General features: G+C 70.2%; 144 protein-coding genes, 2 tRNA genes, 1 other RNA gene, 2 pseudogenes and 2 riboswitches. Of the genes and pseudogenes, 101 read left to right on the top strand and 48 right to left on the bottom strand.

Annotation, left to right across the window (positions count from 1 at the left end):
• Positions 1-164: 164 nt before the first annotated feature.
• The 5 genes from M1203_RS32425 to M1203_RS32405 all read right to left on the bottom strand — a co-directional run bounded on the left by M1203_RS32425 (position 165) and on the right by M1203_RS32405 (position 5,604).
• Positions 165-1,475 (bottom strand): DUF58 domain-containing protein, encoded by a 1,311-nt coding sequence (locus tag M1203_RS32425; RefSeq protein ID WP_249953401.1) that lies wholly within the window; start codon positions 1,473-1,475, stop codon positions 165-167.
• Positions 1,476-1,486: 11 nt separating this feature from the next.
• A complete protein-coding gene (locus M1203_RS32420; protein WP_249953400.1) occupies positions 1,487-2,497 on the bottom strand; it encodes a MoxR family ATPase in 1,011 nt (336 codons plus the stop codon).
• On the bottom strand, positions 2,494-3,684 hold the full coding sequence (locus M1203_RS32415; RefSeq protein ID WP_249953399.1) for a DUF4350 domain-containing protein: 1,191 nt from the start codon (positions 3,682-3,684) through the stop codon (positions 2,494-2,496). Before M1203_RS32415 ends, M1203_RS32420 begins: the two co-directional genes overlap by 4 nt.
• The gene (locus M1203_RS32410; protein ID WP_249953414.1) at positions 3,681-4,313 is read right to left on the bottom strand and encodes a DUF4129 domain-containing protein; all 633 of its coding nucleotides are present in this window, start codon (positions 4,311-4,313) and stop codon (positions 3,681-3,683) included. The genes M1203_RS32415 and M1203_RS32410 overlap by 4 nt, the downstream gene beginning before the upstream one ends.
• 61 nt (positions 4,314-4,374) lie before the next feature.
• A complete protein-coding gene (locus tag M1203_RS32405; RefSeq protein WP_249953398.1) occupies positions 4,375-5,604 on the bottom strand; it encodes a glycerophosphoryl diester phosphodiesterase membrane domain-containing protein in 1,230 nt (409 codons plus the stop codon).
• Positions 5,605-5,798: 194 nt separating this feature from the next.
• Here M1203_RS32405 and mtnA point away from each other — a divergent pair, with 194 nt between their 5' ends.
• The 7 genes from mtnA (at position 5,799) to M1203_RS32370 (ending at position 14,423) form a co-directional block, all read left to right on the top strand.
• Positions 5,799-6,956, top strand: coding sequence for an S-methyl-5-thioribose-1-phosphate isomerase (gene mtnA / locus M1203_RS32400; RefSeq protein ID WP_249953397.1), 1,158 nt, complete (start codon positions 5,799-5,801; stop codon positions 6,954-6,956).
• Positions 6,957-6,963: 7 nt separating this feature from the next.
• Positions 6,964-7,641 (top strand): two-component system response regulator MtrA, encoded by a 678-nt coding sequence (mtrA, locus tag M1203_RS32395; RefSeq protein ID WP_003968748.1) that lies wholly within the window; start codon positions 6,964-6,966, stop codon positions 7,639-7,641.
• Between the two features lies 1 nt (position 7,642).
• Positions 7,643-9,697 (top strand): MtrAB system histidine kinase MtrB, encoded by a 2,055-nt coding sequence (gene mtrB, locus M1203_RS32390; protein WP_249953396.1) that lies wholly within the window; start codon positions 7,643-7,645, stop codon positions 9,695-9,697.
• A complete protein-coding gene (locus tag M1203_RS32385) occupies positions 9,687-11,546 on the top strand; it encodes an LpqB family beta-propeller domain-containing protein (protein ID WP_374404525.1) in 1,860 nt (619 codons plus the stop codon). Before mtrB ends, M1203_RS32385 begins: the two co-directional genes overlap by 11 nt.
• A gap of 140 nt (positions 11,547-11,686) precedes the next feature.
• On the top strand, positions 11,687-12,409 hold the full coding sequence (locus tag M1203_RS32380) for a ComF family protein (RefSeq protein ID WP_249953394.1): 723 nt from the start codon (positions 11,687-11,689) through the stop codon (positions 12,407-12,409).
• A gap of 313 nt (positions 12,410-12,722) precedes the next feature.
• A complete protein-coding gene (gene hpf / locus M1203_RS32375) occupies positions 12,723-13,412 on the top strand; it encodes a ribosome hibernation-promoting factor, HPF/YfiA family (RefSeq protein WP_249953393.1) in 690 nt (229 codons plus the stop codon).
• A gap of 249 nt (positions 13,413-13,661) precedes the next feature.
• A complete protein-coding gene (locus M1203_RS32370; protein WP_249953392.1) occupies positions 13,662-14,423 on the top strand; it encodes a response regulator transcription factor in 762 nt (253 codons plus the stop codon).
• A gap of 91 nt (positions 14,424-14,514) precedes the next feature.
• On the opposite strand, the gene M1203_RS32365 is transcribed toward M1203_RS32370, so the two are convergent.
• Together M1203_RS32365 and M1203_RS32360 are read right to left on the bottom strand one after the other, a co-directional pair.
• A complete protein-coding gene (locus M1203_RS32365) occupies positions 14,515-15,714 on the bottom strand; it encodes a winged helix-turn-helix domain-containing protein (RefSeq protein WP_249953391.1) in 1,200 nt (399 codons plus the stop codon).
• 134 nt (positions 15,715-15,848) lie between these two features.
• On the bottom strand, positions 15,849-16,439 hold the full coding sequence (locus M1203_RS32360; protein WP_249953390.1) for a GNAT family N-acetyltransferase: 591 nt from the start codon (positions 16,437-16,439) through the stop codon (positions 15,849-15,851).
• A 241-nt stretch (positions 16,440-16,680) separates the two neighbouring features.
• On the opposite strand from M1203_RS32360, the gene secA reads away from it, so the two are divergent.
• Complete coding sequence (gene secA, locus M1203_RS32355; protein WP_249953389.1) at positions 16,681-19,515, top strand: preprotein translocase subunit SecA; 2,835 nt, start codon at positions 16,681-16,683, stop codon at positions 19,513-19,515.
• 65 nt (positions 19,516-19,580) lie between these two features.
• Here secA and M1203_RS32350 read toward each other — a convergent pair whose 3' ends face one another.
• A complete protein-coding gene (locus tag M1203_RS32350; protein WP_249953388.1) occupies positions 19,581-20,030 on the bottom strand; it encodes an Rv3235 family protein in 450 nt (149 codons plus the stop codon).
• A gap of 280 nt (positions 20,031-20,310) precedes the next feature.
• On the opposite strand from M1203_RS32350, the gene M1203_RS32345 reads away from it, so the two are divergent.
• Both M1203_RS32345 and M1203_RS32340 read left to right on the top strand, forming a co-directional pair.
• Positions 20,311-20,817 carry a hypothetical protein gene (locus M1203_RS32345; RefSeq protein WP_249953387.1) on the top strand — a complete coding sequence of 169 codons (507 nt, stop codon included), beginning with the start codon at positions 20,311-20,313 and terminating at the stop codon, positions 20,815-20,817.
• A 92-nt stretch (positions 20,818-20,909) separates the two neighbouring features.
• Entirely contained in the window at positions 20,910-21,581 is a 672-nt protein-coding gene (locus M1203_RS32340) for an HAD family hydrolase (protein ID WP_249953386.1), read from the top strand.
• A gap of 195 nt (positions 21,582-21,776) precedes the next feature.
• On the opposite strand, the gene M1203_RS32335 is transcribed toward M1203_RS32340, so the two are convergent.
• Positions 21,777-22,343, bottom strand: a complete 567-nt coding sequence (locus M1203_RS32335; protein ID WP_249953385.1) for a DJ-1/PfpI family protein — start codon at positions 22,341-22,343, stop codon at positions 21,777-21,779.
• 493 nt (positions 22,344-22,836) lie between these two features.
• Between M1203_RS32335 and M1203_RS32330 the strand changes: the two genes are divergently transcribed.
• Complete coding sequence (locus tag M1203_RS32330) at positions 22,837-27,876, top strand: NAD-glutamate dehydrogenase (RefSeq protein WP_249953384.1); 5,040 nt, start codon at positions 22,837-22,839, stop codon at positions 27,874-27,876.
• A gap of 140 nt (positions 27,877-28,016) precedes the next feature.
• Here M1203_RS32330 and M1203_RS32325 read toward each other — a convergent pair whose 3' ends face one another.
• Together M1203_RS32325 and M1203_RS32320 are read right to left on the bottom strand one after the other, a co-directional pair.
• A complete protein-coding gene (locus M1203_RS32325) occupies positions 28,017-28,832 on the bottom strand; it encodes an ABC transporter ATP-binding protein (protein WP_249953383.1) in 816 nt (271 codons plus the stop codon).
• Entirely contained in the window at positions 28,825-29,808 is a 984-nt protein-coding gene (locus M1203_RS32320) for an ABC transporter permease (protein ID WP_249953382.1), read from the bottom strand. The genes M1203_RS32325 and M1203_RS32320 overlap by 8 nt, the downstream gene beginning before the upstream one ends.
• A gap of 141 nt (positions 29,809-29,949) precedes the next feature.
• On the opposite strand from M1203_RS32320, the gene M1203_RS32315 reads away from it, so the two are divergent.
• Positions 29,950-30,591: a TetR/AcrR family transcriptional regulator gene (locus M1203_RS32315; protein WP_249953381.1), complete on the top strand. Its 642-nt coding sequence runs from the start codon at positions 29,950-29,952 to the stop codon at positions 30,589-30,591.
• Here M1203_RS32315 and M1203_RS32310 read toward each other — a convergent pair.
• From M1203_RS32310 to M1203_RS32290, 5 genes are all read right to left on the bottom strand, one after another.
• Positions 30,537-32,861: a bifunctional glycosyltransferase family 2 protein/CDP-glycerol:glycerophosphate glycerophosphotransferase gene (locus tag M1203_RS32310; RefSeq protein ID WP_249953380.1), complete on the bottom strand. Its 2,325-nt coding sequence runs from the start codon at positions 32,859-32,861 to the stop codon at positions 30,537-30,539. The genes M1203_RS32315 and M1203_RS32310 overlap by 55 nt on opposite strands.
• Positions 32,862-33,009: 148 nt before the next feature.
• Complete coding sequence (locus M1203_RS32305; RefSeq protein ID WP_249953379.1) at positions 33,010-33,897, bottom strand: carbohydrate ABC transporter permease; 888 nt, start codon at positions 33,895-33,897, stop codon at positions 33,010-33,012.
• Positions 33,894-35,240 (bottom strand): carbohydrate ABC transporter permease, encoded by a 1,347-nt coding sequence (locus M1203_RS32300; RefSeq protein WP_249953378.1) that lies wholly within the window; start codon positions 35,238-35,240, stop codon positions 33,894-33,896. The genes M1203_RS32305 and M1203_RS32300 overlap by 4 nt, the downstream gene beginning before the upstream one ends.
• 4 nt (positions 35,241-35,244) lie before the next feature.
• Entirely contained in the window at positions 35,245-36,642 is a 1,398-nt protein-coding gene (locus M1203_RS32295) for an ABC transporter substrate-binding protein (protein ID WP_249953377.1), read from the bottom strand.
• 207 nt (positions 36,643-36,849) lie between these two features.
• Positions 36,850-40,455: an FHA domain-containing protein gene (locus M1203_RS32290; protein ID WP_249953376.1), complete on the bottom strand. Its 3,606-nt coding sequence runs from the start codon at positions 40,453-40,455 to the stop codon at positions 36,850-36,852.
• A gap of 513 nt (positions 40,456-40,968) precedes the next feature.
• Here M1203_RS32290 and M1203_RS32285 point away from each other — a divergent pair.
• The 5 genes and pseudogenes from M1203_RS32285 (at position 40,969) to M1203_RS32265 (ending at position 46,866) form a co-directional block, all read left to right on the top strand.
• A complete protein-coding gene (locus M1203_RS32285; RefSeq protein ID WP_249953375.1) occupies positions 40,969-42,558 on the top strand; it encodes a serine/threonine-protein kinase in 1,590 nt (529 codons plus the stop codon).
• 237 nt (positions 42,559-42,795) lie between these two features.
• Complete coding sequence (locus tag M1203_RS32280; protein ID WP_249953374.1) at positions 42,796-44,046, top strand: protein kinase; 1,251 nt, start codon at positions 42,796-42,798, stop codon at positions 44,044-44,046.
• 453 nt (positions 44,047-44,499) lie between these two features.
• Positions 44,500-45,606 (top strand): peptide chain release factor 2, encoded by a 1,107-nt coding sequence (prfB, locus tag M1203_RS32275; protein ID WP_249953373.1) that lies wholly within the window; start codon positions 44,500-44,502, stop codon positions 45,604-45,606.
• 269 nt (positions 45,607-45,875) lie between these two features.
• A pseudogene (locus tag M1203_RS32270) lies at positions 45,876-46,685 on the top strand (hypothetical protein); the annotation flags it as partial.
• Positions 46,686-46,743: 58 nt separating this feature from the next.
• The gene (locus M1203_RS32265; RefSeq protein ID WP_374404535.1) at positions 46,744-46,866 is read left to right on the top strand and encodes a hypothetical protein; all 123 of its coding nucleotides are present in this window, start codon (positions 46,744-46,746) and stop codon (positions 46,864-46,866) included.
• 84 nt (positions 46,867-46,950) lie between these two features.
• Here the strand turns inward: M1203_RS32265 and M1203_RS32260 are convergent, their stop codons facing one another.
• A complete protein-coding gene (locus tag M1203_RS32260) occupies positions 46,951-47,145 on the bottom strand; it encodes a hypothetical protein (protein ID WP_249953372.1) in 195 nt (64 codons plus the stop codon).
• Positions 47,146-47,428: 283 nt separating this feature from the next.
• Between M1203_RS32260 and ftsE the strand changes: the two genes are divergently transcribed.
• The 5 genes from ftsE (at position 47,429) to ssrA (ending at position 51,400) form a co-directional block, all read left to right on the top strand.
• Positions 47,429-48,118, top strand: coding sequence for a cell division ATP-binding protein FtsE (gene ftsE, locus M1203_RS32255; protein WP_030355142.1), 690 nt, complete (start codon positions 47,429-47,431; stop codon positions 48,116-48,118).
• Positions 48,119-48,162: 44 nt separating this feature from the next.
• Positions 48,163-49,080: a permease-like cell division protein FtsX gene (ftsX, locus tag M1203_RS32250; RefSeq protein ID WP_249953371.1), complete on the top strand. Its 918-nt coding sequence runs from the start codon at positions 48,163-48,165 to the stop codon at positions 49,078-49,080.
• Between the two features lie 67 nt (positions 49,081-49,147).
• Positions 49,148-50,335 (top strand): S41 family peptidase, encoded by a 1,188-nt coding sequence (locus tag M1203_RS32245; protein ID WP_249953370.1) that lies wholly within the window; start codon positions 49,148-49,150, stop codon positions 50,333-50,335.
• A gap of 34 nt (positions 50,336-50,369) precedes the next feature.
• A complete protein-coding gene (gene smpB, locus M1203_RS32240; protein ID WP_129769107.1) occupies positions 50,370-50,849 on the top strand; it encodes an SsrA-binding protein SmpB in 480 nt (159 codons plus the stop codon).
• 164 nt (positions 50,850-51,013) lie between these two features.
• Positions 51,014-51,400: a transfer-messenger RNA gene (gene ssrA, locus M1203_RS32235) on the top strand.
• A gap of 62 nt (positions 51,401-51,462) precedes the next feature.
• On the opposite strand, the gene M1203_RS32230 is transcribed toward ssrA, so the two are convergent.
• Positions 51,463-52,839, bottom strand: a complete 1,377-nt coding sequence (locus M1203_RS32230) for an MFS transporter (RefSeq protein ID WP_249953369.1) — start codon at positions 52,837-52,839, stop codon at positions 51,463-51,465.
• Between the two features lie 82 nt (positions 52,840-52,921).
• Here M1203_RS32230 and M1203_RS32225 point away from each other — a divergent pair, with 82 nt between their 5' ends.
• Positions 52,922-53,878, top strand: a complete 957-nt coding sequence (locus M1203_RS32225) for a LysR family transcriptional regulator (RefSeq protein ID WP_249953368.1) — start codon at positions 52,922-52,924, stop codon at positions 53,876-53,878.
• A gap of 82 nt (positions 53,879-53,960) precedes the next feature.
• Here the strand turns inward: M1203_RS32225 and M1203_RS32220 are convergent, their stop codons facing one another.
• Positions 53,961-54,653 (bottom strand): RraA family protein, encoded by a 693-nt coding sequence (locus tag M1203_RS32220; protein WP_249953367.1) that lies wholly within the window; start codon positions 54,651-54,653, stop codon positions 53,961-53,963.
• 104 nt (positions 54,654-54,757) lie between these two features.
• Positions 54,758-55,813, bottom strand: a complete 1,056-nt coding sequence (locus M1203_RS32215) for a LacI family DNA-binding transcriptional regulator (protein ID WP_249953366.1) — start codon at positions 55,811-55,813, stop codon at positions 54,758-54,760.
• 292 nt (positions 55,814-56,105) lie between these two features.
• On the opposite strand from M1203_RS32215, the gene M1203_RS32210 reads away from it, so the two are divergent.
• The 9 genes from M1203_RS32210 to M1203_RS32170 all read left to right on the top strand — a co-directional run bounded on the left by M1203_RS32210 (position 56,106) and on the right by M1203_RS32170 (position 67,026).
• Positions 56,106-57,482, top strand: a complete 1,377-nt coding sequence (locus M1203_RS32210; RefSeq protein WP_249953365.1) for a NarK/NasA family nitrate transporter — start codon at positions 56,106-56,108, stop codon at positions 57,480-57,482.
• Positions 57,483-57,678: 196 nt separating this feature from the next.
• Complete coding sequence (locus M1203_RS32205) at positions 57,679-58,833, top strand: uroporphyrinogen-III synthase (RefSeq protein WP_249953364.1); 1,155 nt, start codon at positions 57,679-57,681, stop codon at positions 58,831-58,833.
• A 149-nt stretch (positions 58,834-58,982) separates the two neighbouring features.
• Positions 58,983-59,513, top strand: a complete 531-nt coding sequence (locus tag M1203_RS32200) for a GNAT family N-acetyltransferase (protein ID WP_249953413.1) — start codon at positions 58,983-58,985, stop codon at positions 59,511-59,513.
• Positions 59,514-59,629: 116 nt separating this feature from the next.
• Positions 59,630-60,235 (top strand): ABATE domain-containing protein, encoded by a 606-nt coding sequence (locus M1203_RS32195; RefSeq protein ID WP_249953363.1) that lies wholly within the window; start codon positions 59,630-59,632, stop codon positions 60,233-60,235.
• A gap of 276 nt (positions 60,236-60,511) precedes the next feature.
• On the top strand, positions 60,512-61,099 hold the full coding sequence (locus M1203_RS32190; protein WP_249953362.1) for a sigma-70 family RNA polymerase sigma factor: 588 nt from the start codon (positions 60,512-60,514) through the stop codon (positions 61,097-61,099).
• Positions 61,096-61,914 (top strand): zf-HC2 domain-containing protein, encoded by an 819-nt coding sequence (locus tag M1203_RS32185; protein ID WP_249953361.1) that lies wholly within the window; start codon positions 61,096-61,098, stop codon positions 61,912-61,914. The genes M1203_RS32190 and M1203_RS32185 overlap by 4 nt, the downstream gene beginning before the upstream one ends.
• A gap of 62 nt (positions 61,915-61,976) precedes the next feature.
• The gene (locus M1203_RS32180) at positions 61,977-64,412 is read left to right on the top strand and encodes a UvrD-helicase domain-containing protein (RefSeq protein WP_249953360.1); all 2,436 of its coding nucleotides are present in this window, start codon (positions 61,977-61,979) and stop codon (positions 64,410-64,412) included.
• A gap of 414 nt (positions 64,413-64,826) precedes the next feature.
• The gene (locus M1203_RS32175; protein ID WP_249953359.1) at positions 64,827-66,263 is read left to right on the top strand and encodes an NAD-dependent malic enzyme; all 1,437 of its coding nucleotides are present in this window, start codon (positions 64,827-64,829) and stop codon (positions 66,261-66,263) included.
• A 481-nt stretch (positions 66,264-66,744) separates the two neighbouring features.
• Positions 66,745-67,026, top strand: coding sequence for an HU family DNA-binding protein (locus M1203_RS32170; RefSeq protein ID WP_004571953.1), 282 nt, complete (start codon positions 66,745-66,747; stop codon positions 67,024-67,026).
• A 172-nt stretch (positions 67,027-67,198) separates the two neighbouring features.
• Here M1203_RS32170 and murA read toward each other — a convergent pair whose 3' ends face one another.
• Positions 67,199-68,539, bottom strand: coding sequence for a UDP-N-acetylglucosamine 1-carboxyvinyltransferase (gene murA / locus M1203_RS32165; RefSeq protein WP_249953358.1), 1,341 nt, complete (start codon positions 68,537-68,539; stop codon positions 67,199-67,201).
• Between the two features lie 274 nt (positions 68,540-68,813).
• Between murA and M1203_RS32160 the strand changes: the two genes are divergently transcribed.
• From M1203_RS32160 to M1203_RS32120, 9 genes are all read left to right on the top strand, one after another.
• Positions 68,814-69,374, top strand: coding sequence for a YqgE/AlgH family protein (locus tag M1203_RS32160; RefSeq protein WP_249953357.1), 561 nt, complete (start codon positions 68,814-68,816; stop codon positions 69,372-69,374).
• Between the two features lie 203 nt (positions 69,375-69,577).
• Positions 69,578-69,880: a DUF3039 domain-containing protein gene (locus M1203_RS32155; RefSeq protein ID WP_249953356.1), complete on the top strand. Its 303-nt coding sequence runs from the start codon at positions 69,578-69,580 to the stop codon at positions 69,878-69,880.
• Positions 69,881-70,174: 294 nt separating this feature from the next.
• Complete coding sequence (locus tag M1203_RS32150; RefSeq protein ID WP_249953355.1) at positions 70,175-71,479, top strand: extracellular solute-binding protein; 1,305 nt, start codon at positions 70,175-70,177, stop codon at positions 71,477-71,479.
• Positions 71,480-71,484: 5 nt separating this feature from the next.
• Positions 71,485-72,474, top strand: a complete 990-nt coding sequence (locus tag M1203_RS32145) for a carbohydrate ABC transporter permease (protein ID WP_374404507.1) — start codon at positions 71,485-71,487, stop codon at positions 72,472-72,474.
• Positions 72,475-72,476: 2 nt separating this feature from the next.
• Positions 72,477-73,310: a carbohydrate ABC transporter permease gene (locus M1203_RS32140; protein WP_206300598.1), complete on the top strand. Its 834-nt coding sequence runs from the start codon at positions 72,477-72,479 to the stop codon at positions 73,308-73,310.
• An 11-nt stretch (positions 73,311-73,321) separates the two neighbouring features.
• A complete protein-coding gene (locus M1203_RS32135; RefSeq protein ID WP_249953354.1) occupies positions 73,322-74,965 on the top strand; it encodes a beta-N-acetylhexosaminidase in 1,644 nt (547 codons plus the stop codon).
• A 294-nt stretch (positions 74,966-75,259) separates the two neighbouring features.
• Positions 75,260-76,156 carry a xanthine dehydrogenase family protein subunit M gene (locus tag M1203_RS32130; RefSeq protein WP_249953353.1) on the top strand — a complete coding sequence of 299 codons (897 nt, stop codon included), beginning with the start codon at positions 75,260-75,262 and terminating at the stop codon, positions 76,154-76,156.
• A complete protein-coding gene (locus tag M1203_RS32125; protein ID WP_249953352.1) occupies positions 76,153-77,841 on the top strand; it encodes a (2Fe-2S)-binding protein in 1,689 nt (562 codons plus the stop codon). The genes M1203_RS32130 and M1203_RS32125 overlap by 4 nt, the downstream gene beginning before the upstream one ends.
• On the top strand, positions 77,838-80,153 hold the full coding sequence (locus tag M1203_RS32120; protein WP_249953351.1) for a molybdopterin cofactor-binding domain-containing protein: 2,316 nt from the start codon (positions 77,838-77,840) through the stop codon (positions 80,151-80,153). Before M1203_RS32125 ends, M1203_RS32120 begins: the two co-directional genes overlap by 4 nt.
• Positions 80,154-80,792: 639 nt before the next feature.
• On the opposite strand, the gene M1203_RS32115 is transcribed toward M1203_RS32120, so the two are convergent.
• The 4 genes from M1203_RS32115 to M1203_RS32100 all read right to left on the bottom strand — a co-directional run bounded on the left by M1203_RS32115 (position 80,793) and on the right by M1203_RS32100 (position 82,670).
• Positions 80,793-81,626 carry a helix-turn-helix transcriptional regulator gene (locus M1203_RS32115; RefSeq protein WP_249953350.1) on the bottom strand — a complete coding sequence of 278 codons (834 nt, stop codon included), beginning with the start codon at positions 81,624-81,626 and terminating at the stop codon, positions 80,793-80,795.
• Positions 81,616-82,137 (bottom strand): DUF6879 family protein, encoded by a 522-nt coding sequence (locus M1203_RS32110; protein ID WP_249953349.1) that lies wholly within the window; start codon positions 82,135-82,137, stop codon positions 81,616-81,618. Before M1203_RS32110 ends, M1203_RS32115 begins: the two co-directional genes overlap by 11 nt.
• Positions 82,121-82,327, bottom strand: a complete 207-nt coding sequence (locus tag M1203_RS32105; protein ID WP_249953348.1) for a hypothetical protein — start codon at positions 82,325-82,327, stop codon at positions 82,121-82,123. The genes M1203_RS32110 and M1203_RS32105 overlap by 17 nt, the downstream gene beginning before the upstream one ends.
• A gap of 268 nt (positions 82,328-82,595) precedes the next feature.
• A tRNA-Cys gene (locus M1203_RS32100) sits at positions 82,596-82,670 on the bottom strand.
• 208 nt (positions 82,671-82,878) lie between these two features.
• Here M1203_RS32100 and M1203_RS32095 point away from each other — a divergent pair.
• The 5 genes from M1203_RS32095 (at position 82,879) to M1203_RS32075 (ending at position 89,217) form a co-directional block, all read left to right on the top strand.
• Positions 82,879-84,378, top strand: a complete 1,500-nt coding sequence (locus M1203_RS32095) for an MFS transporter (RefSeq protein WP_249953347.1) — start codon at positions 82,879-82,881, stop codon at positions 84,376-84,378.
• Positions 84,379-84,509: 131 nt separating this feature from the next.
• On the top strand, positions 84,510-85,367 hold the full coding sequence (locus tag M1203_RS32090) for an aldo/keto reductase (protein WP_249953346.1): 858 nt from the start codon (positions 84,510-84,512) through the stop codon (positions 85,365-85,367).
• A gap of 170 nt (positions 85,368-85,537) precedes the next feature.
• Positions 85,538-87,325 (top strand): DEAD/DEAH box helicase, encoded by a 1,788-nt coding sequence (locus M1203_RS32085; RefSeq protein ID WP_249953345.1) that lies wholly within the window; start codon positions 85,538-85,540, stop codon positions 87,323-87,325.
• A 340-nt stretch (positions 87,326-87,665) separates the two neighbouring features.
• Positions 87,666-88,307, top strand: coding sequence for an IclR family transcriptional regulator (locus M1203_RS32080; RefSeq protein ID WP_030355108.1), 642 nt, complete (start codon positions 87,666-87,668; stop codon positions 88,305-88,307).
• Positions 88,308-88,428: 121 nt separating this feature from the next.
• On the top strand, positions 88,429-89,217 hold the full coding sequence (locus tag M1203_RS32075; protein ID WP_249953344.1) for a S16 family serine protease: 789 nt from the start codon (positions 88,429-88,431) through the stop codon (positions 89,215-89,217).
• Positions 89,218-89,259: 42 nt separating this feature from the next.
• On the opposite strand, the gene M1203_RS32070 is transcribed toward M1203_RS32075, so the two are convergent.
• Positions 89,260-90,237, bottom strand: a complete 978-nt coding sequence (locus tag M1203_RS32070; RefSeq protein WP_283959256.1) for an NAD(P)-dependent oxidoreductase — start codon at positions 90,235-90,237, stop codon at positions 89,260-89,262.
• A 141-nt stretch (positions 90,238-90,378) separates the two neighbouring features.
• Here M1203_RS32070 and M1203_RS32065 point away from each other — a divergent pair, with 141 nt between their 5' ends.
• Complete coding sequence (locus M1203_RS32065; protein WP_249953342.1) at positions 90,379-90,741, top strand: helix-turn-helix domain-containing protein; 363 nt, start codon at positions 90,379-90,381, stop codon at positions 90,739-90,741.
• On the opposite strand, the gene M1203_RS32060 is transcribed toward M1203_RS32065, so the two are convergent.
• Positions 90,728-91,225 (bottom strand): Lrp/AsnC family transcriptional regulator, encoded by a 498-nt coding sequence (locus M1203_RS32060; RefSeq protein ID WP_249953341.1) that lies wholly within the window; start codon positions 91,223-91,225, stop codon positions 90,728-90,730. The two genes, M1203_RS32065 and M1203_RS32060, sit on opposite strands and share 14 nt — an antisense overlap.
• A gap of 156 nt (positions 91,226-91,381) precedes the next feature.
• Between M1203_RS32060 and hppD the strand changes: the two genes are divergently transcribed.
• A complete protein-coding gene (gene hppD / locus M1203_RS32055; protein ID WP_249953411.1) occupies positions 91,382-92,521 on the top strand; it encodes a 4-hydroxyphenylpyruvate dioxygenase in 1,140 nt (379 codons plus the stop codon).
• Positions 92,522-92,660: 139 nt separating this feature from the next.
• On the opposite strand, the gene M1203_RS32050 is transcribed toward hppD, so the two are convergent.
• Entirely contained in the window at positions 92,661-94,193 is a 1,533-nt protein-coding gene (locus M1203_RS32050) for a hypothetical protein (protein WP_374404499.1), read from the bottom strand.
• 98 nt (positions 94,194-94,291) lie between these two features.
• Between M1203_RS32050 and M1203_RS32045 the strand changes: the two genes are divergently transcribed.
• Positions 94,292-95,659, top strand: a complete 1,368-nt coding sequence (locus M1203_RS32045) for an FAD-binding oxidoreductase (protein WP_249953340.1) — start codon at positions 94,292-94,294, stop codon at positions 95,657-95,659.
• A gap of 79 nt (positions 95,660-95,738) precedes the next feature.
• Here the strand turns inward: M1203_RS32045 and M1203_RS32040 are convergent, their stop codons facing one another.
• Positions 95,739-96,215, bottom strand: coding sequence for an SsgA family sporulation/cell division regulator (locus M1203_RS32040; RefSeq protein WP_249953339.1), 477 nt, complete (start codon positions 96,213-96,215; stop codon positions 95,739-95,741).
• Positions 96,216-96,529: 314 nt separating this feature from the next.
• Here M1203_RS32040 and M1203_RS32035 point away from each other — a divergent pair, with 314 nt between their 5' ends.
• Together M1203_RS32035 and M1203_RS32030 are read left to right on the top strand one after the other, a co-directional pair.
• The gene (locus tag M1203_RS32035) at positions 96,530-98,098 is read left to right on the top strand and encodes an RDD family protein (protein ID WP_249953338.1); all 1,569 of its coding nucleotides are present in this window, start codon (positions 96,530-96,532) and stop codon (positions 98,096-98,098) included.
• Positions 98,099-98,202: 104 nt separating this feature from the next.
• A complete protein-coding gene (locus M1203_RS32030; protein ID WP_249953337.1) occupies positions 98,203-98,928 on the top strand; it encodes an RDD family protein in 726 nt (241 codons plus the stop codon).
• Here the strand turns inward: M1203_RS32030 and M1203_RS32025 are convergent.
• Entirely contained in the window at positions 98,914-99,213 is a 300-nt protein-coding gene (locus M1203_RS32025; protein WP_249953336.1) for a hypothetical protein, read from the bottom strand. The two genes, M1203_RS32030 and M1203_RS32025, sit on opposite strands and share 15 nt — an antisense overlap.
• A gap of 434 nt (positions 99,214-99,647) precedes the next feature.
• Between M1203_RS32025 and M1203_RS32020 the strand changes: the two genes are divergently transcribed.
• Entirely contained in the window at positions 99,648-102,062 is a 2,415-nt protein-coding gene (locus M1203_RS32020) for an immune inhibitor A domain-containing protein (RefSeq protein ID WP_249953335.1), read from the top strand.
• A 124-nt stretch (positions 102,063-102,186) separates the two neighbouring features.
• Positions 102,187-102,507, top strand: a complete 321-nt coding sequence (locus tag M1203_RS32015; protein WP_249953334.1) for a hypothetical protein — start codon at positions 102,187-102,189, stop codon at positions 102,505-102,507.
• Between the two features lie 102 nt (positions 102,508-102,609).
• Here M1203_RS32015 and M1203_RS32010 read toward each other — a convergent pair whose 3' ends face one another.
• On the bottom strand, positions 102,610-103,212 hold the full coding sequence (locus M1203_RS32010) for an isochorismatase family protein (RefSeq protein WP_249953333.1): 603 nt from the start codon (positions 103,210-103,212) through the stop codon (positions 102,610-102,612).
• A gap of 195 nt (positions 103,213-103,407) precedes the next feature.
• A complete protein-coding gene (locus tag M1203_RS32005) occupies positions 103,408-104,736 on the bottom strand; it encodes a nicotinate phosphoribosyltransferase (protein ID WP_249953332.1) in 1,329 nt (442 codons plus the stop codon).
• A 140-nt stretch (positions 104,737-104,876) separates the two neighbouring features.
• Between M1203_RS32005 and clpS the strand changes: the two genes are divergently transcribed.
• The 11 genes from clpS to M1203_RS31950 all read left to right on the top strand — a co-directional run bounded on the left by clpS (position 104,877) and on the right by M1203_RS31950 (position 113,961).
• A complete protein-coding gene (clpS, locus tag M1203_RS32000; protein WP_030355090.1) occupies positions 104,877-105,182 on the top strand; it encodes an ATP-dependent Clp protease adapter ClpS in 306 nt (101 codons plus the stop codon).
• A complete protein-coding gene (locus tag M1203_RS31995) occupies positions 105,182-105,760 on the top strand; it encodes a DUF2017 domain-containing protein (protein ID WP_249953331.1) in 579 nt (192 codons plus the stop codon). Before clpS ends, M1203_RS31995 begins: the two co-directional genes overlap by 1 nt.
• Positions 105,761-106,094: 334 nt before the next feature.
• Positions 106,095-107,561, top strand: a complete 1,467-nt coding sequence (locus M1203_RS31990) for an amino acid permease (RefSeq protein WP_249953330.1) — start codon at positions 106,095-106,097, stop codon at positions 107,559-107,561.
• Between the two features lie 83 nt (positions 107,562-107,644).
• Positions 107,645-108,058: a Mov34/MPN/PAD-1 family protein gene (locus M1203_RS31985; protein ID WP_249953329.1), complete on the top strand. Its 414-nt coding sequence runs from the start codon at positions 107,645-107,647 to the stop codon at positions 108,056-108,058.
• A gap of 19 nt (positions 108,059-108,077) precedes the next feature.
• Positions 108,078-108,210, top strand: a riboswitch (cobalamin riboswitch).
• A gap of 48 nt (positions 108,211-108,258) precedes the next feature.
• Complete coding sequence (locus M1203_RS31980; RefSeq protein WP_249953409.1) at positions 108,259-109,257, top strand: ABC transporter substrate-binding protein; 999 nt, start codon at positions 108,259-108,261, stop codon at positions 109,255-109,257.
• Positions 109,258-109,267: 10 nt separating this feature from the next.
• Complete coding sequence (locus M1203_RS31975; RefSeq protein ID WP_249953328.1) at positions 109,268-110,308, top strand: iron ABC transporter permease; 1,041 nt, start codon at positions 109,268-109,270, stop codon at positions 110,306-110,308.
• Positions 110,305-111,081: an ABC transporter ATP-binding protein gene (locus tag M1203_RS31970; RefSeq protein ID WP_249953327.1), complete on the top strand. Its 777-nt coding sequence runs from the start codon at positions 110,305-110,307 to the stop codon at positions 111,079-111,081. The genes M1203_RS31975 and M1203_RS31970 overlap by 4 nt, the downstream gene beginning before the upstream one ends.
• Before the next feature lie 69 nt (positions 111,082-111,150).
• Positions 111,151-111,264, top strand: a complete 114-nt coding sequence (locus M1203_RS39335; protein WP_326612102.1) for a putative leader peptide — start codon at positions 111,151-111,153, stop codon at positions 111,262-111,264.
• Positions 111,265-111,362: 98 nt separating this feature from the next.
• The gene (locus M1203_RS31960) at positions 111,363-111,665 is read left to right on the top strand and encodes a MoaD/ThiS family protein (RefSeq protein WP_249953326.1); all 303 of its coding nucleotides are present in this window, start codon (positions 111,363-111,365) and stop codon (positions 111,663-111,665) included.
• Entirely contained in the window at positions 111,665-112,615 is a 951-nt protein-coding gene (locus tag M1203_RS31955) for a PLP-dependent cysteine synthase family protein (protein ID WP_249953325.1), read from the top strand. The genes M1203_RS31960 and M1203_RS31955 overlap by 1 nt, the downstream gene beginning before the upstream one ends.
• A gap of 593 nt (positions 112,616-113,208) precedes the next feature.
• Positions 113,209-113,961, top strand: a complete 753-nt coding sequence (locus tag M1203_RS31950) for an MBL fold metallo-hydrolase (protein WP_249953324.1) — start codon at positions 113,209-113,211, stop codon at positions 113,959-113,961.
• Between the two features lie 76 nt (positions 113,962-114,037).
• Here M1203_RS31950 and M1203_RS31945 read toward each other — a convergent pair whose 3' ends face one another.
• Entirely contained in the window at positions 114,038-115,321 is a 1,284-nt protein-coding gene (locus M1203_RS31945) for a PTS transporter subunit EIIC (RefSeq protein ID WP_249953323.1), read from the bottom strand.
• Positions 115,322-115,464: 143 nt separating this feature from the next.
• Positions 115,465-116,748 (bottom strand): PTS transporter subunit EIIC, encoded by a 1,284-nt coding sequence (locus tag M1203_RS31940; protein WP_249953322.1) that lies wholly within the window; start codon positions 116,746-116,748, stop codon positions 115,465-115,467.
• 192 nt (positions 116,749-116,940) lie between these two features.
• Between M1203_RS31940 and M1203_RS31935 the strand changes: the two are divergent.
• From M1203_RS31935 to rdgB, 4 genes and pseudogenes are all read left to right on the top strand, one after another.
• Positions 116,941-117,183 (top strand): annotated as a pseudogene (locus M1203_RS31935) (glucose PTS transporter subunit EIIB); the annotation flags it as partial.
• A gap of 88 nt (positions 117,184-117,271) precedes the next feature.
• On the top strand, positions 117,272-118,003 hold the full coding sequence (rph, locus tag M1203_RS31930) for a ribonuclease PH (protein WP_249953320.1): 732 nt from the start codon (positions 117,272-117,274) through the stop codon (positions 118,001-118,003).
• 178 nt (positions 118,004-118,181) lie between these two features.
• Complete coding sequence (locus M1203_RS31925) at positions 118,182-118,580, top strand: hypothetical protein (protein WP_249953319.1); 399 nt, start codon at positions 118,182-118,184, stop codon at positions 118,578-118,580.
• A 34-nt stretch (positions 118,581-118,614) separates the two neighbouring features.
• Positions 118,615-119,217 carry an RdgB/HAM1 family non-canonical purine NTP pyrophosphatase gene (gene rdgB / locus M1203_RS31920; protein WP_249953318.1) on the top strand — a complete coding sequence of 201 codons (603 nt, stop codon included), beginning with the start codon at positions 118,615-118,617 and terminating at the stop codon, positions 119,215-119,217.
• Positions 119,218-119,275: 58 nt separating this feature from the next.
• On the opposite strand, the gene M1203_RS31915 is transcribed toward rdgB, so the two are convergent.
• The 3 genes from M1203_RS31915 to bcp all read right to left on the bottom strand — a co-directional run bounded on the left by M1203_RS31915 (position 119,276) and on the right by bcp (position 121,419).
• Positions 119,276-119,359, bottom strand: a tRNA-Leu gene (locus tag M1203_RS31915).
• A gap of 41 nt (positions 119,360-119,400) precedes the next feature.
• Positions 119,401-120,843 (bottom strand): glycine betaine/L-proline transporter ProP, encoded by a 1,443-nt coding sequence (gene proP / locus M1203_RS31910; RefSeq protein ID WP_249953317.1) that lies wholly within the window; start codon positions 120,841-120,843, stop codon positions 119,401-119,403.
• Positions 120,844-120,951: 108 nt separating this feature from the next.
• A complete protein-coding gene (gene bcp, locus M1203_RS31905) occupies positions 120,952-121,419 on the bottom strand; it encodes a thioredoxin-dependent thiol peroxidase (RefSeq protein ID WP_249953316.1) in 468 nt (155 codons plus the stop codon).
• Positions 121,420-121,556: 137 nt separating this feature from the next.
• Between bcp and M1203_RS31900 the strand changes: the two genes are divergently transcribed.
• The 3 genes from M1203_RS31900 (at position 121,557) to M1203_RS31890 (ending at position 122,753) form a co-directional block, all read left to right on the top strand.
• The gene (locus M1203_RS31900; RefSeq protein WP_249953315.1) at positions 121,557-121,877 is read left to right on the top strand and encodes a DUF3618 domain-containing protein; all 321 of its coding nucleotides are present in this window, start codon (positions 121,557-121,559) and stop codon (positions 121,875-121,877) included.
• Positions 121,878-121,980: 103 nt separating this feature from the next.
• Positions 121,981-122,283 (top strand): co-chaperone GroES, encoded by a 303-nt coding sequence (locus tag M1203_RS31895; protein WP_051746386.1) that lies wholly within the window; start codon positions 121,981-121,983, stop codon positions 122,281-122,283.
• A 50-nt stretch (positions 122,284-122,333) separates the two neighbouring features.
• A riboswitch (guanidine-III (ykkC-III) riboswitch) is annotated at positions 122,334-122,398 on the top strand.
• Positions 122,399-122,432: 34 nt separating this feature from the next.
• Positions 122,433-122,753, top strand: a complete 321-nt coding sequence (locus tag M1203_RS31890) for a multidrug efflux SMR transporter (RefSeq protein WP_030355070.1) — start codon at positions 122,433-122,435, stop codon at positions 122,751-122,753.
• A gap of 30 nt (positions 122,754-122,783) precedes the next feature.
• Here the strand turns inward: M1203_RS31890 and M1203_RS31885 are convergent, their stop codons facing one another.
• Complete coding sequence (locus tag M1203_RS31885) at positions 122,784-125,228, bottom strand: transglycosylase domain-containing protein (RefSeq protein WP_249953314.1); 2,445 nt, start codon at positions 125,226-125,228, stop codon at positions 122,784-122,786.
• Positions 125,229-125,479: 251 nt separating this feature from the next.
• On the opposite strand from M1203_RS31885, the gene M1203_RS31880 reads away from it, so the two are divergent.
• The 4 genes from M1203_RS31880 (at position 125,480) to M1203_RS31865 (ending at position 129,106) form a co-directional block, all read left to right on the top strand.
• Positions 125,480-126,280: an ABC-2 family transporter protein gene (locus M1203_RS31880; RefSeq protein WP_249953313.1), complete on the top strand. Its 801-nt coding sequence runs from the start codon at positions 125,480-125,482 to the stop codon at positions 126,278-126,280.
• Between the two features lie 4 nt (positions 126,281-126,284).
• Positions 126,285-127,211, top strand: coding sequence for an ABC transporter permease (locus M1203_RS31875; RefSeq protein ID WP_249953407.1), 927 nt, complete (start codon positions 126,285-126,287; stop codon positions 127,209-127,211).
• A 106-nt stretch (positions 127,212-127,317) separates the two neighbouring features.
• Positions 127,318-128,328 (top strand): ATP-binding cassette domain-containing protein, encoded by a 1,011-nt coding sequence (locus M1203_RS31870; protein ID WP_249953312.1) that lies wholly within the window; start codon positions 127,318-127,320, stop codon positions 128,326-128,328.
• A gap of 31 nt (positions 128,329-128,359) precedes the next feature.
• Positions 128,360-129,106 carry a DUF1707 domain-containing protein gene (locus M1203_RS31865; RefSeq protein ID WP_249953311.1) on the top strand — a complete coding sequence of 249 codons (747 nt, stop codon included), beginning with the start codon at positions 128,360-128,362 and terminating at the stop codon, positions 129,104-129,106.
• 64 nt (positions 129,107-129,170) lie between these two features.
• Here the strand turns inward: M1203_RS31865 and M1203_RS31860 are convergent, their stop codons facing one another.
• Positions 129,171-130,502 carry an SGNH/GDSL hydrolase family protein gene (locus M1203_RS31860; protein WP_249953310.1) on the bottom strand — a complete coding sequence of 444 codons (1,332 nt, stop codon included), beginning with the start codon at positions 130,500-130,502 and terminating at the stop codon, positions 129,171-129,173.
• 271 nt (positions 130,503-130,773) lie between these two features.
• Between M1203_RS31860 and M1203_RS31855 the strand changes: the two genes are divergently transcribed.
• The 3 genes from M1203_RS31855 (at position 130,774) to M1203_RS31845 (ending at position 134,427) form a co-directional block, all read left to right on the top strand.
• The gene (locus tag M1203_RS31855; RefSeq protein WP_249953309.1) at positions 130,774-132,351 is read left to right on the top strand and encodes a DUF445 domain-containing protein; all 1,578 of its coding nucleotides are present in this window, start codon (positions 130,774-130,776) and stop codon (positions 132,349-132,351) included.
• A gap of 146 nt (positions 132,352-132,497) precedes the next feature.
• Positions 132,498-133,364, top strand: coding sequence for an alpha/beta fold hydrolase (locus M1203_RS31850; RefSeq protein WP_374404486.1), 867 nt, complete (start codon positions 132,498-132,500; stop codon positions 133,362-133,364).
• Between the two features lie 79 nt (positions 133,365-133,443).
• The gene (locus M1203_RS31845) at positions 133,444-134,427 is read left to right on the top strand and encodes a hypothetical protein (RefSeq protein WP_249953308.1); all 984 of its coding nucleotides are present in this window, start codon (positions 133,444-133,446) and stop codon (positions 134,425-134,427) included.
• Between the two features lie 33 nt (positions 134,428-134,460).
• Here M1203_RS31845 and M1203_RS31840 read toward each other — a convergent pair whose 3' ends face one another.
• Positions 134,461-135,222, bottom strand: a complete 762-nt coding sequence (locus M1203_RS31840; protein ID WP_249953307.1) for a hypothetical protein — start codon at positions 135,220-135,222, stop codon at positions 134,461-134,463.
• A 325-nt stretch (positions 135,223-135,547) separates the two neighbouring features.
• Between M1203_RS31840 and M1203_RS31835 the strand changes: the two genes are divergently transcribed.
• The 4 genes from M1203_RS31835 to M1203_RS31820 all read left to right on the top strand — a co-directional run bounded on the left by M1203_RS31835 (position 135,548) and on the right by M1203_RS31820 (position 141,219).
• The gene (locus M1203_RS31835; RefSeq protein ID WP_249953405.1) at positions 135,548-136,231 is read left to right on the top strand and encodes a hypothetical protein; all 684 of its coding nucleotides are present in this window, start codon (positions 135,548-135,550) and stop codon (positions 136,229-136,231) included.
• Positions 136,232-136,320: 89 nt separating this feature from the next.
• Positions 136,321-137,736, top strand: coding sequence for a transcriptional regulator (locus M1203_RS31830; protein WP_249953306.1), 1,416 nt, complete (start codon positions 136,321-136,323; stop codon positions 137,734-137,736).
• A complete protein-coding gene (locus M1203_RS31825; protein ID WP_249953305.1) occupies positions 137,733-139,565 on the top strand; it encodes a DEAD/DEAH box helicase in 1,833 nt (610 codons plus the stop codon). Before M1203_RS31830 ends, M1203_RS31825 begins: the two co-directional genes overlap by 4 nt.
• Before the next feature lie 352 nt (positions 139,566-139,917).
• Complete coding sequence (locus M1203_RS31820; protein WP_249953304.1) at positions 139,918-141,219, top strand: DNA cytosine methyltransferase; 1,302 nt, start codon at positions 139,918-139,920, stop codon at positions 141,217-141,219.
• Here the strand turns inward: M1203_RS31820 and M1203_RS31815 are convergent.
• The 5 genes from M1203_RS31815 to M1203_RS31795 all read right to left on the bottom strand — a co-directional run bounded on the left by M1203_RS31815 (position 141,154) and on the right by M1203_RS31795 (position 148,162).
• Positions 141,154-141,612 carry a very short patch repair endonuclease gene (locus tag M1203_RS31815; RefSeq protein ID WP_374404481.1) on the bottom strand — a complete coding sequence of 153 codons (459 nt, stop codon included), beginning with the start codon at positions 141,610-141,612 and terminating at the stop codon, positions 141,154-141,156. The two genes, M1203_RS31820 and M1203_RS31815, sit on opposite strands and share 66 nt — an antisense overlap.
• Complete coding sequence (locus M1203_RS31810) at positions 141,605-142,507, bottom strand: NaeI family type II restriction endonuclease (protein ID WP_249953303.1); 903 nt, start codon at positions 142,505-142,507, stop codon at positions 141,605-141,607. Before M1203_RS31810 ends, M1203_RS31815 begins: the two co-directional genes overlap by 8 nt.
• Before the next feature lie 45 nt (positions 142,508-142,552).
• On the bottom strand, positions 142,553-145,471 hold the full coding sequence (locus M1203_RS31805; protein ID WP_249953302.1) for a Z1 domain-containing protein: 2,919 nt from the start codon (positions 145,469-145,471) through the stop codon (positions 142,553-142,555).
• Positions 145,472-145,486: 15 nt separating this feature from the next.
• Positions 145,487-147,016: an ATP-binding protein gene (locus M1203_RS31800; RefSeq protein WP_249953301.1), complete on the bottom strand. Its 1,530-nt coding sequence runs from the start codon at positions 147,014-147,016 to the stop codon at positions 145,487-145,489.
• A gap of 147 nt (positions 147,017-147,163) precedes the next feature.
• The gene (locus M1203_RS31795) at positions 147,164-148,162 is read right to left on the bottom strand and encodes an SEC-C domain-containing protein (RefSeq protein WP_249953300.1); all 999 of its coding nucleotides are present in this window, start codon (positions 148,160-148,162) and stop codon (positions 147,164-147,166) included.
• Between the two features lie 73 nt (positions 148,163-148,235).
• Here M1203_RS31795 and M1203_RS31790 point away from each other — a divergent pair, with 73 nt between their 5' ends.
• Both M1203_RS31790 and M1203_RS31785 read left to right on the top strand, forming a co-directional pair.
• Positions 148,236-148,448, top strand: a complete 213-nt coding sequence (locus tag M1203_RS31790) for a DUF3311 domain-containing protein (RefSeq protein ID WP_240627720.1) — start codon at positions 148,236-148,238, stop codon at positions 148,446-148,448.
• Complete coding sequence (locus tag M1203_RS31785) at positions 148,445-150,055, top strand: sodium:solute symporter family protein (protein WP_249953299.1); 1,611 nt, start codon at positions 148,445-148,447, stop codon at positions 150,053-150,055. Before M1203_RS31790 ends, M1203_RS31785 begins: the two co-directional genes overlap by 4 nt.
• On the opposite strand, the gene M1203_RS31780 is transcribed toward M1203_RS31785, so the two are convergent.
• Positions 149,997-151,472: an MFS transporter gene (locus M1203_RS31780; protein WP_249953298.1), complete on the bottom strand. Its 1,476-nt coding sequence runs from the start codon at positions 151,470-151,472 to the stop codon at positions 149,997-149,999. The two genes, M1203_RS31785 and M1203_RS31780, sit on opposite strands and share 59 nt — an antisense overlap.
• Positions 151,473-151,599: 127 nt before the next feature.
• On the opposite strand from M1203_RS31780, the gene M1203_RS31775 reads away from it, so the two are divergent.
• The 4 genes from M1203_RS31775 to M1203_RS31760 all read left to right on the top strand — a co-directional run bounded on the left by M1203_RS31775 (position 151,600) and on the right by M1203_RS31760 (position 154,496).
• Positions 151,600-152,151: a helix-turn-helix domain-containing protein gene (locus tag M1203_RS31775; RefSeq protein ID WP_249953297.1), complete on the top strand. Its 552-nt coding sequence runs from the start codon at positions 151,600-151,602 to the stop codon at positions 152,149-152,151.
• 80 nt (positions 152,152-152,231) lie between these two features.
• Positions 152,232-152,549, top strand: a complete 318-nt coding sequence (locus M1203_RS31770) for a DUF6412 domain-containing protein (protein WP_249953296.1) — start codon at positions 152,232-152,234, stop codon at positions 152,547-152,549.
• A 165-nt stretch (positions 152,550-152,714) separates the two neighbouring features.
• Complete coding sequence (locus M1203_RS31765; protein ID WP_249953295.1) at positions 152,715-153,473, top strand: YidC/Oxa1 family membrane protein insertase; 759 nt, start codon at positions 152,715-152,717, stop codon at positions 153,471-153,473.
• A 162-nt stretch (positions 153,474-153,635) separates the two neighbouring features.
• Positions 153,636-154,496, top strand: coding sequence for a fumarylacetoacetate hydrolase family protein (locus M1203_RS31760; protein ID WP_249953294.1), 861 nt, complete (start codon positions 153,636-153,638; stop codon positions 154,494-154,496).
• 101 nt (positions 154,497-154,597) lie between these two features.
• Here M1203_RS31760 and M1203_RS31755 read toward each other — a convergent pair whose 3' ends face one another.
• The gene (locus M1203_RS31755; RefSeq protein ID WP_374404476.1) at positions 154,598-155,044 is read right to left on the bottom strand and encodes a heme-degrading domain-containing protein; all 447 of its coding nucleotides are present in this window, start codon (positions 155,042-155,044) and stop codon (positions 154,598-154,600) included.
• A gap of 131 nt (positions 155,045-155,175) precedes the next feature.
• A complete protein-coding gene (locus M1203_RS31750; protein ID WP_249953292.1) occupies positions 155,176-156,267 on the bottom strand; it encodes a Gfo/Idh/MocA family oxidoreductase in 1,092 nt (363 codons plus the stop codon).
• 47 nt (positions 156,268-156,314) lie between these two features.
• On the opposite strand from M1203_RS31750, the gene M1203_RS31745 reads away from it, so the two are divergent.
• The 13 genes from M1203_RS31745 (at position 156,315) to M1203_RS31685 (ending at position 169,206) form a co-directional block, all read left to right on the top strand.
• On the top strand, positions 156,315-157,574 hold the full coding sequence (locus M1203_RS31745; RefSeq protein ID WP_249953291.1) for an ROK family transcriptional regulator: 1,260 nt from the start codon (positions 156,315-156,317) through the stop codon (positions 157,572-157,574).
• 260 nt (positions 157,575-157,834) lie between these two features.
• The gene (locus M1203_RS31740; protein WP_249953290.1) at positions 157,835-158,770 is read left to right on the top strand and encodes a hypothetical protein; all 936 of its coding nucleotides are present in this window, start codon (positions 157,835-157,837) and stop codon (positions 158,768-158,770) included.
• A 37-nt stretch (positions 158,771-158,807) separates the two neighbouring features.
• The gene (locus M1203_RS31735; protein WP_249953289.1) at positions 158,808-159,575 is read left to right on the top strand and encodes a GntR family transcriptional regulator; all 768 of its coding nucleotides are present in this window, start codon (positions 158,808-158,810) and stop codon (positions 159,573-159,575) included.
• 164 nt (positions 159,576-159,739) lie between these two features.
• On the top strand, positions 159,740-160,861 hold the full coding sequence (locus M1203_RS31730) for a TIGR03364 family FAD-dependent oxidoreductase (RefSeq protein ID WP_249953288.1): 1,122 nt from the start codon (positions 159,740-159,742) through the stop codon (positions 160,859-160,861).
• 59 nt (positions 160,862-160,920) lie between these two features.
• Positions 160,921-161,649 (top strand): phosphonatase-like hydrolase, encoded by a 729-nt coding sequence (locus M1203_RS31725; protein ID WP_374404530.1) that lies wholly within the window; start codon positions 160,921-160,923, stop codon positions 161,647-161,649.
• Positions 161,649-162,779: an ABC transporter ATP-binding protein gene (locus M1203_RS31720; protein ID WP_249953287.1), complete on the top strand. Its 1,131-nt coding sequence runs from the start codon at positions 161,649-161,651 to the stop codon at positions 162,777-162,779. Before M1203_RS31725 ends, M1203_RS31720 begins: the two co-directional genes overlap by 1 nt.
• Positions 162,772-163,731, top strand: a complete 960-nt coding sequence (locus M1203_RS31715; protein ID WP_249953286.1) for a 2-aminoethylphosphonate ABC transporter permease subunit — start codon at positions 162,772-162,774, stop codon at positions 163,729-163,731. The genes M1203_RS31720 and M1203_RS31715 overlap by 8 nt, the downstream gene beginning before the upstream one ends.
• On the top strand, positions 163,718-164,515 hold the full coding sequence (locus M1203_RS31710) for an ABC transporter permease subunit (protein ID WP_249953285.1): 798 nt from the start codon (positions 163,718-163,720) through the stop codon (positions 164,513-164,515). Before M1203_RS31715 ends, M1203_RS31710 begins: the two co-directional genes overlap by 14 nt.
• A 14-nt stretch (positions 164,516-164,529) precedes the next feature.
• Positions 164,530-165,660, top strand: a complete 1,131-nt coding sequence (locus M1203_RS31705; protein ID WP_374404472.1) for a 2-aminoethylphosphonate ABC transporter substrate-binding protein — start codon at positions 164,530-164,532, stop codon at positions 165,658-165,660.
• A gap of 147 nt (positions 165,661-165,807) precedes the next feature.
• Complete coding sequence (locus tag M1203_RS31700; protein WP_249953284.1) at positions 165,808-166,587, top strand: HAD-IIA family hydrolase; 780 nt, start codon at positions 165,808-165,810, stop codon at positions 166,585-166,587.
• 93 nt (positions 166,588-166,680) lie between these two features.
• Positions 166,681-167,337 carry a hypothetical protein gene (locus tag M1203_RS31695; RefSeq protein WP_249953283.1) on the top strand — a complete coding sequence of 219 codons (657 nt, stop codon included), beginning with the start codon at positions 166,681-166,683 and terminating at the stop codon, positions 167,335-167,337.
• Between the two features lies 1 nt (position 167,338).
• Positions 167,339-168,016, top strand: coding sequence for a class F sortase (locus M1203_RS31690; RefSeq protein WP_249953282.1), 678 nt, complete (start codon positions 167,339-167,341; stop codon positions 168,014-168,016).
• A 140-nt stretch (positions 168,017-168,156) separates the two neighbouring features.
• Positions 168,157-169,206 carry a glycoside hydrolase family 6 protein gene (locus M1203_RS31685; protein WP_249953281.1) on the top strand — a complete coding sequence of 350 codons (1,050 nt, stop codon included), beginning with the start codon at positions 168,157-168,159 and terminating at the stop codon, positions 169,204-169,206.
• The last annotated feature ends 173 nt before the right edge of the window (positions 169,207-169,379 follow it).

Genomic DNA, 169,379 nt, shown 5'->3' with positions numbered 1-169,379 from the left:
GCAGGGGGGACCCTGTGGGAGAGTAGGACGCCGCCGAACAATTATTGTGGGAATGCCCCGTACCTTTTGGTGCGGGGCATTCCTGCGTTCAGGACCCATTTCTCGACGTAGTCGGTACTGGGGAGCCGACGAAAGCCGTCGGCTCCCCATCTTCGCTCTCGTTCTCAGAGGCGTCCCGCAGCCTTCAATGCCAGATAAGCGTCCGCGAGGGCCGGAGCCAGGTTCTCTGGGGTGGCATCCACGACAGTGACTCCGTGGCGCTGCAATTGTTCCGCTGTACGACGTCGCTGTGCTTGTGCCTGTGTGCCGGCGGCGGCTTCGTAGACCGAGTCCACCGAGCCCCGCTCCCGGCTCATCTTCTCGACATGGGGATCCGCGACGGACGCCACCAGGACCGTATGGCGTCGGGTCAATTGAGGCAGGACCGGGAGGAGGCCCTCCTCGATGGGAGCTGCGTCGAGCGTGGTGAGCAGCACGACGAGTGAGCGACGCGGGGCGTTTTTGAGTGTTGCCGCGGCGAGGCCGCGTGCGTCGGTCTCCACGAGCTCCGGTTCGAGCGGAGCCAGCGCGTTCACCAGTGCGGGCAGGACATCGCCCGCCGCTCGGCCCCGGACCTGGGCGCGGGTGCGACGGTCGTAGGCGAGGAGGTCCAGTTGATCGCCTGCTCGTGAGGCGAGCGCGGCGAGCAGCAGTGTGGCGTCCATGGCCGCGTCGAGGCGAGGCACGTCGCCGACGCGGCCGGCCGACGTGCGGCCGGTGTCGAGGACGACGAGGATGTGCCGGTCGCGTTCGGGGCGCCAGGTCCGTACGGCGACGGCCGACTGGCGCGCGGTGGCCCGCCAGTCGATGGACCGGGTGTCGTCCCCCGGTACGTATGTGCGAAGGCTGTCGAACTCGGTGCCCTCGCCGCGGGTCAACAGGCTCGTACGGCCGTCGAGTTCCCGAAGGCGGGCCAGCCGGGAGGGCAGGTGCTTGCGGCTGTGGAAGGGGGGCAGTACGCGTACGGTCCAGGGGACCGTGTGATGACCCTGGCGGGCCGCCAGACCCATGGGGCCGAACGAGCGCACTGTGATCCGTTCCGCTTGGCGGTCGCCGCGGCGGGTGGGGCGGAGCAGCGTGGTCAGCCGACGGCGCTCGCCTGCCGGCACGGTGAACTTGTGCCGTGACGCCGCCTGCTCGGTGCCGGGGAGCCAGCTGCTCGGCGGCCAGGCGTCGCGGAGATGAGCGCGCAGGCGCCGGCCCGAGGGGTTGGTGACGGTGAGATGGACCTCGGCGCTGTCACCAAGTCGAACTGATGTATCACCACTTCGGGTGAATCGGAGCGTTCGCACTGGTGCGGCGAGGGCGTAGTCGCACAGAATTGCCAGTGAGAGCGGGGCGTTGACGGCAAGGATGCCCGCCCAGCTGGGGGCGAAGAGGCCGACGGGGAGTGAGCCGAGGGCCGCGAGCAGCGCGGTTCGTCCGGTGAGGGCCATAGGTCACCGGCTCATCGGGGGACGGGGACGTGGGCGAGTATCGCGGTGATGACGGAGTCGGCCGTGACGCCCTCCATTTCGGCCTCGGGCCGGAGTTGGACGCGATGGCGGAGTGTGGGGAGGGCCAGGGCCTTCACATCGTCGGGGGTGACGTAGTCCCGGCCGGTGAGCCAGGCCCAGGCGCGAGCGGTGGAGAGCAGGGCAGTGGCGCCTCGTGGGGAGACGCCCAGTGCGAGTGAGGGGGATTCACGAGTGGCACGGCAGATATCGACGACATAGCCCGCGATCTCGGGTGTGACGGTTGTGCCTTCGACGGCGGCGCGTGCCGCTTCCAGGTCGGCGGGCCCGGCGACGGGCCGTACCCCTGCGGCTTGGAGGTCACGCGGATTGAAGCCTTGCGCATGACGGGTCAGGACATCGACCTCGTCGTCGCGGGACGGCAGCGGGACGGTCAGTTTGAGGAGGAACCGGTCGAGCTGGGCCTCGGGGAGGGGGTATGTGCCTTCGTACTCGACCGGGTTCTGGGTGGCGGCCACCAGGAACGGGTCGGGCAGCGACCGGGGCGTGCCGTCGACCGTGACCTGGCGCTCCTCCATCGCCTCAAGCAGCGCCGACTGGGTCTTGGGCGGCGTCCGATTGATCTCGTCGGCAAGCAGCAGATGTGTGAAGACGGGACCCGGCTGGAAGGAGAACTCCGCGGTCCTCGCGTCGTAGACGAGGGAGCCGGTGATGTCGCTCGGCATCAGATCCGGGGTGAACTGGACGCGCTTGGTGTCGAGTTCGAGGGACGCGGCGAGTGCCCGTACGAGGAGGGTCTTCGCGACGCCGGGGACTCCTTCGAGGAGCACATGCCCTCGGCAGAGAAGGGCGACCACAAGTCCGGTGACGGCGGGGTCCTGGCCGACCACCGCCTTCGCGATCTCCGTGCGCAGGGCCTCCAGGGAAGCGCGGGCGCTGTCCGTGTTCCCGGCGTCGCCGGTATTCGTGGTGTTCGCGGCGTTCTGTGCGGTCGGGGCACTCATGAGGTGCGTACCTCTCTTTCGAGGGCGTCGAGTTGGTCCGCGAGGCGGACGAGAGCGGCATCGTCGGTCGGCGCCGGACCGAAGAGCAGGGTGCGCGGATCTCGGGTGGTGTCCGGGAGCCGGGCAGAGACGGCGGGGATCAGGACGTCGGGGGAGTGGGCAGCGGATGGCGGTACGCCGAGGAGGGGTGCGAGACGGTCGCGGGCGGCCGAGCGCAGGGCCGAGGCGGCGTGGTCCCTGGCGTCCGCCTTGCGGTAGAGGCGGGCGCGGCCCTCGGTGGACTCCGAGGCCCGGATGGCGACGGGGAGTCGTTCGGCCACGAGCGGGCCCAGCCTGCGGGCACGCCAGACGGCGGCGAGCACTGCGGCGAGGAAGAGCTGGAAGGAGCCCCAGAGCCAGCCGGAGGGGATGAGGCCGAGGAAGTCACTGTCGCCGCCGCTTTCGGCGGCGGATCCATCACTGAGCGAGGGGAGGTACCAGACGAGATGAGGCCGGGAACCGAGCAGTTGAAGGGCGAGCGACGCGTTGCCGCGTTGGTCGAGGCGGTCGTTGTACAGGATGTCGGGAGAGCCGAGAAGGACGGTGTCACCGGCTTCCGCGCCGGTCTCCGTGATCCTGAGCAGGGTCGGCACGCCGTCGCTCATGTAGCAGGCGTCCGCGTCGGTGACGTCGCTGACGTATCGCTCGCCGCCGATGTCGACGGTGCCCGCGCGGTCGGCGGCGGGCAGCGGGCATCGCGGGGCGCGGGGCGAGACAGGTGCGGGGGTGTTCGTACGGACACCGGGCGCCAGGGTGCTGACGGAAGGCGGACCGGCACCGAGCAGGACGGTGCGGCCTCCCGAGGACGCCGTCGCGGTGCGCAGGGAGCGCTGCTGCTGTTCTGTCAGCAGATCGGGGTTGGTGACGAGGAGCGTGGTGTCGGGGCCGGCCGCGGCGGTGGCGTCGTCCAGGGTGGTGACAGGTTCGACGGAGACTCCCCGGTCCTTGAGGAGCTCGGCGACGGCGCGGCTGCCGAACTGGTCGGCGGAGCGCGGGTCGAGGCGGCCGTGCTGGTCACCGGAGTTGAGGGCGGCCATGGCGATCCCGGCCGCGAGCAGAATGACGAGCGCGAGGAGCAGTCCGCGGCTGCGGGTCCAGACCTGTCGGGTGGTGGGGGAGAGCGAGGTGGAGTTGATCGTGGAGGTCACTCGGCCGTTCCTCCGGAGACGGTGCTCAGCTGCGGTTTCGCTCTTTCCAGATCGAGATCGAGTGTGCTCAGCCGCCGGTATGTCTCCTCGTCGGCGGTGCGGCCGCCGTATGTGATGTCGTCGAATTCCCTGGCGGCCGTGCGGAGCCGGGCCGCGTGGTCGGGGAGATGGCGGCCGGCTTCGGAGGCGGCCTCGTCGGCGGTGCGGCCGGGGCGCGGGTCGAGCAGGGCCCGTTCCTCCAGGGAGCGGACGATGGCGCGCATGCGTTCCTGGGCGGCCGGGTTCCAGCGGGCGGCGGCGGCATGCGTCTCCGCGGTGGCGCGGTGTTCGGCCGCGCTGCGGGGGCCCTCGTCGAAGAGTGTGCGCGCCGTCCCGGGTATGCGGCGCGGGGTGCCCAGTCGCCACCAGAGGGCGGCGAAGAGCGCGACCACGATCAGCGCGATGACGGTGAGACCGAGCGGGCCACCAGGGGCCGCGCCGGAGGCGGAGGCGAAGAGGTCACCGACCCACTCCCAGAAGCGGTTGAGGGCGCGCTGGAGGAGGTTCGGGTCGTTCTCGTGGTACATCGGCCTGGACAGCTCCCGCTCCGCCGCTTCACGGGCGGGATCGCGAGGAGTGTCCACCGGCATGCCGTCGTCCGCGCGGATCAGCTGCCGCGCGCGTGCCGTTGCCCCCGTGATGGACACCGGTTCAGTTCCCCGGGGAGCCGCTGCCCGGCGGCTGAGTGCCGTAGCCCGCCACGCCCGCGGCCCGCGCCAGTTCGAGGTCGAGGGCCTCGCGCCGGATGCGCTGGTCGACGTAGAGGAGCACGGTCACGCCGGCGGAGATCGGATAGGTGATCGTGGAGGCGATCACCGAGCCGATGCCGGTGACGATCAGGTAGGGCCAGCCGAACTCCGGGCCTTCGCCGGAGTACAGGCCGGCGAGACCCCCGCTGTCCACCGCGGAGGCGATGAACACGAACGGGATGGCGATGATCATCGAGATCAGGAAGGTGATCAGCAGCGTAAGAAGCAGCACACCGAAGGTGCGCCACCAGGCGCCCGTGACGAGCTTGGTGGAGCGGCGCATGGCCGACAGGACGCTCTGGCGTTCCAGCATGAGCGCGGGGGACGCGAGGCTGAAGCGGACCATCAGCCATGCGATGACGACGAGGGCGGCCATACCGCCGAGCGCGGTGAGCGCGGCTCCTCCGGCGGAGCCGATCAGCAGGCCCGGGAGGACCCCGACGGACATGATGGCGGCGCTCATCAGCGGCAGCAGCAGGGTCAGGCCCAGCAGTTGCGGGAGCCGGGGACGGGCCTCGTTCCAGGCTTCCGAGAGCGTGACGGGGCGCCCCAGCACGGAGCGGCTGATCACGACGGTGAGCACGGCTGTGGTGAACAGGGTGCCGATCACCAGGATGACGAGCGACGGGATCTCGGCCACCAGAGTGGACGAGAGCGAGTCGGCGGCCTGACTCAGGACTTCCGACGGGCTCGCGTTCGGGTCGAGTTCGACCGGCTCGGGGAGCAGGTAGCGGCGGAAGAGGATGTCGCTGAGCTGCGAGATCACGGCGACAGCGAGGGTCACGCTGAGCACCACCCGCCAGTGGGTGCGCATCGTGGAGACGGCGCCGTCGAGAATCTCGCCCACACCGAGAGGCCGGAGGGGGATGACACCCGGCTTGGCGGCGGGTGGCGGGCCCCAGCCGGGACCGCCGCCCTGGGAGGGCCCGCCCCAGCCCTGTGTGGGCCGGGGAATGGCGGGGCCTGTGCCGGGGGCGCTCGGCGGGGACCACTGTCCGGCCGGCGGCTGCGCCGCGGACCACTTCGAGGGGGAGCCGGTGTCATCGGCGGGCGCGGCGGGCCTGGGCACACCGGCGTCCTGGCCGTCGGACGGGGCGGATCCGGGCGAGGCCCAGCCCGGAGTGTCGTTCACGGTCGTCCACCTCGTGGATTGGTTGCGGGGCCGGCTCGGCGAGCCGGCGCTTCAACGGCGCCTGTCCGCGGAGCGGGGCGGCGGGCTGGCAGCCATCGTGCCACGCGCCGCGCCCCGGCGGACCGGGGGCCGTATCTCCTTCTCTGCTCCGTCCTCGCCTTCATTGTCCGTGCCGCAGCGGGCAGACTGAGCGAATGGCTGATCAGTACGCACGATCCCCGGCCGGCGCCGGGCCGTCCATGCTTCCGTCGATCCGCTGGGACGAGCCGCCGGAAGGGCCCGTACTGGTACTTCTCGACCAGACCAGGCTTCCGGCCGAGGAGACCGAGCTGGTCTGTACCGACGTACCCGCTCTGGTGCGTGCCATCAGGGCACTGGCGGTGCGTGGGGCGCCGCTCCTGGGTATCGCGGGCGCCTACGGGGTGGCGCTGGCCGCGGTACGGGGCTTCGACGTGGAGGACGCGGCGGAGCGGCTGGCCGGGGCGCGGCCCACCGCGGTGAACCTCGGGTACGGGGTACGGCGGGCGCTTGACGCGTACCGGACGGCGGTCGACAAGGGCGCCGATCCGGAGCAGGCGGGGGCCGCGGCGCTCGCCGAGGCCAGGCGGCTGCACCGTGAAGATGCCGAGGCCAGCGCGCAGATGGCGGCGTTTGGGCTTACGCTCCTCGATGAACTGCTGCCGGGTGGCGGCCACCGGATCCTGACCCATTGCAATACCGGGGCGCTCGTCTCGGGCGGGGAGGGCACCGCGTTCGCCGTGGCGTTGTCGGCCCACCGGGCCGGCCGGCTGCGGCGCCTGTGGGTGGACGAGACCCGTCCGCTCCTCCAGGGCGCCCGGCTGACGGCGTACGAGGCGGCTCGCAACGGGATGGCGTACACATTGCTCACGGACAACGCGGCGGGTTCGCTCTTCGCGGCGGGGGAAGTGGACGCCGTCCTGATCGGGGCGGACCGGATCGCGGCCGATGGGTCGGTGGCGAACAAGGTGGGGAGTTATCCGCTCGCCGTGCTGGCCAGGTATCACCATGTGCCGTTCGTCGTGGTCGCCCCGACCACGACGATCGACCTCGATACCCCGGACGGGGCGTCGATCGAAGTGGAGCAACGACCGGGGCAGGAAGTGACGGAGCTCACGGCACCGCGCACAGCGGTGGCGGGAGTGGAGGCGGGAGGTGGGATGCCGGTGGCGCCGCTGGGAACGCAGGCGTTCAACCCGGCCTTCGATGTCACCCCTCCGGAACTGGTGACGGCGATCGTCACCGAATACGGCGCGCTGTCCCCGGTGACCGGGGGCGGAATCGCGGAGCTGTGTGCCAGGTCACGCCAAGGTAACGATGAGCTAATGGGATGATGTCGATATGAAGGGACGTGTCCTTGTCGTCGATGACGACACCGCACTGGCCGAGATGCTCGGCATTGTGCTGCGTGGTGAAGGTTTCGAGCCGTCGTTCGTAGCGGACGGTGACAAGGCACTCGCCGCCTTCCGTGAGGCCAAGCCGGATCTGGTGCTGTTGGATCTGATGCTGCCCGGCCGGGACGGGATCGAGGTGTGCCGGCTGATCAGGGCAGAGTCAGGGGTGCCCATCGTCATGCTCACGGCCAAGAGCGACACGGTCGATGTGGTGGTCGGGCTGGAGTCCGGGGCCGATGACTACATCGTCAAGCCGTTCAAGCCGAAGGAGCTGGTGGCGCGTATCAGGGCGCGGCTGCGCAGGTCCGAGGAGCCGGCGCCGGAGCAGTTGACCATCGGTGATCTGGTCATCGATGTGGCGGGTCACTCGGTGAAGCGGGAGGGGCAGTCGATCGCCCTCACGCCGCTGGAGTTCGATCTGCTGGTCGCGCTCGCGCGCAAGCCGTGGCAGGTGTTCACCCGTGAGGTGCTGCTGGAGCAGGTGTGGGGCTACCGGCACGCCGCGGACACCCGGCTGGTCAATGTGCATGTGCAGCGACTGCGTTCCAAGGTCGAGAAGGACCCCGAGCGGCCCGAGATCGTGGTGACCGTCCGCGGGGTCGGTTACAAGGCGGGACCGAGCTGACATGACCGGCGGCAGCGCTGCTCCGAAGCCCGGTGAGCCGGGAGTCCGTGCGGGGCGGGCTGCCGGGCCGGGGCATGCGCTGGCGCGGTTCGTCCGGCTGTTCCAGAGCGGCAGGCTGCTCCAGGACGGCTCACCCGGCGGACCGGTGCTGCGGCTCCTGGTGCGCTGGGTGCGGCGTCCGCTGCTGCCCGCCGTACGGCTGTGGCGCCGCAACATCCAGCTGAGGGTCGTCGCGGCGACGCTGCTGATGTCGCTCGGTGTGGTGCTGCTGCTCGGGTTCGTGGTCATCGGCCAGGTCCGCAACGGACTGCTGGAGGCCAAGGAGAAGGCCGCGCAGAGCCAGGCGGCCGGCGGGTTCACCGTGGCGAAGGAGAAGGCCGACGCCCCGGCGGCGCCCGGGGCCCGCGAGGGCGACGGGACGAACGGCAGATCGGGGAGGAACTCCGTCAACTGGCGGTCCGACCTCGTCGAACAGCTCGCCAGTGGCGGCCCCGGCGCGTTCAATGTGGTGGCGCTGAGCCCCGACGCGGCGGACGCCGTGTCCATCAGCAGGGCGCCCCGTGTGTCGGGCGGGGTGGACTTCGCCAGTGTTCCCGCGGATCTGCGGACGGCGGTCGCGCAGGGGACCGGTCCGTTCCAGGCGTACGCCCAGATCAAGTACACCGGGGCCACCGAGGCCAGGGAGCCGGAGCCGGGGCTGATCATCGGCAAGCGGCTGAACGACGTCGACCGTAACGCGTACGAGCTCTACTACATATTTCCGCTGACGCAGGAGCAGCAGTCGCTCAACCTGGTCAAGGTCACGCTCGCCACGGCCGGGCTCTTCGTGGTGGTGCTGATCGGGGCGATCGCCTGGCTGGTGGTGCGGCAGGTCGTCACGCCCGTACGGATGGCCGCGGGGATCGCCGAGCGGCTTTCCACCGGCCGTCTCCAGGAGCGGATGAAGGTCACCGGCGAGGACGACATCGCCCGCCTCGGTGAGGCCTTCAACAAGATGGCGCAGAACCTCCAGCTCAAGATCCAGCAGCTGGAGGAGCTTTCCAGGATGCAGCGGCGCTTCGTCTCCGACGTCTCGCACGAACTGCGTACGCCTCTTACGACCGTGCGGATGGCCGCCGACGTCATCCATGAGGCACGCAGTGACTTCGATCCGGTGACGGCGCGCTCGGCGGAACTGCTCGGTGACCAGCTGGACCGCTTCGAGTCGCTGCTGTCGGATCTGCTGGAGATCAGCCGGTTCGACGCGGGCGCGGCGGCGCTGGAGGCCGAGCCGATAGATCTGCGCGAAGTGGTGCGCCGGGTGATCGGCGGCGCCGAGCCGCTGGCGGAGCGCAAGGGCAGCCGGATCCGGGTTCTCGGGGACGAGCAGCCCGTCGTCGCGGAGGCCGACGCGCGCCGCGTCGAGCGGGTGCTGCGCAATCTCGTCGTCAACGCCGTCGAGCACGGCGAGGGCCGGGATGTCGTCGTACGGCTGGGCGCGGCGGGCGGGGCGGTCGCGATCGCCGTACGCGACTACGGCGTGGGGCTCAAGCCCGGCGAGGCGACACGGGTGTTCAACCGTTTCTGGCGGGCCGATCCGGCCCGTGCCCGGACGACCGGAGGGACCGGTCTCGGGCTGTCGATCGCCGTCGAGGACGCCCGGCTGCACGGCGGCTGGCTCCAGGCGTGGGGCGAGCCGGGCGGCGGTTCCCAGTTCCGGCTGACGCTGCCGCGTACGGCGGACGAGGCCCTGCGCGGCTCGCCCATACCGCTGGAGCCCGAGGATTCCCGGCGCCACCGCGAGCGCGAGGGCGCCCAGGATCTCAAGGAGACCGCGCAGCGGCTGGCCAGTGTGCCGCTCCAGCCGGGCGCGGACCGCTCCGCGCAGGCCGGAGCCCCCGGTGTGCCCGCCCCGCCCCGTACGACGGCGACGGTGGACCCGGCCGCGCTGCCCGGCAGCGGCGCGCGGGTGGTCGCGCGTCCCGCCGGGGAGCGGCCGTCCGGGAGCGAACCCGATCGCTCCGATCACTCTGCAGGCCGGACTCCGGAGCGGGAGGACACAATTCGTGGGCGTTGACCGCCGTCGTCATGGACCGGGTCGTCATGGGCCGGTGAGAGCGGTCCGGACGCCGACGCTGCTGGCGGCTGCCGCCGCGCTGCTGGCCGGGTGCGCCTCGATCCCCGACAGTGGCGATGTCGAGCCGGTCAAGGCGTCGCCGCCCGGTGAGTCGCAGGTGCGGGTGTATGCCGTGCCGCCCCGGGAGAAGGCGGAGCCGGACGAGATCGTCAACGGCTTCCTTGAGGCCATGACCAGTGATGATCCCGACTTCGCGATGGCCAGGAAGTATCTGACGAAGAAGGCGTCCGAGTACTGGCGGCCGGGTGCCGGTACGACGGTGCTGCGCGCCGCGCCCGACCCGGCGGGCCCGAAGGAGCTGTCCGGCACCGACAGTTCCGCTCTCACTTATCCGCTGTACGGCGACCGGATCGCGGACGTGGACTCCGTACATGCCTATCAGCCGACCGAGCCGAGCGAGTACGCCGGAGAGATCCGGCTGGTCAGGCAGGACGTCGGAGGCGCCAAGGAGTGGCGCATCGACAGCCTGCCGCAGGGGCTGGTGCTCGGTGAGTCGGACTTCCAGCGCAACTACCGGTCGGTCAACAAGTATTACTTCGCGTCGGGGGAGAACTGGCTGGTCGCCGACCCCGTCTACATCCGTCAGCGAATAGACCCGACAACCCGGATGGATCCGGTGACCCAGGCGGTCAAGGTGCTGCTCGACGGGCCGACGAACTGGCTGAAGCCGGTGGTCGACTCGCCCTTCCCCGCCGGTACGGCGCTCCAGAAGGGCACCAAGTCGCTGGAGTTCGACGACCGTAACGCCCTCAAGGTGCCGCTGAACGACAAGGCGTCCAAGGCGGGCCGTACGCAGTGCCGGAAGATGGCGGCGCAGCTGCTCTTCACCCTGCGGGATCTCACCTCCACACCGGTCGGGCAGGTCGAGCTGCTGGCCGACGGGTCCTCGCTCTGTGTGCTCAGCGGCGACCAGGCCGAGGAGTTCGCGCCCGACCGCACCACCGGCCGGTCCGACAATCCGTATTTCGTCGACGACCACGGGCGGCTGTCGCTACTGCAGGCGAGCGCCGACGAGAGTGTCGACCAGTCGCACGTCATCGGACCGTTCGGCACCGGCGGCGTGAAGCTCGGCTCGGTCGCGGTGGCGCGCGACGAGAAGCGCGCGGCGGGTGTCACGGACGATGCCAAGTCGCTCTATGTGTCTTCCATACTGTCGGACGGCGAGCTGGCTCCCGCTCTGGTGTCCAGCGACGGTCCGGCGCGCAGCCGGCTGTCCCCGCCGAGCTGGGACGGGCACGGCGATCTCTGGATCGCGGACCGCGACCCCGGCAAGCCGCGGCTGCTGCGGTTCGCGGAGGGCACCGGTACGCCGATCCCGGTCACGGTCCAGGGGCTCGGCGACGGGCGTATCCAGGGGCTGCGCGTGTCGGCGGACGGGGTACGCATCGCGCTGCTGGTGTCCGAGGGCGGCCGGACCACGCTCCAGATCGGACGGGTGGAGCGGAGCGGCTCCACGGCCGATCCGACGGTATCCGTGGCACAACTCCAGTCGGTGGCCCCGCAGATGGAGACCGTGACCGCGGTGTCCTGGGCCGGACCGAGCCGGCTGGTGGTGGTCGGCAAGGAGTCCGGCGGTGTGCAGCAGGTGCGCTATATCCAGACCGATGGCTCGACCTCGGCGGCGAGTGTGCTGCCCGGTCTGAACCAGGTGACCGCGATCGCGGCGGCGAACGATGACGGGCAGCCGCTGGTGGCCGACTCCGACGACGCCGGGATCGTCCGGCTGCCCTCCGGGGGGAACTGGCAGACGATGGTCGAGGTGGGCTCGTCGCCCGTCTACCCCGGTTGACACGCACGGGCCGGTCGGGGCCCCGGGAGTGTCCGGGAACGGGCGCTCGGCCGGGGTGTGCCGAAGCGAACCGGATCTTTGCCTGAACGAGTTGTCCACAGGGGTGGCCGGGCGCCTCCGTCATTGGCACAGTGGTTTCCATGCGGGCGTGGTGGCGGGAGATCACCGGCCTGGTGCTGCCGGTCGCCTGTGGCGGCTGCGGCAGCCCCAGGACACCTCTGTGCGAGGACTGCGGGCGGGCGCTGTACGGCACCTGGCCGTGCCGGGTACGGCCCGCGCCGGAGCCCGCGGGGCTGCCGGCCGTCCACGCCGCGGCGCCGTACGAGCACGCCGTACGGGCCGTGCTCCTGGCGCACAAGGAGCGCGGCGCGCTCGGGATGGCCGCGCCGCTGGGGCGGGCCCTGGCCGGGGCCGTACGGGCCGCCGCGCCGTCGGGCACGGGTGTCGGTCCGCTGCTGCTGGTGCCGGTGCCCTCCACGCGCCGCGCGGTCGGGGCGCGTGGACACGACGCGGCCCGCAGGATCGCGCTGGCCGCCGCCGGGGAGCTGCGGCGTGCCGACCGGCCGTGCCGGGTCCTTCCGGTGCTGCGGCAGCGGCGCGCGGTGGCCGACCAGGCGGGCCTCGGCGCCCGTCAGCGGCAGGCGAACCTGTCGGGGGCGCTGGAGGTCGCCGTCGGGGGCGCGAGGCTCCTGGAGGGCGGCAGAGTGGTGCTGGTGGACGATCTCATGACGACGGGCGCCTCGCTCGTCGAGGCGGCGAGGGCACTGCGTGCCGCGACCGGCTCCGGCAATCCGGGATTCGGCCAGGTGAGCGCGGCAGTTGTCGCCGCGCCGCCGCTCTCCTTCGAAATAAATCGGAACTGACCGGAAGCACGCATCGTTGCAGGTAAAGAGGGCAGGAGAACACCTGAACAGAGGTACGTGCCGGTAGCGGGTGCCGACACCCGTCCGAGAGGGCTATGTTCGGAGATGAGGAGTGGAGCGAGTCATGACTCGCCGAATACCCCGTGTTGCGTCGGCTTTTTCAGAACCTTGGAATTTCGGGGGATGGGGATCATGCCGATGGGGGAGGAGGAGGTGAAAGTCGCCAAGTCCGAGGCTCCGGTGGTTACCGGGGTCTGGTGCAACAGGGAGTAACTCCGCAACGAGGCGGAGTGATCCGGGAACGGAGTTCTGCGTGGACATCGTCGTCAAGGGCCGCAAGACAGAGGTGCCCGAGCGGTTCCGCAAGCACGTGGCCGAGAAGCTGAAGCTGGAGAAGATCCAGAAGCTCGACGGCAAGGTGATCAGCCTCGACGTCGAGGTGTCCAAGGAGCACAACCCGCGGCAGGCCGACCGGTGCGATCGGGTGGAGATCACGCTCCACTCCCGCGGCCCCGTGATCCGTGCGGAGGCGGCGGCGGCCGATCCGTACGCGGCGCTCGATCTGGCCACCGGCAAGCTGGAGGCACGGCTGCGCAAGCAGCACGAGAAGCGCCACAACCGCCGGGGGAACGGCCGGTTGTCGGCGGCCGAGGTCGTCGATGTCGTTCCTGGGGTGGCCCAGTTGAACGCGAATGGCGAGACCGCGGCGCAGGAAGCGGCACAGACCGTTCCCACCACGATGGTCTGCTCTCTCGAGGTGCAGGGCGAAGGGCCGCTCGTGGTACGGGAGAAGACCCATGTCGCCGCCCCGATGACGCTCGATCAGGCGCTCTACGAAATGGAGCTGGTCGGGCACGACTTCTATCTGTTCGTCGATTCCGACACCAAGGAACCCAGCGTCGTCTATCGGCGCCATGCCTACGACTACGGCGTCATTCACCTCAGGACGGATCCGCTCGCCGGCTCGGAAGCGGGCGGCGCGGGCGGCGCCCTCGGCGGCTGACGCACCGGCCGGGACCACCGGAATCCGGCCGGATCACGTCAGGAATCCGGCCGGATCGAGTCCGGAATCCATGCCCCGCGGTGCCCTTGAGCGCCCTTCGTGGCCTCAGGGGCACCGTTGTGCGCCCCCAAGGACCATCGCTTCGGCGCCTGGGCATGAAATCATGGTGTCGCGGCCAACAAGTGGTCCGCGAACTGCGGTTGGCCGGCCCCCGGGAAATTCGGGCCATGGCCTTCAGGGGAGGGAACGATGGCGGACAGCTTCGGTCCGGTGCATCACGCGAGCGATGCCGACGACACGATCGGCGGCGCCCGGTCCGATGCCGCCGCGGAACGGGGCGACTCCCGCAGGGAGCCGATCCGGGTCCTCGTCGTGGACGACCACGCACTCTTCCGCCGCGGGCTGGAGATCGTCCTCGCCCAGGAGGAGGACATCCAGGTCGTCGGAGAGGCCGGCGACGGCGCGGAGGCCGTCGACAAGGCCGCCGATCTGCTGCCGGACATCGTGCTGATGGATGTCCGGATGCCCAGGCGCGGCGGGATCGAGGCCTGTACCTCCATCAAGGAGGTGGCCCCCAGTGCCAAGATCATCATGCTGACGATCAGCGACGAGGAGGCCGACCTCTACGACGCGATCAAGGCGGGCGCCACCGGCTATCTCCTCAAGGAGATCTCCACCGATGAGGTGGCCACCGCGATTCGCGCCGTGGCCGACGGCCAGTCGCAGATCAGCCCGTCGATGGCGTCCAAACTGCTGACCGAGTTCAAATCGATGATTCAGCGCACCGACGAACGCAGACTCGTTCCGGCGCCGCGCCTCACCGACCGCGAACTGGAAGTCCTCAAGCTGGTCGCCACGGGAATGAACAACCGTGATATCGCCAAGGAGTTGTTCATCTCCGAGAACACCGTGAAGAACCATGTCCGCAACATCCTGGAGAAGCTGCAACTGCACTCCCGGATGGAAGCCGTGGTCTACGCGATGCGGGAGAAGATCCTCGAAATCCGCTGATGTTATGCAGAGCTGACCGTTATACGCAGCTGACCGTTATGCGGAGCCGACCGTCGGACCCTATTCGGTGATGGAGACCCGATGAAGGGCCTCAGAGGGCGGTGAGCGCGTCCGCCAGCGGGCCGCGCAGCGCGGGCGCGTCGACCCGCTCCACCCGTACGTCCGAGCAGCCGACCCACTCCGCCGCCTCCCGCAGCGCCTGGGCCATCGGCAGCACGGCCCTGGGGGTTTCCAGGGACACCTGCTTCGCCACCAGCGTCTTCCCCTCCCGTGCCGGGTCGACACGGCCCAGCAGCTTTCCCCCGGACAGCAGCGGCATCGCGAAATAGCCGTACACCCGCTTGGGCTTGGGCACATACGCCTCCAGCCGGTGGGTGAAGCCGAAGATCCGCTCCGTACGGGCCCGCTCCCAGATGAGGGAGTCGAACGGCGACAGCAGTGTCGTGCGGTGCCGCCCCCTCGGAGCGGTCGCCAGCGCCGCCGGATCGGCCCAGGCAGGCTTCCCCCAGCCCTCGACGCTCACCGGCACCAGCCCCGAGTCCGCGATCACGGCGTCGACCTGCTCGCCCTTGAGGCGGTGGTAATCGGCGATATCGGCGCGCGTACCGATACCGAGCGACTGGCCCGCGAGCCGTACGAGCCGGCGCAGACACTCCGCGTCCTCCAGATCGTCATGGAGGAACTCATCGGGCACGGCACGCTCCGCGAGGTCGTAGACCCGCTTCCAGCCGCGCCGCTCCGTGCACACGACCTCGCCGTACATGAGCGCGCGCTCGACGGCGACCTTCGCCTCGGACCAGTCCCACCACGGCCCGCCGTTCTTGGCGCCGCCCAGCTCCGTGGCGGTCAGCGGGCCCTCGGACTCCAGCTGCTTGATCACCGTCTCGTACGCGCCGTCCGCCAGCTCGTGGTACCAGTGCGGGCGGGCGCGGTAGGCGCGCCGGCGGAAGGCGAAGTGCGGCCACTCCTCGATCGGCAGGATGCACGCCGCGTGCGACCAGTACTCGAAGGCGTGCGGCCGCGCCGGTGACGTACCTGCCGGGGTCGGGGTCCAGTACGCGTCCTCGACCGTCCTGCGGCCGATGGCGCCCAGGCGCGCGTACGGAATCAGTTCGTGCGACCGCGCCAGCACCGAGATCGTGTCCAACTGGACGGCGCCGAGATGGCGCAGCACCCCCCGCGTCCCGCCGCGCCGGTCGGGGGCACCGAGGAAACCCTGGGCGCGCAGCGCTATCCGCCGGGCCTCGTCGGCGGACAGCTCGGTGGTGGCGGGCGGCACAGCAGTCGTCATGAACCGCACGATAGACGGCGGCACTGACAGCCTGACCCGCGCGGGCAGGCTCAAGCCCCTCACCTGCACACACAGGTCCCACGGGCACACAGGCCCCACGGGCACACAGGTCCCACGGGCACACGCCGGCGCGCTCAGGCACCCGCCGGCACATTCCCCTCCCGGGAGGGGAGGTACGGGAGGGCTCCCGAAAGCCCCAGATCGGAGGGGAGCAGCGCGCCTATCCATATGTCCCGCAGCGTGTCCCTGTGGAGCAGCGCGGCGCGCAGCACCCCTTCCATCACGAAACCGGCCTTCTCCGCGACGGCCCGCGAGCCCGCGTTGCCGACCTCGGCGCGCCACTCCAGGCGCTGCGCGCCCAGCGCGGTGAAGGCCCAGTGGGCCACCGCCCGCACGGCTTCGGTCGTATAGCCCCGGCCGCGGTGCTCCCGCGCCGTCCAGTAGCCGATCTCCCAGGTGCCCGACTGGCAGTGCGCGTTGACCGCGCCCAGCACCGGGCCCCCTCCCCGGGGCACCACACCGAAGGTGCAGATGGTCGCCGTACGCCAGCCGTCCGGGACCATCCGTTCGATGAAGTGCGCCGCGTGCTGCCGCTCGTACGGCGCGGGAATCGGGATCCACCGCTGGATCTCCGGGTCCTGGCAGACCGCGAGGACATCGTCGATGTCGTCCGGCGTGAGGGGGCGCAGCAGCAGGCGCTCGGTGCTGAGAGTGACGGGTTCCATACCCGGATTCTGCTGAGCGGGTGTCCCCCGGCACGAGTGCTTTTCCCGTCTCACCGGCACCTTCCACGGGTTCCGCGCGTTCTCCATGCGGGTACCGGCGGGCCCGCGTGACCTCGGCCCTCCCTGTGCGGGCGGGTCCTCGCTTACGATGGCCGTTGCGGTGGGGCCCGCCTGCCGTGCCCGCGCCCGTGTCCGTATCCGACCCACGTGCCAGGCCCGACCGGCAAGGAGACCAACCTCAGTGTCCGTCTTCAACAAGCTCATGCGTGCAGGCGAAGGCAAGATCCTGCGCAAACTGCACCGCATCGCGGACCAGGTCAACTCCATCGAAGAGGATTTCGTAACCCTCTCCGACGCCGAGTTGAGGGCGCTCACCGCCGAGTACAAAGAGCGGTACGCCGACGGTGAGAGCCTTGACGACCTGCTCCCCGAGGCCTTCGCGACCGTCCGCGAGGCGGCCAAGCGCGTCCTCGGCCAGCGTCACTACGATGTGCAGCTGATGGGCGGCGCCGCCCTGCACCTCGGCTATGTCGCCGAGATGAAGACCGGTGAGGGCAAGACCCTCGTCGGCACGCTGCCCGCGTATCTCAACGCGCTGTCCGGCAAGGGCGTCCACCTGATCACGGTGAACGACTACCTGGCCGAGCGCGACTCCGAGATGATGGGCCGCGTCCACAAGTTCCTCGACCTCAAGGTCGGCTGCATCCTGGCGAACATGTCGCCCGCGCAGCGCCGTGAGCAGTACGCCTGCGACATCACGTACGGCACGAATAACGAGTTCGGGTTCGACTACCTGCGCGACAACATGGCGTGGTCCCAGGAGGAGCTGGTCCAGCGCGGCCACAACTACGCCATCGTCGACGAGGTCGACTCGATCCTCGTGGACGAGGCCCGTACGCCGCTGATCATCTCCGGCCCCGCCGACCAGGCCACCAAGTGGTACGGCGACTTCGCCAAGCTGGTCACCCGGCTGACCAGGGGCGAGGCGGGCAACCCGCTCAAGGGCATCGAGGAGACCGGCGACTACGAGGTCGACGAGAAGAAGCGCACCGTGGCCATTCATGAGCCCGGTGTGTCCAAGGTCGAGGACTGGCTGGGCATCGACAACCTGTACGAGTCGGTGAACACCCCGCTCGTCGGTTATCTGAACAACGCCATCAAGGCCAAGGAACTGTTCAAGAACGACAAGGACTATGTCGTCATCGACGGCGAAGTCATGATCGTCGACGAGCACACCGGCCGTATCCTCGCCGGCCGCCGCTACAACGAGGGCATGCACCAGGCGATCGAGGCGAAGGAAGGGGTGGACATCAAGGACGAGAACCAGACCCTCGCCACGATCACCCTGCAGAACTTCTTCCGCCTCTACGGCAAGCTCTCCGGCATGACCGGTACGGCCATGACCGAGGCCGCCGAGTTCCACCAGATCTACAAGCTGGGCGTCGTGCCGATCCCGACGAACCGGCCGATGGTCCGCATGGACCAGTCCGACCTGATCTACCGCACAGAGGTCGCCAAGTTCGCGGCCGTCGTGGACGACATCGCGGAGAAGCACGAAAAGGGGCAGCCGATCCTGGTCGGCACCACCTCGGTCGAGAAGTCCGAGTACCTCTCGCAGCAGCTCAACAAGCGCGGTGTCCAGCACGAGGTGCTCAACGCCAAGCAGCACGACCGGGAGGCGACGATCGTCGCCCAGGCCGGCCGCAAGGGCGCTGTCACCGTCGCCACGAACATGGCGGGACGCGGTACGGACATCAAGCTCGGCGGCAACCCCGACGATCTCGCGGAGGCGGAGCTGCGCCAGCGCGGGCTGGACCCCGTCGAGCATGTCGAGGAGTGGGCCGCCGCACTGCCGGCCGCGCTGGAGAAGGCCGAGCAGGCCGTGAAGGCGGAGTTCGAGGAGGTCAAGGACCTCGGCGGGCTCTACGTCCTGGGCACCGAGCGGCACGAGTCGCGCCGTATCGACAACCAGCTGCGCGGTCGTTCCGGACGTCAGGGCGACCCCGGTGAGTCCCGCTTCTATCTCTCCCTCGGCGACGACCTGATGCGGCTGTTCAAGGCGCAGATGGTCGAGCGCGTGATGGCCATGGCCAATGTGCCGGACGACGTCCCGATCGAGAACAAGATGGTGACGCGCGCCATCGCCTCCGCCCAGTCCCAGGTCGAGCAGCAGAACTTCGAGACGCGTAAGAACGTCCTGAAGTACGACGAGGTGCTCAACCGGCAGCGTGAGGTCATCTACGGCGAGCGCCGCCGCGTCCTGGAGGGCGAGGACCTCCAGGAGCAGGTGCGCCACTTCATGGACGACACGATCGACGCGTACATCCAGGCGGAGACCGTCGAGGGCTTCGCCGAGGAGTGGGACCTCGACCGGCTCTGGGGAGCCTTCAAGCAGCTCTACCCGGCGAAGGTCACGGTGGAGGAGCTGGAGGACGCGACGGGCGACCGCGCCGGGATCACCGCCGAGTTCATCGCGGAGTCCGTCAAGGACGACATCTACGCCCAGTACGAGGCGCGCGAGAACCAGCTCGGCTCGGACATCATGCGTGAGCTGGAGCGGCGCGTGGTGCTGTCCGTCCTGGACCGCAAGTGGCGCGAGCACCTCTACGAGATGGACTACCTCCAGGAGGGCATCGGCCTGCGTGCCATGGCGCAGAAGGACCCGCTGGTCGAGTACCAGCGCGAGGGCTTCGACATGTTCAACGCCATGATGGACGGCATCAAGGAGGAGTCCGTCGGCTATCTGTTCAACCTGGAGGTCCAGGTCGAGCAGCAGGTCGAGGAGGTCCCGGTGCAGGACGCGGGCGAGCGTCCCTCGCTCGCCAAGAAGGACGACGCGGTGCCCGCGGGCGCCCCCCGTCCGGAGATCCGCGCGAAGGGTCTCGAAGCCCCGCAGCGGCCCGACAGGCTGCACTTCTCCGCTCCCACCGTGGACGGCGAGGGCGGCATCGTCGAGGGCGACTTCCAGAGCGAGAGCGCCGAGGGGCCGACGCGCTCGACGTCGGACGGGATGACGCGCGCGGAGCGCCGTAAGGCCCAGAAGGGCACGAGCGGCGGGCGTCGCCGCAAGAAGTAGGCGTGAGTGAGGGCGGGCCGGGGCGCACGGTGAGTGCGCGCCCCGGCCCGCCCTCATGTGCGCTGTCAGCTCCGCTCTCCGCCCAGCTCGACCGCCGCGCAGCGCCAGCGCAGGTCGGCGCCCTGTTCCAGCCGGAAGGCCATGGCGCGGACCTGATCGCCCGCGGAGATGCTGGCGGCGGCCTCGACCGCTCCCGGGCGCGGCTGGAAGGCGCGGCAGGTACGGATGACGGGGCGGGCGCCCCGTGCCCTGAGCGGGGTGCCGGGCGCGAGCCGTACGAGCTGTTCGTACGCCTCGCCGATGGTCTGGCCGAGCATCCAGTGCACGGGTCGCCGGCCGCTGAGGACGGCGAGCAGGCGCTCCGCGAAGAGTTCGTGCGGCGGTGGGAGGTGCGGGCGCCGCCGCGGGCCCCCGGCACCGGGCCCGCGCTGGTCCCGCCGGCCGGGCGGCCGTGCGGTGGCGGTGCTCCGGGTCCTCGCCGTGCCGGTCGGATGGGTGGTACCGGTCCTGTTCACGCAGATCGCCCCCGTTCTGCCCGGCCGGTTCGGATACCGGCCGGTAACTTCTGTTGGGGGATCTTTTACGGGCCCTTGGGGGACCGCCGCAAGACCGGTGCGGAGATGGAGCGCTCGGCGCCGAAGTCACCTATTTGGGTGATGGGCGGACGGCACCTGGCCCGGTGGAGAGGTGGCGCGCCGCTCTCGGTGGACGCCCGGGGCCACCATGAGCGTCACCCCGAAGAGGGACTGCCGCACGTATCCTTAGGTGCTCTCCCGACTACGAAAGCGGCCAGCCATGCGCGTCTACGTCCCCCTGACCCTTCCCGGTCTCGCAGAGGCGCACAAGACGGGTGAGCTGGGACCGGGACCACTGACCGCGTACGCCGTGACCCCGGGGCTGCGCGAGTGGTACGTCTCCGACGACATCGAGGAGCTGGAGTACGCGGCCCTCAACCGCGCCGCGGCAGCCTCGCTCCGGCTGCTCGCCGCCGATCCGGTGGCCGGGCGTCGCAGGGTGGTCGTGGCGGCCGATGTACCGGACAGGGAAGCCGTGTCGGATCCCGACCGCGGACTGGACGACGCGGGCCTCGGTGAGGTGCGCATCGCCGACCCGATCGCGCTGTCCAAGGCGGCGGCGGTGCATGTCGACTCCGACGAGGCGGAGGCCGATGTGTCGGCCGCGGCGGCGGCGCTGGGCGCGGCGGACCACGGGGACGACGACGCGCAGTTCACGGTGGACGGCGCGGAGGACCACGAACTGCTCTGGTACGGCGTCCAGGAGATCCCGAACCTGGTCGGCTGAGCGGCCCGCGGCGGCCCGACCGGCCCCGCTGCCGACGGCCCGCGGGGGCTCCGCCAAGGCCGTTGTCAGACCCGGCCGGTACCTTTTTCGGCATGGGGAAGCAGAACACGCATCTGGTCTGGGACTGGAACGGCACGATCCTCGACGACATCGAGGCGGTCATCGGGGCGACCAACGCGGCCTTCGCGGAGATAGGGCTGGAGTCCATCACGCTGGACACCTACCGCGAGCTGTACTGCGTCCCGGTCCCGAAGTTCTACGAGCGGCTGATGGGCCGCCTGCCGAGCGACGCCGAGTGGGTCGTCATGGACGAGACCTTCCACCGCCACTACACGGAGCGGCGGGCCGCCTGCGGGCTCACCAAGGGCGTCGAGGAGCTGCTGTCGCAGTGGCGGCTGGCCGGGGACAGCCAGTCGCTGCTGAGCATGTACGGGCACGAGCAGCTGGTTCCGGTGGTGCGGGGGTACGGGATCGAGGGCCATTTCCTCCGCGTCGACGGCCGCACGGGCCCGTCCGGCGGCAGCAAGGCGGTCCACATGGAGCGCCATCTGACCGCGCTGGCGTCGGACGGCGCGATATCCGCCGAGCGGACGGTGGTGATCGGCGACGCGGTGGACGACGCGCTGGCGGCGGCGCATGTGGGCGCGCGTGCCGTGCTGTACACGGGGGGCTCGAACAGCCGGGCCAGCCTGGAGGCGGTGGGCGTACCGGTGGTGGACACGCTCGCGGAGGCGGTCGACACGGCGCGGCGTCTGACGTCCTGACGCCGGTGCGACCGGCACGGCGGCGGGCCGGCCGTGGGACTGCCGGGAGCCCGGGAGCGCCGGGTGCGCCGGGAGTTCCGGTTCCGGCGGTGGACCCGGGAGTTCCGGTGCCGGCGGTGCACCGGGGAGTTCCGGTGCCGGGAGTGCACCCGGGAGCTCCGGGCACACCCCCGGTTCTCCGGGGCTTCGCCGGGGTCAGGTCACCGGGGCCTTCGTGCGCAGCACGGTGAGGAATTCACGCATCCAGGCCGGATGGTCGGGCCAGGCACGGGAGGAGACGAGCGTGCCGTCCACCACCGCCTCCGTGTCCTGGAAGGTGGCCCCGGCCGCCTGCATGTCCAGCTCCAGGGCCGGATAGGAGGTGACCCGGCGACCGGCCAGCTCTCCGATCGCGGCCGTCAGCAGCGGTCCGTGACAGATCTGGGCGACGGGCTTGTCGGCGTCGAAGAAGGACTTGAGGATCTTGCGCAGCTCCGGGTCGCCCCGCAGATACTCGGGGGCGCGCCCGCCCGGGATCACCAGAGCGGCGTACTGCCCCGCGTCGACCTCGGCGAAGGCCAGATCGGCGGGCCAGGTGTAGCCGGGCTTCTCGGTGTAGGTGTCGAAACCGGGCTCGAAGTCATGGACCACGAACTGGAGCTTCTTACGGGTCGGAGCGGCGATATGGACCTCGTACCCCTCCTCGCGCAGACGCTGGTACGGGTAGAGCACTTCGAGCGACTCGGCGGCGTCGCCGGTGACGATGAGAACCTTGGCTGCCATGACTGCTCCCGGAGAGAGTGTGTCGGTCTGTCCACCTGTCGACCAGTGTCGTCCTGTGGACCAGTGTCGTCCCGGTCGGCGCGCGTGGGCGAGGGTTCCGTGCCGCGTGCGGCCGTGAGCGGCGGACAGACGTCCGTGTCGCTGTCCAGAGTGTCAAAGTTGTTACCCCGTATTTGTACACATGCGGCTCATGACGGCGCCCGGGTCAAGGGCGATAGCCTGGTGCCCGTGATCAGCGCGATATGCCGTGGGGGCAGCGAAGCCCCCCGCCTGCGCCCGGGCCGCTACCGCGTCCGGGCGATCGCTGGTCCCCCAGGACCGGTCCCCTCGGGACAGGGCCTTGATCCGGGCCGACAGCCAAAATTGCCAAATAACGCTCCGGACATCTCTCATCGCGGCATAACGTCGACTCAGACCGGAAACCCCGCGTCGTGGCGTTGTGTCGCTTCCTTCACCTACGTCACGCAACGGCGCGCGACAGGAGCCAGAGGACATGCAGACCAAGCTGGACGAAGCCAAGGCCGAGCTGCTCGAACAGGCGGCTCGGGCCGCTGAGAACAGCCCGGTGGGGGGAACCGGGGGGCTGGGGGCCGGTCCCCAGGAGGACGAGGCTTCGGCCGGATCCCGCGGCGCGGGACAGGGGGACGGTCCCGACCGGGACGGCCTTCTCGCGTACCTCCAGCGCTACTACCTGCACACCGCTCCCGAGGACCTGGCCGACCGTGACCCGGTCGACATCGTCGGCGCGGCGCTCTCGCACTACCGGCTGGCCGGCAATCGGCCCCAGGGCACGGCGAACGTACGCGTGCACACCCCGACCGTCGAGGAGAACGGCTGGACGTGCCGCCACTCCGTGGTCGAGGTCGTCACCGACGACATGCCGTTCCTGGTCGACTCCGTCACCAATGAGCTCTCGCGTCAGGGCCGCGGCATCCACGCCGTGATCCATCCGCAGATCGCCGTACGGCGCGATGTCACCGGCAAGCTGATCGAGGTGCTGCCCGAGGAGGCGGTCACCGCCGCGGAGCCCCGGCACGATGTGTTCATCGAGTCCTGGATCCATGTCGAGATCGACCGCGAGACCGACCAGGCCGATCTCCAGCAGATGACCTCCGACCTGCTGCGGGTCCTCTCCGATGTCCGAGAGACCGTCGAGGACTGGGAGAAGATGCGGGACGCCGCGCTGCGCATCGCCGAGGAGCTGCCCAGCGAGCCGACCGCCGACGATCTGCGTGAGCAGGAGGTCGAGGAGGCCCGGGAGCTGCTGCGCTGGCTCGCCGCCGACCACTTCACCTTCCTCGGCTACCGCGAATACCAGCTGACGGACAGCGACGCCCTCTCGGCCGTGCCCGGCACCGGACTCGGCGTGCTGCGCTCCGACCCGGCGCACACCGGCGACGAGGACCATCCGGTCAGCCCGTCCTTCAGCCGGCTGCCCGCCGACGCCCGTGCCAAGGCCCGTGAGCACAAGCTGCTCGTCCTCACCAAGGCCAACAGCCGCGCCACGGTCCACCGCTCCGGCTATCTCGACTACGTCGGCGTCAAGAAGTTCGACGCCAAGGGCAATGTCGTCGGTGAGCGGCGCTTCCTCGGACTCTTCTCCTCGGCCGCGTACACCGAGTCCGTGCGCCGGGTCCCGGTGATCCGCCGCAAGGTCGCCGAGGTCCTGGAGAGCGCGGGCCTCTCGCCCAACAGCCACGACGGCCGCGATCTGCTCCAGATCCTGGAGACCTACCCGCGCGACGAGCTCTTCCAGACGCCCGTCGACGAACTCCGCTCCATCGTCACCAGCGTGCTGTATCTCCAGGAGCGCAGGCGGCTGCGGCTCTATCTCCGCCAGGACGAGTACGGGCGCTACTACTCCGCCCTCGTCTATCTGCCGCGCGACCGCTACACCACGGGCGTCCGGCTCCGGCTGGTCGAGATCCTCAAGGAGGAACTGGGCGGGACCAGCGTCGACTTCACCGCGTGGAACACGGAATCGATTCTGTCGCGGCTGCACTTCGTCGTCCGCGTCCCCCGGGGCACCCAGCTGGCCAAGCTCACCGACGCCGACACCGAGCGGATCGAGGCCCGGCTCGTCGAGGCCGCCCGCTCCTGGGCCGACGCCTTCGGCGAGGCGCTGACCGCCGAGTGCGGTGAGGAGCGCGCCGCCGAACTGCTGCGCAGGTACGGCTCCGCCTTCCCCGAGGGCTACAAGGCCGACCACTCCCCGCGCGCCGCCGTCGCCGACCTGGCCCATCTGGAGGCGGTCACCAGGGCCGAGGCGGGGTCGGACTTCGCGCTCTCGCTGTACGAGCCGGTCGGCGCGGGCCCCGGCGAGCGCCGCTTCAAGATCTACCGTTCGGGCGAGCAGGTCTCCCTCTCCGCCGTCCTGCCGGTGCTCCAGCGGCTCGGTGTCGAGGTCGTGGACGAGCGCCCCTACGAGCTGCGCTGCTCGGACCGTACCCACGCCTGGATCTACGACTTCGGCCTGCGGCTGCCCCAGGGCGGCGGGGGCGACTATCTCACCGAGGACGACCGCCAGCGCTTCCAGGACGCCTTCGCCGCCGTCTGGACCGGGGCCGCGGAGAACGACGGCTTCAACTCCCTCGTCCTGCGGGCAGGTCTGGACTGGCGGCAGGCGATGGTGCTGCGCGCCTACGCCAAGTACCTGCGCCAGTCCGGCTCGACCTTCAGCCAGGACTACATGGAGGACACCCTCCGCAGCAATGTCCACACCACCCGGCTGCTGGTCTCCCTCTTCGAGGCCAGGATGTCACCGGGCCGCCAGCGCGCCGGCACGGAGCTGACGGAGGCGATGCTGGAGGAGCTGGACGGCGCCCTGGATCAGGTCGCGAGCCTGGACGAGGACCGCATCCTCAGGTCCTTCCTCACCCTCATCAAGGCCACGCTGCGGACCAACTTCTTCCAGCGCGCCGGCGGGGGCGACGGCGAGAGCGGCCGGCCGAGCCGGGGGACCACCACGGGCGAGCACCACAGCTATGTGTCGATGAAGTTCGACCCGCAGGCCATCCCGGATCTGCCCGCGCCCCGCCCGGCGTACGAGATCTGGGTGTACTCCCCGCGCGTCGAGGGCGTCCATCTGCGCTTCGGCAAGGTCGCCCGCGGCGGGCTGCGCTGGTCCGACCGCCGCGAGGACTTCCGTACGGAGATCCTCGGCCTGGTCAAGGCGCAGATGGTCAAGAACACCGTGATCGTGCCGGTCGGCGCCAAGGGCGGCTTCGTCGCCAAGCAGCTGCCCGACCCGGCCGCGGACCGGGACGCCTGGCTCGCCGAGGGCATCGCCTCGTACAAGATCTTCATCTCGGCGCTGCTCGACATCACGGACAACATGGTGGCGGGCGAGGTCGTGCCGCCGGCCGATGTCGTCAGGCACGACGAGGACGACACCTATCTGGTCGTCGCCGCCGACAAGGGCACCGCGAGCTTCTCCGACATCGCCAATGACGTCGCGGTCTCCTACCACTTCTGGCTCGGGGACGCCTTCGCCTCCGGCGGCAGCGCGGGCTACGACCACAAGGGCATGGGCATCACGGCGCGCGGCGCCTGGGAGTCCGTCAAGCGGCACTTCCGCGAGCTCGGCCATGACACCCAGACCGAGGACTTCACGGTCGTCGGCGTCGGTGACATGTCCGGTGACGTGTTCGGCAACGGCATGCTGCTCTCCGAGCACATCCGGCTGGTCGCGGCCTTCGACCACCGGCACATCTTCCTCGACCCGCACCCGGACGCGGCCATCTCGTACGCCGAGCGCCGCCGGCTCTTCGAGCTGCCGCGCTCGTCGTGGGCCGACTACGACAAGGGGCTGCTGTCGCAGGGCGGCGGCATCCACCCCCGCAGCGCCAAGTCGATCGCCATCAACGCGCATGTGCGGGAAGCGCTCGGCATCGAGCCCGGGGTCGCCAAGCTGACGCCCGCCGAGCTGATGAAGGCGATCCTCCAGGCCCCGGTGGACCTGCTGTGGAACGGCGGCATCGGTACGTATGTGAAGGCGTCCACCGAGACGGACGCCGACGTCGGCGACAAGGCCAACGACGCGATCCGCGTCAACGGCGAGGACCTGCGGGTCCAGGTCGTCGGCGAGGGCGGCAACCTGGGGCTGACCCAGCTCGGCCGGATCGAGTTCGCCCGGCGCGGCGCGGGTGGCGAGGGCGGCAAGGTCAACACCGACGCCATCGACAACAGCGCGGGCGTCGACACCTCCGACCACGAGGTGAATATCAAGATCCTGCTCAACAGCCTGGTCACGGACGGCGACATGACCGTCAAGCAGCGCAACACCCTGCTCGCCGCGATGACCGACGAGGTCGGCGCGCTGGTGCTGCGCAACAACTACGCGCAGAACACCGCGCTCGCCAACGCCGTGGCCCAGGCCCCGTCCCTGCTCCACGCCCACCAGCGCTTCATGCGCCGACTGGCGCGCGACGGACATCTCGACAGGGCGCTGGAGTTCCTGCCCAGCGACCGGCAGATCCGCGACCTCCTCAACGCGGGCCGGGGCCTGTCCCAGCCCGAACTGGCCGTGCTGCTCGCCTACACCAAGATCACGGTGGCGGAGGAGCTGATCCACACGGAGCTGCCGGACGACCCGTTCCTGCGCAAGCTGCTGCACGCCTACTTCCCGCAGGCGCTGCGGGAGAAGTTCGCCGAGCAGATCGACACGCACGCGCTGCGCCGCGAGATCGTGACGACGGTGCTGGTCAACGACACCGTCAACACCGGTGGTTCGACCTTCCTGCACCGGCTGCGGGAGGAGACCGGGGCCTCGACCGAGGAGATCGTACGGGCCCAGGCCGCGGCCCGGGAGATCTTCGGGCTCAACGCGGTGTGGGACGCCGTCGAGGCGCTGGACAACGTGGTGGCGGCCGATGTCCAGACCCGGATCAGGCTGCACTCGCGCCGGCTGGTCGAGCGCGGTACGCGCTGGCTGCTCGGCAACCGGCCGCAGCCGCTGGAGATCGCCGGGACCATCGAGTTCTTCGCCGCGAGGGTCGAGCGGGTCTGGGCGCAGCTGCCCCCGATGCTGCGCGGCGCGGAGCTGGAGTGGTACCAGCGGATCCTGGCGGAGCTGACCGAGGCGGGGGTCCCGGAGGAGCTGGCCTTGCGCGTGGCGAGCTTCTCGTCCGCCTTCCCGACGCTCGACATCGTGGCGATCGCGGACCGTACGGACCAGGACCCGCTCTCCGTCGCCGAGGTGTACTACGACCTCGGTGACCGGCTGCGGATCAGCCGGCTGATGGACCGGATCGTGGAGCTGCCGCGGGCCGACCGCTGGCAGTCCATGGCCCGCGCCTCCATCCGTGAGGACCTGTACGCGGCGCACGCCGCGCTGACGGCGGACGTACTGGCCGTGGGCGACGGCGACTCGACGCCCGAGGAGCGCTTCACGGCGTGGGAGCGGAAGAACGCCGCGATCATCGGCCGTTCGCGCGCCACGCTGGAGGAGATCCAGGGGTCGGACGCGTTCGATCTGGCGAATCTGTCGGTCGCGATGCGGACGATGCGCACGCTGCTGCGTACGCACGGCTGAGTGGCGTAGAAGCGGGAGAAGGCGGCGGGAAGGGGCGCCCGGCTCATCGTGAGCCGGGCGCCCCTTCCCCTTCCCGCCCCTTCCCGCCCTTTTCCGCCCCTTCCCGTGCCGGTCCCGCGAGGGCTGCTTCTTCGGGAGGGCTACTTCTTCCTGCCGGTGAACTCCTCGTACGCCGCGACGACCTCCCGCGCCGGGCCGTCCATCCGCAGCGTCCCCGACTCCAGCCACAGCGCCCGGTCACAGGTGTCGAGGATGGTCTTGTTGCTGTGGCTGACCAGGAAGACGGTGCCGGCCTCCGCGCGCAGTTCGGTGATGCGCTCCTGGCTGCGGCGCTGGAACCTGGCGTCGCCGGTGGACAGCGCCTCGTCGATCAGCAGGACGTCATGGCTCTTGGCCGCGGCGATCGAGAAGCGCAGCCGGGCGCCCATGCCCGAGGAGTACGTCCGCATCGGCAGCGAGATGAAATCGCCTTTCTCGTTGATCCCGGAGAACTCCACGATGTCGTCGTAGCGGCTACGGACCTGCTCCCGCGTCATCCCCATCGCGAGCCCGCCGAGGATGACGTTCCGCTCGCCGGTCAGATCGCTCATCAGCGCCGCGTTGACGCCGAGGAGCGAGGGCTGACCCCGGGTGAAGACCTTGCCCTCCGACGGCGGCAGCAGCCCCGCGATCGCCTTCAGCAGGGTCGACTTGCCGGATCCGTTGGAGCCGATCAGACCGATGGCCTCGCCCTTGTACGCGGCGAAGCCGACGCCCTTGACGGCGTGCACCTCGCGCGCGCCGGGCGCCGACCGGCGCGAGACGATCCGGCTCAGCGCCGAGGTGGCGCTGCCCCGGCCGCCCCGGGTGCCGTGCACCGTATAGGTGATGTGGACGCCGTCGACGACGATGGTGGGGACGCGTTCCGGCGGCGCGGGCCGCTCGGCGGTCTGCGTACCCTTCCTCTTCTCAGCCACGTCCGTACTCCTCCTCGGCCTTCCAGAAGAACAGGAATCCACCGATGCCCGCGAGCAGGGCCCAGCCGAGGGCGAGGGCCCAGCTGTGCGGGGGCAGTTGACCGGCGGTATAGCTGTCGATGAGCGCGAAGCGCATCAGATCGATATAGACGGCGGCCGGGTTGCACTCCAGGATCACCGTCACCGCGTGCGGCAGCTCGCCGCCGCTCGTGACCTTGTCGACGCTCCACATCACGCCCGACACATACATCCAGGTGCGCAGCAGGAACGGCATCAGCTGCGAGATGTCCGGTGTTCTCGCCGCGAGCCGGGCCACGGCCATCGAGACCCCGGTGTTGAAGAGCGACTGGAGCAGCAGCGCCGGTATCGCGAGCAGCCAGCCGACCGAGGGGTACTGGCCGAAGCAGGCCAGGATCACCACCAGCGCGCCCATGGAGAACAGCAGTTGCTGGAGCTGCTGGAGCGCGAGCCCGATCGGCAGGGCCGCGCGCGGGAAGTGCAGGGCCCGTACGAGGCCGAGGTTGCCGGAGATCGCGCGGGTGCCCGCCATGATCGAGTTCGAGGTGAAGGTCCAGATGAAGACGCCCGTGACCAGGAACGGGACGAAGTCCGGCACGCCGTGCTTGGTGTTGAGCAGCACACCGAAGATGAAGTAGTAGACCGTCGCGTTCAGCAGCGGGGTCATGATCTGCCAGATCTGGCCCAGCTTCGCCTGGCTGTACTGGGCGGTCAGCCGCGCGGTGGCGAAGGCGCCGATGAAATGGCGGCGCGACCACAGGGCGCGGACATAGTCGGGCAGGGCGGGGCGGGCGCCGCTCACGGTCAGGCCGTGGCGGCGGGCGAGGGCGCTGAGATCGGTCCCTGTATCGGTGCCGGTGCCGGTGCCGGTGCTGGTGCTGGTCCCGGACCTGCTCCCGGGCTCTGGGGCCGGTGGGACTGATGAGGCCGGTGGGGCCGATGTGATCGTCTGGCTCACGGGAGGTCGCTTTCGACGGTGTTCTGAGGGCGGTCCCAACGACGGAACGGGCACGTATCGTCGTAACGCCAAAGGTAGGACGGAGTACGTCGCAACGCAACCGTGTCGTCGTCACGTCGACCGGCGCTATGCTCGTACGCGATGACTACCGACCCCCGTGCCACGGACCCCCGGACCAGCGCCCCGCGCACCGCACGCCGCGTCCCGGCGGGAGCCGCCGTGCTCCGGGAGGATGTGACCGACGCCATCCGCGCCGCCGTCTTCGAGGAACTGGCCGCCGTCGGCTTCGCCCGGATGTCCATCGAGGGCATCGCGCGCCGGGCCGGGGTCGGCAAGACCGCCGTCTACCGCCGCTGGAAGTCCAAGCTGGAGCTCGTCCTCGATCTGGTCTCCGCCTTCGCGGCGCAGGGGCTGCCCGCACCCGGGACCGGCTCGCTCCACGGCGATGTGCGCGCCCTGCTCGAAGTGGCCTCCCACGCCCTGCGCCACCCGGTGGCCTCGCAGGTCATCCCGGATCTCCTGGTGGAGGCCGCCCGCCACCCCGAGATCTCCGACGCCATCAAGGCCGCGCTGCTCGACGGGCAGCGGGGCATCGCGGCGGTGATCGTCCGCGAGGCGGTCGAACGCGGTGAGCTTCCCGAGGGCGCGGACGCCGACCGGGCGCTCGATCTGATCGTCGGACCGCTCTACTGGCGGCTCGTGGTGGTCAGGAGCGAACTGCCCCCGGGCTATCTGGACGATCTGGCGGCCTCGGCGGTCGCGGCGCTCGGCCACCGCGGCTGACCGGCGTCCGCCTCCCGCGCGGGCGGAACGCGCCCCGGCGGATCCGCCGGCTCGCGATTCGCCGTTTCGCGATCCGCCGTCTCGCCGAGGAAGACATGACGGACGACCCGCTCCGCCGCCCGCCCGTCGTCGTACGGACAGAAGCGCGCGCGGAACGCCGTACGCAGCTGACTGGAGCGTGAGCCGCGCCAGTGGCCCGTGGTGAAGATGTCGATCAGCTCGTCCTCGGTGCCCGCGACCACGCCGGGCGGGAACCCCCGGAGATCGAAGTACGTACCCCTGGCCGCCTCGTACGCCTCGCGGTCCGCGTCGTGGATGACGATCGGCCGGTCGAGAGGGGCGTAGTCGAACATCAGCGACGAGTAGTCCGTGAGGAGCGCGTCGGAGGCGAGACAGAGCCGCTCGACCGAGGGATGTCCTGAGACGTCGAGGATCCGCGGGTGCGGCGTGTACGGGAGCGGCGCGCCGTACGCGGGGTGCGCGCGGGCCAGCAGCACGAAGCGCGGGCCGAGCGACCGGGCCACCCGTTCCAGATCGAGCAGTTCGCACGGGCCCCGGCGGTAGTCGCGGTAGGTCGGCGCGTACAGGACGGCGGTGGCGTCCGCCGGGATGCCCAGCGATGCGCGCAGCCTGCCGATATCGGCGGCCGTGGCGCGCCGGAAGACGTCGGTGCGCGGATGGCCGTACTCCAGCGTCGTACCGGACGGGAGGAAGGCCCGCTCCCTGACGAGCGTGGAGTGGCGGTTGGCCGAGAGGGAGTAGTCCCAGCGGCCCGCGTCGGCCAGCTGCCGGGTGAGATCTCCGGCGCGCGCGGCGGCCGGGCGGTCCAGCAGGTCGAGGCCCATCGCCTTGAGCGGTGTCCCGCTGTGCGTCTGGAGCAGGATCTGCCCCCGCCGCTTCACCAGCCGGTGGTCGAAGACCGTGTCGCTGACGAGATACGCGCAGCGGGCGAGCGCGGTCCAGTACGCGAAGGTCCCGGGGCGCACCTTGCGGGTGCCGGTCGGGACGGTGTGCTGGTACGCGGCCTCGCTGACCCAGAACGTGCGCAGGTGCGGGGCGAGTTCGCGCGCCTTCTCCTCGATGGCGGCCGGATCGCCGCGATATCCGCCGTGGCCGTAGGTCATGAAGACCGCGCGGCCGGCGCGGAGCGGCAGCCGCCGCTGGACGGCGTAGTGGAGGCGCAGCGCGCCCGCTCGTACGGTACGCAGCAGCGCGGTGGCGACACGGCCGAGACGTTTCCGCAGGTGTCGCGCGGCCCGCAGCGCGCGGTGCGTACGGTGCGCGCCGAGCCGCAGCAGCGCGTGCCGGGGGCGCCCGCCGCGCCCCGTGCCGGGGGCGCGATAGCGGCGGTGGTGGGCGCGGGCGCGGTGGAAGAACTCGGCGCGCGCCCGGCGCGGCAGCATGCCGTCGGTGGCGGCGAGCGCCGCGAGATGGTCGAGCATGCGCCGGTGGAGCACCGGGCGCCAGCGGTCCGCGTCGGGCGCCGCCGCCGAGCCGTCGGGCGCCGCCGCCGAGCCGTCGGGCGCCGCCGCCGAGCCGGGCGCCTCTGCCGCCCCGCCGGGTGCCGCTGCCGCGTCGGGCCGCTCGTCCAGGAACGCGAAGACCCGGTCGTACGCGTCGAAGACCTCATCGGCGTTCACGAATCCGGCGGGCCCGTCCTCGCCGCCGCGTCCGGGGCGGCCCCGGTGCCGCCGCTCGTCGCGCACGCACACGCGGTCCAGCGTGGTGACCGACTCGGCCGCGATCAGGACCGGACAGATCCAGGCGGTGTCGGCGTGATCCCCGGTCAGGAAGGCGAAGCCCTCCCGGACAAGGAACTCCCGGCGGTACGCGTTCCCCGAGGCCGCCGCCGGATAGCCGAGCAGATCGGGCCGGTCGGCCGGTGCGAAGGACCCCCGGTCGTCCTCGGGGTGGCCGGGGACCAGGACATCGGGATCGCCCGTCTCCTTGAGCCGGTCCGCGATCGCCCGGAGCGCGCCTGGCACGAGCGTGGCGCCGCCGTCGAGGAAGATCGCGTAGTCGCCGGTGGCGCGGGCGAGACCGGCGTCGCGTGCCGGGCCCGCGCCGCCGTGCGCGGGCAGCCGGAGCGCGGTGATCCGGCGGTCGCGGGCGGCGAACTCGTCGATGAGCGCGCCGCAGGCGTCCGGCGAACCGTCGTCCACCGCGATCAGTTCGAGATCCTCGAAGGTCTGGTTCAGTACCGACTCCAGGCAGCCGGTGAGATATGCCTGGACCTGATACGCGGGGACGATGACGCTGAACCGGGTCATGGCCCGGGAACGGCCGGCGGGGCGAACTGGTTACGCCGCGGCCGGCCCACGGGGGACGCGCGGAACAGGTGTCCGGCCGGACAGCGCGACAGGGGAGGCGGGCCGTCCCGTGGCCCGTCCTCCCCCGCCAACACCATTGGCCACGACGTTACTTGACGGCTCCCGCCATCACGCCCGTCACGAACTGCCGCTGGAACGCGAAGAACACGACCAGCGGAATGATCATCGACACGAAGGCGCCGGGCGCCAGCACGTCGATGTTGTTGCCGAACTGCCGTACCTGCTGCTGGAGCGCGACGGTGATCGGCGGGTTCTTCGAGTCCGCGAAGATCAGCGCGACCAGCATGTCGTTCCAGACCCAGAGGAACTGGAAGATACCGAGCGAGGCGATCGCGGGACCGCCCAGCGGCATCACCACCCGTACGAACAGCCGTATCTCGCCCGCCCCGTCGAGTCGCGCGGCCTCCAGCAGCTCCCTCGGGATCTCCGCGAAGAAGTTCCGCAGCAGGAAGATCGCGAACGGCAGACCGAAGGCGACATGGAAGAGCACCACGCCGAACGTCGTCTCGAAGATGCCGACCGCGCCGAACAGCTTCGACACCGGCACCAGCGCGACCTGCACCGGGACCACCAGCAGCCCGACGACCACCAGGAACCACCAGTCGCGGCCCGGGAAGTCCATCCACGCGAAGGCGTATCCGGCGAGCGAGCCGATCACCACGACCAGGACCGTCGCCGGGACGGTGATCAGGATCGTGGAGAGCAGCGAGTTGGTGATCACGTCGTTGTCGAAGAGCCGAGAGTAGTTCTCGGTGGTGAGCTGCGCGGGCGCGGTGAAGACCTGCCACCAGCCGCTCGCGCTGATGTCCGTGGCGCCACGCAGCGAGGAGATCAGCAGACCGATCGTGGGCATCAGCCAGAACAGGCCCACCAGGACCAGGAAGACCCGCATCGCCCCGCCGCCCGCGCGGGCCGCGATCCTGCTCGCGAGGGGCTGCTTCGCCTTGACCTTGATCGCACCGTCGTTCGTGGTCATCGGCGAGTCTCCCTTCGCATGCGTCGTATGTTGAACAGCATCACCGGGATCACCAGCAGGAGCAGCAGCACGGCGATGGCGCTGCCCACGCCGAGATCCGCGTCCGTACCGAACGACGAGCGGTACAGCTGGAGCGCCAGTACGTTCGCGTCGTCCTGGGACGAGCCCGGCGCGATGATGAAGACCAGGTCGAAGATCTTCAGTACGTTGATCATCAGCGTGACCAGGACGACCGCGAGCACCGGCGCCAGCAGCGGCACCGTGATCCGGCGGAAGACCTGCCACTCGGTGGCACCGTCCACCCGCGCGGCCTCCATGAGTTCACGGGGCACGCTCGCGAGCCCGGCCGCGATCAGCACCATCGCGAACCCGGCCCACATCCAGATGTAGCTGCCGATGATGGCGGGCGTGACCAGGGAGGGCCCGAGCCAGTCCACGCCGTTGTACGGCTCCCTGAAGTTCGTCGCGGGCAGTCTGAGCTCCGCGCCGTCGGCCGCTTCCGGCAGGCTGAACGTACCGTCGGCGCCGGCGGTCGTGGAGGCGACGACCTTGCCGTCCTTGACCGCCTCCACCTTGATGCCCTTGAGGCCCAGTTCCTCGGCGTCGATGACATTGGGCTTGCCGCCGCCGCCCTTGGTGAAGTCCAGCCAGGCGGTGCCGGTGACCCGGCCGTCCTCCGGCCGCGCGGCCTTGGCCGGCGCCGCGTCGGAGGGCATCTTCGCGGGCGCGACCCCGACCAGCGGGAGCAGGACCTCGGTCCCGGCGCTCGCCGGCTCCTTGGTGACGAACGCGCCGCCGCCCGCGGGTTTCAGCGGATGCACCGGCAGCGGACGCGCTCGGGGGAAGCCCGCCGACTCATTGAATGTGTCGTGCACCCCCACCGCGACCGCGTTGGCGATGCCGCGCTCCGGGTCCTGCTCGTACACGAGCCGGAAGATGATGCCCGAGGCGAGCATCGAGATCGCCATCGGCATGAAGATGACGAGCTTGAACGCCGTGCTCCAGCGCACTCGTTCGGTGAGTACGGCGAAGATCAGCCCGAGCGCGGTGGCGATGGTGGGCGCCACCACCACCCAGATCGCGTTGTTCTTGACCGCGGTCAGGATGGTGTCGTCGGTGAAGAGCTCGATGTAATTGTCGAGCCCGGCGAAGCTGTCACCGGATTTGTCGAAGAACGACCGGTAGACCGAGAACCCGATGGGGTAGACCACGAGCGCGCCGAGCAGCACCAGCGCGGGCAGCAGGAATCCCGCCGCGACCAATTTACGTGTGCCTGTCACGCTCTTGCGTTTGCCCTTGACGGGGGGCGCCGTCGCGGCGCCCCCCGTGACCGCTGACTTCACCGCGTCAGCTCGTGTACGCCTTGGCCGCGGCCGTCTCCAGCTGCTGCTGGATCGCCGCGACGTCCTTCGGGTTCTTCAGGAAGTCCTGGAGCGCCTTCCACTCGCCCGCGCCCGGGGTACCGCCGAACGACTGCGGCATCTGGTCCGACATGTCGAAGCGGAAGCTGTCGCCCGCGGCGATCAGCGCCTTGGCGATGTCGCGCTGGACGTCGTTCGGGTACGCGGCGGGGTCCAGGGACTTGTTCGGCGAGACGAAACCGCCCGCCTCCGCCCAGATCTTCGCGGCGTCCGTGGACGCCAGGAAGGTCAGCAGCGCCTGCGCGCCCTTGGTGTCCTTGAGCGCCACGGCCGCGTCACCGCCGGTCACCACCGGGGCGTCGGGGCCCACCGCCGGGAACGGGAAGACCTTCGCGTCCGTACCGATCTTCGCCTCGGTCTGGCCGATGTTGACGCCGACGAAGTCACCTTCGAAGACCATCGCGCCCTTGGGCTGGTCGCCCCCGGTGAAGGTCTGGGTGACGGACGCGGGGAACTCCGTCTGGAGCGCGCCGTCCGTACCGCCCGCGATCAGGTTCGGCTTGCCGAAGAGCTGACCGAGCGTGGTGAGCGCGTCCTTCACGGAGCCGTCGGTCCACTTGATCTCGTGCTTGGCGAGCTGGTCGTACTTCTCCGGGCCCGCCTGGGAGAGATAGATGTTCTCGAACCAGTCGGTGAGCGTCCAGCCGTCCGCGCCCGCGACCGAGACCGGGGTGACACCCGAGGCCGAGATCGTCTCGGCCGTCTTCAGCAGATCCTGCCAGGTCTTGGGGGCCACGGCGCCCGCGTTCTCGAACGCGGCGTTGTTGTACCAGACCAGCGACTTGTTGGCGGCCTTGAAGTACACGCCGTACTGCGTGCCGTCCACCGCGCCGAGGTCCTGCCAGCCCTTGCCGTAGTTCTTCGCGAGCTGGGCCTTGGCCTCCGCGCCCGCGGGCTTGGCCCACTTCTTCTCCACGGCCTGCTGGATGGCGCCGACCTGCGGCAGCATCGCGACATCCGGCGGGCTGCCACCGGCTATCTTCGTCCCGAGGAAGTTGACGATCGGGTCCTGCGCGGGGACGAAGGTGACCGTCGCGCCCGTGCGCTTCTCGAACTCGCTGAGGACCTTGGTGAAGTTCTCCTGCTCGGGGCCGGTCCACACGGCCGCGACCTGGATCTTCTCGCCGTCCAGCTTGGGCAGTTGGACCGTGGCCGCGGGTGCCTTGCTCGCGCTGTCGCCCGACTCCTTGTCGTCGCTCGAATCGCCGCTGCAGCCGGTGAGGGCCACGGCGCCGGCGGCGACGATCGCCACGGCCGCCCGGCGCGTGCCGAGCCCGTTCCTACCGCTCCCAAGAGCCTTAAGTGCTCTACGAGTTGTGCGCATCACTGCCCCGTCTCTTCTCCCGTGTGCGTACGGATCTACGCATGCGGGACCGGCGACGCGGCCGTGACGTGGCAACGCTGCACTCGTCCCGTGCGGACAGTCCTACGCCGCGTGACCGGACGCCGCAATAGCGATCCTGGTGTAGGGCGGGGGATCGTGATGGGCTCGTGACGTGCCACGACGGACGTATGCCCTGTCCGGGGATCTTCAGGGGTGAGCCGGGGTCAGTGGTGCGACAGGTACGGCATTGACCGATCGGGCGGCCCGTTCGAGAGCGCTCGCGAGCAGCGCCAGATCCGTCGGGCCGTTGCCCAGCTCCCGGACCGGCCGGCGGGCCGGCGGATCGCCCATCCGCTCCCACTCCAGGGGCACGACCGTGGGCCGTAGCGTCGCCGTACGCGGGATACGGCCGGTGACCCGGCCGCCCTGGAACGGTGTGACCCGGCCGTCCGGATGCCCGAGCCGGCCACGGCCGGGTGCGGGATCGTCCGGGGAGGGCGCGACGGGCGGCGCGTCCAGCACGACCCGCAGCCGCGCGCCCTGGGCCAGCTCCGTGTCGACCGTACGGTCGGGGCGGGCCGAGGTGGCCACCAGATGGACGCCGAGCCGCTCGCCCTCCCTGGCCACGGCCTCCAGGGCCCGTACGACCGAACCGGCCGCGGGCCGTCCGGGGCTGCCGAGCGCCGGCGCGACCAGGGCGTCGAAGTCGTCGACCAGCACGACGAGTCGGGGGAGGGGCGCGGGGTCCTGGGGCCGCTGCCGTGTCTGCGGCTGTTCCGTACGGGCCGAGGTGGTCCTGAGCCGGAGCGTGCCGCTCGCGTGCGGGTCGGTCCGGTACGGGTCGGGGCGGTGCGGGTCCGTACCGTGCTGTTCACCCGCGCGCGGATCGGCTGAGCGCGGATCACTTCCGCGCGGGTCGGTGCCGCGTGGGTCCGTGCCACGCGGATCGGTGCCGCGTGGGTCGCTTCCGCGCGGGTCGGGGCGGGACTCGCCGCGCCTGCCCGCCCGTTGCTCGGCGGCGCTCGGCGAGCGCTGGCCGACTATCCGCTCCGCCACTTCGTGCCGGCTGTGCCACTCCGTGAAGTCCAGCCGCCCCAGCAACTCGGCCCGCCGCTTCAGCTCGGCCCCCAGAGCCTGGGCGAACTGCCGCATCCTGACCGGGTCGGAGGCGATCAAATGCTCGGTCACATGCGGCAGTTCCGTACAGACGGACAGCCCCTCGCCGCGCTCGCCCCCGGCGCCGTCGACCAACAGCAGGCCCAGCCGGTCGGGTCGGCCGGCGGCGGCCAGCGAGGCGGCGACGGAGCGCAGCAGCTCCGTACGGCCGCTCCCGGCCGGCCCCTCGATCAGCAGATGCGGGCCCTCTTCGGTCAGATCGACGCTCACCGGGCCGCGCGGCCCGGCGCCGAGGACCGCCGCGCAGTCGCCGGTGCGGTCGGCGGCGGACGCCCAACGGGCCATCAGGGACGCCGGGGTGGCCCGCGCCAGCCCCAGCTCGTCGAGCAGTCTGGCGGAGCGCGGGAGCGCCGCCGCGGGCCGTCCTCGGCTGCTCCCCGCCGACGCGCGCAGCGGCGCGAGCGCCCGTCCGAAACGATCCGCCCAGGCGGCGGAGACCGCGTCCACGACGGCGACCGTGCCATGCCCGGCGGGCTGCCCCACCGCCGTACGCAGCAGCCGCAGCGCGGTCGCCACATCACCGGTCAGCAGGGCGACGGCCCCGCACTCGCGGAAGGGGAGCGAGGCCGCGCACGCCATCTCGTAGGTCGCGGCGACCGGGGAGAGGGGCGAGGCGGCGTCCGTCTCGGCGAGACAGATGACATGGACACCCGCGGCGGCGCCCGCGCCGGCCAGCTGCGCCGTCGATTCGCGCAGCGCGGCGGTCCCGGGATCGCCGTCCACGATCACGACCGTGTACGGGCCGTCGTGGCGGGCGGCGGCCTCCGTGATGGTCCATGGGTCGGCCGAGGCCCAGCCGGGCCCCATGGGGCCGTCGTCGAGCCGCCGGGTCAGCTCGGCGGTCCTTGCCGTCGCCTGCTCGCGGTCGTAGGCGAGCAGCAGCCGGCAGTCCTGGCCATGGGCGGGCCGTACATGCGGCAGCCAGCCGAGCCAGCCCCAGTCCCGCCGGCGCTCCTCCAGGCTTCTCGTACGGTCCGTGCTGATCAGCACGATCTCCAGATCGGCGGGTGAGTGCAGCGCGGCGAGCTGGGCGACGACGGCCCTGCCCAGCCCCGCCAGCCGCTCCCTGGGGCCCGCCAGCCCCAGCGAACCGGCCTCACGCAGGCCGACGGTGACCGGCACGGAGGGCAGCGGTCCGCCGCCGTCCGAGGGGGCCCGGTCGGCCGTGCCGAGCCGGACCGCGAGCGCCTCGGGATGGCGGCTGTCGCGCTCCCACAGCCGGGGGCCGGGACCGAGCGCCGTCAGCAGCACCGCGGCCGGATCGGGCCAGGTCTCCGCGCGCGGGGCGCGCGCCTTCGTCCCCGAGGCGGACCGAGGGCCGGGGCCGGACTCCGGCAGCTCCTCGCCCCGGCCTCCGGTGAGCCGCCGGGCCCAGGCGCCTATGCCGCCGCGCCGCGAACCGGAGGTCCTGCTGTGCGACTGCGGGCCGTCGTCGGCCCCGCGCGCGTCCGGGCCCGCGACCGCGCCTGTCCCGTACGCCGGGTCCGGCGCCGCCGCCCTGCTGTGCGTCCCGTCGGGAAAGGCCCCTGTCGGGCGGTTGCCGTAGTGCGTATCGGCGCTGCGCGCGTCCGGCATGCTCGGGGCGCCGGGTGGATTGCCGTACTGCGGCCCCAGGACCCGGCTCGACGCGCCGGAGGGGACGGAGCCGCCGTACGCGCGGGGGGTGAAACCCTCGCCATGGCTACGGGTCTCCTCGCCCGGTCCGTCCCCAGGGGTACGGGCTCCCGGCACGGCCGGGCCGTGGGCCGGGGCCGGTTCGCGCCGCGCGCCGCCGTACTGCGGCCCCGGCGAGGCGCCCGAGGGGCCGTACGCGGAACCGTCCGTGGCGTAACCGCCGGTGCCGTACGCGCCCGTCTCCGGACCGTGGCCGGTGGCCGCTTCCGCCGCGGGGCTCCCGCCGCCGCGAACCGGGGCGGGGTGGTCTCCCGAGGAGCCGTACGGGGCGCCCCCCGGGCCGCTCTCCCCGCCGTACGGGAGCGGGTCCTGACCGTCCGGGCCCGGCCTGACGATCCGCAGATGGCCCTCGCCGTCCGGCGCCGTCGGCAACGCGGGCGCCCGGTCTCCGACCGTGAGCCGGAGCGCCGACTCACCGAGCCGCAGCAGGGCGCCGGGCGGCAGCGGGACCGGCCGGTTGCCCACCGCGACGCCCTCCAGCGTCGTCCCGTTCGTGGAACAGAGGTCCGCGACCGAGATCCGGCCGTCCTCGCCGACCGTCACCGCGCAGTGCAGCCGGGAGACGTCCGGGTCGTCCAGCGGCACATCGGCCTCGACGGACCGGCCGATCCTGATCTGTCCGCCGTGCAGCAGATGCACCCCGCCCGCGTCGGGGCCCGCGACCACATGGAGCTGGGCCGGGACGTCGTCGGCGGGCGCGTCGTCCTCGCCGGGGACCTGGAGGGAGAGCACCGCGCCGTCGATCAGCGGTGGCTCGCCGAGGGTGCGGCGCTGGGCGTCGAGCCGCTCGCGGCCCGCGTACAGGACGACGGAGCCGGAGGCGTCGGGGCCCGAGACGGCCGTGGCGAGCGCGGAGGCCACGGCGGCCAGCGCCGTCCCCGCGGGGGCGGTGACGAGCACGTCGCACGCGCGCCCGGCGGCATGGCCGCTGCGCGGCGCGAGGACGGTCAGCCGGATCTGCATCGCCGTCAGCGGTCCCTTCTGCGCGGGGTGCCCGACAGGGGAACAACCGCTGATCTCCCCCCACCGCGCACGGACGCGTCGTCCGGTACAGGTCGGCACGGGGCGGTGTGAATCCCCACTCCACACGTCACGTGCTGGGGGCATCCTCGCACCTGCCACTGACAACACGCCCGGGGACCGGCGACAAGTGATCTTGAATAGTCGGCTGTTGGCGCAAAAGTGCCTGCTTGCGAACGGCTTCGAGACGGCTTGGGACCGGGTGTGACGTCGTCCGTCCCGCTCTCCGGCAACCATCCGTACGATGCGAGCGTCTTTCTTTCGAACCCGACCGGACGAGGGCCGGGTCCGGGCCTGGTCCGGTCGGGTTCGAAGCCGTATCCGACCGGGATCGGACGGGGCCGGAGCGGGATCGGAAGCGGACGGGAGGGTGACTTGCCCGGCCCGTCTAGAGTGGGTCGGAGACCCGGCGGGGGCCGGGCGTGAGATGACCACGACCAGCAGGGAGCGCATGACGTGCGGCCGGTAGGCAGCAAGTACCTGCTTGAGGAGCCGCTGGGACGCGGCGCCACGGGCACCGTCTGGCGAGCCCGTCAGCGAGAGACCGCGGGCGCCGAGGCGGCCGTGGCCGGCCAGCCCGGCGAGACCGTCGCGATCAAGGTCCTCAAGGAGGAGCTGGCGAACGACGCGGACATCGTGATGCGCTTCCTGCGCGAGCGCTCCGTACTGCTCCGCCTCACCCACCCCAATATCGTGCGCACCCGCGACCTGGTGGTCGAGGGCGATCTCCTGGCGCTCGTCATGGATCTGGTCGAAGGTCCCGACCTGCACCGCTATCTGCGCGACAACGGGCCGTTCAGTCCCGTCGCGGCGGCCCTGCTGACCGCCCAGATCGCGGACGCGCTCGCCGCCAGCCACGCCGACGGCGTCGTGCACCGCGACCTCAAGCCCGCCAACGTGCTGCTCAAGAACGACGGCGAGCGGCTGCACCCGATGCTCACCGACTTCGGTATCGCGCGCCTCGCGGACTCCCCGGGACTGACCCGCACGCACGAGTTCGTCGGCACCCCCGCCTATGTCGCGCCGGAGTCCGCCGAGGGCCGTCCGCAGACCTCCGCCGTCGACATCTACGGCGCGGGCATCCTGCTGTACGAGCTGGTCACGGGGCGCCCGCCGTTCGCCGGCGCGACCGCGCTCGAAGTGCTCCACCGCCATCTCAGCGAGGAGCCACGCCGGCCCACCACCGTGCCCGAGCCGCTGTGGACGGTCATAGAGCGCTGCCTGCGCAAGGACCCGGACCAGCGGCCGAGCGCCGAGAACCTGGCCCGGGGACTGCGGACCGTCGCCGCCGGTGTCGGCGTGCACTCCACGCCCGCCCAGGTCGACGCCGCGCTGGGCGTCGGCGCGCTCCTCGCGCCGGACCCGGCTCCCGCGCCGGTGCCCGAGCTGCCGGGCGCGGCCGACCCGACGCAGGTCCTGCCGAGCAACGCGGGCTCGTACGACCCGGGCGCGGCCACCAGCGTCCTGCCCTCGACCGGCCCCGGCGCCGCGGACCCGACCTCGGTCATGCCGCCCGTACCGGCGGACCCCGAGGGCCCGCACCCCTGGCAGGGCCAGATGCGGGCCGCCCGCGACCGCAACGAGCAGACGCAGGTCCAGTACCTCGACCCGAGCCAGGACCCGCTCCGCCGCCGCCCGCAGCGGCAGCCCCAGCAGCCGCCCGCGCACCAGCGGCCCCCGGGTCCCCAGCACCAGCCACCGCCGCAGCGGTACGCGCCGCCCCCGCAGCAGCAGCCGTACGCACCGGCCCCGCAGCAGCGGTACGCGCCTCCGCAGCCGCCGCCTCCGCAGGCGCCGGCCCCCCGCCAGCAGCGCGAGCCGCGCCGGCGCGGCGCCAATCCGATGCGGATCCCGGGCCTGGGCTGCCTCAAGGGCTGTCTGTTCACGCTGGTCCTGCTCTTCGTCGCGGGCTGGCTCATCTGGGAGCTGACACCGCTTCAGGACTGGGTGGCCCAGGGCAAGGGCTACTGGACCGCGATCGGTGACGCGATCTCGACGGTGACGGACTGGATCTCGCAGCTGGGCGGCACGACCTCGGGACAGTGACACGGTTCCGGGACGGGTGACATGGGGTCCGGGACGGGTGACGCGGCGCCGGGACGCCGACCGGTCCCGGCGCGGCGGGGCCGCTCTCGTGCGGCGCGGACGACCTTTGTGCGGGGATGAGTCTCCCGGATCGTGCCATTTCCCCCCGCCGAAGTGGGTGACGGTCCCGACCAGGGCACGGAGCACCCCGATACCCGCGTACTTTGAGGGGCAACGCCAGCCGCTGAGGGAGCAGTCTTGGCACGGAATATCGGCAGCCGGTACACCGCCCACCAGATCCTGGGACGGGGCAGTGCCGGCACGGTGTGGCTCGGGGAAGGGCCCGAGGGCCCCGTCGCCATCAAGCTGTTGCGCGAGGACCTCGCGTCCGACCAGGAGCTGGTCGGACGCTTCGTCCAGGAGCGCACCGCCCTGCTCGGGCTCGATCACCCCCGGGTGGTCGCCGTCCGTGATCTGGTCGTGGACGGCAACGACCTCGCGCTCGTCATGGAGCTGGTCCGCGGTACGGATCTCCGTACCCGCCTCGACCGCGAGCGCCGGCTCGCCCCCGAGGCCGCGGTCGCGATCATCGCGGATGTCGCCGACGGGCTCGCCGCCGCGCACGCCGCCGGGGTCGTCCACCGCGACGTCAAGCCCGAGAACATCCTGCTCGACATGGAGGGCCCGCTCGGTCCCGGCGGCGCGCACCCCGCGTTGCTCACCGACTTCGGTGTGGCGAAACTCATCGACACCCCGCGGCGCACCAAGGCGTCCAAGATCATCGGCACCCCCGACTATCTCGCCCCCGAGATCGTGGAGGGCCTGCCGCCGCGTGCGGCCGTCGACATCTACGCGCTGGCCACCGTCCTGTACGAGCTGCTGGCCGGCTTCACCCCGTTCGGCGGTGGCCACCCCGGGGCGGTGCTGCGCCGGCATGTCACCGAGACCGTCGTACCGCTGCCCGGTATCCCCGAGGAACTGTGGCAGCTGCTCGTCCAGTGCCTGGCGAAGGCCCCGGCCTCCCGGCTGCGCGCCTCGGAGCTGGCGGCGCGGCTGCGGGAGCAGCTGCCGACGCTCGCGGGCATTCCGCCGCTGGACGTGGACGAGCCGGAGACGGAGCCCACCGAGCGGCCCTACGAGGAGCCGGGATCGTCGGCGGCGTCCGGGCACTCGGCGGCGGAGGAGCCGCGGCGGAGGGGGGCGGTTCCGCTTGTCCCCGGCGCGGTGCCCGACTCCAACCGGGACACGCATACGAGCATGCGGGTGCCGGGGCCGGACGAGCTGGCGGGCGGGGCGCGGGGTACGGCGCGGGCGCCGCGGTCCCCGGGGCAGCGGCGGCCGGGATCGGCGCGGCACAAGGCGGAGGCGGTACGGAAGCGCCGGATCAGGCTGGGGGCGGTGGGGGTGCTGCTGGCGGCCGCGGTGGGGGTGGGGGGCTGGCTCGCGATGAGCGAGGACGATGCGTCGGCGCCGGGGGAGTCCGGGCAGACGACGTCGCCGTCGCCGTAGCGGGTCCGCCGTCCGGCGGGGGGTGCGGTGCGCCTCCGGCGGGGGTGCGGGTGCGGGTGCGGGTGCGTGCGTTGTGGTGCCGGGGGCCGGGGTCTCCGGAGGTACATGTCCGGACGGCACGATTTACGGCGCGCAGCTGGCCTGTCGTTGGTTCGGGCGTCCGCGCGCCACAAATCACGCTTTAGTGTCCGGACACGCACCTCCTCCGACCCCGACCCCCTCCCGTCGGTGGTCGGCCCCACTCGGGGTGCCGGCTGGGGTTGGGGTGCCCTCTCGTTCCGGCTGTCGTCTTTCCGGTGGCGAGTGAGCCGAAGGGGCGCGGCGACGTCGAAAGGGAGAGCGCGCGGAGGTTCGTGAGGAACGAGCGAATCGAGCACGGTCGACCGTCGACGTCGGCATAAGGCGCCCCGGAGGCGAACCGAGCCCCCAAAAGTTAGGGGTTAGGCTGGTGCCGTGGCAGTCGTCGATGTATCCGAAGAGCTGAAGTCCCTCTCCTCGACCATGGGGTCGATCGAGGCCGTCCTGGACCTCGACAAACTGAGGGCAGACATCGCCGTGCTTGAGGAGCAGGCCGCGGCCCCGTCCCTCTGGGACGATCCCGAGGCGGCGCAGAAGATCACCAGCAAGCTTTCGCACTTGCAGGCCGAGGTCCGCAAGACCGAGGCGCTGCGCGGGCGCATCGACGACCTGGAAGTGCTCTTCGAGCTGGCCGAGGCCGAGGATGACGCGGACACCCGCGCCGAGGCCGAGTCCGAGCTGATGTCGGTCAGGAAGGCGCTGGACGAGATGGAGGTCCGTACCCTCCTCTCCGGCGAGTACGACGAGCGCGAGGCACTGGTCAATATCCGTGCCGAGGCCGGTGGCGTGGACGCCGCCGACTTCGCCGAGCAGCTTCAGCGGATGTATCTGCGCTGGGCCGAGCGGCACGGCTATCCGACCGAGGTCTACGAGACGTCGTACGCGGAGGAGGCCGGCATCAAGTCGACCATCTTCGTCGTCAAGGCGCCCTACGCGTACGGCACGCTCTCGGTGGAGCAGGGCACGCACCGCCTTGTCCGGATCTCGCCGTTCGACAACCAGGGCCGTCGGCAGACCTCGTTCGCGGGCGTCGAGGTGCTCCCGGTCGTCGAGTCCAGCGACCATGTGGAGATCGACGAGTCCGAGCTGCGCGTGGATGTCTACCGTGCCTCCGGCCCCGGCGGACAGGGCGTCAACACCACCGACTCCGCGGTCCGTATCACGCATATCCCGACCGGCATCGTGGTCTCCTGCCAGAACGAGCGCTCCCAGATCCAGAACAAGGCGAGCGCCATGAACGTCCTCCAGGCGAAGCTGCTCGAACGCCGCCGTCAGGAGGAGCAGGCCAGGATGGACGCGCTCAAGGGCGATGGCGGCAACTCCTGGGGCAATCAGATGCGTTCCTACGTTCTGCACCCCTACCAGATGGTCAAGGACCTGCGGACGGAGTTCGAGGTCGGCAATCCGCAGGGTGTGCTCGACGGTGAGATCGACGGATTCCTGGAAGCCGGAATTCGCTGGCGCAAGCAGCAGGACAAGTAAATTCGCGCTTTGTCGACAAGGGAACTGCCGTTCGTGGGGCGGCAGTTCCCTTTTACGTCACAGTTGCATCCCCGCACGCCGGACAACTGACGCGATATCGGTCATCGCACGCGCAACGACCTTGACGCGTATATGAAAACCGGCGACGCTGGCGCGTGGCATGCGTAATTCTGGGGCGCGTGAGACCGGGGGCGGAGTACGTGAACCCCCCGCGGCCGCTGCCCCGGACGCTGCACCATGACGAATGAGCTACTGGGGGTAGCAGGCAGATGACCAAGAAGACGCGGATCCGCGTGGCACGTGTGGCGGCCGGCGCGGTGATCGCCGCCGGTGCCTCACTGACCATCGCGGGCGCCGCTCAGGCCGTCGGTATTGGCGTGTCCACTCCGGTCGCCGATGTCGGTCTGGGTATCGGCAACGACGACACCACGGGTGGCAGCACGGACGGTGGCACCACCGACGGCGGCGCGACGGTCGGCACGACCGTGGGCGGTACGACCGACGGCGGCACCACCGATGGTGGGACGACGGACGGTGGCACCACTGACGGTGGTACGACCGACGGCGGCACCACGGACGGCGGGACCACCGATGGTGGGACGACGGACGGTGGCACCACTGACGGTGGTACGACCGACGGCGGCACCACGGATGGTGGGACCACCGATGGTGGGACCACGGACGGTGGCACGACCGACGGCGGCACCACCGATGGTGGGACGACGGACGGTGGCACCACTGACGGTGGCACGACCGACGGCGGCACCACGGACGGTGGCACGACCGATGGTGGCACCACTGACGGTGGTACGACCGACGGCGGCACCACGGACGGCGGGACCACCGACGGTGGCGCCACGGACGGTGGCTCCACCACCGGCGGCGGTACGGACGGCGGCTCCACCGGTGGCGCGACCACGGGTGGCGACAACACCGACACCGACAGTGTCGGCTCGCAGCCGGTCCAGCAGGGTGCGCCCAAGGAGGAGCTGGCGGAGACCGGCGCCGCCGAGACCACGTTCCTGCTGATCGGCGCCGCGACGATGATCGCCGGCGGTATCGGCTTCCGGATGCTGCCGCGNCGACACCGACAGTGTCGGCTCGCAGCCGGTCCAGCAGGGTGCGCCCAAGGAGGAGCTGGCGGAGACCGGCGCCGCCGAGACCACGTTCCTGCTGATCGGCGCCGCGACGATGATCGCCGGCGGTATCGGCTTCCGGATGCTGCCGCGTCTGGTCGGCGGTGGCCGTACGGCCGTCTGAACGCTGTAGTACGTAAACGCGAGGGGCTCGGACGCCGGTCAGGCGTCCGAGCCCCTCATGTTGATCCCGCGGGTGTCCTGGGTGTCAGGCGGGCTGATACGCGGCCATCAGCGCCACCGCGGCCACGAGCACCACCAGCAGTGTGAGCAGCGCCACCGGGCTGAGACCGCCCAGGGGGCCCCGCTGCTGGAGCCGCTCCCTGTTGGCGCGGCACACGCGGCAGCGGCCCTCGGTGACGGGTCCCGCGCAGTTGGCGCACACCAGTCTGTCGTAGGTCATGCGCATTCCTCCTCACCGCGCGGCGGAGCCGCAGCCAGTGTCTCTCCGCCCAACGCTTCGGGAAACACGACCGTTCCCCCCTCCACTCTGCCAGTTCTCGGCCGTTTCGGCGCGGTCGGCCGGATTCCTGGTGGACCTCACCGCTGGCGGTCCGGCGCCATCCGTGATAAATCGGCCCAAGCCCGCCCTCGGGCAGGGTTTCAACAATGGACGCGGACTGCGCGCGGCGGCGCGGGTCGCGTAAGGTCTCGCTCACCTACTCCCGGCCGACCGTGGTGCACCCGTGATCCGATTCGACAACGTCTCCAAGACCTACCCGAAACAGAACAGCCCCGCTCTGCGCGATGTCTCCCTTGAGATCGAGAAGGGGGAGTTCGTCTTCCTCGTCGGCTCGTCCGGTTCCGGAAAGTCGACCTTCCTGAGGCTGCTCCTGCGTGAGGAGCGCGCCAGCCATGGCATGGTGCACGTCCTCGGCAAGGACCTCGCGCGCCTGTCCAACTGGAAGGTGCCGCAGATGCGCCGCCAGCTGGGCACCGTCTTCCAGGACTTCCGGCTGCTGCCGAACAAGACCGTGGCACAGAATGTCGCGTTCGCGCAGGAGGTCATCGGCAAGTCCCGCGGCGAGACCCGCAAGTCCGTACCGCAGGTCCTCGATCTCGTCGGCCTCGGCGGCAAGGAGGACCGGATGCCCGGTGAGCTCTCCGGTGGTGAGCAGCAGCGCGTCGCGATCGCGCGGGCCTTCGTCAACCGTCCCATGCTGCTCATCGCGGACGAACCGACCGGCAACCTCGACCCGCAGACCTCCGTCGGCATCATGAAGCTGCTGGACCGCATCAACCGCACCGGTACCACCGTCGTGATGGCGACCCACGACCAGAACATCGTCGACCAGATGCGCAAGCGTGTGATCGAGCTGGAGAAGGGCCGTCTCGTGCGTGACCAGGCACGCGGCGTCTACGGCTACCAGCACTGAGCACCGAGCACCGAGCATTGAGCACCGAAAGCTGAAAGGACGCCATGCGCGCCCAGTTCGTCCTGTCGGAGATCGGCGTCGGTCTTCGCCGAAATCTCACGATGACCTTCGCGGTCATCGTCTCCGTAGCCCTCTCGCTCGCCCTGTTCGGCGGCGCGCTGCTCATGCGCGAGCAGGTCAGCGTGATGAAGGACTACTGGTACGACAAGGTCAATGTCTCCATCTTCCTCTGCAACAAGAACGACGCGGCGACCGCGCCCCAGTGCGCCAAGGGCTCGGTCACCAGCCAGCAGAGGCAGCAGATCGAGGCCGATCTGAAGAAGATGGACCTCGTCGAGACGGTCCACCACGAGACGGCCGACGAGGCGTACAAGCACTACAAGGAGCGGTACGGCGACACCCCGCTCGCCGCGACGATCACTCCGGACCAGATGCCGGAGTCCTTCCGCGTGAAGCTGGAGGACCCCGAGAAGTACAAGGTGGTGGCGACGGCCTTCGCGGGCCGGGACGGAGTCGAGTCCGTCCAGGACCAGCGGAATATCCTGCAGAACCTCTTCGACCTGATGAACGGCATGAATATCGCGGCGCTCTGTGTGATGGCGCTGATGCTGATCATCGCGTTGATGCTGATCGTGAACACCGTTCGCGTATCGGCGTTCAGCCGGCGCCGGGAGACCGGGATCATGAGGCTGGTCGGCGCCTCCAGCTTCTATATCCAGATGCCGTTCATCATGGAGGCCGCGTTCGCCGGACTGATCGGCGGTGTGGTCGCCTGCGCCATGCTTCTGGCGGGCCGCTACTTCCTGATCGACAACGGTCTCGCGCTCGCCGACAAGATGGAACTCGTCAACTTCATCGGCTGGGACGCGGTGCTCGCCAAGCTTCCGCTGGTGCTCGCGATCGGTCTGCTGATGCCCGCCGTGGCGGCCTTCGTCGCCCTGCGCAAGTACCTCCGGGTGTGACAAGCGCCCCTGACGCGGAGGCGACAAGCACCGTTCTGCCGTTCGGTGTTGTCCTAGACTCAACCTCATGTCGGGTTCCGAGTTGCACCAGTTGCACCGAACGTCCCGCGGTGTCCGCCGCGGGGCGGCCCTGACATTGCTCTTTGTGAGCGTGCTCGCCACGGGCGCGGCGACGGGCGCCCTGCCGTACGGCGAGGAGGACCCGCCCCGCGTGCACACCCGGCCCGTGGCGTCGACGGCCGACCGCGACGAGGTCGCCAGGGCCGTCGCGGAGGCCATGGCCAACGGGAAGTCCGGCACGGAAGCGGCCGAGGAGGTCGTCAGCCGCAGTGGCGACCGCTGGGGCTCGGTCTACGACAAGAGTGAGTACGAGGAGTTCCAGCGGGCCCTGGACGGCTCGTACACCGGCGTCGGACTCTGGGCGAGACGTACCGTCGGCGGTCTGGTCGAGGTCACCCGGGTCCACCCCGGCGGCCCGGCGCAGAAGGCCGGTATCGGGCCCGGCGACATCATCAGGGACATCGACGGCCGCGGTATCGGACAGCGGCCCGTCACGGACGTCATGGCGCTGCTGCGCGGCGAGAGGAAGAGCGACGGCGCGTCCGTCGTCGGTTCCACGGTCGTGCTCGGTCTGGAGCGGGACGGCCACCGCTGGACGGAGAGCCTGCGCCGCGCCCGTCTCAGCACCGAATCCGTCACGGTCGACACGATCGAGGGCGGTGTGCTGCGGATCAAGGTCGACGCGTTCACCAAGGGGACGGGCCAGCGGGTACGGGACGCGGTCCGTGCCGCGCCGAAGGGCACCGGTGTCCTTCTCGATCTGCGGGGAAACGCGGGCGGTCTGGTCGCCGAGGCCGTCACCGCCGCCTCCGCCTTCCTCGACGGCGGTCTGGTCGCGACGTACGACATACGGGGCGAGCAGCGCGCGCTGTACGCGGATCCCGGCGGCGACACCGGCCGCCCGCTGGTGGTGCTGGTGGACGGGGGCACGATGAGCGCCGCGGAACTGCTCACCGGCGCCCTCCAGGACCGCGGCCGGTCGGTCACTGTCGGCTCGCGCACGTTCGGCAAGGGCTCGGTCCAGATGCCGAGCGCGCTTCCCGACGGCTCCGTCGCGGAGCTGACCGTCGGCACGTACCGCACGCCGGCCGGCTACGGGGTGGACGGCCGGGGCGTCACCCCGGACCTCCAGGTGAGCGAGGACGCCCAGGGGCGGGCGAGGTCGGTACTGAGCGGGCTCGGCGGCGCGGAGTAAAGAAGTTGCGCCGGGGTGAGAAAATGGCGGGACTATGGCTAAGGAAACTGGGCGCAAACTGATCGCGCAGAACAAGAAGGCGCGGCACGACTACCTCATTATCGACACATATGAGTGCGGTCTCGTGCTGACGGGTACCGAGGTGAAGTCCCTGCGCCAGGGACGGGCCTCCCTGGTGGACGGGTTTGTCCAGATCGACGGACACGAGGCATGGCTGCACAACGTCCATGTGCCCGAGTACACGCAGGGGACCTGGACCAACCACTCCGCCCGGCGCAAGCGGAAGCTGCTGATGCACCGGGTCGAGATCGACAAGCTGGAGTCGAAGTCGCAGGAGACGGGTCACACGATCGTGCCCCTCGCGCTGTACTTCAAGGACGGCCGGGCGAAGGTCGAGATCGCGCTGGCGAAGGGCAAGAAGGAGTACGACAAGCGGCAGACGCTCCGCGAGAAGCAGGACCGGCGCGAGACCGACCGGGCGATCTCGGCGGCGAAGCGGCGTCAGCGGGCCTGACCGGGTCCACCGGGTCCGCCGGGTCCGCCGGCGGTCCTGATCGGGGCCGCTTCGGCCGGCCGGGCGGAATAGGCTGGCACCGTCGCGCGTTGGTCACGTAAGATGGGTCCCGCACCTCACAGCGGGTGCGCGCTCGAAAATGAGCACGATTGAAAAAACAACATGGGGATGATCGGTTTCGACAGCGGATGTCGAAGCAGGTGAAGCGAGCCGAGGAAGCGGCAATGATCTCGTTAACCATATGTCGCAAACAATAATCGCCACTTCTAAGCGCGATTCCTCCGCCTTCGCCCTCGCTGCCTAATTAGCAGCTAGCGAAGACTCTGCGGAGTGTCAGCCCGGGGCTGTTCCCGACCCGGATCCTGGCATCAGCTAGGGAACTAAACCTCTGAGCCCGGTCACGGGGAGCAGAGGGAAACCAAACAGTGACTGAGCCCGTCGGAGACTTGTCCGTGTGATCTCCGGGGCCGAGAAAAGCGAAACGGACTGCGCTCGGAGAAGCCCTGGTTCCGCACCGTTGGACGCGGGTTCGATTCCCGCCATCTCCACAATTCCCATGTGCACAATTGAATATCGTCTCGATGAATACCACGGGCGAAGGCCCCGCTGCTCCTCAGGCAGCGGGGCCTTCGTCATGTCCGAAGCGGCGCGCACCGGCCGACGCGATGAGCAGGGCGAGCAGCGCGGCGCCGAGGGGGAGGGCGTAGCCGTGGGCCGGGTCGGTGTGCTCCACGGTCCAGCCGCCGGCCGCCGCACCGGTGGCTATGCCGGCCAGCAGCGCGGTGACGGCCAGCGTCATCCCCTCGTTGAGCCGGCTCGCCGGGGTGAGGCGCTGGACGAGCGTCATGCCCGTCACCATCGTCGGGGCCGTCGCCGCGCCCGCGATCAGCAGCCCGCAGGCGAGCAGCGGCAGCGACCCCGACGCCCCGGCGGTCGCCGCGAGCAGGGGCAGGGACAGCAGCGCCGACATCGCGGCGATGCACAGCACCAGCCGCCGCCCGAGCCGGCGGGCCGGGCGCAGCGCGCCGAGCAGCAGACCCGCGGCGCACGACCCGGCGGCCTGGAGCGCGAGCACCGCGCCCGCCCACGCCTGGTGGCCGCGGTCGTCCGCGAAGGCCAGTGTGACGACCTCCGTCGCGCCGAACACGGCGCCCGTGGCGAGGAAGACGGCGAGCAGGGCGGCCAGCGCGGGCGAGTGGAGCGGGGCGCGCGCCGCGTCCGTACGGCCGGTGGCGGGCGGCTCGGTGGAGCGCTGCGCCGCGAAGATCAGTACGCCGGTCAGCAGCAGGATCGCTCCGGTCAGCGTGCCCGCCTCCGGGAAGAGCGCGGTGCACAGGAAGGCGGCGAGCACCGGGCCCAGCATGAAGCAGAGTTCGTCGGCCGCCTGCTCGAAGGAGTTGGCGGTGTGCAGGGCCGCGGCGTTCTCGGGGGTCGCCTCGCGGTGCAGATGGGCCCAGCGGGCGCGGGACATCCCGCCGGTGTTGGGGGTGGTGGCGGTCGCGGCGTAGGCGGCGAAGAGCGTCCAGTCCGGCGCGTCGTACCGCACGCACAGGAGCAGCGCGAGCGAGCCGAGTGCGGCGATCACGGTGGCGGGCACGGCGATACGGGCCTGTCCGTACCGGTCGACGAGCCGGGCGGTACGGGGCGCCACCAGGGCGGTGACCGCGAGGCCGGTGGCGGTGACGGCGCCGGCCAGCGCGTAGGAGCCGCGTGATCCGGCGATCATGATCACGGCGCTGACGCTGAACATGCCCATCGGGAGCCGGGCGAGCAGATTCCCGGCGGTGAAGGCGCGGGTGCCGGGGATCGCGAAGAGCCGGGCGTACGGGTTGCCGCGGCGGCCCGCCGTCCGGGCCGGACGCGAAGGTTCCGGCGGCCCGGGTGTGCGTGGCGGCTCGGGGGCGAAGCGGGCGTCGTACCGCCGTGCCAGCACCAGGTTGTCGCCCGTGACGGCCAGCAGAGGAGTGTCGGGTGTGAGGGAATTCGGCATGCTCACACCCTCGGTGCACCGGCCGTTCCCGGTCCAACACCTGCTCACTGGCCATTCACGCAGGTGTGTTGTTAAATGCGGCATGCCCCGAGACATCGATCCCCGGCTGCTCCGCGGCTTCGTCGCCGCCGCCGAGGAACTGCACTTCACGCGGGCCGCCGCCCGGCTGTATGTCGCCCAGCAGGCGCTCAGCCGCGATATCCGGCGGCTGGAGCGTGAGTTGGGCGCCGAGCTGTTCGTAAGGACCACCCGCCAGGTGACGCTGACGGCCGAGGGCGAGCGGCTGCTGCCGTACGCCCGGGGCGTGTTGGCGGCCCAGGACGCGCTGCTGACCGCCCGCGCCGCCGGGGAACGGCCGCTGCTCGTGGATCTCAACACCGAGGGCATGGTCTCGGGGCGCGTGCTGGCGCGGGCACGCGAACTCGCCCCGCACCATGAGCTGATGGCCCGCTTCGAGAGCGGCCTGACCCGCGCCGCCACCGAGATCCTGGCAGGCCGGCTCGACGCCTCCTTCGGATACGCCGACGGACTCGCGCCCGCCCTCCGCTCCGGCCTCGCCCGTCAGCTCGTACGGTACGAGCCCCTGGCCGTGCTGCTGCCGTACGATCACCCGCTGGCCGACCGCGCCGAGGTGCCGCTCGACGCGCTCGCGGGCGAGAGCGTGTACGCGGGGGCGGGCAACCCCGGGACCCTGGAGTGGACGGATCTGGCGCGGCGGCTCTTCGCGGGGCGCTCCATCGCACTGGCCCCGCCCGCGCCGATGGCGGTGGGGGCCGAGGAGTTCCGGCGGGTGATGGCCAAGCACCGTACGCCCGTACTCACCGTGGTGGACTTCCCGGAGATGCCGGGGGCCGTGCTGCGCCCGCTCGTCGATCCCGTACCTCTGTCACCACTGTCGCTGGTGTGGCGCAAGGGGCTGAAACATCCGGGAGTTGACGCTCTGCGCACCGCCGCCGACGCCCTCGCCGCGCACGAGGGGTGGCTGGAACGCGTCCCCGGCGGCTGGCTCCCGGCCGGGGCCGACCCCGGCGATGCCTGATCACCCGGCCCGACCGGCTGTCCGCCCACGACGGCTCCGGGGTCGGCCGGCGGACAGGACGCGGATCCCGATCGCGCCCCGGCTACTCCTCGATCGCCCCGCCGATCCGCCGCAGATGGTGTCGGAACGTGTACTCCGGATCGGCCGCGCGCCGCGCCAGATAGTCGTCGAAGGCCGTCTGCCGGCGCAGCGTCTCGCCCGCCACGATCTTGCGGGCCTGGTCGCGCTCGGTCTCCCGGATGCGGTGCGCGGTCGTCAGTACCTGTTCGACGTGCTCGGCGGCGACGAACACCACACCGTCCTCGTCACCGAAGACCACATCGTCCGCGCTCACCAGATGTGCCCCGAACCGGGCGGTGTCCAGCGCCTCCGGCTCCCGCTCGTCCAGCCGTACGGGGCCGGGCGGATAGCTGCCGTAGCTGAACACCGGAAGGCCGATCTCGGCCAGTTCAGGAGTGTCCCGGTGCAGCCCCCACACCGCGAGACCACTCACCCCGGCGGCCTCGGCCTCCAGCACCGCCAGATCGCCGACGCACGCCTCGTCCGTCCGGCCGCCGTTGTCGATGACAAGTACATCGCCCCGCTCGGCCCGGCCGAACACCTCCAGGAACACGTCCACGCTCCCGTAGTGCCGTACCGGCAGCGCGCGTCCCGCGACGCGGTGCCCGCGGACGACGGCACCGATCCCGGGCGGCGCGACGCGCAGCGGTACGTCGTGGCGGACGCAGGCGTCGGCCACCAGCGGCGTGGACAGATCGGCGAAGGCCTTCAGCACGGCGTTCTCCCTGGCTCGGCTCCCATGGCCGTCCACGGCACACGGATGCGCCGGACGGCGAGGCGATCCTAACGGCGGACGGTCTCCCCGCGGCGGCCGAGGGGTCAGGGTGCGACCGGGAACGCGGAGCTCTCGCGGACGATTAACTCCGGTGGCAGCAGGACGTGCTCCGGGGTTCCCCGCGGGTCCGCGATTCTGGCCAGGATCATGCGGGTGCAGGCGCGGCCGACCTCTTCGAGGGGCTGGCGGAGGCTGCTCAGGCTGGGGGAGAGCAGGGCGGCGGCGGAGGAGTCGTCGAAGCCGACGACCGCGACGTCGCGGCCGGGCAGCCGGCCGCTGTCGCGCAGCGCGCGGTAGCAGCCGAGAGCGAGGGTGTCGCTGGCCGCGACGACCGCCGTCGTGCCCGCGGGGAAGAGACGGGCGACCGCGTCGCGCGCGGCGTCGACGTCTTCGATCGCGTTGACCCGCAGATCCCGGACGGACAGGCCGTGCCGGCGCATGGCCTCCCGCCAGCCCCGGTCCCGGTCGTCGCCGACGCCCGAGCCGCGCGGCCAGCCGAGGAAGGCGATCCTGCGGTGGCCCAGCGCGACGAGATGGTCGACGGCCGCCGCCGTGCCGTGGGCGCCGTCGACATCCACCCAGTCGCCGACCGAACGGGCCGACCAGGGGCGGCCGAAGGCCACGAAGGGGATGTCGCGCTTGCGCAGCCAGCCGGGGCGCGGGTCGCCGCGGTAGGTGTTGCTCAGGACGAACGCGTCGACCGACTGTTCGCGCAACAGCTCGGCGTAGCAGTCGGGTTCGTCCGCCGGGTCCAGGGGCGCGGCGAAGAGCAGTACGCGGTAACCGGCCTGGTTGGCGGAGTCCGAGAAGGCGTGCAGGAAGTGTTCCATCACCGGCCCCGAGACCCCGTCGGGCGACGCCTGGACGCCGTACCCGATCAGCCGGCTGGAGCGGGTACGCAGCGAACGCGCCGCCTGGTGCGGCCGGTAGTCCAGCTCCGCTATCGCCCGCTGGACCCGTTCCAGGGTTCCCGGGGCCAGCAGATCCGGGGAGTTGAGCGCGTTGGACACCGTCTGGGGTGACACACCTGCCCGCTGGGCGACCAGTGCCAGGGTGGCCGGCTTGTCCTTGCGCCCGCCGGACGTGGTCGTACGTGCCATCAGTCGCCTCCGTCTCCGGGTGCCGTCCACTCGACAAGCGGTGGTACCGCGCCAGTTCGGGGTGGCATGCGGGAACAGTCGGTGTTCGATCTTGTCGCGTACAGAATCCCATACGCACGCGCGGGCCACGCAGTCCTTTATGCGGGGTGGCTCTTCGTCGTCCGGAACACTCACAGCCGAACCCGAGCACGGGTGAGAGCAAGGTTGCGCGCCGGTCACCTCGTGGAACGGGGGCGAAACGCGGCGTCCCTACGGTCGGGACCACCATTCGATTCCCCTCCTTGGAGGCGTGATGACTGCCCCGACCACCACCACCGCAGCACGCAAAGGGGGCCGCTGGATCGAGCGGTGGGATCCGGAGGACACCGACTTCTGGCGGACCACCGGCGAGCGGACGGCCCGCCGCAATCTGCTCTACTCCGTGCTCTCCGAGCACATCGGGTTCTCCATCTGGACGCTGTGGTCGGTGATGGTCCTGTTCATGGGGCCCGAGTACGGCATCGACCCGGCCGGGAAGTTCTTCCTGATCGCCATGGCGACGCTGGTCGGCTCGCTCGTGCGGGTGCCGTACACCTTCGCCGTCGCCCGGTTCGGCGGCCGCAACTGGACGATTCTCAGCGCCTTGCTGCTGCTTCTGCCGACGGGCGCCGCGTACGCCGTGATGGAGCCGGGGACCTCGTACACGACCTTTCTGGTCGTCTCGGCGCTCACCGGCATCGGCGGCGGCAACTTCGCCTCCTCGATGACGAACATCAACTCCTTCTTCCCGCTGCGGAAGAAGGGCTGGGCGCTGGGGCTCAACGCGGGCGGCGGGAACATCGGCGTGCCCGTCGTGCAGTTGGTCGGGCTGCTGGTGATCGGGACGGCCGGGGCCGCCCATCCGCGGCTCGTGCTGGGTTTCTATCTCCCGCTGATCGTCGTCGCCGCGGTGTGCGCGGCGCTGTTCATGGACAATCTGGCGCCCGTCCGCAATGACACCGGGGCGGCGCGGGAGGCCGTGCGGGACCGGCACACCTGGATCATGGCGGTGCTCTACATCGGGACATTCGGGTCGTTCATCGGCTACAGCTTCGCCTTCGGGCTGGTGCTCCAGACCCAGTTCGGGCGCACCCCGTTGCAGGCCGCCTCGGTCACCTTCGTCGGGCCGCTGCTCGGATCGCTCGTACGGCCCGTCGGGGGCATGCTCGCCGACCGGTACGGCGGCGCCCGGATCACGCTGTGGACCTTCGCCGCGATGGCCGTCGCGACCGGCGTCGTCGTCCTTGCGTCGGTGACCGGATCGCTGACCGTCTTCCTCGTCGGGTTCGTCGCGCTCTTCCTGCTGACCGGCCTCGGCAACGGGTCGACGTACAAGATGATCCCCGGGATCTTCCACGCCAGGGCGCTGGAGCGGGGGATGACGGGCGAGCGGGCCGCCGCGTACGGACGCCGGCTCTCCGGGGCGTCGATGGGGCTGATCGGGGCCGTCGGGGCGCTCGGCGGGCTCGCCATCAACCTCGCCTTCCGGCAGTCGTTCCAGACCGCGTCCACCGGCACCCCGGCGTTCGTCGCGTTCCTGCTCTTCTACGCCGTCTGCTTCTGCCTCACCTGGGCGGTATACCTTCGCGGGGCTCCGGCCGGGCCCGCGCCGGCGGCGGCGGAGCCCGCGCTCGGTTACGCGCGGGTGTGAGACCAGGGGGCGGCGACGGCGCACAAGGGGAGCGTGTGCCGGTGGCACACCTACGCGACCGTGCGCGGGGCCGTGTCACGTAACGCGCCGGAAATGCCCGTGGACCCCGCCTGTCACGCGTGTTTGACAGGCTCGGCGGCTCCATCCGTACGAGCCTTCCGTACGGCATCCGAGGCCGACGGGCGAGAGGAGAGGCATGGACGCCCAGCAGCACGACGCCCAGCAGCACGGCCCCCTCGCGGGCTTCACGATCGGGGTCACCGCCGCCCGGCGCGCCGATGAGCTGGGCGCGCTGCTCCGGCGCCGAGGCGGGGCAGTCGTCCACGCACCCGCCCTGCGGATCGTGCAGCTCGCCGATGACACGGAACTGCTCTCCGCCACCAAAGAGCTGATCGACGAGGTGCCCGATGTGGTCGTGGCGACCACCGCCATCGGCTTCCGCGGCTGGATCGGCGCCGCCGACGGATGGGGGCACGGCGAGGAACTTCTCGCCTGTCTGCGCGGTGTCGAACTGCTCGCCCGTGGACCCAAGGTGAAGGGCGCCATCCGCGCCGCCGGGCTCACCGAGGCGTGGTCGCCCAGCTCCGAGTCCATGGCCGAGGTCCTCGACCGGCTGCTCGGTGAGGGCGTCGAGGGCCGCCGGATCGCGCTCCAGCTGCACGGCGAGCCCCTGCCCGGGTTCGTGGAGGCGCTACGGGCCGGGGGCGCCGATGTCGTCGTCGTACCCGTCTACCGCTGGATGCCTCCGGAAGATCTCGCCCCGGTCGACCGGCTCATCGACGCGACCGTCGCCCGCGCCGTGGACGCCGTCACCTTCACCAGCGCGCCCGCCGCCGCCTCCCTGCTGTCGCGCGCCGATGAGCGCGGCCGGCTGCCCGAGCTGCTGGCCGCCCTGCACCACGACGTGCTGGCCGCCTGCGTCGGGCCCGTCACGGCGCTGCCGCTCCAGGCGCGGGGCGTCGACACCGTCCAGCCGGCACGCTTCCGGCTCGGGCCGCTCGTCCAGGTGCTCTGTACGGAGCTGCCGGGGCGCGCCCGGACGCTGCCGGTCGCGGGCCACCGCGTCGAGATCCGCGGTCACGCGGTCCTGGTCGACGGCGATCTGCGGCCGGTGCCGCCCGCCGGAATGGCGCTGCTGCACGCGTTGACCCGGAAGCCCGGCTGGGTGGTGTCGCGGGCGGACCTGCTGCGCGCGCTCCCGGGCTCGGGCCGCGACGAACACGCCGTGGAGACCGCGATGGCCCGGCTGCGGACCGCGCTCGGCGCCCCGAAGCTGATCCACACCGTGGTCAAGCGCGGCTACCGGCTCGCGCTGGACCCGTCGGCCGACTCCAAATACGCGGACGTGTGAACGTACGCGTGAAAGAACGCGTGACCTGGGTCCTGCCGGCCGGACAGGACCCAGCGGACGCGACGGCGGTCGCGGGGCGCGGTCCGTACGGGGCGCGGTCCGTACGGGGTGCGGGCGGTGCCCGCCCGGCCCGTGGGTACCGTACGAAGATGTCCCACGACTCCTCGATCCGCCTCAGGCCCGCCACCCCCGACGACGCCGAACTCGTCACCGAGGCACTTCTCCGCAACAGGGGTCACTTGAGCCCCTGGGAGCCGGACCGCCCCGCCGACTTCTACACCCCGAGGGCCCAGGCCAACCGGCTCTCCGATCCCGCCGTCCGGCGCTGGCACCTCGTGGACGACGGCCGTATCGTCGGCGAGGCGACGCTCCTCAACATCGCTCTCGGACCGTTTCGGAGTGCGAATATCGGCTACTGGATCGATGCCGCGTACACCGGCCGAGGTCTGGCGACCCGCGCGGTCGGAGAGGTCTGCCGCGCCGCGCGTGACCAGCTGGGTCTGCACCGCCTTGAGGCGGCCGTGGTCCTCGCCAACACCGCCTCGCGGCGCGTGCTGGGCAAATGCGGCTTCGAGCTGATCGGTACGGCGTCGGGCTATCTCCACATGCACGGCGAGTGGCGCGATCACCACCTCTTCCAACGCGTCCTGCACAACGGCCCGCCGAACGCGGCCGGGTAAGGGCCTTCGGGAAATCCGCCGACACCGCCACCGGTAGCAGGGGTTCCGGCCGCGTCCCGGGGCAGGCACTCTGAGGAGGACGGCACCCACGGTGAACCCGAGGCGGTGACAGGCACATGACGGCGGGCACGGCGGCGGGCATGGGCTCGTACGAGTGGCGGTTCGACTCCGGGCGCATCTGCCTGGATCTGGTGGCCACCGGAGAACGGACCTCCAGAGGCCGGGAGCGGCTCGACGGCGCCGCACCGCTCGGCCGGTGGCTGATCGGCGCGGGGCTGGTGCCCGAAGGGACGCCGCTCGCGGGGGTCGACGCCCGCTGGGTACGGTCGTTCACCGAACTGCGCGACCGAGTGGGGCAGTTGGTGCACGCCGAGATCGACGGGCGGGACGCCGCCGGCGCGCTGGAGCGGGTCAACACGCTGGCCGCGGGGGCGCCGCCGGGGATCCGGGCGGTACGGGACGAGGACGGCGATCTCGTACGGGCGCTGAGCGCCGAGCCCGAGTGCGACGAACTGCTGGCCGCCGTGGCGAGGGACGCGGTCGAACTGCTCACCGACCCCGCCGCACGGGCCCGGCTGCGCGAGTGCGAGGGCGACAGCTGCCGGCGCGTCTATCTGGACACCTCGCGCGGGCGGCGCCGCCGGTGGTGCTCCAGCGAGGTGTGCGGCAATCGCGAGCGGGTCGCCAGACACCGGCGCAGGGCGGCTCTCGCGCGGCCCTGATGAGAGCCGGCCGGCTCTTTCCGTAAGGTTGTTGCGCGATTTTCGGACAACTACCGCACAGTATCCGCGCGAGTTCGAGACATGCCCTCCATATCTCCTCCATCAATCCCGCACGGGTCCCGGACCCGTGCGAACCCGCCCATGCCGCCGCCCTTCACCCGCCCTCCCGCTGCAAAAGATCTTGAAAGTTTTTGCGTCGGCCGTTGAGTGCCCTCCCTCGGGCTTCCGTAGTGATGAGGGAGAAGCAGCCATGAAGGTCTCGACCGGGAGGTTTGGGTGCGCAAAGATGCGGCCGTGGCCGATGACCGCCCTCACCGGGCCCGACACCGGAGCGCGGCACCGCGCGCCAACACCCCCGTCCCCGACGAGGAGATGATGCGCGCCCTCTACCAGGAGCACGCCGGACCGCTGCTCGCCTATGTCATGCGTCTGGTCGCGGGCGACCGCCAGCGGGCCGAGGACGTCGTACAGGAAACGCTCATCCGTGCCTGGAAGAATGCCGGTCAGCTCAATCGGGCGACCGGCTCTGTCCGACCCTGGCTGGTGACGGTCGCCCGGCGCATCGTCATCGACGGTCACCGCAGCCGGCAGGCCCGGCCGCAGGAAGTCGACCCGTCGCCGCTGGAGGTCATGCCCGCGGAGGACGAGATCGACAAGGCGTTGTGGCTGATGACGCTCTCGGACGCGCTTGAGGATTTGACCCCTGCCCACCGGGAAGTACTCGTGGAGACGTACTTCAAGGGACGCACGGTCAACGAGGCGGCCGAGACGCTCGGCATACCCAGCGGGACCGTGCGTTCCCGTGTGTTCTACGCACTACGTTCGATGAAGCTCGCGTTGGAGGAGAGGGGGGTCTCGGCATGACCACGCACGAGCAGTACGGACTGGGCGACGAAAGTACTGTGCATGAAGCCGTCGGAGCGTACGTCCTCGGAATTCTGGACGATGCCGAGGCCACGGCCTTCGAGGCGCATCTGGCCGGCTGCCGGATCTGCGCCGTCCACCTGGAGGAGTTCTCCGGGATGGAACCGATGCTGGCCATGCTGGCGGACGACCCCGACCCCTTCCTCGCGCCCACCCCGCTGACCCCGCCCCCCGTACCCCTCGCGCAGCTGCCGACCCCCGCCGTCTCCGTGCGGCCCAGCCCGCAGCTGCTCGGTCGGCTGGTCGACGAGGTCGCGGTCAAGCGCGCCAGGCGCAAGCGCCGGGGGCTGTATCTGGTCGCCGCCGCCGCGGTGCTGATCATCGGCGGGCCGGTGGGCGTCGGGATCGCCACCTCGGGCGGCGCCGAGGCGGGCACGCCGGTGGCGAAGGAGCGGACCCCGGCCGAGGAGTTCGCCGGTATGCCGGGCAAGATCGGCGCCACGGACACCACCACGAAGGTCAGCGCCTCCATCGCCATGGAGCCCAAGGCCTGGGGCACCCGCACCGCCCTGGAGCTGAAGAATGTGAAGGGCCCGCTCAAGTGCACTCTGGTCGCCGTCTCCAAGACCGGCGAGCAGGAGGTCGTCACGTCGTGGTCGGTGCCCGCCTGGGGGTACGGCATACCCGACAGCCCGGACGAGAACGGCAAGAAGCCGCTCTACGTCGAGGGCGGTACGGCCATGGAGAGCAATGACATCGATCACTTCGAGGTCCGTACGTTCGACGGCAAGCGTCTGGTGGAAGTCGACGCCTGACATACCCGCCCCCTTCGCGTACGGTTGACGGCTGCCCAATGCACGTCATGAAGGGGGCCTCGGTGGCCGCGCAGGATGCCGCTGTAGAAACCGCTGGACCCGCCGTCGATCCCGTACGCGCCACGGAGCACGACTCCGCGCGCGACCGCGAGATCGGCGTCGAGCAGCGCCATCTGGACCAGGTGTACCGCCGCCTTGAGGAGAAGATCCACGAGGCGGAGTTCCTGATGAACGACGCCGCCAAACGGGGGCAGGTCGGCACGCCGGGAGCCCTCGCCGAGCGGGACGCCCAGGTCTTCCGCGCCGGGGTCCACCTCAACCGGCTCAACAACGAATTCGAGGACTTCCTCTTCGGGCGGATCGACCTCCTCCGGGGCAAGGACGGCAAGAAGGGCCCGGACGGCGCCTACACCTCGGTCGAGCCCGCCGACGACGCCATCGGCCCCGACAGCACCGCCGGGATCGCCGAGACGCTGCACATCGGCCGTATCGGAGTCCTGGACTCCGACTACTCCCCGCTGGTCATCGACTGGCGGGCGCCCGCCGCCGCGCCCTTCTACCGCGCCACCCCGGTGGATCCCGGCCGGGTCGTACGGCGCCGGGTCATCCGCTCCAAGGGGCGCCGGGTCCTCGGGGTCGAGGACGATCTGATGCGGCCGGAGCTGACCGCCTCGCTGGACGGCGCCGCGCTGGCCGTGATCGGGGACGGCGCGCTGATGGCCGCGCTCGGCCAGGCCCGCGGGCACACCATGCGGGACATCGTCTCCTCCATCCAGGCCGAGCAGGATCTGGTGATCCGGGCCCCCGCCGCCTCGGTCACCGAGGTCTCGGGCGGCCCCGGTACGGGCAAGACCGCCGTGGCGCTGCACCGCGCCGCGTATCTGCTCTACCAGGACCGGCGGCGGTACGCGGGCGGCATCCTGGTCGTCTCGCCGACGCCGCTGCTCGTCGCGTACACGGAGGGCGTGCTCCCCTCGCTCGGCGAGGAGGGGCAGGTCGCGATCCGCGCGGTCGGGTCGCTGGTGGACGGCGCGGAGGCCACGGCGTACGACGAACCGGCGGTGGCGCGGGTCAAGGGCTCGGCCCGGATGCTGAAGGTGCTGCGCAAGGCGGCCAGGGGGGCGCTGGAAGGTTCCTTCCCGGCGGGTCCCGGATCCCGTGATCAGCGGGGCCAGCTGGCCTTCGGCGAGATCGGGGGCGGAGACGAGGACTCCGCCGGGCCCGTCGCCGTACGGACCGATCTGCTCCGGGTCGTCGCCTTCGGCCGCAGGCTGGAGCTGGAGGCCGGCGAGCTGAACCGTATCCGGCAGTCCGTGCTCAGCGGCACCGCGCCGGTCAATCTGCTCAGACCGCGCGCCCGCAGGCTCCTGCTCGACGCCCTCTGGGCGAAGTCCGGGTCGGCCCAGCGGCACACCGACCCGGAGCTGGCCGCGGAACTGCGCTCGTCCTTCGACGAGGACGTCACGTCCGAGGACAGCTTCCTCGCCTTCCTGGACGCCTGGTGGCCCGAGCTGACCCCGCGCGGAGTGCTCGCCGAGATGGCCGACGAGCGACGGCTCGGCCGCTGGGCGCGACGGATTCTCAACCCGGGCGAGACCCGCCGTCTCGCCCGCTCCCTGAAGCGGCTGGGCCCGGACGGCTCGGGCCCGCTCTCCGTCCATGACGTGGCGCTCCTGGACGAGCTGGAGACGCTGCTCGGGGCGCCGCCCCGCCCCAGGAAGCGGCGCGATCTCGATCCGCTTGACCAGCTGACCGGCCTTGAGGAGCTGATGCCGCAGCGCGAGGAGTCGCAGCGCGAGCGGGCCGAACGGCTGGCGGCGGAGCGTACGGAGTACGCGCATGTGATCGTCGACGAGGCGCAGGACCTGACGCCCATGCAGTGGCGGATGGTCGGCCGCCGGGGCAGGCACGCCACCTGGACGGTGGTCGGCGACGCGGCGCAGTCGTCCTGGTCGGACCCGGACGAGGCGGCGGAGGCCCGCGACGAGGCCCTCGGCACCCGTCCGCGCCGTCGCTTCACCCTGACCGTGAACTACCGCAACCCGGCCGAGATCGCCGAGCTGGCGTCGAAGGTCCTGGCGCTCGCCATGCCCGGCATGGAGTCGCCGAGAGCGGTGCGCTCCACCGGCGTACAGCCGCGCTTCCGCGTCGTGCGGAACGGTGATCCGGCCGCGACGGTACGCGCGGAGGCCCAGCGGCTGCTCGACCAGGTGGACGGCACGGTCGGTGTCGTCGTCGCCATGAACCGGCGTGAGCAGGCGGCGCGCTGGCTGGCCGGTCTCGGCGACCGCGTGGTGGCGCTGGGCAGCCTGGAGGCCAAGGGGCTGGAGTACGACGCGACGGTCGTGGTCTCCCCGGCGGAGATCGCGGACGAGTCGCCGGCCGGCCTGCGGGTGCTCTACGTCGCGCTGACCCGGGCGACCCGGCAGCTCACGGTGGTCTCGGCGGCCCGCGACGAACCGGACGCGGAGGGCGTACCGGATCTGCTGCGGGACTGATTCCCGGCTCGGTCGCGGGACCGGCCCCGAGCCGGTTCCGCGATTGACCGGCAGTCAACTCGCGCGGACGGAATCACTTACCGGGGTGGTTTGTTAGCCTGGGGGTGGCACCGACTCGATCCAAGCCCCCGGGCCCAACCTTCGTCGCTTCGAGCGACCACTTGCCGCGAGGCGAGCATGGCGGGTCGGTGCCACCCTTTGCGTCAGCTTTACGCCACTGCCACAGACACGTCGGCGGGCCTTCACCACACTTTGGTGAAGGCCTGTTTTCGTCGCGCATCATGGAAGACCGCGTTCCGTAGATAAAGGTCTTTACCTGTTACCGGTCGGTAGGTGCGACGATCTGAAGGTTCCGCCGCCGACGTGGGGCGGGCGGAACGGCAATGAGGCTAGGGAAAGAAGAGGGACTCGGTCATGGCAACGGCGCCCAGCGTCTCGTACTCGATGACGGTCAGGCTGGAGGTGCCCGCGAGCGGTACCGCGGTCTCGCAGCTGACCACGGCCGTGGAGTCCTCCGGCGGCTCGGTGACCGGCCTGGACGTCACCGCCTCCGGCCACCAGAAGCTGCGTATCGACGTCACCATCGCGGCCAGCTCCACGGGGCACGCGGAGGAGATCGTCGAGCGGCTGCGGAGCATCGAGGGCGTCACCCTCGGCAAGGTCTCCGACCGTACGTTCCTGATGCACCTCGGCGGCAAGATCGAGATGCAGTCGAAGCACCCCATCCGCAACCGTGACGATCTCTCGATGATCTACACCCCGGGTGTGGCCCGGGTCTGCATGGCGATCGCGGAGAACCCCGAGGACGCCCGGCGGCTGACCATCAAGCGCAACTCCGTGGCGGTCGTCACGGACGGCTCCGCGGTGCTCGGCCTGGGCAATATCGGCCCCAAGGCCGCGCTGCCCGTCATGGAGGGCAAGGCGGCCCTCTTCAAGCGCTTCGCCGGTATCGACGCCTGGCCGCTCTGCCTGGACACCCAGGACACCGACGCCATCGTCGAGATCGTCAAGGCGATCGCCCCCGGCTTCGCGGGCATCAACCTGGAGGACATCTCCGCGCCCCGCTGCTTCGAGATCGAGGCGCGGCTGCGCGAGGCCCTGGACATCCCGGTCTTCCACGACGACCAGCACGGCACCGCGATCGTGGTGCTCGCGGCCCTGACCAACGCGCTGCGTGTGGTGGGCAAGGGCATCGGGGACGTACGCGTCGTCATGTCCGGCGCGGGCGCGGCCGGTACGGCCATCCTCAAGCTGCTGATCGCGGCGGGCGTCAAGCACACGGTGGTCGCCGACATCCACGGTGTGGTGCACGCGGGCCGCGAGGACCTGGTGGAGGCGGCCCCCGAGTCGCCGCTGCGCTGGATCGCCGACAACACCAACCCCGAGAGCGTCACCGGCACGCTGAAGGAAGCCGTGGTCGACGCGGACGTCTTCATCGGTGTCTCGGCCCCGAATGTGCTGGACGGCGACGACGTCGCGGCCATGGCGGACGGCGCGATCGTCTTCGCCCTCGCCAACCCCGACCCCGAGGTCGACCCGGCGATCGCGCGCGAGACGGCGGCCGTGGTGGCCACCGGCCGCTCCGACTTCCCCAACCAGATCAACAACGTGCTGGTCTTCCCCGGTGTCTTCCGCGGCCTGCTGGACGCCCAGTCCCGCACGGTCAACACGGAGATGATGCTGGCGGCGGCGGCGGCGCTCGCCGATGTCGTCACCGAGGACGAGCTCAACCCGAACTACATCGTGCCCTCGGTCTTCAACGACAAGGTCGCGGGCGCGGTGGCCGGCGCGGTGCGCGACGCCGCCAGGGCGGCCGGCGGGGACGTGACGGCTCCCGTCACCCAGGTCTGATCCGCGGCCCGCGTGCGGGGGAGGGGCCCGGGGCAGCGCGAAAAACGCCCCCTGGCCCGGCCCGAAATGTGACCAGGCCCACGACGGGGCCCGGTAACGCTACCCAGGACTGCGGTACATCTCACGTCCGTCCGGTGCCCGGCGCGTCGCGATTCGCCGGGCCCCACGGGCCCCTCTAGGGTGGCGGACCATGAGCCCCGCCGCTCCAGGGAGGTTTTCAGGGCCTCCGGCGGGCTCAAGGGCCCCAAGGCTCCAAGGAGTCTCCACAGAGTCGACGGAACGTCACGACGACGAGGCAGTGGCGCTTTTCGTGTGACTCCGGAGGGTGCCGGATTGGCTTTCCCGCCGCTGGTGGGGGCAGGATGCGTATTCGGGCGCGAGGGTCTGTCAGCAGACCCGGGTCCGGGGACTGTCCGAGGGCCCTGGCAGCATCGGCTTCGATCTCACGCCTTACAGGCAAGAAGAACACGGGAGTAACAACATGAACCGCAGTGAGCTGGTGGCCGCCCTGGCCGACCGCGCCGAGGTGACCCGCAAGGACGCCGACGCTGTGCTGGCCGCTCTCGCCGAGACGGTCGGTGAGGTCGTCGCCAAGGGCGACGAGAAGGTCACCATCCCCGGCTTCCTGACCTTCGAGCGCACCCACCGTGCCGCTCGGACCGCTCGTAACCCGCAGACCGGCGACCCGATCCAGATCCCGGCCGGCTACAGCGTGAAGGTCTCCGCGGGCTCCAAGCTCAAGGAAGCCGCCAAGGGCAAGTAACACCCATAGGCGACACGCAGGGGCGGCCACCCGGACAGGGTGGCCGCCCCCGGTGTTTCCGGCCGTCAGAGGGCCGTCAGAAGCCCCCGCGGGGTGCCCGCCGGCCCCGGGTACGCCGTCGGCCCCGCTCCGAGGAGAGCGGGGCCGACGGCGTGACGGGTGTGACGGTGCGTCAGACGAGTGCGCCGCCCGGCAGCTCGACCTTCGCGCCCAGCTCGACGAGCTTGTCCATGAAGTTCTCGTAGCCGCGGTTGATCAGATCGATGCCGTGCACCCGCGACGTGCCCTGCGCCGCCAGCGCCGCGATCAGATACGAGAAACCGCCGCGCAGGTCGGGAATGACCAGATCCGCGCCCTGGAGCCGGGTCGGGCCCGACACGACCGCGGAGTGCAGGAAGTTGCGCTGCCCGAAGCGGCAGTCCGAGCCGCCCAGGCACTCCCGGTAGAGCTGGATGTGCGCGCCCATCTGATTGAGCGCGGAGGTGAAGCCCAGCCGCGACTCGTACACCGTCTCGTGGACGATGGAGAGCCCCGACGCCTGCGTCAGCGCCACCACCAGCGGCTGCTGCCAGTCGGTCTGGAAGCCCGGGTGCACGTCCGTCTCCAGCGCGATGGCGTTGAGCGAGCCGCCCGGGTGCCAGAAGCGGATGCCCTCGTCGTCGATCTCGAAGGCGCCGCCGACCTTGCGGTAGGTGTTGAGGAACGTCATCATCGAGCGCTGCTGCGCGCCGCGCACATAGATGTTGCCCTCGGTGGCCAGCGCCGCCGACGCCCAGGAGGCCGCCTCCAGACGGTCGGGCAGCGCCCGGTGCGCATAGCCGTCCAGCCGGTCGACGCCGGTGATCCGGATCGTCCGGTCGGTGTCCATGGAGATGATCGCGCCCATCTTCTGCAGGACGCAGATGAGGTCCTCGATCTCCGGTTCCACGGCCGCGTTGGACAGTTCGGTGACGCCCTCGGCGAGCACGGCCGTCAGCAGCACCTGCTCCGTCGAGCCGACCGAGGGATACGGCAGCCGGATCTTCGTGCCGCGCAGCCGCTGCGGCGCCTCCAGATACTGGCCGTCCGCGCGCTTCTCGATCGTCGCGCCGAACTGGCGCAGCACGTCGAAGTGGAAGTCGATCGGCCGGCCGCCGATGTCGCAGCCGCCGAGACCCGGAATGAACGCGTGGCCGAGCCGGTGCAGCAGCGGTCCGCAGAAGAGGATCGGAATGCGCGACGAGCCCGCGTGGGCATCGATGTCGGCGACATTCGCGCTCTCGACATGGGTCGGGTCGAGGATCAGCTCACCCGGTTCGTCACCCGGACGCACGGTCACACCGTGCAATTGCAGCAGTCCCCGTACGACCCGTACGTCGCGGATGTCGGGCACATTGCGCAGTCTGCTCGGACCGCTGCCGAGAAGCGCGGCGACCATGGCCTTCGGCACCAGGTTCTTCGCGCCGCGGACGCGGATCTCGCCCTCCAGCGGGGTTCCGCCGTGGACAAGCATTACATCGTCTGTGCCGGTCATGAATCTCGCGTTCCGGAGTGGGCGGGCAGGTGGTCAAGGAAAAGGGTAAGGGGCCCGGACCCCCGTCCCGTAAGGCCCGGGGAGCGGCAGACGTACAGGTTTCACGTAATTGAAGCGACTCGACACGTACCGTCCCGGACTCCTCGCGGAGGGTCACCATGTCGATTTCCGGGCAACCGCGTGCTCCCGTCGCCGCCGGGTGTTCTGAGCTGCGTTCACGCGCACTGTGCCGGGCGCGCCCCGCGAACCCCGAATATGCGGGATCATGTCTCGCATGACCGAGGTGTCCTCGCTCACAGGGCGGCTGCTTGTCGCGACTCCCGCCCTGGCCGACCCGAATTTCGACCGCGCGGTGGTGCTGCTCCTCGACCACGACGAGGAGGGCTCGCTCGGCGTGGTCCTCAACAGGCCCACGCCCGTGGGCGTCGCGGACATCCTGGAGTCCTGGGGGGAGCTGGCGGGCGACCCCGGTGTGGTCTTCCAGGGCGGGCCCGTCTCCCTGGACTCGGCCCTCGGCCTCGCCGTGATCCCGGGCGACGAGGGGCCGTTGGGGTGGCGCAGGGTGTACGGGGCGATCGGCCTCGTCGATCTGGAGACCCCGCCCGAACTGCTCGCGCGGGCGCTCGGCTCGCTGCGGATCTTCGCGGGATACGCGGGCTGGGGCCCCGGTCAGCTGGAGGAGGAGCTGGGCGAAGGGGCGTGGTACGTCGTGGAGTCGGAGCCGGGCGATGTGTCGTCGCCGAGACCGGAGAGCCTGTGGCGCGCGGTGCTGCGCAGACAGCGCGGCGAGCTGGCCATGGTCGCGACATATCCGGACGATCCCTCCCTCAACTGACCGGCCGGCCGGTCCTGCCCGTGCCGCGGTCGATCCCTCGGTGTCCCGTTCCGCCGTCGGCCCGGCCCTCGGCGCGCCGATCGCCCCGGTGGTCGTCGCCCGGCGTGTCGTCGGCGTGTCGGCGCGATGCGTGAGCGTATGGCTCCGGAGTGCACGGACCCGGAGCCTCCGGGATGCCCCGGGCGTGGGTACCCTTGGCTGCTATGAGCACTCTTGAGCCCGAGCGCGGGGCAGGTACGGGCACCCTCGTGGAGCCGACACCACAGGTGTCGCACGGCGACGGCGACCACGAGCGCTTCGCCCACTACGTCCAGAAGGACAAGATCATGGCGAGTGCCCTCGACGGCACTCCCGTGGTCGCACTGTGCGGAAAGGTCTGGGTGCCGGGGCGCGACCCCAAGAAGTACCCGGTCTGTCCGATGTGCAAGGAGATCTACGAGTCCATGGGTCCCGGCGGGGACAAGGGCAAGGACAAGGGCAAGGGCAAGGACAGCGGCAAGAAGTAGCGACCGCTGGTCCACTGTCGGCAGACGGCCTCCGGGGCGCGCGTGCACACGCGCACCCCGGAGGCCGTCTCGCGTTGTCGTGCGCGGGTGCCGTACGGGGGTTCCGTGCGGGTGTCGCGCGAGGGCCGCCCGGGGGGCTTCGTCGGGGCTTCGCCGGGGCTTCGCCGGGGCTTCGCGTCACAGATTGGTTGAGACCACTTGTCGGCGACTTCCAGCCGCGCTTAATCTCCTGCGAGTTGTGCAGCACGAAACGTACGTTGCGCATGCTGCAACGCCGACCCGTAGGGATCCCGGATGAAGCTTTCCTCTCGCATTGCCGTCCCGGTCGCGGCGCTCGCGCTCACCGGCCTCACCGCCACCGCCTGCGCCCCCCAGACCTCCGACACCAGCTCGACGAAGGACGAGAAGAGCGGCACGCTGCGCGTCTGGCTCTTCCAGGAGGTCAACAACAAGCCCAAGGAGGAGGTCGTCGACGCCGCCGTCGCCGCCTTCGGCAAGGAGCACGAGGGGACGAAGGTCGAGATCGAGTACATCCCGGTCGAGACCCGCGCCCAGCGCATCAAGGCCGCCTTCAACGACCCGAAGAGCGCCCCGGACCTGATCGAGTACGGCAACACCGACACGGCCGGCTACGTCAAGGACGGTGGACTCGCCGACGTCACGAAGGAGTTCGACGCCTGGGACGAGGCCAAGGACACCGACCCGACGGCCCGGCAGTCCGTCACGGTCGACGGCAAGATCTACGGAGCGCCCCTCTTCGTCGGCGTCCGCGCGCTCTACTACCGCACCGATGTCTTCGAGGAGTTGGGGATCGACGCCCCCAAGTCCCAGGCGGAGCTGATCTCCACGGCCAAGAAGGTCCACAAGGCGAAGCCGGAGCTGTACGGGCTCGCGGTCGGCGGCGCGTACACCTACGGCGCGATGCCGTTCCTGTGGGCGAACGGCGGCGAACTGGCCGAGGAGAGCGGCGGTACGTACAAGTCCGCCGTCAACAGCCCGGCCGCCCGCAAGGGCATCGAGGCGTACACCTCCCTCTTCGGCGACGACAACTGTCCGGCCGCCAAGTGCGCCTCGATGGGCGGCAACGCGACGGTGACCGCCTTCGCGTCCGGGAAGGCCGCGATGGCGATCGGCGGCGACTTCAGCCACCAGGCCGTCGAGGCGGGCACCGTGAAGGGCAAGTACGCGGTCGTGCCGCTGCCCGGGGTCGAGGCGGGCTCGATCGCGCCGGCCTTCGCGGGCGGCAACAACATCGGCGTACTGAAGAGCAGCCCGCGCCGCACGCTCGCCGTCGACCTGATGAAGTCGTTCACCGGCAAGGAGACCCAGGCCAAGCTGTTCGACGCGATGGGCTTCCTGCCGACGTACAAGGACGTACTGGCCGACTCGGCGAAGAAGCAGCCGTTCATCGAGCCCTTCGTCAAGACCCTCGGCGCGGGCGCCAAGTTCGTCCCCGCGTCGCCGGGCTGGGCGCAGATCGACTCCTCGCTCATCCTGCCGACGATGTTCCAGGAGATCGTCAGCGGCCGTAAGGACGTCGCCGCCGCGTCGGACGACGCGGCGAAGAAGATGGACGCGGCGTTCTCGTCCGCGGGCTGAGCGCCATGACGACCGACGCCGGCCGGATCGACTCCGGCCGTAAGGCCACCGGGGTCCCGGGGCCCGTACCCGAGGCCCGGCAGGCGCCCAGGAAGGCCCGGCGGAACCCCCGCCGGGCCGGCCGGGCCGGCTGGACCCCCTGGCTCTATCTCGCGCCCGCGCTCGTCGTCCTCGGCGGGCTGCTGGTCTACCCGATCTACCAACTCGGCCTGATCTCCTTCCTGGAGTACACCCAGGCGCAGGTCAGCGGCGGGGAACCGACCACCTTCAAGGGCTTCGGCAACTACACCGCGCTGTTCGGCGACAGCCAGTTCTGGCAGGTGCTGCTGGCGACCGTGCTGTTCGCCGCGGCGTGTGTCGTCGCCACCCTGGCGGTCGGCTGCGCGCTCGCCGTCCTGCTGACGCGCGTACGGGCCGCACCCCGGCTCGCGCTGATGCTCGCCGCGCTCGGCGCCTGGGCCACCCCGGCGATCACCGGCTCCACGGTCTGGGTGTTCCTCTTCGACCCGGACTACGGACCCGTCAACCGGCTGCTGGGGCTCGGCGACTTCTCCTGGACGTACGGCCGCTACAGCGCCTTCGCGCTCGTCCTGTTCGAAGTGGTGTGGTGCTCGTTCCCGTTCGTGATGGTGACCGTCTACGCGGGCATCAAGGCCATCCCCGGCGAGGTGCTTGAGGCCGCCTCGCTGGACGGTGCCTCGCAGTGGCGGATCTGGCGGTCGATCACCGCGCCCATGCTGCGGCCGATCCTGGTGGTCGTCACCATCCAGTCGATCATCTGGGACTTCAAGGTCTTCACCCAGATCTATGTGATGACGAACGGCGGCGGAATCGCGGGCCAGAATCTCGTGCTCAATGTCTACGCCTATCAGAAGGCCTTCGCGTCCTCGCAGTACAGCCTGGGCTCGGCGATCGGCGTGGTCATGCTGCTGATTCTGCTGGCGGTCACGCTCGTCTATCTGCGACTGATCCGACGCCGGGGAGAAGAACTGTGAACCTGCTCGGTATTCGCCGCCCCTGGCGGCTGCTGGCCGAGGCATCGGCCCTCGTCATCGCCGTGATCGTGGCCTTTCCGCTGTACTGGATGGTCCTGTCCGCGTTCAAACCGGCCGGTGAGATCCAGTCCACGGAAGCCCGTCCCTGGACACTCTCGCCGTCGCTCGACTCGTTCCGCCGGGTCTTCGAACAGCAGGAATTCGGGCGGTACTTCCTCAACAGCCTGGCGGTCGCCGGAACGGTCGTGATCGCCTCCGCGCTGATCGCGTTTCTGGCCGCGACGGCCGTCACCCGGTTCCGTTTCCGATTCCGTACGACCCTCCTGATCATGTTCCTCGTCGCGCAGATGGTGCCGATCGAGGCGCTGGCCATCCCGCTGTTCTTCCTGATGCGGGACGCGGGGCTGCTCAATACGCTCGGCTCGCTCGTCCTGCCGCATCTCGCCTTCTCGCTTCCGTTCGCCGTCTGGATGCTGCGCGGATTCGTCAAGGCCGTACCCGAGGCGCTGGAGGAGGCCGCCTACATCGACGGCGCGAGCCGTACCCGGTTCCTGTGGCAGATCCTTTTCCCGCTGGTCTTCCCCGGGCTTGTCGCGACGAGTGTCTTCTCCTTCATCTCGACCTGGAACGACTTCCTCTTCGCCAAGTCCTTCATCATCAGCGACACCTCCCAGTCGACCCTTCCGATGGCGCTGCTGGTCTTCTTCAAACCGGACGAGAACGACTGGGGCGGGATCATGGCCGCGTCTACGGTGATGACCGTTCCCGTGCTGGTTTTCTTTGTGCTCGTACAACGGCGCCTGGTCTCCGGACTCGGCGGCGCCGTCAAGGATTAGAGGTGGACTTCATGGATCTGATCCCGGACCCCAGGCGTGCCTGGCCGACGCATCCGGGAGCGGGTGTCTTCCCGCTCGACGACGCGACGGTGATCGTGGCGGAGCCCGGTACGGAGGGCGTGGCGCGATGGTTCCGCACCACCGTCGGAGCCGCGACGGGGCTGCCCTTCCCGGACGACTCCGGTGTCGTCGGCGCCGACGACAACCGGATCGTGCTGGGGATCAGTCCGGACATCGCGCGCGAACTGGGCCCCGAGGGGTACCGGATCAGCGTCGACGCGGAGGCGATCCGTATCGAGGGCGGGGCCGCGGCCGGGGTCTTCTGGGGCGCGGGGACCCTCCGGCAGCTGCTCGGGCCCGACGCGTACCGCAGGGCCCCGCTCGACCCCGCGCGCGAGTGGTCCGTACCGATGACCCTCATCGAGGACGCGCCCCGCTTCGGCTGGCGCGGGCTGATGCTCGACGTGGCACGCCACTTCATGCCCAAGGACGGCGTCCTGCGCTATCTGGACCTGCTCGCCGCCCACAAGCTGAATGTCTTCCACTTCCATCTCACCGACGACCAGGGCTGGCGCGTCGAGATCAAGAAGCATCCGAGACTGACGGAAGTCGGCTCCTGGCGACCGCGCACCAAATGGGGCCACCGCGCCTCCGAGCTCTGGGAGGAGAAGCCGCACGGCGGTTACTACACCCAGGACGACATCCGCGAGATCGTCGCGTACGCCGCCGAGCTGCATATCACCGTCGTCCCCGAGATCGAAATCCCGGGACATTCGCAGGCCGCCATCGCCGCGTATCCGGAACTCGGCAACACCGATGTCATCGACACGACCTCCCTCACCGTCTGGGACACCTGGGGCATTAACGCAAACGTACTCGCCCCCACTGACAACACCCTGCGGTTCTACGAGGACGTCTTCGAGGAAGTGCTCGCACTCTTCCCCTCGACCTTCATCCACGTCGGCGGGGACGAGTGCCTCAAGGACCAGTGGAAGGCGTCACCGGCGGCCCAGGCCACGATCGCGCGGCTCGGTCTGACCGACGAGGACGGCCTCCAGTCCTGGTTCATCCGGCACTTCGACCGCTGGCTCGCCGAGCGCGGCCGGCGGCTGATCGGCTGGGACGAGATCCTGGAAGGCGGGCTCGCGCCGGGCGCCGCCGTGTCGTCCTGGCGCGGATACGCGGGCGGGATCGCCGCCGCGAAGGCGGGCCACGACGTCGTCATGTGCCCCGAGCAGCAGGTGTATCTGGACCACCGTCAGGCGGCGGGCGACGACGAGCCGATGCCCATCGGGTACGTACGCACCCTGGAGGACGTCTACCGCTTCGAGCCGCTGCCTCCCCAGCTCACCGAGGAGGAGGCGGCCCATGTCCTCGGCACCCAGGCCAATGTCTGGACCGAGGTGATGCAGGACAGCTCCCGCGTCGACTACCAGGTCTTCCCTCGGCTCGCCGCCTTCGCCGAAGTCGCCTGGTCGGATCTTCCCGCCCCCGCCGAACGTGATTTCGCCGACTTCGAGCAGCGCATGGCCGAGCACTACCGGCGCCTTGACGCGCTCGGGGTCGAATACCGCCCGCCCGGCGGGCCGTTGCCCTGGCAGCGCCGCCCCGGCGTGCTCGGCCGCCCGATCGAGGGGGCGCCCCCAAACGTGTGAGCCCACCGGGAGATGGCCGCCCCGAGCCGGTGTCCCTGCGACCGTGGTAGTCCGTAAGGATAAGCAGTCCGTCAGGACAAGTCGCACAACGACCGCTGAAGAGTGGCATTCCGTATGTGACGGCGAAGAGGTGCGAAACCGGACCTTCCCCCTGGTGGGGGACGGATACGTCCTTCGCGGACCCTCGCGTCGGGCGGACCGGAAGATGTGCCAGAGTTGCCACGTCCGGTCTGTGAGCACGTACGGTACGGCAACACGGGCGGGACACCGGGACACCGGAAAGGGGCAGCTGGGTTGACCACGCACGCACCGCAGACGGCGCAGTTCGTGACGCTGCCGGCCACGCTGGACGAGGCCGTGGCGGCGCTCACCGCGATGCCCGCAGCCGTGCCCGTCGCGGGTGGAACCGATCTCATGGCGGCCGTCAACAAGGGCCAGCTGCGGCCCGCGGGACTCGTCGGCCTCGGCCGGATCAGCGAGCTGCGCGGCTGGCACTACCAGGACGGTCACGCCCTGCTCGGCGCCGGTCTCACCCACGCGCGCATGGGCAGACCGGACTTCGCGGCCCTCATCCCCGCGCTCGCCGCGTCCGCGCGCGCGGCGGGCCCGCCCCAGATCCGTAACGCCGGGACGCTCGGCGGCAATATCGCCACCGCGGCCCCGACCGGCGACGCGCTGCCCGTACTCGCCGCGCTGGAGGCCGATCTGGTGGTCGGAGGGCCCGGCGGCGCGCGCCGTGAGATCCCCGTCTCGCATCTGCTGGCCGGCCGCGAGATGCTCGCGCCCGCCGAACTCATCGGCTTCGTGCGGGTGCCCCTGCTGCACGCCCCGCAGGTCTTCCTCAAGGCGACGGGACGGACCGGACCCGGCAGGGCCACGGCGTCCGTGGCCGTCGTGCTCGACCCGGCGCGGCGCGGGGTGCGGTGCGCGGTCGGCGCGATCGCCCCGATGCCGCTGCGCCCGCTGGAGGCGGAGCGCTGGATCGCCTCACTGATCGACTGGGACGGCGCGCGGGGGCTCGCGCAGGAGGCGCTCGCCGCCTTCGGCGAGTACGTCGCCGCGGCCTGTATCCCGGACCCGCCGGCGCCGGACGACGGGGGCGAAGCGCCACCGCCGTCACCCGCCGTACTGCATCTGCGGCGTACCGTCGCCGCGCTGGCCCGACGGGCACTGGGGAGGGCGCTGTCGTGACCACCAACGAGAACTCCGCTGCCGGCTCCGGGGACCAGGGCGGCTGGCAGCCGGTCCCGCAGGGAGGGGAGTACGACGGCGAGTCGACCGCCTTCGTGCACCTGCCCCCGGAGGACACCTTCGACGCGCCGCTGGCCGCGCCGGGGCACGGATACGTACCGCCGCAGATCGTGCCGCCGACACCGGTGGACCCGTCGGCGGCCGATGCCCAGGGCGAGGTGCACTGGCCGGCCGCCGGGCAGGTCGGCGGGGCACAGGACCACGCGCCCTACGCCCAGGGCGGTTATGTCCAGGGCGGGTACGCGCAGGGCGGTTACGGCCACGGCGGCTACGGGCCCGGCGGTGGCTACGACCCGCAGGCGACGGGCCACTGGACCTTCGACACCACGGGCGCGGACGCGGGTAACGGCGCCGACGCCGGGGCGGTCGCGGGCGCGGGCGCGGGACAGGCCGCGCCGGGGGACGCCACCGGCGGATCGGAGCTGACCGGTCAGTGGACGATCCCGATCGCCCAGGGTGATCTTCCGGATGAATCGGGCGAGTTCAGCAAGTCGGTGCTGGCGGCCCAGTGGAACGGCGGCAGCCCGCCGGCGACGCTGCCGGGCGGCGCCGCCGCGCCATGGGCGACGGAACCGGCATCTCCCGCAGGAGACGCCGGGGGATTCACCGCCCCTGAGGGCGTCGAGGCACCGGGGGTCCCGGAGGCTTCGGCGGCCACGGAAGCGGCTCCGGTGGCTCCGGCGGCACCGATGGCTCCGGTGGCCGTCGAGCCCGAGCCGTCCGCCGCCCTGCCGGACGCCGTACCGGACCTCGCGCACGAGCCCGGCCCGGGGACCGTGCCCGAGGCGGTCCACGAAGCCGCTTCCGTGGCCGCTCCCGAGATCCCGGCGGAGCCCGAGCACGCCGCTGAACACGCCGTTGAGCCCGTGGCGGAGGCCGCGCCGGAGCCGGCGGCGGAATCCGAGCCCGCGCCGGAGGCCGGGCCCGAGCCCGAGCCGGCGGTGCTCACCAGCAGCAACGACAGCGCCGAACACCCCTCCGGCTCCTACGTCCTGCGCGTCAACGGCGCCGACCGTCCCGTCACGGACGCCTGGATCGGCGAGTCGCTCCTGTACGTGCTGCGCGAGCGCCTCGGCCTCGCGGGCGCCAAGGACGGCTGCTCCCAGGGCGAATGCGGCGCCTGCAACGTCCAGGTCGACGGCCGGCTCGTCGCCTCCTGCCTCGTCCCCGCCGCCACCGCCGCCGGATCCGAGGTCCGTACCGTCGAGGGGCTGGCCGCCGACGGCGAACCCTCCGACGTCCAGCGGGCGCTGGCGAAGTGCGGAGCGGTGCAGTGCGGGTTCTGCGTCCCCGGTATGGCCATGACCGTCCACGACCTCCTGGAGGGCAACCACGCCCCCACCGAGCTGGAGACCCGCCAGGCGCTCTGCGGCAACCTCTGCCGCTGCTCGGGCTACCGCGGTGTGCTCGACGCCGTGAGCGAGGTCGTCGCCGGGCGCAGGGCGAGCGCGGAGGCCGCCGCCGCGGCCACCGAGGAAGCCCGCATCCCGCATCAGGCACCCCCCGGGGCCGGCGGCGTCCAGCCCCCGCACGCGAACCCGCACAGCAACCCGCACGCCCCGCACACCCCGCACACTCCGCACAGCAACTCGCACCCGCACTCGCCCGACGGAGGCATGGCGTGAGCAACGACGCGGCCACCGGGACCCCGACGCTCGACGGCCCCCAGCAGGAGCCTCCCGCGCACGGCCTCGGCGCATCCCTCCTTCCGGCCGACGCGCGCGCGAAGACCGAGGGCACGTTCCCGTACGCCGCCGACCTGTGGGCCGAGGGCCTGCTGTGGGCGGCGATCCTGCGCTCGCCGCACCCGCACGCCCGTATCGTCTCGATCGACACCGCCGCGGCCGCCGAGATGCCGGGCGTGCGCGCCGTCGTCACGCACGAGGACGTCCCGGGCGACTCGGCGTACGGCAGACGGATCGCCGACCGCCCCGTCTTCGCCTCGGAGGTCGTACGCCACCACGGCGAGGCGATCGCCGCCGTTGCCGCCGACCACCCCGACACGGCCCGGCTCGCCGCCGCCGCCATCGCCGTCGAGTACGAGGTGCTCGACCCGGTGACCGACCCCGAGAAGGCGTTCGCCGCCGAGCCGCTGCACCCCGACGGCAATCTGATCCGCCATATCCCGCTGCGCTACGGCGACCCGGACATCACCGGCGAGGTCGTGGTGGAGGGGCTGTACCGCATCGGCCGCCAGGACCCGGCGCCCATCGGCGCCGAGGCGGGTCTCGCCGTACCGCGGCCCGACGGCGGCGTCGAGATCTACACCGCCTCCACCGATCCGCACACCGACCGCGATCTGGCCGCCGCGTGCTTCGGCCTGGACCCGGACCGGGTGAAGGTCGTCGTCACCGGCGTGCCCGGCGCCACCGGCGACCGCGAGGACCCGGGCTTCCAGATCCCCCTCGGCCTGCTCGCGCTGCGCACCGGCTGCCCGGTCAAACTCGCCGCGACCCGCGAGGAGTCGTTCCTCGGCCACGCCCACCGCCACCCGACGCTGCTGCGCTACCGCCACCACGCGGACGCCGAGGGCCGGCTCGTCAAGGTCGAGGCCCAGATCCTGCTGGACGCGGGCGCGTACGCGGACGCCTCGTCCGAGTCCCTGGCGGCGGCGGTCGCCTTCGCCTGCGGCCCGTACGTCGTCCCGCACGCCTTCATCGAGGGCTGGGCCGTACGCACCAACAACCCGCCCTCCGGACATGTACGGGGCGAGGGCGCGATGCAGGTGTGCGCGGCGTACGAGGGCCAGATGGACAAGCTGGCCGCCAAGCTGGGCGTGGAACCGGCCGAGCTGCGCCTGCGCAACGTGCTGGCCACCGGCGACATCCTGCCCACCAGCCAGACGGTGACCTGCCCGGCGCCCGTGGCCGAACTGCTCCGTTCCGTACGCGACTTCCCGCTGCCCCCGCTCCCCAAGGACACCCCCGAGGCGGCCTGGCTGCTGCCCGGCGGCCCCGAGGGCGCGGGCGAGCCGGGGGCCGTGCGCCGGGGTGTCGGCTACGCGCTCGGCATGGTCCATATGCTCGGCGCGGAGGGCGCGGACGAGGTCTCCACGGCCACCGTCAAGGTCCACGACGGCGTCGCCACGGTCATCTGCGCGGCCGTCGAGACCGGCCAGGGCTTCGCCACCCTCGCCCGGCAGATCGTGCAGGAGACGCTGGGCATCGAGGAGGTCCATGTCGCCCCGGTCGACACGGACCAGCCCCCGGCGGGACCGGCCGCCCACGGCCGGCACACCTGGGTCTCGGGCGGCGCGGTCGAGCGGGCGGCGAAGATGGTCCGCACGCAGCTGCTCCAGCCGCTGGCCCACAAGTTCGGGATGTCCACCGAACTGCTCCAGATCACGGACGGCAAGATCACCTCGTACGACGGTGTGCTGTCCACGACGGTCACCGAGGCGATGGACGGCAAGGAACTCTGGGCGACGGCGCAGTGCCGCCCCCACCCCACCGAACCCCTCGACGCCTCGGGACAGGGCGACGCCTTCGTGGGCCTGGCCTTCTGCGCGATCCGCGCGGTCGTGGACGTCGACATCGAGCTGGGCTCGGTCCGGGTCGTCGAGATGGCCGTGGCCCAGGACGTCGGGCGCGTCCTCAACCCGGCGCAGCTGGCCACCCGTATCGAGGCGGGCGTCACCCAGGGCATCGGCACGGCCCTGACGGAGAACCTCCGCACGACCCGAGGTCTGGTCCGCCGCCCCGACCTCACGGGGTACGCGCTCCCGACATCCCTGGACGCCCCGGACATCCGTATCGTCAAGCTGGTCGAGGAGCGCGACGTGGTGGCCCCCTTCGGCGCCAAGCCCGCGAGCGCGGCCCCGGTGGTCACCTCCCCGGCGGCGGTCGCCTCAGCCGTCCGCGCGGCCACGGGCCGCCCCATCAGCCGCCTCCCGATCCGCCCCCAGGCAGCGGTGGCGGCGCCGCCCCCGGGCACCTGAGGACCGGCGCGGGCTCGGCGGTCGGCCGGCGGGCGCCGGACCAACTCCCAGGATGGTCAACGCCGCACACGGGGGTGCCCCTGCCGTCCGCCACGAGATCGGCGTACGACAGGGGCCGTTCAGTCGGCCACGGAGGCTACTTGCCCTCGCCGCCTTGCGGGGCGGGCTCTCGGGGGGCCTCAGGGGGCATGGGGCCTCCGTCATGCTTCCCGCTGTCCGCCTCGGCGGTTACCTCCATGTCACCGGGGTGCTTGAAGGGGACTCCGCGCCACCCTCCAGCGTCGGGTGTGCGCGTCTCGTACCTGTCGACGGCAGCAACGCTCATCCACGAACCTCCTCTTTCGCGAGAGGCCATGCCGCCGTACTGTCGATGGCATGGCCCGTGGCCGCGGAGAGTCATCTCCGCGGGCTGGTCACCCGCCCTGGCGCTCGACCTGTCCAGGGTTTCCACCGCCGGGGCGGGAGCTTCTTCAGTGGACGGTCGCCTCGAACCGGGACCGCCCTTCTCGTGAGCCTCAAGCTTGCCGGCGACGATTTCAGCCGCCGCCCATATCTGCCCCTCCGAGACTCCTTGACCGGAATCAAAGATAAAGGCAGCTGACGGGCCTTCCGGTCAGTATTCCTGTTGTCGGGTAAGAATCATGAGCGGCATGTGTCGGCCCACTCGGACAATTTTTCACGGCATCGCTCTCCGAACAAGGAGTAGCGTTCGAACACGGAGAACTCATCAAGATATGCGGAGACGTCTCGGTGGTCTCGAAAAACCATCGCTCCCGTCTGTGTCTCCACTGTGGCTATCCGAGTGTCATAGACGGTGAAGGTATTCAATGGGGCCACCGGTATATGGCTGTCCAGAGCGATGACCCCGAGTCGGACATTCGGCAGCAAGCTGATCGATGCAAGCCGGTCCATCTGCATGGCCATGGCCGGTGCGGGGAGAAACGGCCATCTGACAGCCTGTTCGGTCAGGATGAACGTGAAACGCTTCGACGCGTCGTAAAGAATTGATTGTCGTTCCAGCTTCTTGGTGATCGTCTTTCCGTGGTCTCCGGGGATGTGGGCAAGGCTCGCCCTCACATATTCGGGCGTCGCGAGCAGGCCAGTCACCATGGACAGAAGGAAATACCGAAACTCTTTGGAGGTCCGCTCGAAGCCGACCAGCTCATTCTGCTTCTTCTCCAGCCCCGTGCGACGTTGCGACCAGACGTCCTGCCATTCGGTGTTCGCCGTGCGAGCAAGGGCCGCTACCCGTGTGACAAGGTCGGGCGGAGCATCCAAGGCTCTGAGGATCAGTTCTACGTCAACGAGGCTCGGCGTCAGCTTCGAGCTCTCAATGTTGCTGATCTTTGTCTGAGACATATTGCAGCGCTGAGCGAGCCGGGTCTGAGTGATCTCGGCTCGCTTGCGGAGTGTCCTGAGTGTGTCGGCTAGGTCCGCTCTGGACTGTCCTAGCTCTTCCGGATCAAACGTCAAGGCCCTTCACGTACTCCTCAAAGGGCACCGACTCGGCCAACGCGATGCGCTGATACCCGAGGTACGGCGTTACGTCACCCTCGTACACTTCCCGACCGATCTGCGTGCCGTCCGTCTCATAGTGCATGAGGACGACTTCCTTCTTGTCGAACATCCAGAAATCTTGGACGCCGGCCAGGGGGTTATCCCGTCCGGTCACGTCCATGATCCGAATATCTTCGCCGGCCCACACGTGCGGCCGGTAGTACATGAACTCGTACTGGAGGTACGTGGAGAGGGGGCGGGTGACGATGTGAACGCGCCCTTTGCTCTTTCCTTCGCCCCGTACCCTTCTCAGATCTTCGGTGTAGTCGTTCGAGTGTGTGTGAGGGTTGATGCGCTCACCCGCCAGAAAGGCGCTGATCTCGTCTTCTTCCTGTGGGACGTTGTAGGCGGGCATGGTCTCAAGTCGCCACGCCTCGCTCCCGAAGTCCCGGAACCTTTGCTGCCACGCTTCACCAGCCAAGAGCACGAACAGCCTCCTTGAGAATCGCTTCCGGAATTTCTACCAGGGCCTCTCCCTGTGGGGGCTGGAAAGCATGGGACAGGTCGCCCTGAACGACAATGGAGCCGCTTGCGGTCCGGTAGACGTTGGGGCAGTCGTTTTGATTGCATTCCCCGTTGCCGCTACCGGTAAGTCGGGTGAGTTCCTCGCGCGCCATGACGAAACCCCTTGTGTTCGGCCCCTGTTGAGGCTCTTCAACACGACGGTACGAGCGCTGATCCTCGACCGTCCATGTGGCAACGCCAATATTCGCGTAGTCGGGTAAAGATCTTGATGGGCGCCCCGTAGGCGCCCGTCGGCGGTCGCAGGCCCGAGGGGAAACGGCACGAGACCCTGCGGGCCTCGACCGGGCGCGGGTGGGCCGAGGACACGGCCCATGACATGAAAGCGGCCGCCCGGCGATTCCGGGCGGCCGCTTTCGGACCTGGAGGCCGTGGCGGGAATCGAACCCACGTAACTCGCTTTGCAGGCGAGCCCCTGAACCACTCGGGCACACGGCCGTGCCTTGACTTCTGTTCACGACCGTAGGTCCGCCGTGCGCGGGGCTCAAGGTGTCCGGGCGGGCCGCAACGCGACTGCCACACTCCGTTCACGGTGGGCCCGTCGGCGAGGGTGGGGACGGGGCCGGGGCGGCGTACGTCCAAGGGACCAGATCCGATCAGCCTTACGACAGGGCCGAATCAGGACTGTGCCCCTTACTCTGAGACCATGACCGCCCTGGACCCACGCGACGCGGATGTCGCTCCCGCCGACATATCCGCCGTGGCGGACCCCCTACGGAAGTCCCCGGCCCGCGACCAGGGCGGCGCCCCTGAGCAGGGCGGGGTGCTGGGGCCCGAGCATCGGGCGCTCAGTATCGGCATCGTCTCCGTCGTCCTGCTCATCGCCTTCGAGGCGACCGCCGTCGGTACCGCGATGCCGGTCGCCGCGCGGGAGCTGAACGGGATTCCGCTGTACGCCTTCGCCTTCTCCGCGTACTTCACCACCAGCCTCTTCGCCATGGTGCTCTCCGGCCAGTGGGCCGACCGCAGCGGGCCGCTCGCGCCGCTCGCCACCGGTATCAGCGCCTTCGGGGCCGGGCTGCTGCTCTCGGGCACGGCGGGCACCATGTGGCTGTTCATCCTCGGCCGCGCCGTCCAGGGCCTCGGTGGCGGGCTGGTCATCGTCGCGCTCTACGTCGTCGTCAGCCGGGCCTACCCGGAGCGGCTGCGGCCCGCGATCATGGCCGCGTTCGCCGCGAGCTGGGTGATCCCCTCCGTCGTCGGACCGCTCGCCTCCGGCACCGTCACCGAACACCTCGGCTGGCGCTGGGTCTTCATCGGCATCCCGGCCCTGGTCGTGCTGCCGCTGGTGCTCGCGCTGCCCGCGATACGCCGCAAGGCGTCGGGGCCCGCCGATGCGGAGGGGCCCGTCCCGGCGTTCGACCGGCGCCGGATCCGGCTCGCGCTCGGGATCTCGCTGGGCGCGGGGCTGCTCCAGTACGCGGGGCAGGCTCTGCGCTGGCTCTCGCTGCTCCCGGCGCTGGCCGGTGTCGCGTTCCTCGTCCCCGCCGTTCTCGGACTGCTGCCGGGCGGCACCTGGCGCGCGGCGCGCGGGCTGCCCTCCGTGGTGCTGCTGCGCGGGGTCGCCGCAGGCGCCTTCATCGCCGCCGAGAGCTTCGTACCGCTGATGCTCGTCACCCAGCGCGGGCTGTCGCCGACGATGGCCGGGCTCTCGCTCGCGGTGGGCGGCGCGACCTGGGCGCTCGGCTCGTACGTGCAGTCCAGGCCGCGCCTGGAGCCGTACCGCGAGCGGCTGATGGCGGGCGGGATGGTGCTGGTCGCCCTGTCGATCGCGACCGCGCCGAGCGTGCTCATCGCGTCCGTACCGGTGTGGATCGTCGCGGTCGCCTGGGCGTTCGGCTGTCTCGGCATGGGCGCCGTGATCGCCTCCACCAGCGTGCTGCTGCTCAAGCTCTCGGCGCCGGAGGAGGCGGGCGCCAACTCCGCCGCGCTCCAGATCTCCGACGGGCTGTCGAACGTGCTCCTGCTGGCCGCGGGAGGCGCGGCGTTCGCGGCCCTGGGCGGCGGCGCGGTGGGCGGCCACGCCGTCTCGGCCGCGTCGGGCGCCGGGGGTTCCCATCCGGCGGCCTTCGCCGCGGTGTTCCTGCCGATGGCGGTGGTGGCGCTGGTGGGGGTGTGGGTGGCGACGCGTATACGGACGCGCTGAGCGCGGCGGACGCGCTGAGCGCGGCGGATACGGGCCCGTGGTGTACGCGTACGGGCCTGCCTGTAATGCCCGCCTCTCGCCCAACCGCCCTGTTAGCGTTGACCCTTGACCGAGGGGGCGGGAGCGGCGCGATGACAGCGACCACGTTTCGTATCGGCGGGGACCTGAGCGTACGGCGGCTCGGGTTCGGCGCGATGGGGCTGCCGACGGAGCCGGGCCCGGCCCGTGAGGTCTCCCTCGGCGTCGCCCGGCGGGCCGTCGAGCTGGGCGTCACACTGATCGACACCGCCCATCTGTACGGCGGGGGAGCCAACGAGGAACTCCTCGCCGAGGCCCTGCACCCCTACGCGGACGGGCTGCTCGTCACCACCAAGGTCGGCGTCGCGCGATCGGCCGAGACGGGCGAGTGGCGGCTCGACGGCCGCCCGGACGTCCTGCGCGACCAGGTCGAGAACGCCCTTCGCCGGCTGCGCGTCGAGCGGCTCGAACTGCTCCAGCTGCACCGCCTCGATCCGGAGGTGCCCCTCGCCGACCAACTCGGCGCGCTGCGGGAGTTGCAGACCGCGGGCAAGGTGGGCCGGCTCGGGCTGTCCGAGATCACCGTCGCGGAACTCGAACAGGCGCGGGAGATCATCGACGTCGTGTCCGTGCAGAACCGCTACAGCGTGCTCGACCGCGAGCACGAGTCCGTGCTCGTGGCCTGCGAGGCGGCGGGGATCGCCTTCCTGCCCTGGCGCCCCGTCGCCTGGGGCACATCGGGCGCCGACCCCGAGATCACCGCCGTGGCGGCCGAGCTCGACGCCACCCCCACACAAGTCGCGCTCGCCTGGCTCCTCGACCGCTCGCCGGTCATCCTCCCGATCCCGGGCACCGCCCGGATCGATCATCTGGAGGAGAACGTCGCCGCGGCGGACCTCCGGCTGACCCCGGCCCACCGCGACCGGCTCGCCGCTCTCGCCCCTCTCGACCGGCCCGCCGATCCGTCGTAGCGCCCCGCCCCGCCGTACGGAATGTGGCGCCCGTCGCACCTGGCCGCTCCCCGTCCGATTCGTACCGGGACCGCGTCGCGCCACCGGTAGGGTGGCCCGGTTGTCGTACGTACCCGCCCCACCCAGCCGTACCCGCCCCACCCAGCCGACCCGCGCCCGAACCGGAGACCGTGACTACTACAGCCTCCTCCCACCACCTCTCACCCGCCTTCCCCGGCCGCGCCCCCTGGGGCACCGCGAACAAGCTGCGTGCCTGGCAGGAGGGAGCGCTCGGCCGCTACTTGGAGCAGCAGCCGCGTGACTTCCTCGCCGTCGCCACCCCCGGCGCCGGGAAGACGACCTTCGCGCTGACGCTCGCCTCCTGGCTGCTGCACCACCATGTCGTCCAGCAGGTGACCGTCGTCGCGCCGACCGAGCATCTCAAGAAGCAGTGGGCGGAGGCCGCCGCGCGGATCGGCATCAAGCTGGACCCCGACTACTCCGCGGGGCCGGTGAGCAAGGAGTACGACGGCGTCGCCATCACCTACGCCGGCGTCGGGGTGCGGCCCATGCTGCACCGCAACCGGTGCGAGCAGCGCAAGACCCTGGTCATCCTGGACGAGATCCACCACGCGGGCGACTCCAAGTCCTGGGGCGAGGCCTGTCTTGAGGCGTTCGAGCCCGCGACCCGGCGGCTCGCGCTGACCGGCACGCCGTTCAGGTCCGACACCAACCCCATCCCCTTCGTGGCGTACGAGGAGGGCCCCGACGGCATCCGCCGCTCGGCCGCCGACTACACCTACGGGTACGGCAACGCCCTCGGCGACGGCGTCGTCCGGCCCGTCATCTTCCTCAGCTACAGCGGCAATATGCGCTGGCGCACCAAGGCAGGTGACGAGATCGCGGCCAAGCTCGGCGAGCCCATGACCAAGGACGCCGTCTCACAGGCCTGGCGCACCGCGCTCGATCCGCGCGGCGACTGGATGCCCAATGTGCTGCGCGCCGCGGACCAGCGGCTCACCGAGGTGCGCAAGGGCATCCCGGACGCCGGCGGTCTGGTCATCGCGACCGACCAGGACTCGGCGCGCGCGTACGCCAAGCTCATCCGCGAGATCACCGGATCGAAGGCGACCGTCGTCCTCTCCGACGACACGGGCGCGTCGAAGCGGATCGATGACTTCAGCGAGGGCGACGACCGTTGGATGGTCGCGGTCCGGATGGTGTCGGAGGGCGTCGACGTACCGCGTCTGGCCGTCGGTGTGTACGCCACCACCATCTCGACCCCGCTCTTCTTCGCGCAGGCCGTGGGCCGTTTCGTACGTTCACGGCGGCGCGGCGAGACTGCGTCGGTCTTCCTGCCCACCATCCCGGGGCTGCTCGGCTTCGCCGCCGAGATGGAGGTCGAGCGCGACCACGTACTCGACAAGCCGAAGAAGAACGGCGAGGAGGACCCTTACGCCGAGTCCGAGAAGGAGATGGCGGAGGCCGAGAAGCAGCAGGACGAGGAGACCGGCGAGCAGGACATGCTGCCCTTCGAGGCGCTGGAGTCCGACGCCGTCTTCGACCGGGTGCTCTACGACGGCGCCGAATTCGGTATGCAGGCCCACCCGGGCAGCGAGGAGGAGCAGGACTACCTCGGTATCCCCGGGCTGCTCGAACCCGACCAGGTGCAACTGCTCCTCCAGAAGCGGCAGGCGCGGCAGATCGCGCACAGCCGCAAGAAGCCGGACGCCGAGGCGGATCTGCTGGAGCTGCCCGCCGAGCGGCGTCCCGTGGTGTCCCACAAGGAGCTGCTGGAGCTGCGCAAGCAGCTGAACACCTTGGTCGGCGCGTACGTCCACCAGAGCGGCAAGCCGCACGGCGTGATCCATACGGAGCTGCGCCGGGTGTGCGGCGGGCCGCCGAGCGCCGAGGCGACGGCGGGGCAGATCCGGGAGCGGATCGCGAAGGTACGGGAGTGGGCCACCCGGATGCGGTGATGCCGTGGAGATATCCGGCGGACGCCGTAGTGGTGATCGAGAGAGGTCGTAGGGATTTCGGAGCGCCGTGACCACGGCCATGGGCCGATGGCGGGCGCTTCGGGGTTCATATCCGTCCGGTATGGCGTGAATGATCGAACCAATTCCGCGTTCTGCGGGATTTTGTCCGCGAATAGGGATCAACTCTCTTTCTGTGCCCGGATTCTGGACGAGGTCTTCCGCTGAGCGGTGTCCGTGGTTAGTGTCCCCGCAATGTAAACGCTCCGTGGCAACTCCGCCGCGTAGCGGAGCCGGTGGTACCGAGGCCCGCCGGCGGCCTCACTCCGAAGGAGAAGGCGTCGTGACCGCGGAGACCTCCCAGACGCTCGACCGGGGACTGCGCGTCCTCAAACTGCTCGCCGACACCGATCACGGCCTGACGGTCACCGAGTTGTCCAACAAGCTCGGTGTCAACAGGACGGTGGTCTACCGACTGCTCGCCACGCTCGAACAGCACGCCCTGGTCCGCCGCGATCTGGGCGGCCGGGCCCGGGTGGGCCTCGGCGTGCTGCGTCTGGGCCGCCAGGTGCATCCCCTGGTACGGGAGGCCGCCCTGCCCGCCCTGCGCTCGCTCGCCGAGGACATCGGCGCCACGGCGCATCTGACGCTGGTGGACGGGGCGGAGGCGCTGGCCGTCGCGGTCGTGGAACCGACCTGGACCGACTACCACGTCGCCTACCGGGCCGGCTTCCGTCATCCGCTCGACCGGGGCGCCGCGGGCAAGGCGATACTCGCCGCCCGGCAGGCCGCCCTCACCGAGCCGCGCTGCACCCTCACCCACGGTGAGCTGGAGGCCGGTGCGAGCGGGGCCGCCGCCGCGCTGATCGGGGTGACCGGGATAGAGGGCAGCGTGGGTGTGGTGATGCTCGCGGACGCCGTACCCGAACGGGTGGGGCCGCGGGTCGTGGACGCGGCCCGGGAAGTGGCGGACGCGCTGCGCTGAGCCCTGGCCGGGTGCCGGTCCGGCCGGGCGGCCGGTCCGGCCTGTCGCGCCGCCCGGCCGGACCGGCCGCCCACGAGCACACCGTCCCGCGCGCCGGATCGCGCCAGATAGATTGACACCCGTGTTCTCTCGTCTCTCGCGCCCCGGCGCCCTCGCCCTCTGCGCCGTCCCGGTCGTCGCCCTGTTCGCCGTGGTCGGGGCCGCGCCCCTGCCGTACTCCGTGGCACAGCCGGGGATGACCGCGGATGTCCTCGGCACGGACCAGGGCCGGCAGATCATCACGATCAGCGGGGCGCCCACCAGGAAGACCGAGGGACAGCTGCGGATGACGACCATCGTGGCGACCGGCCCCTCCGCCGATGTCGACTTCGGCGATGTGATCGAGGGCTGGTTCCGTACGGACCGCGCCGTGCTGCCGCGCGACGCGGTCTACCCGTCCGGCGAGTCCGACAAGGAGATCGAGCGGCACAACACCCAGGACATGGTGAAGTCCCAGAACTCCGCGACCGAAGCCGCCCTCGGCCTGCTCGGCAAGGATCCGAAGACCGTCGACGTCGGCCTCCATCTCGCCGATGTCGGCGGCCCCAGCGCCGGACTGCTCTTCGCCCTCGGCATCGTCGACAAACTCGACGGCGACGGCTCGGGCGGTGATCTGACCGGTGGCCGCAAGATCGCGGGTACGGGCACGATCACCGGCGACGGCGAGGTCGGCCCGGTCGGCGGAGTGTCCCTGAAGACCCAGGCCGCGGGGCGCGACGGGGCCACGGTCTTCCTCGTCCCGAAGGCGGAGTGCGGCGACGCCCGGACCGAGCTGCCGAAGGGGATGCGGCTGATCCCGGTCAGCACGCTCAAGGGCGCGGTGTCGGCGCTCCGGGCGCTGGAGCGGGGCGGCGACGTCCCCAGCTGCTGACGCGTTCCCGCTGCCGTCGGTGTCCCCGGCCCGCCGCCGACGTCAGCCGGTGCTGTCGGTGCTGTCGTCGCTGTCGGCGGACGTCAGCAGGTCGACGAGCCCGGTGAGACCCTCCGCCCCCGCCTCATGACCGCCTTCCAGCGCCTCCGGCCCCGCGAGTCGGCGCTTCATCAGGTCGAAGTACGGGGTCAGCAGCTCAGGGCTCACCCCCTGCTCGTGCGCCGTCCCCACGAAGGTCTTCACCCCCGCGACCTGCATGGCCAGGTTGGAGGCCACGTCCGACGTGTAGTCGCCGCTCTCCAGCTGCCCGGCGATCTGCTCGACCACCGGGGACATCGACATCAGCCAGCCGGTCAGCAGCGGGGTGAACTCCTTCAGTGAGATCCCCGCCTCCCCGCGCACCAGCGCGAAGGCGTGGGTGACGCCCGCGAGCATGCCGTACATCCCGCTCAGCAGCGCCACGTCCTGGAGTGCGGCATGACCGGCGTTCGCCCCGACATAACGCGTGCCGACCGGCACCGCCAGAGCCACCCGGTGCGCGTCGAAGAGTTCGGGCGATCCGCTGTAGAAGACATAGCCGCCGGCCTCGGGAATCCCGACCATCGGCGGTACGGCCATGATCCCGCCGCTGAGGAAACGGGCCCCGCGTGCCGCGGCCCACTCGCCGCGCGCCCGCGCCTGCGCCGGGGTCCCGGTGGTGATGTCCACCAGGTCCTTGCCGGTCAGATCGGCATCCTCCAGCGCCGCGCCGACCGAGGCGTCGTCCAGCAGACAGGTGACGACCAGCGTGTTCGCGGCCACCGCCGCGGCGGCGCTCGCGGCGGGCGTGGCGCCCTCGGCCACCAGGGCGTCGGCCCGGCCCGGCGTACGGTTCCAGACGGTCACGGAGTATCCGGCGGCGAGCCAGGCGCGGGCGAAGGCCGTACCCATGGCCCCGAGCCCGAGCAGCGAGACGGAACGGGAAGAGGCAGAAGAAGAGAAAGAGGCAGAGGAAAGTGCGTCAGAAATGTTGTCGGTCATGACGAATAAGCTGGTCGACAACCCGGGGACCGACAAGTACGCACTCCGAAGTGGGTGGTTCCCCCGAGGTATGTGACCAGGTCGGACCGGAGAGACCGAAGAGAGACCGAAGAGAGTCCGAAGAGAGGGAGGCCGAGCACGATGGCGACCGTCGGCAGGCCGGGCGCGCCCGACGCGTATCACTGCGGCATCGACGCGGCCATGGATGTGATCGGCGGAAAGTGGAAGGTGCTGATCCTCTGGGCGCTGGACGAGAGCCCGCGGCGCTTCGGTGAGCTCCGCCGGATGCTCCCCGGCGTCACGGAGAAGGTCCTCACCAGCCAGCTGCGTGAGCTGGAGACGCACGGCATCGTCTCCCGTGAGGTGTACGACGAGATCCCGCCGCGTGTCGAGTACGCGCTGACCGGACGTGGTGTCGCCCTCGGGGCCGCCCTCGAACCGCTCGGCCTGTGGGGCCGGGAGCACGTCCTGGGGAGGACCCCGCGAAGGGTCACCCCTTCCTGATGAATCCCTCCCCGGCGGAGTCCTCGGCCGCCTGCTCCACCAGCGGGATGATCCGCAGCGGTACGGGGTTCTCCATGACGATCGCGGTGGCGGCCCGCACGATGCCCTCGAAACCGACGACCCGGTCGATCACCCGCTGCAGATCGGCGTTGGAGCGGGCCACGAGACGGCAGAGCATGTCTCCCTGACCCGTGGTGGTGTGCAGTTCGAGCACCTCGGGGACGGTCGCCAGATGGGCCCGTACATCATTGCCCTGGCCCTGCTTGATCTCCAGCGTGGCGAAGGCGGTCACGGGGTAGCCGAGGGCGGCCGGATCCACGGTCGGGCCGAATCCCCTGATCACCCCGTTCGACTGGAGCCGGTCGATCCGCGCCTGCACCGTGCCCCGGGCCACCCCGAGCCGGCGCGATGCCTCCAGCACCCCGATCCTGGGCTCGCGCGCGAGCAGCACGATCAGCCGGCCGTCGAGTCCGTCGATGCTCATGGTCCGCTCCCCAAGGCGTTGCCAGATCAAACGTAGTCATCCTGTGCAGATAGCCCCGCCATTCTCGCCTTCCGCTCTACATATTGCCCAGCGAATCAGAGAACTGTTGCGCACCTTGTGGAACGGCGGGAGTCTGAGGCCATGGCTGACACCTCGATGCACATCGATACCGCTCCCCACACCCCGCGCGAGGCCGACCCCTTCCCGGTCAAGGGAATGGACGCGGTCGTCTTCGCCGTCGGCAACGCCAAGCAGGCCGCGCACTACTACTCCACGGCCTTCGGCATGAAGCTCGTCGCCTACTCCGGACCGGAGAACGGCAGCCGCGAGACCGCGAGTTACGTCCTCACCAACGGGGCGGCCCGCTTCGTGTTCACCTCCGTCATCAAGCCGTCCACCGAGGGGGGCCGCTTCCTCGCGGACCATGTCGCCGAGCACGGCGACGGCGTGGTCGACCTCGCGATCGAGGTGCCGGACGCGCGTGCCGCGTACGCGTACGCCACCGAGCACGGCGCCCGCGGCATCCAGGAGCCGTACGAGCTCAAGGACGAGCACGGCACGGTCGTCCTCGCCGCGATCGCCACATACGGCAAGACCCGCCACACCCTCGTCGAGCGCTCCGGGTACGACGGCCCGTATCTGCCGGGCTTCGCCGCCGCGGCCCCGATCGTCGAGCCCGCCGCCAAGCGCACCTTCCAGGCCATCGACCACTGCGTGGGCAATGTCGAGCTCGGGAAGATGAACGAGTGGGTCGGCTTCTACAACAAGGTCATGGGCTTCACGAACATGAAGGAGTTCGTGGGCGACGACATCGCCACCGAGTACTCCGCGCTCATGTCGAAGGTCGTCGCGGACGGCACGCTCAAGGTGAAGTTCCCGATCAACGAGCCGGCGATCGCCAAGAAGAAGTCGCAGATCGACGAGTATCTGGAGTTCTACGGCGGGGCCGGCGTCCAGCACATCGCGCTCGCCACGAACGACATCGTCGCGTCCGTACGGGCGATGCGGGCGGCGGGTGTGCAGTTCCTCGACACCCCGGACTCGTACTACGACACGCTCGGCGAGTGGGCGGGCGAGACGCGGGTGCCCGTGGAGACGCTGCGTGAGCTGAAGATCCTGGTGGACCGCGACGAGGACGGGTATCTGCTGCAGATTTTCACCAAGCCCGTCCAGGACCGGCCGACCGTCTTCTTCGAGATGATCGAGCGCCATGGCTCGATGGGCTTCGGCAAGGGCAACTTCAAGGCGCTCTTCGAGGCGATCGAGCGCGAGCAGGAGAAGCGCGGCAACCTCTGACGGAGCGCGTTTGACGGAGCGCGTGACGAAACGCGAAACGCGAAACGCGTGACCGAACGCGCGACGCGCGACGCACGACGCGTGCCGGGGCCGACGGCCGGCCCCGGCACGCGTCACACCGTTTCCGGCGCCCGGACGCTCAGACCTGCGGCGGGGGCGACAGCTCCCTCCGCTCCAGCGTGGGCTTCTCGGGCCCCGAGCCGTAGAAGTCCCTCGGCCCGCCCTCCTCCGGCTCGCCAAGCGCCTCCAGCGCCTCCCGGGCCTTCGGCGCCAGCAGCGGCGAGAAGTGCGGATCGGTCCGCAGGGCCTCCTCGATACGGCGGCGGGCCGGACCGTACATCTCCAGTGACCGCTCGATCTCCCCGCGGTGGTACGAGAACAGCGCGCTCCGCCGCCCCGGCTCGGTCGCCTTCGTCGCGTACACCAGCGCCTCGCGCGACTGGCCCGCCCGGTACAGCGCCCAGCCCAGCGCGTCCGCGACCTCCATGCTCCGGTGCGACCGCGCCCACTCCGCGCGCAGCCGCGAGACCGCCGCCTGCGCATCGCCGTGGTCGGCCTCGAAGCGGCCGAGGACCAGTTCCTCGTTCACCCCGTTGCCCCGCGCGCGCTCGGCCCGTTCCCGCAGCGTCTCGTACTGCGTCTGGGCGTCCCCGTCCAGCCCCAGCGAGTCGTACAACTCGCCCAGCTCCAGGGCGTATTCGGGCCGGGGCAGCTTGGCGAGCGCCGACTGGTAGTCGCGGGTCGCCTCCTCCGTCCTGCCCAGCGAGGCCAGCGCCCTCGCCCGTCCTGCCAGTGACTGGGCCCGGCCGCGCACCGCCGCCAGCGCCGCCTCGTGGTGGCCCAGCGCCTCGGTCGGCTCGCCCCGCTCCCAGGCCAGCTCGCCCAGCGTGTCCAGCGCCTTCGCGCGCTCCGCGGGCGATCCGGCGTGCGCCGCCGCCTCGGTGGCCTTGGCCAGCGCGTCCTCGCGCCAGCCGCGGTCGCGGTACACCTCGGCGGCGCGGATCAGCACCGGCGCGCCCGAGTGCAGTTCGCGCAGCTTCTCCAGCGCCCTGCCCGCCTCCTTGTAGTCGCCCAGACCGGTGTACGCGTCGATCAGCACCGGATACGACGTCCACGCTTCGGGCCGCTGGGCCCGTACCGACTCGCCCCACCGTTTGGCCGCGACGAAGTCATGGCGCGCGTTGGCCAGCGAGGCGAGCCCCACTAGCGCCTCCGGGGTGCCCGTCACAGCGCCCTTGCCGGGCTTGGCGTCCTCCGCGCCCCCGCCGTCCCCGCCGGACCCCGTGTCCTTCGCCGGCGCCTCGCCGGAGCCGCCCCGGGTCACCGCCAGCGACCGCTGGAGCGCCCGGTCGGCCATCGGGTAGTACGCCGGATCCGCCGCCGCGACCCCGCGCTCCACATACGCCGAGCCGAGCACCGCCCATGCCTGTCCGTCCTCCGGGTGTGTCCGCAGCCAGCTCTCCCGCTCGCGGATGAGCGCGGTCAGATCCGACAGCGCGGCCGGCGCCCCCGCGCCCACCGCGGCCATCGCCCGCGCCTCGGGGCCCAGCTCGGCCGCCCCTTTGTCGTCGGGGACGAACAGCAGCACACCCCCGACGAGCACCGCCCCCACCCCGGCGGCCAGCGCCGCCCTTCTGACCTGTCTGACCTGCTCCGTTTTCATGGCGTTCATGGCGATTACTGTGCGTCAATATGAAGAGCACACCGCTGTTTGCCGTTGTGGATCGCAGACGGGTTCACACCGATGGCCCCGGATGCGAGTCTGGGATCATGGACGATCTCCTCGCACAGCTGCGGGCCGGGCTCCCCGCCGAAGCCCTGATCACCGATCCTGACGTCACGGTCTCCTACGCCAACGACATGGCCAGCTTCTGCGAGGCGGGCACCCCCGCCGTGGTGGTGCTGCCGCGCACGGTCGAGCACGTCCAGCATGTGATGCGCACGGCGACCGCCCTGCGCGTCCCCGTCGTCCCGCAGGGAGCCCGTACGGGGCTGTCCGGCGCCGCGAACGCCTCGGACGGGTGCATCGTCCTCTCCCTGACGAAGATGGACCGGATCCTGGAGATCAACCCCGTCGACCGGATCGCCGTCGTCGAGCCGGGTGTCATCAACGCGGCACTCTCCCGCGCCGTCGGTGAACAGGGCCTCTACTACCCGCCGGACCCGTCCAGCTGGGAGATGTGCACCATCGGCGGGAACATCGGCACCGCGTCCGGCGGGCTGTGCTGCGTCAAGTACGGCGTCACCGCGGAGTATGTCCTCGGCCTGGAGGTCGTCCTCGCCGACGGCCGGCTTCTCAGCACCGGCCGCCGCACCGCAAAGGGCGTCGCCGGTTACGACCTGACCCGGCTCTTCGTCGGCTCGGAAGGCAGCCTCGGCATCGTCGTCAAGGCCGTGCTCGCGCTCCGGCCACAGCCGCCCCAGCAGCTCGTCCTGGCCGCGGAGTTCGCCTCCGCCGCGGCCGCCTGCGACGCCGTGTGCCGGATCATGGAGCGCGGTCACACGCCGTCACTCCTCGAACTCATGGACCGTACGACCATCCGCGCCGTCAACGCGATGGCCAACATGGGCCTCCCCGACACCACCGAGGCGCTGCTGCTCGCGGCCTTCGACACCCCCGACCCCGCCGCCGATCTGGCCGCCGTCGGGGAGCTGTGCACCGCGGCCGGCGCCACCGAAGTGGTCCCCGCCGAGGATGCCGCCGAGTCGGAACTGCTGCTCCAGGCCCGCCGGCTGTCGCTCACCGCGCTGGAGACCGTCAAGTCGGCCACCATGATCGACGACGTGTGCGTGCCCCGCTCGCGCCTCGCCGAGATGCTCGACGGCACGGCGGCCATCGCCGGGAAGTACGACCTGACCATCGGCGTCTGCGCCCACGCGGGCGACGGCAACACCCATCCCGTCGTCTGCTTCGACCAGGCCGACCCGGACGAGTCACGGCGGGCCCGGGAATCCTTCGACGAGATCATGGCGCTCGGTCTCGAACTCGGCGGCACGATCACCGGCGAACATGGTGTCGGTACCCTCAAGAAGGAGTGGCTGTCGCGCGAACTGGGGCCGGTGGGGCTGGAGTTGCAGCGGGGCATCAAACGGACCTTCGACCCGCTGGGCCTGCTCAACCCGGGAAAGCTCTTCTGAGGCCGCCGCGCGCGTGACCGCCCCCGCGCTCCCCGCGCGAGACGGCCCGCGCGCACCGGCGGGACTTTGAAGACACGACCTAGGCCTCGTCGTCCACCGACTCGTCCGAGGGCCAGGGGGCCCGCAGCCACAGATCGTCGGCCGGCGTCGGGGCCAGCAGCGCGGCCAGCCCGTCGTCGAGCCCGAGTTGCTCGGACTCCGTACCCGGCGGCACGATCCGCAGCGTCCGTTCCAGCCACGCGGACACCGCCGCGCAGGGCGCCTCCAGCAGCGCGTCGCCGTCGGGCGAGGAAAGGGCGACACAGAGGACGGTGCGCCCGTCGATTTTCGTCGGCCAGATCCGCACATCGCCGTGCCCGCAGGGCCTGAACACCCCTTCCACCAGCAGTTCGCGGGCGAAGGTCCAGTTCACGGGGGTGTCCGAGCCGATATGGAAGGTGATGTGCACGGCGTACGGATCGTCCGTGCGATAGACCAGCCGGGCCGGGACAGGGATGCCGCGCTCGGGCGACAGCACCAGATTCAGTTCCAGTTCGCGTTCCACCACGGTGTGCATGAGCGGCACTTCCTTTCCTGGCGAGCGGCCCGACGCGGGGGCCGTACCAGTGGAGAGGCGCTGCCCCGCCGACTATGACGCGACTTCGGCGATGAATTTTCCGGGACTTCCGGCTCGTTGCGGGCGGGGCACATGCGTACGGTGTCCCGTACGCCCTGACGAACGAATCCCACCCCGGGACTTCACGCTTCGCATCGGCGTCCGCGGTCCGCCGCGGGAACGCGGTCGTTTCTGCCGGTCTCCTTCCTCGGGGCCTCGTGTTCTTCGTTACTGTCCTCCTTGGACAATGGTGTGAGTGAACGGAGTTGGGGTCAGTGGCTACTCCTCCTGGTGACGGCGGGAACGTACCCCGGGAAGGGTTTTATCCGGACCCGTCCATCCCTGGATATGTCCGGTACTGGAACGGCGCCGCCTGGGTGCCCGGCACGAGTCGGCCCGCGCCGCAGGACGGTGAGGCGACGCCCGGTACCTCCCCGGCGACCCCGGCCACCTCCGCGCCGTCCGCCGCCGTCGAGGAGACCGGGCCGGTCTTCTTCGACGAGGACCCTCCCGAGGGACCCCGCCAGGAGCCCCGTCAGGAACCGGCGTCCGCGTGGCAGGCCGACGCCTCGCGGCAGACCGGCTTCGGCGGTGAGCGCGACGCCCGGGTGTCCTGGGGAGCGGCCCGGCCGGATCCGCGCGTTCCGGGCCCGGCGCCCGAGCCCGCCCGTGAACTGCCCGCGCCCACGCCCGGCGATCCGACCGGCGGCGCCCTGCCCGGGGTACGCGCTCTGGGTCCCGGCTCGGGCGCCGGCCCGGATTCCGGCTCCGGCGCCGGGTCCGGGTCCGATTTCGGCTCGGGCTCAGGGCCAGGTTCGGGCTCAGGTTCCGGCTCCGGCGACGGTCCACCGCTCACCGACGGCACGGTCACGATCCGCGCCCTGCGACGCGGCGTCAGGCCCGGCTCGGGAGAGGGCGCGGGCGCCGGCTCCGGGACCGGGACCGGCGGCGCCGAAGGCCCGGCCGATATGCGCAGGACACCGGCGCCTCACGAGGGCGGTCCGGGGGCCGTCGACAGCACCATGGCCATCCGCGCCCTGCGCGCCGCGCGCCGCGCGAAGGACGAGGACGCCCCGGCGGGCGCCACGGCGCGGTCCGAGGGCACCACGGCCCCCGGCGTGCCGGCCCAGGGCGCCGACGGCACGGGCCGGGTGGCGGAGCGGCCGAGGCTTCCCGGACCGCAGCACTCCCCGTCGGCGGGCGGTCAGCACGCGCCGGTCAGCCCCGGCGCCGGGGGCGGCGCCGCGTCCTGGGCCCAGCAGGCGCACCCGCTCGCGCGGCCCGATCAGCCGGACCAGCCCGTCGTGCCGTGGAAGCCGCCGGTCAACGACCCGTTCCTGCAAGCCGCGCAGGCTCAGGCGAACGCCAGGCCCGCGGCCCTCGGCAAGCGGTTCGCGGCCCGGCTGATCGACACCGTCGTGCTGGGCGCGATCGTCGGCGCCATCGCGTATCCGCTCGTCTCCAGGGCCCTCGCCCATATCGACGACAAGATCGCGGTGGCCGAGCGGACCGGGGAGACCGTCACGGTCTGGCTGCTCGACGGCACGACCGGGGCGTATCTGGGCGCCGCGCTCGCCGCGCTGCTGATCGTCGGGGCGCTGTACGAGGCGCTGCCGACCGCCAAATGGGGCCGTACGCTGGGCAAGAAGCTGTGCGGTCTCGACGTGCGGGACATCGAGTCCCATGAGGCCCCGGCGTTCGGCGCCGCCCTGCGCCGCTGGCTCGTCTACGGCGTGCTGGGGTTGCTCGTCGTGGGTGTCGTCAATGTGCTCTGGTGTCTGATCGACCGGCCCTGGCGGCAGTGCTGGCACGACAAGGCGGCCCGCACTTTCGTGTCCGGCTGAGCCGAGGCCGGTGACCTGACACTTGTCCCGTCACCGGCCGGGGCGTTCCTCCGAACGGCGGGCAAGCCGTTGCGGGCCCCTGCCCGGCGCGATGCACTGCCCGTATGAGCCATGATCAGCCGCCGCCCGGCGAGCCCCCGGAGGAAGACCCTTTCCTCAAGAAGCCGCAGGGGCCCCCGCCCGGGGAGCCTCCGCCCGAGGGGCCTCCGTCGTCGCAGGGCCCGCCGCGGGGGGGACCGTACGACTCCCCGTACGGTGCCCCCTACGGCGGCGCCGGTGGACAGCCGCCCCCGGGCTCGCCGTACGACTCGAACGCCTATGGCGGGGGACCGTACGGCGGCACGGATCCGCTCGCCGGGATGCCGCCGCTCGCTCCGTTCGGCACGCGGTTCCTGGCCCGGGTCATCGACGCCCTGATCATCTTCATCCCGCTGGGGATCGTGTCGCTGTTCGTCGGAGGCTGGAACACCGCGAACAACACCGGCGCGTGGGACGAGGTCACCAATCAGGTGAATACCGGCACGCAGTGGATCTGGTCGGTCATCTCGATCGTGCTGTACGTCGGCTACGACACCCTGATGAACCGGAAGTACGGGCAGACCCTCGGCAAGCGCTGGCTGAAGCTGCGTGTCGCGATGCTGAACGACGGCTCGGTCCCCGATACCGGCTCCGCGCTGCTGCGCGCGGCGGTGCTCTGGGTGCCGGCGCTGCTGTGCTGCCTCTGTATCTGGTGGGCCATCATCATCGTGTCGATCGTGACCAGCAGGCCCTACCGGCAGGGTCTGCACGACAAGGCCGCCAGGACGGTCGTGGTGTCAGCGGCGCAGTGAGTGCTGGCCCAGCCGGGCCTCGGCGCCCGGTACCGGCCTCGGGGCGCTTGTCGCCGGGGGCGTGGCGGGCCGCGGCGTGGGGGCCGTACGCGCCGTCGCGGTACGGCCGTTGGCCGAGCCGGCGGGGATGGTGACGGCGACCAGCAGCCCCAGGCTGAGGGCGGCGAGCCCGATCACCGCGATGCCAAGACCGGCGGTGGTGCCGGAGAGCATCAGCATGACGAGGGTGGAACAGACGACGGTGGCGGTGCCATAGGCGAGCTGTGCGGCAGTCGGACGCGGCATGGCGGAATCCGTCCCTCGGGGCGTCATATTCGGGGGTGTTGGGGTTTTCGGGGGTGTTGGGGGTATTGCGCATATCTCGCACGTACGCCGCAGGGCGGGTCGCACTGCCAAGCGACTCTACGACGGTGGATGCCCGAGCGGAGCGAGTAGTAAGCGTGACCTCACCCACGGTGCCGGTGCACGGGGGGCGCATCGAGTCACACCCCCCGCCAATGGGCCGGATCGGTGCGCTGGTTGTCCGAAATTCGCCTACTCCGGAGTCATGTCCGGATAGCGGAACTGGAAGGCCGCATAGTGCAGTTGGCCAGTTCAAGTCAAGGTCTGTCTTTTCTCCTTCAACTCCGGTCCAATGTCGTCACTTATGACGCGCATACGCGCGCGGATCCCTCACCCCCGGTCCGCGGATCGCGTGCGCCGGGGAGGAACAGCATCAAGTGATCAGAAATCGACGGGCGAGAAGACTGTCCGCGGTGATCGTGGCGCTGGCCGCGACCGCGGCGACGGCTTCAGCTTTCACCACGGCCCAGGCCCAGAGCAACCCCGCGTCCGGCTCCGCGGACATCGAGCGCCGTGACCCGGCGCCCCAGAAGGGCCATGTCGAGCACGACCTGGAAGGCCCGTTCAGCAAGCAGCAGGAACAGCAGCGCGAGGCGGCTCTCCAGCAGGTCATCGCCGGTGACGCCACCGTGCAGAAGCGCGGCGGCTCCCAGGTGGTCAAGCTCGACAACAAGAAGTACGTCGAGCTGGGCCGGGAGAAGACCGACAAGATCTTCACCATCCTCGTGGAGTTCGGCGACAAGGTCGACGACACCACCATGTACGACCCGGACGGTCCCGACGGACCGCTGCCGCCCGTCAAGAAGTACGGCGGCGAGCCCGGCCCCCTGCACAACGAGATAGCCGAGCCCGACCGCAAGGTCGACAACTCCACCGCCTGGCAGGCCGATTACAACCAGGCGCACTTCCAGGACCTCTACTTCGGCGAGGGCAAGGACGCGAGCGGCAAGCAGAAGGAGTCGCTCAAGACCTACTACGAGAAGACCTCTTCCGGCCGTTACTCGGTCGAGGGCGAGGTCTCCGACTGGGTCAAGGTCGACTACAACGAGGCCCGCTACGGCTCGAACTACTGCGGCAGCACCAACTGCGCCAACGTCTGGGACGCGGTGCGCGACGGCGTCAACGCCTGGACCGCGGACCAGAAGGCGCAGGGCAAGACGGACGCCGAGATCAAGGCGGACCTCGCCCAGTACGACCAGTGGGACCGCTACGACTTCGACAACGACGGCGACTTCAACGAGCCCGACGGCTACATCGATCACTTCCAGATCGTGCACGCGGGCGAGGACGAGTCGGCCGGCGGCGGCGTCCAGGGCGAGAACGCCCTGTGGGCCCACCGCTGGTACGCGTACGGCACCAACGCGGGCAGCACGGGTCCGGCCGACAACAAGGCCGGCGGTGCGCAGATCGGCGACACCGGCATCTGGGTCGGCGACTACACCATGCAGCCGGAGAACGGCGGCCTCGGTGTCTTCGCCCATGAGTACGGCCACGACCTGGGTCTGCCCGACCTGTACGACACCTCGGGCGGCGAGAACTCCACCGCCTTCTGGTCCCTGATGTCGTCGGGTTCCTGGCTGGGCACCGGCAAGGACGCGATTGGCGACCTGCCGGGCGACATGACCGCCTGGGACAAGCTCCAGCTCGGCTGGCTCAACTACGCCGAGGCCAAGGCCGCGACGAACTCCACCCACAAGCTGGGCGTCTCGGCGTACAACACCAAGAACCCGCAGGCGCTCGTCGTCGAGCTGCCCAAGAAGTCCACGACCACCAGCGTGGTGAAGCCCACCGAGGGCGCCAAGCAGTGGTGGAGCGACATGGGTGACGACCTCAAGAACACCCTCACCCGTTCGGTCGATCTGACCGGCAAGTCCACGGCGTCGCTGGAGCTCCAGGGCTGGTGGGACATCGAGGCCGACTACGACTACCTCTACACCGAGGTGTCGACGGACGGCGGTGCCAACTACACGCCGGTGGACGGCACGGCCGACGGCAAGTCGATTACGCGTGACGCCGCCGACAAGCCGGCGCTGACCGGTGTCTCGGGCGCCTACAAGAAGCTCGTCTTCCCGCTGGACGCCTACGCGGGCAAGAAGATCGACCTCCGCTTCCGCTACCAGACGGACGGCGGTGTGGCCGGCAAGGGCTTCGCCGCGGACGAGATCAACCTGACCGCCGACGGCGCGCCGGTGTTCACGGACAACGCCGAGGGCGACGACGCGGGCTGGACCGCGAAGGGCTTCTCGCGTATCGGTGAGTCCTTCACCCAGGACTACGACCAGTACTACATCGCCGAGAACCGTCAGTACGTCTCGTACGACAAGACCCTCAAGGTCGGCCCGTACAACTTCGGCTTCTCCGCGCCGCTCGACGGCAAGGTCGAGCACTTCGCGTACCAGCCCGGTCTGCTGATCTGGCAGTGGGACACCTCGCAGAAGGACAACAACACCAGCCAGCACCCGGGCGAGGGCCTGATCCTGCCGATCGACGCCCACGCCAAGCCGCTGAAGTGGGCGGACGGCACGCTGATGCGCAACAGGATCCAGTCGTACGACGCGGCGTTCAGCTGGTGGCCGACGTCCGGTCTGTCGCTGCACAAGGCGGACAAGCTGACGCGGATCGCGCCCCAGCTCGGTGTCCCGGTCTTCGACGACCGCAAGGGCACCTACTGGAGCGAGGAGAACAAGGGCGGAAGCGTCCGGGTAACTGACACGAACACCAAGATCAGCATCGTCAGCCAGCCCCTGGACGGGCAGACGATGACGGTCAAGGTGGGTCCCTCGACCAAGTAACCTCAAGTAACCGCAGGTCAAGTACGTGATCGGCCGTCGCCCTCTAGCGGGCGGCGGCCGATCGTGTTTAGGTGCGTCCTACGATCTCTTATTGACACGATGTCTCACGGGGGAGATGAAGGACATGGCAGGCGGAGGTTTCAGCAAGCTCCCGAACGGCACGGTGGTGGTGGCACTGACCCTGCCCAGCCCGGCGGCCGAGGGCGGTACGGTGCGCGTTCTGGTGCACGCCGCGAACCGGGCCCGCGCCCTGACCAGGCTGCGGAACCTGGGGCTGCGGGCGGTCTATCTGCGGGGCAACGCGGAGCCCCCGACACCGGACGAGATCACCGCGGTGCTGCATCACCCGGACGGCCTGCTGTGGCGGACCACACCGGAGTGTCTGGAGCAGCTCTGGCAGCCGATACGCGCGCTGCTGAGGCCCCCGGCGCGGGCGGGGTACTGACCGGGGTACCGACGGGCGTGCCGGAGGGGCCAGAGGGCCCGGGGCGGGGGCCGGGAGCGGTCGGGAAAGCCGGGGAAGCCCGGGGGAAGCCGGGGAAGCGTCTCAGGCGGCGTGGACGACCGGCCGCCCGGTCAGCTCAGCGCCCGCCTCCCGCAGCTCCTCCATGGCCCGCTCCGTGGTCTCCGGCTTCACGCCCGCGGTCAGATCGAGCAGGACGCGCGTGACGAAGCCCTCACGGACCGCGTCCAGGGCCGTGGCGCGTACGCAGTGGTCCATGGCGATACCGACCACATCGACCTCGGCGACCGCACGCGACCGCAGCCACTCCGCCAGCGGGACGCCGTTCTCGTCGGCGCCCTCGAAGCCGCTGTACGCCGCCGAGTACGCCCCCTTGTCGAAGACCGCGTCGATCGCGCCGGAGGCGACAGCCGGGGCGAAATTCGGGTGGAAACCCACGCCCTCCGTGCCCGCCACGCAGTGCACCGGCCAGGTGTGGACGAAGTCCGCGACGGCCGGGGGAGTCGCGAAGTGATCACCGGGGTCGATGTGGTGATCACGGGTGGCGACCACATACCGGTATCCGGGGGTCGCGCGGCCGATCAGATCGGTGACGGCGGCGGCCACCTCGGCACCACCCGCCACCGGGACGCTGCCGCCCTCACAGAAGTCGTTCTGCACGTCTACGACGATCAATGCGCGGTGCATGGCGGTCATCCTTCGATGGGGAGCGGGTGCCGGTGCGGGAGCGGGGAGCGGGCGCGGGCGACGGGGACTGTTCGGGGACGTTTTCGATCCTTGAGGGCGAGCCTAGAGACTCCGCTCCCGTGACGGCAGGGGGTCGGGGGGTGGGGCGTGTCGGCGGATTCCCCTTTTCCCACGGCTACCACCGCCCCGTCCGCCTCACACGTACTCGGTCGGGATCACGGGCTCGCCCCGCGACAGCTGGATCGCCGACATCGGCAGCCCCGCGCGCGCCGCGATATGCCGCTCGCGCACGGCGTCCAGCGGCTCGCGCGCGACGATCTCGCCGCCCTTGACCAGCTGCACCAGCAGCTGCCGGTCCAGCAGCTCCGGCGGTACGGGGCCCGTGCCGACCACCTCGGCCTCGGCGTACCCCTCGGCGTCCCGCCGGCGCGCGGCCCACTTGCGGCCGCCGATGGAGGTCTTGCCGCCCAGCGACTTCTTCGCCACGGGGTGCAGCGGGGCCTTCGGGTCGGCCGAGGTCGCACGGGCGACGATCTTGTACACCATCGAGCAGGTCGGATGCCCGCTGCCGGTGACCAGCTGGGTGCCGACGCCGTACGCGTCCACCGGCGCCGCCGCCAGCGAGGCGATCGCGTACTCGTCCAGGTCGGAGGTCACCACGATCTTGGTGTTCACCGCGCCCAGCTCGTCCAGCTGCTGCCGTACCCGGTGCGCGACCAGCAGAAGATCGCCGGAGTCGATCCGGACGGCGCCGAGTTCGGGGCCCGCGATCTCCACGGCGGTCCGTACGGCCTCGGCCACGTCGAACGTGTCGATGAGCAGCGTCGTCCCGCGGCCGAGCGAGTCGATCTGCGCCCGGAAGGCGTCCCGTTCGCTGTCGTGCAGGAGGGTGAACGCGTGCGCGCTGGTGCCCACCGTCGGAATGCCGTAGCGGAACCCGGCCGCCAGATCCGAGGTGGTGTCGAAACCTCCGACGTACGCGGCGCGCGACGCGGCGACGGCGGCCAGCTCGTGCGTACGGCGCGCGCCCATCTCTATGAGCCCGCGCCCGCTCGCCGCCGCCGCCATCCGGGAGGCCGCCGCGGCGATCGCCGAGTCATGGTTGAGGATCGACAGGATCACGGTCTCCAGCAGCACGCACTCGGCGAAGGAGCCCTCGACCCGCAGGATCGGCGAGCCCGGGAAGTACACCTCGCCCTCCGGATAGCCCCAGATGTCCCCGCTGAAGCGGTACGAGGCCAGCCACCCGAGGGTCGCCTCGTCCACGATCCCCTGCTCCCCGAGGAAGCCCAGGACATCCGCGTCGAACCGGAAGTTCTCCACGGCGTCCAGGACGCGTCCGGTGCCGGCCACGACCCCGTACCTGCGCCCCGCGGGCAGCCGCCGGGTGAAGACCTCGAAGACCGAGCGCCGGTCGGCCGTGCCACCCCGGAGCGCGGCCCGGAGCATCGTCAGCTCGTACTGATCGGTGAAGAGCGCGGTCGACGGGACAGCGACCGGCAATCCAAGGTCCGCAGTGTTCATAGGACGATGCTACCCAATACTCGTCACCTTGACGATTTCTCGTGGCCGTTTGTGCGACACGCCGCGACGGGTGGCAGCATGGTTCATGTGAGGCTGTGAATTCCGGCACGCCCCCGCAGAGAAGAAGGTCGTCCCGAACCGTGAGTGTTGCCCCGACTGAGATCGAACGCCCCGAATCGGCCGAGGAGACTTTCGCCGTCCCCGAACCCGACGTGCCCTGGGTGACGATCGTGCACAACGACCCGGTCAACCTGATGAGTTATGTGGCGTATGTCTTCCAGACCTATTTCGGCTATCCGAAGGACAAGGCGCACAAGCTGATGCTGGACGTCCACCACAAGGGCCGCGCGATCGTCTCCAGCGGCAGCCGCGAGGAGATGGAGCGCGACGTGCAGGCGATGCACGGATTCGGGCTGTGGGCCACCCTCTCGCAGGACCGCGCCTGATGGCCGGGCAGTTCGAGGCGATCCCGGGCGGTGGCGCCGCCGTCGCGCTCGACGAGGTCGAGATCTCGATCCTGCGCTCGCTCGCCGTGCAGCTGCTGGAGCTGATAGGGCCGGGCGACGAGCCGGCCCAGGGCGAGGACCCGCTCGCCTCGCTCTTCAGCGAGGGCCCCAGCGAGCCGCCCGCCGATCCGGCGCTGGCCCGGCTCTTCCCGGACGCGTACGGCGATGACGACGACGAACTGCGCGAGTTCTCCTCGGAGTTCAGACGGTTCACGGAGAACGACCTGCGCGGCCGCAAGCGGGAGGACGGCATGGCGCTGGTCCGCACGCTGGACGCGCTCGCCGTGGAGGAGGGGGGCGCGGCCGTACTCAAGCTGACCTCCGACGACTGCCGGCACTGGCTCGGCGCGCTCAACGATCTGCGGCTGACCATCGGCACGCGCCTGGAGGTCTCCGACGAGGACGAGGGCGGCGAGCTGTACCGGCTGCCCGACTCCGATCCGCGCAAGCCGATGGTGATGGCGTACCTCTGGCTCGGCGCGCTCCAGGAGTCCCTCGTCGAAACCCTCATGCCCTGACTCCCGTGTGTCATATGCCCGTTCCCGGAAGGCCGTCTTCCGTACGCTCAGGTGACGCTCAATTCGCCATAACGATCCCGTCACCGCTCCGGCGACCTTTGCGGTTCGCGGTGCGATTCGTCCGCTTCTCCCTGTGGCCTGCGCCACAGAGTGCTCCGCTGAACGCCCGGTCCGCCGTGATAGATCTGCACGACCCCCCGGGGACGCCACCCCTGTCCCCGGGGGTGCTTCGGCCGGCCGACCGCCGGCGGCACTCCATCCATATCCGGGGGGATCGGGAACTGGTCCGCGGCCGAGCACGGCGCGGATCTGCATGGAGAAAGGGCGCACGACCATGACCTCTGCGCAGGTCGACAAGGAGTACGGCGGCGACGGGACCGCCGGAGGACCGACGGGTGGCAGCGCCCCGGAGGAGGGCTACGAGCGCGGGCTCGGCAGCCGTCAGGTCCAGATGATCGCCATCGGCGGCGCCATCGGCGTCGGGCTCTTCATGGGTGCCGGAGCGAATATCGCCAAGGCCGGACCCAGCATCATCCTCATGTACGCCCTCGCCGGCGTCGTGATCTTCTTCATCATGCGGGCGCTCGGCGAGCTGCTCCTCTACCGGCCGGTCTCCGGCTCCTTCGCGGAGTACGCCAGAGAGTTCCTCGGTCCGTTCTTCGGCTTCGCCACGGGCTGGACGTACTGGCTGATGTGGGTCGTCACCGGGATGGCGGAACTGACCGCCGCGGCCATCTACATCCACTTCTGGTTCCCGCAGATCCCCCAGTGGGTCAGTGCCCTGGTCTTCCTGGTGGTGCTCTTCGGCGTCAACCTGATCTCGGTGAAGATCTTCGGCGAGGTCGAGTTCTGGTTCTCGATGATCAAGGTCACCGCGATCATCGGAATGATCGTCATCGGTCTCGGTGTGCTCACCCTCGGCTTCTCCGACGCCGGTGACACCGCCGCCGCCTCCAACCTCTGGGCACACGACGGGATCTTCCCCAACGGCATCGGCTCCAGCCTGATGACCCTTCAGGGCGTGATGTTCGCCTATCTCGCCGTCGAGCTGGTCGGCGTCACCGCGGGCGAGTCCGAGAACCCGGAGAAGACCCTCCCCAAGGCGATCAACACACTGCCCTGGCGCATCATCGTCTTCTACGTGGGCGCGCTGACTGTCATCCTCGCGGTCGTCAAGTGGACCGAGTTCTCGGCGGGCGCCAGCCCCTTCGTCCACGCCTTCGAGAAGATGGGCATCCCGCTCGCGGCCGGCATCGTCAACTTCGTGGTGCTGACCGCCGCGCTCTCGTCCTGCAACTCGGGCATGTACTCCACCGGCCGGATGCTGCGCGACCTCGCCGCCAACAGCGAGGCGCCGAAGCTCTTCGGCAGGCTCAACTCCCGCAAGACCCCGGCGTTCGGCATCACCGTCTCCGTCGCCCTCATGGGCATCGGTGTGGTCCTCAACTACATCGTCCCGGAGAAGGCCTTCGGCTATGTGACGTCCGTGGCCACCGCCGCCGGTGTCTGGACCTGGATGATGATCCTGCTCAGCCATATCCGCTACCGCCGCGGGGTACGGGCGGGCCGGCTGCCCGCCTCGTCGTTCCCCGCCCCGGGCGGTTCGGTGTTCAGCTGGGTCGCCGTGGGCTTCCTGGCCCTGGTCACCTGTCTGATCGCGTACGACGAGGACGCGCGGATCTCCCTCTATGTGGGGGCGGTCTGGGCGGTCGGTCTCCTGATCGGCTGGCAGCTCCTCAAGCGCCGCGCCCCGCGCGCCACGGTGGGCGACCCCGCCAGGGAGTACGCCTCCGCGGAATAGCCCGCCGAGACCGTGACGGCCCCTGGAACCGGAAGACTCCCTCCCGGATCCGGGGGCCGTGCTCGTCCCTTTATATTCTCTCCATGCTCACCATCACCCAGGCCCTGCACGACAAGATCGTCGAGCACGCGCGCGCCGACCATCCCGACGAGGCGTGCGGCGTGGTCGCGGGTCCCGCCGGGACCGGCCGGGCCGAGCGGTTCATCCCCATGCTCAACGCCGCACGCTCGCCCACCTTCTACGAGTTCGACTCGGCGGATCTGCTCAAGCTCTACCGGGACATGGACGACCGCGACGAAGAGCCGGTGATCATCTACCACTCGCACACCGCGACCGAGGCGTACCCCTCCCGTACGGACATCACCTACGCCAACGAGCCGGGCGCGCACTACGTCCTCGTCTCCACCGCCGATCACGACGACGCGGGCCCCTTCCAGTTCCGCTCGTACCGCATCGTCGAGGGCGAGGTCACGGAAGAGGACGTCGAGATCGTCTGAGGCGCTGATCGCGGCGCTCGGACTGTCTGACAAACTGAGCGCCGAACCGAGGCGGTGGGGATCAGGAAGCCGGTGTGAATCCGGCGCGGTCCCGCCACTGTGACCAAGCCCAGCTTGGCAGCCAGGAACTGACCTGCCGCCCTTCTCCCACCAGCCAGGGGACGCGGAAATCCCCCGGAGGAGGCCCTGCCGTGTCTGTGCTGTCCCGGCGCCGCCGTGCGCTCGCGCCCGCCGTCATCACCGCCGTACTGCTCCCGCTCACCGCCTGCGGCGGCTCCACCACCACGGACACGGAGGACGGCGCGCGGGCCGCGACCACCGCGCCCGGCTTCCCGTACACCGTCACCAACTGCGGGGTGAAAACCACCTATCAGGCGCCGCCGAAGCGGGTCGTCACCATGAACCAGCACGTCACCGAAGTGATGCTGGCGCTCGGCCTGGAGAAGTCCCTCGTCGGCACCGCCTGGCTGGACGACCGGATACTCCCCGCCTACGAGAAGGCGTACCAGAGCGTCCCGGTGCTGGCCAAGGAGTACCCCTCCAAGGAGCGGCTGCTCGCCGCCAACCCCGACTTCGTCTACGGCGGCTACGCGAGCGCCTTCGCCGCCAAGGACGGCCGGGGCCGCGACGACCTCAAGGCCGCCGGCATCGACACCCGGCTCAACCTGGAGAACTGCCCGAAGGACAGGACCTCCCTCGACGACATCTACCAGGAGGTCCGCGAGACCGGCCGCACCTTCGGCGTCGCCGACCGCGCCGAGAAGTGGATCGCCGACGCCCGCACCACGGTCACGGACACCGCGGCCCTGCTCAAGGGCGTCGAGCCGCTCTCCGTCTTCGTCTACGACAGCGGCGACAAGACCGCCTTCACCGCCGGCGGCAAGGGCATCGGCAACGAACTGATCACCCGCGCCGGCGGCCGCAATGTCTTCGCCGACCTCGACAAGTCCTTCGGCGACGCCACCTGGGAACAGGTCGTCGCCCGCAAGCCCGATGTCATCGTCATCTACGACTACGGCTCCACCACCGTCGCCCAGAAGAAGAAGCGGCTGCTGGAGGACCCCGTGCTCAAGGACGTACCGGCCATCAGGAACAAGCGGTTCGCCGTCATGCCGCTCTCGGACGTGGTCCTCGGCGTACGCGCGCCCGACGCCATCGAACGGCTCGCCGCGCAACTCCACCCCGAGTCCGTCAAGTAAGCCCCCGGCCATGACCCGGACCACCCCGCCCGGCCACGGGCGGCTGCGCTACACCCTGGTGCTCGGCTGCCTCGCCGCGGCGCTCGCCGCGGCCGTCGTGGCGGGCCTCGCCCTCGGCTCCGTACGCATCCCGCCAGGCCAGGTGATCACCATCCTCACCGGCGGCGCCGAGCCGGGCCCCTTCCGCACCATCGTGCTCGACGTACGGCTGCCCCGCGTGCTGCTCGGCGTGGTCGTCGGCGCCGGGCTCGCCGTCGTCGGCACCGTCCTCCAGGCGCTCGTACGCAACCGGCTCGCCGACCCCTTCCTCCTCGGCATCTCCTCCGGAGCGTCCGCCGGCGCCGTACTGGTCATGGTCCTCGGCATCGGCGGCGGGATCACCACCACCGTCGCCATGCCCGCCGCGGCCTTCGCCGGCTCGCTCGTCGCACTGGCGCTGGTGTACGGGCTGGCCCGCCGCCGGTCCACGATGACCGGCGGCAGGCTCGTCCTCGCCGGGGTCACCGTCTCGTACATCCTCTCCGCGCTCACCACCCTCATCCTGATCATCTCGGCCCGCCCCGAGCACTTCCAGGAAGCCGTCTACTGGACCTTCGGCGGCCTCGGCAGCGCCCGCTGGTCCACCCTGGTCCTGCCCGCGACCGTCCTCACCCTCGGCACCACGCTGCTCATGGCGCTCGCCCGGCCGCTCGATCTGCTGCTGGCGGGCGAGGAGGGCGCGACCGTGCTGGGCCTGGACACCGGGCGCTTCCGCGCCGCGGTCTTCGTCCTCGCCTCCCTGGTCACCGGCGTGCTGGTGGCCGCGAGCGGCGCCGTCGGCTTCATCGGACTGCTCGTCCCGCACGCCGCCAGAATGGTCGTCGGCGCGGGCCACCGGGCCCTGCTGCCGGTCGCGGCGCTGGGCGGAGCCGTCCTCCTCGTCGCCGCCGACCTCGCGGCCCGTACCGTCGCCGCGCCCCAGGACGTGCCCGTCGGCGTCCTCACCGCGCTCACCGGCGGCCCCGCCCTCCTGTGGCTGATGCGCCGCCGCCCCGAAGGAGCCCCCGCATGACGGCGACACTCCGGCTCGAAGGACTCTCCTACGCCGCCGACGGCCGCCGGCTCGTCGACAGCGCCGACCTGACCGCCGCCCCCGGCGAGACCGTCGGCCTCGTCGGCCCCAACGGCAGCGGCAAGACCACCCTCCTGCGCTGTGTCTACGGAACGCTCCGCCCCAGCCACGGACGGGCCCTGCTCGACGGCGACGACCTGCTCACCATGCCCCCCAAGGCCAGGGCCCGCCGCGTCGCCACCGTCCCGCAGGACGGACAGCCGGACTTCGAGCTGACCGTCCGCGAGGTCGTCGCGATGGGCCGCTCCCCGCACAAACGCTTCTGGGAGGCGGACACCGCCGCCGACACGGCCCTCGCCGAAGCCGCCCTCGACCGCGTCGGGATCGCCGCCCTCGCCGACCGCGCCTTCCCCTCACTCTCCGGGGGCGAACGCCAGCGCGCGCTGGTCGCCCGCGCCCTGGTCCAGCGGCCCGCCCTGCTCGTACTCGACGAACCGACCAACCACCTCGACATCCGCTACCAGCTCGACATCCTCACCCTGATCAGGGAGTCCGGGACCACCAATCTGCTGGCCCTGCACGATCTGAACCTCGCCGCGTACTACTGCGACCGTGTCTATGTCCTCCAGGAAGGCCGGATCGTCGCCTCCGGTACCCCGCACGATGTCTTCACCGCCGAGCTGCTCGCCACCGTCTACGGGGTGACCGCCGAGGTCAGCACGCACCCCGCCACCGGCGCGCCGACCGTCGTCTATCTCCCGCCGTCCGCCTGACGGATAGGGACCGTCCGGGATACGAGATCACATGCCGGAACGCGGATCGGGAATCGATACGATGACCGCATGGTTTTCCACGACGTGAGCGACAAGACGCCGAGCACCCCGCTGCTCGTGGCGCGGCTGCACGTCGATCTGTGCCGCCTCGCCAGTGCCATCTGTCCCAGCGCTGCCGGCTGAGCGACGGCCCCGAGCGCAGCTTTCCGTACGCACGACCCCCTCGCGCGGGGGCCCAGCCGCGCGCCCGTCACGCCATCTCCCGATCAGGAGCCCATGTCATGGCCATCGAGGTCCGCATTCCGACCATCCTCCGCACCTACACCGACGGCGCCAAGGCCGTCGAGGGCAGCGGCGACACGCTCTCGGCGCTCTTCGACGACCTCGAAACCCGGCACACCGGCATTCGGGAGCGGCTCATCGACCCGGCCAAGGACAACCAGCTCCGCCGCTTCGTGAACGTCTACCTCAACGACGAGGACGTCCGCTTCCTCGACGGCGTCTCCACCAAGCTCGCCGACGGCGACAGCGTGACCATCCTCCCGGCCGTGGCCGGCGGCGCGCTCGAAACGTACCCGGTCTGATGCGGTACGACTCCCCGCTGGCGGCGGTCGGCAACACGCCTCTGGTCCGGCTCCCACGGCTCTCCCCGTCGGACGACGTCCGGATCTGGGCCAAGCTGGAGGACCGCAACCCGACCGGCTCGATCAAGGACCGGCCCGCCCTGCACATGGTCGAACAGGCCGAGAAGGACGGACGGCTCACCCCGGGCTGCACCATCCTGGAGCCCACCAGCGGCAACACCGGCATCTCACTCGCCATGGCGGCCAGGCTCAAGGGCTACCGCATCGTCTGTGTGATGCCGGAGAACACCTCGCAGGAGCGGCGCGACCTGCTGGCCATGTGGGGAGCGGAGATCGTCTCGTCCCCGGCGGCGGGCGGCTCCAACACGGCGGTACGGGTCGCCAAGGAGCTGGCGGCCGAGAACCCGTCCTGGGTGATGCTCTACCAGTACGGCAACCCGGACAACGCGGGCGCCCACTACGCCACCACCGGCCCGGAGATCCTGGCCGACCTGCCCTCCATCACCCACTTCGTGGCGGGCCTGGGCACGACGGGCACGCTGATGGGCGTGGGGCGCTATCTGCGCGAGAACGTCGAGGGCATCCAGATCGTCGCCGCGGAGCCGCGCTACGACGACCTGGTCTACGGCCTGCGCAACCTGGACGAGGGCTTCGTCCCGGAGCTGTACGACGCGTCCGTCCTGACGACCCGCTTCTCCGTCGGCTCCGCGGACGCGGTCACGCGTACCCGTGAACTGCTCCAGCAGGAAGGTATCTTCGCGGGGGTCTCGACGGGGGCGGCGTTGCACGCGGCGATCGGTGTCGGCCGGAAGGCGGTGAAGGCCGGGGAGAGCGCGGACATCGTGTTCGTGGTCGCGGACGGGGGCTGGAAGTACTTGTCGACGGGCGTCTATACGGCGACGACGACGGAAGAGGCGATCGAGACGCTACAGGGCCAACTCTGGGCGTAGCGCATCCCGGCGGGGGGCCGTGGTTGCGGTTCGTTTCGGCTGGGGCCGGTTTTCGTGTGCGGGTTGTCGCCGGGGTGCGCTCCGGGCTCGCGTCCGGGACTGCATGATTTACGGCGCGACTCCGGCCACAGTTGGGATGCGGGCGGTCGCGCGCCACAAATCACGCTCTACGTCCCGGACACGACCCCTGCGCGCCCCCCTTCACCACCCGCACAAGCGGGCCCTGCCGACCGCGAGGCCGAGTGTGCCCACGGGCGGGAGGGGGTCGGGGTCGTAGGAGGTGCGTGTCCGGACACTAAAGCGTGATTTGTGGCGCGCGGACGCCCGAACCAACGACTGGCCCGTTGCGCGCCGTAAATCATGCCGTCCGGACATGTACCTCCGGAGGCCCCGGCCCCCGGCACCACAACGCACGCAACCGCACCCGCACCCCGCCGCCCCCGCCGGAGGCGCAACGCCGAACCGGTGACAGGCCAGGTGAGTTCCCCCACAACGGCCCACTGTGGAGGAGCGACCCACCCTTTCGCGCCTTACGCTCGACGAACCGCACGACCCCCGTCGCCCCCCTTCCATGCCACGGAGGTTCCCGCTCCATGAAGCTCACCGTCGTCGGCTGTTCAGGCTCGTTCCCCTCCGCGGGATCGGCCTGCTCCAGTTACCTCGTAGAGGCCGACGGCTTCCGGCTGCTCCTCGACATGGGTAACGGCGCCCTCGGCGAGCTGCAGCGCCACGTTGGTCTCTACGACCTCGACGCCATTTTCCTCAGCCATCTCCACGCCGATCACTGCATCGACATGTGCGCCTACTTCGTCGCCCGTTACTACCGGTTCGACGGCGGACGGTGTGACGCCATGCCCGTCTACGGCCCCGAGGGCACCGAGCAGCGCCTTACCACGGCGTACGCGGACACGCCCTCCGACAAGTCGATGAGCGAGGTCTTCGACTTCCACACGCTCAAGCCGGGCTCCTTCGACATCGGCCCCTTCTCGGTACGGACGGAGAAGGTCGCGCACCCCGTCGACACCTTCGGTATCCGGGTCGAGCACGGCGGCCGGTCGCTCACGTACTCGGGGGACACCGGTGTGTGCGAGCCGCTGGTGGAGCTGGCGGAGGATACGGATCTGTTCCTCTGCGAGGCGGCCTTCACACACGGCAAGGAGGATGTCGTGGGGCTCCATCTGAATGGCCGTGAGGCCGGCGCCCATGCCGCGCGGGCGCGGGCGCGCAGGCTTGTGCTCACGCATATCCCGCCGTGGACGGACGCCGAGCGGAACCTGGCCGACGCGCGCGATGTCTACGCGGGCCCGGCGGAGCTGGCCGTTCCCGGCACGGTGTACGAGATCTGACGGGCAGCCGGGCCACGCACAGCCGTGGGCCCGGCCGTTCCTGACAACGGCCGGGCCCACGGAGCGTGCGGGGAGGCTACTTCGCCTCGGCCTTCTGCAACTCGGCGAGTTCCTCGTCGCTCTCCCGGCCAGGCGTCGGGATATTGAACTTGGTGATCGCGAAGCGGAAGATCGCGTAGTAGAGCGCCGCGAAGCAGAGCCCGACCAGCGCCAGCCCCCATGGGTTGGTCGCGATGCCCAGGTTGAGGGCGAAGTCCACCGCGCCGGCCGAGAAGCCGAAGCCGTCCTTCATACCGAGGGCCCAGGTCAGCGCCATGGAGACACCGGTCAGCACCGCGTGCACCGCGTACAGCGCCGGCGCGATGAACATGAAGGTGAACTCGATCGGCTCGGTCACGCCCGTGACGAACGCGGTGAGCGCGAGCGACAGCATCATGCCGCCGACGACCTTGCGGCGCTCGGGGCGGGCGCAGTGGACGATCGCCAGACAGGCGGCCGGGAGGGCGAACATCATGATCGGGAAGAAGCCGGTCATGAACTGCCCGGCCGTCGGGTCGCCCGCCAGGAAGCGGTTGATGTCGCCGCTCTTGCCCTCGAACGTGCCGGCCTGGAACCACGGGAACGAGTTCAGCAGGTGGTGCATGCCCACGGGGATCAGCGCGCGGTTGGCGACACCGAAGATGCCCGCGCCCACGGCGCCGGAGCCGACCAGCCACTCACCGAAGTTGTGCAGACCCGCGCCCAGGACCGGCCAGATGTAGCCGAAGACGATGCCGATGATCAGACCCGCGAAGGCGGAGAGGATCGGTACGAGGCGACGGCCGCCGAAGAAGCCCGCCCAGTCGGGCAGCTTCGTCCGGTAGAAGCGCTGGTAGAGCAGCGCGACCACGATGCCCATGACGACACCGCCGAGGACCTTCGCGTCGACGGGCGCGCTGTTCATGACTATCTTGCCGTCGACCACCGCCGCGACCTTGGGCAGATTGGAGTCGGTGAAGGTGGCCAGCACGTTCTTGAAGACGAGGTAGCCGGTGACGGCGGCGAGCGCGGTGGAGCCGTCCGCCTTCTTGGCGAAGCCGATCGCGATGCCGACCGCGAAGAGCAGCGGCATGTTGTCCAGGATGGCGTTGCCGCCCGCGGCCATGAACGAGGCGATCTTGGTGATGAACGCCGGGAACGAGTCACGGCCGAGCATGTCGGCGTTGCCGAGGCGCACCAGCAGGGCGCCGGCGGGCAGGACGGCGACGGGGAGCATCAGGCTGCGGCCGATACGCTGCATCACGGCCATCGCGCCGCTGCCCTTGCTCTTGCCCGCCGAGGGCTTCTTGTCCGCCGAAGCGGCGGCGCTGGCCGTGGACATCAACTTCCTCCAGGGGGAACACGGCACACGGCCGCGTGGTCTACACCATCAGTGGTGTAGACCAGTTGTAGCACGGTGTGAATCACATAAGGAACCTGCGACGGCGATATTGGAGACTGTGGCCTGGGCCATAGTCACCGTCGTCAGGGCTGGGTGTTCTGCTTCTCCACGGCCTGTTCCAGTTCCTCCGGCTCATTGCCCGGGGTCGGGATGGCGAACGCCCTGATCGCGACGCGGAACACCGCGTAGTACACGACGGCGAAGCACAGGCCGATCGGAATGATCAGCCAGGGCTTGGTGTCGAGGTGCCAGTTGACCACATAGTCGATCAGGCCGGCCGAGAAGCTGAACCCCGCGTGCACCCCCAGCGCCCAGGTGATCGCCATCGAGGCACCGGTCAGCAGCGCGTGCGCACCGTACAGCAGGGGCGCGGCGAACATGAAGGAGAACTCCAGCGGCTCGGTCACGCCCGTGACGAACGAGGTCAGCGCGAGGGAGGCCATCAGGCCCGTCACCCTCTTGCGGTGCTCGGGGCGCGCGCTGTGCGCGATGGCGAGCGCGGCGGCCGGCAGACCGAACATCATGATCGGGAAGAACCCGGACATGAACTGGCCCGCCGAGGGGTCCCCGGCGAAGAACCGGGTCAGATCGCCCATCACGACGGTGCCGTCCGGCTTGGTGTACTGACCGGCCTGGAACCAGAAGAAGGTGTTCAGGAACTGGTGCAGGCCGATGGGGATGAGCAGCCGGTTGGCGACCCCGAAGATGCCCGCGCCCCACGCGCCCAGATCGATCAGCTGTTTGGCGAACGCGGTCAGCGCGTCCCCGACCGGCTGCCACAGCAGTCCGAAGGCCACGCCGAGAAGGGTGCAGATGAAGGCCATCAGGATCGGCACCAGACGGCGGCCGTTGAAGAAGCCGAGCCAGTCGACCAGTTTCGTACGGTGGAACCGCTGCCAGACGATCGCCGTGAGCAGCCCGATCAGAATGCCGCCGAGCACCCCGGGGTTCTGCGGGATGCCCTCGGGCCTCGCCTTCGTCACCGAGCCGCCCACCGGGAAGGCGGCCAGCACACCGTGGTAGACGAGGAAACCGACGACCGCGGCCAGCGCGGTGGAGCCGTCCGCCTTCTTGGCGAAGCCGATCGCGACCCCGATGCAGAAGAGCAGCGGCAGCCCGAACGCGCCGTCCAGAATGGCGCCGCCGCCCAGGCTCAGCACCTTCGCGGTCCTGTCCCAGAACGGACCGTGCAGATACGCGGCGAAGAGATTCCCGAGGCTGACGAGCAGCCCGGCGGCGGGCAGTACCGCCACCGGGAGCTGGAGACTGCGGCCGATCTTCTGAAGCCCCTGGAACAATCCGTTCCGCCAGCTCTTCCACGGCGGCGCCGGCCTCCGCCGCGGCGCTGCCGTGCTGTCGGAGCTCATCGGCACCCTCTCGTCGTTCCCGACTGGTGTAGACCAGTTGCGATAGGCTCCCGAGGGCCGGTCGCGGGCGGGGCGCCGTTGATCGTCATCATTGGGTACGTGGTGAACGCGCGCCCGTGAAGATGGTCCAACCGTGCGTTACCGTGACGAAACGGTCCACAGTGCTTTGCGTCAGTCAGTTCGACAGTCAGGGAGAAAGACATGGCCACCAAGGCTGAGAAGATCGTCGCCGGGCTCGGCGGACTCGACAACATCGAAGAGGTCGAGGGCTGCATCACCCGCCTGCGCACCGAGGTCGTCGACCCCGACCTCGTCGACGAGACCGCCCTGAAGGCCGCCGGCGCCCACGGTGTCGTGAAGATGGGCACCGCGATCCAGGTCGTCATCGGCACCGACGCCGACCCCATCGCCAGTGAGATCGAAGACATGATGTGAAGCGCTGAGAGCCCCCCAGAACCACCCAAGGGCCTGATCCGGACCACCGGAACAGGCCCTTCGCGCGGGTCCCTATAGGCTCGGGCCCATGTCTCGTATCGACGGCCGAACCCCCGAACAGCTCCGTCCCGTCACCATCGAACGTGGATGGAGCAAGCACGCCGAGGGCTCTGTCCTCATCTCCTTCGGCGACACGAAGGTCTTCTGCACCGCCTCCGTCACCGAGGGCGTCCCGCGCTGGCGCAAGGGCAGCGGCGAAGGCTGGGTCACCGCCGAGTACTCGATGCTGCCGCGCTCGACGAACACCCGCGGCGACCGCGAATCCGTACGCGGCAAGATCGGCGGCCGTACCCACGAGATCAGCCGTCTCATCGGCCGGTCCCTGCGCGCCGTCATCGACTACAAGGCGCTCGGCGAGACCACCATCGTCCTGGACTGCGATGTACTCCAGGCCGACGGCGGCACCCGTACCGCGGCCATCACCGGCGCCTATGTCGCCCTCGCCGACGCCGTCGCCTGGGCCCAGGGCAAGAAGATCGTCAAGGCCGGACGCCGCCCACTGACCGGTACCGTCGCCGCCGTGAGCGTCGGCATCGTCGACGGCACCCCCCTCCTCGACCTCTGCTACGAGGAGGACGTCCGCGCCGAGACCGACATGAACGTCGTCTGCACCGGCGACGGCCGCTTCGTCGAGGTCCAGGGCACCGCCGAGGCCGAGCCCTTCGACCGCAAGGAACTGAACGCGCTCCTCGATCTCGCCACCGGCGGCTGCGCCGACCTCGCCGCGATCCAGCGGTCGGCGCTCGACCAGACCCTCTAGGGCGTGTCTTCAAAGTCCCGCCTGCCCGGCGGCGTCCGGCACGCACGCTCTAGCGGCGCCTTCCCGGCCGGGGCCGCCGGGTAAAGACGCAACCAAGAACAACCCCGGGGCGTCTCCACCCACACGGGCGCACGGACCGAACCGTGCGCCCGTCCACACCTCGGAGAGGAACCGCGCCATGTCCGCCGCGCCGATACGCCGACGCCGCATCACCCTGGCACTCGCCGCCACCGCCGCACTCGCCCTGCCCCTCACGGCCGGCTGCGGCGCCCTCGACAAGGCGCTGGACTGCGTCAAGACCGCCGATGCCATCGCGGGCAGCGTCAACGACCTCCAGCAGGCCGTCTCCAACGCCGGGGACAACCCGCTCAAGATCGACGAGACGCTCAACGACATCGACAACAAGCTCGACACCCTCGGGGACCAGACCGACAACGCCGACCTGAGCAAGGCCGTCGACGACCTGGGCAAGGGCGTCGACAACGTCCGTACGGCCGTCAAGAACGGGGACACCGCCCCCGATCTCGCTCCCATCACCGACGCCGCGTCCGAGATCGGCAAGATCTGCACCCCCTGACCGGCCACGCCGGGACCGGTCCGATACTGGGGGCATGACCCGCCTGATCCTCGCCACCCGGAACGCCGGGAAACTCACCGAACTCCGGGCCATCCTCGCCGACGCGGGTCTGCCCCACGACCTCGTCGGCGCGGACGCCTATCCCGACATCCCCGACGTCAAGGAAACCGGCGTCACCTTCGCCGAGAACGCGCTCCTGAAGGCGCACGCACTCGCCGACGCCACCGGCCTCCCGGCCGTGGCCGACGACTCCGGCCTCTGTGTCGACGTCCTCGGCGGCGCCCCCGGCATCTTCTCCGCCCGCTGGGCGGGCGCGCACGGCGACGACACAGCCAACCTGAACCTGCTCCTGGCCCAGCTCTCCGACATCGCCGCACCCCACCGCGCCGCCCACTTCTTCTGCGCGGCGGCGCTGGCACTGCCGGACGGCACGGAACGCGTGGTCGAGGGCCGCCTCCTGGGCACCCTCCGGGAGTCCCCGTCCGGTACCGGCGGCTTCGGCTACGACCCGATCCTCCAGCCGTCCGGCGAAACCCGTACCTGCGCGGAGCTGTCCCCGGCGGAGAAGAACGCGATCAGCCACCGGGGCAAGGCGTTCCGGGCCCTGGTCCCGGTCGTCAAGGAGCTCCTGGGCTGACCGCCGGGAGCACGCAAACGGCCTGCGTATCAATCCTTTGATTCGCAGGCCGTTCATGTGCGGCGGAAGGGATTCGAACCCTCAAGCCCTATCACGGGCCACAGATCCTAAGTCTGCTGCGTCGCCATTGCGCCACCGCCGCCAGCCGCCTGCCATCGTACCGGGCACGCGGCCGAACGTAGGTCAGGACCTGGACTCGGGGGACTGCGACTCCACCAGTGCCGCCGCCTCCGCCTGGGTCGCCACCGACGGGGGCGAGCCGTCCAGCGGGCGCTGGGCCGTTTCCTTCATACGGGACACCGCGACCACGCCCACCAGCGCCGCCGCCATCGAGTAGTACGCCGGCATCAGATTGTCGCCGGTCAGACTGATCAGGCCCGTGATCACCAGCGGGGTCGTGCCGCCGAAGAGGGACGCGGAGAGGTTGTAGCCCACCGAGAGCGAGCCGTATCTGACCTCGGTCGGGAACAGCGCCGGGAGCGCGGCCGACATCGTGCCCAGAAGGCAGACCAGGGACAGGCCCAGCATCAGTACGCCCGCCGTGATCGCCGGGATGCCGCCCTGCTTGATCAGGAGGAACGCGGGCAGCGAGAGGAAGAAGAAGCCGAGCATGCCCGCCATCAGCAGCGGCTTGCGGCCGAAGCGGTCGTTGAGCTTGCCGACCTGATTGATGATCAGCATCAGGAAGGCCATCACGGCGAGCAGGATGAGCAGCCCGTGCGTCTCGCTGTAGCCCAGCTCGTCGGAGAGATACGTCGGCATGTACGACAGCAGCATGTAGTCCGTGATGTTGTACGCGCCGACCAGCGCGACGCACAGGATCAGCAGGGGCCAGTACTGCCGGAAGATCTTGGCGAGGCCGCCCTTCGTGGTGATCTCCACCGAGTCCGCCGCCTCGAAGACGCGCGCGGTGTCCGACTCCAGTCTCCGGAACGCGGGTGTCTCGTCGAGCCGCAGACGCAGATACAGACCGATCAGCCCCAGCGGCCCCGCGACCAGGAACGGGACGCGCCAGCCCCAGGCCCGCACACCGTCGGGGCCGAGCGCCGCGGTCAGCGCGGTGACCAGGCCCGCCGCGCCGATGTATCCGGCGAGGGTGCCGAACTCCAGGAAGCTGCCGAAGTATCCCCGGCGCTTGTCGGGGGCGTACTCCGCGATGAACGTGGACGCGCCGCCGTACTCGCCGCCGGTGGAGAAGCCCTGGACCAGCCGGAAGAAGATCAGCAGCGCCGGGGCCCAGAAGCCGATCGAGGCGTACGAGGGGATCAAGCCGATGGCGAAGGTGCCGATCGCCATCATGATCATGGTCAGGGCGAGCACTTTCTTACGGCCGAGCCTGTCACCCATCGGGCCGAAGAACATGCCGCCGAGCGGCCGTACGAGAAAGGCCACGGCGAAGGTCGCGAACGAGGACAGCAGCTCGACCGTGGAGTTCCCCGACGGAAAGAAGACATGTCCGATGGTGACGGCGAGATAGCTGTAGATCCCGAAGTCGAACCACTCCATGGCGTTGCCCAGGGAAGCCGCCTTCACCGCCCGCCTGACCGCCGCCTCGTCGGTGACGGTGATGTCGGACCGCCGCGGCGTGGGGTTCTCGCGCTTCTTCTCGTGCTTCCGGTCGGCCAAGGAGCGGTCCTTTCCTCGGGCGAGCCGGTCCACAGGAACCTTCCGCGCGGTCGTGGCGATCGCGAAGCGAGGTCACACCGGAGTGGGACCTCGCTCACGCCGGGACCCTCAGATACCGAGGTCCTTGATGATCTTCGCCACATGGCCGGTGGCCCGCACGTTGTAGAGGGCCCGCTCGACCTTGCCGTCCTCGTCCACGACGATCGTGGAGCGGATCACGCCGGTCACGGTCTTGCCGTACATCTTCTTCTCGCCGAAGGCCCCGTACGTCTCCAGGACGGCCTTGGAGGGGTCGCCGACGAGGGTGACCTTGAGGCTTTCCTTGTCGCGGAACTTCGCCAGCTTCTCCGGCTTGTCGGGGGACACACCGATGACGTCGTAGCCCGCGTCGGCCAGCAGGTCGAGATTGTCCGTGAAGTCGCACGCCTGCTTGGTGCAGCCGGGGGTGAGCGCCGCCGGGTAGAAGTAGACGATGACCTTGCGGCCCTTGTGGTCCGCGAGCGATACGTCGTTGCCGTCGGCGTCGGGCAGGGTGAAGGCGGGGGCGGTGTCGCCGGGCTGGAGGCGCTCGCTCATGGTTCTCCTCGGTGGAGCGGGGTGGACGTCGTGCCGTACGCCGCCGAGCGTAATCGGGGGTGCCGCCGGGTGCGGCGACGACGGAGCTGACAGACTGTCGGCGAAGGACTACCGGACACGACGACGGAGGCAGCGCGGTGTCGGATTCCAGGACCCCGGCGCAGATCGAGGCGGACATCGTCCGCAGGCGCGGACAGCTCGCCGAGACGCTCGACGAGATCGGGGTGCGGGTGCACCCGAAGACGATCGTCGGCGACGCCAAGGCCAAGGTGGTCTCCACGGTGGATCAGACGGCCGGACGCGCGTTCGTGGCCGTGAACAGGACGCTGGCGGGCGTACGGGCGCCGTTCGTCAAGGACGACGGCGCGCCGCGGCTGGAGCGGCTGGTGCCGGTGGCGCTGGTGGCGGTCGGGCTCGTGGGGCTGCTGGTGGTGTCGACGAGGCGCCGCAAGCTTTGATCCGCCCCTGTGGCGTGCGCCGGCGCCCTGGGCAGGTAGGTTCTGGGGCGTGAGCGAGAACACCCACAACCAACGCGACCAGCACGACAAACTGCCCATCCGGATGCTCCATGACCGCGTGCTGGTCAGGACGGACATCCCGGAGGGCGAGCGGCGTTCGTCCGGCGGCATCCTCATCCCCGCGACGGCGGAGGTCGGCCGGCGGCTGGCCTGGGCCGAGGTGGTGGCCGTGGGGCAGAACGTACGGACGGTGACACCGGGGGACCGGGTGCTGTACGACCCCGAGGACCGCGCCGAGGTCGAGGTGCGCGGGGTGGCGTACGTACTGATGCGCGAGCGCGATCTGCACGCCGTCGCGGCGGACCGGTTCGAGGGGTCCGAGGATTCCACCGGGCTTTATCTGTAGCCCTCCTTCCGCACCCCTTCTTCTGTAGCCCTTCGCAGGGGTCTCCGCGGGTTTGCTACCTTGGGGGGACCCCGACGAGACGCGCCGTACCGGGACAAACGAAAGACGACGCACCTGTTGTCCGTGTTTTCGTTGCCGGAGGTGCTGTCATGGCATGGGTTCTGTTGATCGTCGCCGGTCTGCTTGAGGTCGGCTGGTCGATCGGGATGAAGTACACCGAGGGGTTCACCCGGCTGTGGCCGAGCCTGTTCACCGGCGCCGGGATCGTCGCCAGCATGCTGTTGCTGTCGCATGCGGCGAAGACACTGCCGATCGGTACCGCGTACGGCGTGTGGGTTGGTATCGGCGCGGCCGGTGCGGCGGTGCTCGGCATGGTGGTGCTGGGGGAGCCGGCGACCGCCGCCCGGATCTTCTTCGTCTGTCTGCTGCTGGTGGCCGTGGTGGGGCTGAAGGCGACGTCCGGCCACTGAACCGGGTCGCGGCGCCCGGTCCGGCCGCTGTCAGGCGCCCGGCGCGTCGGACAGGGAGGTGCGGGCGCCCTGACCGTCGCCCGCGTCTCCCCGACCGCCCCCGCCGGTGCCGGTACTGCCCTTGGCCGATGCGCCACCCATGCCGCCGCCACCTGTGGGCACGCCGCCGCCGTCGGACCGTTCCGGTGGTGGCTGACCGGGTGTCCGCCCCGCCGACTGCCCCTGGACGCGGCCTTGCTCGGAGCCTTGCGACCGGCCCTGGGCGCGGCTGCCGTTCGCGTCGTCCGTTTCCGACCCGTCCTGCGCCCGGTCTGTCTGTCCCGGGGACTGTCCCGGGGCCCCGCCCGGTGCCGCGCTCGGAGCGCCCGCCGGGTGTGAGCCTTTCGGCTTGCCGGGCGGGCCCGCCTGCTCCGACTCCGAGGACGAGTCCTCCTCGGAGTCGGAGTCGTCGTCAAGCCGCAGATCGAAGTCGTGCGCCGGGCTCTTGCGGAGAGCGGCGGCCGTGTACCGGCCCCAGATCTCGGTCGGCGGTCCGCCGCCGTTGATGCGCTCCCGGCCGAGGGCCCCGTACAGCGACTTCTGCGCGGCGGTCACCGGATCGGCGCCCATGACCGCGACGACCGTGGCCAGGTCCGGGGTGTACCCCGCGAACCAGGCCGCCTTGTCCTCCTCCGCCGTGCCGGTCTTGCCCGCCGCCGGGCGGCCCGCGGACTGGGCGGCGGTGCCGGTGCCCTGGGCGACGACACCGCGCAGCACGGAGGTGGTGGTGTCGGCGGCAAGGCGGCTGATGACCTGCTTCATGTCCTGCTTCGGCAGGGTGACCTCCGTACCGTTCCTGGTGATCCTGTCGACCAGGGTGTACATGCCGTGCCTGCCGTGGTTGGCGAGGGTCGCGTACGCCTTCGCCATGTCCAGTACGGAGGCGGTGGCCGGGCCGAGCGCGATGGAGGGTGTCGCGGTCAGGTCGGGGGTGTTCTCGGGGAGGCCGAGCGCGACGGCGGTCTTCCTGACCGTGTCGGGGCCGACGTCCTGGGCCATCTGCGCGTAGACGGCGTTGACGGAGTAGTCGGTGGCGGTCTGCACGGAGATGGGCCCGTAGTTGGTGTCGTCCTCGTTCGCCGGCGAGTAGTCGGTGGGGCCGTCGGGGCCCTCGACCACATGCTGGTTGTCGCCGTCGTAAACGGTGTACGGGGTGATCGGCTCGCCGTACAGGGTCTCGGAGCCGTTCTCGACGGCGGCGGCGAAGACGAACGGCTTGAAGGTCGAACCGACCTGGTAGTCACGGCGGGTCGCGTTGTTGACGTACTGCTTGGTGTAGTCGATGCCGCCGTACATGGCGACGACCTTGCCGGTCTTCGGTTCGATGGAGACCCCGCCGACCCGGACGACGCGGTCGGCCTTGCGGCCGGCTTTGAGCTGTGAGGTGACCTGCTGCTCGACGGCGGTGGTGAAGGCTTCCTGCTTCGCGCGGTCCAGCGTGGTGGTGATCCGGTAGCCGCCTGCGGCCAGGGTCTTCTCGTCGATGATCCTGTTGCTGGTGAGATGCTCCTCGACGGCCTGGACGATATAGCCGCGCTGCCCGGAGAGGCCGGAGCCAGCGTGCCTGATCTTGCCGGGCATCGGGAACTTCATCTTGCGGCGCTCGGCGGGGCTGAGCCAGTCCTCCTTGACCATGCCGTCGAGGACGTATTTCCAGCGCGCGACGGCGGCCCGCTTGTTCTCGGGGTGGAAGACGACGTCGAACTCGCTGGGCGCGTTGAGCAGGGAGGCCAGATAGGCGCCCTCCGCCGTGTTGATCTCCTCCACGTCCTTGCCGTAGTACGCCTGGGCCGCGGCCTGGACGCCGTACGCGTTACGGCCGAAATAGCTGGTGTTGAGATAGCCCCGGAGGATCTGCCCCTTGGTCGCCTCGCGGTTGAGCTTGATCGCGATGAAGAATTCCTTGGCCTTGCGGACGATCGTCTGTTCCTGGCCGAGGTAGTAGTTCTTGACGTACTGCTGGGTGATGGTGGAGCCGCCCTGGGTGCCCTTGCCGGTGACGGTGTTCCAGGCGGCGCGGACCATGCCCTGCGGGTCGATGGCGGGTTCGTTGTAGAAGCCGCGGTCCTCGGCGGCCAGTACGGCGAGCTGTACGGTCTTCGGCACCTGCGCGAGCTTGACGTTCTCGCGGTTGACCTCGCCGTCGCGGGCGAGGTGCGTGCCGTCCGCGTACAGATAGACATTGGACTGGGCGGTGGCGGCGGCGTTGGCCGGCGGGATGCTGACGAGCTTGTAGCCCAGGACGAACCCGCCCATGAGGACGAGCCCGAAGATCAGTAATCCGCCGAACAGCGTGCGCCGGCTCGGGAGGGCGCTGCGCCAACCGGTGCGGGGACGCACGGGCCGCCCGGCCTTCCCGGCCGGGCGGCCGGGGGCGGCGTGGGGGGCCGAGGGGTCCCGTGGGGCCCAGCCGTGTTGCTGTGGCTCGTCGCTCATATCAGTGGAGACTCCTCGGCCGCGGACGGCGGTTCACTTCCGGCATAACGGTGTCGTACCAGGCGATTAGCGTTTCAGACCCATGAAACGCTGTGTACTCCCATGAAACACGGACAGAACGATGGGGCGCCGACAGCCGGATAACCGGTCGCGGCGGCCGGTCCCCGTGGGCTAGGGTCGTGCGCTTTGGTGCCAGGACGCCGACGACGCGCTGATGGAGTGGGGGAAATGGTGTGGGGGAGGGGACTGTGGTGCGGCTGTACGCAGTAGTGGCCGCAGGTGGGTTCCGCCGCTATGCGACGTACCGGGTGGCCACCGTCGCGGGAGTGTTCACCAACACCGTCTTCGGCTTCATCATGGCGTACACCTATACGGCTCTCTGGGACGAGCGGCCGCACCTCGGTGGCTACGACCTCTCCCAGGCCGTCACCTATGTGTGGCTCGGCCAGGCTCTGTTGATGACCTGCGCCACGATGGGCGGCGGGTTCGAGGACGAACTGATCGAGCGAATCCGCACCGGTGACATCGCCGTCGACCTCTACCGGCCGGCCGATCTCCAGCTGTGGTGGCTGGCCGGGGATCTGGGCCGGGCGGCCTTCCATCTGCTCGGGCGCGGGATCGTACCGATGGTGCTCGGCTCGCTCGCCTTCGAGCTGGCGCTGCCCGGGGATCCGGGGACCTGGCTCGCGTTCCTGTTCGCCGTGATGCTCGGGGTGGTCGTCAGTTTCGCGATCCGCTTCCTGGTCGCGCTCTCCGCGTTCTGGCTGATGGACGGCGCGGGCGTGGCGCAGATGGCGGTACTGGGGGGCATGTTCTTCTCCGGGATGCTGCTGCCGCTCAACCTCTTCCCGGGGGTGCTGGGGGAGGTGGCGCGGGCGCTGCCCTGGTCGTCGCTGCTCCAGGTCCCGGCGGATGTCTTCCTCGGCAAGTACACCGGATGGGACGTGGCGGGGGCGTACGCGTTCCAGGCCGGCTGGGCGCTGGCCCTGCTGGCGACGGGGCGGCTGCTCCAGACCGTCGCGACACGGAGGGTGGTCGTCCAGGGTGGCTGACGAGATGTACGCGGACGCGGAACCGGTCGCCGATGGGAGACGGGCGGTGGCCGCGGACGCGGGAACGGCGGTTGCCGCGTACGCGGGATCGGAGGAGTGGATTCCGCGGCTGTCGCGGCGGGCCGCCCTGCGCGACGGGCTGCGGGCGTACGGCCTGATCGTGGCGATGTGGACGAGGGCCACGATGGCGTACCGCGCGTCCTTCGTGATGACGGCGTTCGGGAACTTCGCGGCGACGGCCTTCGACTTCGTCGCGATCCTGCTGATGTTCGGCCATGTGGACGCGCTCGGCGGCTACTCGCTGCCCGAGGTGGCCTTCCTGTACGGGACGTCCGCCACGGCCTTCGGCCTCTCCGATCTGGTGCTCGGCTCGATGGACCGGCTGGGGCGCCGGGTACGGGACGGCACGCTCGACACGCTGCTGCTGCGGCCCGTGCCCGTACTGGCGCAGGTGGCGGCCGACCGGTTCGCGCTGCGCCGGCTCGGCCGGGTCACCCAGGGGCTGCTGGTGCTCGGCTATGCCCTGCTCACGCTCGACATCGACTGGACGGTGACGCGGGCGCTGATGCTTCCGATGATGGTGCTGAGCGGGGCGGCGATCTTCGCGGCGGTGTTCGTGGCGGGCGCCGCGTTCCAGTTCTGGGCGCAGGACGCCTCCGAGGTGCAGAACTCGTTCACGTACGGCGGGACGACCCTGTTGCAGTACCCGCCGACGGTCTTCGCGAAGGATCTGGTGCGCGGGGTGACGTTCGTGGTGCCGCTGGCCTTCGTCAACTGGATCCCCGCGCTGTATGTCCTCGGCAGGGAGGACCCGTTGGGGCTGCCGGAGCCGGCCGCGTTCCTGCCGCCGGTGGTGGCGGTGGTGTGCTGCGCGCTGGCGGGGGTGGCGTGGCGGGCGGGGCTGCGGGCGTACCGGAGCACGGGGAGCTAGTGCCGGGAGGGGCACTGGACGAGATTTCGGACTTGCTCGTCCGGAGGTTCGGCGTTGGGCGCGTACGTCGTACGGATGAGACACAGGGAGAGGAGGCGGAGCGTTCATGAGTACGGATGGCACGGGCGGTACGGCGAGCGGCGGGGGCACGGACGGCACGGCCTTCATCGAGCTGGACGGCGTCGAGAAGGTCTTCGACGTACGCCGCAAGGCCGGTCTGCTGCGCCGTGAGAAGCATCAGGTGCGGGCGGTCGACGGCATCAGCTTCCGGGTGCCGCGCGGCGAGATGGTCGGCTACATCGGCCCGAACGGCGCCGGCAAGTCGACCACCATCAAGATGCTCACGGGCATTCTGACCCCGAGCGGTGGCCGGCTGCGGGTCGCGGGCATCGATCCTTCCCGGGAGCGTACGAGGCTGGCGCACCGCATCGGCGTGGTCTTCGGGCAGCGGACCACGCTGTGGTGGGATCTGCCGCTGATCGACTCGTACCGGCTGATGCACCGGATGTACCGGGTGCCCGACGCGCGGTACCGGGTGAATCTGGAGCGCTGTGTCGAACTCCTCGATCTGGCCGAGCTGCTGGACGTACCCGTACGGCAGCTCTCGCTCGGCCAGCGGATGCGCGGCGATATCGCGGCGGCGCTGCTGCACGACCCGGAGGTCCTGTATCTGGACGAGCCGACGATCGGCCTCGATGTGATCTCCAAGGCCAAGGTCAGGGAGTTCCTGCGGGATCTGAACGCGGAGCGCGGTACGACGGTCCTGCTGACCACCCACGATCTGACCGATATCGAGCAGCTCTGCAAGCGCGTGATGGTCATCGACCACGGGCGGCTGCTGTACGACGGTGGGCTGGCCGGACTGCACGAGGTGGGGGAGAGCGAGCGGACACTCGTCGTCGACCTGGAGCGCGAACTCCCGCCGATCGAGGTGCCCGGGGCGCGCGTGGTGCGGACGGAGGGGCCTCGGCAGTGGCTGGCCTTCCCCGCCGCCGAGTCCGCGGCGCCGCTTCTCGCGCGGATCGCGGCGGAATATCCGCTGGTGGACCTGTCGGTGCGGGAGCCGGACATCGAGGCGGTGATCGCCAAGATGTATGCCGACCGATCAGCTGTGTGACGTGACCCCCGCAGTTGACTAGTCTGCTCGTATGACGAGTGAGCGGCCTGATCCGCCGACCTACCCGCGCCCTGACACGCGCGCATCCGACGCCGAGCGGGAACGGGTCGCGGAGCGGCTGCGCGAGGCCATGGCCGAGGGCCGGCTCGATATGGAGGAGTTCGACCAGCGCCTGGAGGCGGCCTACACGGCACGCACCCATGGCGAGTTGGCGCCACTGGTACGGGATCTCCCCGCGCCGGGGACGACGACGGACGTGGCGCTCGCGACCGACTCCTCCGTCGCCGGGCACGGTGTGCGCGACTCGGCGGGCACGGGTGAGGTGAACACCTGGCAGAGCCGGATCGGCCGGGAGCCGGCCACCTCGAAGGGCGCCTTCGCGTTCTGGGGCGGGTTCCGCCGCAGGGGGACGTGGACGGTGGCCCGCAAGTTCACGACCGCCGTCCTCATGGGGGGCGGTGAGATCGATCTGCGCGAGGCGCGGTTCGAGGACCGCGATGTGGTGATCCGCTGTTTCACGATCATGGGCGGGGTGCATGTGACCGTACCGCCGGACCTGGACGTCGAGGTCAGGGGCTTCGGGCTGATGGGCGGCTTCGGCGAGACGGGCGAGGGCACGGCGAGCCCGGGGTCGCCCCGGGTGATCGTCACGGGCTTCGCGGTGATGGGCGGGGTCGGGGTGGAGCGCAAGGTGCGGGAGTCGGAGAAGCGCCGGCTCAAGGAGGAGCGCAAGCGCCAGAAGCTGGAGAAGAAGGCGGAACGCAAGGAGCTGGACTGAGGGGTACGACAGGAGCTGGACCGAGGGGTGCGACAGGAGTTGGACCGAGGGGTGCGATGAGCCGTCACAGCTGGGCCGGCGCCCGCTCCGCCAGCAGCCGGGGGCTCAGATAGCGGCCCATTACCCGGTACCCGGCGTCACTCGGGTGCAGCCCGTCGCCCGAGTCGTACACCGGCCTGATCCGGTCGGGCGCGTACGGATCCCGTATCACCTTGTCGAAGTCCACGACCTCGTCGAAGACCCGGCCCGAGCGGATCTCCTCGTTGACCCGGTCGCGTACGGACTCGGTGGTGGCGTTGTACCCGCCGTACGCGCCGAACGGTGTCAGCGTCGACCCGATCACGCGCAGCCCGCGCGCCTTCGCCCGCTGGGCCAGTTCGCGCAGCCCGGCGGTGATCCTGGCGGGGTCGGTCTCGCGGCCCCGCAGGATGTCGTTGACGCCGAGGTCGATGACGACGACCTTGGCACCGGCCCGGTCGAGTACGTCGCGCTGGAAGCGGGCGAGCCCGCTCGCGCCGTTGCCCAGCGATGACCCGTCGGCCAGGACGCGGTTACCGCCGATGCCCTCGTTGAGTACGCCGATGTGCTGGTCGCGCAGGCGCGCGGCGAGCACATCGGGCCAGCGGCGGTTCGCGTCGTAGCCGGAGCCGACCCCGTCGGTGATCGAGTCACCGAAGGCGACGACCGCCCCCCGCGCCTCGGGGTTGAGGACATCGACGGCGGTGAGATAGCGCCAGACCTTGCGCGACGGGGCGTACGCGGTCGCGTCGAGGGCGCGCGTACGGTCGCCGTCGGCGAGATACGAGGTCTGGAGCGCGTGCCGGTGATAGGTGACGGGCCCCCCGGCGCGCGGGGTGTGGAGCGTGACCAGCAGATCGCTGTCGTACGGCACCCGAAGCGCCACGGGATCGCTGACGACCTGCCCGCCGGGCGGTACGGTCACGGCCGCCCGGCGGCCGAAGGTCAGCTGCCGCATGGTCCCCGCGACTGCCTCGGGACCGCCCCCGCCCTTGCCGACCGCGACCGTAGCGGTCCCTATCAGCAGCGGGGTGGGGCTGTAGAGATTGGAGAGGGTGATCCGGACCTTGCTGCCGCCGAGGCTGGTGTGTACGACGTTACGGATGGAACGCCCGGGGTACCCGACCGGCGCCCCCGGCTCGGCACCCGCCGGAGCGGCGGCCCAGGTGCCGGTCCAGTTGTCGGCGGAGGCGGGCGCGGCCGTCCCCATGGGGGTGCGCCCGCGCGTACGGGGGTCCCCGGAGGTATCGGCGGAGCCGCCCCTGTCCGCGCGTGTGCCGCTGTCCAGCAGTCCGTACCCGGTGATGATGACGCCGCACACCAGCGCCACCACCGTGACCAATGCCCCGAGCAGGGCGAATCCGCGATGTCTGGTCATTGCCCCCGAGTCCCCCCGTGTCTCCCTCGTCACCACATCACCACGTACGGCACTACGTAGGGCATCACGTACGGCATCACGTACGGAACTACGTACAGAACCCATCATCCGACATCGCGCGGGAACTTGACGTGCGCCCCGGGAGTACCTCAGGCAGGGACAATGCGGTAGGGGCGGTGCGCGGGCACGAGAACGGGAGCATGGAGCGTTGAGCCGAGTGCGTTGAGCATGGCGCCGGCGCTTACGCGGACGGGTGAATCGGGTGGAGCGGATGGAACGTACAGATCCGGAGAGAGCGGTGGAGGGCGGCGACGGCAGCGGCGGGGGCAGCGGCAGCGGCCACGGCAGTGGTGGGGGCCACGGTAGTGGTGGGGGCAGGGGCAGCGATGGTCGTGCTGGTCTCCCCGTCGGGGCCGACGGTCCGGGGGGATCCGGGGTGTCGGGCGGGGCTGGTGTGGCTGGTGTGCCCGGCGGGACTGGTGGGCCCGGCGGGTCTGGCAGGCCGGGCGGGTCTGGCAGGCCGGGCGGGCCTGGTGAGCCGGGTGGGACTCGGCCGTCCGGGGCCGGAAAGCTCTCGGCGCTCCCCGCCTTCACCTATACGGCCGCCGACGCGGAGAAGCTGCGCGGCGTCCGCCGGATGAAGACCACCGCCACCGGTCTGCTGCTGCTGGTGGCCCTGATCTATGTGCTCGCCACCTGGGCGAAGAACTCCGGCATGGGCGGCTGGACCGGCTTCGTCGCCGCGGCGGCCGAGGCGGGCATGGTGGGCGCGCTGGCCGACTGGTTCGCGGTGACGGCGCTCTTCCGGCACCCGCTCGGTCTGCCCATCCCGCACACCGCGATCATCCCGAACAAGAAGGACCAGCTGGGCACGTCGCTCGGCGCGTTCGTCGGGGAGAACTTCCTCTCGGCCGAGGTCGTACGGAACCGGCTGAGAGCCCTCGGTATCGGCCGCCGGCTCGGCACCTGGCTCGCGGAGCCGGACCACGCGGACCGGGTCACCGCCGAGCTGTCCACGGCGCTGCGCGGCGCGCTGACCGTCCTGCGGGACTCGGACGTCCAGGCGGTCGTCGGCGAGGCGATCACCCGGCGCGCGAACGCGGTGGAGATCGCGCCGGGCCTCGGCAAGACCCTGGACACGGTCGTCGCCGACGGCGCCCACCACCGCGCGGTCGATCTGATCTGCGCCCGCGCGCACGACTGGCTGGTGGAGCACGGGGACTCGGTCATGGACGCGGTCCAGGGCGGGGCGCCGGGCTGGACGCCGCGCTTCGTCGACCGGAGGATCGGCGACCGCGTCTACAAGGAACTGCTCCGCTTCATCACCGAGATGCGCGATATGCCGGACCACCCGGCGCGCGGCGCCATCGACCGCTTCCTGCGCGATTTCGCGGTGGACCTCCAGTCGGACACGGACACCCGCGCCCGGGTCGAACGCATGAAGTCGGAGCTGCTCGCCCGCCCCGAGGTGCAGGACATCATCGCCTCGGCCTGGGCTTCCGTGCGGGCCATGATCATGTCGGCCGCGGAGGACGACCGGAGCGAACTGCGCCTGCGGGCGCGCGCCTCGCTGCTCTCCCTGGGCTCGCGGCTGGCGACGGACGCCCGGCTCCAGGGGAAGCTGGACGGCTGGATCGAGGACGCGGCGGCGTATGTCGTCTCCACGTACCGCGGCGAGATCACCTCCCTGATCTCGGACACGGTCGCGAGCTGGGACGCCGCCGACACCTCCAGGAAGATCGAGGCGCATATCGGCCGCGACCTCCAGTTCATCCGGATCAACGGCACGGTGGTGGGTGCCCTGGCGGGCCTGCTGATCTATACGGTGGCCCATCTGCTGGGGGCGTGACGAAGCGCTGGGCGCGTGATCCGGCCCCTGTGACCCTGTCGTCCGGAACGAGTCATGGTCAACCACCGGCGCGGCGGGTGCCGGTGACGGCCCGGGGCGCGAGAAACGGGTGTGCCCCTGAGCGCGGGCTGTGGGACCGTCGGCGCATGGCGCGGACGACGGAGATGGTGACGAGCGGGGACGGGGTACGGCTGGCCTGTACCGATCATGGGGCTGGTATGGGCGAGGGCGTGGGCAGCGGCGAGGGGCGGCCCGTACTCCTGCTGCACGGGCTGGCGGGCCACGCGGCCGAATGGGACCCGCTCGTACGGCTGCTCCGGCCCGCGCGCCGGGTGGTGGCGTACGACGCGCGCGGCCATGGCGCCAGCGAACGCCGCCCCGCGGACGTTTCGCGCGCGGCGCATGTACGCGATGTGGTAGCGGTGGCCGAACGACTGGCGCTCGATCGGCCCGTCCTCGTGGGCCAGTCTCTGGGCGGCCATACGGCCATGCTCGCCGCCGCGGCTCATCCGGAACTGTTCAGTGCCCTGGTTCTGATCGAGGCGGGCCCCAGGGGCCCCGATCCGGAGGTGCCCGCGCGTATCGGCGGCTGGCTGGACTCCTGGCCGGTGCCCTTCGCGTCCATGGAGGAGGCGACAGCGTTCTTCGGCGGCGGCCCGGCCGGCCGGGCGTGGGCGGCGGGCCTGGCGGAGCGCCCGGACGGCCTGCGCCCGCGCGTCGACCGGGAGGTGATGGTCGCCTGTGTCGCCGAGAACGCCCGCCGGTCTTTCTGGGACGAGTGGGAACGGGTGCGCTGCCCCACGCTCGTGGTGCGCGGCGATACGGGCTCGATGCCGGAGGCGGAGGCCACGGAGATGCGGGTACGCCGTCCGGGGACGGAGCTACGCGTGATTCCGTCCGCGGCCCACGATGTCCATCTGGACCAGCCGGAGGCGCTGCACGAGGCGATAGAAGCGTTCTTGCGACACAGTCACGCCGGGCCTGACAGATCTAAATCTGACCATATGCCTTGAACGCTACGCAGGACGCAAGAGATCGTCACAGTCAGCCGACACGTGTCCACTTCAGGGCCGGGACGGGCAGGGAATCCCCATGCCCCGAACCACCGCGGCCGACCCGGCCATCGCCCAACTGTCCCGTACGCAACGGCGCCTGGCGACAACCCGCCAACTACGCGCCACCGGCCTCGCCGCCAGCACCACCAGGGCCCGCTGCGCACCGTCCGGCCCGTGGCAGCGCCTGCTGCCCGGCGTCGTCCTGATACAGACCGGCGCTCCTGACCCACGCCAACTGCTGCTCGCCGCCGTCCTCTACGCGGACACGGAGACGACCGCCCTCTCGGGCACGAAGGCCGTCCTGACCGGCGAGGCGGCGCTCGCGCTGTACGGGTTACGGGACGCGGGCACGGACCGCGCCGACGTGCTGGTCGCCGCGCGCCGCGGGCTGCGCGACAGAGCGTACGTACGTCTGCGCCGCACCAGCCGCTGGCCGCCGACGCTGCTGGTCGACGGCATCCCCTGCGTACGCCCGGTCCGCGCGGCCTCCGACTTCGCGGCCCACGAGCCCTCACCGGAACGGATCCGCGCGCTCCTCGCGGCGACGGTCCAGCGGTGCAGCTGCCACCCGGAAGACCTCCGCGCCGAACTCCACGCCTCCCACGCCCTCCGCAACCCGGCGGTACGCACCGCCCTGGAAGAACTCCGCGCCGGCATCCGCTCCATCGCCGAGGCCCAGGCCCGGGACACCCTCCGCACCGCCGGCCTCCCGGACGCCCTCTGGAACCCAACCCTCCTCACCCCGAAGGGCACCTTCCTGGCCAAGCCGGACGCCTACTGGCCGTTCGCGGGGGTGGCCCTGGAAGTCGACTCCGAGGAATACCACCTGGGCGCGCCCCAATACCGCGCCACCCTCCGCCGCCGCCTGCTGATGGAATCCCACGGCATCGACGTCACAAGCGCGGCCCCAGCCCTGATCCGCGACCACCCCGAAGAACTGGTAGCGGCGATCCGCACCAAACTCCGCCTGGCCAAATCCCGCCCAGACCGCCCGAACATCATCATCCGCCCCTACCTCTAGCCGTAAGGAGAAAGAGCGAAGTCCCTGAGAGAGTCAGTCAGTCCGTGTTCGCGCGGCGGAGGCGAGGACGAGGCCAGCATCCTCGTAGAGGCGTCTTTCATGGAAGGCGGAGGCGATATTGATGACGGCTTGGGCGTCGCGTCTGCCGACGTTGGTGAGGACCGCGTCTGCCTCATCGTTCAGCCCCGCCGAGCGGCAGGCGATGACGACCTTGGGTACATCGCGCGCGGGGAGCCTCGTTGCCGCGCTCCAGAGCATGACGAACGCATCCCGGTCCCGGCCTTCGGAGAGGTAGCCGGTCAGGATGCTGAGTTCGGACCAGTTCTCGTCAGCGGCAATTGTGTGATGCCGGTCCCCCTCCGGAAGGGGGACCGGCGCTGTTGTCTGTACCGGGGTGCCCTGGGTTCCAGAACGCCCGGCGTCGTCCCGAAGGACGGACTGTGCCGCGCGGACAGGAGGCTGGACAAGTGGTGGAGCCGGCCTTTCCGCCCGTGATGAGAGTTTGGGTCCTGCGGTTTGCTCCTCTACGGTGCCGCTCGCCGGGCAGCACTCGCAGTGCTTAACCAGGGCGGCCAGGCGCATTTCCAGGAGGCTCTTGAGGGTGTGAGGCAGCTCGCGTCCCGCCTCTTCGGCGTCTTGGGCGGCTACCTGGTGGAGGCTTGTGACGAGCTCAGGGTTGGGTACCCGCCTGCCGTTCAGGTGGTTCGAGAAGGATGTTGGCGCCTGGTAGGCACGACGAGCGATGGATCCGCGGTGCTGGTCACTGCAATCGACTACGTCCCGCAAGGCGGTCACCAGCCTCCGGTGCGCAGGGGAGATGCCGGAGGGAAGGGCTTTCCACTTTCTTTGCGCTCGGTCCTGCAATGTGGCTCCTTGAGGGCATGGCGAGTGTCGTCGCGTCGTGGTGACAGCAGGCTCCAAGTGTGTGTCAGCGGACGGAAATTCTGAAAGATCCAGAAGTATTCATCGCCCCTCGAAACACTTCAGGCACTGGCGTAACTGGTCGTATCCAGGCAAAGGTTGAGTGCACGCCAGAACCTGGTCCGTAGAGCGTCTCCGTGTGTTCTGGTGCGACGCTGACACCTGCCTGTGTGGTCTGACTTGAGGGGACAACGTGATGATGGCTCTGCCGTCGTGGACGGATGAGAAGTACGGCACCATGAAGCGCGCGGCCTTGTGGCTGGTGACTGTCATTGGTGAGGGCGGCACCTTTACCAAGGAAGACATCAAGTCGGCCTTCCCCGGGATCAGCCAGGCAGATCGTCGTGTGCGTGACTTGCGGGACTACGATTGGCAGATCGACACCCAGCGGGAAGACCTGACGCTGGGGCAGCACGAGCAGCGCTTTGTGAAGCAGGGAGTACCTGTCTGGGAGCCGGGCAAGGCAACCAAGTCCGGTGCTTCGGTGACCCAGACGCAGCGTCGTGAAGTCCTGGCGAAGGACGGACACCTGTGCCGGTCCTGCGGGATCGCCCCCGGCGAGACTTACGCCGGCTCGTATGAGTCGGCTCAGCTGGACATCGCGCGCCGTACGGTGAGGCAGCCGGCGGGTGAGGAGCGGGTGGAACTGGTGGCCGAGTGCAACCGCTGCCGTGTTGGCGGGCGTGGCCAGACCGTTGACCTCGGTGCCTTGCTGGAGAGCCTCGCCGGCCTTGGCGGACTTGAGCGGAAGATGCTCACCGGGTGGGTGTCGGAAGAGAAGCGCGAGTTCAGTACCGTCGAGCGACTGTGGGCCGACTACCGCGCGCTGCCCGCGGAGTCGAGGGCCAAGGTTCGCGAGGCCCTTTCGCTTCCCGCCGTCTGAGCCAGCGTCCCCATGAGGTGTGGGGCCGCCATGGCGTGGCCCCGCTACACCTGCCCATAGCCTCCCTGCAGTCCGAGGAGTAACGCACAGTGAGTATCGACTTTGGTAAGCCGCCGCTTGCCGCCGCGAACCAGCAATCGGTCGAACAGCGCCTTAAGGAGCTCGCGGCCGGCGCGGGTATCCAGGAGACTCTGACAGTCGAGTGGCGGACGAAGCCCTTGGTTGTCCAGGTCATTGATATGCCGGTGGAGTCGCTCTACTACAACCCCGGAACGCACCGCGTCCGTGCCCAGCGCAGCTGGGATCCGGAAAAGGACCGGCTCCTGCACGCAGATCCCTGGAGGGATGAGAGCCAGGAATACCTTGAGCACCTGCTCCAGGCCGAACCGTCGGATCCGGCAAAGCGGGACAAGGACTTCGACGAGCTCAAAGAGAGTCTCCGTGAATTCCGGCAGAATGAGCCCGGCCTCATTACCCGCGATGGGATTCTTGTCAACGGCAATACCAGAGCGGCAGCTCTAAGGGAGTTGGGAGTCAGCTACATCCGGGTCGGGGTGCTGCCCGAATTCTGTACGTGGGCGGATATCAACGCGGTCGAGCTCTCGCTGCAGCTGAGGCATGACACGCGACGTCCTTACTCATACATCAACCGGCTGCTAACCATCGAGGAAGAGGTGGCGGCAGGACGTCAGCTGGCGGACGTGGCCAAGGAGTTCCGCATCCGGACGTCGACGGCGGAACAGGACCTGTGGGTCCTGTCATGTCTCCAGGATCTGACGGAGCGGTCCAAGGCAGGGCAGACACAGCTTCGGCTCCTGGACTTCGAGGACGCGCAGGAGAAGCTCCGCGAACTCCATCGTGCCTACAGCAAGGCCGCCAAGACCAACAGGGAGAAGGCGGAGCTCCTCAAGGAGAGCCGGCTGGCTGCGATCGTGCTGGAGTTCTCCAAGACCGACGTACGTCTCATCGAGTCCGAGTTCCGGACCCGCTACCTGGCCCACCGGCTTCCGGAATCCCTCAAGGACGTACCTGCTGAGACCTCTGAGCGAAGGATCCCAGGCATGAACCGGGTGGTGAAGACAGCGGTACCGGATGTTGCGGCGGCCAAGGCGTTCACGGACGCGGTCCTCAGGGCCAAGGCTGTGGAACGGGCCGTCGGTTCGGTTTCCGCTGAGGAACACGTGCGGGCCGCGGCTGTTTTCCAGGAGGCGAAGCGTGCCATTGAAGAGGCGCTTGAACCGGCCGGCAAGGACGCCCGGGTGCGTAAGCGGAAGCAGGCCGCGCCTGACCGTCTCCACGATGCCTGCCAGGACATCGAGCAGTGCATCACGGATATGGCCCTGGCCCGTGCGTCACGAAGCCTCGATGAGGAGTCCTTTGACGAGGCCGTGGTCAAGCTGAAGGCAAGCCTGGACAAGCTCGCGCACGCGGCAGCCCAGAGCATCGAAGTCCCTGGCGATGGTGTCGCGTGGCTGCTCGACGCTGTCCGGCCGGAGGCGTCGTGACGCAGTCGGCAGAACCGTCTCTGCGAATCGCGTTCGATGTGTCGCGCACCAAGGCAGTACTGCGTGCGGACGAGCCGTTCCGTATGGAGCTGACCCGCCTGGCCGCCCGCTTTCCCGTCGGCGGCCAGCGCGGCCCAACCACCCTGGAGGTGTCCCTTGACGACTTCCTGGTAGGCATTGATGTTCTTGCTGACTGGCCGTACCCGGACTCTGTCCACTGGGAAGACGAACTCCTCGCGCTGGTTGGCAGCGTGCTCGATGACGCGGACCAGGCCGAGCGGCAGCTTCAGCGGGAACCTGGCGGCACTGCCGTCCTGGATGACAGCGCTGTCCGTGAGGTACTCGGGACGGACTGGTGCGCGGACCTCACTGACTTCCAGCGGCGTGACGTCGCGCGGTTGCTCTCCTTGCAGCACGGAGCGAATTTCAGCGTCCCGGGGGCGGGTAAAACCCGGGTTGGCCTTGCCGTTTACGCGGCGATGCGGGAGCGCGGAGATGTCCGGCGATTGCTTGTCGTCAGCCCTAAGTCCGCTTATGAATCCTGGCTCTTCGAGATTCGGCACTGTTTTAAGCGGCCGCCTCTGACCGCGGTAATGGGGAAGAGTCCCGATCCCAGGGCTGAAGTTCTGATCGTGAATTACGAGCGGCTGGACAAGTCGCTCGCCGCGCTCGCTTCCTGGCTGCGCGCGGTGCCGTCGATGGTCATCCTTGACGAAGCCCACCGGATGAAGCTCGGCGCGCGAGGTATCTACGGGAGTGCCTGCATGGCACTTGGGCCACTGAGCCGGCGTCGGCTGATCCTTACGGGTACACCAGCGCCCAACGGCGCCCGCGACTTGGAGAACCTGCTGTCCTTCGTGTGGCCCGGGCACGGACGCCGTGTTGTGACGCAGGCGGTTGACGGCGGAGACCTCGCGTACGCCAGTTCCGTGCTGCGGCCGCTCTTCACCCGTACGACCAAGAGTGAGCTGGGCCTGCCGCCCTTTGAGACGCGCATCAGGTATCTGAAGATGCCTGAGCTGCATCGCGAGGTATACGACGCTCTCGTGGGCCGCTTCACGGCCCGCGCCGAAGCTTCGCGCGAGGATTTCGATGCCCTTGGCAAGGCGATGCTGCGTTTGCTTATGGCGGCCACCAGCCCCGCTCTGCTGGCCGAGGGGGGAAGCCGGTATGAACCTCTGACGTATCAGGTACCGCCGCTGGATGTGCCGGAGAACGAGTCGCTGTACTCCCTTATGCGGAGCCTTCCGCAACACGAACTCTCGCCGAAGTACAAGGAAGCATTGAAGATCGTCGGGGAGAACGCCGCAGCGGGCCGTAAGACCCTGGTCTGGACGACCTTTGTCCGCAGCCTCACCACGATGGAGCGTATGTTCGCGGCCTATCAACCGGCTGTGGTCCACGGGGGTACGCCCGACCGTGAAGAACAGATCCGTCGGTTCCGGGAAGATCCGGACTGCCATGTACTCCTGTCCAATCCGGCCACCCTGGGCGAAGGCATCAGTCTGCACCATGTGTGTCATGACGCCGTCTATGTGGACCGGGACTTCATGGCTGGCCGTTTCCTTCAGAGTTTGGACCGTATCCACCGACTGGGTCTGGCACCTGGCACCGAGACGCGGGTCACGGTCTTGGCTGCCGAGGGCACCATCGACGAAGTCGTCGCGCTGAGGCTTGAGGAGAAGCTCGAATTCATGGGCCGGATCCTGGACGATCCGTCTGTGCAGCAACTGGCGGACCTTGAGGAAGAGCCGTCCGCCGCGGCAGGTATGGATATGGCTGATGTCCGCGCGCTGCTGAGGCACGTCGATGGAATCGCCGCTCGGTGACGGTCCCGCCATGCGGCGGCGCGATCGCTGTCGCATCTCCGTGTGGCGGACATGAGCCCTGTGGCGGGCTCTCTTCGCTTACGCCCCTGGGTACGCGTAGCTGACGCCCGGCCCCTGCCCGTCTACAGATCGACCCCCACGCGTCACGAGTGGGTGGTCATGCGGATCGGTGCTGGGTGGATCACGGACGCCCTGGTCCGTGCTGAGCGGAAGGTTCTCTGGGGGCGCCGACGTCTGCTGCGAGAACTCCCGGAGAGCTGGAGAGTCACGTGAGGTAGGCCGAGCATCGTGAGTCCTGTCTGTGATAGGTGCGACACTTGCGTGTCTGCACCAGCCACACCAGGAGGAGTCGATGGGCCCCAGCGATCACACGCTGACCTCGATCGAGATTTGCGCGGGAGCCGGTGGGCAAGCCATCGGTCTCCATCAGGCGGGTTTCAAGCATCTTGCCCTTGTCGAGATCGATAAGCACGCTGCGAAGACTCTGGATAACAATATCAAGATTCTGAAAGAGTGGAGTTGGGAACGAGATTACTGCGACATCATCTCTGATGATGTCAAGGAATTTAGGCCACTCCCGGACGAAGATAACCCCAAGGCTGGCTTGACGAAGCCGGTCAAATTCCTGAAAGGACCGCTCGGGAGAGGGGATCTGGACTTGCTTGCAGGCGGAGTCCCGTGCCCTCCCTTTTCGCATGCCGGTAAACAGCTCGGGAAGGATGATGAACGTGACCTGTTTCCCCGGATGCTGGAACTTGTGGAGGAGCTATACCCAAGGGCGGTGATGATTGAAAACGTTCGGGGTATCAAAGATGCAAAATTTGAAGACTATCGGACATATATTGAGGCGCGGCTCCAGGGTGGATTGGCCAAGAGGCCGGAGGATGGCGTGGAGGAACTCTTCCGGGGTCTCGGATATAAGGTGTGTGAATGGGATGTGCTGGAAGCCAGCAGATTTGGAGTTCCTCAACTGCGTCCACGGGCCGTGCTCGTCGCTATCCGTAGGGACGTTCTAGGGGATCTTGAGTTTCAGTGGCCCACTGGCGATCTCGCTGAGCCGCAGAGCGTATTCGATGCACTTAAAGATTCAATGGAGGAAAGGTATAAGCCGTACTTGGAGATGGGTGGCGAGATGGCAGAGCAAGCAAAACGCCGCCTTGATAAATGGAAAACTGATGCGTCGAACGCGGCGATGAGGAAGGATGGAGGTATTGCACCGACCTTGGTTGGAGGCTCAAAGAAGCATGGTGGAGCTGACCTCGGGCCAAGCCGGGCTAAGGCTGCCTGGGGGCAGTTGGGCGTTTCTGGCCTGGGCGTAGCCAATAGCATCGGAGACTGTGAGAAAAAGAAGAGCCACCAGCGGGATCTTCTTGGTCCAGGTGGGCCGATGCTCACAGTCGAGCAAGCGGCGATTATTCAGGGTTTCCCTGCTGACTGGAAGTTCAGTGGCGGAAAGACAGCCCAGTACCGGCAGGTAGGGAATGCTTTTCCGCCGCCGGTCGCGAGTGCCGTGGGTCACGCGATCGCTAAGGTGCTGCGAACTGCCCATGAACGGGATGAGCTGGCGAAGGCCAAGCTAAGGGATGCGCTACCCGAGCAGGTCGTGTCGGCGCTTCCGTACAGCCTCGACGATCGTCAGGGCGCAGGCGTCTGAGCTCTGATGTTCCCAGAAGCGGATCACCAGCCAGCCCGCGTCGTTGAGCCGTTGGTCGGTATCGCGATCACGAGCGATATTTCGTGCGACCTTGTCTGACCAGTAGCCCGAGTTGGTCCTGGGCGGTACGTAGTGTTCGGGGCAGCCATGCCAGTAGCAGCCGTCGATGAACACAGCAACCTTCGCCGGACGGAAAACCATGTCTGCCGTCCGGCGAAGATCCGGCAGGGGCCTCGCAGCGACTCGGTAACGCAGACCGTTCGCATGAACGAGTCGCCGGATCAATCGCTCGGGTTTCGTGTCCCGGCTGCGGATCGCCTGCATATTCCGGCGGCGGGCGGCGGAAGACGCCCATGACCCGTCGGGCGGGGTCCACGTCGCTGGCTCAGTCACTCGCGTTCACACCTTCCCCATTAACAGTATGAGGCAGCGCAATCCACTCCCCAGCACGGAGCGAAATACCGCGCGCTGCGGCGGCGTCGCGGGACTCTATCCAGTCGCCGCACAGCACAGTCAGCCCCTCCTGTGCGGCGGCGTCCCGCACTTGCCGGGCCCGGCGCATCGGATCGTCATTTCCCGCTCCTACAGTGAGGATCACGTTCCGCGGGATGATCCGTCCTTCAAGGAAACGGAACATCATCAACAGACGCTTTACTTGTCCGGGCTTCTTCGCCAGCACCTGCGCGGCCTGGTCCTCGGTAAGGAAGCGCAGCGGGTTAACAGGCAAGCTGGTCCAGTTGTAAAGGGGCACGCTCCAGTAGTCGCGTGCGTGGACCGCTAGTCCGCGTTTTCCGTCCTTGTTCCCCTTGCCTCGGTACAGCCAGGAACGGTGAGCGCGGACGAGCCAGGAACGATGCCGGTTCTTCTTGAGCTGTATCTGGGTGCAGATGCACAACTGACATTGTGCTTCAGTGGGAATGGCCCAGTTGCTGCCAACTGTTGCCTTGATGTCCACGGGAACGCTGGCGATCAGCGTATCCAGTGGTTTGGCCTTGGGCAGGTTGAATATCCGCAGGACTTCGTATTCAAGTTTCGCGCCGACTGATGCACGCTCGCCGGGGTGCACATCGGATGACATCAAGTCGAACCGGCCTGTTCTTCCACCGTCGAGAACGTAATCGATCGCATTGCGGATCGCTTCCGTATACATCTCTCCCACGGGCTGGCCACTGAACCAGCTCAGAACGCCCTGCAGCTCTGCGTCATCCTCCGGTCTGAGCAGAAAATGCTCCCCTTTGTCAGTATTGGTGCAGGTCTCCCCGAGTTGTTGGAGGATGAGCTGTGCCATGATCGAACTCTGCTCCTGCTCCGCATTGCTGTGTTTCGGGCGGTGTCACGTGACTTCGACGATCGCCTTACCCTCGTAGGCTGAATCGATAGTACGGAAGCAGACCAAGGGTGTCGGTCTGGCCGTCGGGTCGGTGGCCGGGATGAACGCCGCCGCCATTACGATCTTGGCCGGATCGGCTTGGCCCCCCGTGACGAGTTCGGCAGGAGCGCCGAATTCAGGGTCTGCCACCAGGTACAGGAGGACGGCTCCGCGCCGCGGCTGATGGAGTCGCGTGGCGAACGGGTCGTCGTCGGTGAGCGGTCGCAGACCAGCGATGCGCTCCGCGGATTGCCGGTGGGCCAGTCCGGAGATGCGGTTGAACACCCCGCGGGCATTGCGTCTGCGCAGCGCCAATGTGAGCGGCTGTGAACCCAGGACGCTGCAAGCGACGGTTGAGCGCCCCGAGGTCTGGGGCAGGATCAGTGTCCAGTCGTCTGTAGCGCAGCCTGCCCCGCTGGTGTCCTTGAGGTAATTGAGGTGGGGAGCGAAAAGGTCTGGCCGGGCCCAGGACAGGCTGCTCATGATGCTGATCAACTGCGCGTGGCCGAGGACGGCGGTTTTCGCCGCGTACCGGGTGTAGTCGCCTCGGTCGCCCTCCGCGAGAGTCACGAATGCCGCCGTGTCCGTGCTGAGTGCGTTCAGGGCGGGCAGCCAGATCTCAGTGTTGCGGCGCAGGATGTCGGTACTGGTCGGATAGGCCGTTGGTTCGACCCACTGGCCAGGGGACCGGATCTCCACCAGCTCAGCGTTGAGCATTTTGTTCCGGCCACTTGGCTTGAGCCATGGCAGGTGCTGAGACACAAGCGGTGGGATCTGGGCTGGCGTTACCTGCGGCTTGCCATCGATCGGTTTGGCGTACTGGGCAAGCTGTGAGCGGAAGGCCTCCTCATCCCTGCAGATCGCTTCGAACGCCTCGTAGAGGTCGACTGTCCTGGTCTTCGCCAGGGACTCCTCGCGGCCGATATAGAGGCGGACCAGGTCGCGGTATCCGGGACGGAAGCCGAACCAGCGGCCCATCTGCATGAGAGTGTCGGCCTGCCTCGTGGTACGGCGGTAGTACGTGATGGTCAGACCTTCGACAGTGAATCCGCGGGACAGTTTGGTTCCGCCGATCAGGATCTTCCAGACGTTGGGAGTTCGGTCGAAGTCCAGACCATTCTTTGAGAAGTCGCTGTCCGTGTCGCCATTGACGACGATGACCGGGCCGCCGCTGGAGCCGATCAACTGGCGTGCGCGGGAGACATATGGTCTCAGCTCGGTGTAGGAATCGGGCATCGGTAAATCTTTGTCCACGTAACTCTGGTAGTCGTTCTTGAGGAGTGACTCCAGGCGGGCGTGGCCTTGTGTGCCGGTATAGCCGGCCTGGGCCCACATGGACTGGACGCGCGATGCCAGCTGTGCGTGCTCAGCCACCTTGACCGACTCGTGGACCAGCATCGTGTGATGGCGAAACGGGCTATCCGGGATATTCTGGTCCGCTCGATAGAGCTTGAGGGCGCCAGCCAGCAGGAAGGCATCCATTGCTTCTTGCAGCCGGTCACCGGTGTCCTCGTAAATACCGCGCACATGCGAGGCCTCGGCGTTGCTCCCGGCGGTGCCCAGATCATGAAAATCCTGGACGCCCATATAGCCCGTCGGGCGCGGGAGGGAGATCAGGAAGTCGCGGGGGAAGATGTCCTCCGCGTCGCTGGGGTCGATGAAAACGTTCGCGAACGGGGTCGCGGTGTAACCGACGTACTGGGCGCGCGGAAGGAGGCCCAGTAGCTGGGAGATCAGTCCATTGATCGTGGTGCGGTTTGTCTTGCCTGACTCCCATTTCTTCGGATCTGATGTGTTCACGGATGCCTGGTCAGACTCGTCATCGATGATCAGGGTGGGGATCTCGCGCAGGATCGGCCCGATCTTCTTGAGGTCACCCACCAGGTCCTCAAGAACGGACTTGTTCTTCTTTACGACCATGAACCGTGCGGCTGCCCGGTGCAGGTTTTCAGGAACGTACAGGGGGAGATGAGGCTCGCGCTTCTCGATCTCCAACGCGCGAATTCCTTGCATGAGACTGCGGTAGTCGTTCTCCCTGGTGGTGAGCCGTTCAATGTTGAACGGGCGCACGCCGTGGGAGACGAACTCCGTGGGCCAGTCCTCGTCATCCTGGTAGTCGATACCGGCCAGAGCATCGGGGGCGTCCGGCTCGGCGCCGCGCAGGATGTTCTCTCGTCCGATCAACTCCATATCGAGACGGCGCTGTGTCTGCCCCCGGAGCAGGTTAAGTGTGCCTCCGAGAACGATGACCAGACGGTATCCCGCGTCGATCGCCTTTGCCGCGACACCGGTGAAGTTGGCGGTCTTACCAGACTGCACATAGCCGACCACCAGACCGCGCGCCCCGTATGCCTCCGTGCGCGTCGGGTCGGAGAGCCGCTCGACGACGCTGTGACTGGCTTCGTCGAGACTGGAGATCGAGGCGTCGGACCACCCCTTCCGGCGAAGTAGCTGTTCGTACGAGCCCCAGTAGAAGGAGCGTGCGGCTGCCGCGTCGCGTGAATACCAGTGCTCGAACTCCTCGCTGATGACGGTCATGCCGGGCTCCTTGAAGACTGGAACCAGGAGGTCGAGCGCTTCGCGCAGGCCAGTGTCGAAACCCAGCCGGTTGTATGTGTCCGCACGGCGGGCGTCACTCCGGGCGGGGGCGGCGGACCAACTGGCTTCCGCCGCGAAATCCCAAGAGGTCAGGGTGCGGTGCCACAGTGCGGCCAGTTCATCGCCGGGTCCCGCCACGGCGATTCGCTTCTCGAAGGCGGACAGATCCGTGTCGTCCGGTTCGTCAGCTTCAGCGAGCGCAAACGCGAGCTTGGCGAAGGGCTTGGGGCCGCGTCGCATGGCGGCGAGGACGTCGCCGTGGAGGTTGTACAGGCGATCTGTCATGGCGGAACAGCTTCCTCAGCGGGCGAGTTCGCAACGGGCGGCGGTCACGAGGACGCTGTTCCACAGCGCCACGTTGTCGGTGTGGACGGCCCGGACGCGCTCCTTCTGGAAGATGTCGTTGACCATGAGATAGAGCATGCTCTTGACGACGGGCGCGTCGTTCAGGCCACCTCGCCTGCCTCCGTTGAAGGCGTGACGGTATTCCTTGTTCAGCTTGACCACTCGCTCGTCTCGGTCGAGTTCGAAAAAGACCTCCGACGGGAGCGCGTCCCAGCGGAAGGTGATCGGGTCTTCGCCGTCCAGCTCCGGCAGCTCATCTCTAAGGGTTCGCCTGAGCTTCGGATCCAGGCCCTTGCCGGCCGGAAGCACGGACTTTCGCTGCGGCTCCGTAGCACGGCGTGCGGCTTCCCGGTAGGTCGACTCCGCTTCTTGAACGTACGAACCGAAACTGTGGCCTCCTCCGTCAGTGGCCTTCTCAAGTCCCCTCGCGAAGGCTGGAGTGACGGTCACCCCGTCCTTCTTGACGGTGAGGCTGAAGACATCGTTGGGACCGGACGGCAGGTCGATGGCGATACGAGCCAGCGCCAGGTGACTCTCGGCGCTGCGGGTACCATTCCAGCCTCCCGCCTGGACAAGCCGGTCGTGCCGGTAGATGTAGAACCCCTGACGTTCCGCCAGTGGGCCGATACCTCGATAGCTGACCAGGGGAGATTTCGCCGGCCAGATGTGTGCCGTCATGGAAACATCTCCGGCGCCCTCGATGGGGGCGGTGTATGTACGGGGGTATCCGGACCGGCCCGGTATCCGGTAGCCGAACGGGTCGATGGGCTCTACGCCACGATGGTCCAGTTCCTCGCGGGTCCGCACGTCCTGGACCACGATGTCGACGTGGAAGCCCTCACGGGCGAGAAAGCGGTGAAGGTAGAGGCCGAGGTGGGTCTCCAGCTTTTCGATCGCGTCGTTCAGGAATCGGTCTGCCTGGCCGCTCGTCACGGTCTCGAAGGCGCGTACCTGATCCCAGCGGACAACCGTGCCTTGCCACTCGATGACGCCGTCGTAGCGGTCGACGAGCTCCCGGCAATAAGCGGGATCGACGATGTCACAGGTGAAATCGGCCTGGGCATGGGAGGTCAGCCAGCGGCGGCCGGCCGCCGGGCTGCGTTTGGTCCGGCTGACGACAGTGAGCGACTGAGAGTGAGAGAGGGAAGCAGCCTTGAGGCCCGCGCCGAAGTGGCCGAGCGCGGTGGCGGCATACCCTTCGCGCCCGCCCACTGTCATGGCGGTGTCCAGTGCCTCGTCGTTCATTCCGTGCCCGTCATCGATGACGAGGAGACTGACGAGGCGGTCGGAGTCCCGCAGGAAGCTGACGACGACGTTGCGCGCCCCCGCGTCGATGGAGTTGTCAACGAGGTCCGCGATGGCTGCTTCGAATCCGTATCCCTGGTGTGTCAGGGATTCGACGTAGCGGGCAGCAGGCGGCAGGCGCTTGCTGCCGCTCGTCGGGATTTCGAACTGCCAGTCGGCGGAAGGCGTGTAGGCCATCAAGGCTCCCTCGTACACACGGAGCTGGGGCCCGCGTGTGGGGGGCGAGAGCGGCCCAGGGTCAACGAATGGAATGTGACCGTACTGCAAAGGCGGGACATAGGGAATCCGGCTTGGAAAGTAGGCCGAAAACCCTTGGCCGGGAAGTAATTAGCCCGCGCCGTGGCAGTCTCTGTATGCCTTTGTTGAGCCGCACCAGCAGGGGGCGTTGCGGGCTGGGGGCCAAGGGGTGGCTCGGCCTCGGGCCGCCAGGGTGGTGGCGTATTGGGGGAGCAGGTCCGTGTTGGACGGGGAGGACTGTTCCGAGGCCGCGAACGCCTCGTACGACGGGACCGTTGCCGTGACGATGCCCAGGTTCGGGGTGCCGGTGGCGGCGAGGTCGCGGAGGGAGGATTCCAGGTGGGACAGGTGGGCCTCGTGTGAGGGGTACTCGGTGGCCAGGGTCGGGTACGCGGTGAGGAGTTCGGCCAGTTCCGGGGCCGGCCAGTGGAGCATCGCCACCGGGAAGGGGCGGGACAGGGCCGTGCGGTACGAGCCGAGTTCGGCGCGGAGGCGGGTGATCTCGGCCTGGAGTTCGGCGGGGTTGTCGGAGCCCAGGGACCAGAGGCGTTTGGGGTCGTGGAGTTCGTCGAGGGTGACCGAGGCGGGGTTGACGCGGTCCGCCAGGCCGTCCCAGTCGTCGTGGTCCAAGGCCAGCAGACGGCGGACGCGGTGGCGGCCGATCAGCAGGTTGTGGACCGGGTAGGGGACCTCTTCGCCGGGGGTGAGCAGTGTGTTGAGCGCCGACGTGAAGGTGTCGTGGGCCGCTTCGAGTTCGTCGTGGGACTCCAGGGTCTCGGCCACGATCTCCCAGGGGCCCGGGTCCAGCGGGGCCGCGGTGCGCAGGCCGTCGATGATCGCGCGGGCCTCCGCCTCGTGGCCGTACTCCCAGAGGTTGGCGGCCTGGAGCGCCTTCACCAGATGGGGGTGGTCGGGGGAGGCCGCGAGGAGGGTGTCGTAGAGGCCGGTCGCGCGACCGCGGTCGCCGGCCAGTTCCAGATGGGCCGCGGCACGGAGGAGCAGGGGCTCGTGATCCTCGGGGTACTGGGCAGCGGTGCGCAGCAGGCGCTCGGCTTCCGTGGTGTGGTCGGCAGGCATGTCGGGGCGCATGACGGACACCGTACTGCCGTGCGGGGCGGGAGCGGAGGGCGGTGGCCGGTCGTGCCTCGTCTAAGGTCCTGACGTGCTTCGACACCGTCCTCATCTGCTGTGGCTGCTGGTTCCCTTCGTGCTGTTCCTGGTGGCGCTGCCCTGGGTGAACCGGGTGGAGCCCGTGATCCTCGGGCTGCCGTTCCTGTCCCTGTGGCTGCTCGGCGCGACGGTGCTGACGCCCGTCGCCGTCGCGCTGGCCTGGCGCGGGGATCAGCGGCTGCGACGCCGGGAGGGAGCGGAGTGAACGCGGCTGTCGCCACCACGATCTTCGCCGTCTTCATGGTCGGGACGGTCGGCCTCGGGCTGCTCGCCGTCCGCCGGCGTACGGGCGGCGGGATCGCCGAGTGGTCCGTCGGGGGACGCAGTCTCGGCGCCGTCTTCATCTGGGTGCTGATGGCCGGCGAGAGCTATACGAGTTTCAGCTATCTGGGCGCCGCGGGCTGGGGCTACAACTACGGTGCACCGGTCCTCTACGTGGTCGCCTATATGTCCTGCGGTTACGCCGTCGGATATGTGGTCGGCCCCATGTTGTGGGCCTATGCGCGCCGCCATGATCTTGTGGGGATCACGGACATACTCGCCCACCGCTTCGGACGGCCCTGGCTCGGCGCCCTGACGGCGGTGCTCGCGACCGTCTTCCTGCTGCCGTACATCCAGCTCCAGATCACCGGCATGGGCGTCGTCGTCTCGACCATCTCGTACGGGGCGATAAGCCTTAACTGGGGCTATTTCATTGCCTTCGCGGTGACCACCGGATTCGTGGTGGTGAGCGGGCTGCGGGGGAGCGCCTGGGTCTCGGTGCTCAAGGACGTACTGGTGATCGGCACCCTGGGGTTCCTCGCCGTCTATGTGCCGCTGCACTACTTCGACGGGTACGGGCCGCTTCTCGACCGGCTGGTGGCGCAGAAGGGGGAGTGGCTGACCCTGCCGGGACACGGCGGCGACGGAGCGGGCGGCAGCGGAGCGGGCGGCAGCGGGCTGGGCACCGCCTGGTTCATCACCACCTCCCTGCTCAACGCGCTGACTGTCGTCATCTTCCCCACCACCGTCGCGGGCTATCTGGGCGCCCGCGACGCCGACGCGCTGCGCCGCAACGCGATCTGGCTGCCCGCCTACAACGTCTTGCTCTTCATCCCGATGCTGCTCGGCATGGCCGCGCTCTTCGTCGTCCCCGGGCTGACCGGCGCCGACTCCAACCTCGCGCTCTTCCGGCTGGTGGTCGACTCGCTGCCCGCCTGGGCGGTCGGGATCATCGGGGTGGCCGCTGCCCTTTCCTCCATCGTGCCGATGGCCGTGTTCATGCTGGTGATCGGGACGATGTGGGGGCGCAGCGTGCTGTCGCTCGTACCGCGCTGGCGGGCCAGGCAGAAGGGCGCCGCGCAGGTGGTCGTCGTGGCGGCGGGCGCGGGCGCGCTGGTGCTGACGTACGCCGCGCCCAACACGCTCGTACGGCTCTCCCTCATCTCGTACGAGGGGATGGCGCAGCTGCTCCCCATGGTGCTGCTGGGGCTGGTGTGGCGGCGGATGACGCCGGCGGGCGGGCTGAGCGGGCTGGCGGTGGGGGTGGGGACGGTGTGCGCGCTGGTCTTCACCGGCCACGATCCGGTGTGGGGGGTGAACGCGGGGATCGTCGCGCTCGCCGCCAATCTCGTCGTCGCGCTGGTGGTGACCTGGGCGACGAAGGCCGATGGCGATCCTCGGCCGGACGTGGATGTGCTCGCGAGTGATTCGCTCGATGTCACGGTCACGCCTTCGGCCTCGGGTAGCGCCGCTGCGGACCGTGCCTCCGCTGTCACCGCTGGGGACGGCGCTCCCGCAGCGCCAGCACCGCCGTCGCGCCCAGCACCGTGAACCCCGCCGACGCCAGGATCGCCAGGTCCGCGCCGTGCGCCGGGTCGGCCACGGAGGTGGCCACCGCGATGATCAGCGCGACACCCGCCGACGAACCGATGTAGCGGGCCGTGTTGTTGGCGCCCGAACCCATCGCCGCGCGCTCCGCCGGGACGGACTCCACCGAGAGGCGCGGCAGCGCGGCGTTCAGCAGACCGCTGCCCACCCCGGCCACGAACAGGCCCGGGGTCAGCCGTACCCAGGACCCGGCGTCCAGCGCCCCGAGCATGCCCAGCGCGCCCACCGCGTGCAGTCCGAATCCGAGAGCCAGCTGGTGCCGGGCCGCCACCCGGCCCGCCAGACGCCGGGCCTGGAGGGCGACCAGGAACGCCGTACCCGACCAGAGAAGGAAGAGCCACGCGGCGCCGAGCACCGAGACGCGCAGGGTCTGCTGGATCAGCGCGGGCAGATAGCTCATGAGACCGATCACGGCGAGCCCGGTGAACAGGCCGCCCGTCGACGCGGCCAGGAACAGTGGCCTCCGCAGCAGCCCCAGATCGATGATCGGCGCGGCGGCGCGTCGCTCGATGACGGTGAAGGCCCCGGTCAGCACGAGCGCGGCCAGCAGCAGAAGCAGGACGGGCGTGCGCAGCCAGCCGTCGCGCCCCAGAGTGAGCGCGCTCAGCAGCGCGGTCAGCGCGAGACCGAGGACGAGTGCGCCCGGCAGATCGGGCCCGGCCCGGCGTGGGGCGCGCGATTCGGTCAGTACGCGGGCGGCGAAGCCGGCGGCGACGAGCGCGGCCACGGCGAGGACGCCGTACGTCGGCCGCCAGCCGAAGCCGCTCAGCCCGCCGGACAGCAGCGGCCCCAGCGCGATCCCGGCGCTGACGAACGCGCCCCATATGCCCGTCGCCCTGATCCGGCCGAGCCCGGTGGGGAACGCGTGCACCAGCAGCCCGAGGCTGCTCGCGATGATCGCGGCGCTCGCCGCGCCCTGGCCGACCCGGGCGAGGGTGAAGAGGAGCGTGTCGCCGGTGAGGCCGCCGAGAGCCGTGGTGACACCGAGCGCGACGGTGCCGAGGAGGAAGACTCGGCGCCGCCCGTAGTCGTCGGCGAGGCTGCCCGCGATCAGCAGGACGACGGCGAGGCCCAGCGGGGCGCCGTTCAGCAGCCAGGCGCGGGCGGAGAGCGGGGTTCCGAAGTCGGCGCTCAAGGTCGGGAGGGTGAGCAGCGGGGTCGTGTAGTTCATCAGCGCCACGGTGGTGGCGGCGCTGGTCACGGCGAGGGTAGCTGCCGCGCGTGGTGGCCGGGCGGCGGCGGTGGCGGTGGCGGGCACGGGCGGGCCCGACCCGGTGTCCCGTGGCGCCCCGGTGTCCCGTGGCGCGCGCCTGCTTCCCGCGTCGGTACGTACGGCCTGCCGGGCTGCTTGCTGGGCCATGGTGGTGTCGTCCCCTCGTTGACGGCTCGGTTCGCTGTCGTGGGTTCAGTGAATGAACCTGGCGTGCACGGGCCACCCTAGCAGCGTAGGTTCATTCATTGAACCCAAGTTTTGTTAAGGTGATTCCATGGCTCTGGGCAAGGACTACGCGACACAGCAGTGCTCGATCGCCCGCGCGCTGGAGATCGTCGGCGAGCGCTGGACACTGCTCGTCGTCCGCGACGCCTTCTACGGGGTGCGCCGGTACAACGATTTCCTCGTCCATCTCGGTCTGCCCCGCGCCGTACTCGCCGCCCGCCTCCAGGCGCTGGAGCGCGCCGGTGTGCTGGAGAAGCGGCGCTACCAGCACTCCCCGCCGCGCGACGAGTACGTACTGACCGACCGCGGCATCGCCCTCTGGCCGGTCCTGCGCTCACTCAGCGTCTGGGGCACCGGGCAGGCGGACGGCACCGGGCGGGGCGCCGACGGCGCGAAGCCGCTGCGGGTCTTCACGCACGCCGCCTGCGGTACGGAACTGGGCGCGTACGGCGAATGCCCTGCCTGCGGCGTCCCCGTACCACCCGCGGACGTCGAGATGCTGCCGGGCCCGGGGCTGGATCCGGACCCGCGGGATCCGGTACGCCGGGCCCTGCTCCGGCCCCGCCGGCTCCTTCAGCCGCTGGAGACCGATCGTGTATAACGGCTGAAGCGGCTTCTGTCGCGAGAACGAGGACGAGAACGAGAACGACGACGAGAACGACGAATCGAGAGGGGCAGGCCATGGTCCGCAGCGCGCTACGGCTGCTGCGCCCCGCCGGGCTGCTGCTCTTCCTTGTCACCGAAGTCCTGCTCCTCGACGCCGGCGGTCTCTCCGCCGCCGTCGCGCTCGCCGCCACCGCCACGGCCGCCGCGGGCTCCGCCCTCGTCGTCTGCGCCCTGATCAGCGCGCGCTCCGTACCCGCTCACCCGCGACACCGGGTACGTACGGCCATCCGCGACCGCGAGCAACGTACCGCCTTCCTGCCCCAACGGGACCCCGACGCCTCGGGCCGCACCCGTCCCCGAGCTCCCGGCCGTCTTCTTCCGACGGCCGCGTAGCAGGGGCACGCAGAGCAGGGGCACGCAGAGCAAGGAAACGCAGGGCGGGGAAACGCAGGACAGCCACCCGCCTCCCGCCACCCGCTCCACCCCCCTCCCCCGCGCGCGGGTCGTCATGCCGAGCTGCATCTCATCCGGCACGACGAGACCCACGGAGGGCTCACCATGTCCGTTTTCGCCAATCTGGTCGAACAACTCGCCAATCTGCTCCAGCCGCTCTTCAGCGCGGGCGCCGCCGCCGCGGCGATCATCCTCTTCACCGCGTGCGTACGGCTGGCGATCCATCCCCTCTCCCGCGCGGCGGCCCGCGGTCAGAAGGCACGTACCAAACTCGCCCCGCAGATCGCCGAACTGCGCAAGAAACACGGCAAGAACCCCGAGCGCATGCAGAAGGCGCTCATGGAACTGCACGCCAAGGAGAAGGTCTCACCGCTCTCGGGCTGTCTGCCGAGCCTGCTCCAGATGCCCGCGTTCTTCCTCATGTACCACCTCTTCTCCAACAGCACGATCGGCGGCGAGCGGAACGAACTGCTCGGTCATTCCTTCTTCGCCGCGCCGCTCGGCGACCGCTGGACGGACGCGCTCGCGCACGGCGGTCCGCTGGGCGGCGCGGGGCTGGTGTATCTGGGTCTCTTCGCGATCGTCGCCGGGGTCGCCACCTTCAACTTCCGCCGGACGAAGATCCAGATGGCGCACGCTCCCGCGCTGCCGGCGGGGCCCGACGGGCAGCAGATGCCGGGCATGGGCGCGATGACGAAGATGATGCCGCTGCTGTCCTTCGCGACGCTCTTCACCGTCGCCGTGGTGCCGCTGGCCGCCGCGCTGTACGTGGTGACGAGTACGACGTGGACGGCGGCCGAACGCTACTTCCTCTACCGGGACATGTATCCGGCGGGCGGCGCACTGGCCGCCGCTACCCCGTGACGCCCCGTGACGCCCCGTGACGCCTCCTGACGCCCAAGAGGTGAGGGCGGTCCAGGGGGTGAACAGGGTCTTGCAGAGTGATCGGATGTCTTGGAGGATCGGCCAATCCCTGCCGGTGGCCGCATCCATCGGCCGGGTCATGTTCGACCAGAGGAGACAGACATGAAGCTGCTGCGTGTCGGTACGGCGGGGGCCGAGCGCCCCGCGCTGCTTGACCAGGACGGGACGACCCTCAGGGACCTGTCCGGGCTGGTCACGGACATCGACGGCGCGCTGCTCGCCGATGACACCGCGCTGGACCGGATCCGGTTGGCCGCCGCGTCGGGCGAACTGCCCGTACTCGACGGACCGGCGCCGCGCGTCGGACCGCCGCTCGCCCGGATCGGCAAGATCGTCTGCATCGGGCTGAACTACCACGACCACGCGGCGGAGACCGGAGCGGAGATTCCGGCCGAGCCGATCATCTTCTTCAAGGCTCCGGACACCGTGGTCGGCCCCGACGACACCGTCCTCGTGCCCCGGGGCAGCGTCAAGACCGACTGGGAGGTCGAACTCGCGGTCGTCATCGGCCGTACGGCCCGCTATCTGGACTCCGCCGAGGAGGGGCTGGCTCATGTCGCCGGGTACGCCGTCTCGCACGATGTCTCCGAGCGCGAGTTCCAGATCGAGCGCGGCGGCACCTGGGACAAGGGCAAGAACTGCGAAACGTTCAACCCGCTCGGCCCCTGGCTGGTGACCGCGGACGAGGTGCCGGACCCGCAGGCGTTGGCGCTCAGGCTTCGCGTCAACGGCGAGTTGAAGCAGGACGGCACGACCGCCGAGCAGATCTTCGGGGTGGGTGAGGTCGTGCGGTACGTCAGCCAGTTCATGACGCTGTACCCGGGCGATGTCATCAACACCGGGACGCCCGCCGGGGTGGCGCTGGGCAAGCCGGAGCCCAAGCCGTATCTGCGCGCGGGTGATGTGGTGGAGCTGGAGATCGAGGGACTGGGCAGGCAGCGCCAGGAGTTCAAGGACGCCTGACGCGAGAGGCAGACCGGATACCAGATACCGGGTATCGGGTAGCGGGTACGGAACGGCCTGGCCGTTCCGTACCTTTTCCTTTCTGCTTTCCCTCGCGTTCCTCAGCCGCGCAGTCGCTCCAGCGCCCGCACCACCATGGCGTGGTCCTCCGCCTGCGGCAGGCCCGAGACCGTCACCGTACCGATGACGCCCGCGCCCTCCACCGCGATCGGGAACGAGCCGCCGTGCGCCGCGTACAGGTCCGGGTCCAGGCGGGAGGACTCCTCGAAGGTGGTGCCCTTGGCGCGGAAGCGCGCGCCCACGAGGAACGAGCTGGCGCCGTACCGCTCCACGACCCGGCGCTTGCGGTCGATCCACGCGTCGTTGTCCGCCGTCGAGCCCGGCAGGGCGCAGTGGAACAGCTGCTGTGCGCCCCGGCGGATGTCGATCGCCACCGGCGCGCTCCGCTCGCGCGCCAACTCGACCAGCAGACCGCCCAGCGCCCACGCGTCGTCATAGGTGAAGTGACGCAGGATCAGCCGGGCTTCCTGCGCTTCGAGCTCGGCCACCGTGGGGGGCGTGGGCGCGGAGGCTTCATCGGGTGCGGGTGCGGGTGCGGGTGCGGGTGCAGGTGCGTTGGATGCGTGTGCGGGTGCGGGGCCAGGGGCGTTGGATGCGGGTGCGTTGGACGCGGGGGCGCTCATGAGCGGACCTCCAGCGTGACCGCGGTGCCCTCGCGGGCCGAGCGCCGCGCCGCCTCCAGTACGTCGAGCGCCGCCGCCGCCTCGTGCGCCGTCACCGGCGGCGCGGTGCCCTCGCGCAGCGCGGTGGCGATCCCCGCGTAGTACGCCGGATAGTCGCCCGGCTCGGTCTCTACGGGGTGGCCCCCGCCCGTCAGCGGCGATTCCCCGGCCCCGATCCGGCCCCACAGCGACTCGGGCTCCACGCCCCAGCCCGTTCCCGTGCCCGGCCGCCTGCCCTCGCGCAGATCCGCCTCCTGAGGGTCGAGCCCGTACTTCACATAGCCGGCCGTCGAGCCGAGCACGCGGAAGCGCGGGCCCAGTTGGGCGGTGGTGGCGCTGGCGTAGAGATGGGAGCGCACGCCGTTCGCGTGGGTGATCGCGATGAAGGTGTCGTCGTCGGTCTCGGAGCCCGGACGGCGTGCGTCCGCCTCCGCGTACACCCGTACCGCCGGGCCGAACAGCACCAGCGCCTGGTCGACGACATGGCTCCCGAGGTCGTACAGCAGACCTCCGATCTCCTCCGCCGCGCCCGACTCGCGCCAGCCGCCCTTGAGCTGCGGGCGCCACCGCTCGAAGCGGGACTCGAAGCGCTGTATGTCGCCCAGCTCGCCCGCCGCGACGAGGCGGGTGAGCGTGAGGAAGTCGTTGTCCCAGCGGCGGTTCTGGAAGACGGAGAGCAGCAGCCCGCGCTCCTCGGCGAGCGCGGCCAGCTCGCGCGCCTCGGCGGCGCTGCCGGCGACCGGCTTGTCCACGACGACCGGCAGTCCGGCCTTGAGCGCGGCTGTGGCGAGCGGGACATGGGTCTTGTTGGGAGAGGCGATGACGATGAGGTCGAGGCCCTCCGCCCGCTGCCACAGTTCGTCCGGCGAGGCCGCGAACCGTACGCCGGGGAACTCGGCGCGCGCCTGTTCCCGGCGCTCCTGGCTGGAGGTGACGATCGTGTCGAGTACGAGCCCGTCGGTGGCGGCGATCAGCGGGGCGTGGAAGACGGAGCCCGCGAGGCCGTAGCCCACGAGTCCGACGCGCGTTGGGGTGCCGGTACCAGTCATGCGTCCACTTAAGCAACGCTGTTGCCAAAGTGCAAGCAGGAGTGACAATGGCGGATGTGACGGATGTGAACACGGGGAACGGCAGAGGGAACGACAGCGAGAACGGGAACGGGAACGGGAACACGGACTGGGTCGGGATCGGCAGCGGGAACGGCAGGGAGAGCGCGGGCGCGAATCTGCCGACCCTGCGCGGCCACAACGCGGCCCTGGTGCTCGACCTGCTGCGTACGGCGGGTGAGGGCGGGATCAGCCGGCTGGAACTGGCCGAGCGCACCGGCCTCACCCCCCAGGCGGTCAGCAAGATCACGGCCAGGCTGCGTACGGAGGGCATGGCCGCGGAGGCCGGGCGCCGCGCCTCCACGGGCGGTAAGCCGCGGACCGTACTGCGGCTCGTCCCCTCGGCCGCGTACGCCATGGGCCTGCATCTGGACCGCGACGAACTGACGGCGGTCCTGGTGGACCTGGCCGGCACGCCCGTGGCGGTACGCAGGGTTCCGTTCGACCTCGGGGCGGGGGCGGAACGGGTGATCGAGGCGGCGGCGGTACAGGTGGACGCGGTACGGGCGGAGGCCGGACGCGTCGAGGCCGGACGCGTGGGCGCCGAGCGGGCCGGGGCCGGACGCGTCGGGGCCGAGTTTCGTGCCGGGGAACTGCTCGGTGTCGGCGTCGCGATGCCCGGACCGCTCGATCACGCCACCGGCGTACCCCGGCGCGTCACCGGCTTTCCGCAGTGGGACGGTTTCCCGCTGCGCGACGCCCTCGCCGCGCGCCTCCAACTCCCCGTCGTCCTCGACAAGGACACCAACGCCGCCGCCCTCGGGCTGGCGCTGCGCGGGCCCGGCGACTCGTTCGTGTATCTCCATCTCGGTACGGGCCTGGGGGCCGGGCTCGTCCTCGGCGGCACGCTCCACCGCGGCGCACGCACCGGCGCGGGCGAGTTCGGTCACCAGGTCATCCAGCTCGACGGGCCCTTGTGCGAGTGCGGAAGCCGCGGCTGTATCGAGGCGCTCTGTCTGGCGGCGGTCGCCCGCGGCGATCTGGCGGAGGCCGCGCGGGTACTCGGCGCCGGGGCGGCGAACCTCGTGGGACTGCTCGACATCGACCGCGTTCTGCTCGGTGGCCGGACGATCGCCGCGCACGAGGAGCGTTTCGTACGGGGAGTGGCCGCCGCCGTCGCCGAACGCGCCCGGGGCGCGGGCATCGCCGTGGCGGCGGCCCAGGGGGGCGCGCACCCGGTCGCGGAGGGCGCCGCGCAACTGGTCCTGGCGCCGGTGTTCAAGCACCGCCGGAGTGCGGAGCTGGGCTGATCGAGTTCATTTGTTCGATTGATCATCCATTTGGGGGTACAGCGCTCGGGCCGGGCCTCCGGCACATGGCAGCGTCAGGGATGCGGGGCCCCGACTCGTTCGTCCAGTGGCCGGGCAACGCCGCCCCGACCGTCACGCGATCAGCAAAGGCCGTGCGACCCATGCCGTCTATCCGCCCCAAGCCGTCCATGCGGCCCAAGCCGTCCATACGACCCGAGTCCCTTATACGGCCCGGGACGTCCCCTCTCCGCAAGCCTCTCGTGAGGCTCCGGCGCACCCTTGCCCTCGGGGTCACGGCGGCGGGCGCGATCGCGCCGACCGTAGTGCCCACGATGCCCACGCTGCCCGCGCTGCCCGCGCTGACCCAGGAAGCGCGGGCCGAGCAGGCGACGACTGTCCGGACGGCGGCCTCCTCCGGCGCGGGCGAGTCGACGCGCGGACCGGCGCGCGGACCGGCGCGCGGGCCGACGCGTGAGCCCCGCTGCGGCGATGTCTCCGATCGTGACTTCCCGATCGAGGCCCGTATCCATGGCGGGCCCGCCGGCTTCCGGCCCGGCGGCGGCCCCGGGACCTGGTTCCTCGATCTGACCAACACCACGGACGCGGACTGCCGGTACATCCATCCCGTGGTCGTTCTCGCCGACCGGGACCGCACGCTGGCCGTCTCCCAGGTCACGCTCCAGATCAGGCCGGCGACGTCCGGCGACGGAGGGCGGTGGCGCACGCTGTCGCTGGAGAAGACCGACGAGGACGAGATCGTCGGTGTCCTCAACGACGGCTTCCCGGGCTTCGTCGTACCGGAGGGCCGGACCGTGACCGTCAGCGCGCGGCTCGCCTTCGCCGCCGACGCACGCCCGAACAGGGTCGTGATGAGTGCCGCGACCGTGCAGCGCCGGGGCCGTGACGGCGACTGGGTGGGGGAGTCCAACACGTACGACTTCGCCGTCGGCTCGGGCGGGGTGAACGGCGACAGGGCAACCAGCGACAAGGAAGTGGCTGACAACGAGAAGGGCCACAGGGAGAAGGGCCACAGGGAGAAGGGCCACAAGGAGAAGCGGGCGGACGCACCGCCCGAACTCGCCCGCGCCGGAACCGGCAACGACCTCATCGGCCGTATCGCCGCCGCGACGGCCCTGGTCACGGCCGGAGTCGTGCTGGTCGTCGGCGTACGGCGGCTGCGGACCGGGCGCCCCTGACCGGCCGGGCCCGTACGCCCCATGCGAACATCCCCAGGTGGACTACCCGAACGACCAGGCACCAGGCGCACCCGTCCGCTCCGGCATTCCGGAGCACGGCCGCATCCCCAAGTACTACGCGGTCAAGGCGCGGGTCGCCGTCCTGATCGAGGAGTTGGGCGAAGGCGGGCTGCTCCCCACCGAACGCGATCTCGCCGTACGGTACGAGGTCTCCCGCGAGACCGTGCGCCAGGCCCTGCGCGAGCTCCTGCTGGAGGGCCGGCTGCGCAGACAGGGCCGGGGAACGGTCGTCGCGGGCCCCAAGCTGGAGCAGCCTCTCTCGCTCGCCAGTTACACCGAGGGTGTACGCAGGCAGGGCCGCCGGCCGGGCCGTAACCTCATCTCCCTCGACCGCTTCGCCTGCCCGCCCTCGCTGGCCGCCGCGACGGGGGTGGCGCTCGGTGAGCCGATCTGGCACATGGAGCGGGTGCTGCTGGCCGACGACGAGCGGGTGGGGCTGGAGAGCACCTATGTCGCCGTCGCCCGCGCGCCCTTCCTGGCCACGGAGTTCGACCCCGACTCGTCCTTCTACGGCTATCTCCGTGACGAGCTCGGCATCTCCTTCGGGGACGCGGACGAACGGATCGAGACCGTGCTCGCCACCCCGCGCGAGGCGCTGCTGATCGGCACCCCGCCGGCTCTGCCCATGCTGCTGATCCACCGTGTCTCGCGCGATACGGGGGGCAACCCGCTGGAGCGCGTGCGCACCCTCTACCGCGGAGACCGATTCAGCTTCACCACCCACCTGGGCGCGGTTCGCGACTGAAGCCCAGCGACTCACAACCGGCGACTGGCGACCAGTCGCCACGGCGGTCATGACTATCTCGATCACGGAAAGATAACGGGTCTGGTCCAAACTTGAGGGCCCGTTAACCGTCCGGTCGCCGACCGGACGGTTCCGGGCCACCACCCGCGAGGAGCGTTGCCGCTGTGAGAGTCATCGTCGTAGGAGCCGGCGTGGTGGGAACCATGCACGCCTGGCACGCAGTGAACCGCGGCCACGAGGTCGTACAGATCGAGCGCGAGACCGAGGCGCGAGGGGCCTCTCTCCGTAATTTCGGACAGATTTGGGTCAGTGGCCGCGCGGGCGGCGAGGAGCTGGAGACGGCGCTGCGGGCCCGCGAGCTGTGGGAGGACATCGGCCGTCGCGTCCCTGACCTCGGCTTCCGGGCCAACGGTTCGCTGACGCCGGTACGTACCGAGCTGGAGCTCGCCGTCGCCGAAGGGGCGGCCTCCCGCCCCGACGCCGCCGCCCGCGGTTATCGACTGCTCACGGCCGCCGAGGCGCGGGTGGTCAACCCGGCGCTCCGGGGTGACTTCACGGCCGCTCTGTGGTGCGAGCGGGACGCGGCCGTCGAGCCGCGTACGGCCCAACTCGCCCTCAAGCGGGAGCTGCTGGCCTCCGGGCGGTACACCTACGTCGGCGGGCGCGAGGTCCGCGAGGTCGTCGGTGAGCACGCCGTCCGTGACGACCACGGTGAGACGCACACCGGCGACGCCGTCATCCTCTGCACGGGCGCGGCGCTGAGCGGGCTCGTCCGTGAGCTGGTGCCCGATCTGCCCGTGCGCCGCGTGCGCCTCCAGATGATGCAGACCGATCCCCTCGGCGAGGACCTCACCACCTCCGTCGCGGACGCCGACAGCTTCCGCTACTACCCGGCCTACGCGAGCGCGGCGCTCGACGCGCTCAACGCGGGCCAGGCGCAGGACCCCGTCGCCGCCGAGCACCGGATGCAGCTGCTGATGGTGCAGCGCCGGGACGGCGGGCTGACCATCGGCGACACCCATGAGTACGCGCACCCCTTCGCCTTCGACCTGCTGGACGACCCGTACGCGCATCTCTCCGCCGTCGTCGAGTCCTTCCTCGGCCGGCCGCTGCCGCGCATCAGGCGCCGCTGGGCCGGGGTGTACGCGCAGTGCGTCGACACCACCCGGGTCGTGCACCGGGAGCGGGTGCGGGACGGGGTGTGGCTGGTGACGGGGCCGGGCGGGCGCGGCATGACGTGCTCGCCCGCCATCGCCGAGACGACCGCGAACGAACTGGACTGGTGAGCAGGGTGAATGAGACGAGCAAGGTGACTGAGGCGAGCAAGGCGACTGAGGTGGGCAAGGTGAACAAGCCGAACGTGTCGGGGCAGCCGGCCGACGGCACCAGAGGCGCGACCGACGCGATCAAGCTGGTCGTGCTGGACATGGCGGGCACCACAGTCGCCGACGGCGGACTCGTCGAGCGCGCGTTCTCGGTCGCGGTGCGTCGGATGGGCGCCGAGCCGGAGGCGATGCTCGCTCATGTGCGCGCCACCATGGGCGAGTCCAAGATCTCCGTCTTCCGGCATCTCTTCGGGGGCGAGGCGAAGGCCCAGCAGGCGAACACGGCCTTCGAGACGGCCTACGGGGAGCTGGTCGCCGCCGGGCACATCGCGCCCGTACCCGGCGCGCGCGAAGCCATCGAGGAGCTGCGCGCCGAAGGCCGGACGGTCGTACTGACCACGGGCTTCGCCCGCGTCACCCAGGACGCGATCCTGGCCGCGCTGGGCTGGCGGGACCTGGTGGAGCTCACCCTCTGCCCGGCCGACGCGGGCGGGCGCGGACGTCCGTACCCGGACATGGTGCTCGCGGCCTTCCTGCGCACCGGCGTGGCCGACGGGGTCCGGGAGATCGCGGTCGTGGGTGACACGTCGTACGACATGCTCAGCGGGGTTCGGTCCGGCGCGCGAGTCGTCGCGGGCGTGCTGACCGGCGCCCATGGCCGGGACGCGCTGGAGGCGAACGGCGCGACGCATGTCCTCGCCTCGGTCGCCGGTCTGCCGGCCGCCCTCGCCGCGGCGGAGGCGCAGTGATGACCGGCCCCACGGTCAGGAACACCACGCGCGAAGCCGGGGTCTCGCACGCGCCGCCGCGCAGTGGCATCCGCTTCGACGGCGTGTCGGTCGCGTACGGCGGGACCACCGTCCTCGACTCCCTCGATCTGACCGTCGAGCCGGGGGAGTTCATGGCGCTCCTCGGCCCCTCCGGCTCCGGCAAGACGACCGCGCTGCGCGCCGTCGCCGGATTCGTCAGGCCGGCCGCAGGACGGGTCTTCATCGGTGACAGGGACGTCACGGACCTGCCGCCGTACCGACGCGGCATCGGGATGGTCGTCCAGCAGTACGCGCTCTTCCCGCATCTGCGGGTCGAGGAGAACGTCGCCTTCGGACTCAAGGCGCAGCGGGACCCGAAGGTCCCCAGGAGCGAGATCCCGGGCCGGGTCGCCGAGGCGCTCGGGCTGACCGGCATGGCCGCGTACGCCCGGCGCTACCCGCGCGAACTCTCCGGCGGTCAGCAGCAGCGCGTCGCCATCGCCCGCGCGCTCGCCATCCGCCCCCGGGTGCTGCTCCTCGACGAGCCGCTGTCCGCCCTCGACGCGCGGCTGCGTTCCGGAATGCTCACGGAACTGGCCCGGCTGCACCGCGAGTTGCCCGATGTCTCCATCCTGTACGTCACCCATGACCAGGTCGAGGCGCTCACCCTGGCGGACCGGATCGCCGTCATGGACCGGGCGCGGCTGACGGACTGCGGCACCCCGCGCGAGCTGTACCGCAGTCCGCGTTCCGAGTTCACGGCGTCGTTCGTCGGCAACGCGAATCTGCTGCCCGTCACGGTCGCCGCGGCCGGGGTCGCCTTCGCGGGTACGGAGATCGAGGTCGCGACCGGCGACGCGGCGCGGGGTGCCACGGCGACCCTCTGCGTACGCCCGCATCTCGTCGGTCTCGGTGCCGGGCCCAACGCCCTGCGCGGCACGGTCGCCGAGGTGCAGTGGCGCGGCTCCACCCACCGGCTGTACGTGGAGGTGGCCGGCCACCGGCTCAAGGCGGATGTCCGGGAGCTGCGCGAGGCCCCGGCCCTCGGCGACGAGGTGACCGTGCACTTCGCGCCCGAGGACGCGGTGCTGCTGCCCGCGGGCGCGACGGGCGGTGGCCCCGATGTCTAGTGCCGTGTCCGGCGCCGGGGCGGCGAAGGAGTCCGTACGACGACCCGCCGGCGGGACGTGGCAGGAAGGCGAACGGCGTAAGGACCGTGCACCGCGGCGGGACCCCGAGCCGCGGAAGACCCGTGGGGCCCGGCGCGACCGGAGGCTTCTGTGGGCCCTGCCTCCCGTCGCCGCCCTCGCGCTCTTCTTCCTCTATCCGCTCGCCCTGGTCGTCGAGCAGTCCTTCTCGCCCGACACGGGCGGCACCTCGATCGAGCCGTACACCGAGGTCTTCGCCTCCGCGGCCTTCCGCGAGGCGCTCACCACCACGGTCTGGCTGGCGGTCGGTTCGACCGCCGGATGCCTGGTCCTCGGCTTCGCGCTCGCCCTCGTCATCGCCTTCGTACCGTTCCCCGGCAGCCGGGCGGTCGCCCGCTTCATCGATGTCTTCCTCTCCTTCCCGTCCTTCCTGATCACGCTCGCGCTGCTGTTCATCTACGGCACGGTCGGCATGGTCAACGGCGCCTGGACGGACCTCACGGGCGCCGCGTCCGGGCCGGTGCAATTCCTGACCACCCCCTGGGGCGTGCTCCTCGCCGAGATCACCTACTTCACGCCGTTCGTGATGCGCCCGCTGCTCGCCGCCTTCTCCCAGCTCGACACCGCGCAGATCGAAGTGGCGTCCTCGCTGGGTGCCCGGCCGGCCAGGATCGTGCGGCGGGTGATCCTGCCCGAGGCGCTGCCCGCGCTCGCCGCCGGCGGCAGTCTCGTCCTCGTCCTCTGTCTCAACGAGTTCGGGATCGTGCTCTTCACCGGCGCCAAGGGCGTCACGACCCTGCCGACGCTCGTCTACAGCAAGGCGATCCTCGAATCCGACTATCCGGCCGCCTGCGTGGTCGCCGTCGTCAATGTCGCGCTCTCCGTCGGGCTGTACGCCGTCTACCGAATGGTGGCTCGCCGTGCTGGTGCATAGCCGTACGGGACGGTGGGCCGCCTGGGGCGGCTTCCTCGTCCTCTTCCTGCCGCTCTTCGCGCTGCCGCTGCTCGTCGTGGTCGCCGCGTCGTTCGCCACCAACTGGTCGGGCGCGCTTCCCTCCGGGCCGACCGCCGGGCACTACAGCGCCGCCGTACGCGGGGAATCCCTCCAGGCCCTGCTGACCAGCCTGATCACGGCCGTCACCGCCAGCCTGCTGGCGCTGACCATCGGGAGCTGGGCCGCGCTGGCCGGAGCGGCGCTGGGAAGACGCGGACGTCGCGCCCTCGAAGCGCTGTTCATGCTGCCCGTCGCCGTGCCGTCGGTGGTCGTGGGGCTCGCCGTACTGGTCGCGTTCAGCCGGCCGCCACTGCTGCTGAACGGCACGCGCTGGATCGTGATCCTGGCGCACACGGTGCTGGTCACGGCGTTCGCCCACCAGTCGGTGTCGGCGGCCCTCCGGCGGCTGGACCCGATGTACGAACAGGCGGCGGCGTCGCTCGGCGCCCGCCCCTCGTATGTGCTGTGGCGGGTGCGGATCCCGCTCCTGCTGCCCTCGCTCAACGCGGCCGCCGGCCTCTGCTTCGCCCTGTCCATGGGCGAGTTGAGCGCCACGATGATGCTCTATCCGCCCGACTGGATGCCACTGCCGGTACGGATCTTCACCGCCACCGACCGCGGCTCCCTCTTCACCGGCTCGGCCGTCGCCGTCGTCCTGATGGGCACGACGCTGCTGGTGCTGCTCGCCCTCTCCCGTATCCGTACCAAAGCCACTTTCCGCTAGGAGAAGACCACGTTATGCGCGCCTTCACTCGCCAGCCGTTCCCCGCCCCGCGGACATCCGCCCCGCGCAAGCCCGTTCTGTGTAAGCCCGTCCTGCGGTCATCCACCCTGCCCTTGATCGCGGGCGGAGTGGTCCTCGCGCTCTCCCTCACCGGCTGCGGCGGCTCCTCCACCGCCTCGGACGAGAAGTCCGTCACCGTCTACAGCGCCGACGGACTCAAGGGCGAGAACGGCGACGGCTGGTACGACCAGGTCTTCAAGGACTTCGAGAAGGAGACCGGCATCAAGGTCAACTACGTCGAGGGCGGATCCGGCGAGGTCGTCCAGCGCGCCGTCCGCGAGAAGTCCAACACCCAGGCCGATGTCCTCGTCACCCTCCCTCCGTTCATCCAGCAGGCCGACGCCAAGGGGCTGCTCCAGCCGTACGAGCCGAGCGGCGCCGAGCAGATCGACGCGGCCGGCAAGTCCCCCGACTCCACCTGGACCACGGTCGTCAACAACTACTTCGGCTTCATCCGGAACACCAAGGAGCTGAAGCAGGCGCCCACGACCTGGGAGGACCTGCTCGACCCGGCGTACAAGAACAAGCTCCAGTACTCGACGCCCGGCGTCGCGGGCGACGGCACGGCCGTGGTCATCAAGGCCATGCACGACTTCGGCGGAAAGGAGCCGGCGATGGCCTATCTCAAGAAGCTCCAGGCCAACAACGTCGGCCCGTCGTCCTCCACGTCCAAGCTCGCGCCCAAGGTCGACAAGGGCGAGATCCTGGTGGCCAACGGAGACGTTCAGATGAACTTCGCGCAGGCCAGGTCCATGCCGAATCTGGGCATCTGGTTCCCGGCGAAGGACGGCGGCAAGCCCACCACCTTCGCTCTGCCCTACGCGGCGGGACTGGTCAGCAAGGCCCCGCACAGCGAGAACGGCAAGAAGCTCCTCGACTTCATGCTCGCCGAGCGTGCGCAGGGGCAGGTCAGCGAGATCGGCGGCGGTTTTCCGGCCCGGAGTGACATCAAGCCCACCGACGCGAACGCCGTCGCGCTCTCGAAGCTGATCGACGGCGTGGAGATCTTCGAGCCTGACTGGAAGGACATCGAGCAGAACCTCGACACGTACATAGACGCCTGGAAGTCGGCCACCGGCAGCTGACGGACCTCCCCGGCCGGCCGCCGTCCCGGCCGCCATCCTGATCGCCTGTGCGGTGGGCGGGACCCCGTGCCGTCCACCGCACGCGCTGGTTAGGCTGAGCGTGTCGGACCGTGCATTATTGGCCACCGCAGAGCGGAGAACAGTCCAGTGGCAGAGCGCAAGCCGATCGAGTCGTGGCTCACCGACATGGACGGCGTCCTCATCCATGAGGGTGTCCCGATCCCCGGCGCCGCCGAGTTCATCAAGCGACTGCGGGAGTCGGGCAAGCCGTTCCTCGTCCTCACCAACAACTCGATCTACACCCCGCGCGACCTCCAGGCCCGGCTGGCCCGGATGGGGCTCGATGTGCCCGTGGAGAACATCTGGACCTCGGCGCTCGCCACCGCCAAGTTCCTGGACGACCAGCGGCCCGGCGGTACGGCCTATGTCATCGGCGAGGCCGGGATGACCACGGCCCTGCACGACATCGGCTATATCCTCACCGACCACGAGCCGGACTATGTGGTGCTCGGCGAGACCCGTACGTACAGCTTCGAGGCGCTGACCCGGGCGATCCGGCTGATCAACGGCGGAGCGCGGTTCATCTGCACCAACCCCGACGAGACCGGCCCTTCGACCGAGGGTCCGCTGCCCGCGACCGGCGCCGTCGCCGCGCTGATCACCAAGGCCACGGGCAAGGCCCCGTACTTCGCGGGCAAGCCCAACCCCCTGATGATGCGGACCGGGCTCAACGCCATCGGCGCGCACTCCGAGACCAGCGCGATGATCGGTGACCGGATGGACACCGATGTGCTGGCAGGGCTGGAGGCCGGGATGGAGACCTTCCTGGTGCTCACCGGCGTGACAACCCCCAACGATGTGGACCGCTATCCGTTCCGCCCGTCGAGCATCGTCGACTCGATCGCCGATCTGATCGACCGCGTCTGAGTGTGTCCATGCGGCGTATGAGCGAGTGACCGCGCGCTGCGGATGCGAAATCCGGCGGCGCGCGTGAGTCTGTCGTGTACCAGGAGGTTCACGATGCGTTCAGGGTTGCTCGCTCTCCGTGCCGCGGGGGTGGTCGCCGTACTGATGGCCGCGCCCGTCCTCGGCGCCGCCGACGCGCGGGCCCATGACTCCGTACAGGTCATGGTCACGCCGTCCGCGGTCGCCCCGGGCGGTGAGATCGAGATCAGGGCCGAGGGCTGTGCGAGCGCTTCGGGCGCCGCCGTGTCGCGGGTCTTCGCCGCCGAGGCGCAACTGAAAGGCGGCGCGGGGGGTGCGCGTGGCGCGTTGACCGGATCCACCGTCATCGGACCCTCCGTCAAGGAGGGCAGATACGAGATCGACGTGCGCTGCGACGGTCATGGTCACGCGGGCGCGGGCAGCTTCGATGTCGTCGCCCCCGCCGGGCACGACCGGCCAGGTCACCACGCCAGTCCCGTCGCACCGGTCCGCGCGGGCGGCGGTGGGGCGGCGCCCCTGGCCGCGGACGCGGATCACGTACATGGGACACGAGACGCGCACGACGCGGGTGACGTGGGTGGCGTGGACACGGACTCACGATCCGCCGCCGAGGCCACCGGGCCCGGTATGCCGCACGCGGTGATCGGTCTGGTCCTGGCCGGTGTCGCCGCGGTCGCCGTGGCCCTCAGAAGCGCACGGCGCTCGCGCCACTCCGAGCGGGACTCGGACTGATATGTCCGGCCGGAGCACCGCCCCGGGCATCGGCAGACTGCTGGCCGGACTGACCTGGGCCGTCCTGCTGCTGGGGCTCTGGCTCTGGGGCCGTGACATCGGTGAAGGGCCCGGCGGCTGGTCCGCGCTCACCACCGGCGATGTCGCGGCGGTCGGCCGCCCGCTGAGGGTGGCGCTGCCACCGGCCCGTACCCCGCTGGCGCCGGCCGAGCCGCGGCGCGTGGCGGTTCCGGCGATGGGGATCGACGCGCCCGTCGTGGCCCGCGGGCTCGATGACACCGGGGCGATCGATCCGCCGCCGTACGCGACACCGCGCGCGGTCGGCTGGTACGGCGGCGGGGTCCAGCCGGGCGCGGAGGGCGCCGCGCTCTTCGTCGGCCATGCCGACACCACGACGGAACCGGCGGTGTTCCACGGGCTGAGCGCGGTCCGGCGCGGCGCGAAGATCCTGGTGACCCGGGTGGACGGGAAGACCGCCGAGTTCACCGTCGACGACGTACGGGTCCTCGGCACGGACCGCTTCGACGCGCACAAGGCCTATGGGCCGCACACAAGGTCCCGTGCGGAGCTGCGGCTGATCACCTGCGGTGGAACCTTCGACCGCGCGACGGGCTCCTACACGGCGAACGTGGTGGTCTCGGCGTATCTGACGGGAGTGAGCGAACCGCGCGACAGCTGACGGCGACAGCCGACGGGGACGCGGTCCGGCCCGGGGCCGGTATGCCAGGATTGGCGACGACCGGGCCGGCTCGCTCGGGGCGGCCGGGGGAGAGCGGCCCCGGACCCGGGACACAGTGACGGTGCACCAAGGGGGAGTGAATGTACGGCAGTTATTCCGGCCGCGGCCGCGGCGCCGGGAGCGGACGCGTACGGGCCGGTGTGGCGACGGCGGGGGCCGTGCTGCTGCTCGCGGGCTGTTCGTCCGACGGTGACGGTGACGACGCCGACGGTGGTGCGAAGGCGGCGCCGATCGGCCAGCGACCCAAGGCGGAGGCGCCGTACTGGGTCAACCCCGAGGGCAGGGCGGCCCGTCAGGTCGCCGCGTACGACAGCGCGGGCGCCACCGAGAACGCCGCGCTGATCCGGAAGATCGCCGAACAGCCGGTCGCCGAGTGGATCGGCCCCGACACCCCCGAGGCCCAGACCAAGGGCTTCACGGAAGCGGCGAAGAAGGCCGACCGCGATGCGCTGCTCGTCCTCTACAACATCCCGCACCGCGACTGCGGCCAGTTCTCCAAGGGCGGCGCCTCGGACGGCAACGCGTACCGCGCGTGGGTCGACCAGGTCGCGAAGGGCATCGGTGACCGCCGCGCGACCGTGATCCTGGAGCCCGACGCCCTATTGCACCTGGTGGACGGCTGTACCCCGGGCCAGTTCCACGAGGAGCGCTACGACCTGCTCAAGGGCGCCATCCAGCGGCTCAAGCAGCAGCCGGCGACCTCGGTCTACCTGGACGCGGGCAACGCCGGCTGGCAGACCCCCGACGCGCTCTTCGAACCGCTCCAACGGGCGGGCATCGCCGACGCGGACGGTTTCTCGGTGAACGTGTCCAACTTCTACCCGACGGCGGCGAGCAAGGACTTCGGCAAACGGCTGTCCGCCAAGGTCGGCGGCAAGCCCTTCGTGATCGACACCAGCCGCAACGGCAACGGCCCTTACACCCAGGGCGATCCGAGCGAGAACTGGTGCAACCCGCCCGGCCGCGCGCTCGGCGAACAACCCACCACGAAGACCGGGGACCCGCTGGTCAAGGCATACCTGTGGATCAAGCGCCCGGGAGAGTCGGACGGCGACTGCAAGGGCGGCCCCAAGGCCGGGGACTGGTACGCGAACTACGCCCTGGACTTGGCTCGCAACAGCGGGGGGTAGTCGGGGTGGGCCGGGGGGTGTGGATGCGGGTGGGGGCCGCCCCTGGGTTTGAGTTTCGCGGTTGCGGGTCGGGTGTCAAGGGCGCTCCTTCGTCGCGTCGGCAAGCCGATGACCTTCGGTCACCCTTGACTCCCGCCCCTCCACCGCAAGTGCTGCTTTGAGGGGGGCGGCCC

The sequence above is a fragment of the Streptomyces sp. 35G-GA-8 genome, assembly GCF_023534745.1.
Lineage (GTDB): Bacteria > Actinomycetota > Actinomycetes > Streptomycetales > Streptomycetaceae > Streptomyces.
The sequence above is the reverse complement of the archived record's forward strand: the minus strand, read 5'-3'. Positions and strand labels throughout refer to the sequence as shown.

Coding starts and splice junctions, on each gene's coding strand:
- M1203_RS32425 (WP_249953401.1), bottom strand. CDS start 1,475: ATGGCCCTCACCGGACGAACCGCGCTGCTCGCGGCCCTCGGCTCACTC.
- M1203_RS32420 (WP_249953400.1), bottom strand. CDS start 2,497: ATGAGTGCCCCGACCGCACAGAACGCCGCGAACACCACGAATACCGGC.
- M1203_RS32410 (WP_249953414.1), bottom strand. CDS start 4,313: ATGCCGGTGGACACTCCTCGCGATCCCGCCCGTGAAGCGGCGGAGCGG.
- mtnA (WP_249953397.1), top strand. CDS start 5,799: ATGGCTGATCAGTACGCACGATCCCCGGCCGGCGCCGGGCCGTCCATG.
- mtrA (WP_003968748.1), top strand. CDS start 6,964: ATGAAGGGACGTGTCCTTGTCGTCGATGACGACACCGCACTGGCCGAG.
- mtrB (WP_249953396.1), top strand. CDS start 7,643: ATGACCGGCGGCAGCGCTGCTCCGAAGCCCGGTGAGCCGGGAGTCCGT.
- M1203_RS32380 (WP_249953394.1), top strand. CDS start 11,687: ATGCGGGCGTGGTGGCGGGAGATCACCGGCCTGGTGCTGCCGGTCGCC.
- M1203_RS32370 (WP_249953392.1), top strand. CDS start 13,662: ATGGCGGACAGCTTCGGTCCGGTGCATCACGCGAGCGATGCCGACGAC.
- M1203_RS32365 (WP_249953391.1), bottom strand. CDS start 15,714: ATGACGACTGCTGTGCCGCCCGCCACCACCGAGCTGTCCGCCGACGAG.
- M1203_RS32360 (WP_249953390.1), bottom strand. CDS start 16,439: ATGGAACCCGTCACTCTCAGCACCGAGCGCCTGCTGCTGCGCCCCCTC.
- M1203_RS32345 (WP_249953387.1), top strand. CDS start 20,311: ATGCGCGTCTACGTCCCCCTGACCCTTCCCGGTCTCGCAGAGGCGCAC.
- M1203_RS32340 (WP_249953386.1), top strand. CDS start 20,910: ATGGGGAAGCAGAACACGCATCTGGTCTGGGACTGGAACGGCACGATC.
- M1203_RS32335 (WP_249953385.1), bottom strand. CDS start 22,343: ATGGCAGCCAAGGTTCTCATCGTCACCGGCGACGCCGCCGAGTCGCTC.
- M1203_RS32330 (WP_249953384.1), top strand. CDS start 22,837: ATGCAGACCAAGCTGGACGAAGCCAAGGCCGAGCTGCTCGAACAGGCG.
- M1203_RS32315 (WP_249953381.1), top strand. CDS start 29,950: ATGACTACCGACCCCCGTGCCACGGACCCCCGGACCAGCGCCCCGCGC.
- M1203_RS32310 (WP_249953380.1), bottom strand. CDS start 32,861: ATGACCCGGTTCAGCGTCATCGTCCCCGCGTATCAGGTCCAGGCATAT.
- M1203_RS32305 (WP_249953379.1), bottom strand. CDS start 33,897: ATGACCACGAACGACGGTGCGATCAAGGTCAAGGCGAAGCAGCCCCTC.
- M1203_RS32295 (WP_249953377.1), bottom strand. CDS start 36,642: ATGCGCACAACTCGTAGAGCACTTAAGGCTCTTGGGAGCGGTAGGAAC.
- M1203_RS32290 (WP_249953376.1), bottom strand. CDS start 40,455: ATGCAGATCCGGCTGACCGTCCTCGCGCCGCGCAGCGGCCATGCCGCC.
- M1203_RS32260 (WP_249953372.1), bottom strand. CDS start 47,145: ATGACCTACGACAGACTGGTGTGCGCCAACTGCGCGGGACCCGTCACC.
- ftsX (WP_249953371.1), top strand. CDS start 48,163: ATGCGCGCCCAGTTCGTCCTGTCGGAGATCGGCGTCGGTCTTCGCCGA.
- M1203_RS32245 (WP_249953370.1), top strand. CDS start 49,148: ATGTCGGGTTCCGAGTTGCACCAGTTGCACCGAACGTCCCGCGGTGTC.
- smpB (WP_129769107.1), top strand. CDS start 50,370: ATGGCTAAGGAAACTGGGCGCAAACTGATCGCGCAGAACAAGAAGGCG.
- M1203_RS32230 (WP_249953369.1), bottom strand. CDS start 52,839: ATGCCGAATTCCCTCACACCCGACACTCCTCTGCTGGCCGTCACGGGC.
- M1203_RS32225 (WP_249953368.1), top strand. CDS start 52,922: ATGCCCCGAGACATCGATCCCCGGCTGCTCCGCGGCTTCGTCGCCGCC.
- M1203_RS32215 (WP_249953366.1), bottom strand. CDS start 55,813: ATGGCACGTACGACCACGTCCGGCGGGCGCAAGGACAAGCCGGCCACC.
- M1203_RS32210 (WP_249953365.1), top strand. CDS start 56,106: ATGACTGCCCCGACCACCACCACCGCAGCACGCAAAGGGGGCCGCTGG.
- M1203_RS32205 (WP_249953364.1), top strand. CDS start 57,679: ATGGACGCCCAGCAGCACGACGCCCAGCAGCACGGCCCCCTCGCGGGC.
- M1203_RS32200 (WP_249953413.1), top strand. CDS start 58,983: ATGTCCCACGACTCCTCGATCCGCCTCAGGCCCGCCACCCCCGACGAC.
- M1203_RS32195 (WP_249953363.1), top strand. CDS start 59,630: ATGACGGCGGGCACGGCGGCGGGCATGGGCTCGTACGAGTGGCGGTTC.
- M1203_RS32185 (WP_249953361.1), top strand. CDS start 61,096: ATGACCACGCACGAGCAGTACGGACTGGGCGACGAAAGTACTGTGCAT.
- M1203_RS32175 (WP_249953359.1), top strand. CDS start 64,827: ATGGCAACGGCGCCCAGCGTCTCGTACTCGATGACGGTCAGGCTGGAG.
- M1203_RS32170 (WP_004571953.1), top strand. CDS start 66,745: ATGAACCGCAGTGAGCTGGTGGCCGCCCTGGCCGACCGCGCCGAGGTG.
- murA (WP_249953358.1), bottom strand. CDS start 68,539: ATGACCGGCACAGACGATGTAATGCTTGTCCACGGCGGAACCCCGCTG.
- M1203_RS32160 (WP_249953357.1), top strand. CDS start 68,814: ATGACCGAGGTGTCCTCGCTCACAGGGCGGCTGCTTGTCGCGACTCCC.
- M1203_RS32155 (WP_249953356.1), top strand. CDS start 69,578: ATGAGCACTCTTGAGCCCGAGCGCGGGGCAGGTACGGGCACCCTCGTG.
- M1203_RS32150 (WP_249953355.1), top strand. CDS start 70,175: ATGAAGCTTTCCTCTCGCATTGCCGTCCCGGTCGCGGCGCTCGCGCTC.
- M1203_RS32145 (WP_374404507.1), top strand. CDS start 71,485: ATGACGACCGACGCCGGCCGGATCGACTCCGGCCGTAAGGCCACCGGG.
- M1203_RS32135 (WP_249953354.1), top strand. CDS start 73,322: ATGGATCTGATCCCGGACCCCAGGCGTGCCTGGCCGACGCATCCGGGA.
- M1203_RS32105 (WP_249953348.1), bottom strand. CDS start 82,327: ATGGCGCGCGAGGAACTCACCCGACTTACCGGTAGCGGCAACGGGGAA.
- M1203_RS32095 (WP_249953347.1), top strand. CDS start 82,879: ATGACCGCCCTGGACCCACGCGACGCGGATGTCGCTCCCGCCGACATA.
- M1203_RS32090 (WP_249953346.1), top strand. CDS start 84,510: ATGACAGCGACCACGTTTCGTATCGGCGGGGACCTGAGCGTACGGCGG.
- M1203_RS32070 (WP_283959256.1), bottom strand. CDS start 90,237: ATGACCGACAACATTTCTGACGCACTTTCCTCTGCCTCTTTCTCTTCT.
- M1203_RS32065 (WP_249953342.1), top strand. CDS start 90,379: ATGGCGACCGTCGGCAGGCCGGGCGCGCCCGACGCGTATCACTGCGGC.
- M1203_RS32060 (WP_249953341.1), bottom strand. CDS start 91,225: ATGAGCATCGACGGACTCGACGGCCGGCTGATCGTGCTGCTCGCGCGC.
- hppD (WP_249953411.1), top strand. CDS start 91,382: ATGCACATCGATACCGCTCCCCACACCCCGCGCGAGGCCGACCCCTTC.
- M1203_RS32050 (WP_374404499.1), bottom strand. CDS start 94,193: ATGAACGCCATGAAAACGGAGCAGGTCAGACAGGTCAGAAGGGCGGCG.
- M1203_RS32045 (WP_249953340.1), top strand. CDS start 94,292: ATGGACGATCTCCTCGCACAGCTGCGGGCCGGGCTCCCCGCCGAAGCC.
- M1203_RS32040 (WP_249953339.1), bottom strand. CDS start 96,215: ATGCACACCGTGGTGGAACGCGAACTGGAACTGAATCTGGTGCTGTCG.
- M1203_RS32030 (WP_249953337.1), top strand. CDS start 98,203: ATGAGCCATGATCAGCCGCCGCCCGGCGAGCCCCCGGAGGAAGACCCT.
- M1203_RS32025 (WP_249953336.1), bottom strand. CDS start 99,213: ATGCCGCGTCCGACTGCCGCACAGCTCGCCTATGGCACCGCCACCGTC.
- M1203_RS32015 (WP_249953334.1), top strand. CDS start 102,187: ATGGCAGGCGGAGGTTTCAGCAAGCTCCCGAACGGCACGGTGGTGGTG.
- M1203_RS32010 (WP_249953333.1), bottom strand. CDS start 103,212: ATGCACCGCGCATTGATCGTCGTAGACGTGCAGAACGACTTCTGTGAG.
- M1203_RS32005 (WP_249953332.1), bottom strand. CDS start 104,736: ATGAACACTGCGGACCTTGGATTGCCGGTCGCTGTCCCGTCGACCGCG.
- M1203_RS31995 (WP_249953331.1), top strand. CDS start 105,182: ATGGCCGGGCAGTTCGAGGCGATCCCGGGCGGTGGCGCCGCCGTCGCG.
- M1203_RS31990 (WP_249953330.1), top strand. CDS start 106,095: ATGACCTCTGCGCAGGTCGACAAGGAGTACGGCGGCGACGGGACCGCC.
- M1203_RS31985 (WP_249953329.1), top strand. CDS start 107,645: ATGCTCACCATCACCCAGGCCCTGCACGACAAGATCGTCGAGCACGCG.
- M1203_RS31975 (WP_249953328.1), top strand. CDS start 109,268: ATGACCCGGACCACCCCGCCCGGCCACGGGCGGCTGCGCTACACCCTG.
- M1203_RS31970 (WP_249953327.1), top strand. CDS start 110,305: ATGACGGCGACACTCCGGCTCGAAGGACTCTCCTACGCCGCCGACGGC.
- M1203_RS39335 (WP_326612102.1), top strand. CDS start 111,151: ATGGTTTTCCACGACGTGAGCGACAAGACGCCGAGCACCCCGCTGCTC.
- M1203_RS31960 (WP_249953326.1), top strand. CDS start 111,363: ATGGCCATCGAGGTCCGCATTCCGACCATCCTCCGCACCTACACCGAC.
- M1203_RS31955 (WP_249953325.1), top strand. CDS start 111,665: ATGCGGTACGACTCCCCGCTGGCGGCGGTCGGCAACACGCCTCTGGTC.
- M1203_RS31950 (WP_249953324.1), top strand. CDS start 113,209: ATGAAGCTCACCGTCGTCGGCTGTTCAGGCTCGTTCCCCTCCGCGGGA.
- M1203_RS31945 (WP_249953323.1), bottom strand. CDS start 115,321: ATGTCCACGGCCAGCGCCGCCGCTTCGGCGGACAAGAAGCCCTCGGCG.
- M1203_RS31940 (WP_249953322.1), bottom strand. CDS start 116,748: ATGAGCTCCGACAGCACGGCAGCGCCGCGGCGGAGGCCGGCGCCGCCG.
- rph (WP_249953320.1), top strand. CDS start 117,272: ATGTCTCGTATCGACGGCCGAACCCCCGAACAGCTCCGTCCCGTCACC.
- M1203_RS31925 (WP_249953319.1), top strand. CDS start 118,182: ATGTCCGCCGCGCCGATACGCCGACGCCGCATCACCCTGGCACTCGCC.
- rdgB (WP_249953318.1), top strand. CDS start 118,615: ATGACCCGCCTGATCCTCGCCACCCGGAACGCCGGGAAACTCACCGAA.
- bcp (WP_249953316.1), bottom strand. CDS start 121,419: ATGAGCGAGCGCCTCCAGCCCGGCGACACCGCCCCCGCCTTCACCCTG.
- M1203_RS31895 (WP_051746386.1), top strand. CDS start 121,981: ATGCTCCATGACCGCGTGCTGGTCAGGACGGACATCCCGGAGGGCGAG.
- M1203_RS31890 (WP_030355070.1), top strand. CDS start 122,433: ATGGCATGGGTTCTGTTGATCGTCGCCGGTCTGCTTGAGGTCGGCTGG.
- M1203_RS31885 (WP_249953314.1), bottom strand. CDS start 125,228: ATGAGCGACGAGCCACAGCAACACGGCTGGGCCCCACGGGACCCCTCG.
- M1203_RS31875 (WP_249953407.1), top strand. CDS start 126,285: ATGTACGCGGACGCGGAACCGGTCGCCGATGGGAGACGGGCGGTGGCC.
- M1203_RS31870 (WP_249953312.1), top strand. CDS start 127,318: ATGAGTACGGATGGCACGGGCGGTACGGCGAGCGGCGGGGGCACGGAC.
- M1203_RS31865 (WP_249953311.1), top strand. CDS start 128,360: ATGACGAGTGAGCGGCCTGATCCGCCGACCTACCCGCGCCCTGACACG.
- M1203_RS31860 (WP_249953310.1), bottom strand. CDS start 130,502: ATGACCAGACATCGCGGATTCGCCCTGCTCGGGGCATTGGTCACGGTG.
- M1203_RS31855 (WP_249953309.1), top strand. CDS start 130,774: ATGGAACGTACAGATCCGGAGAGAGCGGTGGAGGGCGGCGACGGCAGC.
- M1203_RS31850 (WP_374404486.1), top strand. CDS start 132,498: ATGGCGCGGACGACGGAGATGGTGACGAGCGGGGACGGGGTACGGCTG.
- M1203_RS31845 (WP_249953308.1), top strand. CDS start 133,444: ATGCCCCGAACCACCGCGGCCGACCCGGCCATCGCCCAACTGTCCCGT.
- M1203_RS31835 (WP_249953405.1), top strand. CDS start 135,548: ATGGCTCTGCCGTCGTGGACGGATGAGAAGTACGGCACCATGAAGCGC.
- M1203_RS31820 (WP_249953304.1), top strand. CDS start 139,918: ATGGGCCCCAGCGATCACACGCTGACCTCGATCGAGATTTGCGCGGGA.
- M1203_RS31810 (WP_249953303.1), bottom strand. CDS start 142,507: ATGGCACAGCTCATCCTCCAACAACTCGGGGAGACCTGCACCAATACT.
- M1203_RS31805 (WP_249953302.1), bottom strand. CDS start 145,471: ATGACAGATCGCCTGTACAACCTCCACGGCGACGTCCTCGCCGCCATG.
- M1203_RS31795 (WP_249953300.1), bottom strand. CDS start 148,162: ATGCGCCCCGACATGCCTGCCGACCACACCACGGAAGCCGAGCGCCTG.
- M1203_RS31780 (WP_249953298.1), bottom strand. CDS start 151,472: ATGGCCCAGCAAGCAGCCCGGCAGGCCGTACGTACCGACGCGGGAAGC.
- M1203_RS31775 (WP_249953297.1), top strand. CDS start 151,600: ATGGCTCTGGGCAAGGACTACGCGACACAGCAGTGCTCGATCGCCCGC.
- M1203_RS31770 (WP_249953296.1), top strand. CDS start 152,232: ATGGTCCGCAGCGCGCTACGGCTGCTGCGCCCCGCCGGGCTGCTGCTC.
- M1203_RS31765 (WP_249953295.1), top strand. CDS start 152,715: ATGTCCGTTTTCGCCAATCTGGTCGAACAACTCGCCAATCTGCTCCAG.
- M1203_RS31760 (WP_249953294.1), top strand. CDS start 153,636: ATGAAGCTGCTGCGTGTCGGTACGGCGGGGGCCGAGCGCCCCGCGCTG.
- M1203_RS31750 (WP_249953292.1), bottom strand. CDS start 156,267: ATGACTGGTACCGGCACCCCAACGCGCGTCGGACTCGTGGGCTACGGC.
- M1203_RS31745 (WP_249953291.1), top strand. CDS start 156,315: ATGGCGGATGTGACGGATGTGAACACGGGGAACGGCAGAGGGAACGAC.
- M1203_RS31720 (WP_249953287.1), top strand. CDS start 161,649: ATGACCGGCCCCACGGTCAGGAACACCACGCGCGAAGCCGGGGTCTCG.
- M1203_RS31715 (WP_249953286.1), top strand. CDS start 162,772: ATGTCTAGTGCCGTGTCCGGCGCCGGGGCGGCGAAGGAGTCCGTACGA.
- M1203_RS31705 (WP_374404472.1), top strand. CDS start 164,530: ATGCGCGCCTTCACTCGCCAGCCGTTCCCCGCCCCGCGGACATCCGCC.
- M1203_RS31695 (WP_249953283.1), top strand. CDS start 166,681: ATGCGTTCAGGGTTGCTCGCTCTCCGTGCCGCGGGGGTGGTCGCCGTA.
- M1203_RS31690 (WP_249953282.1), top strand. CDS start 167,339: ATGTCCGGCCGGAGCACCGCCCCGGGCATCGGCAGACTGCTGGCCGGA.
- M1203_RS31685 (WP_249953281.1), top strand. CDS start 168,157: ATGTACGGCAGTTATTCCGGCCGCGGCCGCGGCGCCGGGAGCGGACGC.